Source organism: Lysinibacillus sp. FSL P4-0201, from assembly GCF_038593425.1.
Classification (GTDB): Bacteria; Bacillota; Bacilli; order Bacillales_A; family Planococcaceae; genus Lysinibacillus; species Lysinibacillus capsici.
Window position 1 is genome coordinate 3,224,031 of sequence record NZ_CP151995.1, and the last position, 230,686, is coordinate 3,454,716.

The following is a 230,686-nucleotide window of genomic DNA, read 5'->3' on the forward strand; positions in this document are numbered from 1 at the left end:
TATGCATGCAGAAATCTTTGTGATTGCAAGCCGAATCCTAGAGATGAATGGAAACAATTACTATCCAAATGAAACAGCAAAGATGAGTTGGGATCAATTAAAGGAAATGAGGGATTATATTACAATCCAGAGTCATACTTGGGACTTACATTATAAATTACCTTCAAAAAATGGTAAACTAAATGGCGCAGTATTTGGTCCTAGTATTGTAAATGGGCAACTAGAGAGTCAGGTTGAATATGAAGAAAGGGTAAGAAATGATTTTATTCATTCAAGAAAAATAATCAAAGAAAAGTTAGGATATGAACCAATAGCAATAAGCTATCCTTATGGGATTTACTCACCCTCCACCATCAAATTAGCCAAGGAAGCTGGCTTTAAGATGGCCTTTGTCATACAAAATAAACATGTGAAAAAAGGCGATTCCCTATTTACGTTAAGCCGAATAACGATTAATGGCAATGATACTGGTGAGGCATTCATTCATAAATTAAAAACTACAACTGCAAAAAACATCTAAACACTGCCTTCTAATATTGTATAAAAAAGACTTACAATATAGCTATCGCCTATTGTAAGCCTTTTCTTCTTTGTTACTGATTGTCATTGACAATTCGTCCAATTGCTTGACGGTCAAATTTCACTCGTACATTGTCAGCAATTTTTAATGTCACTGCTGTGTCTTCAATTGCATCAATAACACCGTGTAAACCACCAATTGTAATGACTTTATCTCCACGTTGCAAACTACTTTGCATATTTTGTGTTTCCTGCTGTCTTTTTTTAGCTGGACGGATTAAGATAAACCACATTGCAACGAACATTAATAATATTGGTGCTAATCCTAATAATTGATCCATAATAGCATCTTGCCCCCTTTCCAAATCTCACTTTTTTAGTATAGACTATTCCACCATTAAAAAGCGATGGACAAGCCCAAAAATTTTCTCAATTACTAATATTTTTTCTATGATTGACAATATTTTGCTAGAAATATTCACTTTTTACAAAGTTTTGAATGATTTACAAAACTATTGCTATTGAATATGGACATTAGGGGATGCCTAATGTCCTTTTTTAATTTAGCGCATGTAATAATCCTATTCGTCTAGTTTAAAAGTTTTTTGCATCTGGCCCATTAAAGCCGTATTTTTCAAAGAACTCTTCACGGAAATCACCAAGGCGATCTTGACGAATTGCCTCACGTACTTGCTCCATCAATTTTAATAGGAAGTGTAGATTATGATAGGATGTTAAACGAATACCGAACGTTTCTTCCGTGCGAATAAGGTGACGAACATAGGCACGAGAATAATTTTTACATGTATAGCAGTCACAGTTCGGATCAATCGGCCCAAAGTCACGTGCATATTTTGCATTTTTCACTACTAGACGTCCTTCTGATGTCATCAGTGTTCCATTACGTGCAATACGTGTTGGCAGTACACAGTCAAACATATCGATCCCACGAATTGCCCCATCAATTAAAGAATCTGGTGAGCCAACACCCATTAAATAACGAGGTTTATTTTCAGGCATCATTGGCGTAGTAAATTCTAAAACGCGGTTCATCACATCTTTTGGTTCTCCAACGGATAATCCACCAATTGCATAGCCTGGGAAATCTAGTTCTACTAACGCTTCTGCTGAGCGGCGGCGTAAATCTTCGTACTCTCCACCTTGAATAATGCCAAATAAACCTTGCTCCTCTGGACGCTGATGTGCTTCCTTACAGCGTTTTGCCCAACGAGTTGTTCGATCAACTGATTTCAGCATATAGTCATGTGTCGCAGGATATGGTGGACATTCATCAAAGGCCATCATAATATCAGAGCCTAAATCATTTTGAATTTCCATTGCCTTTTCCGGGCTCAAAAATAATTTATCTCCATTGAGGTGATTACGGAAATGAACTCCTTCCTCCTCAATTTTCCGGAATTGACTAAGTGAAAATACTTGGAAACCACCTGAATCCGTTAAAATTGGACGATCCCAGTTCATAAATTTATGAAGTCCGCCTGCTTCTTTGACAATATCATTACCTGGACGAAGCCATAAATGGTACGTATTGGACAGAATAATACCGGCATTCATCTCTTTTAATTCTTCTGGTGACATGGTCTTCACCGTTGCTTGTGTGCCAACAGGCATAAATGCTGGTGTTTCAAAGGAGCCGTGTGGTGTATGGACGATGCCAAGACGTGCTCCTGTTTGTTTACATGTATGAAGTAGTTCATATCGAATTGCTGGTTGTGTCATAAAATAAATAATCCTTTCTTATCTGAAGTAAAAACAGTACTCCGATTTTATCCACTATTATTTTTTGGGACGTATAAACATTGCATCACCAAAACTAAAGAAGCGATATCTTTCTTCTACAGCTTGCTGATAAGCACTTAAAATGGTCTCACGAGTAGCTAGCGTACTAACAAGCATGACTAGTGTTGATTTTGGTAAATGGAAGTTTGTGATTAACCCATCCACCACCGTAAAATTGTAGCCTGGATAGATGAAAATAGACGTCCAACCTTGTTCTGCTCGCACTTCTCCCTCATATTTAGAACCAATTGTCTCTAATGTACGAGTAGAGGTTGTCCCAACAGCTATTACCTTGCCACCGTTACGCTTTACGCGATTAATTGTATCTGCTGCTTGTTCTGTAACACTATAGAATTCTGCATGCATTTCATGGTTCTCAATCGAGTCTACACTAACGGGACGGAAAGTGCCAAGACCGACATGTAGCGTAATAAAGACAACCTCTACGCCTTTAGCCTTCACTTGAGCTAATAGCTCCTCTGTAAAATGCAGCCCAGCTGTAGGCGCTGCAGCAGAACCACGCTCTTTGGCATAAACGGTTTGATAACGATCCTTATCCTCTAGTTTTTCACGAATATAGGGAGGTAATGGCATTTCACCAAGTTGCTCTAATATTTCATAAAAAATACCATTATACTGAAATTCAAATGTACGTCCGCCATGTTCAAGCTCACCTGTACATGTAGCTGTTAATAAACCGTCACCAAATGTGATGACTGTTCCTACTTTTACACGCTTTGCTGGTTTTACAAGTGTTTCCCACTCATCTGTACCAGCCATTTGCTTCAGTAGCAATACTTCTATATGTGCACCTGTTTCTTCTTTTACACCCATTAAACGAGCAGGTAAAACTCTTGTATCATTTAGTACAAGACAGTCTCCAGCATGTAGCTCGTCTAATACATGGGCAAAATGGTGGTGCTCCACTTTATTTGAGCCCGGTGTCACGACCATTAATCGACTTGCTGTACGATCCACTAATGGTGTTTGGGCAATAAGCTCCTCTGGTAATTCAAAATCAAAATCTTCTACACGCATGAAAATAACTTCCTTCTTTATGTTTGTTGGGGATACTCATATCCAAAATGTTCGTAGGCTAAATGTGTGGCTACTCTTCCTCTCGGGGTACGTTGAATAAGGCCAATTTGCATCAAATAAGGCTCGTATACATCTTCTATCGTAACCCGTTCCTCACCAATTGATGCAGCAAGAGTATCTAAGCCTACTGGGCCTCCTCGGAATCGCTCAATCATATTGGTTACAAGTTTATGGTCAATATGATCAAGCCCTCTAGGATCTACTTGTAACAGCTCTAATGCTTGCTGTGCAAGACCCTCCGTTATCATACCATCTCCAAGCACTTGTGCATAATCTCGCACTCGTTTCAATAAACGATTGGCAATTCGAGGTGTTCCACGTGAGCGTCTCGCCATTTCCATTGCTGCTACTTGCTCTATTTCTACCTCAAATAAATGTGCACTTCTCACAACAATTTCAGCAAGCGATCGGTCATCATAATATTCTAGGCGCAGCAACACACCAAAGCGATCTCTTAGAGGAGCTGATAAAGCACCCGCTCTTGTTGTTGCACCTACAAGGGTAAAGGGAGGTAAATCAAGTCGTACAGAACGTGCTTCAGGACCTTTTCCTACCACAATATCTAAGCAGAAGTCTTCCATTGCTGGATATAATACTTCTTCAATAGCACGGGGCAGTCGATGAATTTCATCAATAAATAAAACGTCCCCAGGCTCTAGTGAACTTAAAATAGCTGCCAAATCTCCTGGACGCTCAATCGCAGGGCCACTTGTCATGCGTACGTTAACATTCATCTCATTTGCGATAACAGCCGCTAAGGTCGTTTTACCAAGTCCTGGAGGTCCATATAACAACACATGATCTAAACTTTCTTGGCGAAGCTTTGCCGCTTCAATGAATATTTGTAAGTTTTCCTTTACTTTATGTTGCCCAATATACTGTGCTAATTTTTGAGGACGTAAAGATAACTCAAACTGCTCATCATAGCTCCCTGCTTCACTTGCCATCATACGTTCAGACATGCACCTTTCCTCCTTTCCTTATTTTAATTTTAGCAGTAGTTGCAATGCTTGTTTCATAAAGGCATCTGTTGTTTCAAGTTTATCGTTATCCTCTAGCTGTGGTTTAATTTTTTCTAGCTCTTTTTCAGAATAGCCAAGAGCCATTAAGGCAAGTAGGGCTTCTTCTAATTCATGTTTATAGGCATGCACACCAAACAAAGGTAATTCATCTTCTGCACTAGGTAATTCAAGTGTATCTAATAATGAACCAAGTTTGCCCTTCAAGTCGAGGATCATTTGACGTGCTGTTTTTTTACCAACTCCAGGGAACTTCACTAAAAACGCTTCGTCCTCCCGCTCAATTGCGCTAATAACCTGTTGTGGATTACCTGTAGCTAAAATCGCTAAAGCGCCCTTTGGTCCTATTCCTGACACTAAAATAAGCTTACGGAATAACTCACGCTGATCTAGGTTAGGGAAGCCATATAAAACTTGCGCATCCTCTCGCACATGCAAATGAACATATATCTGTTGCTCAAGGGCAGATGTTCGAAAAGCAAATGGATTGGGCGTATTAAGTTGCCACCCAATCCCCTGTTGTTCTAACACAATAAATTCAGGTGTAATACGAGTAATTTGTCCTTTTAAATAATCATACATCTATAATCCCTCACAATCATCGTCTTCGATTATAGCATATAGCGAACGAATGCTCGACAAAAAGTAGCGTCTAAACTCCGTTCGCAGACAAAAATGACCGCCAATTGACGGTCATTTCTTGACAAATCTATCAATATCGTACCACAGTTTTGGCCAGTAGGTGAGGGCTCGTTTTGTAAATGGTACTAAATAATCTAAAAATACTAGCTGTTGCTCTAGTGGTAAATCTATAGCAAACAGCCATTCTCGTAATAACTCATTCGGGTATTTCAAGCGATGAAGCTTTCTTTTATCCAGTCGTTTCAGCTCAGGTAACTCTGCAAAAATCTTTCCAAGATCATAATCTACAGCAGGTAACACACGATGTAACCATAAAATATACTCGTCATCCGCTTCACCAAGGTGCGCTAAATCAAAATCAATTAAACGTAATTGTCCATCGGAGCACCATAAAAAATTATGATGAACTACATCCCCATGCAATAGCGTAATCTCTTTTTCAGGTGCATCTTCCAATGCAATCAATTGTAATGACTTATCACTATAATGCAATATTTGATCAATTTCTTCTTTCGTTAAAAATGTTCGAAACTCATTTCTTCTACTTTTAAAACGCATATGACGCATTTGCCATTTTAAAAGCTGTGAGTAGGTATGCAAACCTGGCACGCGCTGCCAAGCAATCTTTTTATGTGTGTCATGTAAAGCGATTAGTAGTCTAAGAGATTCCTTACGATCTTTTTTATGTGCAAAGTTAGCACCGTGGCTTCCTTCTTGCCACATTTGCACAATTAACTGCTCATCATCGCTCTGAACTAATGGTAGGATCAAAGAAGGTTCCATACGTCCTAATTGGCGATGAATGGTTCTTACCTTCTCCGCAATTTCCACTTGCTTTGCACGTTTGACAAAATAATTTTTCGATCGATATTTATATTTCCAAATATTTGGCTTTACTTCTTCTACAATATACGCTTTTTCACCATCGATAAGGCGTCATCCCGCCTGGGAAATAATGCGGAGACATCCAAGGACCTGCTGCTGATGGGCATGGTGGTGGACAATGTGTCGGACATGGTGGTGGCGGGCAATGACAAGGGTCCATTTGCCAATTTGGCATCATCATTGGTTGTGTGCCACAGCCACAAGATTGACCCATGTTCATATCAGGCATCATCATTGGTTGTGTGCCACAACCACAGGATTGCCCCATATTCATATCGGGCATCATATCCATTTGTGGCTTTTGGTGATCTTGCGTATGGAAGAATGGTGATGTGGACTCTAAAAAGTCTTCCATTCCACCTACTTTATGATCTGGCATGTCATAGGACATTGGCTGCTGTGGCATCGTATAATGCTCAACCTGCGGCTGCATTGGCATCGGCCACCACATCTGATGATAGATTGGCTGATGGCAACTTGAACAATGTGGTACGGCAGGCATTTGTGGCATGATATGCATTGGTGGATGTGGTGCTGGTTGTGGCATTGGCTTTGGCTTTGGTTTAGCTACAGGCGGTGGTGGCGGTGTAGGTGCTGGCGGTGGTGGTGGCTGTATTTGTACAGGTGGTGTTGTAACATTTTGCTCCATTTGTGGCATCACCAATTGCTGGTGCCAATTCATTTCCACAGGCTGCGGTACCCACATCGGCTGTTGTGGCATCTGCATTGGCATTGGCATCGGTATTGGTATCGGTATCATTTGTGGTTCTGGCATTGGCATAGGAGCTGGTGGTGGCGGTACAATTGGCGGTGGTGGTGGCATTGGTCGCTGTACCTCTTTTTTAGGACTTTCCTTTGGTGTCTCCTTATGCACTTGTGTTTCCTTTTTCGGCATTTCTTTATGTGAATCTCTATGCGGCTCTTTGTTTATTTTTTCAGGCAATATAATTTCCATGCCTGGAACAATATAATCTGGGTTGGCAAGATGGACATTGAGCCGCTTCAAATCTTCAAACGAAATGCCGTACTCTTTCGCAATCTTCCACAATGTATCTCCCTTTTGAACAATATGAATACGCAATTTTTTCCTCCCTTCCTCTCTACGTATCATATGTTCAATGTTTCATTTGGATACAAAAATTTCAGCAAGTTAGAAAAGCTTCATGGTACACTAATTCATAAGGAACGCTGATTCCTTTATTACGAGCAGGGGTGATCTCTTATGAAAAAAATGTTAGGCGAAGAACGCCGACTGCAACTATTAGCGCAATTAAAAAAAAATAAAGCACCTATAACTGGGACAGACTTAGCAAAGTTCGCCAATGTTTCTAGACAAGTAATCGTCAATGATATGACTTTATTAAAGGCAAGAAATGAGCCTATTATTGCCACAAGCCAAGGTTATCTTTATATGCATCAAGAACAAATACAGCAAACCGTTGAACGAACATTCCCTTGCTTGCATACATCAGAGCAGACGGAAGATGAATTAATGACGATTGTAGACTGTGGCGGAACCGTCAAAAATGTCATTGTCGAACATCCAATATATGGTGAACTGACAGCCTCTATCATGGTATCCAACCGCCATGAGGTGAAACAATTTATCGAACGTGTGAATGCCACACAGGCCAACTATTTATCTGCTCTCACTGGCGGCATCCATCTACATGTCATCACAGCACCCTCTGTTGAAGTTTTAACATTAATTGAGCGAGCTTTACAAAAAAAGGGCTACTTAGTGTCAGATCAATGAATAGTAAAAGCACCGTCTGAAAAATTGATTTCAAACGGTGCTTTCTGTTTTTTAATGCTGGTATTGTCTCGTTAAGCGCGGGCTTCCGTCCGCAGCTATTGTATTGTTCCCTTAAAGGCGAGTATTTCCCTATCAGGAAAGAAATCTTTGACGTTGAGCAGGCGTAGGCAATAAGCATTCACTTTTTTTTCCAAACAAACGATAGCGTTGCTTTGCAAATAATCGATATAATGCATTGCGAATAAATGGTGGTACAAGAATGAAGGCGTAGAAACAAGGCCACAATCCATCAAATTTACGGCAAATGTTTAACGCAGCGGTAGATTCAACAGACACTTTCCCTTGTTCAATAAGAATTACACTATCTATATTCTTTGGTATATGATATTGAGTGAGAAGCGATTGACCAGCCTCGCTTTGCAGCGATGCAAATTGAAAATAGCCAGCTTGATCATGTTTGATGATAAATTGAACAGTGCTATCACAAAAATTACAGACACCATCGAATAAAATAATCCCACCCATCTCTTTCCTCCTCCTTCACATTACTATGCTTCGTCTGATGTTACATAAGTAAAATAGGTACCCAGAGACTTTACTTTGCAACCTAGCGCAGCTAATTCTTCCATTGCCCCACGCATCATCGGTTCCTTTTCATCTGCTAATACATCAATCATAAAGAAATAATCACCTAATCCAGTTTTTAATGGACGTGATTCGATTTTACTTAAATTTAGCTGACGCCATGCAAAAACAGAAAGCACCTGATGTAATGCACCTGAACGATCTGTTGGTAAGGTAATCATAAATGTTGTTTTTGCTTGCCCATCTGATAGCTCTTGTGGCAATCGTTTATTTTGCTTAGACAGTACAAAGAATCGTGTATGATTAAAATGAAAATCATGGATATTCTGCTCCACAATTTCAAGACCATATTTTTCAGCTGCGGCTGCATTACCAACTGCCGCTATACACTCTTGTGGATTCTCTGATACATATTTTGCTGCTGCTGCAGTTGAAGTTGTTTGATGTAATGGTACATGACTAAAACGATAAAATAAATATTTATGACATTGAGCTAGTGCATGCGGATGAGAATAAACACCTTCGATTGACTGCCAATCATCCTTCTGCGCTTTATTGACCATTAAATGCTGCTGAATTTTCAGCAATAACTCTCCAGTTACATAAAGTGTTGCCTCATGGAATAAGTAATCTAATGTTAATGATACAGAGCCCTCTAGAGCATTTTCTAGCGGTACGACAGCTAAATCTACCTTTCCCTCTGCAACAGCCTCTATACATTCTGGAATCGTGGCACACGGTACAAGCCACTCATTTGGAAAAGTAGCCTTTGTTGCTAAGTATGTAAATGATGCTTCTGGTCCTAGATAGGCGATTCGATTTTCCCATTGTTGCTTTGTCATTGCAAATACCTCCTTTATGGCACAATAAGGAGCAGTCCCACGTGATGAAAAACGCTTGGGACAGCTCCTTATTTGAGCTTTGTTATCGTATCTTTACCCATTGGGGTTATTCAACACGATGTTTGTCATTTTGTCAAAAATTAAAGGATTGAACACTCTCTGTGCTTATAATGCTCCAGAACTAATCACTTCCGCTGATTCCACAAAATCTAAGCGTTTTAATTGCTGGATAAGATCATCAAGATCACAAGTCATGCTTGTTACATCTAATGACAATGTAACATTAGCACGTCCCTGAATAGGGATTGTTTGATGAATCGTTAAGACATTACAATGTGTAATTGTCACAGTTTCTAAAAGCTTGGCAAGTGTTCCTTTTCTATCTTGAAGCTGTAAAAAGACTGTTAAAATGCGTTCCTGCACAATTGAATGAAAAGGAAAAACCGCATCACGATATTTGTAAAACGCACTTCGCGATAAATCCACCTGCTTTACCGCATCCCAAATGGAAGATACTGAACCACTTGATAGTAAGTGTTTCGCCTCCAAAGTTTTTTGCATTGCATCCGTTAAAACATCCTCACGAACTAAATAATATCGCTGATTCGCAACATTCTTCATACGCTTCCCCCTAAAACTCATGTCTTAATCGACAAATTCAAATTCAAACTCTTGTAGGCGTACTGTATCGCCATCTTGTGCTCCACGCTCACGCAGAGCCTCGTCCACACCCATTGCACGCAATTGACGAGCAAAACGACGTATACCATCCTCACGGCTAAAGTCTGTCATTTTAAATAAACGCTCAATTGCATAACCACTAATAATAAATGTACCATCATCATCACGTGTGATTTCGAAATCTTCACCTTTTGCCTCATGCTTGTACATTACGGTTGCGTCTGATTGCTCCTCTAGATCATCATATAGTGGGAATTCAGGCGTTACTTCTAATAGATCGGCAATGGCAAAAAGTAGCTCTTTTAAACCTTGACGTGAAACAGCAGAAATTGGGAAAATTTGAACGTCTTCTCCAACCTTTTGACGGAATGCTGTTAAATTCTCTTCTGCATCTGGCATATCCATTTTATTGGCTACGATAATTTGTGGACGCTCTGTTAAACGAAGATTATATTGTTTTAGCTCTTCATTAATTGTTAAATAATCTTCATATGGATCGCGGCCTTCCATCCCTGACATATCAATGACATGAACGATAACGCGTGTACGTTCGATATGTCGTAAAAATTGATGACCTAATCCAACTCCTTGATGTGCTCCTTCTATAAGCCCTGGTAAATCAGCCATCGCAAAGCTTCGATGGTCATCCGTTTCAATCATGCCTAAGTTCGGTACAATTGTTGTGAAATGATAAGCACCAATTTTTGGCTTAGCCGCGGAAACAACAGATAAAAGTGTTGATTTACCAACACTTGGGAAACCAACTAACCCTACATCTGCTAAAACTTTTAACTCTAATATAACATTTAATTCTTGTCCTGGCTCACCTTTTTCAGAAAGTTCTGGCGCCGGGTTGGCAGGTGTAGCAAAGCGAGAATTACCTCGTCCACCTCTGCCTGCTTTCGCAATAACTGCTCTTTGCCCATGCTCGACTAAGTCAGCAATAACGGCATTTGTTTCTTCATTCATAACCACTGTGCCTGGTGGTACTTTAACAATTAAATCCTCCGCATTTTTACCATGCATGCCTTTACTCATCCCATGCTCGCCGCGAGGTGCTTTAAAATGGCGTTTATAGCGGAAATCCATTAATGTTCGTAAGCCCTCTTCTACTTCAAATACAACGTTACCACCGTGTCCACCATCTCCACCAGCTGGACCACCATTTGGTACATATTTTTCACGGCGAAAGGCTACCATACCATCTCCGCCATCGCCACCTTTAACATAAATCTTTACGTGATCGACAAACATTTAGTTCACTCCCTATTTGCACTCAAGACATATTGCCAGCGTGTAGTTGTCTGCTCAATTGTTTGAATGTCGAATTGTTTCAAACCTTTTTCGGTGAATGCATCAGCACTCCATAACCCATTTAGCGTGAATGTCACGGCAAATGTATGATCGTCAACACGTACATCAAGCGTTAGGATCTGCTCTGTAAATGGATCTAATGTATCATAAACATGCATAACTGTTTTGTTTAAATAATCTACAACTTCCTGATCAATATCATTGGTCACAGGCTTTTTTATCTCACCGCTTAGCTTCCAAGCTAATGATGGGTAACGCCATCCTGCTGTTTGAAGCCATTCAATTGTTTGTGGTAATTGTAGTCGATTGAGGATAGAAAATACTCGTAATTGTTCTGAATAATGTTGAATAAGTTTTTTCGATTCCTCGATTCTACCTAAATCTAAATTCATGCGAATCAGTTGCAGTTGATTCACATAATCATGATTTGCAAAACGTAATACTTCACTAATGGTTAGTGATTGATTGTTCATCCCATTCACTCCAATAAAGTTATCCTTACTAGTATAACAAGTTTTGCTGTATTTTTCCCTTAATTCTTTAATCAATTATACCTTGGTGTCATTGCGTCCAATCGGCTTTTTTGAAATTTAGCCAAAAAAAGGACTGCAATAAATGCAGTCCTCCGCTTTATGTTATCTTATAAAAGATTAAGCTTCTTGTGTTGTTGGATAAACAGATACTTGTTTGCGATCGCGACCTAAACGTTCAAATTTAACAACGCCGTCAACTTTAGCAAATAGTGTATCGTCACCACCACGACCTACGTTTGTACCTGGGTAAATTTTTGTACCGCGTTGACGGTAAAGAATTGAACCACCTGTTACGAATTGGCCATCAGCACGTTTTGCACCAAGTCGTTTAGACTCAGAGTCACGTCCGTTTTTAGTAGAACCTACCCCTTTTTTCGATGCAAAAAGTTGAAGGTCTAATGCTAATAATAATTTCATCGAGTTCCACCTCCTACTTGGTTGTAGTTGATTTGGATGTATTGTCCGTAATTTTGCACCATAGAATACACTTGGGCAGTCATTACTTGAACAATTAACTGTAGTTTTGCATCTACTTCAGGCTCTATGTCTGATGGTAAATCTACCTTGAGATAGCCTCCACCTTCAGCAGCTTGTTCGATTTCTGGCTGAATTTGTAATAATGCATAAATAGCATTCACTGTACCAATGGCTATAGTTGATGCTCCTGCACATACTAAATCCTTACCAGATTCATCATAACCAGCATGTCCTGAAAATTCGAATGCTGACACATGTCTATTTTCATCGTGATGAATCGTAACTTGTATCATTCGCTATACCTCACAATTAAGCGTTGATTGCTTCAACAACTAATTTTGTGTAAGGTTGACGGTGACCTTGTTTACGACGGTAGTTCTTTTTAGCTTTCAATTTGAAAACAACGATTTTTTTCGCACGGCCTTCTTTAACAACTTTAGCTGTTACAGTAGCGCCTTCTACGAATGGAGCGCCAACTTTAACGTTTTCGCCACCTACGAATAAAACTTTATCAAAAGTTACAACCTCATCAGCTTCTACGCCTAATTTTTCAACATAGATTTCTTGACCAGCTTCTACTTTGACTTGTTTACCACCAGTTTCAATAATTGCGTACATTTTACTGCACCTCCTCTTAGACTCAGACTCGCCTGTTTCATAAGGTGATCTTACTAGACACTTAAACCTTTACAGAGCGGTTGTAGTAGCACGGGTGCTACAAACAATAACATTAAAATATTACCACACGAATTTTTTCAAGTCAATCTATTCATAACATATTTTTCAAAAGCAACTCGGTATTTTCGATAACGCCATTCTTTCAACACTTGCAACCAAATGAATAAATTTATGATGGCTAAAAAAATAGATTGTGGCAAGAACTTGAAAGTGACAAGTAATAGTATAGTAGCTACGATGAATGATAACCAATAATATAGCTCTATCACGTGAGCTCTTGGATATTTTAAAAATAGGCAGGCTAACAATATCCTTCCACCATCTAACGGTATGATGGGTACAATATTGACAGCCAATAACACGAGTTGTACATTTATAAGCTTAGTAGCGAGTAAATCAGGCATAAAAAAAGCGAGGCCAATCCCAATAATCGTAGCGATTGGCCCTCCTAATGCAATCCATAGGAGTGACGAAGCTTGCACAACCGCTGGATTTTCAAATTGAATTTCTCCCCCGTATGGTGTAATTACGCAGGATTTCACCTTCACTCCACACATTACTGCCGCAACTAAGTGACCAGCCTCATGCCACAGTAAGGAAAACAGAATGATCGCGTAATAGGCTAACTGGCCACTAAAAATCATGACAAATACGAGAGGGATACACAGAAGATGTAATTTAATCCTCATTTGTCTCCGTCGTTTCAAGCCATTGTACAATTTGCTCTAAATCATAATGGGCATCTCCCTTTTCGATGGACACATAAAGTTGACCCGCTTCTTTCATGCCAATTAAATCATTTGCTTGAATAGATGTGTATGGTAGTTGAGCTAAACTATCTAACATACCATAGGAAACGGTTGTACCATCTTCATAGCTGATGGTCATGGTCTTACCTGTGTACTTTGTATGGCCAGTAAAAACGACTAATCCATTTTGACCAGCATAGATAGGTAAGCCAACATCATACTGCAATAGATAGCCTTCTTTAAATACTTGGGCATTCGCAAATGTTAAAAGATCTGCTTGCCCTACATCACTAGAAACCATGATGGTCTCTTTTTCTTTTTCAAACCAGCTTTGCCCGAGCTCACTTAAATACGTTAAATCAGCAGAGGTTGTAACAAGCTTCCGAACAGGTGTATCCACTACACCCTGGTCCTCTAAACGAATTACAAGCATGATCGCCGCCACAAGAAGTATCGTGACAAACCATTTCCATTTTTTAAACAAGCCCTCATCCTTTTTTCCTCACTATATGTGATTGCATGTCCAAACATGCACAAGAAAAAACCTTCTCGTACAATTGCACGAAAAGGTTTTAATTTATTTTGAGAAAAGGGCTTTAAGTTTTGAAAACATCCCTCTTTGCTCATCTTGTATAGCCATTAATGGCACTGATTCACCAAGAATACGACGGGCAATATTTCGATAGCCTAATGACGCTTTATTTGAGGGGTCCATTACAATTGGTTCACCTTTATTAGAAGATGAAATGACACCTTCACTGTCTATAATAATGCCTAATAAATCAATAGATAAATGAGTTGTAATTTCATTGACATCCAGTGTGTCACCGCTCTTCATCATATGTTGTCGAATACGATTAATGATGAGTTTAGGTGCTGTTATCTCTTCCTGCTCCAGTAAACCAATAATACGATCTGCATCACGAACAGCAGAAATTTCAGGTGTTGTGACAACAATCGCATGATCTGCACCAGCAACAGCGTTACGGTAGCCTTGCTCAATTCCCGCTGGGCAATCGATTAATACATAATCATAGTCTCTTTTCAATTCCTCTACTAAGCTCTTCATTTGCTCAGGGGTAACAGCATTTTTATCTGTTGTTTGAGCAGCAGGTAATAAAAATAGTTTCTCATCTACGCGTTTATCCTTAATCAATGCTTGATGAATTTTACAGCGTCCTTCCACCACATCGACTAGGTCATAAATAATACGATTTTCAAGGCCTAAAATCACATCTAAATTACGTAGGCCAATATCTGTATCCACTAAACATACTTTTTTACCTTGTAGAGCCAATGCAGTCCCAAGGTTAGCCGTTGTCGTTGTTTTACCGACACCGCCTTTACCTGAAGTTATGACGATCGCTTCTCCCACACTAGCTTCCTCCCTTAGACACATTTAACAATGGTCGAATATTTTTTAAGGCATGAATTTGATCGTACGTAATGCGTCCATCGTAGCCAATAAATGCACAAGTCATTTCTACTTGATTAATCGCTTTTACATGTTCATCTGACATTACCTGAACTTGATCGGCAATCATGATATGCGTGGCTTCAAATCGAGATGCTGCAATGATTGCTTCTTTATTGCCTTGCATACCAGCATGTGCAATCCCTTTAAGTCTACCTAGGACATATACATTACCTCCAGCCTCAACACGACCGTTTGGATTGACATTTCCTATGATGGTAATATCCCCGGATGAACGCAGAATTTGTCCTGATCTGACCACTCCTATATATGTATCTTGTTGGCTTTCAAACATCTTCTGGTTGCTTTCGTGGACAGTCAGTACTTCACTTTGCACCTTCGATACAATAAGCTGTTCTGTTTCTTCTATAATTTTTATAAGTTCATTTAATTGTTCTTCAGTACAGTATCGATAGCCTAAGTATAATTGTACATCAACTTTACCATCGATACCGCCCTCTAAAACCTTATTCTTTAATTCTTCCACTAGTTCACCATACGCACATTGGTCGTCTAGGCGTAGTACAAAACCGTCCTTCGTTCCCTTCATATTAACTAACTGTTTTTTCATGAATGCCTCACCTCACGTTGTTCTTTGTTAAGAAACCTCACGTGCTCTCTGTAAGACACGCGCATTAATTAGATACTTGAAGGCCCACCCAAGAATCATTAAAAATAAAGCATTCGCAATGATTGTTGGTAGTAGTCGTGAACGTAAGAAATCCGCTAAAGGAATTGCTGTAAAATCGATTAGGAAAAAGAATTGATAGAGAATAAATTCTAAAATCGCTACTAGTACAACTGAAATTGTAGTTGTTACAACTAAGTGCTGATGTATAACTTTCACGATAGACCCTGCCAAAAAACATATAAGTGGATAAAGTACTGAATATAATCCAATAATATCAATGTAAAACACATCATACAAGACACCAAAAAAAAGTCCATACATTACCGCACGTTGACGGCTGTAATAGATGGATATAAAAATAAGGTATAAGATTAAAAAACGCGGTACCAGAAAATAGACTTCCCCTTTAATTTCAATCGGGGAAAGCATAGCAAATTCTGGTTCTAACAGGAATAGTAAAACCGCTACAGAGGGGATGAGAAATCGAACCATCACTCCGCCTCCTCTTCACTTGCCTCTTGCGGATTCGATAAATCCTCATTCGTTGCATTGCCATCTGATCCATCAATACTTGTGGATGTTCGCTTGGCAATCACAACATGCTCTAAAATTGAAAAATCAGCAGATGGTTTGACATACGCCATTTTCGTTAAACCAAAGTCATCTGTACTAACTTCCGTAATTTCTCCTATCGGCACTCCCTTAGGGAAAATACCACCAAGACCTGAAGAAACTACTTGCTCGCCTTCTTTCACCTTCATGCTAGAATCGATTCGCTTCATAATGAGTTCATTACGTTCTTCATCAAAGCCCTCGATTAAACCGTATGCTTCTTTTTCTCCTAGCACCATCGCGGAAACACGATAGTTTGGATTATTTGTATTTAAAAGCTCTACCTCAGATGTGAAAGGTGTAACTAGGGTAATTTTCCCCACTAACCCTTTCGCGGTCATAACTGCCATATTTTTTTTGACTCCATGAGAAGACCCTTTATCTAAAATAATTTTCTCTTCCCACTGGTCAGGATTTCTAGCAATCACTGTTGCTTGAATTGGATTAAATGCCTTTAAGCTCTCAGTTTTATCCAAAAGCTCTCGAAGCTTGTTATTCTCTGATTTTAAATCCGTAGCCTCAGCTTGTACAACTGCAAAATCTTCTAAGCGTGCTTTTAAACGTTTATTTTCTTCGTACGTGTTTAAGAGGGAGTCAATACTATTAAAAACACCATTAATATAATTCGCCGGCTTCGCAACAAGCGATTGTGCGAAACCGACAGTATCTTTAATAATTTGCTCTGGTAAAGTTGCATTCGTCCGATCACGTAATGAGAAGCTAATCAATGCCACAAGAAAAACCATGCCTATGAGCAGCAAAATTACTTTCTTATTGAAAAAAAAGTGTGGCATTGCCTAAACCTCCTTACCCTTTAACTTGTTGTTGACGAATTAAGTCGATATGATCTAATGCCTTACCTGTACCAATCGCTACACAGTCTAAAGGATCTTCTGCAATGAATACTGGCATATTTGTCTCTTGGCTGATTACTTTGTCTAAGTTTGTTAGCAGTGCCCCACCACCAGTTAATACAATACCGCGCTCCATTACATCAGCAGATAATTCTGGAGGTGTTTGTTCTAATGTTTTACGAACACCGTCAATAATAGAGGAAACCGCTTCACGTAATGATTCAGAAATTTCCTGTGAAGAAATTTCGATTGTTTTCGGTAAACCTGTTAACAGGTCACGTCCTCTAATATCCATTCGTGCTTCTGGTCCTTCTGCCAATGCCGTACCAATTTCCATTTTTACGGCTTCCGCTGTACGTTCACCAATTGTTAAATTATACGTTTTACGGATATACGAAATGATGGATTGATCCATTGCATCACCACCAACACGTACAGATTCACTCGTTACAATACCACCTAAAGAAATAACGGCAACTTCTGTTGTACCTCCACCGATATCAACAACCATTGACCCTGTAGGATCCCATACAGGAAGATTTGAACCGATTGCTGCTGCAAATGGCTCTTCGATTGTGAACGCCTCTTTTGCACCTGCTTGTCGTGCAGCATCAATAACAGCACGCTGCTCCACTGAAGTAATACCATAAGGTACACAAATCATAACATTTGGTTTTTTCCAGTTGCCTCCAGAGTTTTTACATGCTTCTTTTAAATAATACTCAATCATTGCTGTTGTAATATCGAAGTCAGCAATAACGCCATCTTTCATTGGACGAATCGCTACGATTGAGCCAGGTGTTCGACCAATCATATTTTTCGCATCATTACCAACGGCAACAATATCCCCTGTTTTTGTATTTTTTGCTACAACTGAAGGTTCACGTAATACGATTCCCTTTCCTTTAATAAACACTAATGTATTCGCTGTGCCGAGGTCAATCCCGACATCTTTGCTTCCTAGTCCAAACAAATTGTGTACTCCCTTTCTATATAAGCCATACTTTCGTTGACATCCAATATATTTGACGACAATGTATAGGAAATTGAATTGTGTAAATACACAATTGACTCCTTTCAACGTCCATAACACCTGTCAAATTTTTTTATCTCCAGTCAGTTGGTAGTTTACACCTATGAAAAAACTACACACTCATTCACCTCACCACCAATTTTGATGGGAGTCCTCCCTGAATAAAGATAAAATTCATACCGTTCATTATAACGGAAAAACGCAAGAATTTGTAGTATCACATACTTCAACTCACAGAAAAGATACTATTTTAATTCCCTCTTAAACTAAAAATAGTACGTATAGATTAGCATATAATTTTTATTCCCATAAGACAATGTGTATCAGGCTACCAATTTTTGTGAAGATAATTGCTTTTCTATGAATACATTAACGTTATGTAAGAAAAAAGGTTCGCCAATATACCACAAAAAAATACAAAAATTTTATGACTGGTTATAATTAAGGTCATTTATAGTAATAGAATCTTCTATACAACAAAATGGATTCATCATAAAAAACTCTGCATATTGTATGCAGAGTTAAAAATATCCTTTTTCCTTTAAACTAATATATTGATGGTCGCCGATGATGACGTGATCAATTAACTCTATCCCTATAATATAGCCTGCTTCAACAATTCGCTTTGTTACTTCAATGTCCTCCGTGCTCGGTGTTGGCACCCCACTTGGATGGTTGTGGGCACATATAATAGAAGCGGCAGACCTTTTGACAGCTTCTCGAAATATTTCTCTAGGATGAACGATGGATGCATTTAAACTGCCAATGAAAATCGTTTGCTTATGAATAATTTGATTTTTTATATTTAAAAAAAGCACTACAAAATGCTCCTGATTAAGCGAGGTCATATCAGGCATTAAGTAAGTTGCTGCATCTTGTGGAGAACGTATTGTGAATTTCTCATCATTATGTTTTTGAGCCAGTCTTCTACCAAGTTCAACAGCAGCCATTAATTGAATGGCTTTCACCTCGCCTATTCCTTTAATAGCCATCATTTCTTCGATGGTTGCATGCTTCAAATGATGGAGTCGTTCAAAAACATTTAACACCCTATTTGCAAGAACAAGCACAGATTCTTCCTTTGTGCCTGTCCTCAATAAAATAGCGAGTAGCTCTTGATTCGATAAACTCTCAGCTCCTTGTCGTAATAGCCGTTCACGGGGACGATCCTCTATATTGACATCACGTATCATCAAAGTTGGTAAAGCGTCTTCTAGCAAAAATATTCACTCCTTCGCAAATTGGACTATCTGTAGATCCACCAATTGCGAAAACAAAGTTGCAAGTGGTAAACCTACAACATTGTTATAATCTCCTTCAATTCTTTTAACTAATAGTGTACCAATCGTTTGAATGCCATAACCACCCGCTTTATCAAAAGGATCTCCTGAATCTACATAAGCTTCGATTAATTTCTGCGATAGACGGTGGAAAACAACTGTAGTCTCTTCCACAAAGGTCGTTTCCTTTCCATTCGGTTCGATTATAGCGACCGCAGTCATCACACTATGTTTGTTATTTGACAAACGTAATAAGTGAGAAATAGCTTCCTCACGCGTTTTAGGTTTATGTAGTAGCTCTTGATTGTAAACAACGATTGTATCTGCACCAATAATCGTGGCATTAGCTGCTTTTTTGGCTACATCACGCGTCTTCAATAAAGCTACTCCTTTTACATAATCCTGCATTGTATGAGCTTGTACACTTGTTTCTTCCACTTCACTTGTCAAGACTTCAAACGGGAGTGCTAGCATGTTAAGCAATTCCTTGCGCCTAGGGGAAGCAGAAGCAAGGACAAGCTTATGATTTGTTTTTAACATTATCTGATCATTCCTCCTTATCCTTATGATACAGAAGAATGCACAATTTGAAAATTTTCAAAAAAACAAGATAATGAAGATTTCATTATTATTTATTGTTAAAACTTCACTTGAAGACACGTATTTTTAGATTGGTAATGTGCAAAAACATGCAGACGAATGATGTTGATATCGTTGGAAATAGTAGAGGCCGCTGCGCCAATGGACTGCCAATCCTCAGGTAGCGTTGAGTCCTTGCCATTTTCCTTAAAATTTAATTTTGCGGCATTTTTATCTGCTAAAGCAGTTGGTAGTTCTGCCAAGGTAGGTTCTTTACAGCTTTCACCACTGACGCTAAATGCCTTTTTAAAGGTTGCGGGGTCCTGTAAAAATTTTAGCTGACTTTCCTCCGTCACCATGCTTGTCCACACATAAAACTTGTCATCAACTTGAACGATCGCGCTCTCTTTTAAGGCAGGATACTCAGCAACAAATGAACTTGCGCTCTCATAGTTTGAATACACGCCAGCTTGGCTTGCATAAAACATCGATGCATTAGATGTATTGGTTGTCTCCCCGGCAGTTGGAATCGTTTCTGTTTGTGATTGATTATTTGCCACTTCACTACCATTTTTCTTTAAAGGTAACTGTGTGCTGGCTTGTAAAACGCCCAGAAAAATTGCTACACCTAATAGACCAACAAATCCACCAATAATCATTGCTCGAAATATTTGTTTTTTCATCACATGACTTACAATTTTCATTCAACTATCACCTCATCCTTCCACCTATCTATGCCAACATCATATGATATTATATGTACATTCCAAAGGGTAAATGCGAATTTATTATTTTTTGATACGGAACTCATTGCAATCCTAAATTTGCAGCCATAAAAAAACTAGGACTCCCTATCAAGAGCCCTAGTTATTTCATTGTTTTAATCTATGACGAACCTCTGTTAATAAATATAATGAGCCTGCTACAATGGTTCTCTGCTGTCTATGTGATTGTGCATGTATAAAGGATGCATAGTCAAGCAAGGTTGTTTTCGCTGTTGCATGAGAAAGTTTGACCATTTGATGGGCTGGCATTGCTCGTGAATTAGCAAAATCGACGAAGTAAAAGTCATCACTCACCTGCTCTAGAATTCCGAGAATCTGCTCAACATCTTTATCTGCTAGTATGCCAACGACAAATGTTATCTGCTCATTTGGATATTCACACTGAATCGTTTCTATTAATTTTTCAGCACTTGCAGGATTATGCGCACCATCCAATATAACGAAAGGCATTATTTCTTCAAAGCGTCCCAAAACAGAGGCCTTTTGCACAGCTTGACGAATAGTTGTTTGATCAATAGACACGTCTAATTCTGACGCCACTTCAAAAAATGCTGTAATGGCGAGAGCCATATTGTTTCCCTGATGTGTCCCCTTCATAGAACGATTCAGGTTCGCAATTTGGAACTGCTGTACGTCATTCATATAGCTTTCTCCATCAGTTGTTTGCTTAATGGCAAAATGTTGACCTAATGCAAATAGAGTGGCTTTTTTTCGAACGGCTACTGCATCCACAACTCGCTTCGCCTCACCAGGCAAATCACCAATAATAACTGGACGTTGTTGTTTAATAATACCTGCTTTATGGTGTGCAATGCTTTCAAGCGTATCCCCTAAAAACTTTGTGTGTTCTAAAGCAATACTTGGGATAATAGAGACAATAGGTGTTACCACATTTGTACTATCCAATAAACCACCCATTCCCGCTTCAATCAGCGCAATATCCACCTGCCCATTGACAAAATGTAAAAATGCCGCCACCGTCAGCAATTCAAAATCGGTTAGTTTGCCACTCAGCCCAACCTCATGCATCTGTTGGAAAACTTGATCCATTTCAGCCTCTGTTATAGGTTGACCAGCTATTTGAATTTGGTCATGAACATCAACGATACATGGTGACATAAATTTGCCCACGCGTAAGCCATGTTCTTGTGCAATTGCCTCTAGAAATGTTAACGTAGAGCCTTTGCCATTTGTACCCGCTAAGTGGACAACACGCAAAGTTTGCTCAGGATTACCTAAATATGATAAAGCCTCTTCAATCGCTGTAAGACCTAGTTTAATGATATCATCACTTTTAACCTGCCATTTCTCTTTATAATGATCAAAGTTTGGGATCATCGTCCTTCCTCCTGTAGCCACTGTCGAGCTTGTGCTATAAAGTATAATGAGCCTGTAATGACAACAATATCCTCTTTTTGGCGTTCTTGTAATAGTGTTTGAAGGCTTTTTAGCCATTCTGTATGAACCGTTTTATTTGCATGAGTCGACAACGTCGCTAAGCTTTCAGCAGGCATTGCATTCGGTAGATCTATTTGTGTAAAAGTGATCGAGGTGGCAACAGCATCCATTAGTTCTATGCTGTTAGCATGATCCTTATCTGCTAATGCCGCGTAAATAAAGCGATAATTGTTTCTTGGATAGACATTTTTTAGTGTTTGGATCAGAGCAGCTGTCCCCTCTGAATTATGAGCACCATCTAGCACAATTTGATTCGGCCATTGCTCAAAGCGGCCTGCCCATTGCGCACATTGTAGACCTTGACAAATAGAATCATCAGTAATGACAATTGTCCCCTGCTCACGTAATGTTAGCATGGCTGTGATGGCCAAACTTGCATTATTTATTTGATGTTGACCAGCCATTTTTAATGGTACATCCTTCATCAAGACAGGGTCCTTTTCATATGTAAAATGCTGATAGTCAGTACTTTGCCAACTATTTGTCACCATGAAGTCTTGACCTAAAACATAGCACGTCGCATGTCGTTCCTCTGCCGTGGCTTTAATGACAGCCAATGCCTCCTCATTATGAACACCTACAACAACTGGTATGCCTCCCTTGATGATGCCAGCTTTTTCTGCGGCAACCTTTGCGAAAGTGTCGCCTAAAAAGGCTGTATGCTCTAACGAGATCGTTGTAATAATAGCTAAAAGCGGTGTTACGACATTTGTCGCATCCAAACGCCCTCCAAGCCCTGTCTCAATAAGCGCTATATCTACACCTTCATGTGCAAAATACTGAAACATAATGAGTGTAACTACCTCAAAAAAGCTTGGAAATTCACCATTGTAGTGTTCTTCTATAATTTTCGCAAGTTTATTGAAATAGTAGAGAAATTGCTCATCCGAAATCTGGTGGCCGTTAATGGTCATACGTTCATTAACTCGCTCTAAATGTGGAGACGTAAATGCCCCTACAGTGTAGCCTGCATGTTGAAGCATTTCTCTTAATGCGTTCACCGTAGAACCTTTACCATTTGAACCTGCTACATGGATTACTCTTAGCTTGTTGTGAGGTTCATCTAAATGTCCTAGTACTTCCCGCATAAGGACAAGTGGCGCACGTTTATGATCAACTGCTTTTAATGTAAAAATAAATTTTGTACATTCGTTCATTGTGTTAAACAAAAGAAACACTCCTTCTTACTGCAATATCTTTATTTTAGTACAAGTAACGTTTAATAACATAGCAAAATGACAAAATACAAAAAACACGCAGCTAGCAACTGCGTGTTCGTATTAATATTATTTTAGTGTACTTTGTGAGCACCTAATAAAGCACCCATATTATTTAATATGGTTTTTGCATCACTGTTTAATAATGGATGAACATCTGGGCGTTGCACTAAGTCAAAAGCATTTTTTAACGTTCTTTTTAGCATCGATATATCAAAATCCGAGCAATACTCATTAATTTTTTGGATCGTTAATAAATCTGTTCGTGATAATTTAGTGCCATCCTGTTGGGGATTACTATTTGCTAATATGTGCTTAATCAGGACACGGCCACTTGTATTCAATAAACGATAATACTTTGCTTCGGATAATTTTAAGAGATTCGTTTCGATCAATACTCTCGCGCTTACAAAGTCTAATTCATCACATGCTTTGTTGACTTTTGTAATAATGGTTGCAATATTTCCTGACATTCTCAACACCTCCATTGGCTCTTATTTTCTTTACTAATAAAGACTGTCTATCTAAAAAACCATCTATTTAGATTTGGTTTTTCACGGCTAAATAACATGAAATTAGGTTTTGTTTCCTATTAGTTCAGCGCTGCACATCATCTATTAGACCAATTTATTTAAAATAATACTATATATTTTTTCCTAATTCAATGTATATCTTTAGCTCTACATAAAAAAAGCAATGGATGACTTTTTTGTCATCCATTGCTTCGTCTTTACATATTTTTTAATTCTTCTAAACGTTTTAACACAACTGCATGCTTGCTTTCGTAATCTGCTAATTTCTCACGTTCTGCGTTGACTAACGCTTCCGGTGCTTTCGATACAAACTTCTCATTCGATAATTTACCTGTAACAAGCTTTACTTCTTTTGCCCATTTCTCTAATTCTTTTTCAAGACGGGCAATTTCTTCCTCAAGATTGATCAGTCCAACAAGAGGCAGGAATACCTGTGCTCCTGTCACAACAGCAGTCATTGATTGTCCTGGGGCCTCTAAACCTTCACCAATTGTTAAAGTGTCAGGATTACAGAATTTTTCTAGATATGCTTGATTATCTTTAAGTACAGCTGCTGTTGCTGCATCTTTCGCTGAAATAAACAACGGTACTTTTTTGCTCATCGGTGTATTTACTTCCGCACGAATATTACGTACTGAACGTATAATATCCATTAGGAGCTTCATATTATCTGCTTCATCAGCAAAATGAAGATCTGTGCGTACTGTTGGCCATGCTGCCACTGTAATAGATTCACCTTCGTGTGGTAAGTGCTGCCAGATTTCTTCTGTAATGAAAGGCATAAATGGATGTAAAAGACGCATTGTTTGATCTAGTACGTAAGCTAAAATAGATCGAGTTGTCTTTTTAGCTGCTTCATCTTCACCGTAAAGTGGTAATTTTGCCATTTCAATATACCAAGAACAGAAATCATCCCAAATGAAATTGTATAATTCACGGCCAACTTCGCCGAATTCATAACGCTCTGCAAGAGAGGTTACACGTTCAATCGTTTCATTTAAGCGCGTTAAAATCCATTTGTCAGCTACAGATTTTTCACCAGTTAAATCGATCTCATCATATGTCATACCATCCATATTCATAAGCGCAAAACGTGATGCATTCCAAATCTTATTGGCAAAGTTCCATACTGCTTCAACTTTTTCAGTTGTATAGCGTAAATCTTGACCAGGTGATGAACCAGTAGCTAAGAAGTAGCGTAATGAATCTGCACCGTATTGTTCAATGACATCCATTGGATCAACACCATTGCCAAGTGATTTACTCATTTTACGCCCTTCACCATCACGTACTAAACCATGAATTAGCACATCTTTAAATGGACGTTGATCTGTAAACTCAAGGCCTTGGAAAATCATTCGAGAAACCCAGAAGAAAATAATATCATAGCCTGTTACTAAAGTATTTGTTGGATAGTAACGTTTATATTCTTCATTTGCTTCATCTGGCCAACCCATAGTAGAAAACGGCCATAGTGCTGAAGAGAACCATGTATCTAGTACATCTTCATCTTGCGTCCAGTTTTCTGCATCTGCTGGGGCTTCTTTACCTACGTATATTTCGCCTGTTTCATTATGGTACCAGGCTGGGATTTGATGGCCCCACCATAATTGACGAGAAATACACCAATCGCGTATATTCTCCATCCAGCGGGAATATGTGTTTTCAAAACGAGCAGGAACAAAGTTTACTTTCCCTTCTTCGTCCTTTTGCAGCTCTAGGGAAGCATCAGCAAGTGGTTGCATTTTAACGAACCATTGTGCTGAAAGATATGGCTCAACAACAGCACCAGAACGTTCAGAGTGTCCTACTGAATGCATATGCTCTTCAATGCGAATTAACACACCTGCTTCTTGTAAATCAGCAACAATTTGCTTGCGGCATTCGAAGCGATCCATTCCTTTATATTTGCCAGCAAGATCATTCATTGTGCCGTCTTCATTCATTACTAGAATGCGCTCTAGATTATGACGATTACCAACTTCAAAGTCGTTCGGATCATGGGCTGGTGTCATTTTTACAACCCCAGTACCAAATTCCATATCAACGTACTCATCAGCAACAATTGGAATTTCGCGACCTACAATCGGTAAAATAACGTTTTTACCAATTAAGTGCTGATAACGCTCATCGTTCGGGTGAACAGCTACCCCAGAGTCACCAAGCATTGTTTCGGGACGTGTTGTAGCAACTTCTACATAGCCAGAGCCATCAGCTAATGGATATTTCATATGATAGAAGGCACCTTGCACATCCTGATAAATTACCTCGATATCAGATAATGCTGTTTTTGCTGCTGGGTCCCAGTTGATAATACGTTCACCACGATAAATTAAACCTTTTTCATATAACTGAACAAAAACTGTTTTTACCGCATCTGAAAGACCTTTGTCTAATGTGAAACGTTCACGTGTATAATCTAATCCAAGACCAAGCTTTGCCCATTGATCACGAATATGTCCCGCATACTCTTCTTTCCATTCCCATGTTTTTTCGAGGAATTTTTCACGTCCTAAATCATAACGTGTAATATTATCCTCACGCAGCTTGGCTTCTACTTTTGCCTGTGTTGCTATACCAGCATGGTCCATACCTGGCAACCATAGGGCATCATAGCCTTGCATGCGTTTCATACGAATGAGAATATCTTGTAATGTTGTATCCCAAGCATGACCAAGGTGTAATTTACCTGTTACGTTCGGTGGTGGAATAACGATTGAATAGGGCTTTTTCCCACTTTCAGGCTGTGCCTCGAAAAACTTCCCTTGTAACCACCATTCATAGCGACCAGCTTCAATGGACTGTGGGTCATATTTAGTTGGCATTGAAATGTTTTCTGTCATATTGACTCCTCCTATTGTTTGAAAACTGTTGGTAAAGAAATACTATTTATTTTTTTACCCAATAAAAAAACTCCTCTCGTCTAAAAGGACGAAGGAGTTTTAGTTCGCGGTACCACCTTTAATTCCAGCAGGGTTAAGATAAATGTTAAAAAACATATTTTCTCAGCCTATTCTACTGGCTCTCAATTCGGTAACGGTGTTTAACCGGCTTTAACTACTATTAGTTCACTAAAGCTGCTCAAGGGCTACCTTCAATTTCGTACAAATAGAAACTTCTCAGCTACCGTTTCCTCTCTGAAAATGTAGTCAAAATTTACTCTTCCCTATCATAGCATCTGTATTTGATTTTCCTTATTGTACCGCAGGATCGTGTCATTTTTCAAGTGATTTAGTCATCTTTTAGTAAGAGGAAAGTAAATAGAAAAGGAAGTGACAATTCAAATGCGACGACGCAAGTATAACCCTTGGCTTTTACCACCTTGGCTACGACAAGTTCGTTTTTATTGCAGAACCATCATCGTGCCGATTTGTGCTTTTCAGTTTATCCGTGTCATTATTGTGCCAACATCAGGTGATTTAGTCTTCTTATTACTCCTGCTACTTCTCTGCTATTTACTTTTGAAAGACATCATTTGAAACACGAACTTTAAGCGGTGTATATTCTTCTGTTAGATCCCAAATCATAGAAGGCACTTCATGCCAAGTACTGGATTCGCGTACAACAATATGGCTTGAGGATTCTCTTAATACAGCTTTTTGGTCAACTGTTGTAGAATTCTCTTGGCGTGAAGCTGCTGCTACTGCGGCAGGTTGTTTCACTTGAACACTTTCTTCAATTGCAGCCAATGTCTCCTCTTGTTCGAAAGCATGTGTTGATAGGTGCGGATTGTCTAACACATCTTTTTCAACAACAGGTTCATATTCATTGAAAGCGCTTGTGACTGTCCACTCAAGCTGACACATCTGATTTGTTAGACTAGGGCGAATATCCTTGACCATTAAATCTTTGACATCTGATTCTTTTGGTAAATCCACATGTAAAGGAACGGCATACTCAAAATAACCAGTATCTCCTTGAATATCAAGGGCATCAATTGTAATTAAATCTTCATTCTCCGCAAATGCTTGCATATCTTGAAAATCAAAGCGAACGTGTGCGGTGATATGATAGATGCCCATAAGTCGCAAAGAATCCTCTAACTGCATTGCCTGCCACTGTGGCTTAATTTGAACAGCTGCTATTTCAGTTGGGCAGCCATATCCAGGAAAACAAAATGTTTCGCGCATATTCCAAGTTTTGTGTTCGATAATAATCCCTCCCTTTGCATCATATGACGATTTGAAGGATAGTATGCTAGGATGTTGCCATTTGAACAGAGTTAAAAATAGATACTACTAAAAAAATGGCATGCTAGAAGTAATAGTCTAGCATGCCATTCCCATGGATGTTCGTATCATTAAACATTTACTAATTTAATTTTATTAGCTACACGATCTGTTAGCATTTGTGTTGCCTTTGGTACGATCGGTTTAAAAATCGGATTGAGAACAGGGCCAGCTAACCCGCCTGCAATGACTTCTAAGAATCCTGTCATTTTAGTATTTTCAGCGTCGATACTTTCTGCGAGGAAATAGCCATTTCCTGTGAAGTTATCAGAAAGCCCCTTTAATTCAAATGTAACTTTTGATGGTGCTATCCATTCTAAGATTGTAATTTCTACTTCAACTGTTTTTTTCAAAACGCCAACATTGCCTTTAAAAGTCCAAGTGGAGTGTTTCTCATCAATCATTTCATGTGCATTATAACCAGGGACAAGCTTTGCCCATTTTTCCATATCACTAACGAAATCCCATACATGTTCAATCCCTACGGGTACTTCGACCGTGTGTGTGCCTGTTGCCATATCAATTCACTACTTTCTTTTATGAATAGCTATATTATAAACGATATCGCCCACAATTTGGCTATGCTGAAAGATGTAATTTTGACAAAAGCAGGTCCTTCATCCAGTATAGTTGAGCGTACTTACTAGTAAATATATGCTATTGTTCCTTTTTACTCATGTATTCCTCAAGCACTATAATGCCTTCTGCTTAATCCATTAAAAAAGGTAATGTCAATGGGATATAAAGCAATTTTACAAAGCGAGGGTTTATTCCGTTACGCTAGCATCCTTTCCAGGGGGACGTTCGTGAGTGACAACACCTCTACATAAAATGAGTAGTGAACACTTTTACTTTATTTGAAAACCTTGCTATTAAGAATCATTTTTATGGGGTGAAGTGGAAGGTGCTTGAATCCCGTGGGATAGCTAAAGAGGTGAGCCACAGGAAAGCAAGTAGCCTACAACGGAAACCATTTTCACCTTTCAACAGCAGAAGAGCATGCTAGAAATAATTCTAGCATGCTCTATCAAATTTTATTTCGCTAATTGCGCAAATACTTTATGGAATGCTGCCACTGTTGTCGCAATGTGCTCTTCGGTGTGAGCTGTTGAGATGAATAGTCCCTCGAATTGAGAAGGAGGTAAGAAAATACCTTCCTCTGCCATTAGACGGAAATATTCAGCGAATAATTGTAAATCTGATGTTTTAGCAGAAGCAAAATCAATGACATCTTCATTCGTGAAGAAGAAGCCAATCATAGAGCCTGCACGATTAACAGTGTGCGGGATATTATATTTAGTTGCTGCTTCACGGAAACCAGCCTCAAGCTGATCCCCTAATTTTTTAAAGTAATCATACGTACCATGGTCTAAACGGGATAACGTTTCATAACCAGCTGTCATCGCTAACGGATTCCCCGATAATGTTCCTGCTTGATAAATTGGTCCAGCTGGTGCTACTTGCTCCATAATTTCTTTTTTCCCAGCGAATGCGCCTACAGGGAGACCACCTCCGATGACTTTACCTAAAGTAGTCATATCAGGCGTTACCCCAAAATACCCTTGTGCACAGCCATAATCTACGCGGAAACCTGTCATGACTTCGTCAAAGATTAATAATGCACCGTGCTCTGAAGTAAGTGCACGCAAACCTTCTAGGAAACCTGGTTGTGGAGGTACAACACCCATATTTCCTGCTACTGGCTCCACAATGACTGCAGCTAACTCTGTGCCAAATTTCTCAAAAATCACTTTTGCCCCTTCTAAATCATTATAGGCAACTGTCAACGTATTGCGGGCGATATCTGCAGGTACGCCAGGGCTATCAGGTAGGCCTAATGTGGCAACACCAGAACCAGCTTTAATCAATAAGGAGTCACCGTGACCATGATAAGACCCTTCAAACTTTAAGATCTTATCACGTCCTGTCACACCACGTGCTACACGCAATGCAGACATAGTAGCCTCTGTTCCAGAAGAAACAAAGCGAATCATTTCCATTCCTGGTAAACGGTCTAATACTAATTGAGCTAAGCGATTTTCTGTATAGCTTGGAGCACCGAAGGAAGAACCCTTCGCAGCTGTATCTGCAATTGCTTTCACTACCTCTGGATGCGTATGTCCTAAAATTAGCGGACCCCAAGACAATACATAATCAATATATTCATTGCCATCAATGTCTTTAATGATTGCCCCATGGCCAGATTCCATGAAAATCGGGTCCATATTTACTGATTTAAACGCACGTACTGGGCTACTTACACCGCCCGGCATTAATTGAACAGCTTCAGCATAGGCTTGTTTTGATTTTTCGTAAGAACGTGTCATTTATTTCTCCTCCAACCAACGTGCAGCATCTTTTGCATGATACGTAATGATTAAATCAGAGCCTGCACGTTTCATGCCTAATAATGTTTCAAGCACAACTTTTTTCTCTTCAATCCAACCATTTATAGCTGCCGCTTTAATCATTGCATATTCACCTGAAACGTTATACGCAACAAGCGGTAATGGATAGTTATTTTTCATGTCTCGAATAATATCTAAATAGCTAAGGGCAGGCTTGACAATTAGGAAATCTGCGCCCTCTTCGATATCTGACTCCGCTTCACGGAATGCCTCTAGACGATTTGATGGATCCATTTGGTAGGATTTACGATCACCAAATTGCGGAGCACCATCTGCAGCATCACGGAAAGGTCCATAGTAACTGGATGCATATTTGACTGCATAGGACATAATCGGGATATGTTCAAAACCAGCTTCATCCAGACCAGCGCGAATTGCCGTTACAAAGCCATCCATCATATTAGATGGAGCAATGATATCAGCGCCAGCTTTTGCTTGTGATATTGCCGTGCGGGCTAAAACATCTAATGAAGGATCATTCAAAATTTGATCGCCCTCAATTAAGCCACAATGTCCATGGTCCGTAAATTCACATAAGCATGTATCCGCGATGACTAACAACTCAGGATGACGTGTTTTAATGAGTCGAGTCGCTTCTTGCACAATGCCATGATCATGAAATGCACCTGTTCCAACCGCATCCTTTTCAGCTGGCAAGCCAAATAAAATAACTGCAGGAATACCTAATGTTACAACCTCATCCACCTCTGCCTCTAGTTTATCTAATGAAAATTGAAAAACGCCAGGCATTGAATGTACTTCATTTTTAATATTTTCGCCTTCTATTACAAAAATAGGATAGATCAGGTCCTCTTTATGTAAGTATGTTTCTTTTACCATTGATCGCATCGTTGCATTGGCACGCAAACGACGGTGTCTTTGAAATTGTAGTTTTGTCATGATTTGTCCCCTACTTTCATAATTTCTTCGATGACTGCTTGCATTGTATAAACGCTTGGCATAATATCCACAGTAGCACCGTATTGTTCAAGAGCTGCTTCCGTAATATGGCCGATGGCTGCAATGTGAGCTGCTTCCCAACCAATATGTGGAACAACTTCCATTGCATACACGTCAACTGCTGAAGGACTAGCAAAAATCACTGTAACATTTTGATGTTGCTGGATGCAACTGACAATAACAGATGTTTGATCATGTCGTTCTATCGTTTCATAGACTGTCCATTCTTTTAATTCAAAAGGCAATCCATCCTTCAGCGTACTTTTCGCCTTTTCTCCTCGAATAAACAGACATCTAGGTTGATCACCCGCTACACTCGGAAATTCTTTAACGAAAATATCAGCACTAAATATGGAAGGCATAAAGCTCACTTGAAATCCTAAATTTTCTAATGCTGTTGTTGTTTTAGTTCCAATGGAAGCTATTTTTCCTTTGAAATGACTTGCATTAAATTGATGTCGAAGCATTTTACTAGCAAAAGCTTCTACAGCATTTTGACTAGTAAAAATCAACCAATCGTATTGCTTAGCACGGTTCAATAGTTCAGGATCCTTGCTATCTAATCGTTCACAAGTTTCAATTAATGGGGCTACGATGGCATGTCCACCTAAAGCTGTTATATTTTCCACAATGGTCGTTGTCTTAGATGTGCCTGTTAAAAGTATGGTTTTACCCTTTAGAGGTAAATTACTGGGCATCTTGCTCTGCCTTTACACGCTGAATTAAATCGAAAGCTCCCTGTTTTGTTAAACTAGCAGCTAGTTCTTCTCCAATTTTTTGTGCATCTGTGCCAACTACTGTTTCCTTATATACAACAGATGCATCTGGAGCAGCAACAAGGCCTGTTAATGTAATTTCTTCCCCATTTGAAGTGGCATAACCAGCAATCGGAACTTGACAACCACCATCCATTGCAGCTAAAAATGCACGTTCTGCATGTGCTTCTTGCCAAGTGAATGAATCAGTCAACTTACCTAATTCGGCTAAAAGCTCCGCATCATCGGCACGACATTCAATGCCAAGAGAGCCTTGCGCTACAGCTGGTAGACATTGTTCGACAGGTAAAAACTCAGTGACTACATCATCACTCCACCCAAGGCGTTTCAAACCAGCCGCTGCTAAAATAATGGCATCATATTCTTCTGTTTCAAGCTTAGCTAAGCGTGTATCAACATTTCCACGAATCCATTTAATTTCGATATCAGGACGTACTGTTAAAAGCTGAGCACTACGACGTAAAGAACTTGTCCCAACGACTGCTCCCGCAGGAAGGTCAGCAAATTTAACATGCCCTTTCGAAATAAATGCATCACGAGCATCTTCACGTGGAGGAATACAACCAATCACTAGCCCATCTGGCAATACAGCAGGCATATCTTTCATAGAATGAACAGCAAAGTCAATTTCTTTATCGTAAAGGGCTTGTTCAATTTCTTTTACAAACAACCCTTTCCCACCTACTTTTGAAAGCTGTACATCTAAAATTTGGTCACCTTTTGTTACAATCTCTTTTACTTCAAATTCGAATGGTGCACCAGCCGCTTTTAATTCATTAATGAACCAATTTGTTTGCGTTAGCGCTAATTTACTTCTCCTAGAACCTACAATAATTTTTCTCAACAGTCTCCAACCTTTCTTCTAATACCATAAATGGAATCGCGATAAACTACTACCTAAGAAGAAGTTTACAACAACTAATAGATAGGCATAAATATGTACCCATGCATAAGTTGTACCTGTCAGCTTGCTTTTGCGATTCACATATAGGATAAAACAATACAAAATTAAAATAATGAAGGACCCTATGATTTTCGCATCGAAAATCGAAAGACTCTCTAATGTTAATAGTGCCCATTCAAACCCTAATATTAAACTTATAAATAACATCGGAATTCCAATGAAAAATGAAATATTCATCCAGCTGCTTGTCTGCTGCAAGGAAGGCAATCTAGTCCATAAATGCGACCACTTTTTCTTTTTCAGCAATCGATATAGAACGAGATACAAAATGGCAAACACAAATGTTAATGTAAACGCTGCATAAGACAATATTGCAAATGATATATGAATAAAAAGCATCTCTGAAATTAAAGTATCCCCGACAGCTCCTGTAGGACGTTTCGGCATAAAAGTAAATATACTAGCGAATAAAAATCCTAGTATATTAATAATAAACACAGGTAAATCCACCCTTGCTATGCAATGAAGGATAATGGATAACGTCACGAGTAACCAGGAATAAAAAAGTATTCCCTCAGACAAGGATAAAATCGGAAAACGCTTCGTTTCCACAAACGTTAAAATGATAATGGCACTTTGAATCATCCATACAAATGAAACAAGCCAAAAAGCAATGCGTCTTGCACGTACTTGCTTATAAAAATAATCAGTAAAGTAAAAAACTAGACTGATCGCATACAAGACGATCATCACTTCATAGAGCCTCGTCATGGTCAAATCAGCCAATAGACATCCCTTCTTTGTCGTGAAATTAATAAACTATTTTAGCATAGAAAACAAAAAAACGTTTTCGTATCCTTAGTTTACCATACAGATACGAAAACGCCTCATGTAATATCAGTAGAAAATCCAATTGCGCGTAACACCCATGTACAATCACAGCTTTCTACGTGAGCGCAATAGATAATTTAGAAAGAGTACTTTGGTTCAGTAGAAGTCTGAGATACCTGTGCGCGTTCTTTGCGCTCAAGCTCTTGCTTTGTCATCTCATGAACTTCAGCTTCCACAGCATCCTCTATACCAAAAATTTGTTGGAATAAACGTAACTGTTCATTTGCTTTTGGAGAATTAGCCATTTCTTTAGCTTGCAAGATTGGCTCTTTTAACAATTGATTGATAATAGATTTTGTATGTTTGCTTAAAATTTTACGTTCACGTTCCGTTAAATCTGGCATTTTATTTTCGATACTTGTCATAGTCTCTTGTTGAATACGATTTGCTTTTTTACGTAATGCTGAGATGACTGGCACTACCCCAAGAGTAGCTACCCAGTCTTTAAATTGCACAACTTCTTCGCCAATCATATTAGTAATATCAGCAGCAGCACGTTCACGCTCTGCTAAGTTCGCTTCGACAATACCTTGTAAATCATCAATATCATATAGGAATACATTTGGTAGGTCGCCAACTCGTGGGTCAATATCACGAGGAACCGCTATATCTACCATGAATAATGGTTTTCCTTTACGTAAACGTTCCACGAATTGCATTAGCTCGTAATCAATAACATAATCAGTAGCACCTGTTGAAGTAATTAAAATATCCGCTTCTAACAAAGAACATTGTAATTCCTTCATTGATTTAGCTTCACCATGGAATTTAGCTGCTAAGCTTTCTGCTTTTTCAAATGTACGGTTAATGACAGTAACTTTCCCTACACCACTACCGTAAAGGTTCTCAATTGCAAGTTCCCCCATTTTTCCTGCACCTAAAATAGCTACATGCTTGCGTTGTAATGAGCCAAAAATTTTCTTTGCTAATTCTACGGCCGCATAGGAAACGGATACCGCATTCTCACCAATCGCTGTTTCATTATGAGCACGCTTTGCAAATGTTACTGCTTGTTTAAATAGCTGATTGTATACCGTTCCTGTTGTGCCAATCTCTTGTCCACTTAAAAAGCTTTTTTTTACTTGCCCTAAAATTTGTGTTTCACCTAGAACCATTGAATCGATTCCAGCTGTCACTTTAAATAAATGTTCGACTGCCTCATCTTCTTCACGAATCGTTAAATACGAAGAAAATGTCTCCACAGGCAAATCAAACCAGTTGGCTAAAAATTGTTTCACAAAATGACGTCCAGTATGCAATTGATCCACAACAGCATATATTTCTGTACGATTACATGTCGAAACAATTACGTTCTCTAATATACTTTTTTGCTTTTGCAGCGCTTCCATTGCTTGTGGCAGTTCACTCTCAATGAATGATAACTTCTCACGTATTTCAACAGGCGCTGTTTTATAATTCAAGCCTACTACGATGGTATGCATGAATAACACCTCACACGTTCTAATTCACAAATCTCATTATAGCACAGTTCGACAAGAGTTCATCAATAATTTGTGAACATGTCATGAAGAACTGCAATTCGTCATCTACATTAGAATTATTATAAACTAAGTGTAACAAATTATACGTGTTGTTTCAAATTAAAAAACTGCCCCAATTATCGGAGGCAGTTTTCTCATTAATTTGTTATTGTAACAGTCTTTATTGCAATCATATTTCCATCTTTATCGTATGCTATAAACTCAATCTCATCATTGACTTTAAAGTCCTGCATAGTTTGAACAGTTTTTGTTAACATATACACTTGATCACTACGCTTTTGCAAATCAAACTGGACATCTCCACTGATTGAATTAAAACGTACATTCATCTTCGCAACGTTTTGACAGTTACCATCAACTCGAGCACTCATTGTAATATAACCTTTTCGTAGCGAAACACTTGTCTCTTCAAATAAATCTTCTGGATTGATACAGCTTGAAGCTTGCGTTTTACATAAAATTGTATCAATTAACTTCTGGAAGACTTGATGCAATTGCAAATTATCAATTGCATGGAAGTACGTTCCGCCCGTTTCTGAAGATAATTGCATTAAAGTGGCGTCATTTACTTGTGATTTTTTGCCCATACTTACTGTGTATACTTTGACACCTTGCTTTTTCGCTTCATTTATAACTTTTGTCATTTTTGATTTACTCGTTTTACCATCAGATACAACGACAATCGCTTTGGATGTTTTCGAATCGTTCGAGAATTTTGTTAAAGCAATATCGATGCCTGCAAAAATATCGGTTGCACCCTTATCTTTCGATGCTTTATAAAGATCTTTTTTCAACACATTTTCTGTTGTACCTTCTCCAAGTACTGTCGCTTTTGTATTGGTTTCAATGACTATGTTATTTTTAGCCTTTAATTGATTGATTAGTTCAATCATTTTCTTCCCACGATAATTTGTTGGATCAACAGCCTTCATGGAAGAAGAATAATCCACTACATAGGCAATTTCTGTTGCTAAAGAACAAGAGTTTTTACTGAAGTATGGATTCGTAAAAATATCTTTCGTCACTGTTTTATCTTTTAAACCCTTCAAGGACGTTGCATAGCGAGGATCTATTGGATTTACAAGTCTTGCTTCCACTTTAGATTTGCCATATATAACTGAATCAAAGTAGGCTACAGCAGTACCTGGATTCCCTGTATTATTTAATGGATCAGAAGTGTTCGTAATGAATGAAGCTGTTTTTTCTACTCCGTCATACTTAATTTTGACTGTCCCTTGATAATCTGTAATAGGCTCTCCACCAGGACGCACTAAAGTCACCATTACTTTTGTATAACGATCTTTTCCTGATGGTCTTGATGCAGCATCCGCACTTTCCTTGAGGGCCTCTACTCGTTTTTTAAACGCCTCTACTTGTCCAAGTAATTTACCGCCTTGGTATTTTAATAATACCGTGCGGTCATAGTTACTTAAGTTAGTGAAGATCGAATAAATCTTCATAACACTATCATAATGTTCTAATGTTAAATCTTTTTCGTCTGGCATTTCTTTCATAAGCTGAATAATGGCGCCGACTGGATTAATGTTCTCTACCTGTGAGGCAATATCATCATCAATGCCCTGAACGCGATAAATAGGACGACCATCGTCAGCAATTAAATACATTATTTCCGTTTTAGCTGGCGTTGTAACAGAGTTCTCAAAACGTGTCTTTAAAAGTTCCTCAAATAAGTGAACAGAAATATCATAGTTTTCAAATTGAAGAATAGCATTTTCATAACCTAATGCCGGATATTTAGGATCAGATCCACCGTAACGCAAATAGATGTTTTGCACATTCCCTAAAACGTCCTTCACATTTGTTTGCTGCCCAATACTAAATAATTTTTTATCTGAATTAGCATTTAGAGGAACTGGGCTATAAACATCAATTAAGTTTTGCGTAAAGAACTCTGGAATATCTTCACTTTTTGGAAATTCAGGAATCACGCTCCCATTATCATCTGTATTTGCTGGGTCGTATACTTGGTAATCAATACGCAATTCAGGCTGTGGTGCATAACGCACTTCTGCGTTTAGTTTCTCACCAACAAGACACTTCATTGCTGGATCCGTATTATTAATCAGCTCAAAAGTTATTGTATCACGTACTGATTTAGTTAATTTTGGTGCTACCACTATAGCAGATACCGTTGAACCATCCGATTGGACAATGTCAACTGCTTCACCTGAAGTATCAACAATATTTCCGTAGGATGCCTTCACGCGGAATGAATAAGATTTATCATCAGCGATAGGATCACCATTACAAGCTTTTAAAGAAACTGTAACTAGTGTTGTATCCACATTATTTGCAATTAAATCAGGCTTTTCCACCAAGATACTCTGCAATGCATTATTAACATTATTTGGTCCAGTAAAATCATTTGAATTATCCTTTGGCTCTTCAAAATCAGCACTACTAGATCCCATAAAACCAGGTGGTAACGTAATGCTATCATTATCACGACCAGCTGGACTACGTTTTAATCCTTGTACTGCGAAAGTGCTATTTTGAACAGCACGATAGAAAAATACAGCAACATCACCCCGTGTTAGTTTTGTGGATGGATTAAAGCTAGCGAAAGTGTTTTTGCCTGTAGAGCTTGTAGATAAATCATTTGAATATAAATATTGAACTGCCTGTGGCTCATCTAAATCTAAGCCTTTAAAAGCCGCGTAAATTTGGGCAAATTGGCCACGTGTTACAGCTTTTGTTCGATTCGTATTTACATGTGTACCATTAAATGGTAAATAAAAATCACTATAGAAATTATAAGCAACACTATCAATATAAGATAAAGCATAGTTACGATCTAGTTTGGCAAACATCAGAACAAGATCGCGATCTGTCACTTGATCATTTGGTAAAAAGTTACTTGCACTATTTAAGGACATCAGGTCATTATCGACCGCCCATGAAATAGCTTTATAATTATTGCTATTTGTTGGAACATCTCTAATTGTTGTAGCTGCTTGCGTAACAGTAGGTGTAGCTGTCATCAGTAGAAGCATGAAGCAAAGCATAGCAAGCAATGCTTTTTTTACATATGTCATTTTTGTTCCATCCTTTCTTTAGTTAAAGAACAATATGTCATCACGATAGTTTTGTTTTAAGTCATCCTCTAAATATTTCAAGAATCGTTCTAAAACAACTGACGCCTCTGCACGCGTTAGTGGTTTATTTGGATTAAAACGACCAGCAGCATCACCAATCATTAAGCCAAGTTCATTCGCTATATAGATGCCATCTCTCGCATAATTTGGAATCTGTTTGTCATCTGTAAATTTAGTTAAGTAACCAGGATCAGGTGCTCTATTTTCAAGTCCTAAGGCACGGACAAAGATAGTTGCAGCCTGTGCGCGATTAATAGCATTATCTGGCTTAAAGTAGTCAGCTGATACACCTTTGATTATCCCTTTATTTAACGCTGATTCAATATAACCGTAATCTTTGATAGAACGCTTCAAGTCTTTAAAAACACTTGTAGTAGGTGTCTTTTTTGATTTCTTTTCTTCAAACACACGTAAATCAACCGCTTTACCAATAGCCGTCGTAAAATCAATACGTTTCATTGGTGTATTAGGAGAAAAGAAGTTACTTGAATCTGAGTAAATACCTAGAGAATAAAGTTTTTCAATTGCTTCTTTCGCATAATGGGTTGTTAAATCTCTGAATTTAGGAATGATAAGACGTTCAATTGTCGGCATGTACTCTGTATCTAAATCAAGTGTACCTTTTTGTCCTGAAGATAGGTCGTATGTATATTCAGAAATAACATCCTTTTCACTTACGACTGCATATCCACCTTCAAAACTCCCTAAGCTACCGAGATTTTCCTCATAATTTAAAACACGTGATTTACTTGTAGATAAACGATTTTTCACATGACTTGTTTTACCATCACTATAAGAATAAACAGATTCCGTGATTTGAGTTTCTGTCGCACCCCAGAAGTTCTCATAGCCTGCATGTCGACTATCTGTTTCAATTGTTACTGTGTTTTGAACAGCATTTTTTCCTTTTCCTGTTTCAAAAGCATAGGTTTTTCTAGAAATAATATTTCCTGAGTAATAATCAGAGGCTGCACGATTATCAGTAACTGTTCCTTGTGAAAATTGATAATCGACTAAGGAATAAGTAATGGCGCCAATTGTGATTTTTTCAGTGTATTTCTTCACTTCACCATTGGATGTTTTTTGACCAAGAACTGCATAATCCACTACATCTGATTCATAGGCAATATTTCTTGTCAATGTTGCGCCATTGCTTGCTGTTAACTTCATGCTATACGTTTCAGTTAATTTACCTTTTGATTCTTTTTGAGCAATTTTAATATCTTTACTTGTCCCTTTAAAAATAACAGGTGTCCCTGAAAGGAACACAGCTTCTTCATATGTATATTCGTTTTTTACAGCACCTGTTGTTTCTAATGAAGCGGCTGATGCATTGAATGGAATAGTTGTTCCAATCAAAAAGACAGCAAGGACTAGAAACATTATTTTAGATAATTTTTTTTGCATTCGCTTTTCCTCTCTTTCACTGTGCATTTGCGTGCATAATGAAGCTTGTTTCTAATATAACTAAAAAATCTGCTCGTCTTGCGAATATATACACAATTTAGCCTATTCGAAGTAACTTCTTCATCTTTCGATTATGAAACATATTCGCATGAGACTCGCAGATTTTTTAGTTTAATATTTATGCTAATCTACCAAAATAAAATGAGCTTTAACAAATCGATCTGATAATACAACTAAACGATCAGATGGCTGTAAGTCAGAAGCTTGAATCACCTTACCTGCTTTAATCAGTGTCGCTTGGTCAATATTCATATTAACCATTTCACCCGCTTCATACCAACGACCATTTTGCCATTGACTAACACTCTTGACATTAATGACTGCAGGATACGTAGATTTCACAGACTGTAGTTTCCCTGCAAGCATTAGAGGGGCAACAGGTTTAGCCTTGTCTAAAATATGAAGAGCTTGTACATGGCCTTCCTTCACATAGAAATAACCATAGTCTCCCTCAGATAAGTAAAGTTCAATATCTGGCATGACACTATATGTTTTATTGCCGTCATCTACCATGGCTTTCGTTGAATTACTAACTGACAGTACAGTACGATCTGCTTTCTTGAAAACATTTGATTCAATCTTCATCGCATCGTCAATTTCAATTACATATCCATCTGCTTGAGATAAGCGTCCATAATATAATTCATGACCTGCGAGATTAGGTGACATGAAGCTATCACTTGTAACTTGTATTACTTGGGCATAGTGATCACGAGTAGCACCATCAGCCACGACAAAAGCAGTACCATATGCCATAAGACCAGTAGGTTCAATTAATCGTCCATTTCGAATTAAAATAGTTCCATTATGGAAATACATTGTTCCTGCTGTTTTCAGTTTCAGTAGTTGGTAATCTGTATCAACAGACAGCATTGGTTCGTAATATGTTCTTTCATTATTTTTTAATACGACAATTTTCTCGATTACTTCCTTACCAAATTGTTTAACGGTCGCATAGTATGCTTCGCTACCTATATAATTTTTCAGCTGACCTTTCTCGACTTTTGTATTCCCAACATAGATTGGTACTTTGGATGTAAAAGGCATAGTTGAAAGATCATTTGTTGTTTGAGAGCCAAATTGCCAGTTAACAAAGGCATGCTGATTTTTCACGGTAAGCTTGTTGGCATTAGGATTGACCGCTTGTATCTCGCCTTTATATAAGTTTTCAACGAGCGTACCTGTTTCACTGATAGCTACCTTTGATATGATTGAGGAAGTTTTATTTTTGAAACTTAATTTAACTCGATCCCCAACGTATAATGCACTAATATCTGTTGCTGAAGAACCTTTTTGATAATTGGTTTCTTTGTTTAAATAGTATGTCGTTTCTGCGCCAACATCTGGTTTTACCATGATAAATAAACCATTTGGATCAATACTCGTTACGACACCAGCAGTTGTTTTACCGTTACTGCTTCCTGTTGATGGTACATTTGTTTCTGTTGGTGTATGAGAGGTACCGCGAAGTTCAACAACACTTCTGAGAGAAATTTCAGCCTCGACTTCCATCCCCATCTTAAAACCCTCAATCGTTGTAGACGTATTATTAATATATAATCTAGTATTTTTATTAATATTAAAGGTTACTGTTCGTCCACGATCATTTTCCAATGTAATTTTACTAAGTTGCTTTTCTATCGTACCATCAGGCTTCGTATATTCCGAAAACGTTACATCAACAAATGTCCCTGTCACTAGTTGGGCTGCTTTAGCAGATTGATTAAAGGAAAAACCAACTATCATCAGTAACGTAATCATCAGTATGTATAAATATTTTTTCAAAAAACCTGCCTCCTTACTAATTATTAGTATATCGTATTATTGGTAGTTTTTCTTATTCGAAAAGTTACATTTTAGGCCTTCTTGAATTTATTTCTAAAAACAAAAGTTGAGGTAGCTTTTAACTTCAAGCTACCTTGCCTACTACTCATACTTGAATATCAATTGTATGTCCGGCTGTTGGATGTGGAGCATCTAACATTTCAACTAACTGTTCTGTATTTTGCTGTTGCATTTCCATTGCCTGTTTCGTAACAGCTAAAGATACATTTTGCATAAGTGTTGCTTGGTTCATTGCCATCGATAAAGCTGCGATATCCATCTAGTCCACCTCCTATCTAATTTATCGGACAAATAGTTTCATCATCAAGTATTTTCCCTAATTTTCTACACCACTCGATTGAAAATACAAAAACATCTATTGTCCTAACGGTTTAGATACAATAGATGTTTTTTATTACATTTTATTTTCGATTGTTTTCCAAGCTTCCTCAAAGCCAAGACCCGTTTCTGATGAGAAGACAATAAGTGAATCACTTTTTTCCATCTCCAGTGTCTCTTTGACAATTTTCTTATGTTTATCCCATTTACCTTTTGGAATTTTATCTGCCTTCGTTGCAATGACAATGCAAGGAATATTGTAATGCTTTAAAAAATCATACATCATACGATCATCAGCTGTCGGAGGATGTCGCAAATCTATAATTTGTACGACTGCTTTTAACTCCTGACGTCCTGTAAAATAGCGCTCGATCATTTTTCCCCATGCCTCACGCTCTGTTTTAGAAACCTTTGCATAACCATACCCTGGAACATCTACAAAAAATAGCTGTTCTTCAATCTTATAAAAGTTAAGGGTTTGTGTTTTACCAGGCTTAGATGAAATACGTGCTAAAGCTTTACGTCCGATCATTCGATTTATGAAGGAAGACTTTCCTACATTCGAACGACCTGCTAATGCAAATTCTGGCAGTCCATCTTCTGGATATTGGTCTGGTCGTACCGCACTAATGACCATTTCGACATTATGGACTTTCATTTTTTTAAAAACCTCCGTCCAGCGCATAGGCTAAAACTTCATCAGCCGATGTCACTAGTTTAAATGTTAGTTGCTCACGTACACTATCAGGAATATCCTCTATATCACGTTCATTATCCTTAGGACAAATGATTGTCGTTAATCCTGCACGGTGAGCGCTTAATGTTTTTTCTTTTAAGCCGCCGATTGGCAATACACGGCCACGCAAGGTAATCTCACCTGTCATACCTACCTCGCGGCGAATCGGGCGATGTAGAATAGCCGAAACGATAGCAGTTGCCATTGTAATACCAGCTGATGGTCCATCTTTAGGTACAGCGCCCTCTGGTACATGGATATGAATATCGTGAGTATCAAAAAATTCTGCATCCACATTAAGGTGTTCCATCTTCGTACGAACATAGGATAAGGCTGTTTGAGCCGATTCCTTCATTACTTCACCAAGCTTACCAGTTAGTTGTAACTTCCCTTTACCTGGTGTTAAAGAAACTTCAATTTGTAATGTATCTCCACCAACTGTTGTATAAGCAAGTCCAGTAGCGACACCCACTTGATTTTCCTTTTCAGCCTGTCCATAGCGGAAACGATGTTTACCTAGTAAATCTTGTAATGATTTTGAGCTAACCGTTACGCGTTTTTTCTCACCAGATACAATTACTTTGGCAATTTTACGGCAAAGCGTAGCGATTTGTCGTTCTAAACCGCGAACTCCTGCTTCCCGAGTATAATAACGTATAATATCAGTGACTGCTTCATCTTTGATTACCACTTGCGTTTTTTTCAAGCCATGCTCTTTAAGCTGCTTTGGTATAAGATGATTTTTTGTAATTTGAGCTTTCTCGATTTCAGTATAGCCTGCAATAGATATTACTTCCATACGATCTAATAATGGTCCTGGGATGCTACTTAAATCATTGGCAGTTGCAATAAATAACACATTAGATAGATCATATGGTTCCTCAATATAATGATCACTAAATGTATTATTTTGCGCAGGGTCTAAAACTTCAAGCATGGCTGCTGCAGGGTCACCTCTAAAATCATTCGACATTTTATCGATTTCATCTAATAAAAATACTGGATTAATGGTACCTGCTTTTTTCATTCCTTGAATAATACGTCCTGGCATTGCACCAACATACGTACGTCGATGTCCGCGAATTTCCGATTCATCTCGAACACCACCTAAAGAAATACGAATAAACTTTCGATCTAAACTTTCGGCAATGGAGCGAGCTAATGATGTTTTACCAACACCAGGAGGCCCTGCTAAGCATAAAATAGGTCCTCGCAGTGAATTTTTCAGCTGACGTACTGCTAAATATTCTAGAACACGTTCTTTGACTTTTTCTAATCCATCATGATCTCGGTTTAAAATATTTTCAGCATGGGCAATATTCATGCGATCCTCTGTAGCATTTGTCCATGGTAATGAAATAAGCCAATCAATATAATTGCGAATAACACCGCTCTCTGCACTAGCTCCAGGTATTTTTTCATAGCGATCTAATTCTTTCAGTGCTGCTTCCTTTGTTGTTTCTGGCATACCAGCTTCGTCGATACGCTTCCGTAATTCTGCAACTTCTCCAGTTTTCCCTTCGCGATCTCCCAGCTCCGTTTGGATAGCTTTCATTTGCTCACGTAAATAATATTCCTTTTGCGTACGCTCCATTGACTGCTTTACTTTGGAATTAATCTTCTTTTCTAGATCCAATACTTCCTGTTCATCATGCAAGCGAATAATTAAATGATCTAGTCGTTTTTTAACGCTTAGCATTTCCAATACTTCTTGCTTGTCGGCAATTTTAAACGGCAAATGAGAAGCAATAATATCAGCTAAACGGCCAGGCTCTTCAATATCCGTTACAGTATTGATCGTCTCAGTTGTAATTTTATTGGAGGATTTTGCATATTTTTCAAAATACGTCAACAATGTCCGCATCAATGCTTGTGTTTCTACATCTTTTTCCGTTGACTCCTCTTTAATTTCAATATCGACAACCGTATACTTCTCTAACGCACGATAGTTTTTCCACGTTGCACGAGCAACTCCTTCTACAAGGATACGTAACGTGCCATTTGGTAATTTAAGCATTTGTTTGACATAAGCAATTGTACCAACTGAATACAAATCTTGCTCTTCAGGTTGTTCATCGTGCATTTCTTTTTGTGTTACCAATAAAATCATTTGGTCCTCTAACATTGCCTGCTCAAGCGCCGCTACAGAACGATTTCTACCCACATCAATATGTAACACCATCGATGGGAATACTAAAAGTCCACGCAAAGGCAATAATGGTACATTTGTTGTTTTTTGTATTGTCACCATGCGGGCATTCACCTCCGTCAAAATTTTCATGTTAACATCCCGCGCTACTAGTATGTGTTTAAAAAATTGATTCACACTAGATATTGAAGCGAGCCAAAAATTTCTTCAAGTTACAGCTGGCTTTATGTAGGAATGAATAAAAAGCTGACTGTCGATATGTGCGAATATTGCACAATCGAAGTCAGCTAATTACTCTCTATCTCACAACGGTAGACAGCCACGTCTATTCATTATGCTGAAGTTTTAGTGTCGCTACCTTCATCGAGTTCAGTGCCATCTTCAAGAAGCAATTTCGGTTTTTCTTTATCCGTAATTGTTTTTGCTGTAATGATACATTTTTTCACGTCTTCACGTGAAGGTAATTCGTACATTACATCAAGCATTGTTGACTCAATAATTGAACGAAGACCACGCGCACCTGTTTTACGTTCAATTGCTTCCTTAGCAATTGCCACAAGAGCATCTTCATCAAATTCAAGCTCAACGCCATCTAATTCAAGCATTTTTTGATATTGCTTGGCTAGTGCATTTTTCGGCTCTGTTAAAATTTGTACTAGTGCTGCTTCGTTTAATTGCTCCAGACTCGCAAGTACAGGTAATCGACCAATGAACTCTGGTATTAAACCAAATTTCAATAAATCCTCAGGAATCAGCTTGGACATGATAGAACCTTCATCTACATCTACTTTATTCGGATCTGAACCGAATCCTATTACTTTTTCACCCTGACGTCGTTTAATGATGGTTTCAATGCCATCAAATGCACCGCCAACAATGAAAAGAATATTGGTTGTATCGATCTGTAAGAATTCTTGATGAGGATGTTTTCGTCCTCCTTGTGGTGGAACACTTGCAACTGTTCCTTCAAGAATTTTTAGGAGTGCCTGCTGAACACCTTCGCCAGAAACATCTCGTGTAATAGATGGATTTTCCGACTTACGTGCAACCTTGTCAATTTCATCAATATAGATAATCCCTTTTTCAGCGCGTTCGATATCATAATCAGCTGATTGGATTAACTTTAATAAAATATTTTCAACGTCCTCACCAACATAACCTGCTTCAGTTAAGGAGGTAGCATCCGCAATAGCGAATGGAACATTTAAAATACGTGCTAACGTTTGAGCTAATAAAGTTTTACCGCTACCAGTTGGGCCGATTAACACAATGTTCGATTTTGCTAATTCAATATCATCAATTTTACTATTCGTATTGATACGTTTATAGTGATTGTAAACTGCGACTGCCAATGCTTTTTTAGCACGCTCTTGTCCAATTACATACTCATCTAAAATCGTTAAGATTTCTTTCGGTTTTGGGATATCTTGGAATTCGATCTCCTCTTCTACACCTAGTTCCTCTACAACGATCTCTGAACAAAGCTCGATACATTCATCACAAATATAAACACCTGGACCTGCAACTAATTTACGCACTTGTTCTTGTGGTTTTCCACAGAATGAGCATTTTAAATTGCCTTTTTCATCATTAAATTTGAACAATATGTTTCACCCCTATTCAAGCAACAATCTTACAAGATTATTGAACCTTTATCAAATAAATTGTCTGCATCATTTACGCCTCAGTAATTATGCATGTGTAGATTATAACGCATCGTCATGTACTTTACTTCATTTGTCTTTCGAAGCATGCTATAGGAACCTGCTTACTTCGCCACCTTATACTGCTATAAAGTTACATTTATTCACTTCCGACACACTACAAACTACTGATCTCTATTTATAAATCTACTACATTCATCAACCAAGGGTATATCACTCAAAAAATAAATTTTATTTAGTTAGAACCTTTCTGAATGAAGTTAAGTTTAGCATCGTATCAATTTCGCCTTGACTCTAATAGCGCCAGGACTTCAATCTAAATCCTTGCCGCATGTCAGCAGGCACTATCTTCATTCAGTCGTGGTTTAAACACACACTAAAAAGGTTAAAAGGCTTACAGCTCGCCATCTATGTGAGATGGTAGTTTTTTGTACCTGACATTATACTTTGGATACAAAAACATCTGCTGAATGAAGATAAAAACTAAAACAATACTATGTATAAGTGAAGTATAAAGTGAATTAAATGTTAAGGGGACTGATTGCTAAGAGTTTATGTGATAAAACAAGGCACGGAAGAATGCCGTACCTTGTTTTTTTTGGGCTATCTAATTACACAAAATCTTATTCAGTAATTTTAGCGTTTTCTACTAAAAATTCAACTGTTTTTTGGATTTTGATGTCATTTTCAAGTACTGCTGTTCCACCTAAAGCACTTGTGATTTGATCTTTTGTCATGTTAAATTGAGCAGCCATTTTTTCTAATTCTGCTTCAATATCAGCTTCAGATGCTTCAATTTTTTCAGCTTCAGCAATTGCTTCAAGCGTTAATGATACACGCACACGGCTTTCAGCTTCTTCTTTCATTTGGCCACGTAAGTCTTCTTCTGATTGACCAGAGAATTGGTAGTAAAGGTCTAGATTCATACCTTGCATTTGTAAACGTTGACCAAATTCTTGTAACATACGATCAGTTTCAGAGTTGATCATACCTGCTGGTACTTCAAAATCCGCATTTTCAGCTGCTTTTTCTACAAGCTCATCACGAAGAGCTGCATCTGATTCTGTTTCTTTTTGAGCTGCAGTTTGTTCTTTAATTTTAGCGCGTAAAGCTTCAACGCCTTCAACTTCTGGATCTAATTCTTTTGCAAATTCATCATTTAACTCAGGAAGAACTTTTGTTTTAACTTCTTTCACAGTTACTTTGAAAGTAGCTTCTTTACCAGCTAATTCAGCTGCATGATATTCTTCTGGGAATGTAACAACAACATCTTTAGATTCGCCAGCTTTAACACCAACTAGTTGCTCTTCAAAACCTGGAATGAATGAACCTGAACCGATTTCTAGTGAATAGTCTTCACCTTTACCACCTTCAAAAGCTTCTTCGCCAACGAAACCTTCGAAGTCGATCACAGCTGTATCACCTTCTACTATTGCTTCGTCTTCTTTGATTTCAAGCTCTGCTTTACGAGCTAATTGATCTTGAATTTGTGCATCTACTTCTTCATCCGTTACTTCTACTGGAAGTTTAGATACTTCTAGACCTTTATAGTCTCCTAGCTTTGGTTCTGGTTTCACTGTTACTTGTGCAGTGAATGTGAAATCTTGGCCGTGTACAAAGTTTTCTGTACCAGCGATTTCTGGGTAATCAACTGGCATAATTCCAGCTTCATCAATTGCTTTTGCATAAGATTCAGGAACGATGATTTCTAATGCATCTTGGTATAGAGATTCGATACCAAAACGTTGTTCAAACATTTTACGAGGCATTTTACCTTTACGGAAACCTGGTACGTTAATTTGTTTTACAACTTTTTTGAACGCTTGGTCCATTGCTGCGTCGATTTCTGCAGCAGGTACTTCGATTGTAAGAGTACCGATATTACCTTCTTGTTTTTCCCATTTTGCTGACATGTATAAATACCTCCAAATAAATAATCAAGTTTAGATGTTAGACAATTCATTCGTAACTACGATTTTGACAACCATTTTAGTATAACATAGATGTGTATAGTTTCAACTTATTTCATACCTAATGTAGTTCTGTTAGCTTTTCTAACATTTGTAAAAAGTCAATGATTTCATAGTCCATTTCTTGTACATTTCCAAGCATCGCTAAGACAAAATCAATATAACTATAGGCAACATCATCTGCTTCGAACGGGTGCCATTCAAATGGATACGTTACAATGGCATGCTTTGCCATTAAATATTGTACCATTTCCAAAGTCGATGGGTCTTGTTCTAGCTTCACTTCTAGTATATTTTTTATTTCTCCATACTGCGGTAGCTGGTTAGGCAATACTAATTCAGTAGGATTAACAACTTTAGTTTGATTGAATTTGGCTACTGTAACATTGATAGCTACTTCTTGTTCTACTAATAAAATAAGTGCTAGACTCTGGACAAACGGATGAATCGTGGAACATTCAATAATCTCTTTCAACGGCTCTTTTAATTGTCTTACATTTGTATCCATAAGTCGATGTAAGCGAATGGATTGCTCATTTGGACTAAGTGCCCTAAATTTCTCAAGGTCATATTCTTGTTCTTCTATTAAACGTTGTGCATTTTCTTTTTTTTCTAGATTCTTAGACACTTCACTATTCAAATTTTTTAAGCGTTCAAATTTTTCAATTTGATCCTGAGGCAAAACATTTTCTTCAAGTAGCGTTGAAATTAATGACTCTACTTGATGGTATTCTTTTAACTGCATGCATACGGTAATGTACAATTCCATGATTTCTACATAAAATGACGTACCCATTGAAAATAATTGCTCACAAACATCCTTTGTCTTGCTATAGTCCTTTAATTCATACAAAGCGAAAGCATAGGCACTAAGAGCAAATTCATCTCCAGCTTCGTACACAAATGCCTTTTCAAAGCTTGCCACCGCTTTTTCATACTGAAAATTTTCAGCAAAGATATGTCCTTCACGTATTAAAGTTTGGACAGCGCCCGGAAAAACAACAACATTGTCATGTTTAATGACATGACGCTTTCTTTTTGTCATTTTTCTCACCTCATTGTTCTAATTTTTCATTTCTGCTATTTACTAAAAAAATCCACAAGTTTCTTGTTTTTAACAAAAAATTATTGCTTTTGCATTCATATTTTGTAATAAATTGTATTATAATTAGAATAGTCTAAAATTTATCACAATTCGCAGACGCTTCCCCTTTGTTGTCTGCATCAAGAAAATCAAGTTCTTAACAAGGAGTGGAATCCATGCAATTACTTGATACAATTACAGAATTTGATCATTGTATCTCATCTGCATTCGAGGCATTATCGATTAAAGTCATTTCAATTTCTACAACGGACGGCCCTTTTCAAGATAAGCCGATAGAATTTGAACTTTTAACACGCACCAAAATAGATGTCTACACACAAGAAGCCAGCACCTATATTTTAAAAATTCAAGGGTGTATTCCTGGATCTATTGCACTTGGTCATCAAAACGAGTCTCTTTCCATTATTCCTCAAAAAGTAAACATTGAATGTAACTACAAGCTGCTACATGTTGATAAAAAAGATATGCATCAGATTTTACAACATCCTGAACCAAATCGTCACTATAGTGAATGGCTCATTGATGCAATCAAAAATGCCAATATTCTTGTCGAGTTAAAGACAAATCAACACACGCTCACTGAATGGCCAATTGGCATTAAATCAGCAGTCATTATTTAGCTAGACAAAGACATACTTAAATAGGTATGTCTTTTTTATTGTTCACATTTTAGTTTTACCATTTTATTGCGTTTCTATCATAACAACTTTCTATAGTTTCTGGAAATAATATTGTAAAAATTATGTTTTAAAGAGGACATTCTAACTGTGCTTGATTAAAATGAAGGTTTCAAATTTATCCCTTCGAAATGAAATGGCGCTATAATATAAAATACAAAAATAAGTTGGGGGCTTTTTTACATGGATATTAAAGAAACATTACAATCTTTTTCTACAATGACACTGTCTGAGCGTCAGACATTTATGTTCGAACATAGTGATTGGCTATTACAGGAGATGTTAGCCCATATTGGCTCAGTTGATGCCGAATTACGAGACCAGCTCATTTATCGCACCTTTGTTGATTTACTAAGTGATAATTTATTGAGTTCTCAACAAATTCAATATTTGTTTGATACAGTTACAGGTGAGGATTTTTTATATTTACATATCGGAGATAAAACAGAGGATAGTGTCTTTACTCGTTCGTTTTCTGCTTTACTAGTTGCAGGTCTTCTTGCAAAGGACGCTGAATTACTTGTTTTAAGAGATGAAGACCTACAAGTGTTCTTTAAAAAAATTGGCCGTTATTTGTTATTAGAACAGGATACGAGAGGATATGTTCAGGGAAAAGGATGGGCACACAGTATTGCACATGGTGCAGATTTAGCTACAACAACAATAAAACATCCAAAATTCGATTTACAGTATGCACCATCCATTTTACATGCATTAAAACTTGTCACTTGGAAAGAAACAGTCTTTGTTAACGATGAAGAGGAACGTTTAATTAATATAGTGGATGCATTATTGCTTCAAAATTACTCAGAGGAAGCACTGATCGAATTTGTTGAGCAGGCTTTTGATAAATTTGAAATGCATTTAATGACACAAGGTTATAATGAGCTCTTCTTTAGTGGAAGAACTTGTACCTTAAACTTTATGAAAACACTGTATTTTTCTTTGAAAATGAATAATAAAGCTCCACAGCTTCAAAATACGATTTATGGACAAGTAGCCAAATGGCTGAAGCTTGGTGATTGACAGGTAATTTTAAAAATGCTGAATTACACCACTTAATTCTTGATAACATAAATTTTTTCTAAAACACTAGCAAACTAAGAACTGGCTTAGTTTGCTTTTTACTTTTCAAATAAAACAAATGAAGTAAAAATATGGATATTAAAGAAAACCAGTTATTATATTAACATAATTAATATTTCGCTCCATTTATTCCCTCCTCGCTCATTCCTTTCATTGAAAATTCAACCTATTGTTTCCATAAAACGTCATTGCATCTACTCCTTTTTTGGATAAAAGGCAAATAAAAAATCCCAATAGGTCTGGTATGACAATGATTTTATTACAAAACAGCGTCTAAAATGTGAAATACCATTTTTCACATTTTAAATTATTTACTTAGGTAAACATCAGGAATGCAGTATTTTCAACGTTTACACAGTGTTTAATAAATAAAACCTATAAATACCAATACTAAAATAACGATTTTTGTTCAAAAAATGTTCAAATTCAATACCGCTATACTATCATTTTCATAACAAAATTATGTTTTTTCTTAAAAACAGGGCGTATAATCCAATGTGCAAACAACGAGAGATTGTGACAATCGTAGTTAACCAAGTATGTATTTAAACGATTGCGCAAATCATTGATTTTGCTAACGCTTGCATCAGATCAATCAACACTAGATTTTATGTTTCATATTGAACCATGCCATTGTAATTTCTTAAGTTGTTGATTGATACGCCAAGATAAAAGAGGTGACCTCAGTATCAACTATTTGTAAATGTGACACTGACAAAAAACACATGAATTTTATGAATAGCCGTTCTATAGAAAGGAGTCAAACATGAAGAAAAAATTAAGTTTAATGTTAGTAGCATTGAGTGCGATTGCTCTTCTTGCTGGATGTGAACCATTAACAGTGTTCAATCCAAAAGGACCTAATGCTGAAACATTATCAAACACAATTATCTTATCCATTATTACAATGGCCTTTATATTGCTAGTCGTGTATGTGCTTTTAGCCTTTATGCTTACAAAATATCGTGCATCAAAAGCAGCTGCAGATTATGAGCCTCCTCATGAAGAAGGAAGTCATCTGCTTGAAATTACATGGACAGTAATTCCAATTATTATCGTAGCATTTTTAGCTGTTGTGACAGTAAGAACAACATCTACAGTAGAAGCTCAACCAGCAGGTTATGACGATAAGGAGCCTTTAGTGATTTATGCATCATCATCAAACTGGAAATGGCACTTTAGTTATCCAGAAGAAGGTGTTGAAACAGTTAACTATGTAAACATTCCGGTGGATCGTCCAATCGAATTTAAGCTTTACTCATTTGGTCCAATTACAAGTTTCTGGATTCCTCAATTAGCAGGTCAAAAATATGCTATGAGTGATATGTTAACAACAATTCACCTTGCAGCAGATGAAGTTGGTTCATTTATGGGACGTAACTCTAACTTTAATGGACGTGGCTTTGCAGAAATGGAATTTGAAGCACAATCTATGACACAAGAAGACTTCGATAAATGGGTTGCTGATGTTAAATCGAAAGAGGCACCATTAACAGAAGAAAAATTTGATGAGCTTTTAGAGGCAGAACATGTTGGGCGCCAAAGCTTCTCATCTACACACTTAGACTTTAGACCAGCTCCAATGGAACATGGTAAACACATGAATATGGATGAAATGGATCATGGGGACATGTCTGAAGAAGACATGAATAATGAACATTCTGGTCATTAATTTGATTTTTCGTTGAACGAATCGAGACATTAATTTTTAATTCTGAAAGGAGCGCATCCAATGAGTATGGAAGAATTATTCCATCCAATGCAAGAACCGATGATTTTAGCGGCAGCTATTAGTATCGTAGTTGGTGCAGTGGTTATCGTAGCAGGCCTTACTTATTTCAAAAAATGGGGCTATTTCTACAAAAACTGGCTATCAACTGTTGACCATAAAAAAATCGGGATTATGTATATCGCAGTAGCTTTATTAATGCTATTCCGCGGTGGTATCGATGCACTATTAATGCGTGCACAAACAGCCGTTCCAGATAACGGACTTCTTGATGCACAACACTATAATGAAATTTTCACAACACACGGTTTATTAATGATTCTATTTATGGCGATGCCATTTGTTATCGGCTTAATGAACATTGTCATTCCACTTCAAATCGGTGCACGTGACGTTGCTTTCCCACGTCTAAACGCTGTCAGCTTCTGGCTATTTGCAGCAGGTGCTGGTTTATTAAACTTATCATTCATTATCGGTGGTTCACCAGACGCTGGTTGGACAGCCTACTTCCCTCTTGCAAGTACGGATTTTAGTCCGACTGTAGGGAATAACTATTATTCTTTAGCCCTTCAATTATCAGGTATTGGTACTTTAATGACAGGTGTTAACTTTATCACGACGATCATTAAAATGCGTGCTCCTGGTATGACATTAATGAAAATGCCAATGTTTTCTTGGTCAATTTTAATTACAAACATTATTATCGTATTCGCGTTCCCAGTATTAACTGTAGCGCTTGCTCTTATGATGTTTGACCGTCAATTCGGCACAAAATTCTTTGCGATGCAAGACGGTGGTATGGATATGCTTTGGGCCAACCTTTTCTGGGTTTGGGGACATCCTGAGGTTTATATCGTTATCCTACCTGCTTTCGGTATTTTCTCAGAAATCATTGCAACATTCGCACGTAAAAACTTATACGGTTACAAATCAATGGTGATGAGTATGGTGGTCATCTCCCTACTATCATTCGTAGTTTGGGCCCACCACTTCTATACAATGGGTCATGGTGTAATGGTAAACAGTGTTTTCTCTATTACAACAATGGCAATCGCCGTTCCTACTGGGGTTAAAATATTCAACTGGCTACTCACAATGAGGCACGGGAAAATTCAATTTACAACACCGATGCTTTATGCACTTGGCTTTATTCCTATCTTCACAATTGGTGGGGTTACAGGGGTAATGCTAGCGATGGCAAGTGCTGACTACCAATATCATAATACGATGTTCTTAGTTGCCCACTTCCACTATGTATTAATTCCAGGTACAGTATTTGGTGTCCTTGCAGGTTACCACTACTGGTGGCCAAAAATGTTCGGTTTCCGTCTAAATGAAAAATTAGGGAAAGCTGGTTTCTGGTTCATTGCCATCAGCTTCAACGTAACGTTCTTCCCACTATTCATTTTAGGTTTAGATGGATATGCTCGTCGTATGTACACTTATTCTGAGTCTACTGGTTATGGTCCATTGAACATGTTATCGTTCGTTGGTGCTCTAGGTCTTGCAGTCGGCTTTGCATTAATCGTCTACAATATTTACTATAGCTGGAAGCATATGCCTCGTAATGAAAAGGCAGATGTTTGGGATGGTCGTACACTTGAGTGGGCTACTCATTCTCCAGTACCAGAATATAACTTTGCCGTAGTGCCTACCGTTACTCGCTTAGATGAGTTCTGGTTCGCGAAAAAAGAAGGTCGCGATATTACTGCAGGTACAATCGAAAAAATTCACATGCCAAATAATACAGGCACACCATTCTGGATGAGTGGATTCTTCTTCCTTGCAGCATTCTTCGCTGTATTTAATCTATGGATTCCAGCCATCATCAGTATGCTTGGTGTATTTGGCTTCATGATCCATCGTTCATTTGAAAAAGATCATGGTCGTTACATTTCAGTTGAGGAAGTAATGGCAACTGAGAAAAGCTTGAGAGGTGATAAATAATATGAAAATCGATTCTTCACTTCCATTAGAATATAGTACAGAGGAAAACCGTCTAAAAATCTTTGGTTTTTGGATTTTCCTTGGCGCCGAAATCGTGTTATTTGCCACTTTATTTACTGTGTATTTCACACTTCATACACGTACAGGTAGTGGACCAGATGGTGCCGAGATTTTCGAATTAACTCCCGTTCTATGGGAAACATTCTTATTATTAACAAGTAGTTTCACAATTGGTCTTGGTGTTCATGCAATGCGTATTGGTCGTAAAAAAGCGATGATGACATTCTTTATCATCACTCTATTACTAGGCCTTGGCTTCTTAGCTATTGAGATTGATGAATTTGTCACATATGTACACGAAGGTGCGACGATTCAAACAAGCGCATTCTTATCGTCATTAATGACTTTACTTGGAACGCACGGTGCCCACGTAACATTTGGTTTCTTCTGGGGCGTAGCTATTTTAATCCAAGTAGCGAAACGTGGCTTAAACCCACAAACGGCTAATAAAGCGTTTATCTTCTCACTGTACTGGCATTTCCTAGACGTTGTTTGGATTTTCATCTTCAGCTTCGTCTACTTGAAAGGACTGATTAGCTGATGAAGGAATTATTCCCAAAACAACATGTGATGGGCTTCGGCTTCTCACTATTACTAACAATCGTAGCTTTAGCAGTTGTAAAATTTGATATGTCTCTTAATATGGCATTTGGAATTTTACTAGTAACTGCTCTTGCACAGGCAACTGTACAATTAGTATTATTCATGCACATCGGTGAATCTGAAGATAAAAAAACGTTATATACAACAATTTTATACTCAGTATTCGTAGGTGTTGTGACAATCATTGGTACATTATTTGCTATGATCTGGGGTTATAATTGATCCATTACACTATGGTGTAAGCAAAAGGCTGTCTGTACTTATCGTCCTTGTACGATAAGTTCATGACAGCTTTTTTGTTTTATCCCTATTCATTTGGTAATTATCGCGTTTAAAGATTACAAAAGTAGGAGTAATGTTATTTTTTTAATAAAAAAGTAGTTCTTTTCTAACAATTTATGAAACTTTTCCTTTTTTAGTGCGTATAGTAGTAGATAGTGTTTTTTACCAAGAATAGGAGATGAAAGTAATGAAGAAAATTTTTAAAGTATTAGCAGTCGGAACACTAGCGTTGACACTTGCCGCTTGTAATTCAAGCGCTACGCCTACGAAAGACACAACTAATAAAAGCAAACTCACTTTAGAACAAGTGTATGACAAAGCAGTAGATCGCCAGGCTGATATTCAAAGTGCAAGTGCTAAAATGGATATGACACAGGTGACAAAGGTTGGGTCTGGTGAAGAAGCAATGGAGTTTTCAATCGACTCCAAAATGGAGATGGATATCATCGTTGATCCACTTGCAATGCATTTATCAGGATCTATGACAATGCCTGATATGATGAATGAAGGTAAAGAAACAATGGACATGCCAATTGAAATGTATATGAAAAAAGATGCAGGCTTATTTATGAAGGATTCGACAACAGATAGCTGGTTAAAGCTCCCTGATGAGAACTTTGATGCTATATTAGATCAAACGGCGGCTTCTGCTGATGCGAAGGAACAGCTAGAACAATTGAAAAAATTCATTAAGGACTTTACATTTGAACAAACGGATGATGAATACGTCCTTACATTAGATGCAAAAGGCGATAAATTCAAAGAACTAATCGATTCTGAGATTAATAAGTCTATGCAAGAAATGGGTCTAGAAGAAAATCCAATGGATCAACTATCAATTGAAAAAATTAACTACGTACTACACATCGATAAAGAGACTTTCGATACGAACAAAATGGATATGAATTTTGACTTAAAAATGGCCGTAGAAGGTGACGAATTGTTAATGAATACAAAATCAGTCGTTACGTATACTGAATTTAATCATCTAAAAACAATCGATATACCTCAAAGCATTATTGATAACGCTCAAACATTCCAATAAAAAAAGAGCCTGCTTGTCTACTAGCACAAGCAGGTTCTTTTACTCTAAACTATTTTAACAACTAACGAACAATCAACACATCACAAAGCGCATGACGTACGACTTTCTCTGCCACAGAGCCTAACATCATTTTCTCCATACGATTTAATCCAGTTGCACCGCAAACAATTAAATCAACCTGAGGTAACTGTGTTAAAATGCCTTTTGGTGAACCTGTTTCTACAATGGATTCGACCTCTTTGACTCCTGTCTGTAATGCCTCTTTTTCTAGCTTTTCCATTTTAAGAATGTTTTCCTTCTTCAATTCCTCGGCATATTTTAAGTCATATGCTGAAACTGCTCCAAACGATTTTGTATCAATGACATTCACCAATTGCAAAATAGCATTGTGTTCCTTTGCTAATTGACTAGCTCTATCCAATGCTTTTAATGATTGTTCTGAGAAATCAATTGCTACTGCGATCTTAAGATAGTTTGCCATGTTTGTCCTCCCCATTCATCCTACCATTCCATGTTTTCTCAAATATTATATCACAATGGCGTTCGATATAGTTTATCATCCTGAGGTTGCGGATTTCCACGACCATCTGTATTATTACTAATAAAATAAAGAAATTTTTCATCCACAAAGACATCACGAATTCTACCAAATTCTGATAGTAATTCATTGTGTTTGTTCTTATTTATATCAAAAGCTAGGACTGCTGTGCCTCTTAAGGCAGCGACATATAATTGATCATTTACAATAGCAATGCCTGATGGTGCCCATGTGTTAGAAGAACCGGATGTAAAAAGAGGTGTTATCATCCCCTGCTCTTTCTCCATTCCTTCAATAAGAGGCCAGCCATAATTCTTCCCCTTCTCAATGATATTAATTTCATCATTTCCTGCATTGCCATGCTCACTGGCATACATCGTACCATCATTAGACCATGTTAAGCCTTGTGGATTTCGATGTCCATAGCTGTATATATAGGATTGAGGAAAAGGATTATCATTCGGTATGGTGCCATCCAAATTGATGCGCAAAATTTTCCCTTCTAAAGCTTCCACATCCTGTGCTAAAGAAGGTTGTGTTGCATCTCCTACCGTTGCATACAGCTTGCCGTCAGGACCTATTTTCAAACGTCCCCCATGATGGTATGTACCACTCTTTATTCGATCCATAATAAGATTCTGTTCGAGCCATTTATTATCGTTAAACGTCAACGTAACAATTCGATTAAATTGTTCCTTTTCCTCGACATACGTATAATACGCATAGGCAACTTGACTAGTAGGAAAATTAGGTGCTAACACAAATCCCAACATACCAGCTTCTGGAGCAGTTGATAGCTCCTTTTTCAGGATAATCTGCTGCCTATCAACGCCCCCTTCCGCAATCTTTACAATACTTCCTGGCCTTTCTGCTATATAAAAGACATCTCCACTTTTTTGAATCGACCAAGGTGTCTGCAATTGATCTGCTATTATTTCGATAGAGGAATTCATGGCATCTATAGCGTGATTTCCCTCACTTTCTAACCTATTATCGTTATTATCCTTCGTTGACGTACAAGCAACACATAGAATCATCGTTAGCAGTATTAAGGGTATGTAACGTCTCATGATTAATCATCCTCTCATTTATGAAAAATAGAAAGAGACGCCACCTAGACGCCTCTTTTACTTTTTATACTTTCAAACAGGATTATTTCACCAAATGTTCTTGTTTTCTCTAACACCTCTAGAAAGGCTTCTTTACGATGGATGAGTCGTTCTTGGTGCAATTTCTGATAGGAATGCTGAAAATCATCTATAGCTATTTTATCCATAAACTCACCTCATATAGTAGTACGTGCTAATATCATTATAATGTTGGAAAATTCTTACGACAATTCTATTTATATTTTTGATTATATGTTCCCAAAATAATAAGGATAAAAGACATATAATTTCTTGCAGCAGCTATTTAAATTTATCTAACTAATGAATAAAAAATGGTAGTACTTTTTCTTCCACAGCTTGTTCACCTGCTTGAATCCATCTACTTTTATCATGAATGTATCCATCTTTATCAAGCGGAGTTTGAAATTGACTAGCACCAGTTGCATCTAGTAAGGAGCCCTCATCATAATCTAGACCAATATTCTCAACATGCTTAATGACAAATGGCTTTTGAAAACGAATTTGAGCATCTTCATTATCAAGCTCTCCTGATGTGACGATAAAAGGGACACGTAAATAAATAGTTTCTCCTGCCTCTTTCCATAATACCGAGTCAAAGCTACCTTTATAGTACTCCCAATTCCCGCCGATCGTGAAACCCCGATCGGCAATTTTATCTCGTAAATAGCCAAATCCTATCTCTTTTCCAACAATTTTTGAATCAAATTGTAACAATTTATCTTCTCCTCCTTTCACTCGATAAAAGTTTAACCTAAAAGACGATATTACAAACTAGCTAAAAGATCATTTTGCTGAACTAAAAAATCCCGAAACCTGAGTAGATTATGGTTTCGGGATTTTCATAAATTTTTTATAAAGGCACTGAAATATTTCGATGTAACACATATTTAGCAGCTTCTACATACTCTGTGACAGCTCTTTGACTGACTGCGGCTGTAGGAACAATACTCTCAAAGCCATGATAGCAGCCTGGGTATAAGTGGAATTCAACATCTACTCCAGCCTGACATAGCTTGGTTACATATTGTAAAGTCTCATCACGAAACGGATCAAGTTGACCAACACATGTATAAGTAAATGGTAAACCTGATAAATCATCCGCTCTAGCTGCGGCAGCATATGGTGGTACATTGTCGCTACCATTTTCTCCATTCAAATACATTTCCCATCCCTTTTGATTGAGTGAGTGGTTCCAGATCATATGTCCCGTAATTTCTAATGAAGATGGGGTATTATTGCGATCATCAATCATTGGATAGAGCGGCATTTGGAAACTAAGCTTCGGATAATTTCGATCGCGTGTAAGTAGTGCAAGTGCAGCTGTTAGCCCACCACCAGCGCTTGCTCCAGCAATCCCTAAACGGGTAGGATCTATCCCTAATTCATCCGCATGATCTGCTACCCATTTTAACGCTGTATAGCAATCTTCAAGCGGAGCTGGATAAGGATGTTCAGGCGCAAGTCGATAGTCTACAGATACTACAACACAATTCGCTTCATTGACAAAACGCTGACAAAGCACATCATCACCCTCTGGTGCTCCTAAGACATAGCCTCCACCATGAATCCATAGCAGGCCTGGGTATATTTCCTTTTGCTCTTTTGACTTATAAATACGAAGACGAAGAGAATGATTATCATCAGGCCCTTGAATGACTTTATTTTCTACTATGATGTGCTCTTCAATTGGGGCTGGTACAGCAACGGCTGCCATTCCTTCTCTTGTAGCTTGTACATTATCCAAATCTAATGGGGGAAAAATTGCTAACGTTTCTTTTAGTTCTGAATCAATACGATGTTCCATTAAAATCCTTCCTCTCTTATTTAAAATGTTTTTACGATGTTAAACCGCCATCAATTGGGACGACAGCACCATTCACATAAGAAGCTTCCTGCGAAATTAAGAAAGCGATTACATTTGCGATTTCAGTAGGGTCTGCTAATCTACGTAATGGTCCATTTTCTTCTGGACTCGATGCCAATCCCTTTGTCATGTTTGTCCTCACGCCACCGGGACAAATTGCATTCACTCGAATCCCTTTAGGTCCATATTCCATGGCCGCCGTTTTAGTTAATCCAATTACACCATGCTTACTTGCCGCATAACCACCTAGATAGGGTTGTCCCTGTATACCAGCTGCTGAGGATGTATTCACAATGACACCTGATTGCTGTTGCTCCATTTCTTTTAATACATACTTTAAGCCGAGAAACGCCCCTTTAAGATTGACCGAGATTATTCTATCAAACGTTTCCTCTTCTAAATCTCCCAGTAGTGTAGGTGGGCTTAAAACACCTGCATTATTGATAAAAGCATCAATCCTGCCAAATGTTTCTTTTGCAGCGTCCACATATTTTTTGACATCATTGCTTTGTGAAACATCAGCTTGGACAAAAATTGCTTGTTGGTGATATTCCTTAACAGCATGTAGTGTGTCTTGTCCACTTTTTTCATCAAAATCCACTAAAACTAATGCTTTGCCCATAGTGGCAAGCAATTTTGCAGTCTCTCTTCCTATACCACTTCCAGCACCTGTAATAATGACTACTTGTTGCTCCATATTGATATATGCTCCCCTCTCACGAACTATGATATTGATTTTAATTTCATTAACTTAAAGCCTACATAATTGTTTTGAGCCACCTCATTACAATATTTTGTGTAATAATCAAATCCTCCTAGATAGATTAAAAAACTTCGAGGTTTGCCCTCAATATTGGCTCCCGTATACCAGGAATCACCTTTGACGTAGAGTGTTGCATTAGCAACATCTCGACAATGTGTGCTCCAAGCTTCCTCTGCTTCTATTGTTGGTTCCACAAGATCAATGTCATGCTCACGCAAATAATGCATGCACTCGGCAATCCATTCGACATGCTGCTCAATAGCAATCGGCATGTTCACGAGAACAGAAGGGCTTTCTGGTCCCGTAATCATAAATAAATTAGGAAAACCTGCTGTTGTGAGTCCAAGATAGGTTTGAACAGCTGCCCCATCCTTCCACTTCTCTTTTAATGACACGCCATTCCTTCCTCGGATATCAATCTTAAATAATGGCCCTGTCATGCCATCATAGCCTGTCGCAAAAATGATGATCTCTAAATCAAAATGGTTATCCGCCGTTTGAATACCTTCTCCTGTTATTTTTTGAATAGGTGATTCTTTGACATCAACCAGTAAAACATTCTCCCTATTATAGGTTTCAAAATAATCGCTATCTAAAACCTGTCTTTTCGTGCCATACATATACTTAGGACATAGTTTTTCTGCAACCACAGGATCTTTCACAATCTGTCGTATTTGGGAGCGAATAAATTCTGCCGCTTTTTCATTGGACTGTTCATTCGTTAACAAGTCATGATAAGTAGCTGAGAAGGCAAAGCCACCTTGTGTCCAAGCTTTCTCAAAAACCGCCTGCCTCTTATCATCAGGTTCTTCCATTGCAGATTGCTGATTTTGTGCAAAAGGTGTACCTGAAACCGAATTTCTCATGGAACGTTTTATCGCTTCAAAATTTTTCTTCGTTTCTTTGATAAAGTCCTCTTCATATGCATGGTTACGAGCGGGAATCGTATATTGTGGAGTGCGTTGAAACACCGTTAACTGCTCTGCTTCTTTTGCAATAACAGGTATTGCCTGAATCCCGCTTGAGCCTGTCCCAATAATTCCTACACGCTTCCCAGTAAAATCAACCTTTTCATGTGGCCAATGCCCTGTGTGATACCATTTTCCGTTAAATTGTTGCAACCCCTGGATGTTAGGAACATTTGCTGCAGATAGACAACCTATTCCTGTAATAAAGTACCTTGTTAAAATGTACTGCCCATCGTTTAGATGAATCATCCATTTATGTTGTTTTTCATCAAAATGAGCTGCAGTGACTCTTGTGTTAAATTGGATAGCTGATCGCAATTGAAAACGATCGGCTACATAATTTAAGTAGCGCAATATTTCTGCTTGCTCTGGAAATCTAGATGTCCAAGTCCATTCTTCATATAATTCTTTTGAAAATGTGTAGTTATAATAGATGCTTTCAATATCACATCTAGCACCAGGATAACGATTCCAATACCAAACACCACCCACACCATCTCCAGCCTCGTATACTATGGTTGAAAAGCCTTTACTCCTCAACTGATGTAGCATATACAGACCTGCAAACCCAGCACCTAGAACAACTGCATCCACCTCTTTAATTGTTTGACTACTCACCTATTGCTCCTCCTTACGCCGAAATAGAGAAATACGGCTTTACTTAGCTTAAATACTACAACTTACAGAAAATATTGAAAATTCCTTATTTTAAGCGTAGTATATACTTAAAAAAGGGGATAGGTCATGTCCAATCTTTATACCATTCAAAAACGTTTCGACACAGTACAAAGTTATGCCAACCATGAAGAGCTGTTGATTCACATTTTGCAGGTATATTTAGATGCTTTTCCTATCAAGGATGCCTATTTATTGAGGTATTCTCCAATAGGCTTTGTAGCAGAAGGAATCATTTTTTTAAATGAATCGGGTGGTAGTCATATCGATGAAATTCGTGAGGAGATTCGTAGCTTCCCTATTATTTATGCTGCTATTGAAGATAAGAAGGCTAAATTTTGCACAGGAATGGACTATTTAAAAAATATCAGTATGAAATATTCTATTCCCTCGCAAAATAATACGTTTTTAATTGTCCCTATTTTCATTGGGTCATATGTTTTTGGCTATATTTGTAGTACTCAATTAGAAGAGGAAATCGATATAAATGATAAGCTGTTAGATGACATGACCACCTTTGGAAACATGATTGGACAGCTTATCATACAAGCTAGAAATAGCAAAAAAGAGGGCTTTCTGAGCAAGCGTGAATTAGAGGTAATGAGACAGGTAGCGCAGGGAGATAGTACAAAGGAAATAGCAGATGTTATGCAATTAAGTGAATTAACCATTACACAATATGTAAAATCTGCTATCAAAAAATTGCGTGCCAAAAATCGCTCTCATGCCATTAGCATTCTTTATCAAGAAGGAATCATTCTTTAAAAAATCAGGGGAGCACGCTACTCCCCTTTTTTAGTAACCCACAATTGTCTTCGCTTTAACAATTTTATTACGCCCAGTAGGCCTTCATTAAATCTATTGACCACGCTGGCTGTTTAACATCCTCTTTAGGTAAAAATTCTTTCATTACAGGCTTTATATCTAGTATAGGTGTGCCATCTATGGCGTCTAGCCCTTGAACGATTAATCCTCTTGATTTGACCTCTAACAAGGCAACGATTGTACTTCCTAATTTATTGGGTCTATTTTTACCTCTTTGTGCGAAAATGCCAACCTCTGGATAATCATGATTATTTCTCGGATGTCTTGCCTCATATTGAATTTGATCGTCTGTAACCTTATCAAAATAAAAAATAATTTCTAGATGAGAAAAATCTTCTATTCCTTTTAAGGACGCCTCTTGGATATGATCAGCAAGTTCAATAGTTGAAATAATCTCTCCCCAATGATCATCTTTTAACATTTGCCGATTGTTACGAGCGGTAGCGATTGATTGAATAGTATATTGCATGTCTTTTATCCCCCATCTTTTCGAATATCTACTATATGTCCTTTCATTTCAGTATAGACTAAATGGACAGAAAAAAAGATGATTAACAATGTTAATCACCCGACGTGCCATAATCCTTAATGGAAACCTTCACTTCACATGTAATAGGAACCTCACTAAACGTTTGATCCCATTCTTTTTTTCTTTTTTGCCATACTTTCGGGTAATCGATTCTTAGTTTATTGCCAAACCCAGAAACATCTGTTTGAAATTCATGTTGCGTTTTATCTAGTGCCTTCCTCACTAATCGCTCTATCTCTTTTTCAAATACTTTCTCTGCTTTTTTCAAAAATTGATTGTCAAATGCTTTATCGGAGAGAACCCAATGTTCAGCAATTCTTCCCTCTGATTGAATTTTTATCGTAAAGGAGATTTGATCCCCTTTTACATGTGGAATAATTTTACTTTTAGCTGAAATAATTTCATACACAATAGGTGCTCCTGACTCCTCATCAAAGCCTTTGACTAGGCCACCTTTCGCATCGCCAGACATCCATGCAATTCCTTCTAGGTCACTCTCATTTAAAAATCCTCGTAGCTTTTTGGTTTTTCCTTCAATGATAGCAGCGCCTGCAAATTTTACTTCTCCATTTTCCGTACTCACATTTTGCAATAAAAAGCTAGAGTCTGAATACAGCTTCCCCTCTAGTTTGGCTACGGTCATCGGAGGCAAAATTTTTGTCGTCCTTTCATGTCCCTCCATCATTTCTACTAATTGAAAGGCAGGAATTTTAGTTGGTTCATTTGTTTCAAGTGCCTGACTTGCCTGATCCTGAGCAATAAAGAGCAGTCCACTCGGCCGTATTTCTAATTCTCTTAGAAAAAAATCCAACGTTTGTTGAAGATTGATAGTACTAGCTAATTCCTCACCGATAATAATTACTTTGGAATGTTCAGCAAAGGAACGTTTATCAACCTTTAACAGCATATTTCGTAAAGTTGGTAACACCGCATCACCTGTCTCAGAAACATTTTTATACGCTTTTTCTGGCAATGCTCCCTCTTTTGTTCCAGAAACCGTAGTCTCTGACGTAACAAATTGATTGGTAATTGTTAGCAACTGTCTGTTTGCATACCTAGCATCTTGTTGCTCTTCAGAGGAAACATCACCCGTTTCTAAATCCAATGATGTACCTACAATAAGGCCTAAATCCTCAATCTCTTTACTACTCCAACAGCCAGTAAGAAGTAAGGTTACCGTTGCAACTAGAAGTAAACGTACACAACACTGTATTCGCTTCATGCTTTCTTTCCTTTCAATTTCGAAATAAGGAGTAAGGTTATCGGTACTACACCAAATAAAATTAATGCAGCATGACCAATCTTATCTCCAAATGTAAATAGATCGTTAATATTTTTAGGTGTCATCGCAATAATGTAAATAATCGGAAGTAGCCCGTATAAGAAGGGATGCATATTTTTCTTAAACAGTTGGGCTAATCCTAAAGTAGCGGCATAATAAGTAATCGTAAAGGTAGCAAAGATTTGCATAATCCAAATTACAAGAAGAAATGACTCAAAGCGTTCAAAAATTAAACCAGGGATTTCAAAACTTCGCATTAATTCAATTGTTGGCCAAGTCCTTGTTAAAACACCCTCAATGGATAGAGCACCAATGACCATCACAACCGTGATGACATAAAAGAGCAAGGGTATGGCTATACCCGCCAGTACAACCTTTACAGCTTTTGATTTATCTGAGGGGTACATAAATGCCACAAGTAGTAGCATAATTTCAGGCCCTAAAAATGCTAGTGTCGCTGTTTTTATTCCCTTTAACATCGGAACAACGCCCAGACCGAGTACTGGTCTCAAATTATCGATTTCAAAAATCCCTAAACTTAAAAAGGCCACAAGTAAAAAAATAACAAAGGTAATAGGAAAAATGATTTCAAATAAGCGAGCGATTGTGTTGATGCCACCGCTTATTAAGTAAAGTCCAACCCATAAAAAAGGCAAAATAATCGCCCAAGTGGGGGTTCCTTCTAATAAGAAGAGAGAAGTTACTTCAGCCATGATGCGAACTTCAAAGGCAGAAATGGTAAAAAAGTAGGCAATTACACACGCACTTATAAACCAGCCTAACCACTTCCCTATGATATCTTGATTATATTGATAAAATGTTTTGTCAGGGTATTGTTGGCTTAGCTTCACAATGATTACACCTGCAATCATTGCAACGACACCACCTAAAAATACACTAATCCAAACATCTGGCGTTTTTACTTTTTCAACAGATGCACGAGGTAAAGTAAGAATCCCAGTGGCAAGAATATAGTTAATAATAATAACAACTGCTTGTGACGTCGTTATTTTATCTTTCATACTGCTGTTCATGGCTGTTTTGCTCCCTTTCTTTTATTCCCCTTTGCGGACCGAATCTTTTGGCTTTAACAATTTAGGACGATGCTTCATCATCTTTAACGGCATTCGTACCATAAAATCTTTCCAATCACCTGCTCGATACGGAATAGTTGGGCTCAAATATGATACACCGAAGCTCTTTAGCTTTACTAAATGACTGCAAAGGAATAAGAAAAATAGAATGATGCCATATAGTCCAAATAAAGCTGCGGAAAACATCGCGACAAAACGTAACATTCTTAGCGTGATACCAGCATTATATTGAGGGATAGCAAAAGAGGAAATTGCTGTTAATGCAACCACAATGACCATGATTGGACTAACAATTCCTGCCTGTACGGCGGCTTCTCCAATAACAAGTCCTCCAACGATCCCCATTGTCGGACCAATCGGCTTTGGTAGACGAAGTCCTGCTTCTCGTAATATCTCAATAGCGACTTCCATAATGAGGGCTTCAATCAATGCTGGAAACGGTACCCCCTGCCTTGTTGCCATCATGGACAGCGCTAGTTTAGTGGGAATTAAACCTTGATGAAACGATACAAAAGCAATGTACAGGGATGGGCCAAATAAAGAGATGCCTGCAGCAAAATAGCGAAGCAAGCGAATAAGTGAGCTCGATAACCAACGTTCATAGTAATCCTCTGGTGATTGCAGTAGCATATTAAACGTGACTGGCACAATTAATGCAAAGGGAGTTCCATCTAAAAGAATTGCGACTCGTCCCTCTAGTAAAGCAGCAATAACCCGATCAGGACGCTCGGTACTTTGCACTTGCGAAAATGGGCTGAGATAATCATCCTCAATCAATTGCTCAATATATCCCGATTCAGCAACATCATCCAAATGGATTGTTTCAATTCGTTCCTTCACCTCTTTGACAAGATTAGGCTGCACAATTTCATCTATATAGGCTAAAACCAACTCTTTTTTCGTACGTTCGCCTACTTCCATCTCGATAATCGATAAATTTCGATTCTCACCATGCTGTCTTAATAAAGAGGTGTTCACACTTAATTTTTCTGTGAAGCCCACTCTTGGTCCACGTACCATTGCTTCAGAAACAGGCTCCTCAAGATTTCGAGTTTTGCCATGTGCCGTGCCAATGATAAATACATTCTGTATGCCATCCACAATTAATACAGTGGAACCAGTTAATACTTTGCCAACAGCTTTCATGACTTTCGATTCCTCTAGCAGATCGCTCACTGGTAGGATTTCATTTCTAATTGATTGTTGTAGTTCATGACCTCTTAAAACAGACGGCTTTCTTGTATGTCCATTCATTAATGATTTCAAAATATGTTTGTCAATTAATTCTTTATCGCATAATCCTTTAAGAAAAACGATTGCTGCACGATTATCCGTATTTCCTATTTGAAATTCTCTAAAATGAATATCCCAATTATGGCCAAGTTCTTTCCTCATTTGTAAAAGATCTTTATTATAATCCCCTGTAAATTGCTCTAACGTTTTTTGAACAGGGATGTGTACCCTCTCACCTTGTTCACTTTTTTCTTTCATCTCAATTTTGCCATTGCTCTTATTAACAAATAAAAAAACATGGAACAATTTATAAATTAAATATGGAATAAAAAACGCTAAAAAGCCTTGTAAAAAAACTTGCCAATGTGGCATGTAGGAAATCATCTTTTCCCACATATTGATCACCCTCTTTAGTACACTTGTACAGAGTATCCCTACATGTTTTTATCTTTATCTAAGCAGCAGTATTTTAAACTTCCAATCCTCAACATTCTTTCATAATAAGACACTAACATTCGGTGACCATAAAAAAACCAGCCTCAAATGAGTACTGGTACTTATAAAAGCAATCTTTAGCTTATGGTATACTAGCTACTATGAAAAATTAGAAGGTGAAATTTATGCTAGAAGTCAGTGAAAGTAAATTAACACAATATAGTCTGCATTTTTTGAGTGAGACGCTTATTTTAGGAGAAGAAGTTTTTACACAACCTGAGGTCATGTTAGAAGCAGCCTTTACACAGCTCGCTTTTAGTAAAATTGATGTGGAACAGCAATATGAATTTTTCCATGAAAGCAATATTGCACTCAATGAAGTTTTTACGTATTCAAGAGCTATTTTCGAACAGGGAAGTAACTTCCTAGAACACTCACAAAATATTGCCAAACACTTACATAGTGTGTCACAGCATCCTAACATCAAAAGCGGAGAACTGTTTATTGGCCTTTTTGAAAATTGTTTTCTATTAAATGAGGCTAAAAAGATTATCGCTATTGTCAAAATTGATGAAAAAGAAATGTTTTTAGATGTGAAAAATGAACACAATCAAATGATCGTGAACGGCGTGGATGGCATTAACGTTAAGAAAATTAATAATATGGCTATTATTGTTGATATGGGACCAGATCAATCTCCTGCCGTGTATATTAAAACAAAACGTAAAGAAGATATTGTTTATTGGCAAGAACGATTTTTAAAAATTAAGGCAGCGGATGAACATTATTATAAAACCAATTTAGCATTAACAGAATGTAAAAAATTCATTTTAAAGGAAGAAAATTATACAAGCACAGAAAAACTTGGGCTCTTGAATAAAACACTGGATTACTTTAGAAATGAAGAGGAGTTTCAAGTGAATCATTATATTGAAACTGTTTTTGAGCAAGCGGACACTACTCAAAAAGATATCATCATTAATTCGGTCAAACCCTATGAGACTATCATTTCTGATAGTGCGCTAGAAAAAGCTGAAAAGAAATACAAACGTAAAATCAAACTGGATTCCAATATTGAAATCCAAGTAAATATTCAACATATCGACCAAATAGATGAATTAATTGAAGTTGGCTATGATGAGGCAACGAATCGCAAATTCTATAAAATCTATTTCCAGGATGAACAGTAGAAGAGCTTGGATTAAACGGATGCAAGTTATCTTATGAGTTTAAACATTAGAATGACAGCGTCTCTCCTAAAATCTTCAATTAGGAGAAAAAGAGCTTAAAACAGTATAAGCATAATGCCTTAGTTCGTGCCCTTGAATTTTCTCTGGAAGCGCACTAATCCTTGAAAATCTTTGCTTCGATAATCAACCCTTTGCATGGTCTGTGCTGTAAATAATAGCTATTTTTCAAAGACTACAGATACTAAAACAGTGAGTCTTATCATGAATCCTCCACTCTTTAATTTCTTAAAATTTTTTTCAAAAAGTTAAAACTTTTTCAATTGGTAAAACGTCTAATAATTGGTAACAGAAGTTAACCTAAAGGAGAATTGATAAAAATGAAAAAACCTGCTAAAAAAACATGGCTATTAGCTTCAGCATTAACACTTGGGATGGCTGTATTAACACCACTTCAAGCTGGTGCAACAGCTGTTGAAACAACTAATAATGTAACGATTCAAATAGAACAAAAAATAACAGGTACCATTAAATATTTTGATGGTGGCAGCATTACCCTTAAAGGAACAGATGGAAAAAACTACTACATTGGGTTGCATAAGTTCTCTGATAAGCAAATTGAGCAGTTAAAGCTAGCAGAGGGGCAGGAAATTTTAGTTGAGGGTAGTATTGTGAAAGATTACTCAGACTTCTTTACCTTTGCCGTCTATAAAAAAAGCTTACCTAAAGAAGTGACAAAGGAAGAATTAGTCCAACTAGAAAAACTCTTTTCTGACATGAAAAAGGCTGAAAAAGAAGAGAATTATGAGGAAATGGAACGAATCTATCAGGCGATGGATAACATCACAAGACCTTACGAATTAGCAAATTGGCAACCTGAGCCTTTTGAAGAATTTATTAATGAAGCTGCATTCGCTGAAAAAAATATTGTTATCAAAGCACAAGATAAAGAACAGCTAAAAACACTTTATAGTAACTGGATTAAGTATGTAAAAGAAAATAAAACGGATGAGGCATCAGCAAACATTGATAAAATTTTCACTATTCTTGAACCTTATTACCAAGAATTATATCCACCTTTAACTTTTGAAGAGTATATGGCGGATATGAACGTCGATTTAACAAAAGAGGAACTTGCAAAACTTAAAACGCTCTATGAAGAGGCACAAAAAGCTGAAAAAGATAAAGACGAAGAATTGTCCATGAAGAAATGGGATCAATTCTATGAAATACTTCGCCCACACTTTAAACCAGTTCCCTTCGAGGAATATATGGCAGATATCGAATTCAGCATTAGTAATGCGGATTACGCAAAATTAAAACAACACTATGAAGAAGCAGTTGCCCTTGAACAAAAGGGTGAAGATGAAAAAGCTGGCGAGCAATGGGAAGCCTTTTATAAAATTTTAGACCCTTACTACGAAGCGAACAGAGAAATTCTCATCTCACCATCTAAATTAACTTTTAACGGTCAAGATTTTACACCAGAGCCAGAAACAAACTAAATAAAATTTTAAGGGCCCTCCTATTGGTTTTAGGAGTGGCCCTTTTTGAAGTGACAATTTTGTCATGTTATCCCGGAAATAGTCATGTTAATCGATGGTTTACCCTTATTTTTCTTGTTACAGTAAACCATGTTGTCACAAGCACATTACGTTCTAAGGAGAAAAACAACATGACATTATTCATGAAGAAATCGGTGATGATGACAGTAATGTTACTATTTTTTACGTTCACACCCGGATTTGGACACGCAGCATCAAATGATACAATTAGTAAAATTGATCAGTTTATTAAGGAGCAGCAAACCATTAGTAAAATCCCAGGAATTTCAGTAATTATTGTTGATAAAGGGAAAACCGTCTATCAACGGGGCTTTGGCTTTGCAGATACGAAAACAAAAACGCCTGTTACCTCTGATACTCTTTTTGAGTTGGGCTCCACGTCTAAGGCATTTACAGGACTCGCTATTTTACAATTAGAAAAACAAGGTTTGTTAAAACGATCAGATGATGTCCGAAAGTATATCCCTTGGTTAACATTATCCTATAATGGCGAGGATCAGGCCATGACAATACAGCAGCTATTGTCTCATACTAGCGGAATTCCCTCAAATTCCATTACTCGAATTCCAGAAAGCACAGCAGATAATGCCCTTGAATTAACAGTTAAAACACTGCTGGATCAATCACTAAATCGTCAACCAGGGAGTTCTTTTGAATATGCAACCATCAACTATGATGTCTTAGGCCTCGTCATTGAACAAGTTGCAAAACAGCCATTCGATCAGTATATTCAACAGAAAATTTTACAACCTGTTGGTATGCATCAATCTTTTGTAGGAATTCACCAAGTACATTCCACACATATGGCTTCTGGCTATAAAATAGGTCTAATGAGAGAGCAGCGATACATACCACCTATCTATCGTGGCAACATCCCTGCTGGTTATATCATCAGTAACGCTAATGATATAGCCAGATGGTTAAAATTACAGGTAGGAAACAGTGATATCTATTCAATCAGTAACAATTTAATTCAAGAATCGCATACTCCAGATCTAACAGTGGAGCCTTTTGATACGAATACTTACTATGCAAACGGTTGGGCCGTTGTGAAAAAGGACACAAAGTCATATATATACCATGCTGGTGAGAATCCAACCTTTTCCTCGTATTTCATTTTGCAACCTGACGAACAAATCGGCGTGGCTATTTTAGCCAATATGAATACAAGCTCTACAACAGCGATTGGACAAGGTGTCATGGATTTATGGGAGGGCAAAACGATTGACATGCAACATATCAGCAGCTATCAAAAGCTAGATAAAATTGTAACAATCATATGTGCTATCATCATCGCAATCAGCATTATTTTTTGTTATCTATTCGTTCAAAATATACGCAACCTTTATAAAAAACAACGTAGTATGGCAAATCTAAATTACAAAAGAATATTGTTATTATCTGCCCATACTATACTTGTGGCGACAATGCTGACAGCACTATTTATCACGCCTAACATAGTACTTGGCGGCTTAAATTGGACATTTATTAAAGTTTGGGCACCAACTTCTATTACATTCCTGTTGTATAGCTCCATTTCGGCCAGTCTTCTATATTTATTATTAGGCTTTTTGATGATTGGTACTAAAAGGAAGAATTAAAAATTTTATAGCTTAAAAGATATTTAGCTACAATTAATAGCTTTATTTTGACTGAATACTGCGTAATATGAGCTAAAGGTAAAGATGCTGACCTGTATCATTCATTGCAACTACATCCATCTTTGAAGGTAAGAATTGATTCCTTCAGCACTTTGGAAAGAAGTTGTAGGAACAGACCATATCATTTTAGAGAAATATTAATACTTGGGAGCGGAACAAGCTCTTTCCGCTCTAATGTTTTTTCATCAACAATTCTTATAGTTGGCGTAATGATTAGCGTTCGAATAGTAGAATCAGGTATAAAAACCTCAACATAACCATTTACTCGCCCAGAACCGCTTTTAATAGTTGTTGTTCCTACATTTTCATATACATTTCCAAGATTATCTTTTATGTCTACCATTAAAAATTCTGTCTCCCAATCAAGATTTCCCTCAAAATAAAGAGTGGTTATATATTTTCCCTCTGTTATTTGATTATAAAATAACTGGTATTGATCATTACCAAATGGTATATTTACTTTTCTTGAATAGGCTCGGGTTGGTGTAAGTTCTAACTGAAAATCCCAAGCTCCTTCTACAAGAGTCGTATTTTCCATACCTATAAAATCTTGAGGACGCCATTGAACATTTACCTTTTCATCCATTACTTTGTCTGAAATTCTCGCTGTAAACATACCAATCCAAGTAGCCTCATTCTTTTTAACGATTTGATGACTAAGTACGTCTAGCTTGTTTCCGTTGACTTCTAAATCGCCCTTCCAAAATAGAGGGGGTTCATCTATCGATTGTTCGTGTTTCATTTCATAACTAACCGATACAATCGTTCCATCGAAAAAAGCCTCAGCTAATTCAATGGAGGTTCCGTTACTTTCGTCTATTTGATTGATGATTGATGCATTATCACTAAATACTTGTAATTGGGGATTATCATTGCTATTTAATAGTTGCTGTACAATTGGTACTCGATTAGCCACTACAGGTAGCCAAATGCTGCTACTAGTAAAAATAAATGTGAGCATGGCGACAATACTAACCCACTTCCATTTTTTAAATACATACTTCTTGGTTGAAGATGACCGTAAAACACTTTTTTCAATATTAATCTTTTCCCAATCAGATAATTCAATTGGTTCAATCTCTTCAATATCTATTTCGATGAAGTCCTTTTCGTTCATTTAGATACCTCCCAGCTCTTCTGTTAACTTTAACTTACCTCGATATAAACGATTTTCTACAGCTGATTTAGATAGACCAAATATCTCAGCGATTTCTCCGTTGGAATATCCTAAGTAGTATTTCAAGAGAAAAATTTCCTGATCGTTTTTACTTAAATTTAAAATACTGATAAATAGTTGCTCTTTTTGTACTTTTTGTTCGACGATTCTTTCTGGTAGATCCTTGCTATTTGAAATTGATGAAAGTAACTCGACTGTTTTAGGCTTATTTTGAAGGCTTCTATATGTATCAATCGCTTTATATTTTGCAATAACGCCAATCCATTTTTTAAAATCAATCTCATCGCCAGTAAATTGAATACTCTTTTGCCAAATGGTTAGAAATACATCGTTGATACATTCTTCAATAGCTGTTTGATTGGGCTGTAACACTTTCACTACAATGGCTTTAACATAACCTCCATATTTGTTAATCACTTCTCTTAAAGCTTGTTCATCCTTTTTTTGTAGCTGATTAATTAATGAAAACACGAAGTTAGAAAACCTCCTTTCCTTTCTTCTCTACAAGTAATAACGAGCAAATGAAAGAAAACTCTCACATTATTTAAATAAAAAAACAAATGATTCCTTTCCGCAACACATTGTAGCTAAAAATAGAAACGGAAAAACATAGACTTACTGTTTCAAACCCGCTCCATCATCATGCATCAAAAAATGATTTTTTATCTTATGGACTGGATTGACAACTAAACATCAGGCTGTAACAAGCGCCTTTGAGTTTCATCCTATCAAGTGTTTAGTGATACTCATCCTTCACCCAAGATTCTCTTTAAAATTACCTAAATACGATTCATTAGACGAATACCCTTTTCTCTTTCAACGGCATTCATACAATAAACTGAAGAAAGGAGAGATCTTGATGGGATACTTTGGAAACATGGGTAATTTCAATTGTTGTTATGGAGGCTATGGTAATGACTATAGCGGCGGTTATAGTATGGGTTGTTGTGGCATGGACTATGGCGGCAAAAACAATAGTTCAACATTCGTTTTAATCGTTGTGCTATTCATTCTTCTGATTATTGTCGGAGCAACATTCGTGCAAAAAGAATATTAATATTTATTGATAAACATGAAAAAGGGATGATCTTCATTAATAGCAGCTCACATTAATGTCGATACATCCACAGCAAAGAGGGTCACTTCCAGCCTATGTGACCCTTTTTTAAACCTGCTTGTCTTTCACCTTATTTAATTTTAAATTCTCTATTTCCCACATTTGCGGTAATACACATCGCTAAAGAAATATAATAAGCCAACATTTTTACTCCCATTTACGCCCCATATCCGTTTTTACATCATAAAGTTTTTTTAAAATGAAACCACCTAAAGCCATGAATCGTATACTTACTTAAGAAAAGCCATTGTAAAAGGGGTCGAGTAATGTGAGAGAATGGTTGCAAGGAAGGAAAAACAAAAAGAGAAGAGATAAGAGACGTAAAGATCAATATTCATTAATTGACTTATTTCTTGACGTACTAATTTGGATACCAGAATTACTCTTCCTCCCATTTAGAATCATTTATTGGTTGTTGAGAGGCGTTGGAAGGTTTATTGGAGAAGGTTTTAATTAAAAAACTGCTCAAAAGGATGTCATTTGATTTTTTGTACCAATACGATTGAGGCAAAGGAAAATTTTGTTGGGCATTCAAAAGGGATAAAGTCATTTAGTTGAGGCGCTGACCCTTCCCTCTCCTTTAAATTAGATTAATTGGAGATAAACGGTGCTTTTTGTACATACTTTTGATTTTCTATTTGGTTAATGATGAATGTAGCTATATCCCGATTTGTTATTTTTGTACCTGGCATATTTCTAAGATTTTCCTTTATGAACCCTACTTCATTTCCCTCTACTATAAATGGAAGCCGAATTAGTGTCCATTTGATAACTTGATTATGGCTAAGGAGATGCCATTCTTTTTTCTTATCCATCATCATTTTTGAATAAATAATTTCAAATATCTTTGCACCCATTCTATTTATAATACTCTTTGTATCTCCAGCAATGGTTAGGGATCCACCCGTTACCCCAATATAACGATCCATATGTAAATCAGACATGACTCCCAATATATTTTCCGTTAATTTACTATAAATTTGTTTTTCTTTCATTGGTTGACCAAAAGTAATGATAACGATTTGACAATCTTTTAATAGCTTTTGAAGATCCTCGATATTTTGTACATTCCCTTCTATTACCTCAATCCTACTGTCTCTGAAAACTAACTTTTCTGGGTTTCTAACAAGCATCCGTACGTGATACCCTTTCTCTAATGCTTTAGAAGCAATGTAACGCCCCGCTTTACCTGTTCCCCCGATAATTGCTATCTTTTTATAAACGTCCATGATGCCCCCCTAATTATCATAATAATATGTATACGGACAAATCATAGTTTAGATTCAATGATTCTATTATTCACCTCTCTTTATCAAATGAGATAAAGAAATAGTAATTTTGTTTATTCTAGCTAGAGCTTTTGTCTAAACAAAAGAAAAAGAACCACTCTCTTAAAAGAAAATGGCACTTCAACGCCTCATCGTACTTACTTGATAATTACACTTTTTAGGTGTATTCAGCTTAACTAGATCAGTGGTTTATATTATTTACTAAGTCTTTATTATATGCAATCCACTTCTCCATTTCTCTCTCGACAGCTCGGTTTTGCCATTCAAACCAAATACCTGTACATTCACTACAGTGACTATCGACACCCTTTTTTTCATGTGTATCTTTACATGTAAACACAGTCTTTTTACGACAACTATAACAGTAAATGACTATGTCTTTATAAAACTCCATCCCGATCAACTCCTCAAATTTACACCTATTTCTTTCCTTTTTTCATCTAAATTATTCTTTAAAAAGAAATAAGTAAGGATGATGAGTGCCACCATGTTTGTTCTTTCCTCTCCTTACTAATAAAAGCGATTCAAACCCTTACTATTAAAGGATTTGAATCGCTTTTTCCGTTAGTCCAATTTTCTATTTGAACCTTAAGGAGAATATAAAATCTTGGTATTGCCATACTTATTCAAAAATGACCAATAAAAAAGCAATTCAAGGTAATGGTATGATATCCTATAGACTTTGATATCGTACACAATTCCTTGAACCGCCTTAAATTATTTAGACTCTACATTTTCATCAGGAGAGTAATTATATTGAGAAGGATCAACTGGCGTATAACCTGTTGGCGTATAGAATCTCAATAGGTCACCATTCACGACTCTATCAGATAACGCCAATTTATGATCTACTTCATTTTTAATCGTCTTTGCTTCCTCTAATTGACTTTCGTCTAATGGTAAGCCTGTTTTATTATCATAATATTTTTCATTAATTGAATAAATAGTAGGACTGACAAAATCGCCATTTCTAAATGGTACAATTTCATCATGCTCTTCTGATAATAAGTCTGAACCAAATTGAACAAATTGTTGTGAATCAATTCCTAGTAAATGCAATAACGTTGGCAGTAGGTCTGTTTGGCCACCATAGCTATGGTTGGTCCCACCTTGTATGCCTGGAACATGTATAAATAATGGTACACGTTGTAAATTAGCACTTTCATATGGTGTAATCTCTTTTCCAATGACTTGTTCCATCGCTTTATTATGATTATCGGAAATACCGTAATGGTCACCATAAAGAACAATCATTGAATGATCATATAATCCTGATTCCTTTAATTGCTGGAAGACCTGTTGAATTGCTTCGTCTGCATAACGAGCTGTTTGGAAATAATTATCAACGCTTGCATCTCCCGTATTGGCTTTATCAATTGTCACTAAATCTTGATTCATTTTATATGGATAGTGATTCCCTACCGTAATTAATTTTGTATAAAAAGGTTGTGGTAAGGAGCTTAAAAGATTTTGAGATTGTTCAAAGAATGGTTTATCTAACAAACCATATTCAGCCATGTCCTCTGAAGTACCTGTGTTATAGTAACTAGCATCGAAGAATTTATCGAAGCCAAATGATTTATAAATTACATTTCTATTCCAGAAGCTTCCGTTATTACCATGGAATACAGCTGATGTATAACCATAATCTTTTAAAATACTAGGAGCTGCCTGATACGTATTTTGTGCTTTTGTAATATAAGCAGATCCTTGTGGTAATCCAAATAAAGAATTTTCAAGCATAAATTCTGCATCAGATGTTTTCCCTTGACCTGTTTGATGGAAGAAATTATCAAAATACAATGTATTCTTATCTTTTGCTAATGAATTTAAAAATGGTGTTACTTCTTCACCATTTAATTTATAGTCGATTAAAAAGTTTTGGAATGATTCTAAATGTAAATAGATAACGTTCATTCCCTTTGCTGCACCAAAATATTGGGCATTCGGTTTGGCGTAGTTTGACTTTGTATAGTTAATTACTTCAGTAATATCACTACTATCTGCCAAAGCTCTCTGAGAAGAGGCTTTCATCGTTTCAACTGAGTCATAAATCGTATAGTTATACATCCCTAGATATTTCACAATATAGTTTCTATCAAAACCTCGTGTTAATAGTTGAGGACGATTAGTTTCAGCTAGTCCTAAATTAAGAATTGATACCGCTAATGCAAAGGCAATGATTGCCATTCCTTTTTTATAGCCAAAACGTTTGGTATCTTTTTGGATTTTTTTAGAGAATCGTAGATAAAACATAACCATTACATCCACAAAGAACAAGATATCATAAGGCTTTAATAAAGAAAGAACACTGCCGCCTAAATCTCCAAAGTTCTGCGTTTGAGAAAGTGTAGGTAATGTAATGAAATCACTAAAGAATCGGTAATAGACAATATTGGCATATAAAACAATAGACATCAAAGTGTAGACAACAACGAGTGATGTGTATTTTCTTTTTCCTTTAAATAAAAATGAAAATCCTAGAAATAGCATTGCTGAGCCCAGCGGATTTATTAGTAAAAGGAATTGTTGAATGATTCCTTCTACACCTAAGTCAAATTGTGATAGTTGAGAGATGTATGTTTTAATCCATAACATTAATACTGCTACTATATAAATTCCTAAAAAGTTTTGTAATAGGTTATCTTTTTTATTTGCTAGATTTTTCATTTTTGCACCTACCTTTTACTGATTAAATTAAAATCTAGATATATATGAACTTAACTGATAAGTACTGTATGGCACTTTAAAAAATGTTACGTTACAATAGCTTTTTTCGCGACCAATGTATAGTACTCCCCATTTAAAATTCTGTCAAGTTGTTAGCTATTCTTCATATAAATATTTCTAATTAACCTAAATATTGTTCAAAAAATACCCAGCAAACATTAGTGTTTAACTAAAATTTACTGGGTATTATAAGTATTAAGTAAATGCCTTTATGAAATCTGCCTCGCAATTTTTCTCATTTGGGCATCAAAAAATCTTCCATTCAAATGAATTGGAAGATACTCTGGTACGCTATTCACTTTTTGCTAATAAACAATTGGATTTTATTGCAACATTTTTCTAGCATATATATATTTCTACAGTGTCTCTCATTCTATTTAAACGTTTCTTTATTTATTTGAGCACCTACTGAATCTTTCAATGATGAAGAAAGACCTCTTCTGATTAGATTTGCAGAAACAGGCGCTCTCCCCATTTCCCTTGCCCAAATTGATAATTGTCCTATATGGTGAATTTCATGTGCAATGGTATGACGAATGACTTCACCCCATGTATGGGTCTCCATACTACCATTTGCTAATGGAATATGAAGAATACGCTCTTCCATACTGTCATCCCATTGATTTACAAAGCTTTCGACGTCTAAATGAAATGCAGCTTCCAATTTACGAACCTTTTCCAAGCTATTATATTCATCAAAGCTCTCCTGAAAGTCTGTTTTCCCCTGTAATAGACGAATCCAACTCCATTCAACATCAATGATATGGAAGAGTGTGTGTAATATACTGCCCATTCCTCCAGTTCGGTTTTGCAAAAGTTCTTCTTCAGTCAACTCTTCACACCAACGAAACCAATCTTCCCGAACTAGCCAATTATATTTAAAAAATGTTTGCAAAAAAGCACCTCCGTAGTTGTTGAAAAAAATATTATAACTCACTATTTCTTCATATAAAGTGAGGATCCCTTCTTTGCTCTTTTCAGATATCCAAATAAGCACCACAAGTAACTAAGCTAAATATCTAGTAATTACCACTTCTGGTTACTCTTGTGTATTTTCCTATAAACGTAATCTGCATTATCTAGGTTTTTCCAGCTACTAATAAAATTTAGTATTAGCATAAAAATTCCAAATAAAATAAATGCCAACATATATTTACCTATGAAAAATAAAACAAACGTTGCAACCAAAAGTAATATCATTAAAATTATTACGAGGATTTGTAATTTCCCCTTCTTCTTCTCATCCACCTGTTCAACCTCCAATCAAAGCGCCGATACTTTTCTAAAATGTTTTCTTTGGTTTATTTTAACATAAAAATTCATTTTTTCTAAAAAATCAATTATTTTATGCAAAAACCAAACATCAGAAATTCCCTACCAAATTTACCTTACATAGTCTTGGGGTGATCTGAAATTTTAAGGATGAAATAGAAATAAACAAGGGATATTTTATTGGATAAGATAAATAATATCTTGAGGAGGTGTCGACATGAAACGAGACAAAAAAAATACAGAATTTGCTACAGACGAGCCAACAAAACAATCATTTGCTAGTGGAGCAGACCCAAAAAAACCTAATGGACGCAAAGAATATACTGAAGCCCCACGCCCACAACGTGAAGAAGATCTTATTATGGATGAGAAAAAAGGTAAGTCAACTTCATTATAATGTAAGACAAGTTAGTATTTTTGACCACTCTATTAGAGATGGTCTTTTTTAATTTTCTCCACATCATGTAACCCTATATAAAGATTGAGACCACCCATCATGGAGTGGTGTTTCTACTATTATTAAATACAGATTATTTTAATTAACTTATCTCATCGCCAGTATATTATATATTAAAACAAAAAAGTAAATTTATGTTTTTTAACCTAATTTTAACCTCTTATTGATAATCTATAGTTGTTTCAGAAATTAAATTACTAGGAGGAATAATTATGACAGTAGCAGTAAAAAATTTTAGTAGTATTATGAATCAAATGAGAGATGCTTATACGGGAGAGCAAACCAATGAATTTTCTTTAGCAGCATTCATTGGACTTCAAGCTCCTTCATTATCAGACGCACCTGATGAATTACAAAAACTAACACAAGAATATCAGGAGAACATTAATAATTTTTATGTGCAGGAAGAATTAGACTTAAAAGAAAATGTTAAGCAATTAGAAAATGATAAAAATCAAACAGCTTTTTTTGAAAATATGCGCAAGAAAAAAGAGGAAGCTTTAAAAAAATCTGAAGACATGATCAATAAATACTACGATTCATTGATAGATTTTGGTGAAGAGCATCCTTCAGCCCAAACACTAATCCTTACTATTGCTGATAAAGTCGGTGCCTTTATACAAGATATTATGGATAAAGTTTTAAATGTTTTTGTTACTGTTGTGGAAACTGTAAAAAATGCAATAAGTGCTGCTATTAATTTCATTTCCTCTACTTTTAATTCAATTGTTAGCACTACGAAAAATTTCTTTTCTAGTTTATTTTAAAAACATTCTTAGCAGGACTGTCTCTGGGCAATCTTGTTTCACATTTAATACCACTTTACAAGAAACAGATCAACGAGCTAGTTCTCATTTTGATAAACTTTTCGATGAAAATGACTGATTTTGGCACCTCTTAGGCACTATCGAGAGACTTATACATCAATGTATAAAAATAAAAAGGCTTACAACCGTTGTGGCTGTAAGGCTTTGCTTGACGTCCCAGGAGTACTTTTACATATTCGCTGGGACGTTGACTTTATTAGGGTTGAGAGAATTTGTGTGTAGAGATTGTGTATGGAGTCTTTATTATATTAATGTTGTTGGTATAATTATTAAAGTCGTATAAACTGTTTTTCAAATAACTCCTTCTGATTGATAAAGTATTTGAAATAATTTGTATTTTTATGTTTGGAGATACTTATAACTACCAATGTGTTAGATTAATAGCATATTTAGTACATTCCCCTATAATTTTCAACTTTATTGTAGTTGGTATCTTAACACACCTATCACACTGCACATGGATACTATTTATACAATATGTACGAAAGTTACAATATTGCTATTACATTTTAATTTATAAGAGTCCATTATTGAATATATGTCTCAATTTGATGGATAACCCTATCTGTAAATATCTCATTTATTTTTAGAATAGTCCTTGTTGCCAACATTACACCACTACTATTCATATATCTTATATCTATCTCTAATGTTTCATTAATATTATCTTTAACGTCACTTATTACATTAGGAGCCAACAAATTTTTATTTCTTGCCAATTCCCCTATTCTTAGATTTTCAATTTTATCATTTTTACCTAGATGGCCTAGATAGTTAATATCAGAATAAGCCAATAATTCATGTCCTTTCTTTCTGCTTAATATAACCTGAATATTAAAAGCACTTTCTTCACCTAAATTGGAAAAAGTAACTGTACCTGAAAAATCACTAAACAGGGAGATAATTGTTGGAACAACTATAGGTTTAGTTACGACCTGTTTAAAGTATTCACAATAAATATGAAAATGTTCTGGTTTCATTAAATCCATTGAAATATCATGAGCATCTATTAGCTCTATTTGTAAATCTTCTTTTTCATTTTCTTCCTTCCAATTATCAAACCAATTTCTTTCTTCATTTGTTAATTCTATCGGAACACACAAATGCCATTTATTTATTTTAGATCCATTTTCTTCAACTGTTTTTAGAACTCTTTTAAAGGAATCTCTTATATTATTTTTTTGAGATTCTCCAATACCATTTATAAAATATTTGCACTGATATATATCAACATTTTCATCAGTCCATTTTCCCACAATAATATCTATTCCTCCGTCACCTGGGTTTGGTCTGACACCTTTAACTTCTCTTTCTTTGAATTTATTTTTAATTAGACTCTTACATAACTCTTCAAATTTCTCCCTTGCTCCTGCTACTCCATAAATTAATTGAAGATTTACAAGCTTAGTATCATACATTTTATACATTTAAAACTCTCCTTTAAAAAATATATTATATAGAATAGGCAATAGCTGGCAGCATTTTGAATGTATGGAAATGGCTATCCAATCCCATACAATATAATGCACACTTTTATTCTTACTAATTAAAAGCTCCTGATATTTTGATAAATTTCAGAAAGCTCGAAAATATGGTTTCAATCTCTACATCTATAACAACAAATTCATCTAAAAAAACAGGAATATTTCCTATCATTTCAAATAAATTTGAAGGCATATCTATACTATAAATCTTACTACATACAGCTGCTTGTAAGATGGCATGCAAATTAGCTGTTAGGACTTCTTTTTCGAAATGTTGATATAATTCTAATTCACTAAAAGCACTATAATATCCATCTGGTAGACTTGCAATTTCTATTGGCGATAGATTTTCTTGAATTATAAATGGTATATCTTGAATAGTTAAATAACCTTTTTCGTAATTACTAGTGATATTTGTGTCACTAGAATTTACTTCGCTCATTATTTGAAAGATTTCTTCAAACCCTTTGAAATCTTCAATATTGAAACTAACACTTTGAACCAATATTTTGTATTGATATTTTTCTAGTAATTTACATACTTCATTGCGATACTTCGAATACAATAAATTTTTCAATTCGTGATATTTAAAAGTTTTGCTATAGTTATGGTATCCTAGCCTTTCAAAAAACTCTCTCCCAACAAGATCAGAACTTAGAATATTTATTTTTTCTGATGATAATTGAAAAATATCTAATTTTAAATCTTCATCCTTAGAATATATTTCTTGAATAAAATAACTAAACTCTTGATTATTTAAATTATCCACAAAGTAATCAAGAATATGCCTTATTCCTTTTTCTGATTTCGATTGGAATTCTTTAATTATTTCAACACTTTTTTCGATTTTCAAATATCCTTTTCGTTGAAACAAGATTAAGGGTTTCCAAATATTATGGACTGTATAATCTTTCCTAGCATAATAACTCGTAAATAATTTATATATAGAGTTTACGTCTATATATTTTTTCAAAAATAAGTTCAACCTTAAATAATCTTTTATATAACCTATTAATTGAAAAGAATCTTTGTCTTTGTTATGGTTAATAAACTCTTCTAATGAAAGGTTTAAAAATTCATTATCTTCTTCTAATAATCCTAATATCTTTAATTCATTTTTTACAGACTGCATTACTGACGGAGCGAAAATTTCCCGATGACTAAAGTCTCTAAAGATTTTCTTTAAAAAATCCGTTATATCTTCTTTATTATCTATATAGTCATGTATTTTTTTCTTCCAAAGTACAAATTCTGAATTTATTGGAATCTCATTAATATAAATTGCTACAAATATTTTTCCTATTAAATCTTTAAATTCTAATTCACTACTTTCACGTAATAACCTGTGTGCGTTATTAAAATCAACCGAAGCCTCTAATATATCAAAATATCGATCTTCTGCCTCAAGTTCTTTTTGTATATCTAAATAAAAATTTGTAGTATTGTAATGATTATTAGCTTCAACCATTTCTAACGAAGAGTAGTTTCCCTCTTTTACAAAATACAACATTCCAAAAAGATAACCGATACTTGTAATATCATCTTCAGTATACCCATTAAATAATAAAGTATTAATATAAATATATAAAAACTCTTTTAAATTAGAGATGTGATCTCTAGCTAAAATATTCACAATTAAACTAAAATCATAATAATTATTTATTGTTAATTCGTTAGAAGAAATATTTTCAAGTGTAAATCTCAGTTGACTGTAAAACTCCTGAATCGCTTCTATATCAACTGTTCCTTTAAACCATTTTTCAAAGAAATTAATATCTGCATATTTTCTTGTAATCTCTAATTGTTCATTTCTACCAAAAGAGAAATGTAAATATCTGCTAATAAATTGTTTTTCCCCCGACATAATAGATTCATATACCTTATTTTTAATATCATCTATAACTTGCTCGACATTAGCATTTCCAGATAAAGATATTCTTAAATAAGTATTCAAACTATCATGTAATAAGGAGATTCTATTCAACTTGATTTCAAATAAATAAGGATGCTCATCTATTATCTGATTAATAAACATAGAAAAAGGCCCTAATAAAGTATTTATCTCTGACCTCATAAAATACGAATTAGATGTTAGGAACAATCCCAAAGTCTCTTTATTACTGTACTTCTTTGTTATGACATCATAATATTCATTAACAGTATCTAATTGGGGTAAATCTGGTACCGTTTTATTTATTTTATACGAATCAGCTACAAACCTAACCAAAATTGGATAACCCTGAGTTATTCGAAATATTTCTTTAGATAACATATAATCAAAAAAATGATATTGCTCATTCAAAAAGAAACTCGTTTGTTCAAAATTCCAATTTTGCAGTCTATATACTTCCCAATTTACGCTATATTTTAATGGTCTAGAAAGTATAATCACCTTAGCCCCACCAAGTTCCACACTATTTATAAATTGAATATATTTTTCTAATTCATATGGATTATAATTTTCGACATGATCTAGCCCATCTATAATTAACGTTATATTATTAATTTTTAATTCACAAACAATTTCATCAATATCTTTATTAATTAGTTTCTTAAAAATTCGTTTTATTAAATCACTTATGAAATTGTCATATCTTAATCTATTTTGATAATCATAATCTTGATTAGATATCCAAAATCTATAGATTATTTTTTCTCCATTTACATTTATATTATTAACTAAGTGACTTTTACCAATACCAGGCTTTCCCTCAATTAATAAAGGTTTTTGGTTAGCAATATGAAATTCCCTAACTTCAATAGTAGGATCCACTAATTGATTAGAATAAATTTGTAAAACAGGCAGCTCTTGAAGACTAATTACAAGTTCTCTTTCATCAAATTTCTTTTCAAAAAATGATTCTATAAGTGATATCCTCGGCAAATCTATTTCATATAGTTTTTCCACCTTTGTTCTTATTTCTTCTCTAGATAAAGAAATTATATAGACATTATCAATCGAATAACTTGGTAAACCTAGTATTTCAGAGTTACACTCAATATCGATTTTCTTAACAAAGATAATATTTTTAGTAGCTGCCGTTGTATGTGGATTGGATTTAATTTTTGCAATACCATCACTTACAGTAATATTAGAAATATTTATTGCTTTAAAATCTTTCATTTGGCAAAACGTTTTAGTCCCATCCTTATTAACGATTACTAAATCGTCAAATTTATGCTCCACATCTGCCTCTATTTCTATCCCTAAAATTTCTCTCTCTACATCCATAAGAACTAATATATAAAAGGCAACAAGCTTTTGATATGAGTAACCAATGATAGAGTTTTTTGCTGTTTTCAATCTGAACACCTCTCTATGCTTATATCTATTCAAAACCTCACTTTAATCAAACAAAATCTCCTCAATAAATTGGAAGCTTTTTTTATATTTAAGTCTATCTCTTTCGGACATACCATTTAAAATTACATAAACTTTGATTCCTTCAAAAAAGCATAATTTAAGTGTTTGACAATTAAACCCGTCAACTGGACTAAATTGATATGTGAAGACTTTTTGATTTTCACCTAAAACTTTTGTTCCCCAGTTAACGGCTTCGTTTTCAATTATATTAATCGCCTTATTAGTAAAGTTCATAGCCTCTTGATAATCTTCATTATTGAAGATTTCCGAAATAACTTTTATTTCTCCTTTGTATGTCTCATTGTTTCGATAAAAATATAAACCTCTAGCTATCGCTTCAAACGCATAAGTTAATTTCTGATTATCTGTTTCAATCATAGAGACAGGAAACTTATAATTTCCAACCTCTATCACGCCGCTATGTTTAACACTTAATAACTGCTTATTTCTAGAGAGAGTTCTATTTATTTTAGTTTTTGTTTGAATAAAAGCTAAACTATTATTTCCAACTTTACTTGTTAATGTAGCCATTAAATATTCATCTAAACTAGATTTTTCAATATTATGTAAGTCACATGAAGGGACTTTAATTAAATTTTTTCTATAATTATCTTTGTAAAAATCTTTTATATCTTTTTCTTCCGGAAACATACACTTAGGTGGTACATGTTCCATAGATACTGCAGGTTTACCACACCAATAACAAATTCCTTGCATGTACTATTCACCTCCAACAAATTAAAATTTCTTCAAACTAGCTATTACCTAAAATTATACATTTATAACTGTGATCAATTGTATCACCTAGAACGTCAATTCAAGCATCTTTCACCACAACAAACATACCTAGAAATTTATCACTATTACCACTAGATAAACGGTAAAGCAATAACTCTTCCATCCCCCTGTTGTCTACAGCTTGCTTCTGTACGTTATTTAACCCCTCTAATAAATCATTTCCCCTTCTGCCCAGCCCCTTAAAAATAGAACATTTATATTTACCTAAAAATTAATTAAATTACAAAGAAAAGACATGTAAATTTATGTATAATGATAATATTATCTTGTACCCTTAGAACTATGAATATGATTTCGATAAGAATACAAATAAGTAGAACATATAACATTATTTTATCAGAAAAATTTGGTAATTACGTTATTAATTAATCAGTTTACAAAGGATGCGATATTATGAACGATAACAATAAAATAATTAATTTCCCTACATTGAAATTAGCGACTAATAATTTTGAAGTGGATTTTGACTTAGAAATGCTACCTTTAGCATCTGTTGAAACCGATCAAAGAAATCAATCAATTAATCAAGCACTAAATGCAATACAACTTATACGAACACAGCCATTATTTGAGATAGAGCTGATTAAAATAAAAAACATCAAGGAAACCGAGGAATCCTTGATGTTAATTCCTCTATTACATTTATTATTTTCATTCAATAAACTCCTTGTAAATTCTTTTAAATATTCTACAAGGTAAGTCAGAGGATTTTAAGAGTGGTATCGGAATTTAATTTCAATTACTTTTGAAATTCCTTTGGCATCACTAGTGATATCACATATAAAAATTGATTGCTGAAATTATAATTTTTTTAGTATTTTAACTATAGTTCTTTATAAAGTATCAATAGTTGTACCACTATCGGTATCACATACGGTACTTTAACTTTTCTTACAGCCTCAACGTTTTCGTTGGATTTTTAAATCCCGGAAAAATCAAAATCTATTATGTTATCACTATCGGTACTACTTATAGTATCAATTATGATGCCATATATAGTACTATACCTATTTTATTTACTAAAGATTTAATTAGTCAGCTTCAAATTCAACTTCCATACTTATCAAAACCATTGATAAATCTAGCCTCAATACTATTTTTACTGGCACATTAAATGTGCTGCCCCTATGGCTTAAAATCAACTTAATTACAGTTTATAAAATGCTGTGAAATCAAGTTAGGTAAATTAGTACGAATTAGTATTCGACCTTGTACTAGCTAAAACCTTTATGCTGGTTAAGTTAAAGCTATGTTAGTACTATTTCTAACCTCATCAATATGTTACAACAAAATAAACATAATCTATATTTCACATCTGACATACTTACTATTACATTCATACTTTATTTGTGCGGTTTAATTATGCTGCGCAATTATGCGTATCAATACGCACAAACGGATTAATTCAAATCAGTTTCTTTTACAATTGTGCCGCACAATCTATAGGCCTTGATTTATCAAGGGTTACTCTTTTATGAATACTATTTTGTGACGATGATTAAACGATATTTCCCTTAAACATTTATTCGATTAATTAGCCACATACTCTACTCTTCATTGTGCGTGTCACTTGTGCCTCGTAATTGACACGCACAAGAACATTAGATGAAATCCACTATTACAGCATACCTACTAGCTAATTCAGCATTATTAGGCAATAAATAATTATTAAAAAAAATATAAAATTGCTATTAAAATATACGAAATCATCGGCTATCATATTTCAAATCTTTTAAGATTCTAAACTTATATAAATTTTAGGAGCGTAACTATGCAGCAAATGACAGTGAACTTAACTATTTCAATTCCATCTGATTCGATTTTAATTACAAAGGTAGAATACGATCAGTTGAAAGAATTGCAGGTAGAAGGTGTGTATTGGACTATGGCAGATTTAGAGAAGCGGATTAATAAAAAGAGCGAATGGATTAAAGAGCATATTTTATATAAAGCTCACTTTCGAAAAAAGTTGGATTCAAAATTAAATGGCTTCGTATATTACCCACAAAATCGAGGTGAAACTTGGGCTTTTCAAGCGAAAAAAATGGCTCAATTTTTAGAAGATAATTTTAAAGATATTTTTAAATAACGGAGGGTTTTAAATGGTTAGTATCATTGCAAGAAAAAATAATAAAGGTATTGTAACTTCTTATGGATTTTCAGTTAGCAATTACCCAAAGCCTGCAATCCGGATGGGAGGCTTCAAGACGAAAAAAGAAGCAACCACTATTGCAAAAGAAATTGAAAGGAAGTTAGCTTTAGAAAAAATGCAGCGAAAATTATTGAAGGCTGGTTATGTACATCAAACATTCCATCAAGAATTTGAGAAATGGATGAATAAAACGAAGATGAACTTAAATCCTAAAACGATTCAATCTTATGTAAATACGAAGAATAAAATAGAGAAATACTTTGATGACACATTATTAAAAGATATCACTCTCGAAATGTACGAAGACTTTTTAGCATCTTTTAGCTACTTAAATAAAGCAACTAATCATAAAATGCATAAGCATATTCGACAATTTGTGAAATCAGCATTTGAGCGACAATTAGTCTTTCTAAATTTCACAACCGATGCTGCAATCGTCGGTGAAAAATCTAAAGAAACTAAGAAGTATTTAAATGCTGATGAGTATGATCGTTTCATTCGCTTCGTGTATAACGCTCAAATTGATTTACAGTATAAATTAATGGTATTGTTAGCGATTTTAACGGGTGTACGATTTGGTGAACTATGCGCAATCTGCTGGGACGATATTGATTTTGAAAAAGGACAGTTATATGTTCATCGTCAGTGGGATTACGTCAACGGAAGTGGTTTTACAGGTCTAAAAGATCCAGATGGCTATAAATATGAAGGTGATATTAAGGAACGATATTTACCGCTGTCTAACCAGCTAATTGAGCTACTTAAAGAATATAAGACCTCTTCGGAGTATGTTAAAAATGATGACAGCCGCTTATTCTATAAACCTAATTGCAAAGCCAAGGTGTTAAGCAACACCGCATTTAACAATAAACTGGACATGTTACTATACGAATTAAAAATTCCACGCTTAACCTGTCATAAACTTCGACATAGCTATGCAACTAACCTTGTAAAACTTAAAATCTCTAAAGAAGCTATTCAGTATTTATTAGGTCACGAGAGTTATGAGACAACTGAGAAGTATTACGTGCATTACGTGCATTTAGATGAATTACTTTTCAAATATGAGTTTATAAAATTAAACTCGATTAATTATTAACTTTTTGAATACTAATTAAATCTATTCAAACAAAATGATCTCTAAAAGATTTATTATTCTTTAAGAGATCATTTTCATATACTGATACTCAATTATTTTTATTTATCTAATTATGTTATAAATAATATGACTCATTCATATTGTAATCCGCTTGGAATTTTTCATGTACTATTTTTATATTTGTTTTCATTTTTTCTTGAATCTTTGGAAATATATCGTTTATTTCAATACAGTCTTCTTCTAAAAGATAGAAATTTAACGCTTTTAATTCAAACATCGTTGAATTAAAACATTTTATATCAACTGATTCTTGATTATTCAATTCCCTTAATATATCTATTAACATATCTATTTTTTCTCTAGAAATTCGAGGTTTTAAATTGGGAATAAGATTGATATATCCATCTTCTGAAATTACCACTATTAAACAATCACTTTGCTGAGCTTCTAAATATCTTATTGCTGAGTTGTATCTTGCACCTCTCGACATATCTCCATTCTCTGATGCTACACCGTCTAATATAACACCTAATGCAACACATTCACCATTCGGCTCAATTAATATAGCACCATCAATCGAAGTTACATATTCTATTAGTTTAGAATCTATTATCGTCCCACTTATTTTTAGACATTGATTCCCTAATCTCTCTGATTCTTCTTTAGCCTTACTCGAAATAACAACCATTGTTCCATGTTTTTGTTTAGACGCACTTATAATAGTCGACCAGACTGTTTGAATGTTATCATCACTAACGTCTTTAAAAACCCTAAAAAAAATATCTTTAAATTGCTCATAATCTATTTTTTCAATCGGTATTTTTGGATTACTATACTCTACCTCCATCAAAACTTCATCCTTATGTACTAATTGCCACAAATAATGCTTTCTAAATTTAATAACGAAAACACTTTCTGTTGCTTTATCATAGTTTGATAACTGTCCTAATCCATATACTGTTTCACCATCTGATAACAAATAAACTTCCTCATTAGTCATTTCTAAGAGCTTTCTTATAGTACGATGTTGCCTCAAATAAATCGGCTCTTTAAATTCAATTAATTTATTTATATATTCATTATCTGCTTTTCCAATTAGTATTCCACCTTTAGCCTCTGCCCCCTCATAATATTGTGCTGAAATAATATTAAAAGATTCATACAAATTAAAGCTACCTTTAAATTGAAATAATAAATTTTCTAAAAACCATTTTGCTCCCCCTTTTATAAATTCTTCAGCTGTTCTTCTTAGAACTCTATCTTGACCAATATCAGGTAAATTTAATACTTCTGAACTTGTACTTAAAAACTCTTCAATTGTAGCTTCTAAATATGATCTATACAATTTGAATCTATCACTATTTTCTTTTGTTAATTTAGGAATCTTACTTAACCCATTCTTATCTAGCTGCAAAACAATAAATACTAAATAACCGTTTATTTCAACTGGTTTTGCTACAAAGAATTGATTTTCAGTATATATTTGATTTAGATTTTCTTCCATTTGTTGTGATTTGGATATTAGTAATTGATTTTTATGCCATCTTTCTTCAGCAATAGGATGACTAATTAATATTCCTTTACTAATCTCTGTATACTTTAAATAAGCATTATCTATAATATCTTTAAAATCAGATTCTTTAAAAGTTGTATCTTTGAATATTACCTCAATATTATGCGGATTGTTCTTATAAACTTCCTTATTCCAAATTCCAACAATTGAAATCTCCGGATTTAAATCTTTATTAATATTTTTAAAAATATCTTCAACCAACACTTTTAATGAAGATTGAAAATGTGGTTGATAACCCCAGATATACATGAAATCCCTCCTAATTTATATCTAGCCTAGAAAAAACTTTTTCAAATCATTTTAATTTTACATTATATTCCTTCATATTAATATAACTTCAAACTCTAATTTAACAACTAATTCACCCTATGCTAAAGTAATCTCATACCTATAAAAAGGAGGCACAATATGGCAAGTTACACGAAACGCGGTAGCACTTGGCAATATAACATCAGTCGTGTAGTCGATGGTAAACAGAAACCAATACGTAAAGGAGGTTTTAAAACAAAGAAGGAGGCAATGGAAGCTGCGTTGCAAGTCGAGTTAGATTTGGTAAATGGCGTTTTAAATCCTGTAAAGAACTACCCGCTAGAGAAGTATTTTAAAAGCTGGTATGAAACGTTTAAAACGGATATATCAAACATCACGCTTAATTCGTACAAAGCTACGCACAACAAGCTCGTAACCTATTTCAATAATCGCGCTATACAAGATATTACGAAGCGTGAGTATCAACAATTTTTAAATGATATGGGGATGCAGTTCGCGAAAACAACAAACCGTAAAATAAACGGCTTTATTCGAACTTGTGTTAAAGAAGCGATTGATGAAGGTCTCATTAAAACTGATTTTACTCGTAAAGTAACGATTACCGGTTTTGCGAGTAAAAAGTCTTCGGAGAAGTTTCTAGACTATAAGGCAAGTCAGAAACTACTCAAATATTTAGCTGATCATCGTTATGAGTGTTTGGAATATCCCATGTTAATCGTTAGCTTGAGTACGGGTTTACGATTTGGAGAGCTTGTAGGATTAACCATTGATAATGTTGATTTAAAGGCTGGTAAAATTGCGATTGTGCAGCAGTGGAATTATAAAGAAGGTGGTGGATTTGGACCGCTTAAAAATGAAGCCAGCGAGCGAAGAATTAACGTTGATAAACTAACATTAACGATTTTGAAAGAATTGATACTTAAAGTAAAGAATAACAAGGGAATCAACTAGTGTTCTATCACGCTGACTCTCCTATTCAGGTTGTAACGAATGATCGGTTAAATGATGTGTTACGACGATGCTTGCGTAATCTAAAAATCACACCAATTATTACCGCGCATGGCTTACGACATACACATGCGAGTATACTTTTGTATAAAGGCATTAGTTTGCTTTATGTATCAGAGCGGCTTGGTCACGCTTCATTAGACATCACTACCTCTACATATGCACACCTCATGAAAGAGCTACGTGAAAAGGATTCAAAGCAAACTACAGGCATTTTTGAACGTTTATTTAACGTATAAAAATCGTGTGTATAATTTGTGTAGAGAGGTGTATAAACCACACCTTTTCCTAATGTTTTCTAACGTAACCCCAAAAAAACAGAAAAAACGCCCCAAACCCTTATATCATAAGGATTTGAAGCGCTTTTACTTAGGTTCAAACTTCATCAATCTGAACCCTTCGACGTCCCAGGAGGGATTCGAACCCCCGACCGACGGCTTAGAAGGCCGTTGCTCTATCCAGCTGAGCTACTGAGACATGATGTCGTTTCTTATGTATTCCATAGGAAGGACAATATTTATTATATGTACTTTATAGCATAATGTCAACATTAATTTTACTATGCAGGCAAGGTTTGCCTCATATTTTTTATCATATGTTGCTACAGCATCCATTATACCATTTCTTCACCCTCTTAACAGGACGGATAGCAAAATATTTGCTACACTTTGGCGATAAAAAAGTAGGAGGTTTGTGGATGTTTAAAGATTTAGTCGTTATTGTCACAGGTGGTGCACAAGGGATTGGTAAGGGTATTACGCTTGCATATGCACAACAAGGTGCAAAAGTGGTGATTGCTGATTTGAAGGCAGGCTTAGGTCAACAGTTAGAACAGGATATGCTTGCTCAAGGCTACTCTGCATTATTTGTTCCAACGGATGTGACAAAGGAACAGGATATTATTCATTTGATGCAGCGAGCTGTTGAGCAATATGGAACCATTCATATTTTAATTAATAATGCTGGGAAGTTCCAGCATCAATCTCCCTATGAGGTGACGTTTGATGAGTGGCAGGATTTGTTGCAGACGAATTTAACGGGTACCTTTTTTTGTGCCAGAGAGGCTGCAAAAGTGATGCGGCATAATGCAAAGGGTGGTTCCATTGTTTCGCTGGCCTCAACGCGAGCTGAAATGTCAGAGCCTCATACAGAAGCTTATGCGGCTACAAAGGGTGGTATCATAGCGTTAACACATGCTTTAGCGCGATCTTTAGGGCCAGATCAAATTACAGTGAATTGTATTTCACCTGGGTGGATTGAAACAGGTGATTACGAGGCACTACGGCCAATCGATCATGCGCAGCATTTGTCAGGAAGGGTTGGTCTGCCTGAAGATATTGCACAGGCTTATCTCTATTTAACAAACCCGATCAATAACTTTGTGACAGGTATTAATCTTACAGTTGATGGTGGCATGACGAAGAAAATGATGTATGAAGCGTAATTTTGTCGTCTCTTCTTTTCTTTCTTGTTCTTCATACTCCGAGATTCCTTAGAGTATGCTACTGTAGGAGAAAGAACAAGAAGGAGTGAAGCCTTGTACCCCTATTCAAATGGTTTTTCATTAAGCCAGCTGTATCATGCCCCCTATACGCAGTATACGGCTCCGATTCGTCACTTTTTACAGTCAAATGATTACCGACGCTGTATTAGTAAAGGCGAAGCAGACTTTATGGCTATGAACCGCTTACTTTGGATGGAGCATGTGAATTGGACACGGATGACTATTATTAGCATTGTGTTTAATTTGCCTGATTTACCCTTTGTGCAGCAGCGTTTGCTACGTAATGCAACCGATTTAGGGAATTGTTTACGCCCCTTTTATGGTGACTCCGTGGCGGATCGTTATGCAGCTTTAATTAAAGAGCATCTGGTAATTGCGGCTCAATTAGTGACAGCTGCTGCGAAAGGTGACGCTACCACAGCGGAAGCTAAAGAGAGGGAATGGTATCGTAATGCAGATGATATTGCTTTCTTTTTGCATACAATAAATCCATACCTAAGTAGAGAGGCCGTACAAAAAATGTTTTATACACATTTAGCTTTAACGAAAAATGAAGCTGTCACGATGATACAAAAAGATTATCAGGCTGATGTAGAGGTATTTGATGAAATTGAAGCAGAGGCACTTGCGATGTCAGATATGATAGCCAGCGCCATCGTTATGCAATTTTGTTACCTCTTTTAATGCAAAAATCTTGATGGATTTATGATCATTTTATGCTCAACTGCTGGAGGAAAAACTCTCGCTGTTTTGTTTTTAGCATAATGAGCACGAGGCTGCATGCCCTGAAGTTTCCCCTTCATAAAAGAGGCTAATGTATTGCTTTCAATCGTTACGTTGGCTCTTTTTAATTCCCATGAGGAGTGGTGAATATCAATGCGAAAAAGTGTATCCTTCCATTTCGCCCATGAATGGTAGCGCTCTACAATCCATCGGTCAAAATTAGTATTGGTCTTGTCTCCTATTGTATAAATAACCCTCAATCTTTCGTCACATGCTTTGTAATGGCTTGTGTATGAATAGTGATTCCCTCTTTGTTTTACTAGGATGTTGGAATGGCGATATGGCAAGCTACCTATTGCCATAATTTTTGATAAGAAATAATTCGTCACATCTAAATGAAAAAAATAGATGCCTTTCATGCCGTTATACTCCACATATGTTCGGACATTCAATTGTAAATAGGTATTCATCCCAGGAAGAGGTGGTAGAAAGCGTAGCCGATGTCGATAAACTTTAAAAAGGACAACACTAAGCCAGGCATTTTGTTCAAAGAGATCGAGCTTCAGTTCTTTAGGTACATGTTTTTCAAGTTCTTGAGGGGCTATCGGCCAATGTAAAAATAGAACATCTTTCCATGTTTGAGTCATCATCCACATAGTAAAACTCCTTTCTAATCACTAGTTTTTCCTAGAAAGGAGTTCTTCAAACAAACGGTCTATTGATTTTGCTCAGCAGACTCTATTTCGACATAACGATAATATAAGTTTCGTAATTCAGATTCTTTATATAAGCCTAAATGACTTTTAAATTGAGGATGAACCATTATTCCATGAGCACGTAAAACTTTGACAAACCAACCCTTTGAATACTTATGCACCGACCCTATTCTCCTTTATTTTTATTCATACATAGAATATGCGTTTGAATACGGTAGAGTGCCTTTATACAAATAAAAAACGAGAGAATAAATAACTCTCGTTTTTTACTTATGTGCCACAAAACGTACGATATGGTTGATTAGTGTGTTCAGGTAATGAAGCGTATTCTTGTTGTTCTTTCGCATGAGCATAAGGCTGAGCTAGGACTTTTAGTAGGTTGTCCATCACAGTATAATCGCCTTGTTCTACAGCCGCTTCCAAAGCTTCTTCTACCCTGTGGTTACGCGGAATAACAGCTGGATTATGTTGGCGCATTAATTGTTGTGACATGTCTTTGTTTTGCTGCTGTCTTGCTAATCGAGCTTGCCATTTGTGATACCAGTCCTTAAAAGCTGGTGCGTTAAATAATGGGGAATCCTCCAATTGCTCAAACGTTAAGGCGATAAAGGTATTCGTATAATCTGCTTGATATTGCTGCATAAGCTGAAGAAGCTCTTCAACAAGCTGGATGTCTTCTTGCTCCTCATTAAAAATGCCTAGCTTTGCACACATTCCTTTCAACCAATTTTCTACATATAATTTTGGATACTGTTGTAGCGTTTCTTGTGCCAGTTGAATGGCTTTTTCTTGATCATCATCAATTAAAGGTAGTAAGGACTCTGCTAAGCGCGTTAAATTCCAGCCACCGATATTGGGCTGATTTCCATAAGCATAGCGTCCTTGGTGATCAATCGAGCTAAACACAGTCGCAGGATCATAGATGTCCATGAATGCACAAGGACCATAATCAATGGTTTCACCGCTAATGGTCATATTATCGGTGTTCATGACGCCATGGATAAAGCCCACTAACTGCCACTTTGCTATAAGGGAGGCTTGTTTCTTTATGATTTCATTTAACAAATAAAGATAACGATTTTGATTGCCAATATTAGCTGAGTAATGTCGTTCTATTGCATAATCAGCTAAAAGCTGTAGCTCCTCATCTGTCCCCCATTGCGCAGCATATTGAAATGTCCCTACCCGCAAATGACTACTTGCAACTCTTGTGACAATAGCGCCTGGTAGTTCCGTTTCTCGAATAATCATTTCACCTGTAGTGACTACTGCTAGACTACGTGAAGTTGGGATCCCTAGTGCAAACATCGCTTCACTAATAATATACTCCCTTAGCATTGGACCTAATGCGGCTCGCCCATCTCCACCTCGAGAATAAGGTGTTCTACCTGATCCTTTTAAAGCAATATCATACCGTTCCTTTTGAGGTGTGATTTGCTCCCCATATAATAGAGCCCTACCATCACCTAGCATATTAAAATGACCAAATTGATGCCCTGCGTAAGCCTGTGCAATCGGTTCGCCACCTTCTGGGATTGTATTACCAGCTAAAACGGCTAATGCTTCCTCACTCTTTAAAGCCTGAATGTCTAACCCAAGTGATGCTGCAACTGATTCATTTAATAAGATCAATTTTGGTGAACGAACAGGATTTAACGATATGTCGGAATAAAAAATACTTGGTAGTTGAAGGTAACTATTATCAAAATGCCAGCCAATTGTTTTTTTCATGTTTTCTCCTTTATTGCCTTTACGATTTATTTTTGCTATTTCAGCATGAATCATTCATAGGCAATTTTACCATTATCAGTAGCCCAAATAAAAATCCGCATACTTTACTAGTTATGCGGATTTTCTCTATTATTGTCGATCAAATGTATATGTAGCCATACATTGATTATCATCTGTCATGCAATCAACTTTAAAAGATGTCGCATTGATTTCCACAACAGCAAAGCTTTTCTCTTTACGACCACGTGGTTTTAATAAGCTGCCTGGATTTAAAAATAGGATATCATCCATCATTTCGGCACCAAGAATATGTGAATGACCAAAGCAAACGATCTGTGCACCTACTTCTTTAGCACGATAGGATAATGATAAGATGGAATTTTTCACATTGAATAAATGACCGTGTGTCACAAAAATCTTTACATCATGGACCATGAACATTTCTTCTTCAGGGAAAGCCTTCTCACGATCACAGTTTCCACGTACTTTTTTCAATCCTTCTAATGCCTCATGTGAATAGGGAAGTTCACTATCTCCACAATGAACCACAATATCTATTTCAGGATAAAAACCTTTAACCTTTTCGATGACATGGCTGTCACCATGTGTATCGCTCATAACAAGCATTTTCATGGATATCACCTCTTATTTGATAAGATTCGGTAATTGCTCCTTTAACTTGCGAATTGCATTGCCTCGGTGAGAAATAGAACCCTTTTCCTCTGGTGAAAGCTCAGCCATCATTCGATTTAAGCTTGGCACAAAAAAGATTGGATCATAGCCAAAGCCATTCGTTCCACGCTTTTCATGGGCAATGACGCCTTCACATGTACCAAATACCGTTGTTGTTGCGAAATCAGGTCCTGCAATTGCAATACAGCAGCAAAAACGTGCTGTACGTTTGTCATCTTCGACACCTTGTAAATTTTCTAACAGTTTAATCATGTTTGCTTCATCGTCATGGTCACCAGCATAGCGAGCGGAGTACACACCTGGCTCACCATTTAATGCATCTACTGCTAAACCACTGTCATCTGCAATAACAATGGTATTAAGCTCCTTCGCCAATGCTTCTGCTTTTAAGATGGCATTTTCTTCGAATGTTGTTCCTGTTTCTTCTATTTCCATATCTGGTGCCACTTCAAACATTGTTACGACTTCATAACCAAGTGGTCCAAATAATGCTTCAAAATCTTTTGCTTTTCCTTTATTTTTTGTGGCGATGACTACTTGTTTCATATTATTGATTCCCTCCAACTTTGTGTGCCAGTTCACCAAGCGTTATTTTTTGAAGCTCAACTAATTGTTGTATGCCTTTTTCACCTAATGCTAACAATTCATTTAGTTCTTCACGAGAAAAAGTAGCTTCCTCACCAGTACCTTGTAATTCAACAAATCGTCCTGCGCCTGTCATCACAATGTTCATATCAACAGCTGCAGCCACATCTTCTACATAATTTAAATCAAGAATAGCGCCTTGTTCTTCAACGATCCCAACACTTGTAGCTGCTAAAAAGTCTATTACTGGGAATTTTTCAAATGGCTTTTCTTCAGCAAATTTAGCAATGGCCTGTGTCATGGCAACAAATGCTCCCGTAATGGATGCTGTACGAGTACCGCCATCCGCTTGAATGACATCACAGTCAATCCATACAGTACGTTCGCCTAGCGCCCCTAAATCGACTACAGCACGCAATGCACGCCCAATCAAGCGCTGAATCTCCATTGTACGACCATTGACTTTCCCACGAGAGGATTCACGTGGTGTCCGTTGAGCGGTTGCACGAGGCAACATGGAATACTCGGCTGTAATCCACCCTTTACCTTGCCCACGTAGAAAACCAGGTACCTTGTCTTCAATCGTTGCGGTGCAAATTACTTTTGTATTGCCTACTTGAATTAATACGGAGCCTTCAGGGTGTAATAGATACTCACTATCTATTTTCACAGGTCGTAGCCCATCTGCATTTCTACCATCATATCTTGTCATATATTTCGTTCCTCCTAAAAACTTTCGCGCCCTCATCTTATCATAATTTGTGCCATCAAAAAAGTACTCGGTGGCTTATGTACAATGCTGAAAACGGCAAAAATCAGCCTAGCCTGTTGCTAAGCTGATTTTTTATTTTAATGTGATACGTTTTATGTCGAGAGTACCTTGCTCTAACCAATTCTCAGCAATCGAACGGAAAATTGGGACAGAACCAGTTGCAAAAAATCTATGAGCAGGCACCGCATTTGCATTTGCTAAAGTGCCATTATACGCTAACATTTCCTGTACATCCTTTGCTGTTTCCTCCGCAGAAGATAAAACATTCACATCTTCTCCGACAACAGCTTCAATTTGTTTTTGTAAAATAGGATAATGTGTACACCCTAAAATAACCGTATCAAATTGTCGATTTTTCAACGGCTTTAAGCCTTCTGCTATTAAATTATTTGCAAAGTCACCTTTATATTCGCCACTTTCTACAAGTGGTACGAATGTGGGACAAGCTAGTGGAATAATATGTGTTGACGTATTGAGTGACAATAAGGCTTCTTCATACGCCCCACTTTTAATTGTTCCTTCTGTTGCAAGCACAACGACTTCATGTCGCTTCGTTTTTTTTACAGCTGCACGTGCGCCAGCATTGATAACACCTAGTACTGGAAAAGGCATATTTCTTTGTAAACTTTCGAGTGCTACTGCAGTCGCTGTATTACAAGCTATAACGAGCATCTTAACATTCATTTTTTCGAGTGCTTTTGCCATTTGCCAAGTAAAATTCCGTACTTCCTGACGACTTCTTGGACCATACGGACACCTTGCTGTATCGCCAATATAATAAATCGTTTCGTTTGGCAATCGCTTCATGATTTCTTTTGCTACGGTTAAACCGCCTACTCCTGAGTCAATAACGCCTATCGGGGCATTCATACTTTCCGCCTCAATCCTGTTTCATGTGTACATGTAGTTTTTCTAAATAGCTTGATAATTGCGCGACTTCTTGTTCATTAAAACCAACAAGCATCTCTTGCAAATATTGCTGTCTTTTTTCAATTACTTCTTGAATGATACGTTCGCCCTTTTCGAGAAGATGAACGACAACGACACGGCGATCATTTTCATCACGCACACGCTTGACTAATTCATTTTTCTCCATTCGGTCCACTAAATCTGTTGTCGTGCTAAAAGCTAAATATAAACGGTTTGATAATTCGCCAATTGTAATATCACCAAGCTCTTCTAACCACTGTAATGCAACAAATTGTGGCGGCGTAATCGCATAATCGGAAACAATTTCTCTTCCCTTTTGCTTCACGATGGCCGCTATATAGCGTAATTCCTTTTCAACCGTTGCAACGGTTTCAGGTGAGTGCTTTGTTACTTCATCCGACATATAACTATTTCACTCCTAAAAATACGTTGAATAGTTCTATTTTGTCGTTTTTTTCACGAAATAGCAAGTGTCCATTAGTCTAATTTAAATTCTTCCAAGCGTAACAGCTCAATTAACGCCTGAGATCGATTCGTTACACCTAGCTTTTGAATTGTATTGGAAATGTGATTTCGCACTGTTTTTTCACTAATACCAAGCTGCTCTGCAATATCTCTCGTTGTTTTTTCAGCTAATAAAAGCGCAAATATTTCACGTTCTCGGTTTGTTAAAAGAGAACGATGATGAGAGCCATTCATTCAGTTACACCCTCCTCCCCCGCACGTATTGTAACTTATGTTAAGGGGCAGGAAGCGGTGACGGCTATTTGCATGATTATTCTATGTTTCCTTAAAAATTTCGAAAATTACATTGTTACATTCATAAATTTTACGTAAAAAGCAAAACCTACTATTTCAATAAATTTACATATACTTATATATTGAACTAGTGAGGCAGAATGGCCAACTGAATGAATTTCGTTTTTTCTTCCTCTGAAATCGGCACACTTTTACCTGTACGAGGATCCATTTGTACAATTGTTCCACGACCAGTGAAACAGATTTCGTCCTTTTGATTTTTTGCTAGATAGTGAATGTCCATCGACGAATTCCCAACTTGCGCGATTTTTGTATAGATTCGTAGTACGTCATCAAAGAAAACCTGCTTTACATAATCGCATTGTAAATCGGCTACAATAGGTATAGATTTCACATTCTCTTCTCCAACTGGGGGCATTAAAATTCCTAAATGTCTGAAGTAATCAATTCTTGCTTGCTCAAAATATGTAAAGCTAATCGTATTGTTCATATGACCATACATGTCTGTTTCTGAAAATCGCACTCGTACCTCGCTAAAAAATGAAAAACCCTTTTCCCACTCTTGAAAATTATCGATATAATTTGCCTTCATGATATACCACCCCCTGTCATGTAATTGCACGTCTTTTATCAATCAACGGCAAACAAAATGAATATATATTCATTATAAAAGAAAATGCTATATTATCATAGAAAAAATGTAAATAAACAACTTGATAAATTTCATTTCTATAACTATAAAAAACTCCCTTACACTTCGTGTAAGGGAGTTCAGCTTGTCCGTATATTAGTCTACGTAGTGGTCAGAACCGAAGAAGTTACGGAACATTTGCACTGTAGTTGCACGGTTTAATGAAGCGATGGATGTTGTTAAAGGAATACCTTTTGGACATGCAGCAACACAGTTTTGAGAGTTACCACAGTTTGCAAGGCCACCATCACCCATAATTGCATTTAAACGTTCATCTTTAATCATAGCACCAGTTGGGTGAGTGTTGAAAAGACGTACTTGTGATAATGGAGCTGGTCCGATGAATGAAGCTTTTTCAGACACGTTTGGACATGCTTCCATACATACACCACAAGTCATACATTTAGATAGTTCATAAGCCCATTGACGTTTACCTTCTGGCATACGTGGACCTTCACCTAAATCATACGTACCATCGATTGGTACCCATGCTTTAACTTTTTTAAGTGCGTTGAACATACGTTCACGGTCAACTTGTAGGTCACGAATAACAGGGAATGTTTTCATTGGCTCCAATTTAATCGGCTCTGTCAATTGGTCTACTAGTGTAGAACATGATTGACGTGGACGGCCATTGATCACCATTGAACATGCACCACAAACTTCTTCTAAACAGTTCATATCCCATGATACTGGTGATGTGTTTACACCATCTTCAGTAACAGGATTTTTTTGAATTTCCATTAAAATTGAAATTACGTTCATACCATGACGGTAAGGCACTTGGAATTTTTGCCAGTAGCTATTGCCGCCTTGTGTATCTTGACGTAAGATTTCCACTTTGACCATTCTTCCAGTATTAGCTGCGATTTGCATAACTTTTAGTCTCCTTTCGCAGAGTAGTCGCGTTTACGTGGTGGGATTAATGAAACGTCGACTTCTTGGTACGTGATGATTGGATTACCAGTAGCTGGGTCAAACTTCGCCATTGTTGTTTTTAAGAAGTTCTCATCATCACGGTTAGGGAAATCAGGTTTATAGTGTGCACCACGAGATTCATTACGTAATAGTGCACCTTTTGTCATTACTTTTGCAAGCACTAACATATTTTTAAGCTGACGTGTAAAGTGTGCGCCTTGATTGCTCCATTTTTGCGTATCATTGATGTTGATGTTGTTCCAACGCTCAGTAAGCTCATCAAGTTTTTTCAATGTATCTTCAAGCTGATCATTGTAACGTACTACAGTCATTGTAGCAGTCATCATTTCACCAAGCTCTTTATGCAGTAAGTAAGCGTTTTCTGTGCCTTCCATTTTCATGATAGCATCCCATTTCGCTTGTTCCTCTTTTACACGAGCATCGTAAATCTCTTGTGGAAGATCTTCAGCATGCTTTTTAAGGTGTTTTACATAGTCTACTGCGTTTGGTCCTGCAACCATACCACCGTAGATAGCAGATAATAATGAGTTTGCACCAAGACGGTTTGCACCATGTTGAGAGTAATCACATTCACCTGCTGCAAATAGACCAGGAATTTCAGTCATTTGATTGTAGTCAACCCATAATCCACCCATTGAATAGTGAACTGCTGGGAAAATTTTCATTGGTAATTTACGTGGGTCATCCCCTACGAATTTTTCGTAGATTTCGATGATACCACCAAGTTTAACGTCCAATTCATGTGGATCTTTATGTGAAAGATCTAGGTATACCATGTTTTCGCCATTGATACCAAGTTTTTGGTTTACACAAACGTCGAAAATTTCACGTGTCGCAATATCACGTGGTACTAAGTTACCATAAGCTGGGTATTTCTCTTCTAAGAAGTACCAAGGTTTACCGTCTTTATAAGTCCAAATACGACCACCTTCGCCACGAGCTGATTCTGACATTAGACGGTTTTTGTCATCTCCAGGAATCGCTGTTGGGTGAATTTGAATGAATTCACCATTCGCATATGAAGCACCTTGTTGATAAACGATAGAAGCAGCAGAACCTGTGTTAATAACAGAGTTTGTTGTTTTACCGAAGATAATACCAGGGCCACCAGTCGCCATAATAACAGCGTCTGCACGGAATGATTTAATTTCTTCTGTACGCATATCTTGCGCTACGATACCACGACAAACGCCGTCTTCATCGATAATAACACCAAGGAATTCCCAGTGTTCATATTTATTTACTAAACCAGCTACTTCATGAGAACGAACTTGCTCATCTAGCGCATATAGTAATTGTTGACCTGTTGTTGCACCAGAGAAAGCTGTACGGTGCATTAAAGTACCACCAAAACGACGGAAATCTAAAAGTCCTTCTGGTGTACGGTTGAACATAACACCCATACGGTCCATTAAGTGGATAATGCCAGGTGCTGCATCACACATACCTTTAACTGGTGGTTGGTTCGCTAGGAAGTCCCCACCATAAACTGTATCATCAAAGTGGATCCATGGAGAATCCCCTTCACCTTTAGTATTTACCGCACCATTAATTCCGCCTTGCGCACAAACAGAGTGTGAGCGTTTTACAGGAACTAATGAGAATAAATCAACTTCAGTACCAACTTCAGCTGCTTTAATCGTTGCCATCAGACCGGCAAGACCACCGCCGACAACAATTATTTTGCTTTTCGCCATGATTATTTCTCACTCCTCTTAAAAAATTGCAATGATTGCATGTGCTCTATCGTAGCTTCTATTGAATTATACGAAAGCTAAAATAGCAGCCACACCAACTACACTTAGAATTACGAAAAGAATGTTTGTTACGTAAGTAGCGATCTTTTGAGACTGAGGAGATTGTGTAATACCCCAGCTTACTAGGAATGCCCATAAACCGTTAGATAAGTGGAAAGTTGCTGATAAAATACCAACAATGTAGAATCCAAGCATGAATGGATTAGCAACAATATTCGCCATCATGTCGTAATCAACGTGTGTGCCAAGTGCTTTTTGAATACGAGTTTGGAAAATATGCCATGCAATAAATATCACTAAGAATACACCAGTAAAACGTTGTAAAGAGAACATCCAGTTACGGTACGTGCTGAAACGTCCTGTGTTTGGTGTAGCAGTGAATGCAATGTAGACACCATAGAATGCGTGGAACATTAATGGAATATAGATGACAATCCATTCAACTAGGATAAGGAATGGAATCTTTTCCATTACTGCGGTAGCATCGTTGTAACTTTCTGCCCCGCCTGTTGCTGTAAAGTTAATGAACAGGTGCATCGTTAAAAACAGACCTACTGGAATGATCCCAAGTAGAGAATGTAAGCGACGCCATAAAAACTCTCGATCTTTCGACAAGACTGTTACCCCCCTTAGTACTTAAAATAGCACAACAAAAGAAGTCATCATTTTGTAAATGATACTTCATTGACTGTGTATTTCATCATGGTACAATATTATGACATGTTTATTGTACTCTCAAGAGCTACGAGCGTCAAGGCAACTCGGAGTTTTTCATAGAGCTTATTAAAGAACTAATCTAGTACATGATGCGTCGTTTTTTCTCGAAAAATCTATCATTACTTTATTACCGTTAAATTTTAAGAAAATTCTAAGAAAGAAGGATAACAATGTTAAACACTCCATCTCCTACAATCTCATCATTTGGCTATGAGATCATTCGTGATCATATTCTATCTTCTATACTCGGTAAACATGAAGATGACGTCCTTTATTGGGCAGGTAAAGAGCTTGCTCGAAAGTTCCCATGTAAAAGTCAAGATGAACTTATCGCATTTTTCGCAGATGCCTGCTGGGGTACATTAGAACTCATAAAGGAATCAAAAGATGGACGTATTTTCCAGTTGACAAATGACCCTGAAATTCTTCAAATAAAGCAGCGCAGCTTTAAACTTGAAGCAGGATTTATAGCAGAGCAAATTCAACTAGCTAAAGGCTATCTGACAGAATGCTATAATGAAAAACGGGAAAAGCAACAATACGTCATGTTTACAGTCAAATGGGACGTTAAAGAACGTATTATGAATACCATTCCCTCAGAATAATTAAAAAGGATTGTTTCCCATTAAAGAATGGGATGACAATCCTTCTTTTTTCTTCCTTTTATTTCGGTCAATTACATAAAATGCTGTTTCTTCTATTATTATATGTAAAGTGCTTGCTCTAAATTAAACTCATCATGGAGAGCATTAGCTGCTTGGATCATATCATCCTGTGGTACAACAACGGACACTTTTATTTCAGAAGTACTAACCATTTTTACAGGGATATTTTCACGACGTAACCGATCAAACATACGAGCAGCAACGCCTGGATTAGAAGCCATGCCTGAACCAATAATAGAAACTTTTGCTAGTCCAATTTCGAAGTCAGCAAAACTAAATCCAAGTGATAATTTACTATCCTCTAAAACACGTAATGCTTCCGCAAATTCCTCTTTTAAAATGGAAAACGATACAGTTGGCTTCAACCCATCAATAATGGCTTGGACAATAATATCTACATTAATACGGTTCTCTGCAAGAACCGTAAATATATCTGCTAATGAAGCATTGGAAAAAGCATCATACCCCACTGTTAAACGAATAATATCTGATTCAAATGCAACACCACGAACGACTAAATTTTTTTCCATTTCCACTTCCTCCTTCAATAAAGTGCCTACTGATTCTATTAAACTTGAACGTATAATAACAGGCATTTGAAATTTCTTCGCTAACTCCACCGCACGAGGATGTATGATATGAGACCCTAAATTCGATAATTCCAACATTTCATCATAGGAAATTTCTTGAAGCTTTTGGGCATTGGGAACATATCGTGGATCTGCTGTATAAACACCGTCCACATTTGTATACATATCTACTCTCTCCGCTTCCAACGCTATGGCAAGTGCAACAGCAGTTGTTTCAGCTCCACCTTTCCCAAGCGTGGTGATATTGTGCACTTCGTCAATCCCTTGTTCTCCAGCAATAACCACAATTTGTCCCTGTGCAAAATGTTCTTCCATACGACTAATATCTATATAGTCGATACGAGCATGTCGATACATACCATCCGTATGTATACCAGCTTGCCATCCAGTTAGAGATACAGCCTCATAGCCTGCTTCCTGCAAAGCGATGGCAAATAAAGCACTAGATAATTGAGAGCCAGTTGACAAAACTGCATCTAATTCTCTTTTCGACACATCGTCAGTTAGTTGGTGTACCATCATTTTCATCTCTTTCGCAGTGTGTCCCATTGCTGCAACGACCACTACTACATCCAATCCTTTGTCCTTTTCAGCAATCGCTTTCCTAGCAGCCTCTTGGATTTGTTCAGAAGAAGCTAATGCAGCTCCTCCAAACTTCATCACGATTTTAGCCATTTCTTTCGTTCTCCCTTCCAGTTCATGTATTTCACCAAATTATGGGGGGTAAAACCGTTTCTAGAAAACTAAAAGGCAGCCTCCACATAACGTGAAAGCTGCCTATAACATGTACAATAATCGTAACTTGCGCATGTGTGATAGCTCTCCGAAACGTTTAGAATCGACAGTCTTACATTTCTTAAATGCAAAACCAGTACGGCAATGGAACAACAATACTGTACTTCGGCAAGCTCCCCTTTCACACAATATCTCTGGACTTGTCCATCCTCCATCGTGTTACTCTTGAATCTTGCACCTCTATCATCACTTTAAAGTGAATGTATTCAATTCATTAAGCCTTAGCGTAAACAAACTAGTCACGCAGTTGACTCTCCATAACATTGAAAACAATGTTATTTATAACCATAGCACATGCCTATTCCTTTGACAATGATTGTTGCTGAAAATAGCTAAAAATTTGGCTTGCTAAATTAGCGGGCATCCCAGCCTCCTGTAATGCTAGCTCGCTCGCCTCTCGAATTTTTTTGACTGAACCGAAATGTTTAAGCAGCTGTTGCTTTCGTTTTGGTCCTACCCCTTCAATATGATCTAATACAGATTGAATGGCATGCTTCTCATGCTGTTGACGCAAGAAGGTAATAGCAAAGCGATGGACTTCGTCTTGAATTCGTTGTAATAAATAAAAGCCATCACTTGTACGTTTTAAGCTAATCACTTCTGGTGGATCACCAAACAAGAGCTGAGATGTATTATGCTTATCATCCTTGGCTAAACCAGCAATCGGTATAACAAGACCAAGCTCATCTTCTAGTACTTCACGGGCTACTTCCATTTGTCCCTTACCACCATCAATTAAGACTAAATCTGGTAATGGTAGTCCTTCCTTTAAAACACGTATATAGCGACGACGTATAACCTCCTGCATTGCACCGTAATCATCATGCTTGGCTGCTGTACGCGTTTTATATTTTCGGTACTCCTTTTTCGCAGGCTTCCCATCAATGAAAACAACCATAGCAGATACTGCATCCGTTCCATGCATATGACTATTATCAAAAGCTTCAATTCGTAAAGGTGTACTAATGCCCATTGCTTCACCAAGTGCCTCACAAGCACCAATCGTACGTTCTTCCTGACGCTCTATTAGCTGGAATTTAGCTGCCACAGCAATTTCAGCATTTTTGGTAGCTAATTCAACCAATTCCTTCTTTTGACCTCTTTTCGGTGTGAGCACTTTAATTTCTAATAATTCTGTTAAGATAGCTGCATCAATGGCTTGTGGAATAAAAATTTCTTTTGGCTTAATATGCTCTGGCTTTTCATAAAAGCGCCCAACAAATGTTAAAAATTCTTCCTCTGCATCTTGATAGATGGGAAAAATTGAGACATCGCGCTCAATCAGCTTTCCTTGACGCACAAAGAAAACCTGAACACACATCCATCCTTTTTCAACAGCATAGCCAAATACATCTCGATTTGTAGTATCACTTGAAACTATTTTTTGTTTCTGCATAACCGTATCAATATGGGCAATTTGGTCTCGGAATTCCTTCGCTCGCTCAAATTCTAGGTTTTCTGCAGCTACTAGCATTTTAACTTCAAGCTCTTTTTTGACTGCCTCCACACCACCATTTAGAAACTTCGTCATATCCTCAATCATTTCTTGATAAACCTGACCATCAATTTCCTTCACACAAGGTGCTAAGCATTGACCCATGTGATAGTACAAGCAAACCTTGGAAGGTAATTGTACACATTTGCGCAGCGGATACAATCGATCCAATAGCTTTTTCGTTTCACTTGCTGCATAGGCATTCGGATAAGGACCAAAATATTTTGCCTTATCCTTTTTTACCTTCCGTGTCGTAATCAGACGAGGATGTTTTTCATTCGTAATTTTTAAATATGGATAGGTCTTATCATCCGTTAACATGACATTATATTTTGGATCATGTAATTTGATGAGATTCAGCTCTAAAATAAGTGCTTCAATATTTGATGACGTTACAATATACTCAAAATCTTCTATTTCACCTACAAGCCTTTGCGTTTTCCCTTCATGTGTTCCCGTAAAATAAGAACGTACACGGTTTTTTAGAACTTTTGCTTTACCGACATAAATGATAGTCCCTTGTCGATCCTTCATCAAATAGCAGCCAGGTTGATCTGGTAAAATATCCAGTTTTCGCTTTATTAAATCGTTCATTACCTACCTGCCCCCCTAAGTAAAAATTCCCCTTATTAGAATAATGTTAGTTATTTTCTTTATTATATAACGAAAAAAAGCCGAACACATCAATTGATGGCTCGGCTTTGTGAACTTCATTCATTACGCATGTTTTGCGATAAATGCTTCTAAAGCTTCTTTTGGTTGGAAGCCTACTGTTTTGTCAACTAATTCTCCATCTTTAAATAATAGTAAAGATGGGATTGACATAATTTGATACTGAGCTGCAGTACCTTGGTTATTGTCAACGTCAACTTTTACAATTTTAGCCGCACTACCTGCTGCGTCCATTTCTTCAAGAACTGGCCCAATCATTTTACATGGTCCGCACCAAGCAGCCCAAAAGTCTACTAGTACTAACCCTTCTTTAATATCGTCCTGGAACGTAGCATCTGTTGCATGTACAATTGCCATTTGAAATCCTCCTTAAACTTACTATGCTTGTAGTATAGCATGGATAAATTCACTTGAGCGAACAATCTGCCTACAATGTATTTTTTATGCAAATCTGTGTCGAAAAATCAATACATAGTCATTAATTGACTTGATAACGACCCTTCAATACATAGGTTAACGTAATAAAAAGGTAAATAGCTAACGTAATGCCTGTCACAATAATAGATGTGGTGAAAATAATTCCGATGAGAATCGCACTTAACGCCAATATAGCTATCCAAGTCGTATAAGGGAACCATTTTACTTCATAGGCACTTGTGTGTTCTACTTGTTTTTTACGTGATTTTAAATGTGCAATCGCAATAATTAACCAAATAAATAACACAGTATAACCAAGTGATCCCATTAGAAAATCAAATGTTTTGCTTCCCGCATATAAAGATAAAATGACCCCTAAATACATCGCTAAAGTACACATTAAAATAGCATATACTGGTACTTTTCGTTTCGATAAATAAGCAAAGATTTTAGGCACACGTCCATCTACAGCCTGTGTATATAGTACGCGTGATGAACCATACAGTCCTGAATTCATTGATGAAATAATGGCAAGTAAAACAACAGCGTTCATAATATGGTCTGCCCCTGGAATACCAACCATTTTAAAAACCATGACAAACGGGCTTTCAGGAACCCCATTTACTTCATTCCAAGGAATCAAGCTTACGATAATAAAGAATGGCAGTAAATAAAAAGTAACAATACGTACTAATGTACTGCGAACAGCTTTTGGCACTACTTTTTCCGGATTTTTCGTTTCAGCTAATGTAATCCCGATGATTTCTGTCCCACCATAGGAGTAGATAACTACAAGCATTGCAGCAATTAATCCCGTCGAGCCATTAGGGAAGAACCCACCATGCTCCGTTAAGTTAGCAAAACCAACAGCACTATGATTTCCAAACGTCACAAGCAATAAAATAAGTCCTGCAATGATAAAGACAATAATAACAGTAATTTTGATTAATGCTAGCCAATATTCTGTTTCTGCAAAGATTTTTACGGATAATAAATTAATCGCTGTTACTAACACAGAAACAGATAGTGCCAGTATCCAAATTGGATATTCTGGTAACCAATATTGAATAAAGATAGCAGCCACGACAGACTCTGCTGCAATATTTAAAACCCACATTTTCCAGTAGATCCAATCTAGGAAATACGCAGGGTATTTACCTAACACGGATTGCACTAAATCTCTAAAGGTTCTTGCTTCTTTATTACGCACGGCCATTTCTGCTAAGCCTTGCATAACAAATAATAAAATAATGCCGCCGATTAAATACGCAATCAGCACAGATGGTCCTGCCATATCAATGGCTGCACTACTTCCTTTAAATAATCCCGCGCCAATGGCACCACCTAACGCCATCATCGTGATATGACGCGAGGTCATTGTTCTTGTTAATTGTTGCTTGTTTTTTTCCACTTTCTTACCTCCTAAATATCAAAAAAGCATACCATCTATTCCTTCATCATCAAATGAAAGAAGAGACGATATGCTATCAGCAAACCGCGGTACCACTCTAATTGGCTCTTGAGAACCCAGCTTAAAAAACCTTGTAACGAAGGTTAACCGTCAAACAAATAGAATAATCTGATAATTCTATTTGTGTTACCACTCCTAGGCAAGTTCAAAGTCTTATTGGTCTGCGTTGCACCAACCCGCAGCTCTCTACACCGAATAACGAGCTTTTACTACTCCTAATCTTTGCGTTTCAAATCATTAATGTATCCATCACTATAATGTCTATCGTTAATTATGTCAATATTTTATTTTGCAATAATTTTCAAATAGTACTTTTTAAAATGGAAAGCAATATAAAAAAGCAGGAAGGGATATCCCTTCCTGCATCTGTATTATGCGTTCACTTTTAATGCTTTAAATTCTTCAATTAGCAGCGGAATAACTTCAAATAAATCTCCTACGATACCATAATCCGCTACTTTGAAAATATTTGCTTCAGGATCTTTATTGATAGCAACAATGACTTTTGAATTGGACATTCCAGCTAAATGCTGAATTGCGCCCGAAATACCTGCTGCAATATAAAGATCTGGTGTTACAACCTTACCTGTTTGTCCGATTTGCAGCGAGTAATCACAGTATTCAGCGTCACATGCACCACGTGATGCACCTACTGCACCGCCTAGTAAATCAGCTAGCTCTTTTAATGGCTCGAAGCCTTCTTCTGACTTCACGCCACGACCACCTGCAACAACTACTTTCGCTTCTGAAAGATCTACACCTTCTGAAGATTTACGAACAACTTCTTTAATAATTGTGCGCAGATTTGTAATCTCTACAGAGATGGCAGACACATCACCTGTTTTACCTTCTGCTTTTTCTAAAGGTGTAATGTTATTTGGACGAATAGAAGCTAAGACAACGCCTTCTTTAACTTTTACTTTTTCAAAGGCTTTACCAGAGTAAATTGGTCGGATGAATACCACATCGTCGCCTGCACCTTCAATAGCAGTGACATCAGATACTAGACCTGCCTGCAATTTGCTTGCAATTTTTGGCGATAAATCTTTCCCATTTGCTGTATGACCAAAGACAATACCTGCTGGTTGTTCTTGCTCGATAACAGCTAATAGTGCTTGACTATAGCCATCAGATGTATATTGTTTTAAATGTGGGTGTTCCACTGTTACTACTCGATCAGCACCATATTCAAATAATGGACCAGTTAAACCTGCTACAGCATCCCCTAAAAGTACCCCAACAACTTCGCCACCATCAGCGATTTGTTTTGCAGCTGCAATTGCTTCGAAAGAAACATTACGTAAGCTTCCTTCACGAACTTCACTTAATACTAATACTTTTTTTGACATAGCATATTCCCTCCGTTACCCTTTAAGATTCGATTGACATCAAATAATTAAACAACTTTTGCTTCCGTGTGAAGTAGAGTTACCAGTTCTTTTGCTTGTGCAGAAAGGTCGCCTTCTAAAATACGGCCTGCTGCTTTTTGAGCTGGTAAGAAGATGTCTACGGTTTCAATCTTCACTTCTACATCATCTTCATCGATATCTAAATCATCTAACTCAAGCTCTGCAAGCGGTTTCTTTTTCGCTTTCATAATACCTGGTAGAGATGGGTAACGAGGCTCATTTAAACCTTGCTGAGCAGTTACTAATAACGGTAAAGAAGTTTCAATTACCTCTGAATCACCTTCGATATCGCGAACAATTTTCGCAGATGTTCCGTCAATTTCAAGTTTTGTAATCGTAGTTACATAATTCATATCCAATAAATCAGCAACACGTGGACCAACTTGCCCTGAACCACCATCAATCGCAACATTTCCTGTTAAAATTAAATCTGCATCTTTATCTTTTAAGTATTCTGCTAGTAGATAAGCTGCTGCATGTTGGTCCAGCTCATCTAAATCATCTTCTGTATTAATAAGCACTGCTTCGTCTGCTCCCATAGCAAGTGCTGTACGTAATTGCTTCTCTGCATCCTCGCCACCAATTGTCACCACTGTTACCTTACCACCAGCAGCATCGCGAACTTGGATTGCCTCTTCAATGGCATATTCATCATAAGGGTTGATAATGAATTCTGCGCCGTCCTCTTGGATTTTACCACCCGACACAACGATTTTTTCTTCTGTATCAAATGTGCGTTTAATTAATGCAAAAATGTTCATATATCCATACCTCCTGGAACGTTTTATAATTCTAAGTAAACTTATAAATATTATATATTTTCAGTTTCGATAACGCCGATAACATACTGAACGTTGCTATCGACATTTGGAAAATTATTTGCCAGTAAACACAGGCTCACGCTTTTCAATGAATGCTTGAATTCCTTCTTTGGCATCTTCTGTGACAAATACTGTCCCAAAGGATTTAGCCTCTGCTTCAATGCCTTCATAGAATGATGCATGCTTTGCATATTGCAATGTTTGAATAGCTGCTTTTAAAGCAATTGGGCTTTTCTTAGCAATGCTCTTAGCAATCTTTAACGTTTCTTCTAGCAATGCTTCGTCTGAGAATGAACGGTTTGCTAAGCCCCACTGAACAGCTTCATTACCAGAGATTGGTTCACTTGTAAACATCATTTCTGCAGCCTTTGCTACTCCAACATAGCGTGGTAAGCGCTGTGTACCACCAAAACCAGGAATAAGCCCTAATTGTAATTCAGGTAAACCTAATTTTGCTGATTCAGTGACAAATCGCATATGACAGCTCATTGCTAACTCAAGCCCTCCGCCTAATGCCGCACCATGGATGGCTGCAATTACAGGCTTAGAAAACGATTCAACACGCTCAAAAACCTGCTGCCCGTTGCTAGCTAGCTTTGTAAATTCCTCACCAGATTCTACCCCAATAAATTCTTTAATATCTGCCCCTGCAGAGAAGAAACGGCCTTCACCATGAAGTACAAGGACTCTTACAGCATCATCGTGTTCTACAGCATCAAGCACAGCGTTAACTTCTGCAATAATACCGCGAGATAATGCATTTGCTGGTGGACGTGCAATTGTAATAATCGCTACTCCATCTTCTACTTTCCAACTTAGAAATTCCATTTCTCCACATCCTTTTAAGCTTTAATGCCGTTCAGGATTAATGCCTGAACCTTTGGAACCTGTTCCATCAAATCATATCGATAGTCATTCATAACCCACGACGTAATAGTTTCATCAATTGTTCCAAAAACCATTTGTCGAGCCAAGCGTACATCCATCGTCTGATTGAACTCACCTGTAAGCATACCCTCGATTAAAATTTGATCAAGTAGCTGTAAATACTCGCGCAATACAGAATTAATTTTTAATCGTAAGTCTTTGTTTGACTGGCGAAGCTCTAATTGTGTGACAGTTGCTAGGTATCGATCTGTCGCTAGAACATTAAAATGATTTTCAATCATTCGTGAAAGTTTGTCTTTAGACGTACTCCCCTTTTCTATTATATCTTGTAATGACTCTACAAAAACAGCCATTTTTTCATTAAAGACAGAAATTAATATATCTTCTTTATTTTTAAAATATAAATAGATTGTTCCATCGGCCACCCCTGCCTGTTTGGCGATTTTCGATACTTGCGCTTGGTGATACCCATTTTCCGCAATAACGATGACAGCTGCATCAATAATTTGTTTATATTTTGGCTTATCTCGTTTCACTTTTATATCACCACCTAAAAAACATGCGCACGTCGATATGACGTGTAAACCTAAAAAAAATATGAAAATATGAATGGTCATTCATTCATATTTTCATATTATATTTTACAGCATTGCTTGTCAATACTTTCACACGTATTTATTTCGCTTCTTTATTCGCTAATTTTGTTTTTTCTTCTTCAACTAACGTACGACGCAAAATTTTTCCTACAGCTGTTTTTGGCAGCTCTTCTCTAAATTCATAATAACGCGGAACTTTAAAAGCTGCTAGATGCTGACGGCAATATTTATTTAATTCGTCCTCAGTAATCGAATATCCTTCTTTCAATACAATATAAGCTTTAACTGTTTCACCACGATACGGATCAGGTATGCCTGCTACTACGCACTCTTGGATCTCTTCACGTTCATATAACACTTCTTCTACTTCACGTGGATAAATATTAAAGCCGCCTGCTATTATTAAATCTTTTTTACGATCTACTACATAGAAGAAGCCTTGCTCATCCATATAACCAAGATCACCTGTTAAAAACCAACCATCAGCAAATGTCGCAGCTGTATCCTCTGGACGGTTCCAGTAGCCCTTCATTACTTGTGGTCCTTTAACAGCAATTTCACCAACTTCACCAATAGGTAGCTCTTCTGTATCACCTGTACGTAAAATAACCGCTTCTGTATTTGGCCAAGGTAAACCAATCGAGCCAATCACCCGCTTCCCCCAAATTGGCGTAGCATGTGTTACAGGTGAGGTTTCTGTTAACCCATATCCTTCTACTAGCTTTCCACCAGTCACTGCCTCAAACTTCTCTTGCACTTCAATTGGCAATGAAGCAGAGCCACTTAGGCATGCCTTAATGGATGATAAATCATAATTCGCAATGTCTGGGTGATTTAAAAGGCCGATGTATAAGGTTGGTGCGCCGGGGAACAGTGTTGGTTTTTGTTTATCAATCGTCTTTAATGCCGTTTCAGCATCAAACTTCGGTAAAAGCACCATTCTATTTTGAGTAAATACAGATAAAAGCATAACAGTTGTCATGCCATAGACATGGAAGAATGGTAGAATGCCCATAATGGTTTCTTCACCATGAACACATTTATACATCCAAGCATCACACATTGTCGTATTGGCAATTAAATTTTTATGGGTCAGCATAACGCCTTTTGGGAAACCTGTTGTCCCACCCGTATATTGAAGGAGTGCTAGGTCTTCTTCAAAATCAAATGGCATATTGTCAATTATCTTAATTGGTGCTGAACGCATTATTTCTGAAAACAGATGATTTTGGCCGCTATGTTCAACCTTGACACTAAAGCCATACTGCTTTTTTTGAATAAATGGATAGACTAAATTTTTTGGGAATGGTAAATAATCTTTAATAGCTGTCACAATGACATTTTCAAGAGCTGTCTCTTTTATAATTTTCATGACTCTCGGATATAAAATATCCATTACGAGAATCACCTTTGCTCCTGAATCAGCCATTTGATATTGAAGCTCACGTTCAGTATAAAGTGGATTTGTTTGTACTACAACAGCACCTGCATACATGGCACCATAGTAAGCGATTACACTTTGTGGCGTGTTAGGCAGCATAATTGCTACTCGATCTCCCTTTTCCACACCTAGTGCTTGTAAATAGTTTGCGAACCTTAAAGCTGACTCATATAGCTCGGTGTACGTCAAATCCTTTCCCATAAAATGAATCGCTACTTTGGATGGATTCTTTTTATAGGCACGTGTCAAAAACTCTTGCACTGGAATTTCCTCAAACGTTAAAGACGATGGTACTTCTTCAGGATAATTTGCTAGCCATGGTTTTGCTGTCATACGTCCTCTCCCCTTTGTCCCAAACTTTGTCAATTCTTATATTTATTATAATGAAAAAGAAATACAGTTTCAAACAGAAAATAGAAAATAAATGCATTTTCGATTAATTATTATGCAATTAACAACATTAATATGATTGATATTTATCGGGATTTATTTGAATACACCTTATGAATGCTCGTTCATTATTGAGTTACTCCATAAAAAAATAATGAGCATATTCCTATATTATAAAAATAATTTTTCTACCCTTTAATAGAGTTATATGAAAGAAAGTTAATAGGTTGTAGTAGAAATTTATGCTATGTACAATTAACAAAAAAACGCATCCTCATAAAGAGAATGCGTTTTTTATTTAAATCGTTAACATATAGTAGACACCTACTGCCAAAAATGCAATACAGACAACGATTAGTACTTTTGCTAATTTTTCCATGTCATGACACTCCTATGCAATACTTGCCCCAATTACAAACGAAAGACCGACTGAAATGGTAAAGGAAATGAAACCAACTGAGCGATTATCATTGGCAATCTCTTGATCAACGTTAAAACGAGGTGTCATAAATTCAAATAAGAAATACGCTACAATCAATAATGTAAAGCCAAAAAGGCCCCAACCGATCATTTCACTTAATGTACTATGACGTGCAATGGAAAAGCGGAAGATATTACAAATCCCTAGTATTTTTCCACCTGTTGCAAGAGCCACAGCGACATTACCTTTTTTAATTTCTTCCCAATTTTTATATTTCGTAACGACTTCGAACAATGCCATCGAGACGACTAAACATAATACTACAACACTAAAATATCCTGCCGTTTCGATAATTGGATATCGCCAAAAGCCAGAATTCAGCATTTTTCTCCGTCCCCTTTATAGCTTATTTCAATTCAACAACTGTGACGCCTAAGCCCCCTTCACCGGCTTCACCAAAACGGAAGGATTTTACGCGCTTATGCTTTTTCAAATAGCTTTGAATACCTTGACGTAAAGCCCCTGTACCAACTCCATGAATAATGGACACACGACCATAATTAGAGAGTAATGCATCATCAATATATTTCTCTGTTCTTACGATTGCATCCTCATAGCGTTCACCACGTAAATCTAATTCTAGTTTCACATGACTATTTCGATTTTTCACACCAGCTGTTCGTAATACAGGCTCTTTTTCAGGTTTAATATATTCCAAATCACTATCTGAGATTTTCATTTTTAAAATCCCCATTTGGACAACCCATTCGGTATTCGACACCTTTTCTAACAAAGTACCTCGTTGACCATAGCTTAACACCTTTACCTCGTCTCCGACAACTAAGTTTTGTGCACGAGCTTTGACTTGTGCCGCCTTTTTTAGCACTTTATTGTCTTCAAGTGGTGTTGCTTCTTCCAAGCGTTTACGTGCTTCAATCAATTCATGCTCCTTGACAACTTGATCAGCATTTTTACGCATTTCTCGAAGCTCTGCAATAATCGCTTCTGCTTCACGTTTTGCTTCATCAACAATTTTACGCGCCTTTTCCTTCGCCTTCTTATCAAGCGCCTCTTTACGCTCCTCATAGGCTTGCAATTTATCTTGAAGCTCTTTACGTAATGTTTCTGATTCTAATAGCAATGCATGCGAACGCTCTGCATCATCTTCAGATTGGCGACGTGTTTCTTCCAATGAGGCAATCATCGATTCAACCTCATGTCGATCGGTTCCAGTAAAGCCTTTAGCACGATCAATAATGGATTCAGGTAAACCAAGACGACTGGAAATTTCAAATGCATTTGAGCGCCCAGGTACACCGATAAGTAGACGGTAGGTCGGGCTCAAAGTTTCAATATCAAATTCTACACTGGCATTGGCTACACCTGGTCGATTATAGCCATAAGCTTTTAGCTCAGGATAGTGAGTTGTAGCCATTACACGAGCACCGCGCCCATGTACTTCGTCTAAGATTGAGATGGCTAAGGCTGCCCCTTCCTGTGGGTCAGTACCTGCCCCTAACTCATCAAAAAGAACAAGTGATTCGTGATCAAATTTTTGTAGGATGTCAACAATATTAACCATATGGGACGAGAACGTAGAAAGTGACTGCTCAATTGATTGCTCATCACCAATATCGGCAAATAATTGCTCAAATACAGCAAGTTCTGAGCCATCTAATGCTGGCACTGGTAATCCAGCTTGTGCCATTAATGTACACAGACCAACCGTTTTTAATGTCACCGTTTTACCACCTGTATTAGGACCTGTAATGACAATAGCTGTAATGTCTTTACCAAATTCAATATCATTTGGAATAGCTGATTCTATTGGTAGTAGTGGATGACGTGCACGTATTAGTCGGATATAGCCATCCTGATTCATTTTAGGCATTGTACATTTATTGGCTTGGCCATATTTGCCCTTTGCTAAAATGACATCGATATCGCCTAATACCTTCACTAAGTTAAATAAATCTGATGCTACTTCTTGCACCATTGCACTTAATGCTAGTAAAATACGTTCAATTTCTGCCTGCTCTTTCATTTTCAAGCGATGAATTTCATTGTTTGCTTGGACAACAGAATCTGGCTCAATAAATAAGGTTTGACCAGAAGAAGATTGGTCATGGACAATCCCACCATAGTGGTGACGATATTCCTGCTTTACGGGAATAACAAAGCGATCATTACGAATTGTCACAAGTGTATCAGAAAGCATTTTCGCTGCATTACTTCCCCGAATTAAACTTTCCAGCTTAGAGCGGACTTTCCCTTCTTCAGCACGCAAAGATTGGCGAATAGAGCGCAATGTTTGACTAGCAGAATCTAAGACAGCTCCATTGTCGTCAATACAGTTATTAATTTCATGTTGCAATCCTGTTAGGACAGGCATTGCTTCCTTTTTGGAGATGAAATGGGGAATATCAATCACTTCATCGGCTTCTAAATCTTCAATAAAATTGCGTAGAATTCGGCTTGCTCGAATCGTGCTCGAAATTTCCATTAGTTCTACTGCTGCTAACATGCCTCCTATTTGAGCACGTCTGGCAGAGGGACGGACATCAAAAATTCCGCCCATTGGTACATTGCCCTTCACACGCAAAATGGAAAGTCCCTCATCCATTTCCTCTAATAATTGTACTACTTTATCAAAATCTGTTTGTGGCACAAGCTCCTCAATGGCAGATTTACCAATGGAGGAAGTACAATAGGAAGCCACTTGTTGCCTAACTTTATCGTATTCTAGTGTTTTCAATGCGCGTTCTGCAATCACTGAGAACACCTCCTCAGCCTATTTATTTCGTTGTATGAACGCTTCAAACTGTTCACGCGTCCATGTATTCACAATCATATCTTTAGGTAACCATGCTCTATTTGCATAGCGAACCCCAATATCCATAAAACGTAAATGTGCAATATCATGCGCATCTGTGTTGATGGCTACTGGCACACCTTCAGCGCATGCCATTTCTAAATGTTCTACACATAAATCGAGACGATACGGATTTGCATTTAACTCTAAAATTTTACCATATTCCTTTGCCCAGGCAATTAACTGTTTCATATCAGGATTATAACCATCGCGATCTTCAATAATTCGACCAGTCGGATGGGCAATCATATGAACATAGGGATTTTGCATAGCTGTTAGTAAACGTGCCATAATTTTATCTTGTGATTGTGTAAAACTAGAATGAATGGAAGCAATAACAAAATCGAGCTCTTTTAACACCTGATCTTCGAAATCAAGGGAGCCGTCTGGTAAAATATCCATCTCCGTCCCTTTAAACAAATGAAAATCTGGATGTGCTGCATTAAATGCCTCAATTTCTCCACGCTGCTTTTCTAAACGCTCCGGTGTTAATCCATTTGCTACTTTTAGGAATTGCGAATGGTCTGTAATAACGCTATATTGATAGCCCCGTGCTAGTAACGCCTCGCCCATTTCTGCAACAGAGTATGCACCATCCGACCATGTTGTATGCATATGCAAATCAGCTTTAATATCCTCTAGTCGAACTAAGTTTTGAATTATGTTTGTTTTATCAAATTCTGCTGTTCCTGTCCGTAAGCTCGGTGGAATCCAAGGTAGATCAAAATGAGCGAAAAATGCTGCCTCGTCTTGGAACGTCAAAACGGTACCATCTTCCTGTTCCACTCCATATTCACTTATTTTTTCACCACGGGCTTTGGCAATTTGCCGCATACGAACATTATGATCTTTTGAACCTGTGAAATGATGCAACGCAGTCGCATATTCATTATCTTTCACTAAACGGAAATCAACGCTAACTGGTTCATCTAAATCTAAAATCACCGAAATTTTTGTATCCCCCGCCGCCACGACTTCTTGAATGGCCAAGCTATTTAACAAGTTTTCACGTACTTCCTCCACTGCTTCTGTCACAACAATAAAATCAATATCTTTGCTAGTTTCTAACGCTCGTCGGAAACTCCCAGCAACTGAAAATCGGTCTACTTCCTTCATACTACCTAGAAGCGCCTCAATTTGTAAAACCACAGGCTCAAGCTGCCAAATTGGTAGTCGTTCTGAACGATTTGCTAAATTGGCTAGCTCCTTTAAAATCTTCTCCTCAGTTTTTACAGCAAATCCAGCTAATTCACGTACTTTTCCTGCCTCACAAGCTGCCTTCAAGCTTTCTGCAGAGTCAATACCAAGCTCTTGGTGTAGTTTCGCAATTTTTTTTCCTCCCAAGCCAGGTAATTTTAGCAATGGCAGTAACCCTTTAGGTACAATTTCTTCTAACTCCTTTAACAAACTCGATTCACCTGTTAACATTAAGTCCTCTATTACAGCCGCAGTACCCTTGCCAATACCTTTGAGTTTTGTTACATCATCCATTTCGCTTAATGAACGCTCGTCCCCCTCTAGTGCTGCCGCAGCCTTTCGAAAGGCTGATACCTTGAATGGATTTTCTCCCTGTAGTTCCATATATAAAGCAATTTTTTCGAGTGTGCGAATAATTGTTTTTTTATTCATTGGTAATTCCTCCTATCGTAAAAACACTTCCCTCAAGACAGAGAGAAGTGCACAGTTACTATTGCATATAAATATACCACCAGTTTTGGAACATCTTTGTAATAATTGGTGTATGCTCCAACATAAGACCACTTAACAATGACTTCGACATTAAATTTTGTATGGCATCTACTGGTAATAAGGCGCACACATATAGCAAAATAAACATAATTAAATAGTTTTCAATCATGCCAAGTAACGCCCCAAGCCAACGATTCACTGTATTTAGCACAGGCAAATACGCGATAAAGTCAAATATCGATGCCACGATTTGCAACGTTATTTTTACTGCAAAGAAAATAACAGCAAAGGCAATTACCCGATAAAAGGTGCGGTCTAAATCTAGACTATCAATGACAACGCCAAGGCTACCTGTGTCAGTGACACCTGGATACGGAACCCAAAATACAAATTTTTGTGCTAATGGCTTATAATAAATATACGCAACAATTAGGGCTACTACAAAGCTAACAATATGCATCATCTGTACAATAAAACCTCGTTTTGCACCGACGCCTATACCAGCTAACAGTACCACTAATATGATTAAATCTAACATTCTCTTCAACCCTTTAACTTTTTCAATTCTTCTTCTAATTGCTCCATTCGTTCTTTTAATAGTAAATAATCATGAACTGTATTTACTGCTGTCAGAACAGCAAGTTTTGTGCTATCAAGTGAGGGATTATGTACGTTCATCTCGCGCATACGGTCATCAACAATCGAAGCAACAAGTCTCATATGGCCAATGGATTCAGAGCCGACCATTTTATATGTATGACCATATATTTCAACAGAAATTTTATTCTTTTCTTGTTTTTCCATAGTCGCACCCTCCTATAAATTCGATGCACACACGATTTTAGAGGCTTGTGAGCACCATCACACAAAAAAGCTATTTATTATCATACCATGAAAGGTATAAAATTGTGAACAACGAGGACAGAAAGGAACGATTAAATGGCAAATATTGTGCTTTCCATTTCAACAAATATTCAAAAAGAGGTGATGGCTTACTATGCATCTCACTTTATAGAACGAAAGGCTCCGGGAGTCATTTTTGCGGCAAAACTACCAGATACAGCCATAACTATGTATAAATCAGGCAAATTAATGTTTCAGGGGGGCGGTGCTGAACGCGAGGCAGCACGTTGGGGAACTGTTGAAAAAACCGCTACTCCACTCTCCACTATCGGGGCAAAAGGGGATGTACTGCCTAACAATTTCGCAACCATGTCTGTCTTAGGCTCAGACGAAACAGGCACAGGTGATTATTTTGGTCCAATCACTGTAGTAGCAGTTTATGTGCCTACTTCCAAAATCGAACTCATGAATGAGCTTGGCGTAAAAGATTCAAAAATGCTAACAGATGACTATATGAGGAAAATTGCACCTGATTTGCGTGCAGCCTGTGTCCATAGTGTTCTCGTCTTACGCAACGAGAAATATAACAACTTACAAGCGAAAGGCTATTCCCAAGGTAAAATGAAAGCCATGATGCATAACAAGGCACTACAAAACACACTATCAAAAATGGCACCTGAAAAACCTGAATTTATCTTAATCGACCAGTTTGCTGAACGTGGTGTCTATTACAATTATTTAAAAAATGAACGTGAACTTGTACAAGAGAATGTCTACTTTTCTACTAAAGCAGAACAATTACATGTAGCTGTGGCTACAGCATCTATTTTAGCTCGTGCTGCCTTTTTAAAGGAAATGGACCGTTTGAGTGACATTACAGGGCTTACATTAATGAAGGGCGCCTCTAACAAGGTAGATGTGCAAGCAGCCCGAATCTGGCGTAATCAGGGCGAAGAATTTCTACGCTCCATCACAAAATGGCATTTCGCCAACACTGATAAAGCACGGAAGATGAAGTAAATCATACTATTGGTTGCTTAAAAAAGCTTTTTTAGGGTTCCTGATGAGCGTGAGACGCATTAGGAACCTTTTTGAGCGCTTTCCTCATTTTTTGGATCATCATCTTCACCATTCTCAAACAAAAAAAGACTGCCTCGTAAGACAGTCTTTTTTCATATATTAGCGTACTTCTGTGCCTGCAATCGTAGCAATGGCTTTTAACACTTTGTTATGTGCGGCCACTACTTCTTCGTCTGTTAAAGTACGTTCTGGATCAAAGTATGTGAGTGAGAAGGCAACCGATTTTTTACCTGGTTCCATTTTCTCCCCTTCGTAAACATCGAATACGCGGATATCTTTTAATAGTTTCACACCCGCTGCATCAATAGCTTCCATTACTTCGCCCGCTGTTGTTGTACGGTCCATTATAAGAGCGATATCGCGAGACATAGCTGGGAAACGAGGTACTGGTGTATAGGCAAGTGGTGCTTCTTGTGCCGTTGCACTTAATAGCGCCACTAAATTCATTTCCATTACATACGTGTCTTTTACACCCCATGCTTTTTGCTCTGCTGGGTGAAGTCCACCAATGATGCCGACTTGCTTGCCATCCAATAAAATGCTAGCCGTACGACCTGGATGTAAGCCATCCACTTGTGATTTCACAAATGTCATGCGATTTGCTAAGCCAAGTTTGCCAATGACACCTTCGATGATACCTTTTAGCACAAAGAAATCTACAGCTTTTTTCTCACCTTGCCAAGCATGGTCTAGCCATTTGCCAGTTAGTACTGCTGCCACATGCTCTTCCTCATATGGTTGCCCCTCATCTGATTGACCAAGGAACACGGAGCCAATTTCATATAAAGCCACGCCTTCAGCTTGACGTGCAACATTATAAGCCGCCGCTTCGATTAAATGTGGAATAAGGCTTTGACGTAATGTAGAACGCTCCTCACTCATTGGCATAAGCAAGCGAGTTACCGGCTCTGCTTTCAAAGCAAAACGTTGTGACAATGCATTCGACGTTAACGAATAAGTTACCGCTTGATACAGGCCAGCCCCTTCCATGTAATGACGAACAACACGGCGATTTGCTTGGTAAGGTGATAAATTACCTACTTGTGTTGCACCCTCTGGCAATGTCATTGGGATTTCATCATAACCATAAAGACGAGCAATTTCCTCCACGATATCCTCTTCAATTTTAATATCTTGGCGACGTGTTGGTGCATCAATAATTAATAAACCATTTGCTGCCTCTACACCAAATTTTAAACGCTCTAAAATAGAAAGCATATCTTCTAATGCAATCTTCATACCTAAACGTTCATTAATAAAATCTGGGGAAACGACTACTCGCGCTGGTGTTTTATCTAACTCATCTACTAAACATGTACCTTCTAATACTTCGCCTCCTGCTAATTCAGCAAGTAGAGCAGCAGCACGTTCAGCAGCTGGTAAGACACGATTTGGGTCTACCCCTTTTTCGAAACGAGCCGATGCATCTGAACGTAGGCCAAGATGACGAGACGTTTGACGCACTGTTAAACCATCAAAATAAGCTGATTCAATGACAACAGTCGTTGTTGAATCTGTTACCTCTGAATTAGCACCACCCATTACACCAGCAATGGCTACTGGCTCTTTGCCATTTGTAATGACTAAATCTGAAGCTTTTAATGTACGTTCTTGGTCATCTAATGTTGTAATTTTTTCACCTTCTGTTGCTTTACGAACAACGATTTCACCCGTTGCTAGGCTATCATAGTCAAAAGCATGCAGAGGTTGACCATATTCCATTAATACATAGTTCGTTACATCTACGACATTATTGTGTGGACGTACTCCCGCAGCCATTAGACGATTTTGTAGCCACATTGGTGATTCACCGATTTTTACGTTTTTCACAACTTTTGCTACATACATAGGATTTGCTTGTAAATCTTCTACATGAAGCTTCAGGTAATCCTGTGCTTTTTCACTAGCAGTTTGATAGGAAATTTCTGGATATTTAATTTCCTCTGAAAGAATAGCACCTACTTCATATGCTACACCTAGCATTGAAAGAGCATCTGAGCGGTTTGGTGTTAGTCCTAACTCCAACACTGTATCACGTAGGCCCAATATAGCCAGTGCATCTGTGCCTACTTCTGCATCTGCTGGTAGGACAAAGATACCTTCTGAATACGCCTTAGGAACAAGCTTTCCTTCGATTCCAAGCTCTTGTAAGGAACAAATCATTCCGTTCGATTCATGACCGCGAAGTTTTGCTTTTTTGATTTTAATGCCACCTGGTAAATGTGCACCTGGACGAGCAACAATGACTTTCTGACCAGCATCAACATTCGGTGCACCACAAATTATTTGTTGAGGCTCTGCTTCGCCAACGTCAACTTGGCAAATATTTAACTTATCAGCCTCTGGATGTTTCTCCTTAGAAACTACATAACCAACTACAACTTTATCCATAGCATTAGCACGATCAATTACTGCATCTACTTCGATCCCAGAGCGTGTAATTTTTTCTGCTAATAGCTCAGGTGCTAAGTCCTGCGTATTGATATAATCTTTTAACCATTCTAATGATACTAACATGTTTTATCCCCCTTACGCTTCTGTTCGCTCGAATTGTGATAAGAAGCGAGTGTCACTTGTATAGAAATGACGAATATCGTCAACACCATATTTCAACATCGCAATACGTTCTGCACCAATACCAAATGCAAATCCAGAAACTTTCTTTGGATCATAGCCAGCCATTTCTAATACGTTTGGATGCACCATACCTGCTCCTAGAATCTCAATCCAGCCAGTGCCCTTACATACGTTACAGCCTGCTCCACCACATTTGAAACAAGAGATATCCATCTCTACAGATGGCTCAGTAAATGGGAAGAAGCTCGGACGTAGTCGAATTTCGCGGTCTGCACCAAACATTTTTTTCGCTAACGTATCTAATGTTCCTTTTAGGTCACTCATGCGAATATTTTCGCCAATGACTAAACCTTCAATTTGCATAAACTGATGTGAATGTGTTGCATCATCATTATCACGTCGGAATACTTTACCAGGACAAATTATGCGAATCGATTCACCTTTTTTGGCTTCCATCGTACGAGCCTGTACTGGTGAAGTATGGGTACGTAATAATATTTCCTCGGAAATATAGAACGAATCTTGCATATCACGAGCTGGATGACCTTTTGGTAAATTTAGTGCTTCAAAGTTATAGTAATCCTTCTCCACTTCTGGACCTTCAGCAATTTCATAGCCCATTCCAATAAATAAATCTTCAATTTCTTCAATGACACGTGTTAAAGGGTGACGGTTCCCCACTTTAATTTCACGACCTGGTAAAGTGACATCAATCGACTCACTCGCTAATTTTTCAGCAATGGCTGCCTCTTCCAACACGGTAATCTTTGTTTCTAATACTGCCGTTACATTTTCACGAACATTATTCACTAAAGCACCCATTTTCGGACGTTCTTCAGCTGATAATTTGCCCATCCCTTTTAGTAAATCAGTGATAGGTCCTTTTTTTCCTAAATACGCAACACGTACTTCATTCAATTCTTTTAAATTTGCAGCTGCTTCAATTTTAGCAAGTGCTTCTTGCTCTAATTGTTTTAATTGCTCTTCCATGTTAAAACCTCCTCAGAAAATAAATGCCTGCTTTTTAGGCATAAAAAAACTCGCCCCTAAAAAGGGACGAGGACATTTTCGCGGTACCACCCTAGTTATTGCAAAGCAAAGCCTTACAATCACTTCATTGACATAACGACTTGATAAAGCCGGCTTACCTTTACAGCAGTACACTGGTCCCGGTAGCTGCTCGCGGGCTGAATTCAAAACTGCATTGATACGGCGTTGGCTCTCAATCTCTGGCCTACGCTCCCTGTCGTCCATTCACAATCTTTACTACTTCCCGGTCAAAGCATTTATTATTTAAACATACATTTTAGAATAAATTATACAATAACGGACTGTAGCAAATCAAGAGACAACTGCCTCAATGCCACAATGAGCAATTAATTACTTGGCAAAGCCATATAAAACAATACCTGTTGCTACTGCAACGTTTAATGATTCGGCCTGTCCAAAAAGAGGAATGATCATATTTTGATCTGTCATCGCTAATAACTGAGGCTGAATGCCACTTCCTTCATTCCCCATAATAATCGCAAATGCACCCGTATGCTGAATATCACTATACGGCACCGCTTCCTCATCTAATGCAGTACCAAATACTGGTACACCTTGATCCTGTAATATATCTATCCATTCTGCTAAATCTCCACGCACTACCGGAATATGGAAATGCGAACCTTGAGCAGCACGTAGTGTTTTAGGGTTATAAAGATCGGCACAGCCTTTTCCTAAAATTACAGCATCTAAACCTGCAGCATCTGCTGTACGAATCATTGTTCCAATGTTACCAGGATCTTGGACAGCATCAATTAATAACACTTTTCGCCAAGTAGTCATCAAATTATCCTCTAAGACGGGCTGTTTACATACAGCAAAAACACCTTGGGAAGTTTCTGTCTCCGCAAATTCCTTCGCTACCGCAGTCGATACCTCTACAATAGCTATATCATCGATTGGCCATAACATTGGCAAATCGATACCTTCACGCACTATAATTTGTAATACTTGGTTTTTATTTTTTAATGCTTCTTCAACAAGATGAAAGCCCTCTACTAGGAATTCACCCGAACGTTCACGCTCTTTTCTTGTTGTCGCTAACTTTTTCCAATATTTCACTAACGCATTTTGCGTAGATTCAATTCTCTTCATCGCTACCTCTTACCGCCTTTTTCCTATATATTGACCACTATTATACCCTACGAAATAGCAAATTTCATAGCTAAGTAAGAAAACTGTTATTTTCCTGTGGTGGCAAGTGGCGTACAACTTAAACATGCTATAATCATACATATCTAACGAAGACACAAAGTGAGGTATATAAATGAAAAAAACAATACATGTAGTAGGGGCTATAATTGAAAATGAGCAACAAGAAATTTTCTGTGCTTTAAGAAACCCCCAAATGGTATTAGCAAATTATTGGGAATTCCCTGGCGGTAAAATAGAGCAGGGTGAAACACCAAAACAGGCACTTTCTCGAGAAATTCTTGAGGAATTTAACTGTACGATTCAAGTAGGTAAACAAGTGGCTGTAACACTCCATGAATACGAACAATTTTTCGTTCATTTAGAAACATACAAAGCTTCAATTATTAAAGGCACACCCCAAATTCTAGAACATGCTGAAGCAAGATGGGTTCCCCGCAACCAATTGCTTGACCTTCCATTTGCTCCAGCAGATCTTCCTTCTATTCAAAAATTAATGGCGGAATTGTAAAGGCTAGTCACTTTATCTCATGAAAATGAGTGACTTTGTTTCGTCCGTGCTCTTTCGATCCATACAATGCTTTATCTGCTTTTTTTATCAATGTCGTCTCTGTATCTTCTGAAGTTACTGTGGCAATTCCCATACTGATCGTAAGACTGCCTGTTGGCCAACCATCCTGCTCCACGGTGTGTCTAATTTTTTCGCCGATTTCTTTTGCCGCAGGTATCTCGGTCTCAGGTAGGATGATAATAAACTCCTCCCCACCATAACGAGCGACGATATCTTCTAGACGTACTTGTATTTGTAATAGTTGTGCCAATTGTACGAGGACATCGTCTCCAACTTGATGACCATATGTATCATTGACCTTTTTGAAATGATCGATATCTAAAATGCATAACGAAAAAGTTTCTGCTGTCTCATGAAAATGATTAAAATGTTTTTCGAGTTGTTCCTGGAAAAATCTCCTGTTTTTCAAGCCGGTCAGTTTATCAGTCATTGATAATTCTACTAAAGCAGCATTCATTTCCAATAATTTCGCCTGCTGATGTTCTATTTCTACATGAATTTGCTCCAAATTAGCTAATGCACGATCCTTTTCTTGATAGGCAGCCTCAAGTAGTTTTTTGGCTGATCGTAATTCTTGTTCATAATCTATGCGCTTTTTCATCTTTACTAAAATACAATCAATGCGCTCTACCAAATCCTCTTTGTACAATTTGGCATTCATTAAAAACGGAACCGACATTCCGTCCTTCTGTTTGAGATGAATGAATAATTCCTCTACTTGCCCCTCTAGATTAATCATAGGATAAAAATAAGAGTGAAAAATCATCTTATTGGGCGTAGATAGAAGAATTTCTAGATGCATATGTAATAATTCCTCTTGCTCATAGCCGATCCAATCTAGCAGGGTTCGATTGATTTCTGAAATAAGCCCTTCATGTGTGATGGAAAGAAATCCACATGGTGCATTGTTGAGTCGTTTTTCCATTGTTGAAAATCCTTTCATTTTTCCCTACAAAAAATCTGCAATACATTGTATCGTTTCATTTGGGTGACTAATATGTGGATAATGACCTTTTGCTTCCATTAATTGTAACGTGCTATTTTTGAGATGCTGATGCAAATAATCTCCAACACTACTTGGCACAATACTATCTTCCGAGCATTGGATAATTAACGAAGGAACAGAGACCTTTGGTAATTCACTTCGATGATCAGATAAAAATGTGACCTCAGCAAATTCCTTTGCAATGATAGGGTCTGCTGCTATAAAGGTTTGCTTCAATTCCTGTGTTAATGCTGGCTGTTCAGGATTACTCATTGCAATAGGTGCCATATAGCTAGCCCAACCTGTAAAGTTCATTTCCATCATGTCTAGTAACTCTGCTATATCACTTCGCTCAAATCCCCCTAGATAACCATCATCATTTAAATAACAGGGAGAAGGACCAATCATAATCAATTTCTTAAAATAGTCAGGGTGCTGGATAGATGCGAGCAGTCCTATCATGGCACTAATGGAGTGCCCTACAAAAATACTATTTTGTAATGATAGCGTTTCAATAATGTCCAATAAATCTTGTACATAGCCCTGTAACGATTGATATTTTTCTGATGAATAAGCATTTATATCTGAGTTACCTGAGCCTACATAATCGAATAATATAATCTTATATTTGTCCATAAATGCAGGCGTAATGAAACGCCACATATTTTGATCACAGCCAAATCCATGTGCAAAAATAAGCGGTTGGTCCCCTTGTCCGAGTATTGTTACATTATTACGAACAACAATATTTTCCATTCCAATCAATCCTTTTAGAAATATATGTAATAGTTTTATTGTGACCCCTTAAACAGTATTTATCAAGCTAAAACGTGAAAATCAAAAAGGAGCAGGAGTGCCGCTTCACCTGCTCCATTCTCCAGCTACAACCACTTCCTAATAGGTGGGATACTCTGCTGAAATTGAAATACATTATACGGATCATATTTTGTTTTCACTTCACGAAGCCTTCTAAAATTACGTCCGTAATAGGCTGTATGCCAGTCCTTAATATATCGATCTGGAAAATTCACATAATCACCAGACGTATAAGGTGATAAAGCTTGACGTAAATTTTCTACCCACTTAATATTTTGTTCTTCCTCTTTCGGTTTTTTCCAGGAAGTATTATATTCTTGAGCTATTATCGCATTGCGATAGTAATAGGCTGTATGCTGGGGAGCAATTTCACCTACTGCTCCTCTTAAAGACTGTTGCCATATTGTTGTATTTGAATTAGGTGCATGGGCTAAAAATTCTTTCATCCTCTGAATCGCCTTATATGGAAACGGTCTCTCCAAAAATGACCCTGATCTTTTTCGATACGCAGGCTGATTACCGCTTGGTAAATCAAAAAATTCTATTGCCTTGCTATATGGCACTTCCTTTATCCAAATACTTGTTGGCAAGCCTGTTTTTCTAAGAGGGCGAAGCAATTTCTTTAATTCAGCTGCTGTTCCTATAAACTCACCTTGTGCGACTATCTCACCTACTTCCTTTGTTTTTAGCTCAATCTGTGAGGTTAGACGCTTATCTGTATAGGGAGCCCATTTTTGCCATGCATCAAAGGCCACTTCAAAGTCATCCCATCCCCATGTAATAGAGAACAGTGATACCTCATTAATCGCATGAAGCTTGAATGTCAAAGAAGTGACTATACCAAAATTGCCTCCTCCTCCACCACGACTTGCCCAAAACAAATCATGATGTTGTTGCTTATTCGCTCTAATTACCTGAGCACCCTCATGTTCACTAGCTACCACCGTTTCGATTTCAATAAGATTGTCACAAGTTAATCCAAATGGTCGTGATAGCATCCCAATCCCACCACCAAGGGTCAAACCGACCAACCCAACACTACTTTCTGTACCAGCAGGAATGGTAACACCATGCTCCCATAATGTACGGTATACGTTTCCCATATTAGCTCCAGCATCAATCCTTGCCGTCATTTCTGAGAGATTTACCGAAATATCATTCATATCACTTACATCAATGACAAGCCCTTTATTTACTAAAGAAAAATTTTCATAGCTATGACGACCGCTTCGAATTCTGAAAGGCTCATTGTTTTCTCTAGCCCATTTTAAGGCATTAACCACATCTTTCGTTTTTTGACAAAACACAATGACACTCGGATATTTGGGATTATTTAAATTATTATTCGTTCTCGCTTGTTCATAATCCGAATCTTCAGGCGTGACGATTCTTCCTGTGAGCTTCGCCTTTTTCAACATCAAGCCCCTTTCTCACAATGATACTTATCCTATGCAACTTATTGAGAAAGAATTTGAAATTTCAGCTTTTTTCTAGAATCACACTAAAATACTCTTTTCCACACTTGAAACATATGATGCACTAATAACAACAACGTGTTGGAGGTGTTCTATGCTTATCCATGTGGTAAGTGCTGGCGAAACACTGTGGCAAATCGCTAATCGTTATGCCGTACCCGTTCAATCTATTAGCCAATTAAATGCATTAGCTACTCCTGATCAATTAGCCATCGGACAATCACTGGTTATCCCTTCTCCTTATATAATTTATACCGTTCAAAAAGGAGATACGTTATGGTCAATCGCACAGAAATTTAGCGTTCCCTTGCAATCTATCATATTAGAAAATCATCTAACGAATCCCGATCAATTAACACCAGGAACGAAATTAATTATTCCACCCATTGTTCATATCGTGCAGCCAGGAGAAACTTTATGGCAAATAGCACAGCGCTATGGTACGACCGTTCAAGCCATTGCTATAGAAAATAAACTAAACAATCCCAATATGCTTTATGTTGGTTCACAATTGATGATTCCAAGAAAATTACCAACGATTGAAGTCAATGCTTATTCCTACCAACCTTCAGATGAAGCTGTAGACTCCATTAATGCTATTGGTCATCTACTAACTTATTTTAGTCCTTTTGCTTATAAGATGAAGGAAGATGGGACATTACAACCCATTAATGATGAAAATATGATAGCGGCAGCAAAGGCTAAACATATTATCCCTATGTTAACGCTCACTAATTTTACTTCTACAGAAGAAGGCTCTAATTTAGCACATGTCGTCTTGTCCAGTCCAGAGTTAAGTAAAAAGGTCATGAATAATGTATTACAGGTAATGCAAGATAAAGGTTATCAAGTATTAAATATTGATTTTGAAAATGTTTTACCTGCTGATCGCGAAAATTTCAATGCCTTTATTCAATTGGCTGTGGATACCCTTCATCCAAAAGGTTATTTAGTTTCAACAGCGCTCGCACCTAAAACAAGTGCTTCACAAACTGGGACATTATATGAAGCGCATGATTACGAAGCACATGGGAGAATAGCAGATTTTGTTGTATTAATGACATATGAATGGGGCTATCGTTTTGGCCCTCCACAAGCTATTTCCCCGATTAATGAAATGCGAAGAGTCGTGGAGTATGCTTTAACTGAAATACCAGCTGATAAAATCTTATTGGGTTTTGAGTTGTATGCGCGTGATTGGCTCTTACCTCATGTCAAAGGCCAAGAAGCCGAAACGTTTAGCCCGCAGGAAGCGCTCAATAGGGCCATCAAGTACGGGGCAACAATCCAATATGATCCAACGGCCCAATCTCCTTTTTATCGATATGTTGATGAGCAAGGAAGGCAGCACGAGGTATGGTTTGAAGATGCGAGAAGTGCACAAGCCAAATTTGACATGACTAAACATTACAACTTACGTGGCATTAGTTATTGGGCATTAGGATTCCCGTTTCCTCAAAATTGGGTTTTATTAAACGATAATTTTTCTGTTAAAAAATCTTAATACTCATTATTGTTCGCAATAAACAAAGAGCTATGCGAATTTTTCCTTGTGAAGTGCGATCTGTGCTGACGGGATAAAAAGTTCATTTCAAAGCCATATTAATTTATATCAACAGGAAAGGAGCAACTCACATGGGAAGAGACAATAAACAAGGTCAAAGCAATAATAAAGGCTCATTACCTCAAACGCCAAAAAACCAAAAGATTGCACCAAACAAGGTGAGTGAGGAATTTTCTCAAGAGTTTATGGAGCTAATTAACACAGTCACGCAAAATAAGAATAAGCAGAAAAAATAAGGGGGGCTTCAGTTGGATTTTCAACGTGCACAAGAAATTGTCGCCTCACCTTTAGAATTTGAAGTGAGCTATAATGGTGTTTCCATCTGGATCGATCAGCTCCACGATGATGAAAAAACAGCGACAGTTCACCTACGCCGTTCTTTAGAAGAGCGATCTGAAGTAGCTATATCCGAATTAAAAGAAGAATATCTCGTTCACTAAACAGCAAGAACCTGCTTACTCAATAGCAATAAGCAGGTTCTTTTTTTAAATACTATAATCTTCAATATATTGAAGTTGTGTTAATACTTCCTCCACACGATGATGTAAATCTTTATAGGTTTCCGTAATTTGCTGTGGGGATATTGGCTTACTGAATAGATAGCCCTGAATATAATCACAGCCACCATCTATTAGAAAAGATAATTGCTCCACTTCTTCAATGCCCTCTGCCACAACCTTCAAACGTAAATGTTTAGCCATCGAAATAATCATGGAAACAAGTGCTTCATCATTCGGATTATGTGGCACGTTTCTCACAAATGTTCGGTCAATTTTTAAACAATCAATTGGGAATTCCTTTAAATAAGATAGAGAGGAATAACCTGTTCCAAAATCATCTACAGCAATTTGGATGCCTAATGCCTTTAACTCATGTAATAGCTGTGTCATTTGATCAATATTCATCGTCATACTTTCTGTAATTTCTAATTGTAAAAATGACGGATCTAAATTGGTACGATGTAAAATATCTTGTACCATTTCTACTAAATCCTGTTGAAATAACTGGCCAAGTGATAAATTCACTGCCACTTTCATCGGAGGTAAGCCTTGTTTCTCCCATATTTTCGCTTGAGTGCATGCGGTTTCTAAAATCCATTTACCTAGTGGGATAATAAGGCCACATTCTTCAGCAATAGGAATAAAGATATCAGGTGGAACAAAGCCCCGAGTTGGATGACGCCAACGAACCAAAGCTTCGACCGATTCAATGGTGCCTGTTTTTAAGTTGACCTGTGGTTGATAGTCTAAATAAAATTCATTATTGGCTAACGCATTATGTAAGTCTTGCTCTAACAATATTCGATCTGCAATACCTTTAGACATGTATGGTTTATAAAAAAGAAATCTTTGAGGTATTTGTCTAGCTTCTCGCATCGCTAACTGTGCATGCATTAATAGCTCTTCACCAGTCCATTGCTCCTCATAGAGAGCAATCCCAATATTTAGACTGCCATTCAATGAAAATAATTGGACCTGTAAAGGATCTGTCATGGCACTTTTAAGATTTAAGCAAAATTGTAGTAGTTCCTCAATCGTCTTTACATGGTCAATATAAATAACAAATTGTCCTTCACGCAGTTTAGTTGCAAAATAATGTGGAGGTACAATCGATTGAATTCGCTCTGCAACAAGCTTCATCATTTTATTAGAGTTACTAATCCCAATGGACGAACGAATCGCCGCAAAGCGATCAATTTCTATGGCAATGATAGCCTTTTGCGCTTTATGTTCATGTAAATTTTCTTTTAACGTCTTTAGTAAAAAATGCTCATTTGGCAACAATGTAATGTCATCATGATAAGCTTGAAATCGAAGCTCCTGTTGAGATTGTTCAAGATCCTTTTTTATTTTCAACAGCTGCTGAAAGGGTTTTTCCACAGATGTATAGTAAATCGCCTTTAGGAAAAAATAGAATGCTAAAAACTGATAAATCAGTGCTGAGAAATCCCATATTGCATTTTGATCTTGACTAACAATAAAGAAGACATCACTCACAATAAGGGATATAGCTGCGCTAATTAGCCACATGGAACGCTTCGGTAATTTTTTTACATATGTACTAACAATAGCAATGGTTAAAATTTGAAGAATAATAGCAATTAAGTGTACCATATTATCAATCGTATCTAACCAATTTTTAGGCAATACTTTGGGCGAATAATAAGCCAGAAAAACGCTTCCTAGAACGAAAAGCATCGAACAACCATATGTCAGTATCCGATGATTCATGGTTAATCGCTTTTTAGGGTTTAAAATAATAAGTATAAATCCAATGGCTAAGTATAAACGTATTAATATATGTAGGGGCTCGTTCATAAAGTTCCATTCTCTCGATTGGCTAAAAAACAAGCTAACTAATTCTAATAAGGCAATAATGAAAAACATGTTTCCTATGTATAAAGTTTGATTGGATAATAAGTGTGAAAATACTAAATAGGATTGGATCGCAATTGCCATTGTAAAAACAATGATTAATATTTGTATCACCAATTTTATATCTTGATACATGTTACCTTGGAAAACACCATATATTTGATTGCTAAAGCTCAGTAATGGTATGACAAGTAATAAGGGTAATACCATGTACCAAATTTCTTTTTTCTCTATCTGATTAAACCATCTCTCCACTCCAAACCCTCCATACTACTATATAAACATTCACTAGGTAATTTTATCTATCTATATCGATTATTTAAATTTGAATTGTATATTTCTTTGACTTCTTACAAATCATAACACTTTTATCGGAATTTGTATGCACCTATGTGAAGTATGCTAATATTCATTTTATTTCAATATTAGCATACTTTTGATATTTTTAGTTCTTTATTCCACCTTGAAAAGTTGATGTTTCAATCTCTGGATGATTCTACCTCTTCTTTTTTTAATAGCAACAGCGGATAAGCCTAATGCATTAGCTATTTCTTGATCACTGTAACCTTCTACATAATAAAGTAGTAATATTTCTCTTTCTATCTGCTTAAGCTGAGACAACTTAATTTCAAGTAAGCTAGGATTTTTTTGATTGTCCCATCCCTCCATATCACTAAGAATAAAATTGAGTGTTTCACCATCAACAACCGTTATTCGCTCAGAATAGTTTTTTTCCTTTGATAATTCATTTAGAATCTCACCTTTTATCGAGGAATAAAGATAAGCAGAAAATTGTCCCTTTGCTGGATCTGCTTTTAGCCATGCCCTCCATACCGCAATAGAAGCAATATGACGATAGTAATCAAAATCCTTGTAAATATGAAGCTGCGTAAAAATGGCTGTAATCATTGGTTGCACAGCCTCTAAAATTTCTTCAAAAGATTGTGTTAATGAAAGCTTGTGATTGTTGCGAATAGACATACCACTCTTCCTGTCAACTGTGCACAGTTCAATATTCCTAGGTAACACAATCTTAGACTGTCATGTTGCTTGAGAGCTAATGCCCATTTTCAACATTTCAGCGCGCAGAAAGAATAAAATGCCTGGCATATTTAGTCATAATTCCTCCAAAGTTATTGCAAAAATTATCTATTTTCTTTGGTATTTCATACATATTTAAACGATAGTTGGACAAATTACTACTAAGGAGGCGATATAGATGAATTTTCAAATAAGAGATGCAATTACAGCGAATGTACATGGTCAATCTGCCGCAGAATTCAAAGACATTGTGGAAGATGCTATTAATCGCGGAGAAGAGCATTTACTACCAGGGCTTGGGGTGTTTTTTGAAAAATGGTGGAAGCAATCCAGTCCATCAGAACAAGATGAATTTGTTCAAAAACTAGAAAAAGTATTTGCTAACTGATTTTTAATGAACTGTGCATTCCATTTCCAATAAATGCGTGATAAAGTTTTACTTATCAGAAAATTTTGGAGGGATTGGAATGACTGTTGCAGTAGAATTACTTGTCAATCAACTCAAACAGGTTTTATTAGAAGAACAAGTGTCAACAAACGAAACGGTACGACAGCTACATGGAAAGGATGAATCTCATCATATGATGAGATTACCTGATATCGTTGTCTTTCCCCGTTCCACAGCTGATGTCAGTTCCATCTTAAAAATTGCACATGCACAACGTGTACCAGTTGTACCATTCGGTGTTGGCTCCAGCTTAGAAGGAAACGCGATTCCTATTGCACATGGTATTTCTATTGATTTCTCTGAAATGAATAAGATTTTAGAAGTTCGACCTGACGACCTTCTTGTAAAAGTTCAGCCTGGCGTCACACGCTCTCAACTGAATAAGGAGTTAAAAAAACACGGTCTACAATTCACAGTGGATCCAGGTGCAGATGCAACACTAGGTGGCATGGCTGCGACGAATGCTAGTGGTACGACTGCTGTGCGTTACGGTGTTATGCGTGATCAGGTTCGTGATTTAGAGGTTGTCCTTGCAGATGGCTCTGTCATCCATACAGGTAATTTAGCCGCGAAATCCTCTTCTGGTTACCATTTAAATGGTCTATTTGTCGGCTCTGAAGGAACACTTGGCTGCTTTACGGAGTTAACGTTAAAAGTGTATGGTATACCTGAATTTGTGACAGCGGGGCGAGCTGTTTTTGACACAGTTGGAGATGCTGTTAGTGCTGTTACCGCCTTATTACAGGCTGGTATTTCAATTGGTCGAGTGGAATTGGTCGATGAATCCTCTATGAAGCAGGCCAATGTCTATAACGATACATCCTTTAGCGAAAAACCAACATTGTTTTTAGAATTCCACGGAAACGAAGCGGGTATGCATGCGGACATCGCATTTGCTACAGAAATTTTTGAGGACTACAGCTGTCTATCCGTCGAATTCGAGCAAGATAATGCTGCTCGTAATAAGCTTTGGGAAGCACGACATTCTTTAGCCTATGCATATATTCATGCTTATCCTGGTAAGAAGCTCATGTCAACGGATGTCTGTGTACCAATCTCTGTGCTTGCTGAAACCATTTTATATGCACGAGAACAGCTTGATCATGTTGGACTCGCAGGTGGGCTTGTGGGCCACGTGGGCGATGGAAATTTCCATGCACTTTTAATGTTAAATCCAAATGACGCCGAGGAACAGGCAAAAGCGGATCGCTTCAATGAACAAATCGTGCAATATGCATTACTTCGAGGTGGCACATGTACGGGCGAGCATGGTGTTGGCATTGGCAAAATGAAATACCAAGCCACTGAGCATGGTACCTCTTTAGTCGTCATGAAAAGCATAAAAGCAGCGCTTGATCCACTTAACATTATGAATCCAGGAAAGATTTTCACACTATAATTAACATTAAAACCCGCTGATTGACTAGAGCATCAGCGGGTTTATCATTATAAATCATAACGGAAGCTCTTGACTAATATATCTCCCTTGTAAAATTCCTTCGACTCATCTCGCACAAAACCTAATGATAAGTAAAGATTTATGGCAGCCTGCATCATATCACCTGAGTGTAAATAAAGTGCCTGATCCTGTCTCTTTCTAGCAAAGGCAAAACTTTCATTTAATAATTTCTTAGCAACCCCTTGTCCTCTTCCTTTTGGATGCACACCTAATAAGCGCACAATCGTCGATTGAATATTTAGCTCCGGCAAACCATACGCTTTCCCTGCATCTGTAAATAGTTGTAATCCACCTAATATGTCATCTCCGCGTTTTGCAATAAGAATTGTCTCTGCATTCGGATTACCAACCGAAGCACGGATATCACTTAAGTATGATTGCCAGCGCTCTGGGTCTTCATAGTCCTTTTCATATTGCGCATAGCTCTCAACTAAAACTTCAAGATAGCTTGCATAATCTTCCTTTTGTAAATGTTCAATCACAATGTCTGCTACTGTCATTCTAATTTCCCCTTTCTATGATGAAAAACCGCCTTTACTATAGGCTGTTACTCTTATTTCAATACGGTGTGAAACCCATTCTACTATGATTGAAATTACCCAATAAATAAGACCAACAGCAATAAATGACTCTAAAAACTTTAAGTTCATGGAAGCAATAATATTTGCCACACCGGTCAATTCTTTAATGGATAGGAAAAATGCTAATGATGTAGCATGTAAAAAACCAATAAAAACATTCGTCAAGTTGGGAATAGATTGCCCAAATGCTTGTGGTAAAATATAACGTCGCATCGCTTGAGGAAATGTTAATCCAATCGCATATGCTGCTTCTAATTGTCCTTTAGGTACAGCTAATATCCCTGAACGAATAATTTCTGAGGCATAAGCCCCTGCACTAAGTGTTAAGGCTAGTATGACAAAAAATAAAATAGGAATAGAATTTGATTGTATCTTTAAATGAAGCAAATTAGCTACACTATCAACTAGCATTGGCAAGCCAAAATAAACGAGCATGATATGCATAATGATAGGTGTTCCTCTGAAAAATGAAACATAAAAATTAAGTACAGATGAGACTATTTTTATCTGTTGAATGCGCACGAAAGCTACAATTATGCCAATAACGATTCCTAATAAAACAGGTGTAATAGTCATGAATAAGGTTAACGGTATTACTTTACTAATTTCTCGTAATGCTTCTACTATAAAAGCGATATCAATGGTCATAGCATATTCCCCCTATTGTGAAGCAAGCTCCTTTGGCATATAGCGATTAAAATAGCGTTCATTAAATTTAAATACTTTTTCAAGGATTATCACGATGACATAGTAAACAATTGACAAAGCTACATAGATTTCAAACGCTCGTGTCGTAGAAGCAATCAAGGTTTCTCCCCTCCCCACCATATCCATTACACCGATGGAGAATGCTAACGATGTATCTTTTAATGAACTAATCATTGTATTTGCTATATTTGGAAAAGCAACACGTATTGCCTGTGGAAAAACAATTCGCATAAAAGCCTGTGATCCACTTAAGCCTACTGAATAGGCCGCCTCCATTTGACCCCGATCAACGGTTAAAATTGCTGCACGAAATATTTCGGCAAAGGCTGCCGCATTGCTGAATGTGTACGTAATAATAACAAAATACATTGCATCCATTCGTGTCACATCAATATGAATGAGCTTTAACAATGCGGGTATACCGTAAAATACTAAGAACAACTGCACTAAAATGGGTGTACCACGAATAAAGGATATATAGATTGTAATAATTTGCTTCAAAATCGGTATGTGAAGTAGCTTTGGTATGGCTAGCACAATCCCAAGCATCATACCAAAAAGTATGGAGAATACTAGAATCTCGAAAGTTATGGGTAAATACTGAAGCAATGTTGGAAGTACTCTCGCAATTAGCACGACATCAAAGTTATTTTCCATACTGCCATCTTCCTTTCCTGTTCATTAGAAGTCTACTGTATAATCATCACCCAACCACTTTTTACTAAGCTCACTCACTACCCCCTCATTCTTTAATTCAACGATCGCTTCATCTAAGCGCTCCTGTAACTTCACTTCATCTTTATTGAGTAAAAAGTAGACCTTTGAATTTAATAATGCATCACCTACAACCTTTTGCTGTGCCTCATTGCTTTCGTTATAGTATCGAACAGCAAACGGTGTGGTAATAATGGCATCAATTCGTCCCGTTGCAAGTTGATTATTAACATCTACAGAGCCAGAAGAATAAACGATATTTGCTCCTAAATTATGCTCTTTATTATACTTTTCAATAAAAACAGCAGAATTACTTGTTGGTGAAACACTCACATTTTTCCCTTTTAAATCCTCAATGGATTGAATTGCATTATTTTTCTCGTTGACTGTCACCTTTAATGGGAAAACATTATACGGCTCTTTATTAAATAAAAACTTCTCTTCACGCTCACTATTAACTTCCATTTGATGGGCAATAAAATCTATTTTTCTTGTTTCTAAACTTAGTAATAAATTGGAGAATTCCATTGTTTTAAATTCAAACTCATATTCTGGTAGCTTCTCATCAATTGCACGAACAAGCTCTACATCATAACCAGTTAAATTTCCCTTGTCATCTAAAAAACAGATGTTTGGAAACTGAGTTCCCGTACCAACTATAATTTTTTGAACATCCTTGCCACTCTGTGCTGTTTTTTGAGCACTTGCGTCACCAACTGTTTTTTCTGAGTTTGCACACGCAGTTAATAGCGCTGCTAGCACAAGTAGCAAATAAAATGATATTTTTTTCATAAGATTCCTCTCTCCTTCTGTTATGCATATGAGGGTAGATTCACAGCAAGTGCCTTCTGTAGATGCTCTAAACCAATTGCTGTTACGGCTCTATAGATACCTGTTTCACTTGAACCAATTTCTACAACGGGTACATGTCGAACACCATACTTTATATCAAGGATGTCTCTAAAATTATCATTAGACGTGACATCAACTGTTTTGTAGGAAATATGTCGTTCTTGTAGATATGCTTTTATTTCCTCGCAATAAATACAACCTTGCTTCGACCAAATGATTATATCTAAACTTTTTGTCATATCATGACCTCCCTTAGATTACCTTCACCTTTTGCTGTAACTGCAAATGGACAGGACTTAAAAGCTCAAACGAACGTTGACGTTCAAATTCCTTCAAGATGGGCGTATGCAAAATAAATTCATCAATTTGGAATCGTACATGGTAGTCATCTAAATTGGCTCTAATGTCTTCTGCTGTACCGTATAAAATATCAGCCTCATACTGCTCCACCGTGTATTCCTCTCCAGATTCCTGACCAAATTTCTCTGCTAGCTCTACTGATTGTAGCGTCAGGCTTCTGCCACTTGCTAAATGCACTTTTGTAATTTTTTGATCTCCTATTAGCTTTTTCGCTTCCTCTTTACTTGGAGCAGCAAGTGCAGCAATGGAAATTGCAAAAGTACCGTTTGGATGATGACTGCGATAGATTGTAGCCGCTTGCGCCAAAACATCATTATCACTATTAATAAATCGAGCAAAGACAAATGCAATGCCGAGTTTTCCTGCAAGAGCAGCACTTTCAGGGCTAGCGCCAAGTAAAAATAATGTCGGCTTTGCCTTTGGAATCGGCGTTGCTTGTATGCCATATAATTCGTGCTCTTTTGGTATGGATTGCTCAATTAATTGCTGTAAAAATATTAGTCTCTCTTCAAAATCTTCCCCTTGATTGAGTGTGCCATATTGTAGAGCCTTCGTGGAAAGTGGCAAGCCACCAGGGGCTTTACCGATTCCTAAGTCTACACGTCCTGGCTCCAATGATGCTAGAACATGGAAATTTTCCGCTACTTTATAGGGGCTATAATGCTGTAGCATAACCCCACCTGATCCAATTTGAATGGATTTGGTTTTGGCAAGTAAATAAGAAACCAATACTTCTGGAGAAGAACCTGCTAATGACTCTGTATGATGATGCTCCGATACCCAAAAACGTGTATAGCCTAACTGCTCAGCTCGTTGTGCTAAAGCCACCGTTTTTTGTAATGTTTGTTCATTGCTTGCTCCTTCAATAATAGGGCTTTGATCTAATATGCCTAATGTATAACTCATACAACCCCTCCTAATTTCTTTTATTCAAATAAATTTACTAGGTTTTTAGACAGACTGTTTAACATAGCGACTTTCCTTGAATGGTAAACCTAAATTCCCACGCAAAGTATCTGCCTCATAATCTTTACGATATAGCCCTCTTGCTTGTAAAATTGGCACTACTTTATCAACAAAATCTTCAAGAGCACCAGGTACTGTCACGCCAATAATAAAACCATCTGCTGCTTCCTTTTCAAACCATTCTTGTACAAGATCTGCTACTTGCTCAGCTGTCCCAAAAAAGGCTGTTTTTGGTGTCGCCTCGCGTAAAGCGACTTGACGTAATGTCAGACCCTCCTGCTTAGCATAACGTTTAATATAATCGGTTGTGCTTCTAAAGCTATTGGCTCCAATATCCCCTAGATCAGGAAACGGTGCATCCACATCGTATTGGGTAAAATCATGATGGTCGAAGTAACGTCCAAGATAAGCAAGAGCACGGTCTATGGAAACTAACTCAACAATTTCTTGATATTTCGCCTCTGCTTCCTCCACCGTATCGCCAATAATTGGTGATATACCTGGAAAAATCTTTACTTCTTCGGGATTTCGTCCAAATGTTGCCACCTCTTTTTTTACTCTCGAGTAAAATTTCTGTGCCTCTTCAATAGATGCCCCATGTGTGAAAATGGCATCTGCATCTTTTGCAGCTAATCGAATGCCTGCATCAGACGACCCAGCCTGGAAAATAACAGGCTGGCCTTGCTTTGTTCGACCAATATTGAGTGGTCCTTGGACTGAAAAATATCGCCCTTTATGATGTAATATGTGTAATTTTTCTGGATCAAAAAATTGATCTTTGTTGACATCTGCAATAAACGCATCATCATCCCACGAGTCCCATAAGCCTTTGACAACCTCTAAGTATTCTTCCGCAATTTGATAGCGTTCTGAATGGCTAGGATGTTGGTCGATTGTTTTGTTATAGTTCAAAGCAGTACTTTCTAATGGTGTTGTTACAACATTCCATCCAGCACGCCCAGCACTAATATGATCTAATGAAGCGAATTGGCGTGCAACTGTAAATGGTTCGCTATAGGAAGTTGAGACTGTTCCAACTAACCCAATGTTTTTCGTCGCTACTGCTAAAGCCGATAAGATTGTAATAGGTTCAAATCGATTTAAAAAATGAGGGATGGATTTTTCGTTAATAAATAAACCATCCGCAATAAATGCTACATCAAATTTTCCCTGCTCTGCTTTCTGAGCCTGCTGAATATAGAAAGGTAAGCTTACACTTTGATTGCTCGCCACCTTTGGATGACGCCAACCAGAAATATTTCCTCCTACCCCATGAATAATTGCTCCAAATCGAATTTTATCCTGTCTAGCCATGTCAATTCCTCCTCAATCTTTATTTTACTAAACATAGTGGTTAAGTATGTTTTGTTGGATTGAGAATGATATTACCGTTCCTTTAGACGATATGCAATAGGTACAGTAATAGAAAAAATTTTATGTGGTGATAAAATTTTTTATCAATACGTGTCTCCTATGCTTTCAAAATGCTTAGCTGTTTCACAAATTGTCTGCCAAAAGGCTGATGGCAACGTCTCTTTCTCTTTATAGGTTAAAAATATATGTTGATTCATATCCAGCAAATGCTTAACGTCTATCTCCACAAATTCACCGCTTTCCAGTTCATTTTTAATGCATAGATGTGGTAAAAAGCTTAGATAGTCTTTTGTCCGAATAAACTCTTTGGCAACTTCTAAATGATCTGTTCGTACCTCAATATTGGCTGCAACTCCCTCTACCTCGAACATTTTATGCACATAATTCCAATCAAACGCGCCACATTCAAAAAACACCATTTTCTGTTGAGCTAATTCTTTTGCTTGAATAAGTTCATTTAGTTGTAATGGGTGATCACGGTGTTTGACAAGTTTCACTGTATTGTTCAATAAAAGCTCGTTCTCAATGTCATCCCCATGCACATATTGAATAAAGCCTAGATGAATTTGATGGCTTTGTAGCTTTTCTAAAATATTTGTTGTGGAACCTGTAAATAATTGAAAACGCAAATAAGGAAATTGCTCTTTCCATTTAGGCAATGCATAGGCTAAAAAATACTGGGCTGTTACACCGTTTGCACCAATACATACCTCATCGGTCTCCTGCGTTTCTTCTAATTGCTTCTTTCCTTGCTGAAATGTTTGCACAATTTGCGTGGCAAATGGTAAAAAATCTTTCCCTTTCTCTGATACGCTAACACTCCTTCCATCTCGGTAAAATAACTCAACACCTAGCTCTCGTTCTAATGATTTAATACGTGCAGTTACAGTCGGCTGTGAAAGAAATAATGCATTGGCTGCTTTATGGATACTTTTGTAATGGACAACATATAAAAATGCCTCGATATGGTCTATATTCACGAGGAGTTCACTCCTTCATTACTTATTTAACCTATTATATAAATAATTCCTTATATTCTCTATAACTTATAAGAAAACTATGTTTTATATTTTTGACAAAGAAAAAAAGTAACCCAGCGTCTCCCAGGTTACTTTACTATGTAGCGATGTAGCCATCCATCTTGACAACAAACATCGCACGTGGTGAACATCCCTCTGTCTGCCTACCACTTTTATGTTATTCACATGAACACCCTCTGTTGTCCATGTAAACTCTATCTATCGTACTTCTCAACTCGAGAAAGCATATGTCTCAATTTAAGCTAAAATCGATGCTAATACAGCTTTTTGAGCATGCAATCTATTTTCGGCTTGCTCAAAGATGTAAGAATTAGGTCCGTCAATAACTGAAGTCGCAACCTCTTCCTCACGATGTGCTGGTAAGCAATGTAAGAACATATAATTTGGTTTTGCATAGGCTACTAGCTCATCATTAATTTGATAGCCAGCAAAATCTTGTAAACGTTTTGCTGTTTCTTCCTCTTGACCCATAGATGTCCAAACATCAGCATAGACGACATCTGCATTTAATACTGCTTCAACAGGATCATTCGTGATCATAATCGTACTGCCATTTGCTGCCGCAATGGCCTGTGCTTTAGCGATGACTTCCCCATCACATTCATACCCTACAGGTGTCGCAACAGCTACATTCATGCCAACGTGTGCTGAAGCTACTACGAGTGAGTGTGCTACATTGTTGCCATCACCTACATAGGCAATTTTAAGTCCTTTTAACATGCCTTTATTTTCTGCAATCGTCTCTAAATCAGCTAATGCCTGGCAAGGATGATAAATATCCGTTAATCCATTGATGACAGGGATTGCTGCATGCTCTGCAAGCTCTTTGACCATTTTGTGAGAGTTTGCGCGAATCATAATGCCATCTAAATAGCCAGATAATACATGCGCTGTATCGTAAATTGATTCACCACGACCAATTTGCAAATCACGCGCATGCATAAACATGCTTTTTCCACCTAATTGATTCATACCAACTTCAAATGAAATACGTGTACGAGTTGAATGTTTTTCGAAAATCATGCCAAGCGTTTTACCTTCTAGTAATCTTGGACATTTCCCCTCTTTTGTAATCATCTTAAGCTGTGTTGCTAATTCAATAAGATCCTGAACCTCTTGACTTGTATAGTCTAGCAAAGTTAGTAGATCTTTTCCCTTTAAACTAGACACTAACTTTAACTGTACTTCTTCGAGTAATTTCATAGCCTTCACTCCTTATATCGTTGCTGTTGAAATTAGTATAACATGCATAAATATAAAATCAACTGAATTTTTATAATTAATCTTAATTATTATTCATTTGTTATTAAATGTGTCTAAAATTCGTCAAAGCGAATATTTATACATTTTTTCTTTTTTTACTAAACATTCATATTCTTAAATAATTGCATTATAGTTTATATATATTTATAATTAATATGCATTAACTATTGAGGCGGTGAAAAAAGTGGAAAAAGAGCTGATACAGCTGGTCAAAGAGCTGAACCAAGTAGAATATGAAACAAATGTGATGCTAACAGAAGAATTCTCCACCCTATTAGATGAAACATTAACTACAAAGCAGGCACTATTTTTAAGTCTTCTTCAAACACATGGTCCTTTGCAAACCTTCGAATTAGCAAAGTTGATGGGGACATCTGCTAGTGCTGTAAGTCAATTAGTAGGAAGATTAGAACAGGAGAGCTTTATAAAAAGAACCATAAATAAAAAGGACCGTAGAGAGATCATCATCGAGTTAGATACGCGGGGCTTTTATTATTTTCAAAAACAGGAAGAAATTGAACTAGCCATTATCAATAAATACTATTCACAGCTCTCTAAAGAGGATTTACTGCAATTAAAAGAAATATACACGAAACTCCATGCTATCGTCTCTAGCGATCAAAAAAATTAGAGATTGAAAAGGAGGAATATTTGTGGATTTAAATAATTTAAAAAAGGATATTTTTAAAATTGCTTATCCTTACGTAAAGACTCGTCCGAACGTAATCCTATCCATTGGTGTTATTTGTCGTAATCTAGATGCTGCTTTTATATTCAACGGCTCAAATGTCACATATGATAAAAAACCCTATGTCTATGAAATTGGGTCAATCTCTAAAGTTTTAACAACATCCATGTTTGGGGAAATGATTCAAGAAGGAATCGTGAAGATAGAAGATTCTATCGCCAAATACTTTTCTGAAATTCCCGATAATCACCCTGTAACTTTGAGGCATTTGGCAAATCACACATCTGGTCTACCGGGAATTGGTGTACTGAAGAACATCTATAATCTTTTTGATAGCCAAACACCTCGTGACCCCTTTTGTCCCTACTCATTGAATGAGGCAATACAGTATTTTAAAACCCATACCCAGGAGCCTAAAGTTAAGTTTAGATATTCTAATGTAGGAATGGGCCTTTTAGGATATTTATTAGCAAATGAACTTCACACTGACTTTGAAACAGCCATTACTCGTAGAATCGTAGAACCTTTAAATTTAACGAATACCTTTATTTCTATCCCCCCCTCTAAAGAAAATACCGTATTGAAGGGATATTCTGTTCGGGGACATAACAAGCCCCCACTTGAAATGAATGAATTTATGGCAGCTGGCGCTATACGATCCACTGTTGATGATTTATTAAAATTTTTAAAAATACACATTGGCAATCAAAATTCAGGCTATCTATTAACACATCAAGCTACTCATACTATTTCAAAAGATGTAAGCATCGGATTAGGATGGGTACTTGAAGACGATATTATTTGGCATAACGGATCAACGAAAGGCTTCTCTAGTTATCTAGGATTTAATAAAAAACAGCAAACAGGTGTCGTGATTCTATCCAATTATCGATCCTCTATACTAGCAACAAACCCTCTTGAAATGGGGAAAAATATTCTACAGCTCTTGCAAAATTCTTTATAGCGAAAATGGGGTGTTTCTTGAAATGGTATAAACGGGAATACCCTATTCTTCACAAGAACTACTTGTAGCTCCTATACATAGCTTGAAACCTGTCAACCTTTACTCATTCTTAATAGTTCTATGCTTGTTAAACGCTTCTAGAAGCTAGCAATGATTCTTGTCATAAGCTAACTTAACATGGGCTGTTGCTCAGCACAGCAACAATCAATTTACTTGCAGATATTTTCCATTAACCTACAAATTAATACTTCTCTATATTTTGATTTCTATAAGAGTCTTACTCACTAAGAAGAATGGGACTTGTGTTTATAATTACTATTCATATTAGCAAGTCTAATTGTCTTGGAATGAGTAAAAAAGCCTCCTAACATTTTGTTAGAAGGCAAAATCATGCTATATCTATTTAGCAGTATCAGTCAAAAGTAATTTTATTGACTGCATCACGGTCTAATTTTTTAATGACTTCTACCATTAATTTAACGGCATTATCATAATCATCACGATGTAGGATACCTGCATGTGAATGAATATAGCGTGTTGCAATACCGATTGATAGTGCTGGTACACCATTTGCTGTTACGTGGATGGAGCCAGCATCTGTACCACCGCCAGCCATCGCTTCAAATTGATATGGAATATTGTGCTCATCTGCTACATCTAATACGAATTCACGTAAGCCACGATGTGAAACCATAGATGCATCATACACAACGATTTGAGGGCCTGCACCCATCTTACTCGTTGATTCTTTTGCTGTAACTCCAGGAGTATCTCCTGCTACACCTACGTCCACTGCAAATCCAATATCTGGTTGGATTTTATGTGTAGCAGTTTTTGCACCGCGAAGTCCAACTTCTTCTTGTACATTCCCTACAGAATAAAGAATATTAGGGTGCTTTTCATTTTGTAACGCTTTCATAACATCAATCGCGATTGCACAGCCGATACGGTTATCCCAAGCTTTAGCTAATAGATACTTATCATTTTTCATTACATTAAATTCAAAGTACGGTGTTACCATATCGCCAGGACGTACGCCCCACTCAAGTACTTCATCTTTAGAAGCTGCACCAATATCAATAAACATATCTTTAATGTCTACTACCTTATTACGTACATCCGCAGGTAAAATATGAGGTGGCTTTGAACCAATAACCCCAATCACTTCATCGCCCTTACGTGTAGTAATCGTTACACGCTGTGCAAGCATAACTTGGCTCCACCAGCCACCCACTGTTTGGAATTTGATAAAGCCTTTGTCATCAATTTGTGTAACCATGAAGCCTACTTCATCTAAATGTCCTGCTACAACAATTTTAGGACCGTTTTCATCGCCAACTTTTTTAGCAATGACACTACCTAAGTTATCTGTTTCTACAGTATCTGCATATGGTGCAATGTATTTTTTCATGACCTCACGCGGTGCACGTTCATTACCTGCGATACCATTCGCATCTGTTAAATCTTTAAACATTTGTAATGTTGGATCTAGTTGTGTCATCCTTTTGCCTCCTACTTCTTGTATCTATTTTATTATACTTCGTTTACCGAAATATTCCTAGCTTAATCGTCTGAAAATTGGTGTATTTCTTAATTTAATAACCTGAACGCTGCCGATGATAATTTTCTTGATTTTTTTCAAGATAAGCACCAACTACATCCTCAAATGTAAAACCGAGATTATACGCTAGTAATCCATAGTATTGCCAAATAGCTAAATAACGCTCCTCTGTAGGTTGATGAATAAATGCTAAAATAACACTTTGTGTTTCTAAAAAAGTAGCTGTTAAATCTTTGATTTCTTCTACGAAAGGCCACATTTCAATCGATGTATAACCCTTTAATAAGCCAAGAGATAAGATAAAATGAATCGAATCTACATATTCTTCTAAAATGACTTCACGTGCTGATGGTCCCTTTGTGCTCCAAAATTTAAAGCAACGTGTTTCATTAGCAAGCTCAGCTAGTTCCACTAGTAAGGCTAAGCCCTTTTCCTGAAACACATCTTGTTGAATATTTTGTGTTTGCTCGATAAAATCATCAAGCTCTTTTTGCATGGTAAACAATTGTTGTAAATTCATTTTTTTCTCCTAAATTTCTAAAAAATTTTTTATAAAAAGTGAAACTATTTGACCCTTCTAATCGTATAGGAAAGAATAACCTTTCTTCAAGGGGGAAATTTAAACATGTTGCCGTTACTAATTCGACTTGCTGTAATAGCGCTTATTATCTATGTATTTTACAAAGCGATTCGTTATATAACCGATCCTAAACGCAAACTTGATGAAGCCTATGAAAAAGGCCAGTATTATTTCTATGATGACGTTAAAAATGTCCGAAAAAATTTCTTTATTTCCTATAAAGGTGCTCTTTTTGAAGGTGAAAAATACCTAGGCACAACAGAGGATGCATTTGAGGTTGTAACCATTTTCGTCGGTGCGCGTGATGCTGCCACATTACAAGGCTTCAGCAAAAGCGACTTTGAATATTTGCAGCAAGAAATATTATTGAACTATCCAAGCGCCAAAATCAATTGGAAGCAGCCCATTGAACAGCTTATGCGAAACACATCCTCATCATGAGGATGTGTTTTAATTATTCTCATTTATGTCCAAAGCTGCACAATGATAAAAATTTGTATGGCTGCAAGTAGGGGAAAACCAAATGCAAAACGATTATGACGTGTTTTGTGGCGGAATAAATACATACCCAATACACCTCCAGCTGCCCCTCCTGCTATGGCTAGTGTAAATAATGTACGCTCTGCTATACGCCATTCATGATTCTTTGCGCGTGATTTATCCATCCCCATTAATATGAGCAATACAATTGATACAATGCTCATATAAGCTAATAATGCTTGTCCCATTTCTTACTCCTTTAAAACCGTGATACTATTAATCTAACACAAAAAAGACTGATGGAAAAACCCATCAGTCTTTTTATTGCACTTATGATATTTTGCACCTGTCGCTACGCTTTCGGTGCAGAAATAATAGTGAATGTTGTCAGCTATTATTTAGCTACTGCTTTTTTAGCAGCGTCTGCTAATTGAGTGAATGCTGTAGCATCAGTTACTGCAAGGTCAGCTAACATTTTACGGTTAACTTCGATACCTGCAACTTTTAAACCGTGCATTAAACGGCTATAAGAAAGACCGTTCATACGAGCAGCTGCGTTGATACGAGTGATCCATAATTTACGGAAATCACGTTTTTTCTGACGACGGTCACGGTATGCATATTGACCTGATTTCATTACTGCTTGGTTAGCAACTTTGTATAATGTATGTTTTGAACCATAGTAACCTTTAGCTAATTTCAATACTTTTTTACGACGTTTGCGCGTCACTGTTCCGCCTTTTACGCGTGGCATATGAATTACCTCCTGCTTTTCATTAAAAAATGAATGTTAGTATTTTTTTGTAGTCAATTATTTCATGTAAACAAGTAAAGATTTGATGCGTTTGAAGTCACCAGATGATACGATGTTCGCTTTACGTAGGTGACGTTTTTGTTTCGTAGATTTGTTTGCGAATAAGTGGCTTCCATAAGCACGGTCGTATTTTAATTTACCTGAACCCGTTTTTTTGAAACGTTTCGCAGCTCCACGGTGAGTTTTCATTTTTGGCATGTCGAATTCCTCCTAAACTGTTCGTCTAATATTATTTCTCGTTCTTTGGTTGAAGAACTAAGAACATGCTTCGGCCTTCCATCTTCGGTTTTTGTTCTACCGTTGATACTTCAGCACAAGCTTCAGCAAAACGATCTAACACACGTTGACCAATCTCTTTATGTGTGATCGCACGACCTTTGAAACGTAGGCTACATTTTACTTTATCGCCTTTTTCAAGGAATTTAATCGCATTACGTAACTTCGTTTGGAAATCATGCTCATCGATTGTTGGGCTCAAACGAACCTCTTTCATTACGATGACCTTTTGATTTTTACGAATTTCACGGTCTTTCTTTTGCTGTTCAAACTTAAATTTACCATAGTCCATGATACGAGCGACTGGCGGCTTGGCTTGAGGGGCCACAAGGACAAGATCCAAGTTTACACGAGCGGCGATTTCTAGCGCTTCATTACGTGTCTTTACACCAAGCTGGTCACCATTGTGATCGATTAATCGAAGTTCACGTGCGCGAATGCCTTCGTTTACATACATGTCTTTGCTAATAGTAATCCACCTCCAAGTAGTTGTCGCGAATACATGGTTTGGGCAAAGCCTTGCCCGGTTGAACGGTACATCCTCTCGTCATGTCCATAAAAAAAGGACGGACATTTTTGAAGATGTCCGCCCGCTATATGTGCATGCGCAAGTCTACGCAAAACAATTCAACGTGTCATACCTGTTCACAGCCTTTAAAGCGTTGTATCAGGTGAGAAGCGGGCAGCCTCTACTTCAACCACAAACTTTGTATTCATTAACCTTAATTATATTAGCATGTATATGATAAGCTGTCAAATATTTATTTTCTTATCAGTGCTAACATAACCAAAATGAAGCTATTCTATACAAATGCAAGATTTATTTTATACAGAAACCCTCACTTTGGCAAGCAAGGGCTTCTAGTTAAAGCTTATTTTGTAATTTCTGTTTTTATAGCTGCTAGGAAATCCTCAAAGCTAATTGTTTCGGAATCTTTCGAGCCATAACGTCGAACATTTACGCCATTTGCCTCAACCTCTTTATCCCCGATAACAAGCATATAAGGAATCTTTTTCATTTGTGCCTCACGGATTTTATAGCCTAATTTCTCTTCACGATCATCCATTTCCACACGTAAACCAGCCGCTGTAAGTTGCTCTTCAATTTGCTTTGCATAGTCGAAGTGAGCTTCATTCGATACTGGAATAACTTCAACTTGTACTGGTGCTAACCAAGTTGGGAATGCTCCTTTGTATTCTTCAATTAAGAAGGCAACAAAACGTTCCATTGTTGATACAACACCACGGTGGATAACAACTGGACGATGAGGCTTACCATCTTCCCCAACATAAGTTAGGTCGAAGCGTTCTGGTAATAAGAAGTCTAATTGAACTGTAGATAAAGTCTCTTCTTTACCAATCGCTGTTTTTACTTGAACGTCAAGTTTAGGACCATAGAATGCAGCCTCACCTTCCGCTTCAAAGTAGTCTAAGCCAAGTTCATCCATTGCTTCTTTTAGCATACTTTGTGCTTTTTCCCACATTGCATCATCATCGAAGTATTTCTCAGTATCTGCTGGGTCGCGATAAGATAAACGGAATGAGTAATCATTAAGGTCGAAATCTTTATAAACCTCTAAAATTAACTGTACTACTTTTTGGAATTCCGCTTTAATTTGATCTGGGCGAACAAAAATATGGGCATCATTTAATGTCATCCCACGAACACGTTGTAAGCCTGAAACAGCCCCTGACATTTCGTAACGGTGCATTGTGCCAAGCTCTGCAATACGCAATGGTAGGTTACGATATGAATGCATGCTGTTTTTGTACACCATCATATGGTGAGGACAGTTCATTGGACGCATAATTAATGTTTCATTATCCATTTCCATTGGTGGGAAAATTGAATCTTGATAATGATCCCAGTGACCAGAAGTTTGATAAAGCTCTTTAGAACCTAATACTGGTGTATAAACGTGCTTATAGCCAAGTGATAATTCTTTATCGACAATATAACGTTCAATAACACGACGAATTGTTGCACCATTTGGTAACCAAAGTGGTAAACCTTGGCCAACTTTTTGGGAAGTTGTAAACAGTTCTAATTCTTTTCCGATTTTACGGTGATCACGTTCTTTTGCTTCTTCTAGCATTTGAAGGTGGTGTTTTAATTCCTCTTTTTTGAAGAACGCTGTACCATAAATACGTTGTAACATTTTGTTATCAGAGTTCCCTCTCCAGTAAGCACCCGCTAATGATAACAGCTTGAATTCACGAAGTTTACCTGTAGATGGTACGTGGATACCACGGCAAAGATCAAAAAACTCGCCTTGATAATAAATAGATACTTGCTCATCAGCAGGAATGGCTTCAAGTAATTCTAATTTATACTCATCGCCAATTTCTTCATAAAGGGCTTGTGCTTCTGCACGGCTTACATTTTTGCGTTCTACCTCAAGGTTTTCAGCAATAATTTTCTTCATTTCTTTTTCAATGGCTGGTAGATCTTCAGCAGTGATTGGTGTTGGTGAGTCGATATCATAGTAGAAACCACCTTCAATTACCGGACCAATCCCAAGCTTTACATCTGGGAATAGACGTTTAATAGCTTGCGCTGTTAAATGGGCAGTTGAGTGACGTAAAATTTCAAGTGCTGCCTCATCATCTTGTGTAATGATTGCAATTGTTGCATCCTCTTCAATTGGTGTTTTTAAATCCACTAACACACCATTAATTTTACCTGCATACGCTTTTTTCCGTAAGCCAGGGCTAATAGATAATGCTACGTCATCAGTTGATGTGCCTTTTGCAAATTCCTTTACAGCGCCATCTGGGAAAGTTAATTTAATCATTTCTGACATATCCTTTGCACTCCTTTGTTTTTGATAAATACATAATGCTTGATGATTGGCTGGAGCAATGTTTGTGTGACTCTACGGCTTGGTTTGAGCGGAGTCATTGCTTTTTTAAGCATTTCTCTGTTCAATCGGAGCGGCATCTTCATGTTTCTGAGCGGTTTCTTACTCTCTATGAGCGAATTTACCACTTTCGCGAGCGACTTATCTCCCTATATGAGCGGAGCCACCACTATTTCAATGAAATCTGAGAAAAATAAAAAAAGCTCCGTCCCTCACAAAAGGGACGAAGCGTATGCTCGTGGTTCCACCCTTCTTCCTTCCGACTTACATAAAGTCAGACGAAGCTCAAGGCTAGCTAACGGGCTAGGGACCGGCGAAAGATTATCCCTTTCGCTGCTCAGTAGGTAGTAAATAATGTGCCCATACTAGGAAGTTTTCAGCCGATGACTTCCCTCTCTAAAAGCTGATACACAAAATTCATGTCCTCATCAATGCATATTGATATTAAGTATATGAGTCAGTATACGCTCGATTGTCGAAAAATGCAACTATCAATGTTACATCCGACGATTTTTGCCTCGCATTTCGATCGGCACTGTTAGGGCTTTAATTCGCTCCATAATTCGTCCCGCTTTAACAACCTCAATATCACCTTTTTGTGACTGAGCTAAGTGATGCTCTAATTCTTCATAGTTAAAATTAGACGTAATAAAAGTTGGCAATTGTTCTGCCATCCGATAATGGAAAATAGTCCCCAAAATTTCATCACGTGTCCAGGCAGTCATTGTCTCCGCGCCTAAATCATCTAGCATTAAGACAGGAGCCTTTTTAATATAATCAATTTTCTCATTCAATGTATTATCGCCAATGGCATTTTTCATTTCTCGTAAAAATTCTGGAACGAAAACTACCACAGAGCGGATTTTAATAGAGGCTAATTCATTGGCCAATGCCCCAAGTACAAAGGATTTCCCTACACCGAATTTACCATATAGGTAAAAACCTTTTGCAGGTAATTGACCAGTTTCTTTTGTTATTTTAACAAATTGAGCTGCTTTTTGTGCAATCGCCACACGTGATTCATCATCAATACTTAAATCATGAATTGTTGCTTGTAGCACATCTTTGGGCATATGCATACTTGCAATCATATTCGCAACATCTCGGCGTTCTTCTTCCCTAATCTTTTGCTCACAGCGCACATAGTCCATTTCAATAGAATTCCGAACAACCCTTAATGTCGGGATGAATCCTTTTAAATAGTTTGTACAATGTTCGGTATTATCACACCCACAGCACTCAGTAGATTGACTAATAAACTCATGCAGTTTAGGTAAATTTCGCTCAACATTGTCATAGTTTAATTCATCTGCATGCTGCGCTAAAAATTCCTGCACATGCGGGTGCTCTAAAATTTCACGTCGCATGGCTTCATAGCGTTCTTGGAACGAGGGTACATTAATTGCTCGCTTTAGTGGTCCATTTATAGGTTCGATTACTGCTCACCTTCTTTACTATTCGCTTTTTCCTAGCATCTCTAATATTTTTTGTCGCTCTTTTTCAAAATCTATAGTACTAGAGGTAGATTCCTCTTGATTGTCATTTCGTTTATAGAACCATTCAGGCACTTTTTCTTCACGTTGATATCTTGAACGTCCTTTAGTCTGTTGACTCGTTTTATTGGACGTTTGCGGCTTGTTTTTCCAAGCTGTATATTTATCATGCTCTTGACGTGCAAGTTCCATTGCTTCCTTAGCGGTCTGGACATTTTTTCGTACCCAATGATCAGCAATCGTTTCCACATATTTTTTAGGGAGCTTCATATCTGTTGTTAGCATAACGTATTCTAACAATGCATTAACCACTCCAATTGGCATGCCATGTTGAACGATTAAATTTTCTGCAAGTTGGACTGAGGTTTGTAATGGTTCTTTACCATTATTTATATCTCTTAAAACTTGGACAGGTGCCGTTGTTTCTAAATAGTGTTGAAGTTCCTGATCCTTGGTTTTTTGTCCCGCTTCTGCTACTGGTAGAGGATCGGTGACACGGGCAAGTTTTGGCGGCTCCTTGGATACGGTTAATTTATAAAAATCAGCAGCAGCCTTTCGTAAACGTTCCTGAGAAATTCCTAAATCATCATCTAAAGCAAGTATGACTACTTTTTGCATATCAAGGGCTGTTAAATGATATAAAAATGCCAACTTGGCTATAGCTTCACGCACTTCAAATGTCAACAAACTGGAAGGTACCAATTGCTCAGACAAACCAGCTTGCAATAAATCAAAATCGAATTGCTCCAAATAAAAAGGATATACTTTTTGTTGTTTATCCTTATGACTCGTATCCACTTGTAAATCTGATGGGATATTGGCATGAACAGGCTTATAGACATCAATAAAAGCACGAGATACATCCTTAAACGCCGAGTCCTTTACAGGTGACATAAAGCGCTGACGTAAGTTGCGATAAGCCTGCTCTCCAATTTTACTAAACAAAAACATCGACAGCAGCGGGTCTTTCATAAAGCTATCTGCATCTAATGGGCGCTGTAGCTCATATAAAAAACTACGCTCACCAGCATTTTCTTTTTTCCATGTACGCAGCAAACCAATAGCTTCTAAAGCAATACGAGCCTCAAACACTTTACCAATTGGTAGCCCTAGCACATTCATTAAATAATAATGTGTCATTTGCTGCTTTGGCATTTGCTCTGCTTCTGCCCATAATGTTAAATAGAGGCTAACTGGCTCTGATCCCGTTAATGGTTGATAAAATAATGTAACTAATTGACGCTCTTGTGTAGAAAATGCATGAGGTAGACGAATGTCGAAAGGATCGCCAGGCTGCAATTCCTTATATAAATGAATCAACGTCATTCATCCTCTCTGTTTGCTATGATTTCTTCTCCGTTTGACGTTGAATAATGTCCTTTATTTCTTCAATAAAGACATTGATATCTTTAAACTGACGGTAGACCGACGCAAAACGCACATAGGCAACCTCATCAATTTTGGCTAAGCGGTCCATGACCATTTCGCCAACATCTTCTGAGCGTACTTCCGAATTTCCAATACGACGAAGATCTTTTTCAATGGACAGAACAAGTTCCTCCAGCACATCAAGTGCCACTGGACGTTTTTCACAAGCACGAATAAGCCCACGAAGTACCTTCTCACGGCTAAACTCTTCTCGTGAACCTTCCTTTTTCACAACGACTAATGGCGTCTCTTCAATTTTTTCAAACGTTGTAAAACGGAAGCCACATGACTCACATTCACGACGTCTACGAATTTCTTTATTATCATCTACTGGCCTCGAATCCACAACACGCGTTCCGTTAAATTGGCAAGATGGACATCTCATATATTTACTCTCCTGGTTTACAACAATTTAATATATCTATTATAACAAATTTCCTACATGTAAGAAAAGTGCATTCACGTTTGTGGGCTCATGATAAATCTAAAGCACCTGAAGTACAAGAAAAGTTTCTGTAAAAAAAGAGCACATTGAAACCTTTTCGATTTCAATGTGCTATCTATAGAAATTATTACGCGTTTACCGTTTCTAAAGCATTTGCCACTTTTTTCACAAGGTCAACAACGCGTGCAGAGTAGCCCCACTCGTTATCATACCAAGCAAGTACTTTTACTTTGCGGTTGCCTAACACCATTGTAGAAAGTCCATCAACTGTTGAAGAATAAGTTGTTGTATTGTAATCAGAAGATACTAATGGCTCAACAGAGAAATTAAGGATACCCTTCATTGGACCTTCTGTTGCCGCTTTTACAAATGCTGCATTAACTGCATCAACTGTTACATCTGTATTTAAATCTACTACAAGGTCAACTAAAGACACGTTTGGTGTTGGAACACGAAGTGCCATACCATGAATTTTACCTTCTAATTCAGGTAACACTAATTTTAATGCTTTCGCTGCACCTGTAGATGTTGGGATAATGGATTGGGCGCATCCACGTGCACGACGTAGATCTTTATGCGGATTGTCTAAGTTCTTTTGGTCATTTGTATAAGCATGAACTGTTGTCATTAAACCATTCTCAATACCAAACGTGTCATTCAATACTTTTGCTACTGGCGCTAAGCAGTTTGTTGTACAAGAAGCATTTGAAATAACATCATGTTTCGCAATATCCAATTTGTCATCATTTACACCTAAAACAATTGTGACATCCTCGTTTTTACCTGGTGCTGTTAAAATTACTTTTTTCGCGCCAGCTGCTAAGTGCATCGCTGCTTTATCACGCTCATTAAATTTTCCTGTAGCTTCAATAACGATATCTACACCCATTGTAGACCAAGGTAATTTTAAAGGATCACGTTCACTAATAATTTGAACTCGTTTACCATTTACAACTAAAGCATCGCCTGCTGGTTCTACCGTACCTTCAAATGTTCCGTGATTTGTGTCATACTTAATCAAATGTGCTAACGTTTCTGCAGGATAGCTAGCGTTAATTGCAACGATGTTTAAATCTTGTTGTACGATAGCCTGGCGGAAAACCATACGTCCGATACGCCCGAAACCATTAATAGCAATTGATACTGTCATTTATAATATCCTCCTGTGAGTACATACTCAGATTAATTAATTATATACTTTATGGTGATTAGTATAACACAATTTTAAAAAAGATGAACATTATATATTGAGAATATAAAAGTTCTTATTTTCTGAAAAATTATTCTTTATTATGGCGTTTCCCCATAAAAAAATGCGTAGCAAGGTCGGCTTGCTACGCATTATAAAAGAACTCATGAAATAACATCCCAATAATGCAGGATTTTTTTTAATTGTTCTTCTGTACTTTCTATATTTTCATTATTATAAATGACCGCATGTGCACCCTTTTCTTTGACAGACATCGGCAGTTGAGAGTGCATACGTGCCAATGCATCTTCTTTAGATAAATTATTACGTTCCATTAAACGTCGAAGCTGAACTTCTTCACTGACCGATACCACAATGATACGTTCCACAAAATGTTGAAGCTTACTCTCAAATAACAAAGGAATGTCCATCACAACATGTTCATGTCCTGCTTCTAAATAAGCATCACGCTGACGTAACATTTCTTTTCTGATTGCTGGATGCATGATATCATTTAACGTTTTGCGTTTGGCAGGCTCATGAAATATGATATCTCCCAGCATAGTTCGATTTAAATTGCCGTCCTCAAGCAAGATAGCTTGTCCGAAGCTTTCAGCAATCAATGCTAATGTCTCAGTTCCAGGTTCTACGACATCTCGTGCTACAACATCTGCATCAACAATCGGTAAACCCAGTTCGCTCATCATTTTAGCTACTGTACTTTTTCCACTTGCAATACTTCCTGTTAGTCCGATAATCATTGCTAAATCCCCTTTAATGTTGACAATTTGGGCAATAGACAGAGGTACGCCCTCCAATTGTCATTTGACTTGTTGCCGTTTCACATGCTGGACATACCTTTTTCCCATACATTTTTAATCGATTCTGCATACTCCCTGCTTCCCCATTAATATTCCGATAATCAGAAATAGTTGAACCACCCGCTTCAATGCTTTGACGTAGGACAGCAACAATCTCCTCAAATAATGCTCGCTTCCGCTTTTCACTAATGCGGCTCATTTTGCGTGCAGGGTGAATTTTCTGAGCAAACAATGCCTCTGTTGCATAAATATTGCCACAGCCCGAAATGACTTGCCCATCCATAATTACTTCTTTTACGGCTTTATTTTCATATTTCGGTAGCTTAGATTTTGTTATAAAAAAATCACATGCATGCTCATCAAATGGCTCTGGTGCCATTTTTGTCAATGGCGCATGATCTTCGATTTTTGTCAGAAAACGAAGTTCACCGAATCGACGAATATCCGAATAAATCAAGTATCCCCCATCTGCCATTTCAAATGTCGCATGGATATGCTTTTGAAATTTCGCCTCATTGATTTCTTCGGGTGAATTCACAACAAACCAAGCACCTGTCATCCCTAAGTGACTAACAAGAACATATGGAACATCATCCTTCAGCAAATGAAAGAAAATATATTTTGCTCTTCGTTCAATTTTGGTAATGGTCATCTGGGACAAAGTACTTTCAAATGCATCAGGCGCTGCTTGTTTGACAATACATTGTTTACCCTCACTAAAAGAGAAATGTACTCGTTCAGAAAGCTGAACCTGTTGAATGGTACGTCCTTCAACTGTTGGCTTCAATGCCTGGACGACACCCTCTACCTCTGGTAATTCAGGCATTTGAATCCCTCCTTATTTTGCCTCGTACCAAGTTGAGCCATGGTTAAAATCTACTTTAAGCGGTACAGCAAGCTCAATAGCGTTTTCCATGACTTCAGGTACAATTTTTTCGAGTAAGGCAATCTCTTCCTTTGGTGCCTCAAAGATTAGCTCATCGTGCACTTGAAGTAGCAGTTTTGCCTGCATCTTTTCTTTTTTCAATCGAGCATCCATATCAATCATTGCCTTTTTAATGATATCAGCTGCACTACCTTGAATTGGCGTATTCATCGCCGTACGCTCAGCAAAGCTTCTTAAATTAAAGTTTGAGCTTGTTATATCCGGTAAATAACGGCGTCTATTTAATATCGTTGTCACATAACCATTAAATTTTGCATTTTGTACAATGTCATCCATGTACTGTTTTACACCAGGGAAACTTGCGAAATACTTTTCAATAAAATTAGCCGCTTCCTTACGCGTAATATCTAAGTTTTGTGATAGACCATAATCACTAATACCGTAGACTATTCCAAAGTTAACTGCTTTCGCTGCGCGACGCATACTACTATCAACCTCATCTTCTGACACATGAAATACATCCATAGCTGTACGTGTATGAACGTCCATTCCTTCACGGAAAGCCTCAACAAGGTTTTTATCTTCTGACATATGCGCAAGAACGCGTAATTCAATTTGCGAATAGTCAGCAGAAAATAATATCCAATCATCTTTTGAAGGTACAAAGGCTTGACGAATTTTGCGGCCCTCCTCCAAACGAATTGGGATGTTTTGTAAATTCGGATCTGTTGAGCTTAAACGCCCTGTTGCAGTTAAAGCTTGCTGGAAGCGCGTATGCACTTTACTATCTGATACATGAATCTCCTTTAGTAAGCCTTCAATATATGTGGATTGTAATTTTCCAAGTTGGCGATACAACAGAATATGTTCTATGATAGCATGCTCTGACTGTAATTTTTCTAGGACATCTGCAGCAGTTGAATAGCCTGTCTTAGTCTTTTTAATCACAGGTAGCCCTAGCTTATCGAATAGAATCACACCTAATTGTTTTGGTGAATTAATATTAAAGGTTTCTCCAGCTTCTGCATAAATTTCTTGCTCAATTACTACAAGTTTATCATTAAGCTCTTGCCCCATTTTCTCTAACGTAGCGCGGTTAACCGTAATCCCTTCGCTTTCCATTTCACCTAAAATTCCTGCCAATGGTAGCTCTAGGTTTTTATAAAGATCGAATTGTTCATTTTCCTTTAATAAGGCTTCCAGTTTCGGCTGTAATGACCATACTGCAAAAGCTTTACGGCTAACATGCTGTGCAAGGTGGTCCAAATCAGGAATTGCACGCTTGGCACCTTTTCCATATACCGCTTCATCTGCTTGGACATCATAGTAGCCTAATTCCCTTGCAAGTGTTGCGATATCATCGCCACTTAATGCTGGATTATTAATATAAGAGGCAAGTAGCAAATCAAAGTCAACGCCAGCTAATTGAATCCCAGCTCGCTTTAATGATGCTTGAGCTGCCTTAGAATCGGATATATATTTTATTTTTGTGGCATCTTCTAGCCAACGACGGAGAATATCTGATTTTGCTGCTTTATCAAATGGAATATATTGCGTCTTTACGCCATCTGATAAGGCAATTCCCAGCTGCTGACAAGTATGATAGTGCTCGTTTTCAAGCTCTACATGCACGGCCATCACGTCTTTTAAATCCTCAGGTCGAACTTCCTGGACTAGGTCATAATCGAGAGGCGCCTGTTCTTCTTCTTGCACTGTAAAGTCACTTTTATCAAGCAGCGATTTAAAGCCAAGCTCACGCCACACATTGATTAATTCATCTTCTTTTGGCCCATTATATGCAAGATCAGCCAGTGAAATGGTGATTGGAGCATCCGTATAAATCGTTGCCAGCTTCTTACTCATGATGGCTTGCTCTTCATTAGCTACAAGCTTTTCCTTCATTTTAGAAGCTTTCAATGTATCCATTGCTTCATAAAGTGCTTCAACGGAGCCATGCTCTTTTAATAATTTTACAGCCGTTTTTTCCCCGACGCCTGGTACACCAGGAATATTATCGGAGGAATCCCCCATCAAGCCTTTCATATCAATAATTTGAAGCGGCGTTAACCCATACTTTTCCGCAATAAAGGCTGGTGTATTTTTCTCTATTTCCGTAATACCTTTTTTCGTTATATAAACGGTTACTTGCTCTGTCGCCAGCTGAGTTAAATCACGGTCTCCAGAAACGATGATAACATCCATATCCTGCGACGAAGCCTCTTTAGCAAGCGTTCCGATAATATCATCCGCTTCATATAACTCCTGCTCATATTGCTTAATACCATACGCATCAATAAGCTTTCGTAAATAAGGAAATTGCTCTGATAATTCTGGTGGTGTCTTTTGACGTCCTCCTTTATATTCTGTAAAGGTTTCATGGCGGAATGTTGTTTTCCCAGCATCAAAAGCAACCAATATTTTGGTTGGCTGTTCTTCCTCTAATATTCTTTGTAGCATTGTTGTAAAGCCGTATACAGCATTAGTATGAATGCCACTATCATTCGTTAGCAATGGCAACGCAAAAAACGCGCGATACGCTAAACTATTACCGTCCAATAATAGTAATTTTTCCTTGGTCATGATTTTATCCTCCTGCGTTGTCTTCTTCTTCTACTTTATCATAACAATACATTTCAAGTAAAAAAAGCAGGCGTCCATCCTCAAGGTTATCCATTATTTTTAATGGTTTATCCACCACTTTTAGACTTTATCCGCTACTTTAGCATTCCTATTCATTCAAAAAAGCCAACCGCGCGTAGCGGTTGACTTGTTTAAAATATTTTAACTCCTTAACGCATATTACCTATAATAGATGAACGACTATCCTGCATTTTTTTTACAAAATTAGTCATTACATCAAAAGCCTCATTTCGTTTACTATTCATGCTTTGTAAACGGAGCATATCCATTTGACCTTGCTGTGCATTCAAATCAGCTAGCTGTTGATTTCGTTGTTGAACATCCTCTAGTTGATCCTTAAGCTGATTTTCTAACAGCTGTGCTCGCTGTGATTGGACTGCCTGTAATGCTGATTCTAGATCCATGCCTTGAATATCAATTGGTTGAATTAGGCTATTAGCAGAGGATTGCCCTGCCCCACTAAATAATAATCCGACTGCTAAAGCACTTCCAAACACGACCTTTTTCATCTTTATTACCTCCTATTAAAATGAATCTTTGCTTATCATACATACTAAAGGTTAAAACTAGGTTAAAAAATTCAATATGGTATGTATGCATCTGCCTATCAAGTTTAGTCATTGACTATTCTCAATAACTTGACTGTACTACAGATTAAATAAGGGCAATACTGACAAATGTTAATAATTTTCGTATTAACAAGGCATAAGACCCTATTACATCCATTACTAAAAAGCAAAAACTTTCATTCAAGGACAAGTCTCCTGTAAATGAAAGTTCTTAATAGTTGTTATTGATTTGAAGTACGATAAAAAACTTCTTCATAGATGACAGTTAATATAAATGCATTCATAAAAGCAAACACAAGAAATAACGGCATGCCGCCTAATTGTGGATATGTTAGCTCTTGATTAAATACCATTACTGTACTAATTTGTGCCAAAAAGAAGATTAAGCCAATTCCAACTTGCCAAATAGGACGCTTGACCTTTCTTTTTTCATACCAAAATAATTTCTTAAAAAGGTTTCTTACATCATCTGCAATAATGATACTGATTAAAAAGATACAAACAAAAAATACTGGTATATGATAAACACTTTTCGTCACCCACGAAAAATCGGATAGACGGTAGAAAAGTGTTAATATCGAAGCTATACTACAAGCAATCCCTAAATTTTGGAGCCATTTGCTAATTTGTAATTTCAAAGCCCTTACCCCCAACTATTCTTTTTTAAACATTATCATTCTATCAAATTATAGTTGATTCGGGAATACAAACTTATAAATTTCTATTATTTTCATACTATAATAATTCGATTTCATGGATAGTTATAATTCTAGTGCAACAAAAAAGTCGTCTCCTTCAAGACAGAGACGACTTTAAACTGCGTTTATTTAATATAACCAGACAAGATGTTGGCATATGGTGAAGTAGCTGGCAAGATAATAACCGTATCTTCCCCAACCGTTTTCTTATAGGATTCTAATGTGCGGTATAAAGAATAAAATTCAGGATCTTGAGAGAAAGATTTATTGTAAATCTTTGCAGCCTCTGCTTCTCCTTCAGCTTGAATTAAAGCAGCTTCTTTACTTGCTTTAGCAAGCATTTCTTGTACGTGTTGATCCGTTTGTGCCTCAATACGACGTTTCTGTGCATCTCCCTCTGAAAGATACTTTTGTGCAATTGATTCACGATCTGAAATCATATTCGTAAAAACGGATTGTTCATTTTCAGTCGGTAAATCAATGCGACGTATACGTACATCTACTACTTCAATACCATAGTTATCGTTGGAAAGAAGTTCATTAACACGTTCAGTTACTCGATCGTTTATGCTGCCTCGAGAAGAATCCTCATCATTTATAATCTCCGTATAGTTAATTCGGCCAAGTTCAGAGCGAATAACAGAATAAATGAACTCTTCCATACGTGATTCAACTTTTTCTATCGTACCAGCATTCGAAATCAAGAGCTTAGGATCCGTAATACGCCATACAGCATAATTATCAATAATAATTCGTTTTTTATCCTTTGTATTAATTTCTTCTTCCGAAATCTCATACGTCATTTGGTTTTTTGGTAACTTTGTGACACTTTGAATAAAAGGAATTTTCATATTTAAACCTGGTTCACGCTCAAACTTAACAACCTCTCCAAACTGCCGAACAACAGCATACTCTGATTCTTTAACTATATAAATATTCGTTAATAAAGTAATCACTAGAGCGAATATGACCGTTAAGGTTACAGCTAGAGAGATATATTTTTTAGGATTCTTCGGTCCTTTCTTCGACATTTTAACTACATTGTCTCCCGAATCACCTTCTGAAGGAGCAGCTTTTTTACTTTTGCCAGATAAGAAATTGAGGAATTTTTCTAGATCCTTATTTTTTTGGTCCATTAGTTACCGCTCCCCTCTTTTTTCTCTGTTTGTGTCTGTTGCGACTGTTGAGGCTGTAGTTGCTGTAGTGGTAAATACTTCATCGTACTACCATCATCATTCATAATGTAAATTTGTGCTTTCGGTAGGACATTTTCAAGCGTCTCTATAATTAACCGCTCTCGTGTAATTTGCTGATTGCCCTTGTATTGCTCATACATTTTATTAAAGACCGCTACATCCCCTTGTGCTTGCTCGATACGGGCTGTTTTAGTTCCTTTTGCTTTCGACATAATAGCATCACGTTCGCCTTCAGCTTCACTAATGCGTTGGTTTTCATATTTTTCAGCTTCATTTATTTTTGTATTTTTCATTTCACGTGCATCTGTTACAGCAGTGAATGCAGCACGCACATCTTTATTTGGCAATTCTACATCTTGCAATTTCACACCTAAAACGCTTATTCCAATATCGTATTTTTCAATAAGAGAAACTAATAATTGGCGAGTATTTGCTTCGATGTCAGCTTTACCTTCTGTTAACGCTGCATCGATAGAAGAGCTTCCGATTATAGAACGAATGGCACTCGATGTCGCGCTATGTAATATTCTTTCTGGATCCTGCGAATTAAATAAAAACTTATTAGGCTCTGTAATTTTCCATTGAACAACAAGGTCTGTTAAGACAATATTTTCATCCCCCGTAATCATTTTTGTTTCGGCATCGTATGCCTCTAACTCACCTGCTTTATTTTGCTTATAACCAAATTGCAGACTAAACGTTTCTTTTGACAAAATTTCTACGGATTGGACGGGCCAAGGTAATTTAAAATGAAGACCTGGATTTGTTACTGTATCATCGGCACGACCAAATGTAATAACCACAGCTTGCTCTGATTCATCTACCGTGTACCATGAAGTAAAAACTGTAATAAGTGCAATAATTCCAAATATTCCAAGTCCAACAATCATTAGTGTCCTTTTCACACTCATGTCTGTTCCTCCTTTTGCTTAGTACTATTGTTTACGGTGAACCCTTATAAAAAGTTTCAAAATATTTTCATATAATGATTGTAAAGGACAGAATCCTCTGTATCTCACTCTTAACAAAAGCTTATCAATGCAAAAAAATCCTGTTACCTTTAGGGCAACAGGATATTGATAACCAGATGTTCAAATACTGGGAAAATGGTAGTGGATAATACAATACTAATTAATGCAGCAACGATCATCGCTAGACTAGCAAATGTGCCTTCTAGCTCTCCAAATTCAAATGCTTTTGATGTACCCGTTCCATGAGCACCCATACCAAGCATTAATCCTCTAGATGAAGGTCTGTGAAAACGACATACTTTGATAACGATTGGTGCTAACAAGCTTCCTAAAATACCAGTCGTCATAACGAAAACAGCTGTAAGCGTAGGAGAACCACCAATCATATTAGAAATATCCATCGCAATAGGTGTTGTTACAGAACGTGGCACTAAACTATGCACCAACTCATCATTTAAGCCCACCAATAGAGCCATCATAAAGGATGACACAATAGCAACCGCTGAACCAACAGCAATGCTGATGAAAATTTCAAATGCGTGTTTTTTTAATAGGTTGACATTTATATATATAGGAACGGCAAACGCAACGGTTGCTGGCCCTAGTAAATTTGTTAAGACACTCGCTCCAGAATTGTAGGAATTATAAGATACACCTGTCAGTAGTAAAATACCTATAATGACTAAAGGTGTAATCAGCATAGGTGTCAGCCATTCTTTTTTATATTTTTTATAAAACATTTTACAAATATAAAAAATAGCAACGGTCCCAAGTAAGCTGACAATGGCGATTAATAAAGTCATATCGCATCACCCTTCTTTCGCCGCTCTAGCCATTGTGCTGTATACCCCGTTACAAACATTACCACAATGGCACTCACAACAATGACAAGCACAACCTTCATTCCTTGCACACCAAATAAGGCATGATAATCAATAACACCAATGGCAGATGGAATAAAGAATAATAAGAGTTCACTTAATAGTACGGCTGCTCCTAATTCAATCCATTCAAGCTTGATTATATGAAACTGTAACAGCAAAAATAATAGGACAAGTCCTATTATACTCCCTGGAATCGGCAAGTGAAGTAGGCGTGCAATAGTATTTCCGATTAATAATAGGATATAAAGATAGCCGATTTGCACGATACTTTTGACGATTTTCATGGTCATCCTTCTCTCATTTTTTTCTCTGCCTCAACAGTCAGGAAAACACGATTCGAATGATAAGAAGGTTGATTCACTGACTGTCAAAGCGTTCGTCTAACAGACAATCGCGGGTAAGATGGTTGTTAAACTTTATGCTACTATACTTTACACCTATTTACGTTCCCTGTAAAACAGAAAAAGAACCTAGTGTCTAAAAAACACTAAATTCTTTCTGTGGGGAATATAAAGCAGTTAAAAATCTTCTATTAGATTTTTATGGTCATCGTCTTAACAATCATATTGGGGGTTTCTAGAAATAAGTATAGTGCCCAAATATGAATGTAACATGTTGTTCATGTAAAGGATTTGTTAATTTTTCGGAATCATGACAATCATTTTAGTTCCTATGCCGACTTCACTCTCTACTTGAATTCGGCCATGATGCGCCTCGACTAAATGCTTAACAATCGCTAAGCCTAAGCCTGTTCCACCAGAATTACGACTTCTCGCGCGATCCACCCGATAAAATCTTTCAAAAACGCGCGCTATTTCATGTTTTTCAATACCAATTCCTTGATCCTCTATTTCGATAATGCCATGTGTTTCATTTTCCTTTAATCGAATAGAAACAGTCGTGTTTTCAGGTGAATATGTAATCGCATTGGTAATTAAATTCGTCACAATCTGAATGATACGATTGGCATCCCCCATAACCTGGACATCTCGTTCGATATCCACCTGGAAGCTCATATTTTTTTCATCCAATCGCGGAGCTGTCAATTCTGCTCCACGAATTAGAACATCCTGTAAGCCCATCGGCATAATATTGACAGTAAAACCATGCTGCTCGATCTTTGAGAGCTCTAGTAAATCTTGAATCAGCATTTGAAGTCGATTACTTTCTTTATATATAATCTCCAAAAAGGAAATCAGCATTTTTTCGTCTTTATAGGCCCCATCCAATAAAGTTTCTGAAAAGCCTTTAATAGATGTAATAGGTGTGCGTAATTCATGTGATACATTCGCAACAAAGTCTTTCCGAATTTGTTCTAATCGAACTAGTTCAGTTATATCATGCATAACGATAACAACGCCTAGCCATCGTCCATGGTCCCCGATGACCGGTGCCCCATAAACTTCTTTGTTATAAAGTTCTTGCTGTACTTCCATTTTAATTTGTTGACGATAAGGCATTTCTGTCAGAAAAACATGATCGATAAATTGTTCTAATGATTTAGGTAAGCCTATTGTACGAAAAACCTTTCCTTGTACATCATCAATCTGCATTCCAAAGCGCTCCAGAAATACTCGATTTACAATGGAAATATTCCCCTCACGACCAATCATCATAAGGGAGCTCCCCATATTTTCAATTAAGGTTTTCAGTCTTTCTTCCTCTACTTCACGTATCGTTGTAATATCTTGCAAATTCCGTGCCAATATGTTTATGGAATGACTCAGTGGTATCATCCGTTCATGCTCATTTTCTTGAGCACGTGCACGATAGTTACCCTTTGCAAGCTCAAGGGCAGTGTCTGTCACATTATCAATCGGTGCAGTAAAGTTACGTATCATATAACGACTTATAATTGCTATTAATATCAACGTGATGGTAAAGAGAATAGCCAGTACTCCGTAAAGGCGAGCACGCACATAGTTCAATAAGGATTCGTCTCGTTCCATAGCCTGAGCTGCGTACAAAGCTTCCTGATCTTCCTTCGTTAAATCCATTTTGCGTTCATCGATTACTTGGTCCATTGATGTCCGTATCTCAGTGGTTGCTTGCTCGTTATATTGCTCGATATAAACAGGAAAAAGCTGACCTATAACAATCATTAGGACAGCTAGTATCGTTCCAAGTAAAAGCATGAATGTCAAGAATAAGCGGTTGCTCATCGATTTCATGTCGTTTTCGGCTCCTCAAATTTATAACCAAGACCTCTAATTGTTTTTATAAACATCGGCTTACGGCTATTTTCTTCAATTTTATCGCGAAGGTGGCTAATGTGTACATCCACAATTCGAGTATCGCCAGCAAAATCATATTTCCATACAGCACTTAATAGCTGATCACGTGTTAATACACGATTTTTATTTTCAAGTAAATAGATGAGTAGCTCAAACTCTTTTGGTGTAAATTCCAGTGCCTCATCCTGTAAAAATACTTCAAATCGCTCTGGGTACACTCGCAATTGTCCAAACTCATACATTTTTTCCTGCGCCTCATCCTTATCATCTGCGACAACATTTTGCGTGAAACGTCTTAATACAGCCTTGACACGCGCTAAAACTTCACGAGGACTAAAAGGCTTTGTCATGTAATCATCTGCTCCCAACTCAAGACCAAGAACTTTATCAAATTCGTCATCTTTAGCAGTTAGCATAATAATTGGCGTATTCATACGTTGTTGTCGTATTTGTTTACAGACCTCCATGCCATCTAGTTTTGGAAGCATCAAATCTAAAAGAATTAAATTTGGCTGTAAGTCGATTGCTTTTTCAAGCCCTTCCTGACCATCAGCAGCAGTTTCCACTACATAGCCTGCCTGTTCTAAATTATATTTCAATAATGTTGCAATCGAAAATTCATCTTCAATTACTAAAATCGTTTTTGTCATGTCTAATGCCTCCGTTAGTGATTTGAAACCCCCATTTCAAATCTCAAGACGTCTATAGCGCAAGTGGTGGAGTCACAAGCAATAAACCTTCAATTACAAGCTGCTTCTGCTCATTATATGAGTGGACAGATACAGTGATGGTATTGTCATATTTATTGATTGCTGTAACCTCTAATAGCGTATCGAACAATTCATAATGATAGAGAGGTCCTAAATATTTCAAATGTTGCTCAATAATTCGTGCACCTGGTCCTGGAATATACTTTGACACAGCTGATGTAATAATACCATTTAACATAATTGTCGGCACAATTGGCTTTTGAAAAGGTGTCATAGCCGCATAATCATGTTGAATATAAAGCGGGTTACTATCGTTTGTAAGGCCTAAATAAAGCAATAGATCCCTATCTTCAATTTTTTCAGTGATATGGATTTTCTCGCCAACTGTAATTTCATCGATTGTGAGACCAAGTTTACTATTTTTTTGAAGCAAAGATACGCCAACCCCTTTTCTATCATACTACATTCATAGTATCAATTTTATGCTAAAAGTACAATGAAAAGCAGAAGAACCTTACCTTTCTCAACCCTGGAAACATAAAAAAACGAGCAGGAACATTCCCTACTCGTTTTAAGACTTAGACTGATATTCTACACTAAAATTTTCATCACATTACGAACTGCTTCTGCCGATTGATCTAAAGCTGCTTTTTCTTTGTCCGTTAATTCTAGCTCAAAGATTTTTTCAATACCGTTTTCGCCAAGTAATGTAGGAACACCTAAGTATAAATCATGATAGCCGTACTCGCCTTCTAAATAAGCAATAGATGGTAAAATACGTTTTTGGTCTTTTACAATAGCTTCAGCCATCTCTATTAGTGCCGCAGCAGGCGCATAATAGGCAGAGCCGTTACCAAGTAAGTTGACAATTTCTGCTCCACCATTACGCGTTCGGTCAACAATTTCTTCTAAACGTTCAGCAGAAATAAGTGTTTCTAACGGAATACCACCAGCAAATGAATAACGTGTTAACGGTACCATTGTGTCACCGTGACCACCTAATACAAAACCAGTAATATCTTTCACTGAAATCTTAAGTTCTTCTGCCACAAATGCACAGAAACGAGCCGTATCAAGAACACCTGATTGACCAATTACACGGTTTTTAGGGAAGCCAGTTTCTTTGTATACTGTGTATGTCATGGCATCAACTGGGTTTGTCAGTACAAGGATTGTAGCATTTGGTGAATGCGTAGCAATCTCTTTTGAAACAGTTTTCATAACACTCTGATTGATTTGAACAAGGTCATCACGGCTCATACCTGGTTTACGTGCAACACCAGCGGTAATGATCACTACGTCAGAATTCGCCGTATCTGCATAATTGGAAGTACCTTGCACATAAGAGTCAAACCCTTGTATTGGTGCTGCCTCCCACATATCTAGCGCCTTACCCTTTGTTGGGTTTTCTGCTTGTGGAATATCCACTAATACGACGTCACCAAGTTCTTTCTGAGCTGCTAAAAATGCTGCAGTAGCGCCTGTAAAACCGCCACCGATAACTGAGATTTTTTTTCGTTTCAGAGACATTTGAATACGCTCCTTTAAAATTAGGTTATATATTTTAAAAGAGGGAGGAGACTTCCATCTCACTCCCTCAATTAAACAAGTTTATCGTAAATATTCAATTAAAATTTACTGTCACCCTAATTATATCGGCAGAAAAAAGCATCCGCTTTAGCGATAAATTCTATTGTAGAATAGAAAATTATAGGTTTTTGATTAACTCATTAGCGAATTCTGAACATTTCACTTCTGTAGCGCCGTCCATTAAACGTGCGAAGTCATAAGTAACAACTTTAGAAGAAATTGTTTTCTCAACAGATTGAGTGATCATGTCAGCAGCTTCTTGCCATCCTAAGTGTTCAAGCATTAATACACCTGAAAGTAATACTGAAGATGGGTTTACTTTATCTAAACCAGCATATTTTGGAGCTGTACCGTGAGTAGCTTCGAAGATCGCATGGCCAGTAACATAGTTAATGTTAGCTCCTGGAGCGATACCGATACCACCAACTTGTGCAGCTAAAGCATCAGAAATATAGTCACCATTTAAGTTCATTGTAGCTACTACATCGAACTCAGTTGGACGAGTTAAGATTTGTTGTAAGAAGATATCAGCGATAGAATCTTTCACTAAGATTTTGCCAGCTGCTAAAGCATCAGATTGAGCTTTGTTTGCTGCTTCTTCACCTTGTTCAGCTTTGATAGCATCGTATTGGTTCCAAGTGAAAGTTTGATCAGCAAATTCTTTTTCTGCTAATTCATAACCCCATTTTTTGAATCCACCTTCAGTGAATTTCATGATGTTACCTTTATGAACTAAAGTAACAGATGGGCGTTTATGTTTAATTGCGTATTCGATAGCAGAACGTACTAAACGTTCAGTACCTTCTTTAGATACAGGTTTAACACCGATACCAGAAGTTTCTGGGAAGCGGATTTGATTTACACCAAATTCAGATTGTAGGAAGTTGATGATTTTTTGAGCTTGTTCTGAACCAGATTCGAATTCAATACCAGCGTAGATGTCTTCTGTGTTCTCACGGAAGATAACCATATCAACGTCTTCTGGGCGTTTAACTGGAGAAGGCACTCCATCAAAGTGACGTACTGGGCGTAAGCATACATATAAGTCAAGTTGTTGACGTAATGCTACGTTAAGAGAGCGGATACCACCACCGATTGGTGTAGTAAGAGGACCTTTGATTGCAATTAAGTATTCATTAATTTTGTCTAAAGTTTCTTGTGGTAACCATTCACCAGTTTGGTTAAATGCTTTTTCACCAGCTAAAACTTCTAACCATTCAATTTTCTTTTCACCGTTATAAGCTTTTTCTACTGCTGCGTCAATTACGCGTGATGCTGCTGCCCAGATATCTGGACCAATTCCATCACCTTCGATGAAAGGAATTACTGGATTGTTTGGTACATTAAGTACGCCATTTTCAACTACAATTTTGTTTGACATTCTGTTGCCTCCTAAATTCATAATCATAGGACTGTGTTAGTGATAACACAGTCCCAAACATTCTAGCATATTTTCCAAATTAGCGCTCGCTGATTGGAACATATTTTTGCATGCCTGGTCCAACATACTCAGCACGTGGACGGATTAGGCGGTTATTAGCATATTGCTCAAGGATATGTGCCACCCAACCTGAAGTACGTGATACTGCGAAAATTGGTGTGAACAGGTCATGATCAATACCTAAAGAATCATACACTGACGCAGAGAAGAAATCTACGTTTGCAGGTAATTTCTTTTGTTCTACGATCATGTCATGGATTTTAACTGACATTTCGTAAAGCTCTGGTTTACCAGTTAGCTCAGTTAATTTTTTAGACATTACGCGTAAATGCGGAGCACGAGGGTCGCCTTTACGATATACACGGTGACCGAAGCCCATGATTTTTTCTTTGTTGTCTAATTTATTTTGAATATAAGATTCAACATTTTCAAGTGAGCCAATTTCAGTTAACATTTTCATAACTTGCTCATTTGCTCCACCGTGAAGTGGTCCTTTTAATGCACCGATCGCTGCAGTTACACCTGAATAAACGTCAGATAATGTAGCTACACATACACGTGCAGTGAATGTAGATGCATTTAACTCATGGTCAGCATGTAATACTAATGCTTTGTCGAATGCTTCAATTTCAATATCTGCTGGCTCTTCGCCTTTAAGCATGTATAAGAAGTTTGCCGCATATCCTAGTTCAGGTTTTGGTGAAACTGGTTCTAAACCTTTACGAACACGTGCAAAAGCAGTTACTACTGTAGCAATTTTAGCTTGAAGACGAATTGCTTTACGGTAGTTTGCTTCTGGATCCATAACATCCGCTTCTTCATCGAATACACCAAGTAAAGATACTGCAGTACGCAATGCAGCCATTGGATGTACAGTTGAAAGTGGGTATGTTTTAAATTGGTCGACAATCGCTTGCGGAATTGACATGTTGTCTGCCAATTGTTGTTTTAATTCAGCTAGCTCGTCCTCTTTTGGTAAACGAGTATGCCATAACAGGTAAATTACCTCTTCGAATGACGCATTTTCTGCTAAATCATCAATGTTGTAACCAACATATGTAAGTGTGTCATCGATAATTGAACTGATTTTAGATTCCGCTGCTACGATACCTTCTAAACCTTTAGTTGCTGACATAAATTATCGCTCCCTCATACTTATTTTTTTGTTGCAAATGCGTTTTTTATGTTGCATTTACGAATTTTGCTCATATGAACCATTAAGTAAATCGCTTACATTGCTATTATAATCATTTTTGACAGCTTTGTGAATGAAAATCCTCCAAATAAAGAAAAAGACGTCCGAACGACTATATAATTGTCCTAAAGAGATTTTTTTGTATATTTTGACATTAATTTATCAATTGGTTTGGGGTGAATTTGTAAAAATGAGGAATTTAAAGTATTTTTCATACGAAAGAACTACGAGCGTTTTGCTATTTATTTTTTATTTAGTCATACTTTGGTTTGTATTACCTGTGTCACTCGCAATTTTTTTATCATTTTCGACGTATCCTATCATAAATTTTTTACACAAATATTGTAGGATTGCGTATTGGATTGCAGCAATTATTGTGGAAGTATTAATATTAACCTGTATTTTTCTACTAGTTGTCATATCTATTAACAGTATTATCGTCATTTTCCCAGAAATTCGAGAGACTTTACAAAATTTCCCGCTTTTCAGTGAATATGAATCCATGTTTGTACAAGTTTTAAAAGAAAAATCACTGTCCATTTTCGATTCCATCATCGTATATACAGCAGATCTTTTCCAATTATTAATGAAGCATGTCATTGAGGTTTTCATCTTTTTAGTCGCTTATTACTTTGCGCTTCTAGAAACACGTAAATCACGCTATTGGTTCTTTCAATATGTGCCTAAAAAATATCGTCAAGAGTGGCAATCTCATTTTGCAAAAATCATGCAACTTTTTCATTATTTCTTATTTGTAGAGTTTCAATTATTTACGATTACCCTACTCATTCTTTGTGCTGGCTTTATGATCCTTCAATTTGAACAAGCCATTATTAAAGCATTTATTGTAGCATTTGCAGATGTACTACCGTTTTTCGGAATTGGCGTTTTTCTTGTGCCAATGAGCATTTATTTTTATTTCAATGGCAATACCTTTTTATGTGTGGCCATTTTACTACTCTATTTATTTGTACAATTAACAAGGCAGCTAGCCGATTCGATGCTTTGGTCCAATACGCTTCAGCTACGCACATTCCATACATTCTTTATCAGCGCTGCCTCTATTCTATTATTTGGCTTTTATGGTATATTACTGAGCCCTATCTTTTTATTTCTAGCTGTAAAACTGAAAGAAAACTCTATCTTTGAACGATGATGAATTGACCTTTTTTCATTTTTTTACGCATCCAGTAATAGACAATGGGTTGGAACATTTTTCGAGAAAATGGCATGAGTAGGAATAAACCTAGGACATCTGTTAAAAATCCAGGTAACGCTAAAAGCAAACCACCACCAAAAGTTAAGAAAGTATCCACTAATGCAGCTCCTGGCGCTTCTCCGCGTGCCAATGTATTTTTCACATTTTGAACAGAGTTCATACCTTTATTTTTCATGACATAAATCCCAATCACACTCGTAGCAATAATGAGCAATAATGTACTTAAAACACCAATATTTTGTCCAATGACTATTAATAACGTCAATTCGGCTAATGTGTAGACAATGAAACCAAGAAAAATTTTTCGCATATTTTTCTCCTTTCTACTTGAAAAGCTATACCTTCTATACGTTATTATAGCCCGTTTAGTTTCATAAAAAAATGAATAGACCTATTCTAAGAGAAAGCAACTTCTGTTAAAGGAAGAAATTAATAGTTTCCATAAAGTGTGTGTACAACCTTTATGAAAAAGCTCTAGTACAACAAACCTCACTAGAGCTTTTTGTTAATTATTAAAGAACGCTTGCATGTCCTTTGTATATCACACCTGTTTCAGCGTCCATTGTAATTTCTTGACCATGACGGATTAATGTAGTTGCTTCTTTTACACCAACGATTACTGGAATACCTAGGCTTAACCCTACAACTGCTGCATGGCTAGTAAGTCCACCTTCTTCAGTAATTAGGCCAATACAATTTTCTAAAGCAGGCATCATATCACGATCTGAACCGACTGTAACAAGGATGCATCCGTCTGTATCGTAGGCAAGTGCCTCAGCAGCATTTTTAGCAACCACTGTTTTACCAACAACTGATGCTTTTCCGATCCCTTGTCCACGTGCAAGTAAATCTCCAATAATGTGAACTTTCATTAAGTTTGTTGTACCCGCTTCACCTACAGGTACACCTGCTGTAATGACAACTGCGTCTCCATGTGTAACAAAACCATGCTTCAAGCTTTCATCCACAGCTAGTTCTAAAATTTCATCTGTTGTTGTCACTCGTTGACACACAATTGGGTATACGCCCCATACTAGTGTTAATGTATGAGCTGTATTTGTAGAGCCTGTTACGGCAACAATTGGCACTCCAGGTCGATATTTTGCAATCATTCTCGCTGTATTACCACTTTCAGTTGGTGCCAATACGGCTTTCACCCCTAAATTGATAGAAGTATAAGCTACAGCTTGTGAAATTGCCTCTGTCATATTTGCTTCTTTCTCACGACTACGTGTAGAAACAATTGATCGATAATCTAATGAATTTTCAGTGCGTTGTGCAATTTTATTCATCGTTTGTACCGATTCAACTGGATAAAGACCTGCGGCAGTTTCACCAGATAACATGATAGCATCTGTTCCATCAATAATTGCGTTGGCTACATCACTTGCTTCTGCACGTGTTGGTCGTGGGTTACGCTGCATGGAATCTAACATTTGAGTTGCCGTAATTACCGGTTTACCAACTTGATTACATTTTAAAATTAATTTCTTTTGTACAAGTGGTACTTCTTCTGCAGGAATTTCAACACCAAGATCTCCACGAGCAACCATTAAACCGTCAGATACTAGGATGATTTCATCGATGTTATCGACACCCTCTTGGTTTTCAATTTTTGGGATGATTTGAATATGACTACCACCATTTTGTTCAAGCAATTCACGAATTTCAAGAACATCTTTTGCACGACGAACAAATGAAGCAGCAATAAAATCAACACCTTGTTCGATACCAAATAAAATATCTTGTGCGTCTTTTTCTGTGATACCTGGTAGTTGTACAGAAACACCTGGTACGTTAACACCCTTTTTATTTTTTAGTACGCCAGCATTTTCAACAATTGTATGAATTAATCCTTTTTCCATATCCGTTGCTAATACACGTAGTTGAATTAGTCCATCATCAAGTAAAATAATTGAATTTTGCTCAACGTCTTCAATTAAGCGCTCATATGTGACAGAAAAGCTCGTCTCAGTACCTTCTACTTCTGTCATTGAAATATCAATTACTTGACCTGCTGACAAATGAAGCTCGCCATTTTTCATGTTATGTGTACGAATTTCTGGTCCCTTTGTATCAAGTAAAATTCCCACTGGTTTATTTAATTTTTGTGCCACTTCACGAATTAAATGAATACGCCCTGCATGTTCCTCATGTGATCCGTGTGAAAAATTCAAGCGGGCTACATTCATACCTGCTTCGATTAATTTTTCTAAAATTTCTGGTGACTCACTTGCAGGTCCAATTGTACATACGATTTTTGTTTTTCTCATTTTTGCCCACTCCGTTTTATAACAAATTATATTGATAGTTCTTTCATTAGTGTATATAGGCTTACATCAGCCTCATGATTCTTTTCAAAAGCCTCTGGCATATCATAATCAATGACTTGATGATTGCGAATACCTACTGCTCGACCAGCCTTGCCTTCCATAAGTAATTCAACTGCATGTGCGCCAAACTGACTCGCTAATACGCGATCTCTTGCTGTAGGTGATCCACCACGTTGGATATGACCTAATACTGAAACACGTGTTTCTTTTCCTGTTTTTTCTTTTAACAGTTTTGCCAGCTCACTTCCTGACATAACACCCTCTGCCACAATAATAATACTATGCTTTTTACCACGTGCTGCACCACGATCTAAGCGTGCGACAATATCATCTAAATTATAATCTTCTTCTGGAATTAAAACTGTTTCAGCACCAGCAGCAAGACCTGCCCATAAAGCGATATCTCCTGCATCACGTCCCATTACCTCTACAATGAAAGAATTTTCATGAGATGTAGCAGTATCTCGGATTTTATCAATGGATTCTACTACTGTATTTAGGGCTGTATCAAAGCCAATCGTATATTCAGTTCCAGGAATATCATTGTCAATTGTTCCAGGTACCCCTACAACTGGGAACCCTTTTTTCACCAAATCCATGGCACCTCGATAAGATCCATCACCACCAATGACAACAAGTCCTTCAATACCAGCAGCTCGTAAATTCTCAATACCTCGTTGCTGAACAGCATCTTCTTTAAATTCTGGGCATCTTGCCGAATTCAAATGCGTTCCACCACGTTGAATAATACCACCAACTGCACCTAAATCAAGTTCTTCCATAAATCCTTTTACTAAGCCTTCATAACCATGCTTAATTCCGACAACATCAATTCCATGAAATGCTGCCTTACGAACGACCGCTCGAATAGCAGCGTTCATTCCAGGCGCATCTCCACCACTAGTTAATACAGCAATTTTTTTCATTGTCGAACCTCCTGCAGTTACTATTATTATTCACATTAACATGAAAAAACAAACTATGTAAGGGTTCTGGGGATACAAAAACATAACTTTTACATAAAAAATGAAAAGAATGCGCTTTCACACACTCTTTCCACCTAAAAACATCCTAAATCTAACATTTTTTCAAGAAGTCTGGCGTTTATTATGCGCTATTATCTTCTTTAATTTTTATAGCTTTTTAATATGTTAAGAAACAAATTTTGTCTCTTAACGAGCAAATATATAGCTTTTAAATTTTATATCCTATTAAAGTAAACAACATTCGTCTTTTTACAAACAGATTTACACTTCTGTATACTGTCCAATTTTTTTAAATTTTTCATAGCGATCTTCAACTAATTGTTCTCCATTTAAAGAATTTAATGCATGAAGTGTGTCACTAATGCATTCTTTAATAGAAAGGGCCTGTTTTGCTACATTGCGATGTGCTCCACCAATAATTTCAGGAATAATGCCATCAATTACACCAAGTTCTTTCAAATCAGGTGCTGTGATACGCATGGCTTCTGCTGCCTGCTTAGCCAGACTACCATCACGCCATAAAATAGATGCCGCTCCCTCTGGCGAAATAACAGAGTAAGTCGAGTTCTCAAGCATAAAGACACGGTTTGCTACACCTAATGCTAATGCACCACCACTTCCTCCTTCACCAATAACGATACTAATTACAGGCACAGTTAAGCCAGCCATTTCTACAAGGTTTCTAGCGATTGCTTCACTTTGACCACGTTCCTCAGCAGCTTTCCCTGGGTAAGCACCTTTAGTATCAATAAAACAAATAATTGGTCGTTTGAATTTTTCAGCTTGCTTCATCAAGCGTAGTGCTTTTCGATACCCCTCTGGATGAGGCATACCAAAATTACGACGGATATTTTCCTTAGTAGACTTACCACGTTGATGTCCAATTATTGTTACTGGTTGCCCTTCGAAAATGGCAATCCCACCAAGAATGGCTGCATCATCACCAAATGTACGATCACCATGTAATTCAATAAAATTTTCACACATTGCTTCAATATATTGAAGCGTTGTAGGTCTTTCTGGATGCCTTGCTACTTGCACACGATCCCACGGCTTCATATTGGCATAAATCGATTGCTCTAATTGTGATAAACGTGTTTCAAGCTTCTCGATTTCACCAGACATATCAACTTCTGCTTCAGCAGCAATTGTTTTTAATTCATCAATTTTCTCACGTAATTGTACGACTGGTTCTTCAAATGCTAAATTTTTAGACATGTTGTACGCCGCCTTTCGTATGCATTTTTACAAGTAAAGAAACTTGTTTACGTAAATCTTTGCGATGGAAAATGGCATCAAGCTGACCATGCTCTAATAAAAATTCTGCTGTTTGGAAATCACTTGGTAGTTTTTCTCGTACAGTTTCTTCAATTACACGTCGCCCTGCAAAGCCAATCAATGCCTGTGGCTCTGCAATATTTATATCACCAACAGAAGCAAAGCTTGCTGAAACTCCGCCTGTTGTTGGATGCGTTAAGATGGAGATGAACAATAAGCCTTGATCACTGTGGCGTTTTAATGCGACACTAGTTTTCGCCATTTGCATTAATGATAATACGCCCTCTTGCATACGAGCACCACCACTAGCGGTAAAGATAATAAATGGTACACCTAGTTCAGTTGCCTTCTCTACTGCTCGCGTAATTTTTTCACCGACTACAGAGCCCATTGACCCCATACGGAAGTGCGAATCCATAATCGCTACGACAATTTCTTCCCCATCTATTGTACCAACGCCTGTTAGGACAGCCTCATTCAAGCCTGTTTTCTCTTGGTCTGCTGCAATTTTTTCAACATACGCTGGGAAATTAAGGGGATTACTTGTTTGTAAATGATCATCCATGGATTCGAATGAGCCTTCATCTAAGAAATAGTCCACACGTTCTTGAGCAGTCATTTTGAAATGATGACTACATTTTGTACATACTTTATGATTTTTTTCTAATTCTTTTGTTAATTGAATGTGACGACATTCAGGACATTTTGTCATTAACCCTTCTGGAAATGCCTTTTCTTGCCCGTCCTCTTTCTTTTTTCGATTACCACTAAATAAGCTACGTATTGCCATGTTCGACTCCCCCTTTGTTGTTGTCTAAATGCTCTGTACAGTACTCATCCACTGCTCATAAGCTTTTAATGCTTCTTTTTCGTAACCCAGCTGCATCGATTTCAACATCGTTTGAATGATTAATTTTTCATCTTCTGTTGAGTTTCGATTTAAACGGTCGCCATCATAAGCTGCTAATTGAAACCAGATTTTTAATGAAAGACGATTACCTGTCGTAATTAATAGTTCTCTTAAAATATCTCGACAATTAATTGTACCTTCTATTTCTAGTTTCACAAAAAAACTATCCCACACAGGTAGTGTGCGAAGAATCTCTGTACAACTTATTACGCGGATTGCTTCCATTTCATGAATTTGTCGCGTTAATTCGACATCTTTTTTTGATTTTTCATCTTCTAATATAAACATCGACAGTATTTCTACGAGCTGATGCTTATGTGTGGACGCAAGAAAAGTACCACCACCATGTCTCGTTTCAATAAGCCCTAGCAACTCTAAGCTTCGCAAAGCCTCTCTCACAGAGGATCGCCCGACACCTAGACGCTCTGATAGAACTCGTTCGGAAGGTAGCTTCTCACCTGCTTGAATTTTTTCCATTTTAATGAGTTGACGTAGTTGTTGGACGATTTCTAAAAACACTTTTTTTTGTTCGGTTTTTTTATCCATACGACTAACTCCCCTTATCAAAAAAGTGGTCTGACCACTTTTTAACGTTGACTCTAGCTTACAAAATAACTGTGCAAAAGTAAAGAAAAAACTGCATAAAATTTAATGCAGTTTCTAATTTCTTGTTTCATTTTATATCTTTTTCGTCGTTTGCGCATGTTTTACTTTGATTTGCGGCTTGCCAAAACGTCTTTCTAAAACACCTTCAATCCATAACATTTCCTCCTCTACCAGCAGGTCTTGGACCAACTGAAAGGTTTGTGGAAAAAATGTAGTGGAAACTGTTCCAAACTCATCCTGTAGCTGAACAAAAGCCATTTGCTCACCTTTTTTCGTACGGATTTTCTTCACTTCTTCAATCAGACCAATCATTTTTATGGAGGTACCATCACGCTTCTGCTTCAACTCTCGACAGGTACTATTGATATCCGCCCAGAAGAGTCTTTCCTGTGCAACTGGATGGGTAGAAATATAAAAGCCCAAGCTCTCTTTTTCATGCATCAATTTTTCCTTCTGGGACATTGCTTCTGCCTGCATATATTTTGGTTTACCAAAACTAAATGCCATTGCTGATGCTAAATCAATATCTTCAGTTGGCCTTAAAAGTTCTGCGTGTTTCAAAGCTGCCTCGACTGTCATGATGAGGACGGCTCTATCTTTTTCTAGATAATCAAGCGCCCCAGCATATATCAATGATTCCAACACTTTTGGCTTAAAATGCTGCGCACTTAAGGCAACAGCTAGATCAAATAGGTTATTTAATACCTCTGGATTTGTTTGACGGAGTCCATGTATTTTTTCTATAAATGTATGAGGCACACCTTTAATTCCTGATAAGCTGTAGCGAATGCCTTCCTTTTCCACCGTAAAATATTTCGTACTACTTTTTAATGAAGGTGGATAAAATGGGATGCCCTTATCTTTTGCCTCATGGACAAATTGTTGAATCTTTTCTACATTTCCCGTGGCATTTGATAATAACGCTGCATAAAAGTTTTGAGGGAAATGCGCCTTTAAATAAGCCATTTGATAGGAAATAACACTATAGGCCACAGCATGACTTTTAGGGAAACCATAATCCGCAAAGCGTACAATCAGTTCGTATACTTCTTCAGCTAAACGCTGATCAAAGCCTTGGCGTAGCGCCCCCTGAACAAATGCTGTGCGTTGCTCCTCTAAAACTTGTCGATTTTTTTTACTCACTGCTCGGCGAAGCAAATCTGCCTGTCCCATTGTAAAGCCTGCCAGTACTGATGCAATTTTAATAATTTGTTCTTGATAAACGATCACACCAAAGGTCTCTTGTAAAATAGGCTCTAGCACTGGATGTGGCATCGTTACCATTTCTCTGCCAGCCTTCCGTTTTGCATAGACAGGAATAAAATCCATTGGACCTGGGCGATAAAGTGCATTTACAGCCACAATATCTAAAAAGGTTGTAGGACAGATATCACGCAAGGCTTGCTTCATACCGTCTGATTCTAATTGAAAAATCCCCAGCGTATCCCCTCTTTGTAATAGTTGAAACGTCTTGTCATCATGCATTGGGATTCGCTCGAATTCTATCCAAGGACCACCAGCTTTATAAATTGACCAACGTATTTGCTCTAAAATAGTGAGATTGCGCAAGCCTAAAAAATCCATTTTGACGAGACCACATGCTTCAATATCTCCCATTGGCCATTGCGTACTATAAATACCATCATGCCCTTCTTCAATCGGTACAGTATTCACTAAAGGCGATGGAGCGACGACAATACCAGCTGCATGTATAGACGAGTTTCTTGGTAGGCCCTCCAATTTTAACGCCACCTCGTACCAACGCAAATGCTTATCATTCTCCGCTAACCAGCCTTGAAAGTCCTGTGACTCTGCTACAGCTCTTTGTAATGTAATTCCCGGCTTATTTGGAATCATCTTCGAAATTTTTTCTAGCATTTCCGCATCAAAGCCAAAAACCCGTGCAACATCCCTGGCAACTGCTTTTGCAGACAATGTACCAAATGTAATAATTTGTGCGACATTTGCTTTGCCATACTTTTGGGCAACATACTGAATGACTTGATGCCTTTTACTATCAACAAAATCGATATCAATATCAGGTAAGGTAATTCTTTCAGGATTTAAAAAACGTTCGAATAATAAACCATAGGCAAGTGGATCTACTTGGGTAATCGAAAGACTATATGCCACAAGCGAACCTGCTGAGGAACCACGTCCAGGTCCTGTCAAAATTCGATTTTCTTTTGCATATCGCATAAAATCTGCCACAACCAAAAAATAGTCAGCAAAGCCCATAGAGCAAATAATTTCTAGTTCATACTGTAATCGTTCATGGTAAGCACCGGGTATTGCCAGTTGCTTGAATCGCTCTTCTAATCCAGTAAATGCTTCTTTAACAAGCAAGCTTTCAGCTGTTTCACCTTCAGGTACAGGAAATTTAGGCATTTGCACAGGCATTTTTGGTAAATCAACTTTACAGCAAGCAAGCATTTTCGTACTGGCATCAAGCCAATCTGGACGATCCGCAAACCAATTTTGCCATTCGAATGCTGTTGGGGCAAAATAGCCCTGTACATCAGCTGTTTGCATAGTATTACCAAGCTTTTCTCCTGTATCAATTGCTCTTGCTACTTCATAAGCAAAATGATCTTCCGGACGCAAGAAATAACAGCTTTGAGATGCTACAAGTGCAATAGCATGTTCTTCACACCAAGAAACGAAATCATCTTCTTGTTCAGCTTTTATCCCTCCAGGTCTAGCAATCCCCATATAGAGGTGATGGTTAAACAGTTGGACCAAAGCAGAAATCATTGCCTGCCAGTCATCTACATCTGTTAAATCGTCTGAAGAAAGTAGCGCTATACAACCTGCTGAATATCCCTCAAGCCATTTCCAAGGCAGCACATCATCTTGTCTAATTGAAATCGCACTACTAATCTTTAATAAATGTTGATAGCCCTCCTGTGTCTGCGCATACAGGACGAGGGGAAGCGTTTTATCATGCCACTGAACGTTAACCGAAAGCCCTATAACCGCATGGATATTTACTTGCTGCAATGCTTTACAAAAAGGCAAAAGCCCGTACAATTTCGTATTAACGATTGCACAGGCTTGTGTCTTTTGTTCTTGTAAAAAAGGAATCAATTGCTCAAGCCGAATTGTGCTTTTCAATAAATCCGCGCTCGTATGCATCTTTGTATATACATGTGTCAAATGAATCCCTTCCTTTTCTCTGTTAATGATACGCTTTACAAATCTCTTTTAATCTTGCAATAACGAGGTCTGCTTCTTCCCATGAATAGGCAGTAGCACCAGATGCAAGCGGATGTCCGCCACCGTTAAATTCTTTCGCTAATGTATTGATAACGGGACCCTTCGAACGTAATCGTACACGGATCTGATCCCCTTCTTCAATGAAAACAACCCAAGCGCATATATCTTTAACACTGCCAAGGCAGCCTACTAATAAAGAAGCCTCAGATGGCACAGTGTCATGCTCTGCCAGTAATTCTTTTGTTAGCTTCACATAGGCAGCTCCATGCTCATCCATTGTAAAGTTTTGATAAATATATCCCTGTAAATTAAGTAATTTTTGCTCCATTTCGTACATGCCATCAAATAGTTGATTTCGATCAAAATCATATGTAATCAGATCCGCAGCAACTTTAAATGTTTTAGCTGTTGTACTTGGGAATTGGAATCTGCCTGTATCGCCCACTATTCCTGCAAATAATAAGCGTGCAGCAGCATCTGAAAGTTTCCAGTTTGCTACTTCCTTGCCTTCTTCATATAATTCATAGATCATTTCGCTACAAGAGCTTGCTGTCGTTTCCACCCATAAAAGATCACCATAAGCATCATCATTTGGATGATGATCAATTTTTATCACCATTTTTCCTTTTGTGTAGCGTTGGTCGTCAACACGCTCTGTATTAGCCGTGTCAGTGACAATAACTAAAGCATTTTCATACACTTCATCCGCTATTTCATCAGGCTGTGCCATAAAAGATAAAGAAGCATCATGTTCCCCTACAGCAAAAACCTTTTTCTCAGGATAATTGGCTAAAATAATCTCTTTTAAGCCTTGCTGTGAGCCATAAGCATCAGGATCAGGACGTACATGACGATGGATAATAATGGTTTCATTGGCCTCAATTGTGTCGATGATTTGTCTTTTCACAATAATTTCCCCCAAAATGATAGTAAGAACCGTTAGCATTTTTACATAATTATCGTTACAATAATGTCTAGTTATGCTAGGAGGTTTACTATGCTCAATTTAATATTTGTGTTTGCGATTATCATATCTTTTGTTTTTTATTTTTATTTTAAAACAAAACAATTCCGGTCTCCATTACCTATTGCTAAAAATTGGTATAAAAGCAAAGCGAACATCGGCTTAGGTTCCTTAATATTGTCATTTGCTTTAAATCAAGCTTATTTATTCCCGAGCTTATTTACATTTATTATTGTAGCAATTCTTGCCGCGCTCGGCATCTTAGTTATTGTAGAAAATATAAAAAAAGCCCGTCATTATGGACAATTTGTTGAGGAAGAATTCCGCATTAATCAATAATATATGTAACAAAGGGATGACCAAGCAATTGCGCTAGGCCATCCCTTTTCAATACTTAACGTTCTAATAGTTGGAACATCATCATTGCCTTACCAACAAGCATTTGTTGATTATACACTTCAAAATCCATTTTCACAAACTTACGACTCATATCTAAAATCCGAGGCTTAACAGTTAGCGTACTTTCCATTTGGACTGGTTTAATAAAGTAAATAGTCATATTCTCTGCCACTGCATCTCCACGTTTACGTCGTTTTAATGCGAATGAACCGACCTCAGCTAGTAAAGTTGTAAAAGCACCATATGAAATTGCTCCATATTGATTGGTCATTTGTGGTGTAACTTTAAATTCAACGATGAGTTCTTCATCACCTAATACCTTCATTTCATTTTTCACTAAATCATCAATCGTTTCACCATGCTGTGGCTGTCTTTGTGCTAATTGCAACGCCTTCAGTACATCTTGACGGCTAATAACACCCTGTAAAATATTGTCGTCATCTACAATTGGTAAGAGATCAATCCCCTCCCAAATCATTCGATGCCCTGCCGAAGCGACACTCATTTTCATGGAGCCAGCAATTGGGTTTTTCGTCATTACTTTTTCAATAAGCTCGTTTTCTTCACGACCAATGACGTCTTTTACGGTAATCATACCGACCAATTTATTTTGGTGGGTAACTACAGGAAATGCACCATGGGTTGTACGTTCATTCAGCTTCTGGAAATGATGAATTGTTTCATCATTTTTTAATGCTGCAGTGTCAGTCATCGGTACATAAATGTCTTCGATAAAAAGAATATCTTTTTTAATCAATTGGTCATAGATTGCCCGGTTAATCATTGTTGCTACTGTAAACGTATCGTAGCTTGTTGAAATAATTGGTAAATCTAATGAATCTGCAAGCAACTTATTATCTTCCGTAGTATCAAAACCGCCGGTGATTAAAACAGCTGCCCCCGCTCGAAGGGCATTCTCATGTGCTTTAATACGGTTACCAACAATTAATAAGCTACCTGCATCAGTGTAACGCATCATGTCCTCTAATTGCATAGCCCCAATAACAAATTTTGTTAGTGTTTTATGTAGACCTGATTTACCACCTAAAACTTGGCCATCTACAATATTAACAATTTCTGCAAAAGTTAAGCGCTCAATATTTTCTTTCTTTTTTTTCTCAATACGAATTGTTCCAACACGTTCAATAGAACTTACTAAGCGACGATTTTCAGCTTCCTTAATTGCACGGTAAGCTGTTCCTTCACTCACTTGCATTTCCTTTGCTATTTGCCGTACTGAAATTTTATCGCCCACGGGTAGTGATTCGATGTATTGTAAAATTTTCTCATGTTTTGTAGACAAAATATCACCTATTTCCTAAGCTTCAATTCTGCTCTTAGTGTACCATATTTTTTATGAAAATATTTAATATAAAGTGATGAAATTGTTTAACTTTCCCCATCATTTCAACTACCAGCGTGGTGTCAATTCATATAGTACAGCATTACCAACGATTAGAAACAGTTTACTTTTTCGCCAGCTTTCAAAATTTGAACTTCTGTATTTTGTACTAAATCTGCAAAAATTTGTGGATCTTGCTCGATTGGTGGGAATGTATTGTAATGAATCGGTACGACAATTTTCGGCTTTAAAAACGAAACTGCACACGCTGCATCCTCTGGCCCCATTGTAAAATTATCACCAATTGGTAAGAATGCAATATCAATTGGATGTCGTTCACCAATTAGTTTCATATCACCAAAAAGAGCTGTATCCCCCGCATGATAAATTGTTAATCCTTCAATAAATAATAAAATTCCAGCCGGCATGCCCATATAAATTATTTCGTTATTTTCTGTTACATAAGAAGAGCCATGAAAGGCTTGTGTAAACTTTACTTTACCGAAGTCAAATTCCTTCGCACCACCTATATGCATTGGGTGTGTTTTTACACCTTGCCAAGAAATCCAATTAGCCAGCTCATTTGGCGCAATGACTAGCGCATCTTTTTTCTTCGCTAATTCTACTGTATCTCCAACATGATCATTATGGCCATGTGTAAGTAAAATAATATCTGGCGCTTCGTCAGCCACTTTTAAGTCTGTTTGCCCATTGCCATTAATAAAAGGGTCAATTAATATCGTTTTTCCATTTGTTTGAATTTTGACAACTGAATGTCCATGATAACTTATTTTCATCTTAACATCCTCCTCGATTAACAAAGTACAGTCCAACATTTTAATTCGCTACCCATGCGCTTTTTCCCTTTTTTTGATATGCTTGTACAGAGAATAATGGTAGTATTCTCTAACAGCTTTATACCCTGTTAGAGCATAATTATTCAGTACTCGATAAGAAACCTCGCTACTTTTTTCGGCAGTCGAAGCTTTCTTACGTAAAAAATTTTCCATGCACTAAAAGGAGGACATATTAATGTCAAAGGTTGAAGAAATCCAACGTTACTTGCAGCAAAATCATATCGATGCAGCATTCGTAACAACACCTGACAATGTTTTTTACGTTTCAGGCTTTAAAAGTAATCCACATGAAAGATTACTAGGAGTCATGATTTTCAAAGATGCGGAGCCTTTTCTAATTTGTCCACAAATGGAGATTCCAGATGCAAAGGCTGCTGGTTGGTCTTATGAGGTAATTGGTCATCAAGATACAGAAAATTCGATGGAAGTTCTTGCTCAAGCGATTGTAGCACGCCAAATCACCCCAGCTACATTTGCTATTGAAAAAGCACAACTCATTGTTGAGCGCTTGGAAGCTTTACAGCAATCTTTCCCTCAAGCTAGCTTTGTGCGTCTTGACGAAAAAATTAATGCGATGCGCGTAATCAAAGATGAAAGTGAATTAGAAAAATTACGTAAAGCTGCTGAATTGGCCGATTATGCAATTGAAATCGGTTGCAAGGAAATTGCTGAAGGTAAAACAGAAATGGAAATCCTAACAGCAATCGAAAGTGCCATTCAAGATAAAGGCTGTAAAATGTCTTTTGAAACAATGGTATTGAGTGGTCCAAAAACTGCCTCTCCTCACGGGAAGCCAGGTGCACGTAAAATTGAAAAAGGTGATATGGTACTATTTGACCTTGGCGTTATTTACGATGGCTATTGCTCAGATATTACACGTACTGTAGCTTTTGGGGAGCCTAGTGAAGCACAAAAAGAAATTTATCAAACTGTTTTAGCTGCCAATACAAATGCTGTCGCAGCAGTAAAACCAGGTGTTCGTGCGATGGACTTAGACAAAATTGCGCGTGATACAATTACAGAGGCTGGTTACGGTGAATATTTCACGCACCGCCTTGGACATGGTCTTGGTATTTCTGTGCATGAATTCCCATCTGTTACAGGTGCCAATGAGATGACGATGGAAGAAGGTATGGTCTTTACGATTGAGCCTGGCATTTATAAATCAGATGTAACAGGCGTACGTATTGAGGATGATGTTGTCGTTACAAAAGATGGCGTTGAAGTATTAACAAAATTCCCGAAAGATTTAATCATTCTATAATGCAAAAAAGGAAGCAACTAGTGTGCTTCCTTTTTCTCTGTCTAGCAAAGTTTATTGAATTAACTCATCCACATTGACAAATGGTAGTCCTTGCGAATCTGCCACTGCTTTATAAACAAGTTGTCCATCTAATGTATTCACACCTTTTTTCAGTGCTGCATTATCAAGGCAAGCTTGTTTGTAGCCTTTGTTGGCAATTTGAAGTGCATATGGAATTGTATTATTTGTTAAAGCAATTGTAGAAGTACGTGGTACCGCACCAGGCATATTTGCAACTGCATAGTGTACAACGCCATGCTTCACATATGTTGGATCATCATGTGTTGTCACACGATCAGATGTTGCAAAAATACCACCTTGGTCAATTGCAATATCAACTACAACAGAGCCGGCTTGCATTGATTGAATCATTTCTTCCGATACAAGTTTCGGTGCTTTTGCGCCTGGAATTAATACAGCACCAATAACTAAATCTGAATCTTTCACTGATTCTGCAATATTATATGGATTAGACATTAATGTTTGAACATCGCGTCCAAACATATCTTCTAATTGACGTAAACGTTCTGGGCTTAAATCGATAACTGTCACATCAGCACCCATGCCAACAGCAATTTTTGCAGCATTTGTACCCGCAATACCACCGCCAATTACTGTCACTTTTCCACGTTGTACACCCGATACACCACCTAGTAAAATACCTTTACCAGCATGGTTTCTCTCTAAGAACTGTGCACCAATTTGTGTAGCCATTTTACCAGCGACTTCACTCATTGGTGTTAACAAAGGTAATGAACCATTTGCTAATTGTACTGTTTCGTAGGCAATTCCTACAACTTTTTTATTTAAAAGTGCCTGAGTTAATTCAACCTCTGGCGCTAAGTGTAAATAAGTGAATAAAATTTGACCCTCGTAGAAGTAATCATACTCAGAAGCTACAGGTTCTTTTACCTTCATAATCATTTCTTGGGACCAAGCTTCTTTAGCTGTTTGAACAATATGAGCACCTGCTGCAATGTAATCAGCATCCGTAAAGCTTGAACCTAGCCCCGCTCCTGTTTCAATGTACACTTCATGCCCTGCATGTGTTAAAGTGACAACTCCTGCTGGTGTCATTGCTACACGGTTTTCATTGTTTTTAATTTCCTTTGGAATACCAATCTTCATTGTTTCCTATCCCCTTCCATAACGTAAGAAATAAGCATCATTTATGTAACTAAACTTGATGCACCCCTTGCACTTCCATATTACCAAACAATTGCAAAAAAAGCTTTAACTAATGCAAATGCAGATAAAATTTATAAGATTTCCAAAATAACAAATATTCAAACGTTGTATATCATTATAAATTACTATATTTAAAAACTAAAAAGGAGTATAGGTAGCAGTTAATGGAGCTGATTCATGTGTAGTTGAAACCAATCAAAAGACGTTTACACACTGCAAATAGTGGGAATTAGATATTTATAATTAATTAACATTTCTACATGAAATGCCTTCACATTTTCATAATTTTTCTTGCGGAAAGTATTTCCTTTAGAAAATCATTTGGTATAATCAACATATACAAATCAGGGAGGTTTTTCAAATGGCTAATCATTATAAAAGCATTGTTGTTGCAGTAGACGGTTCAAAAGAAGCTGAATACGCGTTTCGTAAATCAATTGATGTTGCAAAACGAAACGAAGGTGCAGTGTTAAATCTAGTAAATGTAATCGATACTCGTTCATTTGCTGCTATCGAAGCATATGACCGTTCCATTGCAGAGCGTGCTCAAGCATTTTCTGAAGAACTATTAAATGGTTACAAAAAGCAAGCTGAAGATGAAGGTTTAACGAATGTTAATCTTATCATCGAGTATGGCTCTCCAAAAAATATCATAACAAAAGAGCTTTCTAACATCGTAGACGCAGATTTAATCATTTGTGGTGCAACTGGTCTAAATGCAGTAGAACGCTTCCTAATCGGTTCTGTATCTGAGGCTATTGTACGTTCAGCTAAATGTGACGTACTAGTTATCCGTACGCCTGAAAACTAATTTGTAATACATAAAAAGGTATCCTTGTATAGGATACCTTTTTACTTGCACTCAAGAGCAATTACTTGCCCTCTTTCCACATCTTCACTTTTTCAAAGAATAGCGCAAGTGCCTGCTTATTCTGCATATTTGGTACTTTAGCTAATAGGACTTCTTTAGGTGCTTTCAATTCCTTCGATTGTTTTTGTAAAATCACAATGCTCTTCTCTAATGATTTATTTGCAAACATCGAGTCAGGTAATTGAATAATCGCTTGAATCCACGCATGTTTTTGAATGTATTTGTGTAATTGCTTAGACTGCTCTGACTCAAACAGATGAGATGGTGCAAGGAAAAATAAATAGCCGCCATCCTTTGTATAATTCATTGATTGCTCGATGAATAAATGATGGGCATAACTCATCCCCTCCGCTGGACATAATTCATAATCGAGCGCCACTTCTTCATTTGGATAATAACCTACAGGTAGATCACAAACAACGGCATCCACTGGATTGACCAATAAATCTTCTAAGGCATCTTGACGGTATAAAGAAATAGGTTGTTCTGTTAAGTCAGCAGTTGCCGCAGCAAGACGAATAAGTAGCTCATCCACCTCTACACCTGTTGCTTCCACTTTTCCATCTAATAAATTCATAACCGTCAGTAATAAATTGCCCGTGCCTACTGCTGGGTCCATGATCGAGATCTTTTCATTTTCAAGACGCTCTGCAAAAATCTGCTCCACAAAGTAGCCAACTAATAGCCCTAACGTGTCAGGAGTCATTTGATGATTCGGCTGTGAGCCTTTGCGCATCCCTTTTAAAATAGCAATTTGAATAGCTTTACGAATATCCTCTTTTGTTGCATCTTTTTGAGAAAAATCAACTTCGCCATCAAGCCATGCCTCTAACCCATCTAATAATCCTTCTAGTAACGTTATATTGTGTTCTTTTTCGATTTTTTCGGCATGCTCATTTAGCAAACCAAATAACTTTTCGATATTTTCCATATCTAACTTCCTTTCACGCAGAAAAGAGCCGTGACAAACACTTGTCACAGCCCCTTTGTCTAGTATTATCTTAGCCTAAAAGCAGCTTATTATGCTAGTGCTTTGACAGCTGCAATGGCCGCTTCATAGTTTGGATGATCTGTAGCTTCAGGTACATATTCAACATATGTTACTTTATTGTTTGCATCCACAACGAATACTGCACGTGTCAGAAGACGTAATTCTTGAATGTATACGCCATATGCCTCACCAAATGAAAGGTCGCGGTGATCTGATACAGTTTGGACTGCATCTATACCTGCTGCACCACACCAACGCTTTTGAGCGAATGGAAGATCCACAGATACTGTATAAATGACTACATTATCACCTAAGTTAGCTGCTTCCTCATTGAATCGACGTGTTTGCGCATCACATACACCAGTATCTAATGATGGTACAACACTAAATAAACGAATTTTTCCTTCTGAATCATTTAATGTTACAGGTGATAGGTCATTCGCTAATACCGTAAAATCTGGAGCTTGATCGCCCACCTTTACTTCATTTCCTACTAGTGTCACTGGACCATTTTTAAATGTTACTTGTGCCATCTAAACGCCTCCTAATCATCATATGTACATAATATTACTAAATGAAGGGAATTAATTGCAACTATGATAGCTTACATACTTAGAAATAGATAAGACTGTCTCCTAATTTGAGACAGTCTTATGTTTATTGTTCATTTTTTTCCTCTAGCTTGGCTAAGTCTATTTTTTCTTCTTGCACAGTAATTTCTATATGTTCTTCTTGTTTTGGTAAAGTAGTCGGTGTTGAAGCCTTTTCAATAAAGATTTTTTCGTGTACCACTGTTGTATCGGCAAAATAATCATGTAAGCCTTGATTTTCTGGCAAAATCACTACCAAAATATACAGTGGCATAAAAATATTATTGATGATACGACCAATCCAATCACGGAATAACACATCTGACCAAGTTAGCTGATCGTGCTTTAATGAAATTACACGTAATCCGAACACCATTTTCCCTAGTGTTTGCCCAAAGAACTTGGTCATCAGCACAAAATAGCTATAGTAGAAAATTGCTGAAATAATAGAAATTGGCGCATACCAAACCGAATCAGATAAAGACCAATCCATTAAATAGAAGATAGGATTGACGAGTATTCCACCTACAGCAGAAATGATGAATCCGTCTAATAAAAATGCCCAAAATCGTACCCAAAAACCAGCAGTTTTTAATGCATAGTTTTTTTCATGTGCTGATTCTCCTGAAGTGTTTATATAGAAGCCATTTTCCAATGAGGGTGAACCTTGCATAACAATTTCATTGTTTGTCATTGTGCTCCCCCCTTAGTATTCCCCATATAGATACATCATTTTCGGAGCGCTATAGTCCGTCATGATTTTCATTAGCATTTTTTCTTCGGCGGAGGGACCGAACATGGAGCCAATTTTCATACCTACGTATGATTGCCAGCCACCCATATCGTATGAATACTCAAATAAAGCCGCATCTTCAAGTCCATAATCCTCACGAAGAGCTGCAATGGCCGCTTCTTCATCACCAATTTCATCAATTAACCCTGCTTCAAGTGCTTTTGTACCGCCAAGAATACGACCATCTGCAACCTTCTTCACTTCTGCTTCAGACATATTACGTCCCTGCTCTACAATATCTACAAATTCTTCGTACGTTTCATTAATCATATCTTGCATCATTGCACGTTCCTCTGCTGTCACTTCACGCATTGGACTTAGCATATCTTTATGCTCTCCCGATTTAAACGTTTCAAATTTGACTCCTACTTTTTCAGCCAGCTCTTGATAGTTAATTGATTGCATGATGACACCAATAGAGCCTGTTATTGTATCACGATGGGCAAATATTTTATCTGCTGGTGCAGAAATATAATAACCACCTGAAGCTGCCATAGAATCCATTGATACATAAATTGGAATTTGTCGTTCTTCTTTTATTTTTAGTAGCTTTTTATAGATATCTGCAGATTCCTTTACACCACCACCTGGTGAATTAACGCTTAAAACAACACCCTGTATGGACTCATCATATAAAATATTATCCAATTGTTCTAAGAAAAATTGATGATCATAGGCAACTGGTTGCCACAATGTACTTGAGCCGATATCTTGAATCGTTCCATCTACCTTTAAATAAGCAATTCGCTTATCAAAATTCTCCCCTTCAATGACATTTTCATATACATCTAAGCTATTACCTGCCATTAAGCTATCAAAATTACCTAGGAAATCTGCTTTAAATAGCGCAAAAATGGTATTAATTCCTAACGAAAATAGTAAAAGAACACCAGCCACTACTAAAGCAACCCACCTTTTTACATTCATGTCTTTCCGCCTCCTCAACACGTAATACGTATGACTTGCCAATTTGTTTCATTTTTTTGCAATAATTAAACACAAAAAGCTTTAAGCTATGTATTTCCTCATATTACCTTACCTAAAAAAAATAAAAAAATCAAAGTCCATACCTTTGATGAACTTTGATTTTCGACATTATTTCCTAGGAAATGATTATAATTGGAGGTGTTTGATTTCTTGTTGCCGTAATTCGACACGTCTAATTTTCCCAGAAGATGTTTTTGGTAGTTCCTCTACAAATTCAATAGCACGTGGATATTTATAAGGAGCGGTCAATGATTTAACATGACTTTGGAGTGTTTGAATAAGCGCTCCATCACCTTTTTCACCATTGCGCAGAACAATAAATGCTTTGACAATATTTCCTCTTACTTTATCAGGGCTCGCTATAACAGCAGCCTCTTTTACAGTTGGATGTTTCATTAAAGCATCCTCTACTTCAAAAGGGCCAATTGTATAGCCTGAGGATATAATAACATCGTCTCCTCGTCCGTCAAACCAAAAGTAGCCATCTTCATCTTTATAGGCACGATCTCCTGTAATATACCAATCCCCACGAAATTGTAAATTTGTACGTTCAGGATCATTTAAATATTTTTTAAAGAGTGCTGGCGTTTCGCGATGAACAGCAATATCACCAACTTCTCCGATTGTAACAGGTTTGCCCAAATCATTAATAATTTCAACAGTGTTGCCAGGAGTAGGTTTTCCCATAGACCCAACTCTCGCTTCCATCCCTACCATTGTGCCTACCAATAATGTATTTTCCGTTTGTCCATAGCCATCTCGCACTTGTAATTTGAATGCTTCCAAGAATACTCTAATAACCTCACTATTTAATGGCTCACCAGCTGATACAGCTTGGCGAATTGCACTTAAATCATATTCATGTAAATTTTCAAGCGCTGCCATAAAACGATATTCAGTTGGTGTACAGCATAGTACATTGATTTTGAATCTCTCAAGCAATGCTAAATAAGAAGCTGCTTCAAATTTACCTTTGTAGACAAATGCAGTAGCACCACTGCCTAAAGTAGCTAGAAATGGACTCCAAATCCATTTTTGCCACCCTGGTGCTGCAGTCGCCCAAACAATATCATTTTCTTGTACACCCAACCAATGTGGTGCTGTTGTTCGTAAATGAGCATAGCCCCAACTATGCGTATGCACTGCTGCTTTTGGATTTCCTGTTGTTCCGCTTGTATAGGCTAAAAATGCATTGTCTGTGCTTTTTGTTGGGATAGGATTTATGTAGGTTGTAGGTTGATTATTCATTTTTTCAAGTATGTTCTGCCAAGGTTCATGTGCATTCCCTATGACAAATTGCAGTATGTCTTGTAAATTTCCCACTTTATCGAACTGTTCAATATAGGGTTCAAATGCAATAACTGCTTTAGCATTTGCATGATGAATTCGATACTCAATATCCTTTGTTCTTAACATCTCAGAACTTGGAATAATAGTTAAACCCGCTTTCAATGCAGCAATATACACAATATATGCTTCAACCGAACGTGGTACCATTACTAAAATGACATCACCTTTCTTTAAACCTTGCTTGGTGAATACATGTGCTGCTTGATTCGCTTTTTCCAATAAATGTGCATATGTAATACATTGGATGTCTTGGTTTTCTTCATAAATGATTAAAGCATTTTTGGCTGCATCCTGAGCATATTTTTCAATTTCCTCTACTATGTTATACCATTCTGGTGCAACTAAATCTTGTCTTTTCATGGCAATTGCCCCCTTTTGTTATGACACATTATAAAACTCTTTTTTCAGCATTTTCAATGGTTTGTGCTTAATTTCGGTAAAGTCATGACAACTATCATACCCTCCTATATGGCATCGGTCACATTTTATCTATAGGAAAACTTGCTATTGAATACAAATGAAAAGTATGGTACATTTTGGTCAACTAAAAGCAAGATTGCAGGGGGACTCGTAAGAGTTGAGAAGGTAAAACCTGACCCTTTGAACCTGTTAGTTAATACTGACGTAGGGAGCAATAAACATCGTTTTCAGATGAAAGGCTCTTTTCGTGCATTTTTACACAAAAAGAGCCTTTTTTGCATGCTTACGTCCATCCCTAAAGGAGGACTACAATGATTTTTCAAACAATTCGTCAACAGCAACCACTTATCCATTGTATTACAAATTATGTAGTGGCAAATTTTCAAGCAAATGGTTTATTAGCGATAGGTGCTTCACCAGTAATGGCCGATGACTACCAAGAGGTAGAGGAGATGGTGGCCATTGCTCAAGCATTATTAATTAATATTGGAACACTTAATGATCGCACAAAAAGTGCCATGTTATTAGCAGGTGAAAAAGCCAATAAACTTGGTATTCCTGTTATTTTAGATCCTGTCGGAGTTGGAGCCACAACTTATCGTAAGGAAACCGTAAGATACTTACTGGAAAACATACACTTTGCCGTGATTCGCTGTAATCTCGGCGAGCTAGCAGCAATAGTTGGTGTAAATTGGCAACAAAAAGGTGTCGATAGTGGTCATGGCACTATCGCTATGGAATTAGAAGCCACATCATTGGCTCAACGCTATCAATGCATTGTTATTGTCACAGGAGAACGCGATTTTATAACTGATGGCAAGCATAGCCAATGGATCGCTGGTGGTCATCCACAAATGACGGAAGTAACGGGTACAGGTTGTTTACTTAGCGCAATTTGTGGCGCAGCCTATAGTGTAAGCCATAATCCTTACCAACAATTAACAGAAACACTTACTTACTATAAAAAAGCAGGTGTACTGGCATCCGCATTTACTGCAGACATTGGTGATTTTCAAATAGCCTTACTCAATGCTATACATCGCTTATCAAAGGATGGTGCAGCTTCATGCATATTGTAACAACAATCGCTGGCTCAGATAGTGGTGGTGGCGCGGGTATACAGGCTGATTTAAAAACATTTCAGGAATTAGAAGTGTTTGGTACTTCTGTTATTACTGCTCTAACTGCTCAAAATACTTTGGGTGTAACAGGTGTTTGCCCTATTGACGTTTCCTTTATAAAAAAACAATTAGAGGCCTTAGTAGAAGATTTTCCAATCGCTGCGATTAAAACAGGAATGCTTTATTCCTCAGAAATTATCAAAGCAATTGCATACAAGATCAGGGAGCTAAACATTCCACTGATTGTTGATCCGGTGATGATTGCAAAAGGTGGGGAAAGCCTATTACAGCAAGAAGCTATCGATGCCTTACGCTCAACTTTATTACCACTTGCTACGGTTGTTACGCCCAATATACCCGAGGCAGAGACACTTACTGGGAGATCTATTCATCATTTTGAAGATATGAAAGAAGTAGCTCAAAGCTTGTTACAGCTAGGTGTACAATGTGTCATCATTAAAGGTGGTCATTTAGCAGATCCACTTTATGCCATTGATTATGTATTTTGCAAAAATGGACGTTCTTTTTCTTTGCAGTCTCCACGAATCCAAACAAAAAATACGCATGGTACTGGATGTACATTTTCCGCAGCACTTACTGCTTTTCTTGGACAAGGATTTGCTCTGGAAAATGCCATTATAGAAGCTAAAAAATTTATCCAATTAGCTATTATGTTTAATTTATCGATTGGAAATGGTCATGGACCCACTAATCATTTTGCTTATCAACAGTATAAGGAAGGCTGTGAGGTGATTATTCATGAAACGTGAGGATTTGGAGCTTTATTTTATTATGGGTACGAGCAATGTTCCTCCTCAAGAACAACCCATCTATATCCTAGAAAAAGCCTTGCAAGCAGGCATTACAATGTTTCAATTTCGTGAAAAAGGTCCTCACGCGTTAACTGGACTTGCCTATGAACAATTTGCACGCCAATGTCAAAAACTATGTCATCACTATCATGTGCCCTTTATCATTAATGACGATGTTGATCTAGCGATACGACTAGGAGCTGATGGTGTTCATATCGGACAAGATGATTTACCTGTAAGTGTAGCACGTAAAAGAATCGGGAACATGATTCTTGGTGTATCTGTCCATTGCGAGGAAGAATTGCAAATAGCTATTAACCATCAAGCTGATTATGTTGGTATCGGTCCAATCTTTCCAACATCCTCTAAAAGTGATGCACAACCACCATGTGGTACATCTTTTTTACAGGAGGCACATTCATTACATCCTGAATTACCAATTGTAGCAATTGGTGGAATAAATTTCACAAATGCACATTCTGTATTTCAAACGGGGATTGATGGTGTTGCTGTTATTTCAGCTATTTGTCAAAGCAAAGATGTTAATCATACAGTAGCTACATTTAGATCCTTATCTCGTATAAATAAATGATCAATAAACAAACTAAAACCAGTGCCTTTTACGGTCACTGGTTTTAAGTTTATAAATGCTTAATCAGCATTTATTGGTTGTTGTTTGGCATACCTTTTAATTGAGATTCTGCCATTTGTACAAGACGTTTAGTGATTTCACCACCAACGGAACCGTTGGCACGAGCTGAAGCTTCAGCTCCTAATTGAACACCAAATTCTTGTGCAATTTCGTATTTCATTTGATCTAGTGCTTGTTGTACACCAGGTACTGCAAGCTGGTTTGAACTACGGTTGTTGTTTGAAGCCATGTTTCTCACCTCCTTGTGAATATAGAATGTGCGATATTAGATTTTTAATACAAAAAATTTAGAGGTAAATTGTACCTCTATTGGAATAACAATATCCATACAAAAAAGCCGTCTCAAAATGGGCTTTGAGACGGCTTTTGAATCCTTATAGTAGATCTGCAAATTTATCTTGTTGTTCTTCTTTCTTAGGGAAAATATAGACCTCGCGATTCTTCACTGCTCGCTCGATCAATTCATCAAAGTCAGAGAAGCTTTCATAATGCTCAACCTTTTCAAGCTTCGGTTTTGTTTTTGGACTTGCTGGTGTAAAAATCGTGCAGCAATCTTCAAATGGCTGAATAGATGTTTCGTATGTGCCGATTTTTTCTGCAATATCAATAATCTCTAATTTATCAGATGAAATCAGCGGACGAAGGATAGGTGTATTTGTTACTGCGTTTATTGCTGTTAAACTTTCAAGCGTTTGACTCGCCACTTGTCCAAGACTTTCGCCCGTTACAATAGCAAGTGCACCAATTTCCTCACGCACCTGATCAGCAACCTTCAACATCATTCGGCGTGTTGTCGTCATCGATACATTAGAAGGTACTTTTTCTTTAATAAGAACTTGTATTTCAGTAAAAGGAATGACATGCAAGCGAATACTAGCACCAAATTTTGTTAATTCATTGGCAAGCACCTTAACTTTTTCCAATGAATTTTGGCTTGTATAAGGTGGACTAAAGAAGTGAATTGCCTCTAATCGCACACCACGCTTCATCATTAAATAACCTGCGACAGGGCTATCAATACCGCCAGATAGCATTAATAAAGACTTGCCATTTGATCCTACAGGCATTCCACCTGCACCAGGAATGACTTGTGCCATCATATAAGTTGCATCATGGCGAACTTCTACACGTAGCTCAATATCAGGCTGCTTCACTTTAACAGATAAATTTTGAAATTGTGGTAAAACATAGCCACCGATCTCACGTTGGATGGCATGAGATTCTAAAGGAAATGTTTTATCAGTACGTTTTACCTCTACTTTAAATGTATGTGGCTCATCTTTAAATGTCTCCATAATAGTGATAGCGAGCTTTTTCATACTGTCCATATCTTTATCGCATGCAGCGACAGGGCTAAATGATTGAATACCAAAAATTTTAGGTAAACCTGTAATTAGCATTTGCATTTGTGCTTCGTCTTCTATGGCAATAAACATACGGTCACGTTCTGTGCGAATATGCAGTTGTCCTAAATCTGCAAAGGCATGACGAATATTTTCACGTAAACGGCGGATAAAATCCATTTTGTTGCGACCTTTTGTAGAAAGCTCACCATATCTAATTAAAATTTCTTTCCAAATCATTTACTTATTTTCTCCTTTGAGTTCCAACATTACTTCTGCTAGTACTTGTTTAAAGTTTTCTATATCTTCTATTGTGTTATGTGCGCCAAAGCTAAGGCGAATCACGCCTTTTTTATAATGCTCATCAAGGTGAAGCGCCTCGACAACATGACTTGTTTTCGTTTGCTTGGAAGAACATGCACTTGATGTCGACACAATGACACCACGTTTTTGCATAGCATTAATAATGACTTCCCCTTTTAAATCACGAACACTAAATGACACAATATGCGCAGCTCCCTGTGGGGTTGATAAAACATGGACTGCTTCGCCATAACTTTCTAGCTGAGTTCGGATTTCATCGTGCCATTGACGGTATTTATTTGTGCGTTCGTTCATTGTTTCAACAGCAAGTCGAGCCGCTTTCGCTAAAGCAACAGCTTGCGGAACTGCTACAGTACCACTACGCATACCAAATTCCTGACCTCCACCAAGAGCAAAGGGCTGCCATCTTATGGGTTTACGGAATGCTAACACTCCTGAGCCTTTAAAGCCATGAATTTTATGACCAGAGATAGAAATACAGTCAGGTCCTTCTTCTTTAAAGGATATTGCTAATTTCCCAAAGCTTTGCACAGCATCAACATGAAAGGCAGCACGACTCATTTCATGAATCATTTTTGCTGCTTCCTTAATAGGCTGAATTGCGCCCATTTCATTATTCACATGCATGATGCTAACTAAAATTGTTTCTTTTCGTATTTTAGTACGAAGCTCATCTAGAGAAATCACCCCTCTTCGATCGACACGAAGATATTCAACATCATAGCCCTCTTTTTCAAGTTGTTTCATTGTTTCTAGCACTGAGGGATGTTCAATTTCAGTCGTTAAAATATGCTTTCCTATATGCGTATTACTACGTGCTATGCCAAAAATAGCTGCATTATTTGATTCTGTACCACCTGAAGTAAATAGCACATTTTTTGCCTCTGTCTGCAAAATATCTGCTACTTGCTCACGCGCACGTATTAATAAATCATTTGCTTCAACACCCATAGCATGGATGGAAGCAGGGTTGGCATAATACTGCTCATTTACAACCATAAAAGCCTGCATAACCTCTTTTAAAGGCTTAGTTGTTGCACTATTATCCAAATAAATTGTATTAACCATAACTTTTCACACACTTTCAAAACGTTGATTTAACGGTATTTATCATAACGCAATCTTTGGCGATTGACCACTAACTTTAACAATTATTTAAATTTTAATTGATATCCTACATTTTTTTCACCATCGTGACAAACTCTGTTGGTGTACTAAATTCAATTGCTTTAACAAAACCAAATTTTTCATAAAGATGGATTGCTCTCTTATTAAATAGTGCAACTGTTAAACGTAATGGCAGCTGATATTCTTCTTGAACTGTTTGAACAATAAACGAAAAAAATGCCGTTCCTAATCCTTGACCCGTTAGATTTGGCTTCAACCCAATTCCAATATCTATACAGTGTTCTTCATACGCCCCAAAACCTTGCCCTTTTGGCACTTGGGCTGCTTTACCTGTACAATAATAGCCAATTAATTCACTATGATTATTAAAGATCGCAAAGTAAGGATTATCAAGCATTTCTTGTACATTTTCACCCGATAATTCATTATTGTAAAAATCGTAAGGTGCTACATATTGCCATTGTAAAATTTCACTTGCGAAATGTTCATTCATTTCTTTGATTGACAATTTCATACTGAATCACATCCTAATCTAAGCATAAATAGAAAGCTGTCTAAAAAGTAATCGCTATACTTTTTAGACAGCTCAAAATGTTATTTGAATTATTTTGCTATGAATTCTTCGGCAACCATTTCTTGAATACGCTTTAAGGCACCTGGCTCCATTTCTTCCACTGCTGTACCTGCTTCTTCTAAAGCCTTTGCATAACGGAATTGATGGAAAGCCTCTTCTGCTTCTCTTAAACGTCCGTTCAATTTTGGGTTCGATGCACGATGGCGATTACCGTACTGAATAATACGCTCAATGAGCATCACATTTTCTATTAACTCATGTGCCTTTACTTTAACATCCTCTACACAGAGTGTTGCTGCATTTAGATTATTATGAACAGTACCCATATTAAGTGGTACTTCTTGCAAGCTTTGCATGACAACATAGATGTGCTCTGCTGCCTCATCAAGTCGTGCATCCATCTCCTCAGGAATTCCTGGAATATTTGCCTTGTTCAATAAACGATCCGTATCCTGTAATATTTTCTTTAAGTTTTCGACTTGAGCGCGTGCCTTATTTTCATCTATTCGAAGTTTCTTCATTGTATTCGACAGATGACCTTGTTCTTCGTGAATTCGTTCAAGCTCTTCACTAATTTCGATTAACTCTTCCTGTAAGCTAGAATAAGCTGATTTTTCTTCCCTTACTCGCATAGCTAATAGATCATAGCGACGTTGCAGTGCTTCCAATTGTTTTAAAGCGGCTTTTGGAATTTCGGCATCTTTTTCATTTAAATGATAACTTTGCTGTACATACGTTGCCTCGTCATTCACTAATTTTGTTGAAGAAATGACATTGGTAATAGAACTTAATAAACGATCACAATTTTGATCTACATAATTTTTAGCAATAACCTCTTTTTCAAGTAAATCATAAAAATGGTCGATTTCTTCATTTATTTCTGTCACACGCGGTTTAACAACTTTTAAATTCAGCTCTGCAAGTTCGAGTTTTAATGCCTCAAATTCTTTTTCATATTTATTAAGTGCATCTGTCAATTCTAAATGCTGTAAATAGTAAGATTGGTCTTCCATTTCACGCTGGCCATTACGCAATTCCTGAACCGCACCTGGTAGCTTCACTTGAATTTCCGTTAAGATGGTTGGAACATCATTAATATATTCGAATGTCTGCTGCGATTCTTGATTTAAGCTAATGACAATTTCTCGCGCTTGCAAATAATTACCTTCATTTGTTAGGACATCGAACTCTTCAAATTTTTGAACAAATGTCTCTAGCTTCTTCTCTAATGCAGGTAATGCTACACCGAATGAATGCTGATGAGCCAGCAATGTCTTTCTTGCAGAGCGATAGTATTCTTTTAATTGTTCGATTTCAATTCGATTTTTTTCTTCGCTGCCAATTAATTCATTCAGTTCTTCTAAAATTTTATTTTTATCTTGGTCGCATTTCTCAATGTAATCTTCAATTTCACGTTCTATTAAAGTTGCCCTTTTAAAACGAAGTCGATTAATTTGATCCTCAGCATCAAATAGAAGAGAATCGATTTTAGTCATATGTACGTCGATGACTTCATCCCAAGTATTGCGCCATCGTTCAAACATTTCTTCCGTTTCACCGTTCATGTTTAAAGATTTTACTTTTGAAATTTCTTCATTTATAGGATTATGTTGTATTTGTAATTTTTCATTTTCTAGTTTTGCAATAATTGCAACATGTTTTCTTCGCATCATAAATCCTACTATGGCTAAAATTAATAGTAGGATAATCGGAATGATGATATACTCCATCGTAAGCCTCCTATTCTACAATAAACGAATTGGCTAGTTGTATTTATTATATACTATGTTTTCGCCTTTTGTACTAAAATTTAAGTGTTTTTCAGAAAACTGTATTTTCGCTATTGTGAAATATTTAAATAGCGTATCTATAGAGCTAAAGGAGTGGTAAATTATGAAACGTGATGGGCATATACATAGTCCTTTTTGTCCACATGGCACTACGGACTCATTCAAGCAATATATTGAAAAAGCAATTTCTCAACATTTCACAGATATAACATTTACAGAACACGCCCCATTGCCCAAAAGTTTTGTCGATCCAACCCCGCAACAAGATAGTGGCATGAATCCTGATGATCTCATGTCTTACATTGAAGAATTGCAACATCTACAACAACAGTATGCACAAGATATTCGTATCCGCATCGGACTAGAAGTTGACTACATCCAAGGCTTCGAACAAGAAACTCGTCAATTCCTTGATACCTATGGACGTCTTTTAGATGACGCTATTTTATCAGTCCATTTTTTAAAATGGCAAGATACCTTTGTATGTATCGACTTTTCTTCTGAATGCTTTATTGATTTTTCAAAAAAAGTTGGCTCTGTTGAACTGCTATATGATTTATATTATGATACTGTCCTACAATCGATTAGAGCAGATCTTGGACCATACAAACCGAAACGGATTGGGCATCCATCACTTATTCATAAATTCCAACTAGCGCACAACGAAAAAATCAATGACACCCCACGTATCAAAGAAGTATTAGACAGCATGAAATTCGCGGGCTATGAATTAGATTTAAATAGTGCTGGTTTAAGTAAACAATATTGTCAGGAGCCTTATCCACCATTTGCCCTTATCAATTATAGTCAAACTATTAAACTACCATATGTATTTGGTTCAGATGCACATTGCGCAGAAGATTTACATCAACACTATAATGTTATATTACCAATATAAATAACTTTTAAACGAGGTGCTTAGTATGTTTACACAAATTAATTACGAAGGATCAATTGCTGACCAGTATCTGACATTATCAAAACAATTAGATGCACTATTAACTGGCGAAACCAATCAAATCGCCAATTTAAGTAATGCCTCTGCTCTGTTAAATCAATTTTTAACGAACATTAACTGGGTTGGTTTTTATCTCTTGCAGGATAATGAGCTTGTGTTAGGACCATTCCAGGGTCTTCCTGCCTGTGTTAGAATTCCTATTGGGCGTGGTGTTTGTGGTACAGCTGTGGCAACAAGAGAAACAGTTGTTGTAAAAGATGTACATGATTTTCCAGGGCATATTGCCTGTGATGCTGCATCGCAGTCTGAAATTGTTATACCGCTAATGAAGCAAGGTGAAATTATTGGTGTGTTAGATATCGATAGTCCTATCGTGAATCGATTTTCAGAGGAAGATCGTAATGGCCTAGAGGAATTTGTTAAAACACTTCTTAACCATTTATAATACAATATAAAAATTGCCCTGAAATGTTTTATATTGTCATTTCAGGGCGATTTATTTAAACAACCATTTACGTTTTGCTTTATAATCCTATGAATTCGTTTGGAACGATCCATTGTGAGTACAAAAGCGATTTTTCCCGCTGTTTTTCGCCTCATACAAGGCAGTATCTGCATGTAAAAACACAGATTGGAACGCTGGTCGATCTCGCTCATCCCATGTTATAAGACCCGCAGAAATGGTTACTTGTGGATCTGTGGTACTTGGGATGACTTCCACAATGGTTGATGCTAATTCTAAAGCTTCTTTTTCATCGATGTTAGGGACATAGACAGACATTTCTTCTCCACCCCATCTTGCACAAATCCCACGACTTCCAATAGTCTCTTTTAATTGAACCGCAATCTGAACAAGAATTTTATCTCCAACTTGGTGACCATACGTATCATTAATGCGTTTAAAATTATCAATATCAATTAACAAAAACATACCAGATTGATCATATTCAAGTGATTTTTCTACAAACTGATCGAGGTAACTACGAGCATACAGTTTCGTTAAATGATCCAAATCGACCATTTCCTGAAGCTGTGTTCGTAAAATTGAGTTTGCAATGGCTAATGATGAATGGTGAATTAAAGATTGCATTAATTTGAAACTATCGAATGAAAAGAAATATGGCTCTTTATGTAAGACAATACTAAAACCATTAATCTTTTCCTCCATAAGTATAGGAATCGCCATAATAGAGCGATACTCAATTTGATTAGGAGTTAGACGGCTGAAATCGGCAACAAATAGTGGATCATTCGTTTGAGCAAAGTGCTGTTCAACATGTTTTATATAACTTTGACCGTTTTCTGAATGGAACAGGGAGGTACTTGCACCTGTTATTTCAAATGTATCGTGTTTTTTAAATGCGAAACATACTTCCATTGGCTGAAAGGATTTCAGTAACTGCTTTTGTAGGAAAAGTAACATTTCATGAATGTCAATTCGCATATTTAAACGATGCGAAGTTTCATTGATGAGTTGTAAATCACTTACGAGGCGATGCGATTGATGATATAACTTTGCATTTTCAAGAGCATTTCCTGAAGCTTGTGCCAGCATCCGTACAAAATCTTTTTCGGTTGTTGAAAAAAGATAAGTGGTGGGTGCACTTACTTGCAAGATGCCATAAATAGCTTGCCTGCCCTTAATCGGCGCATTTAACAACCGACAATTTAAATCGCTCGCTAGCTCTGTCGTCAACTCTCCTGATACAAAGGCTTCAATTGTAGCAGGTCTTTCTGATAAATAATCAAAAAGCTTAATATCGATGGTCGTGTGTCGATCTTGATCATTCGATAAAATAAGCTCCACATTAAACTCAGGAAAATTATCCCGTATATTTTTTAATACATTTTCTAAAATTAAATCAATATCCATTGTTGAATGAAATAAGTCAGTCATGTTATATAGTTTTCTATATTGGTCTTCATTTATTTTGACATCTAAATTGTCTCTAATCATTTGAAGAACCTTTGAAAGTGTTTCTATACACTCTTCACCATACTCCGAGGTCATAAAGTCTGTCCAAGACTCTGTTGCCTCCACAAGTAATATACCAATGGGATTTTTGCCCTCTGCTTGGAAAAGCACCATATCTGTCATCATTGAATAGGCCTGTCTTGCTTTCAATATATAAGGAATTTTCACTACTTTTTGTTGATAAAAACTAGCTTCGATCATCAGCCATGACACAGCATTTAGCTTTGTTTCAATTGTTAATGAAGCCATCTCTTCGATTGGGATTAAGGAATTACCTTCAAAACTAAGAAAAGCAGCATTATCAATTTTCAAGCGCTTCTTTAGAAACTGTTTCAATGAACAAAAATACCCATTAAAACTAGTTTGTTCTTCATAAGAACTCACCCAAAAGCTCAAAACATCAGATTTTATATATTTTAGCGTTTGTAAATGGTCTGTCATGAAATCACCTTTTCTATATAACGTCCAAATCAATTACTATTAACTTATAATATATTATACATAATTTGTGTCATTTTGACTATGTAATTATCCCTTACTTTTACAATTTACATAACACAGCGTATCATTAACTATTCCCATATTATTTTAAATAGGTAGTGAGGAATTTCCTACTATGTTCTTTTATATTTTTTTACTAGCTAATAATTGACGTCCTTGTCCGAAGCAGTTACAATGGAGGTTGTGTAAAATAAACGCAGCAGTGGTATAAGCTTATGATTGTATTTTATTCCTCTATTTTCTGATGTACAACCACTTAGATGATCAGCAATGAAAATTAGATGGTGTATTGTGTAACCTAACGGCTGCATAGGCGAAAGTACATGAAAATAAAATGCGTGTAAGAATGGGTACTACTGGTTTTTGTTTTACAACAAAAAAACCAAATTTAAAGGAGGAGACAACAATATGTCTCGTTATACAGGTCCATCTTGGAAATTATCACGTCGTCTTGGTATCTCACTAAGCGGTACAGGTAAAGAAATCGAAAAACGTCCTTACGCACCAGGACAACACGGTCCAAACCAACGTAAAAAATTATCAGAATACGGTTTACAACTTCAAGAAAAACAAAAACTTCGTCATATGTATGGTATGAACGAACGTCAATTCCGTACTCTATTTAACCGCGCTGGTAAAATGAAAGGTGTTCACGGTGAAAACTTCATGATCCTTCTTGAAACTCGCCTTGACAACTTAGTTTACCGTTTAGGTTTAGCTCGTACTCGTCGTGGAGCTCGTCAATTAGTTAACCACGGTCACATCTTAGTAGATGGCAAACGCGTTGATATCCCATCATACAGCGTAAAACCAGGTCAAACGATTTCTCTTCGTGAAAAATCTCAAAACCTTGCTGTAGTAGTAGAAGCAATCGAAGTAAACAACTTCGTACCTGACTACTTAACATTCGATGCTGACAAAAAAGAAGGTACATTCACTCGCCTTCCAGAGCGTTCTGAATTATCAGCTGAAATCAACGAAGCATTCATCGTAGAGTACTACTCTCGTTAATCAATTGATGCTAATAAAAGCCCTGAAATCCCTTGTATACCAAGGCTTCAGGGCTTTTTTTCTATGAACAATCAATTAGAACCTACGTTTTTTCCGCTTTTAATCATTAGCGCAAAAACTAATCCAGTACCGAGTATTGTAGCAAGTAGGAGGAAGGCTACAGTAAAGCTACCAAATTGTATGAAATAAGCAGATATGAACGGTGCAACACTTGTTCCAGCAAATAAAATTACTGTGTACATAGAAACTGCAATCCCTCCCATATTCCAACCTAACTGACTAACAAGCGTTACTAATGAAGGAACAGCAAGTGCAATCCCACCAACAAATAAAATACTACTGATTGTTAAACCGGCTATAGTTGAAATAAAGCTCATCGCGGTCAGTGCAATAATCGAAAGAGTTAAGGCCATTTTCAGTACAAACAGCACATTAAAACGCTTTGCTATTTTCCCCGCAAATGGTGACATAACCATCCCCACTATCCCAAAGATACGAATGTAGATAAGGTTCTGACTTTTCATACCAAAGAAATCACTCGTTAAATAAGCCCCTAAAATAATGTACATACTGACAAATGACATTAATAATGCAAACGCAATGATATAACTAAAGATCAAATTTCTATTGGTGAAAATAATACCAATTCTCTTCAGAAGAGCCCATATATTTTTAGTTTCATTCTGAATTATTCCCTTCGGTAAGATCCACACGACTAACAAAGCAGTCATAACATACACTACAGCAAGTACATAAAAGATGACATGCCAATGACTATGGTCGCTTACATATCCACTAAACACCTGACCAACTATACCCGCTACAAGAAATCCCGTACTGATAAAACCTACTGCCCCAACTTTTCGATCATTTGGAAAAACCTCAAGAGTATAGGCAAGTGCTACTGGTGAAAATGTTGCTGCCGCAAGCCCCTGTAATCCTCTCAATAGAAGGATAAAAGAAAAGTCATTAACTAAACCTAGAAGTAACGTTATTACGCTTAATGAAAAAAGCCCAAATACAATGATATTTTTACGACCATATTTTTCTGATATCGCACCATAGAAAAAACACCCTAGTGCAAATCCAAGTGAAAAAACACTAGATGTAAAACCCGCTTTAGTCAATGAAATATGAAAATAATCACTGAATACACTAATCAGAGGTATTGTTAAATAGAGACTCGACATCACTACCATACCTGTCCAGGATAAAATAGTTGTCATTAAAGCATAATTTGCTCGATTTCCTGAAATTACAATGTTCATTTAAATACATCACCTTTTTAGTTCGATTAACTTATAGTTAGATAATCTAATTAAACGATTAAAAATTAAACTGTACCAACATAGCTACAGTTTAACGTTCCACCTTTAATTTTCTTTGAATAGATTTTAATAATTTACTCACTAGCTTTTCAAATACTTTTCGTTCATCAGGTTCCAAATCAATTAAATTAGAAGCACATGACGACCAATAAGTCGGTAACACTTTCGTTATAAAAGCACGACCTTCATCCGTTAAACTTACATAGACCTTCCTCCGATCTTCTTTACTATGATTCCGTACAACAAGATTTCTCTTTTCTAGCCAATCAAGCATTGACGTTGCTGATGCTCTCGTAATTCCTAATCGTTGAGCTAAAGCTGATGGAGTCGCTCGTCTATCTTCATGTAGAGTCAGCAATAGTAATAAGTCTAATTTACTTTCCGTAATGCCAAAAGGAGCTAACTCATTGTCTGCTACATCCAGCACATAATCACTTAACCATAACAACATTAATCCCAGCTTGGCATCTTCTCGATTTGTATCACTTGAAGAAGACGTTTGAATCAGTTCAAAATACGGCTCTACCCCTAATACAGGTAAATCATCTTCATGTGTGTACGATTTCTTACTTTTTGTCATTACAATCACCTTTTAATTAGATTATCTAACTATCAACTATTCTAACTATAAATTTAATCCAAAGCAAGAATTTTTATTTTCACTGATTTCTTCAAAATGATGCACTACTTTTTTAGCGCAGACGCATTGCCCAGATTATTATAACCAACAATAATTTTTTCTCTTATATTGTGGCAATTTTATGTACTTTAAAATAACAATTACATAGTTTCAAAATAACATAATCACTACCTTTATAATAAAAACAAAATATCAGTTATTTACTATTCATTAGATCATCAAAATAGAACTGTTTTCCAAAAAATATATTTTACTTTCATAGTAAAATATTTTTAAAACCTTTTTAAATTCAATATTCTACAACAAAACAACATTCCAATGCTCCTATCATCACCTTAACTTTTTTGTAAAATAATAACATGAAGAAATTTAACAATTTTAATAAAAATACGAGTTGAACTTTTACAAAAAATAGAATACGATGAATTGCGAAAGGTGGTTCACCATCATTCAAGCAATAATAATTTTTTAAAAGGGGTTGGAAATATGTCAGACGTTCTAAAGCAATTTGTTATGCCGAAAACAAACTTATTTGGACCTGGAGCAATTCAAGAAGTTGGTAAACGCTTAAATGATTTAGAAGTGAAAAAGACATTAATCGTAACAGATGAGGGTCTACACAAATTAGGTCTCTCAGAACAAATTGCAAACATCATTACAGCTGCTGGAATTGATGTAGCAATTTTCCCTAAAGCAGAACCAAATCCAACAGATCAAAACATAGAAGATGGCATTTCCGTGTATCATGCGGAAAACTGTGATTCTATTGTTTCTCTTGGAGGAGGCAGCGCACACGATGCAGCAAAAGGTATCGGACTTATTGCTTCGAATGGTGGACGCATTCATGATTATGAAGGCGTTGATAAATCACAAAATCCACTTGTGCCATTAATTGCAATTAATACAACTGCTGGTACTGCCAGTGAAATGACTCGTTTCACTATTATCACGGATACAGCACGCAAAGTAAAAATGGCCATTGTTGATAAGCATGTGACACCGTTACTTTCTATAAACGATCCTGAATTAATGATTGGTTTACCTCCTGCTCTTACGGCAGCTACTGGGGTCGATGCACTAACACATGCTATTGAATCATTCGTTTCTACGAATGCTACACCAATCACGGACGCATGTGCTGAAAAGGTCCTTCAGCTAATTCCTGAATATCTACCACGTGCCTATGCAAATGGAGCTGATATAGAAGCGCGTGAACAAATGGTATATGCACAATTTTTAGCGGGAATGGCCTTTAATAATGCATCACTTGGCTATGTTCATGCAATTGCTCATCAATTGGGTGGTTTCTATAACCTACCACATGGCGTGTGCAACGCTATTTTATTGCCACATGTTTGTCGATTTAATGTCACAGCACGTACAGAGCGCTTTGCTCGTATCGCTGAATTATTAGGAGAAAATGTAGAAGGTTTAAGTAAGCGAGATGCGGCTGAAAAGGCTATTACAGCTATTGAGAAGTTATCACAAGATTTAAATATTCCTAGCGGCTTCCGTGAATTAGGTGCAAAAGATGAGGATATTGAGATCTTAGCAAAAAATGCATTATTAGATGTGTGTGCTGAGACGAACCCTCGTAAAGCAACACTAGAGGATATCAAACAAATCATCACAAATGCAATGGGTCCTATTGTGAAAAAAGAAGAGTCACTCGAGGCAGTTGCCCTTTCTTAATCGACGGTTTCCTATAAGCCTGTACAAAGGATGGAGAAAACAAATGTTTTCTCCACTTTTTTATGGACTCGATACACACACATTGTCTATCACGGGAACTCTCGCTATACTTTTCTTAAAAAGAATAGGAGAAAATAATATGCGTTTAATTTCAATTTGTCCTAGCAATACAGAATTAGTCGCCTATTTAGGGCTGACAGACCAGCTCGTTGGAGTTGATGATTATTCTGATTGGCCATCATCGGTTAAAGATCTACCACAGCTTGGGCCTGATTTATCAATTAACATGGATGCATTAGAGGCATTACAGCCTGATCTTGTTCTGGCTTCCTTGAGTGTACCTGGTATGGAAAAAAACATTGAGGCACTAAAAGAAAGAAATATTCCTCATATTATTTTTAATGCAAACTCATTAGAAGAAATTGCGCAAGATCTTCTGACACTCGGGAAAGCTTGTCAAGTGGAGGAACAAGCAAAGACAATTGCTGAAGAGTACATGCATTCCATCGAAAAAATGTATTCCATTGCACAAACAATTCCGAAGAAACCTACCCTGTATTGGGAATGGTGGCCGAACCCTATTTTCACTCCTGGGAAAATAAATTGGCTAACAGAAATTAGCGCTCTTGCTGGTGGCATAAATCTATTTCAAGATGTTGAGCTTGCTAGTGTTCAAACAGATTGGACAGATGTTGTTAAACGCCAGCCTGACTATATCATGATGGCTTGGGTTGGTGTCGCATTTGAGCGTATCCAACCTGCTAATTTATTAAAACGTCCATATGCCAAAGAGTTACATGCCATTCAATCGGAACAGCTCCATGTAATGGAAGAATGGCTGTATTGTCGCCCTTCTCCACGACTTATTGAAGGTGCTATAAAGCTTGGAAAAATACTGCATCCTAAAGAATATGAACAAATAAAACCTCCAAGTTTCTTATGATGAAAAAACCACATCCAGTGTTTTTGGGGATGTGGTTTTGCAAATAGAAATTAGATAAATTTCACCATATGATATTTTTTCTTACCTCGACGGACAATGCTAAATGCATCCTCTAAACGATCCTTCGCATCGACTACATATTCTAAATCTGTTACCTTTTCACCGTTTACACTAATAGCACCATTTGATACATCTTCACGTGCTTGACGTTTGGAAGAGGAAATGCCAGCCTCCACAAGTAGGTCCACAATGTTTTTATCATCTTTAGTCATTTCAATAGAAGGAACATCTTTAAAAGCGTCCTTCATTTCTTCAGCTGAAAGTGCTTTTAGATCTCCTGAGAACAAAGCAGCTGTAATACGGATGGCTTGCTCTAATGCCTCTTGACCATGTATTAAACGAGTCATTTCTTCAGCTAGCGCCTTTTGTGCCTTACGTAAATGTGGCTCCTCCTCTACAGAAACGGCTAAAGCTTCAATTTCTTCACGAGATAGGAACGTAAAGATTTTTAAGTATTTTATGACATCTGCATCAGCTGCATTGATCCAGAATTGGTAGAACTCATATGGAGAGGTTTTCTTACCATCTAGCCAAACAGCACCACCTGCTGTTTTACCAAACTTTGTGCCATCTGCCTTTGTTACTAATGGAATCGTAATACCAAAGGCTTTCGTTTCTTCCTCGTGTGTTTTACGAATAACCTCTAACCCTGTTGTAATATTACCCCATTGGTCAGAGCCACCTACTTGAATACGGCAATTGTAGTGATTGTATAAATGATTGTAATCAATACCTTGAATTAACGTATAGGCAAACTCTGTAAACGAGATTCCTGTGTCAAGACGAGAAGCAATCGTATCTTTTGCTAACATATAGTTTACGTTAATTAGTTTCCCGTAATCACGTAAAAATTCAATTGTGTTTATATTACCAATCCAGTCACGATTGTTCACAAGCTGAGCACCATTGCCATCTTCCGCAAATTCGAAAATACGTTCTAATTGACTACGGATTCCTTGAACGTTTTTATCGATTTGCTCTACTGTTTGTAATTGGCGCTCTTCTGAACGGCCAGATGGGTCACCGATCATCCCTGTCGCACCACCAACAAGTAAAATTGGTCGGTGGCCCGCTTTTTGGAATCGACGAAGTGTTAACAATGGAACAATATGTCCAATATGCATGGAGTCAGCTGTTGGATCTACCCCACAGTATAAAGATACAGATTGTTCATCTAATAATTTTGCCATGCCTTCCGCATCTGTTTGTTGGTATAGCAAACCACGCCATTCTAAATCTTGTAATAATTCGTTTGTCATGTTCATTCCTCCTAAAATGGTTAAATTCATTACGTGCATGGACATGTTTAAATAAAAAAAGTCCCTACACGCAAACAATTGCATGCAGGGACGTTAAGTTGCAAACTAACGCGGTACCACCCAGCTTGAAGATGTCATCCACCTTCCACTTCATTCAGCCGCCTTTATCGCAGGCGCGCACGTCTAAGCTCCAAGCACGTAATTCGTCTCTACAATATGACCAGTTTTCACCAACCACTGGCTCTCTAAACAGGGAATATAGACACTACTGCAAGCTCTTCATCACCAGAAAACTATAAACATAATTTTATACGATTCTTTTTCAAAGTCAATAACTATGTTCGTGCTAAAACAATATGTGCTATAATAGACAAGATTTTAGGAGGTCGATACATTGAAAGATTGGATTGAAAAAATCAATGCAAAGATCGATGAATTACTTGAACAAAAATGGATGAAGAAATTACGTATTTCAGGTAGTGTTACCTGGAACTTATTTTTACTATTTTTAGTCTTTGCATTGGTTGGCACTGTATTTGTCGGTTCAGTTGGAGCTGGTTATTTTGCTTCTCTTGTAAAAGAAGAACCGTTACGCTCAAAACAAGAGTTAAGGGATCAAATTTTTAGCTATGAAGAAACCAGTGAGATTTATTTTGCCAACGATATTTATATTGGGAAATTAAGGACAGATTTAGATCGACGTGAAACTTCGCTTAGCAATGTTGCACCAGAGGTCGTGAATGCTGTTCTGGCAACAGAAGATGAATATTTCCGAGAGCATAACGGAATTGTTCCTAAAGCAGTTATTCGTGGGTTATTACAAGATGTCACAAACTCTGCAACGCAGACAGGTGGTTCTACACTTACCCAGCAGCTTATTAAAAACCAAGTACTAACTAATGAAGTATCATACGAGCGTAAAGCTAAGGAAATTTTACTAGCAATGCGTTTAGAACATTTTATGACGAAGGAAGAAATATTAGAGGCTTATTTAAATATCATTCCCTATGGTCGTAACTCTTCAGGACGAAATATTGCGGGTGTTGAAACAGCTGCGGAAGGAATTTTTGGCGTAAAAGCAAAAGAATTGACTCTTCCTCAAGCTGCGTACATAGCTGGTATTCCACAGGCACCATTTGCTTATACACCATTTACAAATACAGGTGAACTGAAAAGTGAAGAAGCTTTGAAACCAGGTATTGATCGTATGAAAACAGTACTTTATCGTATGAAAGAAGCTGGTTATATTGATGATGCACAGTATAATGAAGCGTTAAACTATGATATTGCTGCCGATTTCCGTGGACCAGAAATGCGCGCGGAGGATCGTTATCCTTGGTTGACTTATGAGCTTGAAGCTCGTGCAAAAGATATTATTGCTGAAAAATTAGCAAAAGATGATGGGATTGACCCAGAGCGCTTAAAGTCAGAAAAAAAATTAAAGGATAAATATACGATTTTAGCAGATCGTGATGTTCGTTCAAAAGGCTATCGTATTTATTCAACCATTAATAAAGATATGTATGATGCGATGCAAAAAGCAGCAAAAGACTTCCAGTATTATGGTCATACGTATACTGGTAAAGGGAAAGATCCTGTTACTGGTGAAGAAATTGATATTGAGATGCCGGTACAAGTAGGTAGTATTTTAATAGAGAATACGACAGGTCGTATTTTAAGCTTTGTCGGTGGTCGAGACTTTAAAACCACTCAAGTAAACCATGCAACACAAGCTTATCGTTCTAACGGTTCTACAATGAAACCATTACTTGTTTATGGACCTGCCATTGAGTATGGCGTAATCGGTGCGGGTAGTCCATTAGTTGACGTGAAATTCTCAATCGGTTCTTGGAGTCCAAGTAACTATATTACGAGTGATGAGCGAGGTCTTATTCCAGCACGTGAAGCTTTAGCAGATTCTCAAAATATTTCAGCACTACGTTTATATAATGATATTATTAGTAGACGCCCTGCAGATTTGTTAGTAAAAATGGGATTCTCAAAATTACATCCAGATGATTTTACTAACCTAGCAACTGGGATCGGTGCTTTAAGCGAAGGAACTACTGTTGAAGAAAATACAAATGCATTTGCTACCTTTGCAAATGGTGGCCAATTCATTGACGCTTATATGATTGATCGAATTGAAGACCAAGAAGGAAATATTGTTTACCAACATGAAGTAGAACCTGTTCAAGTATTTAGCCCAGAAACATCTTATATCGTGACAGATATGCTACGTGATGTTCTCACTAAAGGAACAGGGACAATGGCACGAAATACATTAAAATTCTCTTCTGATTTCGCTGCAAAAACAGGGACTTCTCAAGAATATAAAGATGTTTGGTTAGTTGGTTATAACCCTAATGTATCTCTTGGTGTTTGGATGGGTTACGATCAACCTCGTACACTTTATGCATTTAACAACACCTATTTACAGCCAAGCGCTCGGGTGAATAAGCTATGGGGTACTTTAATGAATGCTGTTTACGATGCGGACCCTCAGCTAATTGACCCTCCAACAAGTTTTAAGGCGCCTAAAAATGTTGTGACAGCATCATTCTGTGGCATTTCCGGCATGGCCCCTTCTGCAGCTTGTGCTAGCGCAGGTCTTGTACGCTCAGATTTATTTAATGCGAAAGTATTTTTACCATCACAACCTGATGATAGCTTAGCCTCTTCAAGTGTTGTGACGATTAAAGGAAAAACTTATAATGCGTTGCCAAATACACCAGCAGAGTTTGTAAAAGCAGGTGGCGCAGGCATTAATCAAGACTTTATTAAACGAATGTTAGGTAGACTTGGCGGGAACCCTGCTAGTCTGTTACCAAAGAATTCTACATTGTCGAATTCATCTGTATCAGCAGTTGATTTCCCAGCGGATGGTAGCCCTCCAGCAGCTGTCTCAGCTTCAGTAAATGGCTCTACATTAACATGGTCAGAGTCATCGAATGATGTTGTTGGTTATCGTATCTACAACGTTACGAATGGCGGTAATACACTTGTAACGTCCGTACTAGAGGCAACACAAAGCATTACCGTTGCTAGTGGACAAGCTTATGTAGTGGTCGCTGTAGATATTACAGGTTTAACATCACCACACTCCAATGTTGTGTCTACTGGCGGTAGTGAAAATGAACCTGACCCAGAGGAAAACGACCAAGAACCAATACCACCTACAACGCCACCTACTAATGGCAATGGTAATGGTTCGGGTAGTAACGGCAATGGCTCCAATAACGGGAACGGGTCTGGTAATAACGGCAATGGCTCCAATAACGGGGATGGTTCTGGTAACAATGGCAATGGCTCCAATAACGGGGATGGCTCCGGAAGCAATGGCGATGGATCTGATAACCCCGGAGATGGCACAAACGGAGGAGACAATGGTAATACCACTACTCCAACTGAAACATCAAGGCGCTAATCCATTATGCCTTAACAAAAGCATTTGTATTAGATAATCAATTAAACAGACTTACTGCATATTCCTTATGAATTGTAGTAAGTTTGTTTTTTTGTCATTATTAAGAGAACTACTATTTTGAAGGGGTGAAAATATATGAACATATTGATTTTAGGAGGCACACACGTTTTTTTGGAAAAAAGCTAGTTGATCTTTGTATTCAAAATGGACATAATGTAACGATTTTAACACGTGGTCAAAGTGGCAATCCCTTTGGTACACATGTTAAGCAATTAGTAGTAAATCGTAATGATCGTGATGCTTTAGAACAGGCACTAGCCAATACAACATGGGACATTGTCTATGATAATATTTGCTATTCGCCCAACGAGGCACAAGCGATTTGCGAGATATTAAAAGGAAAAACGAAAAAGCTGGTCTTTACTTCTACTCTTTCAACATATGAGGTAGATGGTCAGATGAAAAAGGAAGAAGACTTTGATCCATACCAGTATCAAATTCGTATGGGACATCAAGAGGAATTTTCTTATGGAGAAGGAAAACGACAAGCGGAGGCAGTCTTATTCAAAGAAGCTTCATTCCCAGTCGTAGCTGTACGTTTTCCAATTGTGATGGGTGAAGATGATTATACTCGACGTTTACATTTCCACGTTGAACATATTTTACAGAATCAGCCGATTACTTTACCGAACATTGATGCAAAGATGAGTTATATTACAGATGAGGAAGCTGCTGAATTTTTATACTTTGCGGGCGTTACTCCTATTGAGGGACCATACAATGCTACCGCATCAGGGGCCATATCTCTCAAAGATCTAATTGCTCTAATTGAAGAAGCAAGTGGTCAGCGCGCAAAAATTTCCCTCATTGGTGGTGATGAGGAATCACAGTCTCCTTATGGGGTGCCTGCTGATTGGTATATGTCCAATGCTAAGGCTGAGAAGGCAGGATTTACGTTTAGTCAGCTTGAAGATTGGTTACCAAAATTAGTGACAACATTAGTAAAACAGCTACAATAGCATTTATAGCGCAAAGAATCTGCTAATATCTAGCAGATTCTTTGTTCATCCTAATGTCTAGTCATTTTTGCCGCTAATGCCTCACTTTCTGCTGAACGAAAGTGTATTATCACGGTAATATGTTCTTTAAAATAGCTACTGCTTTGTCAATCTCTTCCTTTGTGACCGTTAATGGAGGCAAAAGACGAATAACTGTTGGCCCTGCCCCTACTAATAAAAGACCACTTTCTTCCGCTGCCGCGATATAAGGCGCAACTTCCGTGTCCCCACAACCAATCCCTAACAAGAGACCCTGGCCTTGAACAGTATAGCTAGAAGATAAATGAGCCCTTAGTTGTGCCACAAAATAGGCAGATATTTCTCGTACCTGCTGTAAAAAATCTGGCTCAAACACATGATTTAAAACAGCTTGTGCCACATTCATCGCAAGAGGGTTTCCACCGAATGTTGTACCATGTGTTCCTGGACTAAATGTAGCATGAAGCTCAGCAGTTCCGAGCATTGCACCAACAGGGAAACCACCCCCTAAGCCTTTTGCCAAAGTTACGATATGTGGCTTTAATACCGTTTGTTCAAATGCATAGCGTGTTCCTGTTCTTCCAATGCCCGTTTGCACTTCATCAACAATTAGTAGTACACCTTGCTCCTCACAGACTTTTGCAATAGCTGCGGCAAATTCTGCTGATACACTATTGACGCCACCCTCTCCCTGAATCATTTCTAGCATTATAGCTGCAACTGAATCATCAACGGTTGCTTCAAGTGTAGCAGCATCATTAAATGGCAAAATCGAAAATTTTTCTACGAGTGGTCCAAAGCCATTATGTACTTTGCCTTGACCTGTTGCAGACATTGCTCCAAAGGTACGACCGTGGAATGATTTTTCAAATGTAATAATATGATGTTTGCCTGTATGCTTACGAGCTAATTTAATGGCCGCTTCATTAGCCTCAGCCCCGCTATTACAAAAAAAGGCATGTGAAAAGTGTGTATTAGCAATTAATTTTTCTGCCACCTTTTCCTGACCTGGTATTTCAAAAAGATTTGAAATATGCCATAGCTTTTCGCTTTGCTCTTGAAGTGCCTGTACAACGGCTGGATGGGCATGACCAAGACTCACCACAGCAATGCCACTAGTAAAATCCAAGTATTGCTTCCCTGTTGAATCCTCAACAATTGTCCCCTGACCTTTGACAATTTGTGCACGACGCTTGCCGTAATTCTCAAATAAAACACTCATGTTATCATCTCCACTATCACTATCATTTAAAATAGTTTCTTTCAACAACTATACTTCTCAAGCTATCCTATTTAGAACACTAGGAAGAAAGAAGTTCACTTGTGGCTACAATTGTTGTACCAATTAAAGTTGCGCCTACGATTTGTACAGAAGGAATCCCTGCCCGTAAACAGTCAATCGCTCCTTGCACTTTCGGAATCATTCCACCGTAAATATGGCCCTGCTCTGTCCATTGATCTATAAGGCTAGGTGTAGCTATTGCTTGATATTCATCTTCAATACGGATACCACTCACATCTGTCACGAGTAGTAAGCTATCTGCTCCGACGGCTAAAGCAATTTCACTTGCTACCGTATCGCCATTAATATTAAGAGCCTGACCTGCTTCGGTTGTACCTACGCAGGCAATAACAGGTACAAGCCCTACACCCATTAAAGCTTCCAATAAGGATGTATTGATTTTTTTAATAGCTCCTACATACCCGTAAGTCTCTTGATCTAAAAAGTCTACGACTATCAACTGACCATCAAAGCCATTTAATCCGATGGCTGCTATACCAGCTGTTGTTAACTCATGAACTAATGCAGTGTTTACTTGCCCTATTAGGGTCGATTGGACAACTTTAATAGCAGCCTCGTTCGTGACACGTATTCCATTTAATGTATGTGATTGTAGGCCTTGAGCAGCTAGTTCTCGATTTATGGCTGGCCCACCCCCGTGGGTAATAATCAGCTCTACCCCACTCTCTTGTAATCTTTTAAAATTATCAAAGAAAGCCTCATTTAAACCTTCCAGTGTACTGCCCCCAAGCTTAATGACCACACGTTTATGAGCGGTATGATGCATTGATTTGGACATAGTCATATGTTAAGTCACATCCCCAAGCATGCCCCTTACCATCACCCACACCAAGGGACACATAGATTTTTACTTCATGCATTTTTAATATTTGAATTAACTCGTCCTCAGAAAAGGGAATTGGTTCACCGTTTTCTACCATAGTAGCACCACCGATTTGGATAGTAATTTTATCTGGATCAACTGTTGCGCCACTATACCCTACTGCTGCAATAATACGCCCCCAGTTGGCATCACAGCCGAAAACTGCAGTCTTTACAAGTGGTGAACCAACAACTGTTTTTGCAATTTTACGTGCCTCCTCGTCTGAAATTGCACCAACAACTTCCACTTCGATAAGCTTCGTTGCTCCTTCACCATCTTTGGCAATCATTTTTGCTAAATCTTCCGCTATTGTTTGCAAAGTGTAAAAGAAATTTTGCCAATCTGGATGCTCTGGTGTTAAAGAATTATTCCCTGCCAAGCCATTAGCCAATATTACCACTGTGTCATTCGTTGATGTATCCCCATCAACTGTAATAGCGTTAAATGTTAAATTAGTAATAGTCGATAAAGCTGCTTGTAACACCTCAGATTCAATGTTAGCATCTGTTGTAATAAATCCTAGCATTGTTGCCATATTAGGTTCGATCATACCTGAACCTTTTGCTACACCAGCAATAATAACTTCCTTGCCATCCACAGTTGTACTGTAGCTTGTGTTTTTCATGACGGTATCTGTTGTCAAAATAGCCTGTGCAAAGTCAATCGCACTTTCTAAATTGTCCTTTGGCTCTAACTGTAGAATACCGTTTGCTACTGGCTCTAATTTCATCATTTCTCCAATAACACCTGTCGAGCAAACTCCCACCAAATTTGGTGCAATCCCTAATTTTTCAGCAACTAGCGCCTGCATTGTTTGGGCATCTTTTACACCTTGTTTACCTGTACAAGCATTCGCATTGCCTGAATTGACGATCATCGCTTGCATTTTCTTAGTTGCATAAACAACTTCCTTCGTGACTTTTAATGGTGCTGCTTGCACAGAGTTTGTAGTAAAAACACCCGCAACACTTGCTGGGACTTCACTTACTAAAATGGCTAAATCCTTTTTCTTATGCTTTAAACCACAGTGTAATCCGGCTGCCTTAAAGCCTTTTGGTGAAACAATATTTTTACTTGATAATTTTTTCATTACATTCGTTGAAGTGGTAACTGTCATCCGAAATTCCTCCTTAGATTAATAAATAAGAGAAGCATACAGTTTCCTGCATGCTGCTAAATAAAGAACGGTACGACATCTAGCCCTGTCGTTTGTGGTAAGTCTAATTGCACATTCATATTTTGGATAGCTTGCCCTGCTGCTCCTTTGACAAGGTTATCAATTACACTAACAATTGTGGCGCGATTTGTACGGGAATCTACTTTCACTAGAATGTCACAATAATTTGATCCCTTGACACGATTTGTCCCTAAACTAGATGCATCTGTAACGATTCGAACAAATGGATGATTCTCATAGGTTGCCTGTAAGCAAGTGATCAATTGCGACTCTGTAATTCCCTGTATTACTGGTGCATAGGATGTCGCCAAAATTCCCCTGGTCATTGGAACCAGATGCGTATTAAAAGTAACCTTTGTATCTGCTTGAGCAAACATGGAAAGTGCCTGTTCAATTTCGGGAATATGTTGATGTGTATTTACTTTATAGATCGAAAAATTCTCATTTGTCTCACTAAAATGGGTAGTTTGTGAGGGCTTATTGCCTGCTCCTGAAATGCCACTCTTTGCATCAATAACTAGAAAACTAGGATCAATTAAACGTTCTTTTACAAGTGGTAGTAAGGATAATAAAACTGCTGTTGGGTAGCAACCCGGATTAGCAACAAGTGTTGCTTGACGTATAAGCTCTTCATTCCATTCTGTTAAACCATATACACTTTGTTGAACACTATGGAACGGTGCAGCTTTTTTGCCATACCAGGTTTCATAGCTTGCTAGATCTTTTAACCGAAAATCACCAGATAAATCGATTAACTTTGGTCCTTTCCCAATCAAAGGCGGTAATAGCTCACTTGTCACCCCAGATGGTGTACTCGTAAAAATAACATCGAATTTTTCTAAAGTGTCATACGCTATCTTTTGTAACGATGTATCAGCTATCCTAACAAGATGGCCAAATTTCGAAGAAAATTGGACACCCTCTTCTGAAGAAGTAAATAAATCAATTCGTTCCACAGCTGGATGATTATGTAAAAATCGAATAAGTTCTAGACCACCATATCCAGTTGCTCCAATAATACCTACTTTCACTGCACTCACCTCTGAAATAAGTTAAAAATAGTATACGTCTGCATATTTATTAAGTCAACTGAATTTTTATTTAATTCATTGTTTTTTGAAATAGATAATATTTCACCTACTCTCACCTCTATACTATTGTAAATCCAGAAAAAAGAAGGCAAGAATCCTTTCGCCATCGAATGAATCCCTGCCTTCTTTTTATGCACATGTTGTATAAATATCAATTGATGTTTTAGATAATTAATTAATCTTCCATGGTTGATAAATCACCAGTTGGTAAATTTAATTCCCAAGCTTTCAAAACGCGACGCATAATTTTACCACTACGTGTTTTTGGCAATTTATCTTTAAATTCTATTTCACGTGGTGCTGCATGTGCAGATAAACCTTTTTTAACAAAATCACGTATATCTTCAATTAATGCATCAGAAGGTTCAATCCCTTCTCGTAAGGATACAAAGGCTTTAATGATTTCACCTCGCACTGGGTCTGGTTTCCCGATAACACCTGCTTCAATCACATCTGGATGCTCAAGTAGCTTACTTTCTACTTCAAAAGGTCCTACACGTTCACCAGCCGTCATAATGACATCATCCACACGCCCCTGGAACCAGAAGTAACCTTCATCATCCATATAGGCTGAATCTCCAGAAACGTACCATTCTCCTTTTAGGAAATAAGATTCATAGCGCTCTGGATTGCCCCAAATTTGGCGCATCATGGCAGGCCAACCACGACGAATAGCTAGATTCCCCATTGTAAATGGTGGAACCTCATTGCCTGCATCATCTACAATCGTCGCATGAATACCAGGAAGAGGTTTCCCCATTGAACCTGGCTTAATATCCATCGATGGATAATTACAAATCATATGCGCTCCCGTCTCTGTCATCCACCATGTATCATGTATACGATGACCTAGTTCCTCTACTCCCCAGCGAATAACTTCTGGATTCAAAGGCTCACCAACAGACAGCACATGGCGTAAAGATGTGAGATCATAGCTTTCAAGCAAGCCACTACCTGCACCCATCAGCATTCGGAACGCTGTTGGTGCACTATACCACACTGTCACACTATAATCTTCAATAGCCTGATACCATGCTTGTGGTGAAAATCTTCCTCCGACGATTAGCATTGTTACACCGTTTAACCACGGACCAAAGATGCCATAGGCTGTTCCTGTAACCCATCCAGGATCAGCTGTACACCAATAAATATCATCTTCACGTAAATCAAGTACCCATTGTGTCGATTGATATTGCTGAATCATAGCATTATGGACATGCAATACACCCTTTGGAGCACCTGTTGATCCAGAGGTATAGTGAAGAATCATCCCATCTTCTCTGTCTACCCACTCTATATCAAAATGAGCTGAAGCTTCTTTTAAATGTTTAGTAAAGTCTAGTATTTGAGCTGTTTCCTCAACGCCCTCCCCTACTAAAAAGATATGCTCCAATTTAGGTAATTTAGCTAAAGGTACACGTTCAAGTAAAGCAGGTGTCGTGACTAATACTTTCGCCTCACTATCAGCAAGTCGATCATACACAGCACCTTCCATAAAAGCTTCAAACAATGGTCCAACAATAACCCCCATTTTCAACGCACCTAATAATGAAAAATAAAGCTCAGGTGAACGAGGCATAAAAATAAATAAACGATCACCTTTCTGCAGATTAGTAGTCGCTTTAAAAACATTTGCTGCTTTGTTTGTTAACCTTTTCATTTCATTAAATGAATATGCCTCTTTCCGTTTACCATCATTAAAATACAATGCCACCTTATTTTTGCGATGTGTTTCTGTATGGCGATCAATAGCCTCATATGCCATATTCACTAAACCTGTTTCGCTCCAACTAAATGCCTTTTCCGTATCTGCCCAATTATGAGATACTGCCACTTCTTCATAATTCGTTAAATGGTGTTGACCAGGTAAAGCCATTAACTTCTCCTTCATTTTCATCCCCATGAAAATACCCCTTTCTTTGCTTTTGTTTTTGACTAAATTTCAACAATCCCCCCTGTTGAAATTCAGAGAATTTTCTAAAAGCAAAATTGATATGTAGCAATTGTTATATAACAGTTATCCATAGTATTAATGTTCGAAACCCTAATAGCACTACTTTTATCTGTTAAATAACAGAAGCAATATAATCTTATTTTACACGAATTCAGATAGATTGTCTCAATATTTTTATTTTTCCAAAAATACAGGTATATTTTGCAAAAATAAGCGTTTTTACGCAAGAAATCAGCTATAATGGAATTATTAAACTCAGGTGGTGTAATTATGGAACATAAAAAAACTTTTTTTTCTGTCACAAAGGAAACAAAGCATGGCACTGTGTATGTGGAAGGACCTGTGCCTCCAGAAAAATTAGCTACATATTCATTCCATGAAGGCTTGGTTGCCTTCAGACCTCCAAAACAGCAACAGCAAGCCATTATAGAAATTGCTGGACTACCCGAAGGCCGAATTATTATTATTCGAAACGAAGATATTATTGTAGGCTATGTTACCTATCTTTACCCTGATCCACTTGAACGATGGGCAGAAGATCGTATCGATGACATGATTGAATTAGGTGCCATTGAAGTCATTCCTGACTACCGTGGTACTGGTGCTGGGAAGGCGCTACTAGCCGTTTCATTTATGGGGGATGAAATGGAAGATTATCTTGTGATTACTACCGAGTACTATTGGCATTGGGATTTAAAAGGAACTGGTTTAAATGTTTGGGATTACCGCAAAATGATGGAGAAAATGATGAGCTCTGCTGGTTTCGAATATTTTGCAACAGATGATCCTGAAATTACATCACATCCAGCCAATTGCCTGATGGCGCGCGAAGGAAAACGGGTGCCTCCTGAGACAATGGAAAGATTTGATAGACTTCGTTTTAGAAATCGTTTCATGTATTAAAACTAATACAAAGGGGATGCATATATGATTGTAGAAGAAATTATGAATGATAAGCCTTATACATTAGCTCCTACCAATACAGTGCAGGAGGCACTAAAGTTAATGCGTGAAAAGAAAGTTCGTCATTTACCAGTTGTAGATGATGAACACCACGTTTTAGGTGTAATTACTGAACGAGATATTAAAGAGGTCTTGCCCTCATCTTTGCAGGATGAACCAAACTCTCCTATTTTTAATGCAAAAGTAGAGGATATTATGGTGAAAGACCCCCTTATAGGTCATCCACTAGATTTTGTTGAAGAGGTGGCACTTACGTTTTACGAATCAAAAATAGGCTGTTTACCTATTGTCTCTGGTGGAAAATTGGTAGGCATTGTTACGACAACAGATTTACTCTATACATATATAGAGCTGACTGGTGCTACCGAGCCTGGGTCAAAAATCGAGATTCGGGTATCCGATACCCCAGGAGTTTTATTTGAAATTACAAAAATATTTCATCAGCATCATGCCAATGTCCAAAGCGTCTTAGTTTATCCTGACTCTGAAAATACACAAAACAAAATTTTAAGCGTCCGAGTAAAAACACTAAATCCTTTAGCAATGATTGAAGATCTACGCAAAGAGGGCTTTGATGTCCTATGGCCAAATTTACCGGGTGTTTCGCTATAATGAAAAAGGCCGTATTCGTATACTCGCCAGAACAACTCGGATATAAATTTTCAGATACACATCCTTTCAATCATAAACGCTTGACGCTAACTATGGATCTACTAAAAAATATTAATGCACTCGATGATGTAGATATTGTACCAGCACGTGTTGCAACGGAAGAAGAGCTATTGCTTGCACATGATTCAAAATATATAGATATTGTAAAAAAAGCAGGACATGGTGAATTATCAGAAGCACAATGTGAAAGCTATGGGATTGGCACTGAAGATACCCCTATTTTTGAAAATATGCATGAAGCAAGTGCACAGCTAGTTGGTGGAACTTTAACCGCTGTTGATTATGTAATGGAAGGAAAAGCCGAACACGCCCTTAACCTTGGTGGAGGACTCCATCATGGTTTCCGTGGTCGTGCATCAGGTTTTTGTATTTACAATGATAGCACAGTGGCTATTCGTTACTTGCAGGAAAAGTACAACGCTCGTGTACTTTATGTAGATACAGATGCTCATCATGGGGATGGTGTCCAATGGAGCTTTTATGAGGATCCTAATGTTTGTACACTGTCCATACATGAAACTGGTCGTTATCTATTCCCTGGAACCGGAAATATTACTGAG

General features: G+C 37.2%; 217 protein-coding genes, 1 tRNA gene, 1 pseudogene, 2 riboswitches and 4 other annotated features (2 of these 225 only partly in view). Of the genes and pseudogenes, 52 read left to right on the forward strand and 167 right to left on the reverse strand.

All coding sequences use genetic code 11. From position 1 onward, the window contains the following. On the forward strand, positions 1 to 520 hold the 3' portion of the coding sequence (locus MKY76_RS16190) for a polysaccharide deacetylase family protein (protein WP_103118495.1). 332 nt of this gene lie to the left of the window's left edge; 520 of the gene's 852 nt are visible here — the last part of the coding sequence; its start codon lies beyond the left edge, outside the window; its stop codon occupies positions 518 to 520. A 73-nt stretch (positions 521 to 593) separates the two neighbouring features. On the opposite strand, the gene yajC is transcribed toward MKY76_RS16190, so the two are convergent. From yajC to MKY76_RS16225, 7 genes are all read right to left on the reverse strand, one after another. Further along, on the reverse strand, positions 594 to 860 hold the full coding sequence (gene yajC, locus MKY76_RS16195) for a preprotein translocase subunit YajC (protein ID WP_004226696.1): 267 nt from the start codon (positions 858 to 860) through the stop codon (positions 594 to 596). Positions 861 to 1,113: 253 nt separating this feature from the next. Then, positions 1,114 to 2,259, reverse strand: coding sequence for a tRNA guanosine(34) transglycosylase Tgt (gene tgt, locus MKY76_RS16200; protein WP_016991901.1), 1,146 nt, complete (start codon positions 2,257 to 2,259; stop codon positions 1,114 to 1,116). Positions 2,260 to 2,316: 57 nt separating this feature from the next. After that, the gene (gene queA / locus MKY76_RS16205) at positions 2,317 to 3,357 is read right to left on the reverse strand and encodes a tRNA preQ1(34) S-adenosylmethionine ribosyltransferase-isomerase QueA (RefSeq protein WP_342556847.1); all 1,041 of its coding nucleotides are present in this window, start codon (positions 3,355 to 3,357) and stop codon (positions 2,317 to 2,319) included. 17 nt (positions 3,358 to 3,374) lie between these two features. Then, positions 3,375 to 4,379 (reverse strand): Holliday junction branch migration DNA helicase RuvB, encoded by a 1,005-nt coding sequence (gene ruvB / locus MKY76_RS16210; RefSeq protein WP_004226692.1) that lies wholly within the window; start codon positions 4,377 to 4,379, stop codon positions 3,375 to 3,377. 18 nt (positions 4,380 to 4,397) lie between these two features. Further along, on the reverse strand, positions 4,398 to 5,018 hold the full coding sequence (gene ruvA / locus MKY76_RS16215; RefSeq protein WP_048395174.1) for a Holliday junction branch migration protein RuvA: 621 nt from the start codon (positions 5,016 to 5,018) through the stop codon (positions 4,398 to 4,400). A 111-nt stretch (positions 5,019 to 5,129) separates the two neighbouring features. Continuing rightward, positions 5,130 to 6,008 carry a phosphotransferase gene (locus MKY76_RS16220; RefSeq protein WP_313872351.1) on the reverse strand — a complete coding sequence of 293 codons (879 nt, stop codon included), beginning with the start codon at positions 6,006 to 6,008 and terminating at the stop codon, positions 5,130 to 5,132. After that, positions 5,998 to 7,044, reverse strand: a complete 1,047-nt coding sequence (locus MKY76_RS16225) for a LysM domain-containing protein (protein ID WP_342556848.1) — start codon at positions 7,042 to 7,044, stop codon at positions 5,998 to 6,000. The genes MKY76_RS16220 and MKY76_RS16225 overlap by 11 nt, the downstream gene beginning before the upstream one ends. A gap of 141 nt (positions 7,045 to 7,185) precedes the next feature. Between MKY76_RS16225 and MKY76_RS16230 the strand changes: the two genes are divergently transcribed. After that, the gene (locus tag MKY76_RS16230; protein WP_054550028.1) at positions 7,186 to 7,719 is read left to right on the forward strand and encodes a transcription repressor NadR; all 534 of its coding nucleotides are present in this window, start codon (positions 7,186 to 7,188) and stop codon (positions 7,717 to 7,719) included. A 132-nt stretch (positions 7,720 to 7,851) separates the two neighbouring features. Here the strand turns inward: MKY76_RS16230 and MKY76_RS16235 are convergent, their stop codons facing one another. From MKY76_RS16235 to MKY76_RS16340, 22 genes are all read right to left on the reverse strand, one after another. Further along, positions 7,852 to 8,244, reverse strand: coding sequence for a thiol-disulfide oxidoreductase DCC family protein (locus MKY76_RS16235; RefSeq protein WP_048395166.1), 393 nt, complete (start codon positions 8,242 to 8,244; stop codon positions 7,852 to 7,854). 23 nt (positions 8,245 to 8,267) lie between these two features. After that, a complete protein-coding gene (gene pheA, locus MKY76_RS16240; RefSeq protein WP_048395164.1) occupies positions 8,268 to 9,146 on the reverse strand; it encodes a prephenate dehydratase in 879 nt (292 codons plus the stop codon). Between the two features lie 165 nt (positions 9,147 to 9,311). Further along, positions 9,312 to 9,767 carry an ACT domain-containing protein gene (locus tag MKY76_RS16245; protein WP_004226679.1) on the reverse strand — a complete coding sequence of 152 codons (456 nt, stop codon included), beginning with the start codon at positions 9,765 to 9,767 and terminating at the stop codon, positions 9,312 to 9,314. Between the two features lie 24 nt (positions 9,768 to 9,791). Continuing rightward, on the reverse strand, positions 9,792 to 11,081 hold the full coding sequence (gene obgE, locus MKY76_RS16250) for a GTPase ObgE (RefSeq protein WP_066036507.1): 1,290 nt from the start codon (positions 11,079 to 11,081) through the stop codon (positions 9,792 to 9,794). 5 nt (positions 11,082 to 11,086) lie between these two features. Further along, positions 11,087 to 11,614 (reverse strand): Spo0B domain-containing protein, encoded by a 528-nt coding sequence (locus MKY76_RS16255; protein WP_048395160.1) that lies wholly within the window; start codon positions 11,612 to 11,614, stop codon positions 11,087 to 11,089. 177 nt (positions 11,615 to 11,791) lie between these two features. Beyond that, positions 11,792 to 12,091, reverse strand: coding sequence for a 50S ribosomal protein L27 (gene rpmA, locus MKY76_RS16260; RefSeq protein ID WP_016991892.1), 300 nt, complete (start codon positions 12,089 to 12,091; stop codon positions 11,792 to 11,794). Next, positions 12,088 to 12,444, reverse strand: coding sequence for a ribosomal-processing cysteine protease Prp (locus MKY76_RS16265; RefSeq protein ID WP_016991891.1), 357 nt, complete (start codon positions 12,442 to 12,444; stop codon positions 12,088 to 12,090). Before MKY76_RS16265 ends, rpmA begins: the two co-directional genes overlap by 4 nt. Positions 12,445 to 12,460: 16 nt before the next feature. Continuing rightward, entirely contained in the window at positions 12,461 to 12,769 is a 309-nt protein-coding gene (gene rplU, locus MKY76_RS16270) for a 50S ribosomal protein L21 (protein WP_004226667.1), read from the reverse strand. A gap of 14 nt (positions 12,770 to 12,783) precedes the next feature. Next, positions 12,784 to 12,861 (reverse strand) — a sequence feature (ribosomal protein L21 leader region). A 45-nt stretch (positions 12,862 to 12,906) separates the two neighbouring features. Further along, the gene (locus tag MKY76_RS16275; protein WP_048395158.1) at positions 12,907 to 13,518 is read right to left on the reverse strand and encodes a stage IV sporulation protein FB; all 612 of its coding nucleotides are present in this window, start codon (positions 13,516 to 13,518) and stop codon (positions 12,907 to 12,909) included. Continuing rightward, positions 13,508 to 14,062 (reverse strand): peptidoglycan DD-metalloendopeptidase family protein, encoded by a 555-nt coding sequence (locus MKY76_RS16280; RefSeq protein ID WP_016991889.1) that lies wholly within the window; start codon positions 14,060 to 14,062, stop codon positions 13,508 to 13,510. Before MKY76_RS16280 ends, MKY76_RS16275 begins: the two co-directional genes overlap by 11 nt. Positions 14,063 to 14,155: 93 nt before the next feature. Then, positions 14,156 to 14,953, reverse strand: coding sequence for a septum site-determining protein MinD (gene minD, locus MKY76_RS16285; protein ID WP_004226660.1), 798 nt, complete (start codon positions 14,951 to 14,953; stop codon positions 14,156 to 14,158). A 1-nt stretch (position 14,954) separates the two neighbouring features. Further along, entirely contained in the window at positions 14,955 to 15,623 is a 669-nt protein-coding gene (minC, locus tag MKY76_RS16290) for a septum site-determining protein MinC (RefSeq protein ID WP_004226657.1), read from the reverse strand. A 27-nt stretch (positions 15,624 to 15,650) separates the two neighbouring features. Then, on the reverse strand, positions 15,651 to 16,175 hold the full coding sequence (mreD, locus tag MKY76_RS16295; RefSeq protein ID WP_004226656.1) for a rod shape-determining protein MreD: 525 nt from the start codon (positions 16,173 to 16,175) through the stop codon (positions 15,651 to 15,653). Beyond that, positions 16,175 to 17,089 carry a rod shape-determining protein MreC gene (gene mreC, locus MKY76_RS16300; protein WP_048395155.1) on the reverse strand — a complete coding sequence of 305 codons (915 nt, stop codon included), beginning with the start codon at positions 17,087 to 17,089 and terminating at the stop codon, positions 16,175 to 16,177. Before mreC ends, mreD begins: the two co-directional genes overlap by 1 nt. A gap of 13 nt (positions 17,090 to 17,102) precedes the next feature. Next, positions 17,103 to 18,122, reverse strand: coding sequence for a rod shape-determining protein (locus MKY76_RS16305; protein ID WP_048395153.1), 1,020 nt, complete (start codon positions 18,120 to 18,122; stop codon positions 17,103 to 17,105). Positions 18,123 to 18,703: 581 nt separating this feature from the next. Continuing rightward, positions 18,704 to 19,375 (reverse strand): DNA repair protein RadC, encoded by a 672-nt coding sequence (radC, locus tag MKY76_RS16310; protein WP_175400705.1) that lies wholly within the window; start codon positions 19,373 to 19,375, stop codon positions 18,704 to 18,706. A 33-nt stretch (positions 19,376 to 19,408) separates the two neighbouring features. Continuing rightward, a complete protein-coding gene (locus tag MKY76_RS16315) occupies positions 19,409 to 20,002 on the reverse strand; it encodes a Maf family protein (RefSeq protein WP_315056672.1) in 594 nt (197 codons plus the stop codon). 98 nt (positions 20,003 to 20,100) lie between these two features. Beyond that, positions 20,101 to 20,745 carry a hypothetical protein gene (locus MKY76_RS16320; RefSeq protein WP_004226648.1) on the reverse strand — a complete coding sequence of 215 codons (645 nt, stop codon included), beginning with the start codon at positions 20,743 to 20,745 and terminating at the stop codon, positions 20,101 to 20,103. A gap of 168 nt (positions 20,746 to 20,913) precedes the next feature. Further along, positions 20,914 to 22,164 carry a folylpolyglutamate synthase/dihydrofolate synthase family protein gene (locus MKY76_RS16325; protein ID WP_342556849.1) on the reverse strand — a complete coding sequence of 417 codons (1,251 nt, stop codon included), beginning with the start codon at positions 22,162 to 22,164 and terminating at the stop codon, positions 20,914 to 20,916. Beyond that, positions 22,161 to 23,441, reverse strand: coding sequence for a folylpolyglutamate synthase/dihydrofolate synthase family protein (locus MKY76_RS16330; protein WP_342557915.1), 1,281 nt, complete (start codon positions 23,439 to 23,441; stop codon positions 22,161 to 22,163). Before MKY76_RS16330 ends, MKY76_RS16325 begins: the two co-directional genes overlap by 4 nt. 134 nt (positions 23,442 to 23,575) lie before the next feature. After that, positions 23,576 to 23,974, reverse strand: coding sequence for a hypothetical protein (locus MKY76_RS16335; protein ID WP_259948266.1), 399 nt, complete (start codon positions 23,972 to 23,974; stop codon positions 23,576 to 23,578). A gap of 257 nt (positions 23,975 to 24,231) precedes the next feature. Further along, positions 24,232 to 26,877: a valine--tRNA ligase gene (locus MKY76_RS16340; protein WP_048395142.1), complete on the reverse strand. Its 2,646-nt coding sequence runs from the start codon at positions 26,875 to 26,877 to the stop codon at positions 24,232 to 24,234. Positions 26,878 to 26,958: 81 nt separating this feature from the next. After that, positions 26,959 to 27,216 (reverse strand) — a binding site (T-box leader). Positions 27,217 to 27,318: 102 nt separating this feature from the next. On the opposite strand from MKY76_RS16340, the gene MKY76_RS16345 reads away from it, so the two are divergent. After that, positions 27,319 to 27,513 carry a hypothetical protein gene (locus MKY76_RS16345; RefSeq protein WP_036124009.1) on the forward strand — a complete coding sequence of 65 codons (195 nt, stop codon included), beginning with the start codon at positions 27,319 to 27,321 and terminating at the stop codon, positions 27,511 to 27,513. On the opposite strand, the gene MKY76_RS16350 is transcribed toward MKY76_RS16345, so the two are convergent. From MKY76_RS16350 to MKY76_RS16430, 17 genes are all read right to left on the reverse strand, one after another. Beyond that, on the reverse strand, positions 27,490 to 28,164 hold the full coding sequence (locus MKY76_RS16350; protein WP_175400699.1) for a valyl-tRNA synthetase: 675 nt from the start codon (positions 28,162 to 28,164) through the stop codon (positions 27,490 to 27,492). The two genes, MKY76_RS16345 and MKY76_RS16350, sit on opposite strands and share 24 nt — an antisense overlap. 170 nt (positions 28,165 to 28,334) lie before the next feature. Further along, entirely contained in the window at positions 28,335 to 28,781 is a 447-nt protein-coding gene (locus tag MKY76_RS16355; protein ID WP_048395138.1) for an SRPBCC family protein, read from the reverse strand. A 516-nt stretch (positions 28,782 to 29,297) separates the two neighbouring features. Beyond that, on the reverse strand, positions 29,298 to 30,590 hold the full coding sequence (gene hemL, locus MKY76_RS16360) for a glutamate-1-semialdehyde 2,1-aminomutase (RefSeq protein WP_319839410.1): 1,293 nt from the start codon (positions 30,588 to 30,590) through the stop codon (positions 29,298 to 29,300). Then, the gene (hemB, locus tag MKY76_RS16365; protein WP_319839411.1) at positions 30,591 to 31,571 is read right to left on the reverse strand and encodes a porphobilinogen synthase; all 981 of its coding nucleotides are present in this window, start codon (positions 31,569 to 31,571) and stop codon (positions 30,591 to 30,593) included. Beyond that, positions 31,568 to 32,329 (reverse strand): uroporphyrinogen-III synthase, encoded by a 762-nt coding sequence (locus MKY76_RS16370; RefSeq protein WP_103118503.1) that lies wholly within the window; start codon positions 32,327 to 32,329, stop codon positions 31,568 to 31,570. The genes hemB and MKY76_RS16370 overlap by 4 nt, the downstream gene beginning before the upstream one ends. Further along, positions 32,319 to 33,251 (reverse strand): hydroxymethylbilane synthase, encoded by a 933-nt coding sequence (hemC, locus tag MKY76_RS16375; protein WP_066036512.1) that lies wholly within the window; start codon positions 33,249 to 33,251, stop codon positions 32,319 to 32,321. Before hemC ends, MKY76_RS16370 begins: the two co-directional genes overlap by 11 nt. A gap of 18 nt (positions 33,252 to 33,269) precedes the next feature. After that, complete coding sequence (gene ccsA / locus MKY76_RS16380) at positions 33,270 to 34,097, reverse strand: cytochrome c biogenesis protein CcsA (protein ID WP_004226624.1); 828 nt, start codon at positions 34,095 to 34,097, stop codon at positions 33,270 to 33,272. A gap of 182 nt (positions 34,098 to 34,279) precedes the next feature. After that, a complete protein-coding gene (hemA, locus tag MKY76_RS16385) occupies positions 34,280 to 35,644 on the reverse strand; it encodes a glutamyl-tRNA reductase (RefSeq protein WP_048395129.1) in 1,365 nt (454 codons plus the stop codon). A 197-nt stretch (positions 35,645 to 35,841) separates the two neighbouring features. Further along, positions 35,842 to 38,760 (reverse strand): VWA domain-containing protein, encoded by a 2,919-nt coding sequence (locus MKY76_RS16390; protein WP_103118504.1) that lies wholly within the window; start codon positions 38,758 to 38,760, stop codon positions 35,842 to 35,844. Positions 38,761 to 38,778: 18 nt separating this feature from the next. Next, on the reverse strand, positions 38,779 to 40,227 hold the full coding sequence (locus MKY76_RS16395) for an S-layer homology domain-containing protein (RefSeq protein WP_004226619.1): 1,449 nt from the start codon (positions 40,225 to 40,227) through the stop codon (positions 38,779 to 38,781). A 183-nt stretch (positions 40,228 to 40,410) separates the two neighbouring features. Further along, on the reverse strand, positions 40,411 to 42,072 hold the full coding sequence (locus MKY76_RS16400; RefSeq protein WP_054550016.1) for a hypothetical protein: 1,662 nt from the start codon (positions 42,070 to 42,072) through the stop codon (positions 40,411 to 40,413). A 145-nt stretch (positions 42,073 to 42,217) separates the two neighbouring features. Further along, on the reverse strand, positions 42,218 to 42,391 hold the full coding sequence (locus MKY76_RS16405; RefSeq protein WP_081011007.1) for a YjfB family protein: 174 nt from the start codon (positions 42,389 to 42,391) through the stop codon (positions 42,218 to 42,220). Positions 42,392 to 42,526: 135 nt separating this feature from the next. Continuing rightward, on the reverse strand, positions 42,527 to 43,108 hold the full coding sequence (gene yihA, locus MKY76_RS16410) for a ribosome biogenesis GTP-binding protein YihA/YsxC (RefSeq protein WP_048395121.1): 582 nt from the start codon (positions 43,106 to 43,108) through the stop codon (positions 42,527 to 42,529). A 4-nt stretch (positions 43,109 to 43,112) separates the two neighbouring features. Beyond that, on the reverse strand, positions 43,113 to 45,437 hold the full coding sequence (gene lon / locus MKY76_RS16415) for an endopeptidase La (RefSeq protein WP_048395119.1): 2,325 nt from the start codon (positions 45,435 to 45,437) through the stop codon (positions 43,113 to 43,115). A 230-nt stretch (positions 45,438 to 45,667) separates the two neighbouring features. Next, positions 45,668 to 46,939 (reverse strand): ATP-dependent protease ATP-binding subunit ClpX, encoded by a 1,272-nt coding sequence (gene clpX / locus MKY76_RS16420; RefSeq protein ID WP_036075657.1) that lies wholly within the window; start codon positions 46,937 to 46,939, stop codon positions 45,668 to 45,670. Positions 46,940 to 47,622: 683 nt separating this feature from the next. After that, positions 47,623 to 48,912, reverse strand: a complete 1,290-nt coding sequence (gene tig, locus MKY76_RS16425; RefSeq protein ID WP_342556850.1) for a trigger factor — start codon at positions 48,910 to 48,912, stop codon at positions 47,623 to 47,625. 118 nt (positions 48,913 to 49,030) lie between these two features. Then, positions 49,031 to 50,014 (reverse strand): hypothetical protein, encoded by a 984-nt coding sequence (locus tag MKY76_RS16430; RefSeq protein ID WP_342556851.1) that lies wholly within the window; start codon positions 50,012 to 50,014, stop codon positions 49,031 to 49,033. A 215-nt stretch (positions 50,015 to 50,229) separates the two neighbouring features. On the opposite strand from MKY76_RS16430, the gene MKY76_RS16435 reads away from it, so the two are divergent. The 7 genes from MKY76_RS16435 to MKY76_RS16465 all read left to right on the forward strand — a co-directional run bounded on the left by MKY76_RS16435 (position 50,230) and on the right by MKY76_RS16465 (position 57,503). Further along, positions 50,230 to 50,694: a hypothetical protein gene (locus MKY76_RS16435; RefSeq protein WP_048395112.1), complete on the forward strand. Its 465-nt coding sequence runs from the start codon at positions 50,230 to 50,232 to the stop codon at positions 50,692 to 50,694. Between the two features lie 240 nt (positions 50,695 to 50,934). Next, positions 50,935 to 51,777 (forward strand): DUF2785 domain-containing protein, encoded by an 843-nt coding sequence (locus MKY76_RS16440; protein ID WP_112118086.1) that lies wholly within the window; start codon positions 50,935 to 50,937, stop codon positions 51,775 to 51,777. An 826-nt stretch (positions 51,778 to 52,603) separates the two neighbouring features. Next, positions 52,604 to 53,509 carry a cytochrome aa3 quinol oxidase subunit II gene (qoxA, locus tag MKY76_RS16445; protein WP_048395109.1) on the forward strand — a complete coding sequence of 302 codons (906 nt, stop codon included), beginning with the start codon at positions 52,604 to 52,606 and terminating at the stop codon, positions 53,507 to 53,509. A gap of 60 nt (positions 53,510 to 53,569) precedes the next feature. Further along, a complete protein-coding gene (gene qoxB / locus MKY76_RS16450) occupies positions 53,570 to 55,513 on the forward strand; it encodes a cytochrome aa3 quinol oxidase subunit I (RefSeq protein ID WP_048395108.1) in 1,944 nt (647 codons plus the stop codon). 1 nt (position 55,514) lies between these two features. Further along, positions 55,515 to 56,114: a cytochrome aa3 quinol oxidase subunit III gene (qoxC, locus tag MKY76_RS16455; RefSeq protein WP_016991860.1), complete on the forward strand. Its 600-nt coding sequence runs from the start codon at positions 55,515 to 55,517 to the stop codon at positions 56,112 to 56,114. Next, entirely contained in the window at positions 56,114 to 56,398 is a 285-nt protein-coding gene (gene qoxD, locus MKY76_RS16460) for a cytochrome aa3 quinol oxidase subunit IV (protein ID WP_004226585.1), read from the forward strand. Before qoxC ends, qoxD begins: the two co-directional genes overlap by 1 nt. Positions 56,399 to 56,645: 247 nt before the next feature. After that, on the forward strand, positions 56,646 to 57,503 hold the full coding sequence (locus MKY76_RS16465; protein WP_048395106.1) for a DUF6612 family protein: 858 nt from the start codon (positions 56,646 to 56,648) through the stop codon (positions 57,501 to 57,503). A 61-nt stretch (positions 57,504 to 57,564) separates the two neighbouring features. Here the strand turns inward: MKY76_RS16465 and MKY76_RS16470 are convergent, their stop codons facing one another. From MKY76_RS16470 to MKY76_RS16500, 7 genes are all read right to left on the reverse strand, one after another. Further along, positions 57,565 to 57,984 (reverse strand): universal stress protein, encoded by a 420-nt coding sequence (locus tag MKY76_RS16470; protein ID WP_054550012.1) that lies wholly within the window; start codon positions 57,982 to 57,984, stop codon positions 57,565 to 57,567. A gap of 50 nt (positions 57,985 to 58,034) precedes the next feature. Next, on the reverse strand, positions 58,035 to 59,111 hold the full coding sequence (locus tag MKY76_RS16475; protein ID WP_342556852.1) for a PQQ-dependent sugar dehydrogenase: 1,077 nt from the start codon (positions 59,109 to 59,111) through the stop codon (positions 58,035 to 58,037). A gap of 44 nt (positions 59,112 to 59,155) precedes the next feature. After that, positions 59,156 to 59,317: a hypothetical protein gene (locus MKY76_RS16480; RefSeq protein WP_167444838.1), complete on the reverse strand. Its 162-nt coding sequence runs from the start codon at positions 59,315 to 59,317 to the stop codon at positions 59,156 to 59,158. Positions 59,318 to 59,468: 151 nt separating this feature from the next. Further along, a complete protein-coding gene (locus tag MKY76_RS16485; RefSeq protein ID WP_054550010.1) occupies positions 59,469 to 59,885 on the reverse strand; it encodes a YugN family protein in 417 nt (138 codons plus the stop codon). A 136-nt stretch (positions 59,886 to 60,021) separates the two neighbouring features. Then, entirely contained in the window at positions 60,022 to 60,975 is a 954-nt protein-coding gene (locus tag MKY76_RS16490; protein WP_328012658.1) for an alpha/beta hydrolase, read from the reverse strand. A 31-nt stretch (positions 60,976 to 61,006) separates the two neighbouring features. After that, positions 61,007 to 61,738 carry an SDR family NAD(P)-dependent oxidoreductase gene (locus MKY76_RS16495; protein ID WP_112118083.1) on the reverse strand — a complete coding sequence of 244 codons (732 nt, stop codon included), beginning with the start codon at positions 61,736 to 61,738 and terminating at the stop codon, positions 61,007 to 61,009. A 20-nt stretch (positions 61,739 to 61,758) separates the two neighbouring features. Continuing rightward, on the reverse strand, positions 61,759 to 63,384 hold the full coding sequence (locus tag MKY76_RS16500) for an NAD(P)/FAD-dependent oxidoreductase (RefSeq protein WP_342556853.1): 1,626 nt from the start codon (positions 63,382 to 63,384) through the stop codon (positions 61,759 to 61,761). A gap of 126 nt (positions 63,385 to 63,510) precedes the next feature. Between MKY76_RS16500 and MKY76_RS16505 the strand changes: the two genes are divergently transcribed. Then, complete coding sequence (locus MKY76_RS16505) at positions 63,511 to 64,206, forward strand: helix-turn-helix transcriptional regulator (RefSeq protein ID WP_342556854.1); 696 nt, start codon at positions 63,511 to 63,513, stop codon at positions 64,204 to 64,206. Between the two features lie 67 nt (positions 64,207 to 64,273). Here the strand turns inward: MKY76_RS16505 and MKY76_RS16510 are convergent, their stop codons facing one another. From MKY76_RS16510 to MKY76_RS16525, 4 genes are all read right to left on the reverse strand, one after another. Then, positions 64,274 to 64,735 (reverse strand): SAM-dependent methyltransferase, encoded by a 462-nt coding sequence (locus MKY76_RS16510; protein ID WP_342556855.1) that lies wholly within the window; start codon positions 64,733 to 64,735, stop codon positions 64,274 to 64,276. Between the two features lie 91 nt (positions 64,736 to 64,826). After that, complete coding sequence (locus MKY76_RS16515) at positions 64,827 to 66,017, reverse strand: Ger(x)C family spore germination protein (RefSeq protein ID WP_048395091.1); 1,191 nt, start codon at positions 66,015 to 66,017, stop codon at positions 64,827 to 64,829. Next, complete coding sequence (locus tag MKY76_RS16520; protein ID WP_048395089.1) at positions 66,014 to 67,111, reverse strand: spore germination protein; 1,098 nt, start codon at positions 67,109 to 67,111, stop codon at positions 66,014 to 66,016. The genes MKY76_RS16515 and MKY76_RS16520 overlap by 4 nt, the downstream gene beginning before the upstream one ends. Before the next feature lie 21 nt (positions 67,112 to 67,132). Then, a complete protein-coding gene (locus tag MKY76_RS16525) occupies positions 67,133 to 68,800 on the reverse strand; it encodes a spore germination protein (RefSeq protein WP_342556856.1) in 1,668 nt (555 codons plus the stop codon). A gap of 224 nt (positions 68,801 to 69,024) precedes the next feature. On the opposite strand from MKY76_RS16525, the gene MKY76_RS16530 reads away from it, so the two are divergent. From MKY76_RS16530 to MKY76_RS16540, 3 genes are all read left to right on the forward strand, one after another. Beyond that, positions 69,025 to 70,029, forward strand: a complete 1,005-nt coding sequence (locus MKY76_RS16530; RefSeq protein ID WP_048395084.1) for a hypothetical protein — start codon at positions 69,025 to 69,027, stop codon at positions 70,027 to 70,029. A 377-nt stretch (positions 70,030 to 70,406) separates the two neighbouring features. Next, positions 70,407 to 71,531 carry a hypothetical protein gene (locus MKY76_RS16535; RefSeq protein ID WP_342556857.1) on the forward strand — a complete coding sequence of 375 codons (1,125 nt, stop codon included), beginning with the start codon at positions 70,407 to 70,409 and terminating at the stop codon, positions 71,529 to 71,531. Between the two features lie 170 nt (positions 71,532 to 71,701). Next, positions 71,702 to 73,192 carry a serine hydrolase domain-containing protein gene (locus MKY76_RS16540; protein ID WP_342556858.1) on the forward strand — a complete coding sequence of 497 codons (1,491 nt, stop codon included), beginning with the start codon at positions 71,702 to 71,704 and terminating at the stop codon, positions 73,190 to 73,192. Between the two features lie 181 nt (positions 73,193 to 73,373). Here the strand turns inward: MKY76_RS16540 and MKY76_RS16545 are convergent, their stop codons facing one another. Together MKY76_RS16545 and MKY76_RS16550 are read right to left on the reverse strand one after the other, a co-directional pair. Beyond that, a complete protein-coding gene (locus tag MKY76_RS16545; protein ID WP_342556859.1) occupies positions 73,374 to 74,369 on the reverse strand; it encodes a DUF4179 domain-containing protein in 996 nt (331 codons plus the stop codon). Further along, entirely contained in the window at positions 74,370 to 74,900 is a 531-nt protein-coding gene (locus MKY76_RS16550) for a sigma-70 family RNA polymerase sigma factor (RefSeq protein ID WP_257960596.1), read from the reverse strand. 481 nt (positions 74,901 to 75,381) lie between these two features. On the opposite strand from MKY76_RS16550, the gene MKY76_RS16555 reads away from it, so the two are divergent. Beyond that, on the forward strand, positions 75,382 to 75,486 hold the full coding sequence (locus tag MKY76_RS16555; RefSeq protein ID WP_227744914.1) for a YjcZ family sporulation protein: 105 nt from the start codon (positions 75,382 to 75,384) through the stop codon (positions 75,484 to 75,486). Positions 75,487 to 76,136: 650 nt separating this feature from the next. On the opposite strand, the gene MKY76_RS16560 is transcribed toward MKY76_RS16555, so the two are convergent. From MKY76_RS16560 to MKY76_RS16570, 3 genes are all read right to left on the reverse strand, one after another. Next, entirely contained in the window at positions 76,137 to 76,775 is a 639-nt protein-coding gene (locus MKY76_RS16560; RefSeq protein ID WP_342556860.1) for an NAD(P)H-binding protein, read from the reverse strand. A gap of 777 nt (positions 76,776 to 77,552) precedes the next feature. After that, a complete protein-coding gene (locus tag MKY76_RS16565) occupies positions 77,553 to 79,505 on the reverse strand; it encodes an LTA synthase family protein (protein ID WP_048395065.1) in 1,953 nt (650 codons plus the stop codon). A gap of 433 nt (positions 79,506 to 79,938) precedes the next feature. Then, on the reverse strand, positions 79,939 to 80,460 hold the full coding sequence (locus MKY76_RS16570; RefSeq protein ID WP_103118521.1) for a DinB family protein: 522 nt from the start codon (positions 80,458 to 80,460) through the stop codon (positions 79,939 to 79,941). Between the two features lie 594 nt (positions 80,461 to 81,054). Between MKY76_RS16570 and MKY76_RS16575 the strand changes: the two genes are divergently transcribed. Beyond that, positions 81,055 to 81,234, forward strand: coding sequence for a hypothetical protein (locus MKY76_RS16575; RefSeq protein WP_048393711.1), 180 nt, complete (start codon positions 81,055 to 81,057; stop codon positions 81,232 to 81,234). Positions 81,235 to 81,506: 272 nt separating this feature from the next. Then, on the forward strand, positions 81,507 to 82,061 hold the full coding sequence (locus MKY76_RS16580) for a hypothetical protein (protein ID WP_319839422.1): 555 nt from the start codon (positions 81,507 to 81,509) through the stop codon (positions 82,059 to 82,061). Positions 82,062 to 82,648: 587 nt separating this feature from the next. On the opposite strand, the gene MKY76_RS16585 is transcribed toward MKY76_RS16580, so the two are convergent. The 3 genes from MKY76_RS16585 to MKY76_RS16595 form a co-directional block, all read right to left on the reverse strand. Then, on the reverse strand, positions 82,649 to 83,548 hold the full coding sequence (locus tag MKY76_RS16585; protein WP_342556861.1) for a hypothetical protein: 900 nt from the start codon (positions 83,546 to 83,548) through the stop codon (positions 82,649 to 82,651). A gap of 115 nt (positions 83,549 to 83,663) precedes the next feature. Beyond that, complete coding sequence (locus MKY76_RS16590) at positions 83,664 to 86,909, reverse strand: hypothetical protein (protein WP_342556862.1); 3,246 nt, start codon at positions 86,907 to 86,909, stop codon at positions 83,664 to 83,666. Between the two features lie 42 nt (positions 86,910 to 86,951). After that, entirely contained in the window at positions 86,952 to 87,686 is a 735-nt protein-coding gene (locus MKY76_RS16595) for a hypothetical protein (protein WP_342556863.1), read from the reverse strand. 474 nt (positions 87,687 to 88,160) lie between these two features. Between MKY76_RS16595 and MKY76_RS16600 the strand changes: the two genes are divergently transcribed. The 3 genes from MKY76_RS16600 (at position 88,161) to MKY76_RS16610 (ending at position 91,018) form a co-directional block, all read left to right on the forward strand. Continuing rightward, entirely contained in the window at positions 88,161 to 88,466 is a 306-nt protein-coding gene (locus MKY76_RS16600) for a hypothetical protein (protein WP_342556864.1), read from the forward strand. A 1,072-nt stretch (positions 88,467 to 89,538) separates the two neighbouring features. Further along, the gene (locus tag MKY76_RS16605; RefSeq protein WP_342556865.1) at positions 89,539 to 89,856 is read left to right on the forward strand and encodes a DUF771 domain-containing protein; all 318 of its coding nucleotides are present in this window, start codon (positions 89,539 to 89,541) and stop codon (positions 89,854 to 89,856) included. Between the two features lie 13 nt (positions 89,857 to 89,869). Beyond that, the gene (locus tag MKY76_RS16610) at positions 89,870 to 91,018 is read left to right on the forward strand and encodes a tyrosine-type recombinase/integrase (RefSeq protein WP_342556866.1); all 1,149 of its coding nucleotides are present in this window, start codon (positions 89,870 to 89,872) and stop codon (positions 91,016 to 91,018) included. A 115-nt stretch (positions 91,019 to 91,133) separates the two neighbouring features. On the opposite strand, the gene MKY76_RS16615 is transcribed toward MKY76_RS16610, so the two are convergent. Next, positions 91,134 to 92,840, reverse strand: a complete 1,707-nt coding sequence (locus tag MKY76_RS16615; RefSeq protein WP_342556867.1) for a DNA integrity scanning protein DisA nucleotide-binding domain protein — start codon at positions 92,838 to 92,840, stop codon at positions 91,134 to 91,136. A gap of 159 nt (positions 92,841 to 92,999) precedes the next feature. On the opposite strand from MKY76_RS16615, the gene MKY76_RS16620 reads away from it, so the two are divergent. Beyond that, on the forward strand, positions 93,000 to 93,812 hold the full coding sequence (locus tag MKY76_RS16620; RefSeq protein ID WP_342556868.1) for an Arm DNA-binding domain-containing protein: 813 nt from the start codon (positions 93,000 to 93,002) through the stop codon (positions 93,810 to 93,812). Continuing rightward, entirely contained in the window at positions 93,812 to 94,108 is a 297-nt protein-coding gene (locus tag MKY76_RS16625; protein WP_342556869.1) for a tyrosine-type recombinase/integrase, read from the forward strand. Before MKY76_RS16620 ends, MKY76_RS16625 begins: the two co-directional genes overlap by 1 nt. 164 nt (positions 94,109 to 94,272) lie before the next feature. Here MKY76_RS16625 and MKY76_RS16630 read toward each other — a convergent pair. Next, positions 94,273 to 94,346: transfer RNA gene (locus tag MKY76_RS16630), tRNA-Arg, on the reverse strand. Between the two features lie 220 nt (positions 94,347 to 94,566). Between MKY76_RS16630 and MKY76_RS16635 the strand changes: the two genes are divergently transcribed. Together MKY76_RS16635 and MKY76_RS16640 are read left to right on the forward strand one after the other, a co-directional pair. Next, positions 94,567 to 95,313 (forward strand): SDR family oxidoreductase, encoded by a 747-nt coding sequence (locus MKY76_RS16635; protein ID WP_342556870.1) that lies wholly within the window; start codon positions 94,567 to 94,569, stop codon positions 95,311 to 95,313. A 93-nt stretch (positions 95,314 to 95,406) separates the two neighbouring features. Continuing rightward, the gene (locus MKY76_RS16640) at positions 95,407 to 96,057 is read left to right on the forward strand and encodes a hypothetical protein (RefSeq protein ID WP_112116280.1); all 651 of its coding nucleotides are present in this window, start codon (positions 95,407 to 95,409) and stop codon (positions 96,055 to 96,057) included. Here MKY76_RS16640 and MKY76_RS16645 read toward each other — a convergent pair. The 13 genes from MKY76_RS16645 to MKY76_RS16705 all read right to left on the reverse strand — a co-directional run bounded on the left by MKY76_RS16645 (position 96,054) and on the right by MKY76_RS16705 (position 106,284). Beyond that, positions 96,054 to 96,752 carry a DUF2071 domain-containing protein gene (locus MKY76_RS16645; RefSeq protein WP_342556871.1) on the reverse strand — a complete coding sequence of 233 codons (699 nt, stop codon included), beginning with the start codon at positions 96,750 to 96,752 and terminating at the stop codon, positions 96,054 to 96,056. The genes MKY76_RS16640 and MKY76_RS16645 overlap by 4 nt on opposite strands. A 59-nt stretch (positions 96,753 to 96,811) precedes the next feature. Continuing rightward, complete coding sequence (locus MKY76_RS16650) at positions 96,812 to 96,973, reverse strand: DUF2639 domain-containing protein (RefSeq protein WP_016991537.1); 162 nt, start codon at positions 96,971 to 96,973, stop codon at positions 96,812 to 96,814. Between the two features lie 109 nt (positions 96,974 to 97,082). Further along, positions 97,083 to 98,543: a YdiU family protein gene (locus MKY76_RS16655; protein WP_342556872.1), complete on the reverse strand. Its 1,461-nt coding sequence runs from the start codon at positions 98,541 to 98,543 to the stop codon at positions 97,083 to 97,085. A gap of 129 nt (positions 98,544 to 98,672) precedes the next feature. After that, the gene (locus tag MKY76_RS16660) at positions 98,673 to 99,176 is read right to left on the reverse strand and encodes a metallophosphoesterase (protein ID WP_009373890.1); all 504 of its coding nucleotides are present in this window, start codon (positions 99,174 to 99,176) and stop codon (positions 98,673 to 98,675) included. Between the two features lie 12 nt (positions 99,177 to 99,188). Then, positions 99,189 to 99,782, reverse strand: a complete 594-nt coding sequence (locus tag MKY76_RS16665) for an XTP/dITP diphosphatase (RefSeq protein ID WP_004226443.1) — start codon at positions 99,780 to 99,782, stop codon at positions 99,189 to 99,191. Position 99,783: 1 nt separating this feature from the next. Further along, positions 99,784 to 100,533 carry a ribonuclease PH gene (gene rph, locus MKY76_RS16670; protein ID WP_319839460.1) on the reverse strand — a complete coding sequence of 250 codons (750 nt, stop codon included), beginning with the start codon at positions 100,531 to 100,533 and terminating at the stop codon, positions 99,784 to 99,786. A 132-nt stretch (positions 100,534 to 100,665) separates the two neighbouring features. Then, positions 100,666 to 101,463, reverse strand: a complete 798-nt coding sequence (gene racE, locus MKY76_RS16675) for a glutamate racemase (protein ID WP_004226440.1) — start codon at positions 101,461 to 101,463, stop codon at positions 100,666 to 100,668. A gap of 10 nt (positions 101,464 to 101,473) precedes the next feature. After that, positions 101,474 to 101,926, reverse strand: coding sequence for a MarR family transcriptional regulator (locus tag MKY76_RS16680; protein ID WP_016991542.1), 453 nt, complete (start codon positions 101,924 to 101,926; stop codon positions 101,474 to 101,476). A gap of 74 nt (positions 101,927 to 102,000) precedes the next feature. After that, a complete protein-coding gene (locus tag MKY76_RS16685; RefSeq protein WP_004226437.1) occupies positions 102,001 to 102,222 on the reverse strand; it encodes a LuxR C-terminal-related transcriptional regulator in 222 nt (73 codons plus the stop codon). 187 nt (positions 102,223 to 102,409) lie between these two features. Further along, a complete protein-coding gene (locus MKY76_RS16690; protein ID WP_066037526.1) occupies positions 102,410 to 102,874 on the reverse strand; it encodes a thioesterase family protein in 465 nt (154 codons plus the stop codon). Positions 102,875 to 103,069: 195 nt separating this feature from the next. Further along, positions 103,070 to 103,849, reverse strand: a complete 780-nt coding sequence (sdhB, locus tag MKY76_RS16695) for a succinate dehydrogenase iron-sulfur subunit (RefSeq protein WP_004226431.1) — start codon at positions 103,847 to 103,849, stop codon at positions 103,070 to 103,072. Between the two features lie 5 nt (positions 103,850 to 103,854). Beyond that, positions 103,855 to 105,609: a succinate dehydrogenase flavoprotein subunit gene (sdhA, locus tag MKY76_RS16700; protein ID WP_004226429.1), complete on the reverse strand. Its 1,755-nt coding sequence runs from the start codon at positions 105,607 to 105,609 to the stop codon at positions 103,855 to 103,857. A gap of 66 nt (positions 105,610 to 105,675) precedes the next feature. Further along, the gene (locus tag MKY76_RS16705) at positions 105,676 to 106,284 is read right to left on the reverse strand and encodes a succinate dehydrogenase cytochrome b558 subunit (RefSeq protein WP_004226428.1); all 609 of its coding nucleotides are present in this window, start codon (positions 106,282 to 106,284) and stop codon (positions 105,676 to 105,678) included. A 272-nt stretch (positions 106,285 to 106,556) separates the two neighbouring features. Here MKY76_RS16705 and MKY76_RS16710 point away from each other — a divergent pair, with 272 nt between their 5' ends. After that, positions 106,557 to 106,991, forward strand: a complete 435-nt coding sequence (locus tag MKY76_RS16710) for a YslB family protein (RefSeq protein ID WP_048393678.1) — start codon at positions 106,557 to 106,559, stop codon at positions 106,989 to 106,991. Between the two features lie 98 nt (positions 106,992 to 107,089). Here MKY76_RS16710 and MKY76_RS16715 read toward each other — a convergent pair whose 3' ends face one another. From MKY76_RS16715 to zapA, 14 genes are all read right to left on the reverse strand, one after another. Continuing rightward, positions 107,090 to 108,316, reverse strand: a complete 1,227-nt coding sequence (locus tag MKY76_RS16715; RefSeq protein WP_103118619.1) for an aspartate kinase — start codon at positions 108,314 to 108,316, stop codon at positions 107,090 to 107,092. A gap of 133 nt (positions 108,317 to 108,449) precedes the next feature. Further along, positions 108,450 to 108,627: riboswitch (Lysine riboswitch) on the reverse strand. 107 nt (positions 108,628 to 108,734) lie between these two features. Further along, positions 108,735 to 110,525 carry an excinuclease ABC subunit UvrC gene (gene uvrC / locus MKY76_RS16720; RefSeq protein WP_342556873.1) on the reverse strand — a complete coding sequence of 597 codons (1,791 nt, stop codon included), beginning with the start codon at positions 110,523 to 110,525 and terminating at the stop codon, positions 108,735 to 108,737. A gap of 123 nt (positions 110,526 to 110,648) precedes the next feature. Further along, positions 110,649 to 110,960, reverse strand: a complete 312-nt coding sequence (gene trxA / locus MKY76_RS16725) for a thioredoxin (protein ID WP_004226420.1) — start codon at positions 110,958 to 110,960, stop codon at positions 110,649 to 110,651. A 121-nt stretch (positions 110,961 to 111,081) separates the two neighbouring features. Beyond that, complete coding sequence (locus tag MKY76_RS16730) at positions 111,082 to 112,431, reverse strand: amino acid permease (protein ID WP_326140715.1); 1,350 nt, start codon at positions 112,429 to 112,431, stop codon at positions 111,082 to 111,084. A gap of 58 nt (positions 112,432 to 112,489) precedes the next feature. Beyond that, positions 112,490 to 112,723, reverse strand: a binding site (T-box leader). 139 nt (positions 112,724 to 112,862) lie between these two features. Further along, on the reverse strand, positions 112,863 to 113,840 hold the full coding sequence (locus MKY76_RS16735) for an electron transfer flavoprotein subunit alpha/FixB family protein (protein WP_054549982.1): 978 nt from the start codon (positions 113,838 to 113,840) through the stop codon (positions 112,863 to 112,865). 47 nt (positions 113,841 to 113,887) lie between these two features. Then, a complete protein-coding gene (locus MKY76_RS16740) occupies positions 113,888 to 114,661 on the reverse strand; it encodes an electron transfer flavoprotein subunit beta/FixA family protein (RefSeq protein ID WP_305193042.1) in 774 nt (257 codons plus the stop codon). Positions 114,662 to 114,775: 114 nt separating this feature from the next. Continuing rightward, positions 114,776 to 115,549 carry an enoyl-CoA hydratase gene (locus tag MKY76_RS16745; protein ID WP_004226413.1) on the reverse strand — a complete coding sequence of 258 codons (774 nt, stop codon included), beginning with the start codon at positions 115,547 to 115,549 and terminating at the stop codon, positions 114,776 to 114,778. 14 nt (positions 115,550 to 115,563) lie between these two features. Then, positions 115,564 to 116,145: a TetR/AcrR family transcriptional regulator gene (locus tag MKY76_RS16750; protein ID WP_054549980.1), complete on the reverse strand. Its 582-nt coding sequence runs from the start codon at positions 116,143 to 116,145 to the stop codon at positions 115,564 to 115,566. A 139-nt stretch (positions 116,146 to 116,284) separates the two neighbouring features. Next, positions 116,285 to 117,979: an AMP-binding protein gene (locus tag MKY76_RS16755; protein WP_054549979.1), complete on the reverse strand. Its 1,695-nt coding sequence runs from the start codon at positions 117,977 to 117,979 to the stop codon at positions 116,285 to 116,287. Between the two features lie 448 nt (positions 117,980 to 118,427). Then, a complete protein-coding gene (locus MKY76_RS16760; protein WP_008179180.1) occupies positions 118,428 to 118,841 on the reverse strand; it encodes a DUF350 domain-containing protein in 414 nt (137 codons plus the stop codon). A gap of 22 nt (positions 118,842 to 118,863) precedes the next feature. After that, positions 118,864 to 121,230 carry an endonuclease MutS2 gene (locus tag MKY76_RS16765; RefSeq protein ID WP_048393664.1) on the reverse strand — a complete coding sequence of 789 codons (2,367 nt, stop codon included), beginning with the start codon at positions 121,228 to 121,230 and terminating at the stop codon, positions 118,864 to 118,866. Positions 121,231 to 121,248: 18 nt separating this feature from the next. Beyond that, entirely contained in the window at positions 121,249 to 122,958 is a 1,710-nt protein-coding gene (polX, locus tag MKY76_RS16770; protein ID WP_342556874.1) for a DNA polymerase/3'-5' exonuclease PolX, read from the reverse strand. Between the two features lie 58 nt (positions 122,959 to 123,016). After that, positions 123,017 to 123,556, reverse strand: coding sequence for a CvpA family protein (locus MKY76_RS16775; protein WP_004226395.1), 540 nt, complete (start codon positions 123,554 to 123,556; stop codon positions 123,017 to 123,019). Positions 123,557 to 123,561: 5 nt separating this feature from the next. Next, the gene (gene zapA / locus MKY76_RS16780; protein WP_016991554.1) at positions 123,562 to 123,822 is read right to left on the reverse strand and encodes a cell division protein ZapA; all 261 of its coding nucleotides are present in this window, start codon (positions 123,820 to 123,822) and stop codon (positions 123,562 to 123,564) included. 135 nt (positions 123,823 to 123,957) lie between these two features. On the opposite strand from zapA, the gene rnhC reads away from it, so the two are divergent. After that, positions 123,958 to 124,881, forward strand: coding sequence for a ribonuclease HIII (gene rnhC, locus MKY76_RS16785; RefSeq protein WP_342556875.1), 924 nt, complete (start codon positions 123,958 to 123,960; stop codon positions 124,879 to 124,881). A gap of 159 nt (positions 124,882 to 125,040) precedes the next feature. Here rnhC and pheT read toward each other — a convergent pair whose 3' ends face one another. The 3 genes from pheT to MKY76_RS16800 all read right to left on the reverse strand — a co-directional run bounded on the left by pheT (position 125,041) and on the right by MKY76_RS16800 (position 129,663). Beyond that, positions 125,041 to 127,458 (reverse strand): phenylalanine--tRNA ligase subunit beta, encoded by a 2,418-nt coding sequence (pheT, locus tag MKY76_RS16790; RefSeq protein WP_342556876.1) that lies wholly within the window; start codon positions 127,456 to 127,458, stop codon positions 125,041 to 125,043. 12 nt (positions 127,459 to 127,470) lie between these two features. After that, entirely contained in the window at positions 127,471 to 128,508 is a 1,038-nt protein-coding gene (pheS, locus tag MKY76_RS16795; protein WP_004226385.1) for a phenylalanine--tRNA ligase subunit alpha, read from the reverse strand. 390 nt (positions 128,509 to 128,898) lie between these two features. Next, a complete protein-coding gene (locus tag MKY76_RS16800; RefSeq protein WP_103118623.1) occupies positions 128,899 to 129,663 on the reverse strand; it encodes an RNA methyltransferase in 765 nt (254 codons plus the stop codon). Between the two features lie 172 nt (positions 129,664 to 129,835). Between MKY76_RS16800 and MKY76_RS16805 the strand changes: the two genes are divergently transcribed. Continuing rightward, positions 129,836 to 130,231: a (deoxy)nucleoside triphosphate pyrophosphohydrolase gene (locus tag MKY76_RS16805; RefSeq protein WP_048393654.1), complete on the forward strand. Its 396-nt coding sequence runs from the start codon at positions 129,836 to 129,838 to the stop codon at positions 130,229 to 130,231. Between the two features lie 7 nt (positions 130,232 to 130,238). Here the strand turns inward: MKY76_RS16805 and MKY76_RS16810 are convergent, their stop codons facing one another. The 3 genes from MKY76_RS16810 to MKY76_RS16820 form a co-directional block, all read right to left on the reverse strand. After that, positions 130,239 to 131,216 (reverse strand): sensor domain-containing diguanylate cyclase, encoded by a 978-nt coding sequence (locus tag MKY76_RS16810; protein WP_259948419.1) that lies wholly within the window; start codon positions 131,214 to 131,216, stop codon positions 130,239 to 130,241. A gap of 24 nt (positions 131,217 to 131,240) precedes the next feature. Next, on the reverse strand, positions 131,241 to 132,032 hold the full coding sequence (locus tag MKY76_RS16815) for an alpha/beta hydrolase (RefSeq protein WP_328012984.1): 792 nt from the start codon (positions 132,030 to 132,032) through the stop codon (positions 131,241 to 131,243). Between the two features lie 125 nt (positions 132,033 to 132,157). Next, positions 132,158 to 133,507 carry an FAD-binding oxidoreductase gene (locus MKY76_RS16820; RefSeq protein WP_342557916.1) on the reverse strand — a complete coding sequence of 450 codons (1,350 nt, stop codon included), beginning with the start codon at positions 133,505 to 133,507 and terminating at the stop codon, positions 132,158 to 132,160. 154 nt (positions 133,508 to 133,661) lie between these two features. Between MKY76_RS16820 and MKY76_RS16825 the strand changes: the two genes are divergently transcribed. The 3 genes from MKY76_RS16825 (at position 133,662) to MKY76_RS16835 (ending at position 135,571) form a co-directional block, all read left to right on the forward strand. Further along, positions 133,662 to 135,071 carry a LysM peptidoglycan-binding domain-containing protein gene (locus tag MKY76_RS16825; protein ID WP_342556877.1) on the forward strand — a complete coding sequence of 470 codons (1,410 nt, stop codon included), beginning with the start codon at positions 133,662 to 133,664 and terminating at the stop codon, positions 135,069 to 135,071. A 131-nt stretch (positions 135,072 to 135,202) separates the two neighbouring features. Further along, positions 135,203 to 135,367 carry a YfhD family protein gene (locus MKY76_RS16830; RefSeq protein WP_004226371.1) on the forward strand — a complete coding sequence of 55 codons (165 nt, stop codon included), beginning with the start codon at positions 135,203 to 135,205 and terminating at the stop codon, positions 135,365 to 135,367. A 12-nt stretch (positions 135,368 to 135,379) separates the two neighbouring features. Next, entirely contained in the window at positions 135,380 to 135,571 is a 192-nt protein-coding gene (locus MKY76_RS16835) for an H-type small acid-soluble spore protein (protein WP_004226369.1), read from the forward strand. A gap of 45 nt (positions 135,572 to 135,616) precedes the next feature. Here the strand turns inward: MKY76_RS16835 and MKY76_RS16840 are convergent, their stop codons facing one another. Together MKY76_RS16840 and MKY76_RS16845 are read right to left on the reverse strand one after the other, a co-directional pair. Next, positions 135,617 to 137,761: an EAL domain-containing protein gene (locus MKY76_RS16840; protein ID WP_328012986.1), complete on the reverse strand. Its 2,145-nt coding sequence runs from the start codon at positions 137,759 to 137,761 to the stop codon at positions 135,617 to 135,619. Between the two features lie 198 nt (positions 137,762 to 137,959). Next, the gene (locus MKY76_RS16845) at positions 137,960 to 138,487 is read right to left on the reverse strand and encodes a sigma-70 family RNA polymerase sigma factor (protein ID WP_112116309.1); all 528 of its coding nucleotides are present in this window, start codon (positions 138,485 to 138,487) and stop codon (positions 137,960 to 137,962) included. A 238-nt stretch (positions 138,488 to 138,725) separates the two neighbouring features. Between MKY76_RS16845 and sspI the strand changes: the two genes are divergently transcribed. Both sspI and MKY76_RS16855 read left to right on the forward strand, forming a co-directional pair. Further along, entirely contained in the window at positions 138,726 to 138,935 is a 210-nt protein-coding gene (gene sspI, locus MKY76_RS16850) for a small acid-soluble spore protein SspI (RefSeq protein WP_004226361.1), read from the forward strand. A gap of 79 nt (positions 138,936 to 139,014) precedes the next feature. Continuing rightward, a complete protein-coding gene (locus MKY76_RS16855) occupies positions 139,015 to 140,394 on the forward strand; it encodes an FAD-linked oxidase C-terminal domain-containing protein (protein ID WP_342556878.1) in 1,380 nt (459 codons plus the stop codon). Positions 140,395 to 140,441: 47 nt separating this feature from the next. On the opposite strand, the gene MKY76_RS16860 is transcribed toward MKY76_RS16855, so the two are convergent. From MKY76_RS16860 to argF, 9 genes are all read right to left on the reverse strand, one after another. Then, the gene (locus MKY76_RS16860) at positions 140,442 to 140,954 is read right to left on the reverse strand and encodes a GNAT family N-acetyltransferase (RefSeq protein ID WP_048393639.1); all 513 of its coding nucleotides are present in this window, start codon (positions 140,952 to 140,954) and stop codon (positions 140,442 to 140,444) included. 15 nt (positions 140,955 to 140,969) lie between these two features. Further along, the gene (locus MKY76_RS16865) at positions 140,970 to 141,683 is read right to left on the reverse strand and encodes an amino acid ABC transporter permease (protein ID WP_048393636.1); all 714 of its coding nucleotides are present in this window, start codon (positions 141,681 to 141,683) and stop codon (positions 140,970 to 140,972) included. 12 nt (positions 141,684 to 141,695) lie between these two features. Next, positions 141,696 to 142,400 (reverse strand): amino acid ABC transporter permease, encoded by a 705-nt coding sequence (locus MKY76_RS16870; RefSeq protein WP_048393635.1) that lies wholly within the window; start codon positions 142,398 to 142,400, stop codon positions 141,696 to 141,698. A 24-nt stretch (positions 142,401 to 142,424) separates the two neighbouring features. After that, a complete protein-coding gene (locus tag MKY76_RS16875) occupies positions 142,425 to 143,249 on the reverse strand; it encodes a transporter substrate-binding domain-containing protein (protein WP_048393633.1) in 825 nt (274 codons plus the stop codon). Positions 143,250 to 143,269: 20 nt separating this feature from the next. Further along, positions 143,270 to 143,548, reverse strand: coding sequence for a glutaredoxin family protein (locus MKY76_RS16880; protein WP_342556879.1), 279 nt, complete (start codon positions 143,546 to 143,548; stop codon positions 143,270 to 143,272). Between the two features lie 13 nt (positions 143,549 to 143,561). Then, a complete protein-coding gene (locus MKY76_RS16885; protein WP_112116317.1) occupies positions 143,562 to 144,575 on the reverse strand; it encodes an LLM class flavin-dependent oxidoreductase in 1,014 nt (337 codons plus the stop codon). Between the two features lie 45 nt (positions 144,576 to 144,620). Further along, positions 144,621 to 145,949 (reverse strand): LLM class flavin-dependent oxidoreductase, encoded by a 1,329-nt coding sequence (locus MKY76_RS16890; RefSeq protein ID WP_313870293.1) that lies wholly within the window; start codon positions 145,947 to 145,949, stop codon positions 144,621 to 144,623. A gap of 143 nt (positions 145,950 to 146,092) precedes the next feature. After that, on the reverse strand, positions 146,093 to 146,989 hold the full coding sequence (locus MKY76_RS16895; RefSeq protein WP_342556880.1) for a LysR family transcriptional regulator: 897 nt from the start codon (positions 146,987 to 146,989) through the stop codon (positions 146,093 to 146,095). 297 nt (positions 146,990 to 147,286) lie between these two features. After that, entirely contained in the window at positions 147,287 to 148,252 is a 966-nt protein-coding gene (argF, locus tag MKY76_RS16900; RefSeq protein ID WP_048393624.1) for an ornithine carbamoyltransferase, read from the reverse strand. Between the two features lie 244 nt (positions 148,253 to 148,496). Between argF and MKY76_RS16905 the strand changes: the two genes are divergently transcribed. Both MKY76_RS16905 and MKY76_RS16910 read left to right on the forward strand, forming a co-directional pair. Next, on the forward strand, positions 148,497 to 148,943 hold the full coding sequence (locus tag MKY76_RS16905; RefSeq protein WP_257960575.1) for a MarR family transcriptional regulator: 447 nt from the start codon (positions 148,497 to 148,499) through the stop codon (positions 148,941 to 148,943). Positions 148,944 to 148,965: 22 nt separating this feature from the next. Continuing rightward, the gene (locus MKY76_RS16910; protein WP_342556881.1) at positions 148,966 to 149,964 is read left to right on the forward strand and encodes a serine hydrolase domain-containing protein; all 999 of its coding nucleotides are present in this window, start codon (positions 148,966 to 148,968) and stop codon (positions 149,962 to 149,964) included. 412 nt (positions 149,965 to 150,376) lie between these two features. Here the strand turns inward: MKY76_RS16910 and MKY76_RS16915 are convergent, their stop codons facing one another. Next, complete coding sequence (locus tag MKY76_RS16915; RefSeq protein ID WP_016994857.1) at positions 150,377 to 151,465, reverse strand: M42 family metallopeptidase; 1,089 nt, start codon at positions 151,463 to 151,465, stop codon at positions 150,377 to 150,379. 94 nt (positions 151,466 to 151,559) lie between these two features. Then, positions 151,560 to 152,045, reverse strand: coding sequence for a dUTP diphosphatase (locus MKY76_RS16920; RefSeq protein WP_342556882.1), 486 nt, complete (start codon positions 152,043 to 152,045; stop codon positions 151,560 to 151,562). A gap of 105 nt (positions 152,046 to 152,150) precedes the next feature. Here MKY76_RS16920 and MKY76_RS16925 point away from each other — a divergent pair, with 105 nt between their 5' ends. Beyond that, positions 152,151 to 152,546, forward strand: coding sequence for a hypothetical protein (locus MKY76_RS16925; protein ID WP_016994855.1), 396 nt, complete (start codon positions 152,151 to 152,153; stop codon positions 152,544 to 152,546). Positions 152,547 to 152,569: 23 nt separating this feature from the next. On the opposite strand, the gene MKY76_RS16930 is transcribed toward MKY76_RS16925, so the two are convergent. From MKY76_RS16930 to citZ, 24 genes are all read right to left on the reverse strand, one after another. Next, on the reverse strand, positions 152,570 to 152,833 hold the full coding sequence (locus tag MKY76_RS16930) for a DUF1294 domain-containing protein (RefSeq protein WP_048393614.1): 264 nt from the start codon (positions 152,831 to 152,833) through the stop codon (positions 152,570 to 152,572). Positions 152,834 to 152,979: 146 nt separating this feature from the next. Further along, positions 152,980 to 153,339, reverse strand: coding sequence for a 50S ribosomal protein L20 (gene rplT, locus MKY76_RS16935; protein ID WP_025114500.1), 360 nt, complete (start codon positions 153,337 to 153,339; stop codon positions 152,980 to 152,982). A gap of 57 nt (positions 153,340 to 153,396) precedes the next feature. Next, positions 153,397 to 153,597, reverse strand: a complete 201-nt coding sequence (gene rpmI / locus MKY76_RS16940) for a 50S ribosomal protein L35 (RefSeq protein WP_004226312.1) — start codon at positions 153,595 to 153,597, stop codon at positions 153,397 to 153,399. Positions 153,598 to 153,628: 31 nt separating this feature from the next. Then, positions 153,629 to 154,132 (reverse strand): translation initiation factor IF-3, encoded by a 504-nt coding sequence (gene infC, locus MKY76_RS16945; RefSeq protein WP_016994853.1) that lies wholly within the window; start codon positions 154,130 to 154,132, stop codon positions 153,629 to 153,631. A gap of 95 nt (positions 154,133 to 154,227) precedes the next feature. Then, positions 154,228 to 154,376: a sequence feature (ribosomal protein L20 leader region), on the reverse strand. 171 nt (positions 154,377 to 154,547) lie between these two features. Further along, positions 154,548 to 156,479: a threonine--tRNA ligase gene (gene thrS / locus MKY76_RS16950; protein WP_048393612.1), complete on the reverse strand. Its 1,932-nt coding sequence runs from the start codon at positions 156,477 to 156,479 to the stop codon at positions 154,548 to 154,550. Between the two features lie 554 nt (positions 156,480 to 157,033). Beyond that, on the reverse strand, positions 157,034 to 157,963 hold the full coding sequence (gene dnaI / locus MKY76_RS16955) for a primosomal protein DnaI (RefSeq protein WP_255349866.1): 930 nt from the start codon (positions 157,961 to 157,963) through the stop codon (positions 157,034 to 157,036). 27 nt (positions 157,964 to 157,990) lie between these two features. Further along, the gene (locus MKY76_RS16960; RefSeq protein ID WP_342556883.1) at positions 157,991 to 159,355 is read right to left on the reverse strand and encodes a DnaD domain protein; all 1,365 of its coding nucleotides are present in this window, start codon (positions 159,353 to 159,355) and stop codon (positions 157,991 to 157,993) included. Positions 159,356 to 159,371: 16 nt separating this feature from the next. Then, a complete protein-coding gene (nrdR, locus tag MKY76_RS16965) occupies positions 159,372 to 159,842 on the reverse strand; it encodes a transcriptional regulator NrdR (protein ID WP_004226277.1) in 471 nt (156 codons plus the stop codon). Between the two features lie 187 nt (positions 159,843 to 160,029). Next, a complete protein-coding gene (locus tag MKY76_RS16970) occupies positions 160,030 to 161,052 on the reverse strand; it encodes a glyceraldehyde-3-phosphate dehydrogenase (protein ID WP_004226274.1) in 1,023 nt (340 codons plus the stop codon). Positions 161,053 to 161,255: 203 nt separating this feature from the next. Then, complete coding sequence (gene coaE / locus MKY76_RS16975; protein ID WP_103118646.1) at positions 161,256 to 161,852, reverse strand: dephospho-CoA kinase; 597 nt, start codon at positions 161,850 to 161,852, stop codon at positions 161,256 to 161,258. Between the two features lie 13 nt (positions 161,853 to 161,865). Beyond that, positions 161,866 to 162,738, reverse strand: coding sequence for a bifunctional DNA-formamidopyrimidine glycosylase/DNA-(apurinic or apyrimidinic site) lyase (gene mutM / locus MKY76_RS16980; protein WP_048393602.1), 873 nt, complete (start codon positions 162,736 to 162,738; stop codon positions 161,866 to 161,868). Between the two features lie 12 nt (positions 162,739 to 162,750). Further along, a complete protein-coding gene (polA, locus tag MKY76_RS16985) occupies positions 162,751 to 165,378 on the reverse strand; it encodes a DNA polymerase I (RefSeq protein ID WP_342556884.1) in 2,628 nt (875 codons plus the stop codon). Positions 165,379 to 165,587: 209 nt separating this feature from the next. After that, complete coding sequence (locus tag MKY76_RS16990) at positions 165,588 to 165,947, reverse strand: hypothetical protein (protein WP_048393597.1); 360 nt, start codon at positions 165,945 to 165,947, stop codon at positions 165,588 to 165,590. Positions 165,948 to 166,228: 281 nt separating this feature from the next. Next, positions 166,229 to 166,645 (reverse strand): hypothetical protein, encoded by a 417-nt coding sequence (locus MKY76_RS16995; RefSeq protein ID WP_048393595.1) that lies wholly within the window; start codon positions 166,643 to 166,645, stop codon positions 166,229 to 166,231. Between the two features lie 185 nt (positions 166,646 to 166,830). Next, positions 166,831 to 167,841 carry a protease modulator HflC gene (hflC, locus tag MKY76_RS17000; RefSeq protein ID WP_342556885.1) on the reverse strand — a complete coding sequence of 337 codons (1,011 nt, stop codon included), beginning with the start codon at positions 167,839 to 167,841 and terminating at the stop codon, positions 166,831 to 166,833. Beyond that, positions 167,841 to 168,812, reverse strand: coding sequence for an FtsH protease activity modulator HflK (gene hflK, locus MKY76_RS17005; protein ID WP_048393591.1), 972 nt, complete (start codon positions 168,810 to 168,812; stop codon positions 167,841 to 167,843). Before hflK ends, hflC begins: the two co-directional genes overlap by 1 nt. Positions 168,813 to 168,961: 149 nt before the next feature. Further along, positions 168,962 to 169,675 (reverse strand): LrgB family protein, encoded by a 714-nt coding sequence (locus MKY76_RS17010; protein WP_342556886.1) that lies wholly within the window; start codon positions 169,673 to 169,675, stop codon positions 168,962 to 168,964. Further along, positions 169,672 to 170,040: a CidA/LrgA family holin-like protein gene (locus tag MKY76_RS17015; protein ID WP_103118651.1), complete on the reverse strand. Its 369-nt coding sequence runs from the start codon at positions 170,038 to 170,040 to the stop codon at positions 169,672 to 169,674. The genes MKY76_RS17010 and MKY76_RS17015 overlap by 4 nt, the downstream gene beginning before the upstream one ends. 351 nt (positions 170,041 to 170,391) lie before the next feature. Further along, on the reverse strand, positions 170,392 to 171,927 hold the full coding sequence (locus MKY76_RS17020) for an ATP-binding protein (protein ID WP_257960569.1): 1,536 nt from the start codon (positions 171,925 to 171,927) through the stop codon (positions 170,392 to 170,394). Further along, entirely contained in the window at positions 171,924 to 172,640 is a 717-nt protein-coding gene (locus MKY76_RS17025) for a response regulator transcription factor (RefSeq protein WP_016993215.1), read from the reverse strand. Before MKY76_RS17025 ends, MKY76_RS17020 begins: the two co-directional genes overlap by 4 nt. Positions 172,641 to 172,692: 52 nt before the next feature. Beyond that, positions 172,693 to 173,133: a MaoC/PaaZ C-terminal domain-containing protein gene (locus MKY76_RS17030; protein ID WP_004226245.1), complete on the reverse strand. Its 441-nt coding sequence runs from the start codon at positions 173,131 to 173,133 to the stop codon at positions 172,693 to 172,695. 158 nt (positions 173,134 to 173,291) lie between these two features. After that, positions 173,292 to 174,230, reverse strand: coding sequence for a malate dehydrogenase (gene mdh / locus MKY76_RS17035; protein ID WP_004226243.1), 939 nt, complete (start codon positions 174,228 to 174,230; stop codon positions 173,292 to 173,294). A gap of 178 nt (positions 174,231 to 174,408) precedes the next feature. Beyond that, positions 174,409 to 175,671, reverse strand: coding sequence for an NADP-dependent isocitrate dehydrogenase (gene icd / locus MKY76_RS17040; RefSeq protein WP_048393581.1), 1,263 nt, complete (start codon positions 175,669 to 175,671; stop codon positions 174,409 to 174,411). Between the two features lie 79 nt (positions 175,672 to 175,750). Next, the gene (gene citZ / locus MKY76_RS17045; RefSeq protein WP_048393579.1) at positions 175,751 to 176,866 is read right to left on the reverse strand and encodes a citrate synthase; all 1,116 of its coding nucleotides are present in this window, start codon (positions 176,864 to 176,866) and stop codon (positions 175,751 to 175,753) included. A gap of 250 nt (positions 176,867 to 177,116) precedes the next feature. Here citZ and MKY76_RS17050 point away from each other — a divergent pair, with 250 nt between their 5' ends. Beyond that, on the forward strand, positions 177,117 to 178,082 hold the full coding sequence (locus MKY76_RS17050; RefSeq protein WP_048393721.1) for an AI-2E family transporter: 966 nt from the start codon (positions 177,117 to 177,119) through the stop codon (positions 178,080 to 178,082). Here MKY76_RS17050 and MKY76_RS17055 read toward each other — a convergent pair. The 8 genes from MKY76_RS17055 to MKY76_RS17090 form a co-directional block, all read right to left on the reverse strand. Continuing rightward, complete coding sequence (locus tag MKY76_RS17055; RefSeq protein WP_054549955.1) at positions 178,066 to 178,455, reverse strand: FxsA family protein; 390 nt, start codon at positions 178,453 to 178,455, stop codon at positions 178,066 to 178,068. The genes MKY76_RS17050 and MKY76_RS17055 overlap by 17 nt on opposite strands. A gap of 202 nt (positions 178,456 to 178,657) precedes the next feature. Beyond that, positions 178,658 to 180,418, reverse strand: a complete 1,761-nt coding sequence (gene pyk / locus MKY76_RS17060; protein ID WP_048393575.1) for a pyruvate kinase — start codon at positions 180,416 to 180,418, stop codon at positions 178,658 to 178,660. Positions 180,419 to 180,444: 26 nt separating this feature from the next. Continuing rightward, positions 180,445 to 181,404 (reverse strand): 6-phosphofructokinase, encoded by a 960-nt coding sequence (pfkA, locus tag MKY76_RS17065; protein ID WP_048393573.1) that lies wholly within the window; start codon positions 181,402 to 181,404, stop codon positions 180,445 to 180,447. A 321-nt stretch (positions 181,405 to 181,725) separates the two neighbouring features. Continuing rightward, entirely contained in the window at positions 181,726 to 182,682 is a 957-nt protein-coding gene (locus MKY76_RS17070) for an acetyl-CoA carboxylase carboxyltransferase subunit alpha (RefSeq protein WP_054549954.1), read from the reverse strand. Then, entirely contained in the window at positions 182,675 to 183,532 is an 858-nt protein-coding gene (accD, locus tag MKY76_RS17075) for an acetyl-CoA carboxylase, carboxyltransferase subunit beta (RefSeq protein WP_048393568.1), read from the reverse strand. Before accD ends, MKY76_RS17070 begins: the two co-directional genes overlap by 8 nt. A 24-nt stretch (positions 183,533 to 183,556) precedes the next feature. Continuing rightward, positions 183,557 to 184,198 carry a GntR family transcriptional regulator gene (locus tag MKY76_RS17080; protein ID WP_048393566.1) on the reverse strand — a complete coding sequence of 214 codons (642 nt, stop codon included), beginning with the start codon at positions 184,196 to 184,198 and terminating at the stop codon, positions 183,557 to 183,559. Positions 184,199 to 184,330: 132 nt separating this feature from the next. Next, the gene (gene dnaE, locus MKY76_RS17085) at positions 184,331 to 187,414 is read right to left on the reverse strand and encodes a DNA polymerase III subunit alpha (protein WP_342556887.1); all 3,084 of its coding nucleotides are present in this window, start codon (positions 187,412 to 187,414) and stop codon (positions 184,331 to 184,333) included. Between the two features lie 22 nt (positions 187,415 to 187,436). Continuing rightward, the gene (locus MKY76_RS17090) at positions 187,437 to 188,381 is read right to left on the reverse strand and encodes a bifunctional oligoribonuclease/PAP phosphatase NrnA (RefSeq protein ID WP_342556888.1); all 945 of its coding nucleotides are present in this window, start codon (positions 188,379 to 188,381) and stop codon (positions 187,437 to 187,439) included. Between the two features lie 90 nt (positions 188,382 to 188,471). On the opposite strand from MKY76_RS17090, the gene MKY76_RS17095 reads away from it, so the two are divergent. After that, positions 188,472 to 188,777: a YtpI family protein gene (locus tag MKY76_RS17095; RefSeq protein ID WP_048393558.1), complete on the forward strand. Its 306-nt coding sequence runs from the start codon at positions 188,472 to 188,474 to the stop codon at positions 188,775 to 188,777. Positions 188,778 to 188,832: 55 nt separating this feature from the next. On the opposite strand, the gene MKY76_RS17100 is transcribed toward MKY76_RS17095, so the two are convergent. Then, positions 188,833 to 190,140: a DRTGG domain-containing protein gene (locus MKY76_RS17100; protein ID WP_004226205.1), complete on the reverse strand. Its 1,308-nt coding sequence runs from the start codon at positions 190,138 to 190,140 to the stop codon at positions 188,833 to 188,835. Between the two features lie 152 nt (positions 190,141 to 190,292). Continuing rightward, positions 190,293 to 190,976 carry a metal-dependent hydrolase gene (locus MKY76_RS17105; protein ID WP_016994815.1) on the reverse strand — a complete coding sequence of 228 codons (684 nt, stop codon included), beginning with the start codon at positions 190,974 to 190,976 and terminating at the stop codon, positions 190,293 to 190,295. A gap of 235 nt (positions 190,977 to 191,211) precedes the next feature. On the opposite strand from MKY76_RS17105, the gene MKY76_RS17110 reads away from it, so the two are divergent. Beyond that, positions 191,212 to 192,300: a Xaa-Pro peptidase family protein gene (locus tag MKY76_RS17110; protein ID WP_004226198.1), complete on the forward strand. Its 1,089-nt coding sequence runs from the start codon at positions 191,212 to 191,214 to the stop codon at positions 192,298 to 192,300. 51 nt (positions 192,301 to 192,351) lie between these two features. Here MKY76_RS17110 and ald read toward each other — a convergent pair whose 3' ends face one another. Continuing rightward, entirely contained in the window at positions 192,352 to 193,467 is a 1,116-nt protein-coding gene (gene ald, locus MKY76_RS17115; RefSeq protein ID WP_004226195.1) for an alanine dehydrogenase, read from the reverse strand. A 421-nt stretch (positions 193,468 to 193,888) separates the two neighbouring features. Here ald and MKY76_RS17120 point away from each other — a divergent pair, with 421 nt between their 5' ends. Beyond that, a complete protein-coding gene (locus tag MKY76_RS17120; protein ID WP_004226191.1) occupies positions 193,889 to 194,338 on the forward strand; it encodes a universal stress protein in 450 nt (149 codons plus the stop codon). Positions 194,339 to 194,399: 61 nt separating this feature from the next. Here MKY76_RS17120 and MKY76_RS17125 read toward each other — a convergent pair whose 3' ends face one another. From MKY76_RS17125 to MKY76_RS17145, 5 genes are all read right to left on the reverse strand, one after another. After that, positions 194,400 to 195,329 (reverse strand): class I SAM-dependent methyltransferase, encoded by a 930-nt coding sequence (locus MKY76_RS17125; RefSeq protein WP_259419417.1) that lies wholly within the window; start codon positions 195,327 to 195,329, stop codon positions 194,400 to 194,402. A gap of 89 nt (positions 195,330 to 195,418) precedes the next feature. Beyond that, the gene (tpx, locus tag MKY76_RS17130; protein WP_004226187.1) at positions 195,419 to 195,922 is read right to left on the reverse strand and encodes a thiol peroxidase; all 504 of its coding nucleotides are present in this window, start codon (positions 195,920 to 195,922) and stop codon (positions 195,419 to 195,421) included. Positions 195,923 to 196,046: 124 nt separating this feature from the next. Then, on the reverse strand, positions 196,047 to 196,673 hold the full coding sequence (locus MKY76_RS17135; protein WP_281216066.1) for an RDD family protein: 627 nt from the start codon (positions 196,671 to 196,673) through the stop codon (positions 196,047 to 196,049). A gap of 12 nt (positions 196,674 to 196,685) precedes the next feature. Then, positions 196,686 to 197,699, reverse strand: a complete 1,014-nt coding sequence (sppA, locus tag MKY76_RS17140; protein ID WP_048393549.1) for a signal peptide peptidase SppA — start codon at positions 197,697 to 197,699, stop codon at positions 196,686 to 196,688. A gap of 186 nt (positions 197,700 to 197,885) precedes the next feature. After that, the gene (locus MKY76_RS17145) at positions 197,886 to 199,469 is read right to left on the reverse strand and encodes an acyl--CoA ligase (RefSeq protein ID WP_342556889.1); all 1,584 of its coding nucleotides are present in this window, start codon (positions 199,467 to 199,469) and stop codon (positions 197,886 to 197,888) included. 190 nt (positions 199,470 to 199,659) lie between these two features. Then, positions 199,660 to 199,757, forward strand: a riboswitch (TPP riboswitch). Positions 199,758 to 199,840: 83 nt separating this feature from the next. On the opposite strand from MKY76_RS17145, the gene thiM reads away from it, so the two are divergent. The 3 genes from thiM to thiE are packed head-to-tail and all read left to right on the forward strand — an operon-like array spanning position 199,841 to position 202,054. Further along, complete coding sequence (gene thiM, locus MKY76_RS17150) at positions 199,841 to 200,608, forward strand: hydroxyethylthiazole kinase (RefSeq protein ID WP_048393544.1); 768 nt, start codon at positions 199,841 to 199,843, stop codon at positions 200,606 to 200,608. Continuing rightward, positions 200,596 to 201,420, forward strand: coding sequence for a bifunctional hydroxymethylpyrimidine kinase/phosphomethylpyrimidine kinase (gene thiD, locus MKY76_RS17155; protein WP_342556890.1), 825 nt, complete (start codon positions 200,596 to 200,598; stop codon positions 201,418 to 201,420). Before thiM ends, thiD begins: the two co-directional genes overlap by 13 nt. After that, positions 201,410 to 202,054: a thiamine phosphate synthase gene (gene thiE / locus MKY76_RS17160; RefSeq protein ID WP_342556891.1), complete on the forward strand. Its 645-nt coding sequence runs from the start codon at positions 201,410 to 201,412 to the stop codon at positions 202,052 to 202,054. The genes thiD and thiE overlap by 11 nt, the downstream gene beginning before the upstream one ends. Positions 202,055 to 202,124: 70 nt before the next feature. Here thiE and MKY76_RS17165 read toward each other — a convergent pair whose 3' ends face one another. The 5 genes from MKY76_RS17165 to ezrA all read right to left on the reverse strand — a co-directional run bounded on the left by MKY76_RS17165 (position 202,125) and on the right by ezrA (position 207,213). Then, the gene (locus tag MKY76_RS17165) at positions 202,125 to 202,343 is read right to left on the reverse strand and encodes an alpha/beta-type small acid-soluble spore protein (RefSeq protein ID WP_004226165.1); all 219 of its coding nucleotides are present in this window, start codon (positions 202,341 to 202,343) and stop codon (positions 202,125 to 202,127) included. Positions 202,344 to 202,488: 145 nt separating this feature from the next. Beyond that, positions 202,489 to 203,697, reverse strand: a complete 1,209-nt coding sequence (gene thiI, locus MKY76_RS17170) for a tRNA uracil 4-sulfurtransferase ThiI (RefSeq protein WP_342556892.1) — start codon at positions 203,695 to 203,697, stop codon at positions 202,489 to 202,491. After that, on the reverse strand, positions 203,698 to 204,849 hold the full coding sequence (locus MKY76_RS17175) for a cysteine desulfurase family protein (RefSeq protein WP_066037557.1): 1,152 nt from the start codon (positions 204,847 to 204,849) through the stop codon (positions 203,698 to 203,700). Positions 204,850 to 204,955: 106 nt separating this feature from the next. Further along, entirely contained in the window at positions 204,956 to 205,423 is a 468-nt protein-coding gene (locus MKY76_RS17180; protein WP_259948488.1) for a GNAT family N-acetyltransferase, read from the reverse strand. An 89-nt stretch (positions 205,424 to 205,512) separates the two neighbouring features. Continuing rightward, the gene (gene ezrA, locus MKY76_RS17185) at positions 205,513 to 207,213 is read right to left on the reverse strand and encodes a septation ring formation regulator EzrA (RefSeq protein ID WP_054549944.1); all 1,701 of its coding nucleotides are present in this window, start codon (positions 207,211 to 207,213) and stop codon (positions 205,513 to 205,515) included. 163 nt (positions 207,214 to 207,376) lie between these two features. Here ezrA and hisJ point away from each other — a divergent pair, with 163 nt between their 5' ends. Continuing rightward, a complete protein-coding gene (hisJ, locus tag MKY76_RS17190; protein WP_342556893.1) occupies positions 207,377 to 208,171 on the forward strand; it encodes a histidinol-phosphatase HisJ in 795 nt (264 codons plus the stop codon). A 25-nt stretch (positions 208,172 to 208,196) separates the two neighbouring features. Continuing rightward, positions 208,197 to 208,676 carry a GAF domain-containing protein gene (locus MKY76_RS17195; protein ID WP_048393529.1) on the forward strand — a complete coding sequence of 160 codons (480 nt, stop codon included), beginning with the start codon at positions 208,197 to 208,199 and terminating at the stop codon, positions 208,674 to 208,676. A gap of 87 nt (positions 208,677 to 208,763) precedes the next feature. Here the strand turns inward: MKY76_RS17195 and MKY76_RS17200 are convergent, their stop codons facing one another. Beyond that, a complete protein-coding gene (locus tag MKY76_RS17200; RefSeq protein ID WP_048393527.1) occupies positions 208,764 to 210,647 on the reverse strand; it encodes a GGDEF domain-containing protein in 1,884 nt (627 codons plus the stop codon). 468 nt (positions 210,648 to 211,115) lie between these two features. Between MKY76_RS17200 and rpsD the strand changes: the two genes are divergently transcribed. Beyond that, positions 211,116 to 211,718 (forward strand): 30S ribosomal protein S4, encoded by a 603-nt coding sequence (gene rpsD / locus MKY76_RS17205; RefSeq protein WP_004226141.1) that lies wholly within the window; start codon positions 211,116 to 211,118, stop codon positions 211,716 to 211,718. Between the two features lie 71 nt (positions 211,719 to 211,789). On the opposite strand, the gene MKY76_RS17210 is transcribed toward rpsD, so the two are convergent. Then, positions 211,790 to 212,986 (reverse strand): MFS transporter, encoded by a 1,197-nt coding sequence (locus tag MKY76_RS17210; RefSeq protein WP_342556894.1) that lies wholly within the window; start codon positions 212,984 to 212,986, stop codon positions 211,790 to 211,792. A gap of 91 nt (positions 212,987 to 213,077) precedes the next feature. Then, positions 213,078 to 213,626: a MarR family transcriptional regulator gene (locus MKY76_RS17215; RefSeq protein ID WP_054549941.1), complete on the reverse strand. Its 549-nt coding sequence runs from the start codon at positions 213,624 to 213,626 to the stop codon at positions 213,078 to 213,080. A 546-nt stretch (positions 213,627 to 214,172) separates the two neighbouring features. Here MKY76_RS17215 and MKY76_RS17220 point away from each other — a divergent pair. Further along, on the forward strand, positions 214,173 to 215,378 hold the full coding sequence (locus tag MKY76_RS17220; protein ID WP_004226138.1) for an iron-containing alcohol dehydrogenase: 1,206 nt from the start codon (positions 214,173 to 214,175) through the stop codon (positions 215,376 to 215,378). Between the two features lie 139 nt (positions 215,379 to 215,517). Further along, positions 215,518 to 216,321, forward strand: coding sequence for a cobalamin-binding protein (locus tag MKY76_RS17225; protein ID WP_103118663.1), 804 nt, complete (start codon positions 215,518 to 215,520; stop codon positions 216,319 to 216,321). A 50-nt stretch (positions 216,322 to 216,371) separates the two neighbouring features. Here the strand turns inward: MKY76_RS17225 and tyrS are convergent, their stop codons facing one another. Continuing rightward, positions 216,372 to 217,640, reverse strand: a complete 1,269-nt coding sequence (gene tyrS, locus MKY76_RS17230; protein ID WP_048393520.1) for a tyrosine--tRNA ligase — start codon at positions 217,638 to 217,640, stop codon at positions 216,372 to 216,374. 394 nt (positions 217,641 to 218,034) lie between these two features. On the opposite strand from tyrS, the gene MKY76_RS17235 reads away from it, so the two are divergent. Together MKY76_RS17235 and MKY76_RS17240 are read left to right on the forward strand one after the other, a co-directional pair. Then, positions 218,035 to 221,067, forward strand: a complete 3,033-nt coding sequence (locus tag MKY76_RS17235; protein WP_342556895.1) for a transglycosylase domain-containing protein — start codon at positions 218,035 to 218,037, stop codon at positions 221,065 to 221,067. Positions 221,068 to 221,202: 135 nt separating this feature from the next. Then, a pseudogene (locus tag MKY76_RS17240) lies at positions 221,203 to 222,086 on the forward strand (NAD-dependent epimerase/dehydratase family protein). Between the two features lie 109 nt (positions 222,087 to 222,195). On the opposite strand, the gene MKY76_RS17245 reads toward MKY76_RS17240, so the two are convergent. The 5 genes from MKY76_RS17245 to acsA form a co-directional block, all read right to left on the reverse strand. Continuing rightward, on the reverse strand, positions 222,196 to 223,326 hold the full coding sequence (locus tag MKY76_RS17245) for an acetylornithine transaminase (protein ID WP_103119106.1): 1,131 nt from the start codon (positions 223,324 to 223,326) through the stop codon (positions 222,196 to 222,198). A 79-nt stretch (positions 223,327 to 223,405) separates the two neighbouring features. Continuing rightward, on the reverse strand, positions 223,406 to 224,191 hold the full coding sequence (argB, locus tag MKY76_RS17250; RefSeq protein ID WP_103118665.1) for an acetylglutamate kinase: 786 nt from the start codon (positions 224,189 to 224,191) through the stop codon (positions 223,406 to 223,408). Beyond that, positions 224,154 to 225,386 (reverse strand): bifunctional glutamate N-acetyltransferase/amino-acid acetyltransferase ArgJ, encoded by a 1,233-nt coding sequence (gene argJ, locus MKY76_RS17255; protein WP_342556896.1) that lies wholly within the window; start codon positions 225,384 to 225,386, stop codon positions 224,154 to 224,156. Before argJ ends, argB begins: the two co-directional genes overlap by 38 nt. 56 nt (positions 225,387 to 225,442) lie before the next feature. Further along, complete coding sequence (gene argC, locus MKY76_RS17260) at positions 225,443 to 226,477, reverse strand: N-acetyl-gamma-glutamyl-phosphate reductase (protein ID WP_342556897.1); 1,035 nt, start codon at positions 226,475 to 226,477, stop codon at positions 225,443 to 225,445. A gap of 235 nt (positions 226,478 to 226,712) precedes the next feature. Next, complete coding sequence (acsA, locus tag MKY76_RS17265) at positions 226,713 to 228,434, reverse strand: acetate--CoA ligase (protein ID WP_342557917.1); 1,722 nt, start codon at positions 228,432 to 228,434, stop codon at positions 226,713 to 226,715. A gap of 327 nt (positions 228,435 to 228,761) precedes the next feature. Between acsA and MKY76_RS17270 the strand changes: the two genes are divergently transcribed. The 3 genes in view from MKY76_RS17270 to MKY76_RS17280 are tightly spaced (at most 24 nt apart) and all read left to right on the forward strand, a layout consistent with a single transcriptional unit that may run on beyond the window. Then, positions 228,762 to 229,394, forward strand: coding sequence for a GNAT family N-acetyltransferase (locus MKY76_RS17270; protein ID WP_036078398.1), 633 nt, complete (start codon positions 228,762 to 228,764; stop codon positions 229,392 to 229,394). Positions 229,395 to 229,418: 24 nt separating this feature from the next. Beyond that, the gene (locus MKY76_RS17275) at positions 229,419 to 230,066 is read left to right on the forward strand and encodes an acetoin utilization AcuB family protein (RefSeq protein ID WP_048393508.1); all 648 of its coding nucleotides are present in this window, start codon (positions 229,419 to 229,421) and stop codon (positions 230,064 to 230,066) included. Then, a protein-coding gene (locus tag MKY76_RS17280; RefSeq protein ID WP_048393507.1) for an acetoin utilization protein AcuC crosses the window boundary here: on the forward strand, positions 230,066 to 230,686 show its 5' portion. It continues 540 nt past the right edge of the window; the window shows 621 of its 1,161 coding nt (coding positions 1–621); it begins with the start codon at positions 230,066 to 230,068; its stop codon lies beyond the right edge, outside the window. The genes MKY76_RS17275 and MKY76_RS17280 overlap by 1 nt, the downstream gene beginning before the upstream one ends.

What these genes read in the sequence shown, in the direction of transcription:
- yajC (WP_004226696.1), bottom strand. Translation starts at nt 860, where the DNA reads ATGGATCAATTATTAGGATTAGCACCAATATTATTAATGTTCGTTGCA.
- tgt (WP_016991901.1), bottom strand. Translation starts at nt 2,259, where the DNA reads ATGACACAACCAGCAATTCGATATGAACTACTTCATACATGTAAACAA.
- queA (WP_342556847.1), bottom strand. Translation starts at nt 3,357, where the DNA reads ATGCGTGTAGAAGATTTTGATTTTGAATTACCAGAGGAGCTTATTGCC.
- ruvB (WP_004226692.1), bottom strand. Translation starts at nt 4,379, where the DNA reads ATGTCTGAACGTATGATGGCAAGTGAAGCAGGGAGCTATGATGAGCAG.
- ruvA (WP_048395174.1), bottom strand. Translation starts at nt 5,018, where the DNA reads ATGTATGATTATTTAAAAGGACAAATTACTCGTATTACACCTGAATTT.
- MKY76_RS16230 (WP_054550028.1), top strand. Translation starts at nt 7,186, where the DNA reads ATGAAAAAAATGTTAGGCGAAGAACGCCGACTGCAACTATTAGCGCAA.
- MKY76_RS16235 (WP_048395166.1), bottom strand. Translation starts at nt 8,244, where the DNA reads ATGGGTGGGATTATTTTATTCGATGGTGTCTGTAATTTTTGTGATAGC.
- pheA (WP_048395164.1), bottom strand. Translation starts at nt 9,146, where the DNA reads ATGACAAAGCAACAATGGGAAAATCGAATCGCCTATCTAGGACCAGAA.
- MKY76_RS16245 (WP_004226679.1), bottom strand. Translation starts at nt 9,767, where the DNA reads ATGAAGAATGTTGCGAATCAGCGATATTATTTAGTTCGTGAGGATGTT.
- obgE (WP_066036507.1), bottom strand. Translation starts at nt 11,081, where the DNA reads ATGTTTGTCGATCACGTAAAGATTTATGTTAAAGGTGGCGATGGCGGA.
- MKY76_RS16255 (WP_048395160.1), bottom strand. Translation starts at nt 11,614, where the DNA reads ATGAACAATCAATCACTAACCATTAGTGAAGTATTACGTTTTGCAAAT.
- rpmA (WP_016991892.1), bottom strand. Translation starts at nt 12,091, where the DNA reads ATGAAATTATTATTAGCATTAGACCTTCAACTTTTTGCATCGAAAAAA.
- MKY76_RS16265 (WP_016991891.1), bottom strand. Translation starts at nt 12,444, where the DNA reads ATGATACAAGTTACGATTCATCACGATGAAAATAGACATGTGTCAGCA.
- rplU (WP_004226667.1), bottom strand. Translation starts at nt 12,769, where the DNA reads ATGTACGCAATTATTGAAACTGGTGGTAAACAAGTCAAAGTAGAAGCT.
- MKY76_RS16275 (WP_048395158.1), bottom strand. Translation starts at nt 13,518, where the DNA reads ATGAGGATTAAATTACATCTTCTGTGTATCCCTCTCGTATTTGTCATG.
- minC (WP_004226657.1), bottom strand. Translation starts at nt 15,623, where the DNA reads ATGAAAAAACAGTTAGTTAATATGAAGGGAACGAAGGACGGTTTTGTA.
- mreD (WP_004226656.1), bottom strand. Translation starts at nt 16,175, where the DNA reads ATGGTTCGATTTCTCATCCCCTCTGTAGCGGTTTTACTATTCCTGTTA.
- mreC (WP_048395155.1), bottom strand. Translation starts at nt 17,089, where the DNA reads ATGCCACACTTTTTTTTCAATAAGAAAGTAATTTTGCTGCTCATAGGC.
- radC (WP_175400705.1), bottom strand. Translation starts at nt 19,375, where the DNA reads ATGATACGTGATGTCAATATAGAGGATCGTCCCCGTGAACGGCTATTA.
- MKY76_RS16315 (WP_315056672.1), bottom strand. Translation starts at nt 20,002, where the DNA reads ATGTTAAAAACAAATCATAAGCTTGTCCTTGCTTCTGCTTCCCCTAGG.
- MKY76_RS16320 (WP_004226648.1), bottom strand. Translation starts at nt 20,745, where the DNA reads ATGAAAATTGTAAGTCATGTGATGAAAAAACAAATATTTCGAGCAATG.
- MKY76_RS16325 (WP_342556849.1), bottom strand. Translation starts at nt 22,164, where the DNA reads ATGATCCCAAACTTTGATCATTATAAAGAGAAATGGCAGGTTAAAAGT.
- MKY76_RS16330 (WP_342557915.1), bottom strand. Translation starts at nt 23,441, where the DNA reads ATGAACGAATGTACAAAATTTATTTTTACATTAAAAGCAGTTGATCAT.
- MKY76_RS16335 (WP_259948266.1), bottom strand. Translation starts at nt 23,974, where the DNA reads ATGTCAGGAAATATTGCAACCATTATTACAAAAGTCAACAAAGCATGT.
- MKY76_RS16340 (WP_048395142.1), bottom strand. Translation starts at nt 26,877, where the DNA reads ATGACAGAAAACATTTCAATGCCAACTAAATATGACCCACAGTCCATT.
- MKY76_RS16345 (WP_036124009.1), top strand. Translation starts at nt 27,319, where the DNA reads ATGCGACGACGCAAGTATAACCCTTGGCTTTTACCACCTTGGCTACGA.
- MKY76_RS16350 (WP_175400699.1), bottom strand. Translation starts at nt 28,164, where the DNA reads ATGCGCGAAACATTTTGTTTTCCTGGATATGGCTGCCCAACTGAAATA.
- MKY76_RS16355 (WP_048395138.1), bottom strand. Translation starts at nt 28,781, where the DNA reads ATGGCAACAGGCACACACACGGTCGAAGTACCCGTAGGGATTGAACAT.
- hemL (WP_319839410.1), bottom strand. Translation starts at nt 30,590, where the DNA reads ATGACACGTTCTTACGAAAAATCAAAACAAGCCTATGCTGAAGCTGTT.
- hemB (WP_319839411.1), bottom strand. Translation starts at nt 31,571, where the DNA reads ATGACAAAACTACAATTTCAAAGACACCGTCGTTTGCGTGCCAATGCA.
- MKY76_RS16370 (WP_103118503.1), bottom strand. Translation starts at nt 32,329, where the DNA reads ATGCCCAGTAATTTACCTCTAAAGGGTAAAACCATACTTTTAACAGGC.
- hemA (WP_048395129.1), bottom strand. Translation starts at nt 35,644, where the DNA reads ATGCATACCATCGTAGTAGGCTTGAATTATAAAACAGCGCCTGTTGAA.
- MKY76_RS16390 (WP_103118504.1), bottom strand. Translation starts at nt 38,760, where the DNA reads ATGACATATGTAAAAAAAGCATTGCTTGCTATGCTTTGCTTCATGCTT.
- MKY76_RS16395 (WP_004226619.1), bottom strand. Translation starts at nt 40,227, where the DNA reads ATGCAAAAAAAATTATCTAAAATAATGTTTCTAGTCCTTGCTGTCTTT.
- MKY76_RS16405 (WP_081011007.1), bottom strand. Translation starts at nt 42,391, where the DNA reads ATGGATATCGCAGCTTTATCGATGGCAATGAACCAAGCAACACTTATG.
- yihA (WP_048395121.1), bottom strand. Translation starts at nt 43,108, where the DNA reads ATGAAAGTCCATAATGTCGAAATGGTCATTAGTGCGGTACGACCAGAC.
- lon (WP_048395119.1), bottom strand. Translation starts at nt 45,437, where the DNA reads ATGGTGACAATACAAAAAACAACAAATGTACCATTATTGCCTTTGCGT.
- tig (WP_342556850.1), bottom strand. Translation starts at nt 48,912, where the DNA reads ATGTCAGCAAAATGGGAAAAACAAGAAGGTAATATCGGTACTCTTACA.
- MKY76_RS16430 (WP_342556851.1), bottom strand. Translation starts at nt 50,014, where the DNA reads ATGACAAAAAGAAAGCGTCATGTCATTAAACATGACAATGTTGTTGTT.
- MKY76_RS16435 (WP_048395112.1), top strand. Translation starts at nt 50,230, where the DNA reads ATGCAATTACTTGATACAATTACAGAATTTGATCATTGTATCTCATCT.
- MKY76_RS16440 (WP_112118086.1), top strand. Translation starts at nt 50,935, where the DNA reads ATGGATATTAAAGAAACATTACAATCTTTTTCTACAATGACACTGTCT.
- qoxA (WP_048395109.1), top strand. Translation starts at nt 52,604, where the DNA reads ATGAAGAAAAAATTAAGTTTAATGTTAGTAGCATTGAGTGCGATTGCT.
- qoxB (WP_048395108.1), top strand. Translation starts at nt 53,570, where the DNA reads ATGAGTATGGAAGAATTATTCCATCCAATGCAAGAACCGATGATTTTA.
- qoxC (WP_016991860.1), top strand. Translation starts at nt 55,515, where the DNA reads ATGAAAATCGATTCTTCACTTCCATTAGAATATAGTACAGAGGAAAAC.
- qoxD (WP_004226585.1), top strand. Translation starts at nt 56,114, where the DNA reads ATGAAGGAATTATTCCCAAAACAACATGTGATGGGCTTCGGCTTCTCA.
- MKY76_RS16465 (WP_048395106.1), top strand. Translation starts at nt 56,646, where the DNA reads ATGAAGAAAATTTTTAAAGTATTAGCAGTCGGAACACTAGCGTTGACA.
- MKY76_RS16470 (WP_054550012.1), bottom strand. Translation starts at nt 57,984, where the DNA reads ATGGCAAACTATCTTAAGATCGCAGTAGCAATTGATTTCTCAGAACAA.
- MKY76_RS16475 (WP_342556852.1), bottom strand. Translation starts at nt 59,111, where the DNA reads ATGAGACGTTACATACCCTTAATACTGCTAACGATGATTCTATGTGTT.
- MKY76_RS16480 (WP_167444838.1), bottom strand. Translation starts at nt 59,317, where the DNA reads ATGGATAAAATAGCTATAGATGATTTTCAGCATTCCTATCAGAAATTG.
- MKY76_RS16490 (WP_328012658.1), bottom strand. Translation starts at nt 60,975, where the DNA reads ATGGAACATCGTATTGATTCAGAACTAAAAGAAACGTTAGCAATTTTT.
- MKY76_RS16505 (WP_342556854.1), top strand. Translation starts at nt 63,511, where the DNA reads ATGTCCAATCTTTATACCATTCAAAAACGTTTCGACACAGTACAAAGT.
- MKY76_RS16510 (WP_342556855.1), bottom strand. Translation starts at nt 64,735, where the DNA reads ATGCAATATACTATTCAATCAATCGCTACCGCTCGTAACAATCGGCAA.
- MKY76_RS16515 (WP_048395091.1), bottom strand. Translation starts at nt 66,017, where the DNA reads ATGAAGCGAATACAGTGTTGTGTACGTTTACTTCTAGTTGCAACGGTA.
- MKY76_RS16520 (WP_048395089.1), bottom strand. Translation starts at nt 67,111, where the DNA reads ATGAACAGCAGTATGAAAGATAAAATAACGACGTCACAAGCAGTTGTT.
- MKY76_RS16525 (WP_342556856.1), bottom strand. Translation starts at nt 68,800, where the DNA reads ATGTGGGAAAAGATGATTTCCTACATGCCACATTGGCAAGTTTTTTTA.
- MKY76_RS16530 (WP_048395084.1), top strand. Translation starts at nt 69,025, where the DNA reads ATGCTAGAAGTCAGTGAAAGTAAATTAACACAATATAGTCTGCATTTT.
- MKY76_RS16535 (WP_342556857.1), top strand. Translation starts at nt 70,407, where the DNA reads ATGAAAAAACCTGCTAAAAAAACATGGCTATTAGCTTCAGCATTAACA.
- MKY76_RS16540 (WP_342556858.1), top strand. Translation starts at nt 71,702, where the DNA reads ATGACATTATTCATGAAGAAATCGGTGATGATGACAGTAATGTTACTA.
- MKY76_RS16545 (WP_342556859.1), bottom strand. Translation starts at nt 74,369, where the DNA reads ATGAACGAAAAGGACTTCATCGAAATAGATATTGAAGAGATTGAACCA.
- MKY76_RS16555 (WP_227744914.1), top strand. Translation starts at nt 75,382, where the DNA reads ATGGACTATGGCGGCAAAAACAATAGTTCAACATTCGTTTTAATCGTT.
- MKY76_RS16560 (WP_342556860.1), bottom strand. Translation starts at nt 76,775, where the DNA reads ATGGACGTTTATAAAAAGATAGCAATTATCGGGGGAACAGGTAAAGCG.
- MKY76_RS16565 (WP_048395065.1), bottom strand. Translation starts at nt 79,505, where the DNA reads ATGAAAAATCTAGCAAATAAAAAAGATAACCTATTACAAAACTTTTTA.
- MKY76_RS16575 (WP_048393711.1), top strand. Translation starts at nt 81,055, where the DNA reads ATGAAACGAGACAAAAAAAATACAGAATTTGCTACAGACGAGCCAACA.
- MKY76_RS16580 (WP_319839422.1), top strand. Translation starts at nt 81,507, where the DNA reads ATGACAGTAGCAGTAAAAAATTTTAGTAGTATTATGAATCAAATGAGA.
- MKY76_RS16585 (WP_342556861.1), bottom strand. Translation starts at nt 83,548, where the DNA reads ATGTATAAAATGTATGATACTAAGCTTGTAAATCTTCAATTAATTTAT.
- MKY76_RS16595 (WP_342556863.1), bottom strand. Translation starts at nt 87,686, where the DNA reads ATGCAAGGAATTTGTTATTGGTGTGGTAAACCTGCAGTATCTATGGAA.
- MKY76_RS16600 (WP_342556864.1), top strand. Translation starts at nt 88,161, where the DNA reads ATGAACGATAACAATAAAATAATTAATTTCCCTACATTGAAATTAGCG.
- MKY76_RS16605 (WP_342556865.1), top strand. Translation starts at nt 89,539, where the DNA reads ATGCAGCAAATGACAGTGAACTTAACTATTTCAATTCCATCTGATTCG.
- MKY76_RS16610 (WP_342556866.1), top strand. Translation starts at nt 89,870, where the DNA reads ATGGTTAGTATCATTGCAAGAAAAAATAATAAAGGTATTGTAACTTCT.
- MKY76_RS16615 (WP_342556867.1), bottom strand. Translation starts at nt 92,840, where the DNA reads ATGTATATCTGGGGTTATCAACCACATTTTCAATCTTCATTAAAAGTG.
- MKY76_RS16620 (WP_342556868.1), top strand. Translation starts at nt 93,000, where the DNA reads ATGGCAAGTTACACGAAACGCGGTAGCACTTGGCAATATAACATCAGT.
- MKY76_RS16635 (WP_342556870.1), top strand. Translation starts at nt 94,567, where the DNA reads ATGTTTAAAGATTTAGTCGTTATTGTCACAGGTGGTGCACAAGGGATT.
- MKY76_RS16645 (WP_342556871.1), bottom strand. Translation starts at nt 96,752, where the DNA reads ATGTGGATGATGACTCAAACATGGAAAGATGTTCTATTTTTACATTGG.
- MKY76_RS16655 (WP_342556872.1), bottom strand. Translation starts at nt 98,543, where the DNA reads ATGAAAAAAACAATTGGCTGGCATTTTGATAATAGTTACCTTCAACTA.
- MKY76_RS16660 (WP_009373890.1), bottom strand. Translation starts at nt 99,176, where the DNA reads ATGAAAATGCTTGTTATGAGCGATACACATGGTGACAGCCATGTCATC.
- MKY76_RS16665 (WP_004226443.1), bottom strand. Translation starts at nt 99,782, where the DNA reads ATGAAACAAGTAGTCATCGCCACAAAAAATAAAGGAAAAGCAAAAGAT.
- rph (WP_319839460.1), bottom strand. Translation starts at nt 100,533, where the DNA reads ATGACAAGATATGATGGTAGAAATGCAGATGGGCTACGACCTGTGAAA.
- racE (WP_004226440.1), bottom strand. Translation starts at nt 101,463, where the DNA reads ATGAATGCCCCGATAGGCGTTATTGACTCAGGAGTAGGCGGTTTAACC.
- MKY76_RS16680 (WP_016991542.1), bottom strand. Translation starts at nt 101,926, where the DNA reads ATGTCGGATGAAGTAACAAAGCACTCACCTGAAACCGTTGCAACGGTT.
- MKY76_RS16685 (WP_004226437.1), bottom strand. Translation starts at nt 102,222, where the DNA reads ATGAATGGCTCTCATCATCGTTCTCTTTTAACAAACCGAGAACGTGAA.
- MKY76_RS16690 (WP_066037526.1), bottom strand. Translation starts at nt 102,874, where the DNA reads ATGAAGGCAAATTATATCGATAATTTTCAAGAGTGGGAAAAGGGTTTT.
- sdhB (WP_004226431.1), bottom strand. Translation starts at nt 103,849, where the DNA reads ATGCAAATCGCAGCTAATACTGGAAGAATGGTCAAAGTGGAAATCTTA.
- sdhA (WP_004226429.1), bottom strand. Translation starts at nt 105,609, where the DNA reads ATGGCGAAAAGCAAAATAATTGTTGTCGGCGGTGGTCTTGCCGGTCTG.
- MKY76_RS16710 (WP_048393678.1), top strand. Translation starts at nt 106,557, where the DNA reads ATGTTAAACACTCCATCTCCTACAATCTCATCATTTGGCTATGAGATC.
- MKY76_RS16715 (WP_103118619.1), bottom strand. Translation starts at nt 108,316, where the DNA reads ATGGCTAAAATCGTGATGAAGTTTGGAGGAGCTGCATTAGCTTCTTCT.
- uvrC (WP_342556873.1), bottom strand. Translation starts at nt 110,525, where the DNA reads ATGAACGATTTAATAAAGCGAAAACTGGATATTTTACCAGATCAACCT.
- trxA (WP_004226420.1), bottom strand. Translation starts at nt 110,960, where the DNA reads ATGGCAATTGTACATGCAACAGATGCTACGTTCCAGGACGATATTAAA.
- MKY76_RS16735 (WP_054549982.1), bottom strand. Translation starts at nt 113,840, where the DNA reads ATGTCAAAAAAAGTATTAGTATTAAGTGAAGTTCGTGAAGGAAGCTTA.
- MKY76_RS16740 (WP_305193042.1), bottom strand. Translation starts at nt 114,661, where the DNA reads ATGAACATTTTTGCATTAATTAAACGCACATTTGATACAGAAGAAAAA.
- MKY76_RS16745 (WP_004226413.1), bottom strand. Translation starts at nt 115,549, where the DNA reads ATGGAATTTCTAAGTTGGAAAGTAGAAGATGGAGTAGCGATTATTACA.
- MKY76_RS16755 (WP_054549979.1), bottom strand. Translation starts at nt 117,979, where the DNA reads ATGACAGCAAAACCATGGCTAGCAAATTATCCTGAAGAAGTACCATCG.
- MKY76_RS16760 (WP_008179180.1), bottom strand. Translation starts at nt 118,841, where the DNA reads ATGCTGAATTCTGGCTTTTGGCGATATCCAATTATCGAAACGGCAGGA.
- polX (WP_342556874.1), bottom strand. Translation starts at nt 122,958, where the DNA reads ATGAATAAAAAAACAATTATTCGCACACTCGAAAAAATTGCTTTATAT.
- MKY76_RS16775 (WP_004226395.1), bottom strand. Translation starts at nt 123,556, where the DNA reads ATGTTAGATTTAATCATATTAGTGGTACTGTTAGCTGGTATAGGCGTC.
- zapA (WP_016991554.1), bottom strand. Translation starts at nt 123,822, where the DNA reads ATGGAAAAACAAGAAAAGAATAAAATTTCTGTTGAAATATATGGTCAT.
- rnhC (WP_342556875.1), top strand. Translation starts at nt 123,958, where the DNA reads ATGGCAAATATTGTGCTTTCCATTTCAACAAATATTCAAAAAGAGGTG.
- pheT (WP_342556876.1), bottom strand. Translation starts at nt 127,458, where the DNA reads ATGTTAGTATCATTAGAATGGTTAAAAGATTATATCAATACGCAGGAC.
- pheS (WP_004226385.1), bottom strand. Translation starts at nt 128,508, where the DNA reads ATGGAAGAGCAATTAAAACAATTAGAGCAAGAAGCACTTGCTAAAATT.
- MKY76_RS16800 (WP_103118623.1), bottom strand. Translation starts at nt 129,663, where the DNA reads ATGAAGAGAATTGAATCTACGCAAAATGCGTTAGTGAAATATTGGAAA.
- MKY76_RS16805 (WP_048393654.1), top strand. Translation starts at nt 129,836, where the DNA reads ATGAAAAAAACAATACATGTAGTAGGGGCTATAATTGAAAATGAGCAA.
- MKY76_RS16810 (WP_259948419.1), bottom strand. Translation starts at nt 131,216, where the DNA reads ATGGAAAAACGACTCAACAATGCACCATGTGGATTTCTTTCCATCACA.
- MKY76_RS16815 (WP_328012984.1), bottom strand. Translation starts at nt 132,032, where the DNA reads ATGGAAAATATTGTTGTTCGTAATAATGTAACAATACTCGGACAAGGG.
- MKY76_RS16825 (WP_342556877.1), top strand. Translation starts at nt 133,662, where the DNA reads ATGCTTATCCATGTGGTAAGTGCTGGCGAAACACTGTGGCAAATCGCT.
- MKY76_RS16830 (WP_004226371.1), top strand. Translation starts at nt 135,203, where the DNA reads ATGGGAAGAGACAATAAACAAGGTCAAAGCAATAATAAAGGCTCATTA.
- MKY76_RS16845 (WP_112116309.1), bottom strand. Translation starts at nt 138,487, where the DNA reads ATGTCTATTCGCAACAATCACAAGCTTTCATTAACACAATCTTTTGAA.
- sspI (WP_004226361.1), top strand. Translation starts at nt 138,726, where the DNA reads ATGAATTTTCAAATAAGAGATGCAATTACAGCGAATGTACATGGTCAA.
- MKY76_RS16855 (WP_342556878.1), top strand. Translation starts at nt 139,015, where the DNA reads ATGACTGTTGCAGTAGAATTACTTGTCAATCAACTCAAACAGGTTTTA.
- MKY76_RS16860 (WP_048393639.1), bottom strand. Translation starts at nt 140,954, where the DNA reads ATGACAGTAGCAGACATTGTGATTGAACATTTACAAAAGGAAGATTAT.
- MKY76_RS16865 (WP_048393636.1), bottom strand. Translation starts at nt 141,683, where the DNA reads ATGACCATTGATATCGCTTTTATAGTAGAAGCATTACGAGAAATTAGT.
- MKY76_RS16870 (WP_048393635.1), bottom strand. Translation starts at nt 142,400, where the DNA reads ATGGAAAATAACTTTGATGTCGTGCTAATTGCGAGAGTACTTCCAACA.
- MKY76_RS16875 (WP_048393633.1), bottom strand. Translation starts at nt 143,249, where the DNA reads ATGAAAAAAATATCATTTTATTTGCTACTTGTGCTAGCAGCGCTATTA.
- MKY76_RS16880 (WP_342556879.1), bottom strand. Translation starts at nt 143,548, where the DNA reads ATGACAAAAAGTTTAGATATAATCATTTGGTCGAAGCAAGGTTGTATT.
- MKY76_RS16885 (WP_112116317.1), bottom strand. Translation starts at nt 144,575, where the DNA reads ATGAGTTATACATTAGGCATATTAGATCAAAGCCCTATTATTGAAGGA.
- MKY76_RS16890 (WP_313870293.1), bottom strand. Translation starts at nt 145,949, where the DNA reads ATGGCTAGACAGGATAAAATTCGATTTGGAGCAATTATTCATGGGGTA.
- argF (WP_048393624.1), bottom strand. Translation starts at nt 148,252, where the DNA reads ATGAAATTACTCGAAGAAGTACAGTTAAAGTTAGTGTCTAGTTTAAAG.
- MKY76_RS16915 (WP_016994857.1), bottom strand. Translation starts at nt 151,465, where the DNA reads ATGACACAACTAGATCCAACATTACAAATGTTTAAAGATTTAACAGAT.
- MKY76_RS16920 (WP_342556882.1), bottom strand. Translation starts at nt 152,045, where the DNA reads ATGAATTTACAACAATTGTTTACCATGCAAAAAGAGCTTGATGATTTT.
- MKY76_RS16925 (WP_016994855.1), top strand. Translation starts at nt 152,151, where the DNA reads ATGTTGCCGTTACTAATTCGACTTGCTGTAATAGCGCTTATTATCTAT.
- MKY76_RS16930 (WP_048393614.1), bottom strand. Translation starts at nt 152,833, where the DNA reads ATGGGACAAGCATTATTAGCTTATATGAGCATTGTATCAATTGTATTG.
- rplT (WP_025114500.1), bottom strand. Translation starts at nt 153,339, where the DNA reads ATGCCACGCGTAAAAGGCGGAACAGTGACGCGCAAACGTCGTAAAAAA.
- rpmI (WP_004226312.1), bottom strand. Translation starts at nt 153,597, where the DNA reads ATGCCAAAAATGAAAACTCACCGTGGAGCTGCGAAACGTTTCAAAAAA.
- infC (WP_016994853.1), bottom strand. Translation starts at nt 154,132, where the DNA reads ATGTATGTAAACGAAGGCATTCGCGCACGTGAACTTCGATTAATCGAT.
- thrS (WP_048393612.1), bottom strand. Translation starts at nt 156,479, where the DNA reads ATGTCAGAAATGATTAAATTAACTTTCCCAGATGGCGCTGTAAAGGAA.
- MKY76_RS16960 (WP_342556883.1), bottom strand. Translation starts at nt 159,355, where the DNA reads ATGACGTTGATTCATTTATATAAGGAATTGCAGCCTGGCGATCCTTTC.
- nrdR (WP_004226277.1), bottom strand. Translation starts at nt 159,842, where the DNA reads ATGAGATGTCCATCTTGCCAATTTAACGGAACGCGTGTTGTGGATTCG.
- MKY76_RS16970 (WP_004226274.1), bottom strand. Translation starts at nt 161,052, where the DNA reads ATGACAGTATCAATTGCTATTAATGGTTTCGGGCGTATCGGACGTATG.
- coaE (WP_103118646.1), bottom strand. Translation starts at nt 161,852, where the DNA reads ATGATTATCGGACTAACAGGAAGTATTGCAAGTGGAAAAAGTACAGTA.
- mutM (WP_048393602.1), bottom strand. Translation starts at nt 162,738, where the DNA reads ATGCCTGAATTACCAGAGGTAGAGGGTGTCGTCCAGGCATTGAAGCCA.
- polA (WP_342556884.1), bottom strand. Translation starts at nt 165,378, where the DNA reads ATGACCAAGGAAAAATTACTATTATTGGACGGTAATAGTTTAGCGTAT.
- MKY76_RS16990 (WP_048393597.1), bottom strand. Translation starts at nt 165,947, where the DNA reads ATGAAAAAGGTCGTGTTTGGAAGTGCTTTAGCAGTCGGATTATTATTT.
- hflC (WP_342556885.1), bottom strand. Translation starts at nt 167,841, where the DNA reads ATGGACCAAAAAAATAAGGATCTAGAAAAATTCCTCAATTTCTTATCT.
- hflK (WP_048393591.1), bottom strand. Translation starts at nt 168,812, where the DNA reads ATGAGTGTGAAAAGGACACTAATGATTGTTGGACTTGGAATATTTGGA.
- MKY76_RS17010 (WP_342556886.1), bottom strand. Translation starts at nt 169,675, where the DNA reads ATGACTTTATTAATCGCCATTGTCAGCTTACTTGGGACCGTTGCTATT.
- MKY76_RS17015 (WP_103118651.1), bottom strand. Translation starts at nt 170,040, where the DNA reads ATGAAAATCGTCAAAAGTATCGTGCAAATCGGCTATCTTTATATCCTA.
- MKY76_RS17020 (WP_257960569.1), bottom strand. Translation starts at nt 171,927, where the DNA reads ATGAAATCGATGAGCAACCGCTTATTCTTGACATTCATGCTTTTACTT.
- MKY76_RS17025 (WP_016993215.1), bottom strand. Translation starts at nt 172,640, where the DNA reads ATGACAAAAACGATTTTAGTAATTGAAGATGAATTTTCGATTGCAACA.
- mdh (WP_004226243.1), bottom strand. Translation starts at nt 174,230, where the DNA reads ATGTCTCTGAAACGAAAAAAAATCTCAGTTATCGGTGGCGGTTTTACA.
- icd (WP_048393581.1), bottom strand. Translation starts at nt 175,671, where the DNA reads ATGTCAAACAAAATTGTAGTTGAAAATGGCGTACTTAATGTACCAAAC.
- citZ (WP_048393579.1), bottom strand. Translation starts at nt 176,866, where the DNA reads ATGTCAGCAACTAAAGGTTTAGAAGGTATCGTAGCAGCGGAATCTAAA.
- MKY76_RS17050 (WP_048393721.1), top strand. Translation starts at nt 177,117, where the DNA reads ATGAGGAATTTAAAGTATTTTTCATACGAAAGAACTACGAGCGTTTTG.
- MKY76_RS17055 (WP_054549955.1), bottom strand. Translation starts at nt 178,455, where the DNA reads ATGCGAAAAATTTTTCTTGGTTTCATTGTCTACACATTAGCCGAATTG.
- pyk (WP_048393575.1), bottom strand. Translation starts at nt 180,418, where the DNA reads ATGAGAAAAACAAAAATCGTATGTACAATTGGACCTGCAAGTGAGTCA.
- pfkA (WP_048393573.1), bottom strand. Translation starts at nt 181,404, where the DNA reads ATGAAAAAAATTGCTGTATTAACTAGTGGTGGAGATGCGCCTGGAATG.
- MKY76_RS17070 (WP_054549954.1), bottom strand. Translation starts at nt 182,682, where the DNA reads ATGTCTAAAAATTTAGCATTTGAAGAACCAGTCGTACAATTACGTGAG.
- accD (WP_048393568.1), bottom strand. Translation starts at nt 183,532, where the DNA reads ATGGCAATACGTAGCTTATTTAGTGGTAATCGAAAAAAGAAAGAGGAC.
- MKY76_RS17080 (WP_048393566.1), bottom strand. Translation starts at nt 184,198, where the DNA reads ATGGATAAAAAAACCGAACAAAAAAAAGTGTTTTTAGAAATCGTCCAA.
- MKY76_RS17095 (WP_048393558.1), top strand. Translation starts at nt 188,472, where the DNA reads ATGCTCAATTTAATATTTGTGTTTGCGATTATCATATCTTTTGTTTTT.
- MKY76_RS17105 (WP_016994815.1), bottom strand. Translation starts at nt 190,976, where the DNA reads ATGAAAATAAGTTATCATGGACATTCAGTTGTCAAAATTCAAACAAAT.
- MKY76_RS17110 (WP_004226198.1), top strand. Translation starts at nt 191,212, where the DNA reads ATGTCAAAGGTTGAAGAAATCCAACGTTACTTGCAGCAAAATCATATC.
- ald (WP_004226195.1), bottom strand. Translation starts at nt 193,467, where the DNA reads ATGAAGATTGGTATTCCAAAGGAAATTAAAAACAATGAAAACCGTGTA.
- MKY76_RS17120 (WP_004226191.1), top strand. Translation starts at nt 193,889, where the DNA reads ATGGCTAATCATTATAAAAGCATTGTTGTTGCAGTAGACGGTTCAAAA.
- MKY76_RS17125 (WP_259419417.1), bottom strand. Translation starts at nt 195,329, where the DNA reads ATGGAAAATATCGAAAAGTTATTTGGTTTGCTAAATGAGCATGCCGAA.
- tpx (WP_004226187.1), bottom strand. Translation starts at nt 195,922, where the DNA reads ATGGCACAAGTAACATTTAAAAATGGTCCAGTGACACTAGTAGGAAAT.
- MKY76_RS17135 (WP_281216066.1), bottom strand. Translation starts at nt 196,673, where the DNA reads ATGACAAACAATGAAATTGTTATGCAAGGTTCACCCTCATTGGAAAAT.
- sppA (WP_048393549.1), bottom strand. Translation starts at nt 197,699, where the DNA reads ATGAATGTAAAAAGGTGGGTTGCTTTAGTAGTGGCTGGTGTTCTTTTA.
- MKY76_RS17145 (WP_342556889.1), bottom strand. Translation starts at nt 199,469, where the DNA reads ATGAAAAGACAAGATTTAGTTGCACCAGAATGGTATAACATAGTAGAG.
- thiM (WP_048393544.1), top strand. Translation starts at nt 199,841, where the DNA reads ATGATTTTTCAAACAATTCGTCAACAGCAACCACTTATCCATTGTATT.
- thiD (WP_342556890.1), top strand. Translation starts at nt 200,596, where the DNA reads ATGCATATTGTAACAACAATCGCTGGCTCAGATAGTGGTGGTGGCGCG.
- thiE (WP_342556891.1), top strand. Translation starts at nt 201,410, where the DNA reads ATGAAACGTGAGGATTTGGAGCTTTATTTTATTATGGGTACGAGCAAT.
- MKY76_RS17165 (WP_004226165.1), bottom strand. Translation starts at nt 202,343, where the DNA reads ATGGCTTCAAACAACAACCGTAGTTCAAACCAGCTTGCAGTACCTGGT.
- thiI (WP_342556892.1), bottom strand. Translation starts at nt 203,697, where the DNA reads ATGATTTGGAAAGAAATTTTAATTAGATATGGTGAGCTTTCTACAAAA.
- MKY76_RS17175 (WP_066037557.1), bottom strand. Translation starts at nt 204,849, where the DNA reads ATGGTTAATACAATTTATTTGGATAATAGTGCAACAACTAAGCCTTTA.
- MKY76_RS17180 (WP_259948488.1), bottom strand. Translation starts at nt 205,423, where the DNA reads ATGAAATTGTCAATCAAAGAAATGAATGAACATTTCGCAAGTGAAATT.
- ezrA (WP_054549944.1), bottom strand. Translation starts at nt 207,213, where the DNA reads ATGGAGTATATCATCATTCCGATTATCCTACTATTAATTTTAGCCATA.
- hisJ (WP_342556893.1), top strand. Translation starts at nt 207,377, where the DNA reads ATGAAACGTGATGGGCATATACATAGTCCTTTTTGTCCACATGGCACT.
- MKY76_RS17195 (WP_048393529.1), top strand. Translation starts at nt 208,197, where the DNA reads ATGTTTACACAAATTAATTACGAAGGATCAATTGCTGACCAGTATCTG.
- MKY76_RS17200 (WP_048393527.1), bottom strand. Translation starts at nt 210,647, where the DNA reads ATGACAGACCATTTACAAACGCTAAAATATATAAAATCTGATGTTTTG.
- rpsD (WP_004226141.1), top strand. Translation starts at nt 211,116, where the DNA reads ATGTCTCGTTATACAGGTCCATCTTGGAAATTATCACGTCGTCTTGGT.
- MKY76_RS17210 (WP_342556894.1), bottom strand. Translation starts at nt 212,986, where the DNA reads ATGAACATTGTAATTTCAGGAAATCGAGCAAATTATGCTTTAATGACA.
- MKY76_RS17215 (WP_054549941.1), bottom strand. Translation starts at nt 213,626, where the DNA reads ATGACAAAAAGTAAGAAATCGTACACACATGAAGATGATTTACCTGTA.
- MKY76_RS17220 (WP_004226138.1), top strand. Translation starts at nt 214,173, where the DNA reads ATGTCAGACGTTCTAAAGCAATTTGTTATGCCGAAAACAAACTTATTT.
- MKY76_RS17225 (WP_103118663.1), top strand. Translation starts at nt 215,518, where the DNA reads ATGCGTTTAATTTCAATTTGTCCTAGCAATACAGAATTAGTCGCCTAT.
- tyrS (WP_048393520.1), bottom strand. Translation starts at nt 217,640, where the DNA reads ATGACAAACGAATTATTACAAGATTTAGAATGGCGTGGTTTGCTATAC.
- MKY76_RS17245 (WP_103119106.1), bottom strand. Translation starts at nt 223,326, where the DNA reads ATGAGTGTTTTATTTGAGAATTACGGCAAGCGTCGTGCACAAATTGTC.
- argB (WP_103118665.1), bottom strand. Translation starts at nt 224,191, where the DNA reads ATGACTATGTCCAAATCAATGCATCATACCGCTCATAAACGTGTGGTC.
- argJ (WP_342556896.1), bottom strand. Translation starts at nt 225,386, where the DNA reads ATGACAGTTACCACTTCAACGAATGTAATGAAAAAATTATCAAGTAAA.
- acsA (WP_342557917.1), bottom strand. Translation starts at nt 228,434, where the DNA reads ATGAAAATGAAGGAGAAGTTAATGGCTTTACCTGGTCAACACCATTTA.
- MKY76_RS17270 (WP_036078398.1), top strand. Translation starts at nt 228,762, where the DNA reads ATGGAACATAAAAAAACTTTTTTTTCTGTCACAAAGGAAACAAAGCAT.
- MKY76_RS17275 (WP_048393508.1), top strand. Translation starts at nt 229,419, where the DNA reads ATGATTGTAGAAGAAATTATGAATGATAAGCCTTATACATTAGCTCCT.